Source organism: Acidimicrobiales bacterium, assembly GCA_041394245.1.
Lineage (GTDB): Bacteria > Actinomycetota > Acidimicrobiia > Acidimicrobiales > Aldehydirespiratoraceae > JAJRXC01.
On record JAWKIR010000002.1, the window covers coordinates 1 to 223,754 of the forward strand.

Below are 223,754 nucleotides of genomic sequence, written 5' to 3' on the forward strand. Positions count from 1 at the left end.
AAGATCCGACGGGCGTCGGTCGACTGGCATTGTGTGGTGGCGATCGTGTGCTCGTTGCCCTCGTCGTCTTCGTAGGTCGAGCGGTAGAAGCCCCGGAGACGATCGTTCAGGGTCCCTCGAAAGCCGGCGACCACCCGGGCCGGGCCGGGCGGCAGATCGTGGGGGAGGGTGAGGTGCAGGCGTTCGGTCGCGTCGTCGAGACGGACGTCGGGCACGTGCTCGACGGCGGCGGCGCCCTCGCCGATGATGACGAGGGCACTGTCGATCTCGAGCTCGATCGCGTTGCAGACGAGCTCGTCGGTCGTCTCGAGCAGCTCGACGTCGATCGTCACCGACCCGCGGAAACTCGCATTCGCGATGTCGGGCTCGATCACCAGCTCGTAGCGGTGCGGGACGACGTGAGACGGGAGACGGGGGTCCACTTCGGTCATCCGACGAATCTAGAACCTTCACCAGACCGTAAACCGAAACACACCTCTGTAATACCGATCTCCGGTTTGATGGGAGGAGCGAGTCATCCACCCAAAGGAGTTCGGTATGCGGAACCGGAATCGTCGCAAGGACTTGGAGAAGTCGTTCGATCCGATCGAATGGCCCGACGCGAAGCTCGGCGTCGACGACAAGGAGTTCGCCGAGGCGATCGCCCACGGTCGGGGAGAGTCGCTGGCGGCATAGGGCCATTTGGGCCACATTCCCCAGGCGGGACCCCCGGTCCCCGGCGCTACCATCGGTGCGTTCCGGAACCCTGCCCATGGAGCCCTCGTGGAAGCCACTCTCGACGTCGTCGGCGTCGGCAACGCCATCGTCGACGTCATCTCGACCGTTGACGACGACTTCATCGTCACCCACGATCTGAACAAGGGAGCGATGACCCTGATCGATGCCGATCGGGCGACGTCGCTCTACGCCTCGATGCCGCCGGGCATCGAGGCCTCCGGCGGGTCTGCGGCCAACACCATGGCTGGCCTCGCCAGCCTCGGCAGCCGGGCCGCCTACCTCGGCAAGGTCCGCGACGACCAGCTGGGCGAGGTCTTCATGCACGACCTGCGCGCGGCCGGTGTCGGATTCGATGTTCCGGCCGGCGCCGAGGGGCCGCCCACCGCTCGCTGTCTCATCCAGGTGACGCCCGACGCCGAGCGCACCATGAACACCTTCCTCGGGATCTCGGCGTTCCTGAGCCCGGACGACATCGACGAGGATCTCGTCGCTTCGGCCGCGATCACCTACTGCGAGGGTTACCTCTGGGACATGGACATCGCCAAGGAGGCGATCCGCGGCGCGATGGGTGCCGCCGCCGCGGCGGGCCGGACGGTGTCGATGACGCTGTCCGATGCGTTCTGCGTCGATCGTCATCGCGGGGAGTGGCTCGACCTCCTCGCCGACAAGGTCGATCTGGTCTTCGCCAACGAATCGGAGATCTGCTCGCTGTTCGAGACCGACGACTTCGATGCCGCGGCCGAAGCGATCGCCGACCTGGTCGAGATCGCTGCCCTCACCCGATCGGCGAAGGGTTCGGTGATCCGTTCGCGAGGCGAGACGATCGTGGTGCCGGCTGCGCCGGTGGCCCACGTGGTCGACGCCACGGGCGCCGGCGACCTCTATGCGTCGGGCTTTCTTCACGGACTGGCCAACGGCGCCACCCTGGGCCGGTGTGCCGAACTGGGCGGTATCGCCGCGGCCGAGGTGATCTCCCACATCGGGGCGCGGCCCCACGTCGCGCTCGCCACCCTGGTCTGAGCGCCGTCCCGGTCGGAGTCTCCGCCGGCGCGCCAGCGCGCCAGTGCGACGCGTTCCCGTTGACCGATCCGATAATAATCGTTATCATGCCTGGCGATGGACGCTACGGCCCTTTCGTCGAGTACCGCTGCGGCGCATGACCCGTTGACGGATCGGCTGCTGGCCTCTGCGGTCGACGTCTTCACCGAGCGCGGGTTCGAAAAGGCCGGGGTCGCTGCGATCGCCCGTGCCGCCGGCGTCACGACCGGCGCCATCTACGCCCGCTGGAGCGGGAAGCACGACCTGATGCTCGATGCCCTCGACGTGGTGATGATGGATCGGCTCGAACAGCTGTTGTCGTCCGACGGTGCCGACGTCACCGACATTCTCGCCTCGCTCGGCTCGGAACTGGTCGTGCGTTCGCCGTCGGCCGATGCGCTGATCGCCGAAGCGATGGTGATCGCCCGCCGGGATCCGGAGTTCCACGCAATGCTCACGAGGCGCATCGCCGAGCAGGAAGCCCGCCTGGCCTCCCTGATCGACAGCGGCAAGGCCACCGGCCTGCTCGATCCGGCCCTGCCGACCGATGCGATCGTCGCGCTGTGCCACGCAATCAGCCTCGGCTTCGCCATGTTCGGGTCGATCGATCGAGACCTCCCGAGCGCCGCGGGCTGGAACGCCGTCATCGAACGTCTGCTCGCAGCAGCCCGGCCGGCGGTCGCGGCCGCGTCCGCCCAGATCCCTACTGAACATCCCCCTACCCAGGAGTCCTGAGATGGCTGTCACCGATGCCAATGATGTCGATCGGATCATGGAGATCGCGCAGGCGAACACCAATGCCGATGAGTTGATCCACGCGGTGGAGGACAACGCCGACGCGATCTTCACGTGGGGCTACGACAAGGGCGAGCGAGCCAAGCTCGACAAGCTCTACGAGAAGGCCAAGACCTCGCAGTGGAACGGTACGACCGATCTCGACTGGTCGATCGAGGTCGATCCCTACACGGCCCTCGACCTCAGCCTCGAGCGCGGTCTGATGGGCGACTTCGACCAGGACCCCAACAGTCCGGTTGCCAAGTGGGGCGACAAGGAGTGGGAGGAGTTCGGTCTCCAGTCGATCAAGTGGCGCCTGAGCCAGTTCATGCACGGTGAGCAGGGCGCGCTGTTGTGCACGGCGAAGATCGTCGAGACGGTGCCGTGGATCGATGCCAAGTACTACGCGGCGACGCAGGTGGTCGACGAGGCCCGTCACGTCGAGGTGTTCGCCCGCTACCTCGACGAAAAGCTCGAGGGTAACTACCCGATCAACGCCCACCTGCGGATGCTGCTCGACGACATCATCAACGACAGCCGTTGGGACATGACCTATCTGGGCATGCAGATCATGGTCGAGGGCCTCGCCCTCGCCGCCTTCGGCATGATGCACCAGACCACCAGCGAACCACTGCTCAAGCAGCTGCTGCGCTACGTCATGAGCGACGAGGCCCGCCACGTCGCCTTCGGCGTGCTGAGCCTCGAGGAGTACTACCAGGAGCTGTCGAGCGCCGAGCTGCGTGAGCGCCAGGAGTTCGCCTTCGAGGCGGCCGTGCGCATGCGTGACCGCTTCCTCCAGCAGGAGGTCTGGCAGCGCTACGACATCGATGTCGCACCGCTCATCCCGATGATCCAGCAGGACCCGGGTCGCATCCTCTTCCAGCAGCTGTTGTTCTCGAAGATCGTCCCGAACTGCAAGAAGCTGGGTCTTCTCGACGCGGGCGTGCCCGAAGGTCAGAAGGGTTGGCTGCGCGAGCGCTTCGAGGAGATGGACGTCATCCAGTTCGAGGATCTCGTCGACACCGGCGACGAGTATCTCGAACTCGACGCCGTCGCCCAGGATCGCGAAGCCGCCGCAACCGCCTGAGGGCGAGCGGTCCGGACTAGCCCTCGAACGGGCTCCAGTGGCCCTGCGCGTAGGGCGTGTTCCACGCGTGGGCCAGCACGCCGTTCTCGACCTTGAACACCTCGATGCCGGACAGTTCCATGCCCTCGACACCCTTCTCGGAGTACATGTTCCACACCGAGGTGACCCACTCGTCGTTGGCGTGGGTGATCACGCGGTCGATCTTGATGCCCATCTCGGTGCCGAGCTTCAGGCGGTCGATCTGGTCCTGATGGCTGAGCTCGGTCTCGCTGCCGGGGTCGTGACGCACGATCGGGTCGGCGCACAGCTCCCGCACGAGTTCGACATTGCCCTGGTTGCTGCACTCCTCCCAGTACCGCTCGAGAAGGATCTGGGCTGCAGGTTTCTCCATGCCTGAAGTATGGTGACTTAACAGTGTTAACCGGGGGACCAGAGATGACGGCAATCGACGACCCGCAGATCGAAACGGCCGATGCGCCGACCATGCACGGCGCGCTCGCCAACCTCGACGAGGAGCACAGCTATTGGCTCGACGAGATCGTCGGTGAGGTACCGCTCGACCTCGAGGGCAGTTTCGTTCGCAACGGGCCGGGTCGTCAGCGGATCGGCGACACCCCCTACGGTCACTGGTTCGACGGCTGCGGCATGCTCAGTGTCTTCTCGATCGCCGAGGGTCGGGTCCACTTCAAGAACCGCTATGTCCGCACGCCGAAGTACCTCAAGGAAACGGCGACGCAGCAGATCCAGTACCGGGGGTTCGGCACCCAGATCCCAGGGGGTCTGCGCAAGAACATCGGGCGCATGCCGGGAAATCCGGCCAACACCAACACCGTGTACCACGGCGGCAAGCTGCTTGCGCTCTACGAGGGCGGTCGGCCCTTCGAGGTCGACCCCTCGACGCTGGGAACGGTCGGTGAGTACACCTTCGACGGAGAGTTGACCCGGGCCAACGTCATGAGTGCGCACGGGCACTTCCACGGGCCGACCGGACACTGGGTCAACTTCGGCAGCGGTTCGATGGGCTTCGGGCGCAAGGGCCCGAAGCTGTGCTTCAACATCTTCCGCGTCGACACGTCCGGCAGGATGGTCGCCAAGGGTCAGCTCCCGGTCGACTTCTTCCCCTTCGCCCACGACTTCGCCCTGTCGTCGAAGTACGCCATCTTCTTCGTGAACTCGATCAAGATGGGCCCGATCGGCCAGGTCATGCTCGGCCGCCGTTCGATCTCCGACGGCGTGTCGTTCGACGACACCCAGCCGATGCAGATCGCGATCGTCGACCTCGAGACCATGCAGGAGGTTCGCCGCATCGAGACCGATCCCGGCGCGATCGTGCACTTCGGCAATGCCTTCGAAGAGGGCGACGAGATCGTGGTCGATGCAATGCACTCCGATCAGTTCGACGCCAACGAGGCGCTCAGCGACATCTTCAACGCGACGGCGCTGAAGGGGGGCGAGTGGCGTCGCTACCGGATCGATGTCGCCACCGGGGCCTTGCGCTACGAGGTCATGACCGAGACCAACTCGGAGTTCCCGACGTTCAACCAGCGAAAGGCGTGTGAGAAGAACGAGCTGACCTTCTCGGCGGCGTCGGTGGCGAACGGCCACGACAGCTTCTTCAACGGATTCCAGCGCATCACCCGCGACGGTGAGGTCCAGCTCCACACCCTCGAACCGGGCTTCTACGGTTCGGAGCCGCTCTTCGCGCCGTCGAAGCACAGCGCCGAGGACAACGACGGCTACATCCTCGAGGTCGTCTACGACGGGTTCGCCCATCGCAGCTCGCTCGTGATCTTCAGAGCCGCCGACATCAGCGAACCCATCGCCGCACTGCCGCTGCGTCACCATCTCCCGCACCAGTTCCACGGGTTCTGGCACGACGACGTTCTGCTCCGCGAGGCGAAGGCCTGAGCGTCAGAGACCTACTTGGCGAGATAGTTCACGTCGTCGGGGAGCACGAACGCATCCGGCGTGAACATCTCGGCGTCGCCGAACACCGAGTCGAGGAACGTGACCGCGAACGTGTTGGTCAGCTCCTGGACCCGCTCGCTCGCCATGTCCTCCGGCGAGCATCCTTCGACCGCCATCGTCTCGATCGTCTCGAGGACGATGGGCGTCGGTGCTTCGAGCTGGTCGAAGAAGTCGAGGTAGGCGCAGAGGTCGGTGAACGACTGGTGCTCGCCGGCGATCAGTTCGAGTCGGTACTGCGGCTCGCTGTTCGTGAGATCCCACGCTCGGGTCACGTTGGGATCGAGCGGCGTCGTCTTGTCGTCGGTACCGACGATCACGAGCGCGGGCACGGTGACCCGGGCGAGGTCCTCGTCGGAGAGCAGGCTGTCGGCGCCGCCGGCGCCGACCGCAGGAGCGAGTGGGATGAGTGCGTCGATTCGATCGTCGGCTTCGACGACGCCGAGCTCGTTCTCGTAGCCGGCGGAGGTCGCGTAGGTGGTGAACCCGCCGAACGAGTGGCCGGTCAGGGCGATGTGGTCGGCGTCGATGGCCGGTTGGAAGGGAGCGGTCTCGGTGTCGGTCGGGTCGAGGAACGCGTCGATCACGGCGCGGATGTCGAGCGGGCGGTTCAGCGCGATCCGAGCGCTGTCGTCGGCGGTGTCGGCGATGCGTTCGACGGCGGTGTTGCCGGTGTGGTCGGGGGCCACGACGACGTAGCCGTGGCTGGCGATCGTCTCCGTGTAGTCGGAGTGGATGTAGCGGATCCCGCCCGACCCGTGGGAGTAGACGACGAGCGGGAAGGGTCCATCGGTCGCGAGTGCGGTTGCGTCGGCGCTGATCGCGAGGGGGGATTCGTAGTAGTCGCCGGTGATGAAGCTGTAGCGATGGGGTTCACCGGTCACGCCGTCGGCCAGCGGGAACCAGACGTCGACCGTCAGCGGACGCTCGCGGTTCTCGTCGGTCACCGTGATGGTCGCGACACCGACGGAGTACTCGCCCCGTCCGAGCAACGTGATCTCGGGCTTGGCCTCGGGTGCCGAGGTGGCTGGGGGTGCCGTGCTCGTCGTCGAGCTGGTCGCCGCGGTCGTCGTGGTCGACGTCGTGTCGGGTGACGTGTCACCGGTGGAGGTGTCGTCGCCACACGCAGCGGCAACGAGGGAGATCGCGAGGACGAGAGGAAGGAAGCGGCGCATCGGGGTCATCATTCCACCTCCGCTCGCCGATTGGTCACCCGGCCGTCACGCGATGTGGCCGTCACGCGATGTGGCCGACTAGACGATGTGTTGTCCGGCGGTGACCTGGATCTCCTGGCCGGTGATGTTGCGGGCCCGGGGTGACGCGAGGAAGACGACCGCCTCGGCGATGTCGTCGGGGTCGACATGGCGGCGAAGGGCGGCTCCGGCGGCAAAGCGGGCGCTGACCTCCTCGGGGGTGCGCGACTGGGCAACCGCCATCCGCTCGAACATGGCCTCGAGGGGCGGCCCGCTCGTCATGCCCGGCGTGACGATGTTGACGCGCACACCGGCGGCCCCCATCTCCTTGGCCATCGTCTTCGACATCGACTCCATCGCGCCCTTGGTCGACGTGTAGCGGGCCATGTCGGTCATGAGCGTGGTGGCACTCAGTGCCGAGATGTTGACGATCGATCCGCCGCCGTGGTCGGCCATGTGACGCGCTGCGGTACGGCAGATCTCCATCGTGCCGATCACGTTGACCTGGACGGAGGCCAGATAGTCGTCCCAGTCGATCTCGGCGACGGGAGCGCTCGGGCTGCCGCCGTGGGTGGCGACGTTGACGACCACGTCGATTCGTCCGAACTCGGCCACGGTGCGCTCGACGGCGGCTCGGCACTGCTCGAGGTCGCTGATGTCGGTCGGCACGGCGAGGATCCGTCGGCCGGTCAGGCCGGCGATCTCGTCGGCGAGCTCGCCGAGCGCGTCGGCCCGGCGGGCTGCGACCACCACATCGGCCCCGTCGGCGGCCAGCGCCAATGCGCACGAGCGCCCGATGCCGGGACCGGCTCCGGTCACGAGGGCGACGGCGCCGTCGAGCGTGCGAGCGTTCATCGGTGGTCGACTCCGAGACTGGCGACGGCCTCGGCCGTGCGTTCCATGGGGCCAGGGCCGAAGGGCGGCTGGAAGTAGGCGATCGGCTGATCGATGCCCGCCGCGATCACCTGGCCGAACGTGTCGGCGATCTCGTCGACCGACTGGGTGTCGAGGACGAACACGTGGGTCGAGTGGCGGATGCTCGCCGGGTCGCGGCCGATGTCGGCGCAGTGCCCGGCCAGGATCTCGGACTTCGATGCGTACTCGTCGGGGTTCCACCACGGTGTGTTCCACCAGTCGGCGAAACGGGCCACGGCGCGCAACGTGCGGGTCGGGCCGGTGCCGCCGATCGTGACCGGGGGAGGAACCTGCGGCCCCTTCGGGGCCAGGAACGCGTTGTCGATGGTGAAGTGCGACCCGGCGAACGAGGTGACCTCGTCGCGCAGCAGTCCGATGATGATCTCGCAGGCCTCGTCGAAGAGGTCGAAGCGGTCCGAGAGTTTCGGGGGCAGCACGAGGTCGTAGGCCTTGGCCTCGGCGACGTGCCAACCGGCCCCGAGACCGAGCTCGAGGCGGCCACCGCTGACGATGTCGATGGTCGCCGCCATCTTCGCGACGACGGCCGGGGCCCGGTACGGGGTGGCGCCGACGAGGCACCCGAGTCGAACCCGATCGGTCACCTCGGCCAGCGCGGCGAGCATCGTCCACCCTTCGAGACAGGGCTCCGACAGCTCGCCGTAGATCGGGTAGAGGTGATCGAAGTTCCAGCCGACGTCGTAGGCGTCGGTGTCGTCGGCGAGCTTCCAGAGCTCGCGCAACAACGACCATTCGATGTTCTCGTTGGCAATCTTGAATCCGATGAGGGTCATAGGGTCATCACTCTCGCGCTACCAGTCGAGTCCGCTCTGATGCATCGTCCACGATTCGGCGATCTTGCCGTCGGCGATCCGGTACTGCGTCAGCCAGGTCAGCCGCAGGGTGTTGCCCGTGTCGAGGTTGACGGCATCGAGGTGGAGTCGGGCGAACACCATGTCGTCGGCCGATGCGATGTCGGCGACGGTCACCTTGGTACCGCGGATCGTGCGGGTCGCGGCCTTGATGTGGTTCGCGTAGGCGCTGGGGGACAGCGTCACCGTGCCGTCGCGCGTGTGGCGAAGGTATTGGTCGGCGATCAGGTTCTCGAGATCGTCGAAGTCGCCGTCGATCCAGATCTGGTTCCACAGTCGCCCGACGAGGGCTTCGGTTTCGGTCGTCATTGTCACCCCTCCGGGTGGGCTGGAGAAATCATCAGAGATCGGCGATCTCGGGTTGGGCCTGTCGGCGGCGCCACGCCTCGCCCAGCAGCACCGAGAATCCCACGAGAACGCTCATCAGCACCATGGTCTCGCGGATGCCGTAGGTGTCGGCGATGAGCCCCATCGGCAGCGCCATCAGGCCGAAACCCGAAAAGGCGAGCATGAGGAGACTCTGGACGCGTCCGTGGTACTCCACGTCGGCGATCACGAGCGCCTGGGAGTTGTTCATGGCCTGGTAGGCCGAAGAGGCGCCGCCGACGGCGATCATGATGACGACGCCGCCCCAGTAGTTCGGGATCGCCGCGAAGATCGCCAGCGAGATCGCGAACGCCACCCCGGCTCGGAACTGGAGCGAGGTCAGGCGCTTCGTCGCGACGTTGGCCAGGAAGAGCGAACTGCTCACCGCGCCGATCGCCGCCGCTCCGGTGAGGACGCCGAGCGCCCACGCGTCGAGTTCGTAGATGTCCTGGATCAGACCGGGCAGGAAGGTGACGTGGGGGAAGCCGAACATGACCACGAGCACGCCGATGGTGAGCAGGCGCGTCAACTCCGGTCGCCTGCGGACATAGTTGACGCCGTCGGCCATGTCGCCGAACGGCGTGCGTCCCGACGACCCGCGCGGGTTGCCGAGTGGGAGCCCCGCTGCGGACACCACCGACAACGCCGAGAGCGTGGCACCGAGGAAGTACACGCCACCGATTCCGATCGGCTCGATGGCGATCAGCATGCCGGCGACCACCGGGCCGAAGACACGAGTGGCCTGCACGCTCGCGTTGCTGAGGAAGATCGCGTTGGTGAGCGCGCCGCGGTCGACGAGGTCGGCCGTCATGGCGAGGCGGGAGGGTCCGAGCATCGACATGCCCGAGCCCTGCACGACCGACGCGGCGACGAGCATCCAGTACTCGATGGTGTCGGTCGCGACGGCAATGGCGATGCCGAGGGCGGCCAGGCCCATCACCCCCTGCGCCAGGATCATGATGCGGCGCTTCGGGAAGCGGTCGGCGACCACGCCCGAGAACGGGGTGGAGATCAGCAGCGACACGCCGAACCCGAAGATGACCCCGCCCAGCGCCTTGTTGCTCTCGGTCAACTCGTAGGCCAACCAGCCCCGTGCGACCTGCTGGGTCTGGCTCGCGAGGAAGATGAAGATCCCGCCCCACCAGAGCCGTCGGTAGGCGGGGATCTGCATCGCCGCGAAACGGCTGCCGGGCGCCTCGCCCTCGGGATACCGGTCGTCCACCACTGGCAGAGGACCGTAGTGCGATGCGAGGATGCCGCACGCATTCCGGGAGGACCGATGCCTGTCGACGAAGACGCAGCCCTGATCGCCGAACGGTCGGCGCTCTACGAGACGCTGACGAAGCTCACGCCAGAGGAGTGGGATCACCCGTCGCTGTGCCCCGGTTGGCGCAATCGGGATGTCGCCAGCCATGTGCACCTGGCGCTCACGATCTCGATTCCGCGGCTCCTGCTCGGGATGGCGACGAACAAGGGCGACTTCAACCGATTCATGGCCGGCTACGCCCGCCGCCTCGGGGATCGGCCCACGAGCGAGATCCTCGCGTCGTGGGACTCGGTGAAGACCAGCGCGCGGATTCCGCCGACGACGAAGAAGGTCGAAGTGGCGATGGACTCGTTCGTGCATCACCACGACATCTGCGTACCGATCGGCAAGGACGTGCCGTCGGACCCGGCGCGGCTGCGGTGGATGGCCGATGGCATGGTGGCGGCCAAGCAGCAGATCGGATCGGGGCCGCGGGTGAAGGGGTTGCGCCTCATCGCCACCGACATCGACTGGCACTACGGCACGGGGCCCGAGGTCCGCGGTCCGGCTGCCGCGCTCATCCTGGCCGGGTGCGGTCGCACTGCGCTGCACGACCGACTCGAGGGCGACGGGCTGGCCGAACTCGCCCGGCGGAGTTGATCAGTCGAGACCGTAGGTCGCGCGATAGTCGGCCAGGCGGTCGTTGAGCGCGTGCCGCTCCAGACCGAAGTCGGCGAGTTCGTACTCGTGCCTGCCGAAACGGTGCTGGCGATGCTCGGCCACGTGGGCGGCCATCCGCTGCTCGGCCTCGGCGGTGAGTTCGATGCCGAGATCGTCGTAGAGCTTGGCGGTCGTGGCCAGCGGATCGGCGACGAGCTCGCGGTAGTCGACGTCGACGAACCGGTCGCCGTGTCGCCGACGGGCATCGGCGGTGCGTTCCAGCATCTCGGTGAGCATGTCGGTCCACAGCTCGCCGGCTGCCAGCCGATGGTCCCCGTCGCTGAAGGTGCTGCCCAGCCCACAGGTGATGCTGGCCGTCGACGCAATGCAGGTCGCCGGATCGCGATGGGTCCAGATGAATCGGGCGTCGGGATAGACCTCGGCGATGGCGTCGACCGCGAGCGCGTGGTGCGGGGTCTTCAGGACCCAACGGCCGGGGTGGCGTGACTGGAGGAGTTGGTAGACCCGCTTGTGGTGTTCATAGGTGGGGACGTGGTCCACGCCCAGCACGAAGTCGCAATAGTCGGGCAGATGGAACATGGCGCTGAACAGGAGGCTCACCATGCTCTGCGCCATGACGGTCACGCACTCGGTCGGCATGTTCGGCGGATCGTGGTGCATCGCCTTGACGCTGGGGTTCAGCGCGTGGATGACCGAGTTCTCGTCGGCTTCGATGGCGGCCAGGAAGCGCTCGTCGGTTTCGTAGGTGGCCGCTTCCGGTGGTGGCACCGGCTGTTGGGCCTCCCACTGTCGGGGCGCGCGCACCGCGGGGTCGACCGACAGCAGATGACTGAGCGCGGTCGTACCGGATCGCGAGACGCCGACGATGAAGACGGGTTCGATGATCTGCTCGTCGGCCAGCTCCGGATGCTGCGTCCACCAGTTGGTGACCTGGAGTCGGGTCGACAGTGAGCCGGTGACGAGTGCTTCGAGGGTCGGTTCGCCGATCCCGTTCGGTTCGGCGCTGGCCTGGAACGACGCCAGGAGCGCGTCGAGTCCCGGTCGGAATTCCTCCCCGCCGAAGTCGGAGAGTCCGGTGGCCGCCACCGCGGCGTCGATGAGTTGTTCGGCGTGCATCGATGCAGTCTTTCGCGCCGGCCGGCGGCAGGGTGAATCTGCGGCACGGTCGTCGATCGAAGCGGTCCTGTCGGTTGGTATCCGAGTAGATACCATGGCGTCATGGATGCTGCTCACACCATCCGCACCGCTCGCCTCCGGGCCGGTCTCACCCTGCGGGCCCTGGCCACCCGAGCGGGCACGTCGCACTCGACGATCTCGGCCTACGAATCGGGGACAAAGGTGCCGACCACCGCCACACTCGAGCGGATCGTGCGGGCCGCCGGCTTCGCGATCGACACCACCCTGCAACGACGGGTCGAGGTCGAGGGGATAACGCGCGGCGACGAGCTGGCGGCCGTGCTCGAGCTCGCCGCGGCGTTCCCCGCTCGCCACCGCCCCACGCTCGACTGTCCGGTGTTCGGGCGGTGAACCTCGTCGAGCAGATCGTCGAGATCCACCGGAGTCTGCGCGGCCACGACGTCCCGCATGCCTTCGGTGGTGCGCTCGCGCTCGCCTGGTGCACCCAGCGGGCCCAGGCCACGATCGGCATCGACGTCAATCTGTTCGTCGGGGTCGCAGAGTCGGAAGCGACGCTCGCCGCCCTACCCGACGGGGTGACGGTGACACGCGAGGATCGCGAGCTGATCGCCCGCGACGGGCAGGCCCGGCTGTGGTGGGGGCCGACGCCGGTCGATGTCTTCTTCAACACCACGGCCTTCCACGCCGCCGCCGCCGACCGGGCCCGATACGAGGCGTTCGGCGGCGAGCGGGTTCCGTTCCTCGCCTGCCGTGATCTTGCGGTGTTCAAGGCGTTCTTCGATCGGACCAAGGACTGGGCCGACCTCGAGGAGATGGCGGCCGCCGATGCCCTCGATGTCGAGGCGGTGCTCGGGGTGTTGGCCAACTATCTGGGCGGCGACGACCACCGGATCGAACGGCTTCGCCGAATCGGTGCCACACCCCCCGACGTCTGAACCTTGCGATCCGGGCAGGCCGTTCTACTCCGCCTCAGGCGAGGGGGTGCCGTGGAGGTGCTCTCGGGGCGGCGCTGCCTCGGGCAGCCCGTCGGCGAGCCACTGCAATGTTTCCCGACGGGCGCGGTCGATGAGGTCGACGCTCTGGCTGAAGTCGATCGGTGTCACCGAGATCGGGCACGGCGCCGGGATGATGTGGACCGGCACGGGATAGGTCCGCCGTGAGGTCTCGGTGATGAATCTCTGCTGCACGAGGAGGGCAACGCCGTGCAGCGCCATGGCGATCGCGTTCTTCGGAACCGCCGGAAGTCCGCAGGAGTAGCCGGTCGAGAGGACCCACACCTCGGTGGCGCCCGCCTCGATCGCCTTGCTGATCGGCGTGTTGTCGACGATGCCGCCGTCGAAGAAGGTCCGGCCGTCGATCTTCACGGTCGGGAAGACTCCGGGGAGCGCGGCGCTGGCGAGTATCGATTGTCGGGCGGGTCCCCGTTCGAGGCGGACCTCGGCGCCGGTCGAGACCTCCGTGACGATGACGGAGAAGGGGATGGCGGCGTCTTCGAGCCGGTCGAAGGTCAGGTTTCGGTCGATCAGGCGGCTCAGACCGTGGTTGGGGATGAAGTGCGAGGTCCGGCCGACGAAGCCGCGCAGCCCCACGAACGGACGGAGCGGGAAGATCTCACGGCTGCGCAGTGAGCCCCACAGGTCGACCAGCCCCTGGATCGGTCGATCGCCGGCCAACCACGCTCCGTTGACCGCCCCAACGGATGTGCCGACCACCATGTCGGGGCGGATTCCCTCGGCATAGAGCGCGTCGGCCATCCCGACCTGCACCGCGCCCAGGCTCGCCCCACCCGAGAGGACGAACGCCGTCGTCATCGGATGGCCACCGGGACCTCCGCCGGAGGTCCGTCGAACACGAGGTCGCCGTCGCTCAGCATCACGGCCCGGTCGAAGTGGTCGAGGGCCTCCATGTCATGGGTGGCGACGATGACCGAACCCTTCTGGTCGGTGACCACCCGGATCAGACGCAGGAGCGCCAGCCTGCCGGCATGGTCGAGGCCCGAGAACGGTTCGTCGACGAGCAGCAGGGCGAACGGTCGGCACAACGCGACGACGATCGCCGTCTTCTGGCGGAGTCCGCGGCTGAATGTCGACGGCAGGTCGTCTTCCCGGCCGGTCAGGCCGAGCTCCTCGATCAGTCGTTCGGCATCGTGCTGCTCGGGGGTCGACCCGTGGAGCCGGGTGAGGTACTCGAGGTGCTCGCGCAACGACAGGTCCTCGTAGAGCACCGGGTGGTCGCGGATGTACGACACGGCAGCGCGTGCCGCAGTGCTGCCGGCCTCCTCGCCACTGATACGGACCGCCCCTTCGGTCGGATCGAGGATCCCGGCCGCCGTGGCGAGCAGTGTCGATTTCCCCGAGCCGTTGTGGCCGATGAGGGCGACGAGTTGGCCCGCACCGACATCGAACGAGACCGGCCCGACGGCGCGCACCTCGCCGTGGTCCTTGGTCGTCTCGTCGAATTGCAGCAGCGGGGGATCGGCGCGTGGTGTGCGCTTCTTCTTCCTGGGGGTGAAATCCATGCGTGCGTTCATTTCATGTGCTCCTGTGCCGCCATGGAGAAGTCGTCCCGGGCGCGGATCCACCCGACGGATGCCGCCGCGACGAGTGCGACGATGCAGGCGACGGTCGTGGTGGGTTGGACCCACGGCTCGTCGAGGAAAACGGCGCGGCGCGCCATGAGAACGGGGAGCACTCCTGCGGTCGTGAGCAGCGGCGGCCACAGCAGCCGATACAGGGTGCGGGGGCCCTCGACCTCGGCCGGCACCACCATGGCGGGAGAGTCGAACCGCTTGATGCTGAGGGCACCGGCCGCAACGGCGGCGGTCGCTCCCGGGAGGGCGGCGATGGCCATCGCCGTCCCGACCTGCCAGTCGAGGGTCGCCAGCGTCGCCACCGAAGCGACCCCGATCCACACCACGCTCATCGCGATCGCAGCCGCAGCGACGTGGCCGACCGCGATGTGGCCTGGGGCCACCGGGATCAGCTCGAGCATGCCTGGGTGGTCGAGTTCCTGGCTGAGCGGTTCGATCACCTCGATCGCGGCGAGGTACAGGGCCACGCCGCCGACGGCGATCAGGGCGGTGGTGCCGTGCCACATGGCAGCGACGGCGAGCCCGGCGATGACCGCGAGACCGGAGACCCGGATGATCCTGCTCAGCGGCCAACGGGCGTAGCTCCGGGCGTCTCGGACCAGGATCGGGAAACGGTTCTCGATCCGGCCGCCCTCGCCGATGCGGAACCAGGGGCGTCGGCGTGGTGTCTCGAACGCGAGCTGGCGGCGGAGCAGGAGAAGGCTGCGGATGTCCTGCTGCGCGAATGCGAAACGGATCTGGGCGACCAGTTGGGAACGATGGTGCGCGCGTTCGATCGAGAGTCGACTGCGGACCAGCCAGCCGCCGACGGCGGCGGCGACCGTGATGACGATGGCGACAGCGGCGATCGGCCTCGGGTCGAGCGGCCAGAACGCCAGATCACCGAATCCGGTCGTCGGCGAGGTCGCGCTGCCCAGCCAGAGGTCGAGCGCGGCCCAGGCCACGGGGACGACGGACAGCGCGATGAGCGGTCGGCGCAGCGAGGGGAGCGCGGCACTCAGGAAGGCCACGCCGACCCCCGACAGGGAGATTCCGATGCCGAGCAGCAGTCCCGCGGCGACCCATTCCATCTGGTCGCCGGGGAGTCGCCGCGAGGCAAGCTCACCTGCGGCGGCACCGAGCAGGGCGCCGATTCCTGCGGCGGCGCGCAGCATCCGCCATGTCGGAGTACGGAGCGCGGTGGCACGGTCGATCGGCGACAGCAGCACATGGTGCAGCTCGAGGTCGTCGATCGCCAACGGGCCGCCGTTGGCCCCCGAGCGGACCCCGATCATGATGGCCACCGCGGCAACGAGCGAGACCCAGAGCGGACCTTGGGTGCGGGCCCACTCGATCCGCGTGGGGTCGATGGCGACGTCGTCGACCAGCCCGAGGGCGAGGTAGAAGCCGAAGAGCCCGAGCAGCCCCGACACGTAGATCCGGTACAGCGTGTCGAACGGGTCGGTCTCCTGCCGACGCCGCGAACCGAGGTGTTCGCGCAGGTCGTCGAGCGCCGCCTGCGGTGTCGCGACTGACGTCATGTGTGTCCGAACTACTGGCGGTCGTGCGAATCCCCACGCGCACCGTAGTTGTGGATCAGGGGACCGGCCACACGGGGCTGACTACGGTCGAAACCGGCCGGCCAGCGAGCCGACTTCTCGCCCTCGACGTTGCGGATCGACGCCCACGTCAGCCCGGTGACCCCCGAGAGGTCGGCGCCGGTGACGTCGGCACCCTGGAGGGTGGTTTCCACCAGTCGGGCCCGACCGAACCCGACGTCGCGCAGGGTGGCGCCGTCGAGGACCGCCCACGAGAGGTCGGCGCCGTCGAGCTGGGCCCCGGTCAGGTCGGCCTTGCGGAGATCACACTTCTGCAGGTCGGCACCGCGCAGGTCGGCCCCGACGAGGTCGATGCCGGCCAGCTTCATGCCGTGCGCCGATTTCGGCGGCCCCAGGAGGTGTCCGTCGGCGACCATCTGCGGTCGGCGGAGTTCGGTAGCCACTGCGTCGCGACGGGCGTGGGATCGATTCCCACGTCGCGGGATTCGTATGTCCATACGCGTAGGTCTACGCCTGTCGCTCGGCCGTGTCTCGTCACCCCGGCGGATTCTGTCCGACACCGGATTCTTGGTCGGGACGGCGGTACTTCAGCCCACGACCCTTCGCCCCTACGCTGGGGCGATGGTGCTGCTCGTGTTGCTGAATGGCCCGCCTGCGAGCGGGAAGTCAACAATCGCTGGCCGGTTCACCGATTCTCGACCTCTCGCCCTCAATCTCGACGTCGATGTCGTCCGAGGCATGCTCGGTGCCTGGCTCGATGACCCATCCACAGCAGGGTTGGCTGCTCGTTCGCTCGCATTGGCGATGGCCGAGACGCATCTCACGGCGGGGCGCGATGTGATCGTGCCCCAATTCCTCGGGCGTCGTGACTTCCTCGATCAGCTCGCCGAAGTAGCCGAGCGCACGCAGGCGACGTTCATCGAAACGGCATTGTGGCTCGATCGCGAGACGGCGCTTGCGGCGTTTGCACAACGTGGAGCAATGCCGAGCGATCAGACCCACCACGACGCCGTTTCGCTGGTCGATCGCGCGGAACACGCGGACCCCGTCGGTCGGATGTACGACGCCTTCGTCGAACTCGTCGAGACCCGGCCTGCCACCCGACGCGTCGACGTGATCCGGGGCGAAATCGATCTCACGTTCGCGCGCTTCGTCGAAGCACTCGACATCCGGGCCTGCTAGCAGGCTGACCTGCATATTTGTTGTCGGGACGGGGAGATTTGAACTCCCGACCCCCTGCTCCCAAAGCAGGTGCGCTACCGAGCTGCGCCACGTCCCGTTGTGGGAGTGAGGGTACCCGGTGACCGGGTGGTGCCGGTTTTCGTTCTCGAACGCGCACAGTGGCAAGCTTCCGGGATGGTCCGTCGTTGGAAACTGCTCGCTCTCGTCACGGTCGCGGCCGTTCTCGCTTCGGCCTGCAACTACGTCTATGCGCCGTTCCTGGCCCGCGTCGATGGGCCCGTCGTGCTCACCGGGGCCGACCTGGGCGTTGTGGGTCTCGGGCTCGTTCCCGACCGGGCGCTCGCGTTCCGCTGGGATGGCACCACCGGCGACTGGGTGCAGATACCCGTGCAGGTCGACGAGCGGGTCGTTGCCGACTTCGGCACCGTCCCGGCCAACAACACCGTGGCGGGGGTGCCGGGCACGATCTACGGCAGCGGCACCAACAGCGGCGTCACCGCCCTTGTCTACGCCGATGCCGACACCTGGGTCGGCGCCGACCCCGACGCGACGATCGATGCCGACGACGAGATCGTGGTGCTCGCTCGCGACGCCGGACCGGAGGCGCCCAGCGGTGCGCCCGATCCCGCCGGTACCGCGTTCGGCCTCGGCAAGGAGTTGGCTCTGGTCGATCCCGACGGCGGCCCCGCCGGCTACATCTACTTCTTCTACGGCCAGGCCGGCGCCGATTCGAGCGCCGGTGAGGACCACGTGACCTACACGTTCTCGCTCGACGCCGGAACCTACAAGGCCGACTACAAACGGGCCGACGGACCGAACCCCGAGTCGTCGACCGTTGTCACCGACAACTATTCGATGGGGTTCGGCGACCGCTGGATCACCGACGAGATGCGCAGTAACTGGGGCACCGGCGTCGACATCCTCGACGGCCACAAGTCGCGCTTCAACTTTGCGACGTGCGGACGCAGCAATGTGACGTTCGCCGATGCCGAGGGTGCGTTCATCGCCAACATCGACGGCCCCATCCGGGCGATCCGTTCCTACGTCGGGGCCAACAGCGGTCCGCTCACGCAACGCACGGAGTACTTCTACGAGGACCGCTACGAGACGGTCACCGACCTCCGGGTCCACGCGATCCCCGGGGTCATGTCGTTCTGGGACTGGAGTGCCGACGCGATCGGAATGACCTATGGCAACAGTGAGCTGACCGGTTCGGTCACGATCGACGGCACTCCCGACGCCGTGCCCACGCCGCCGGCGAGCTGGGAGTTCATCGAAGGCACACAGGCCGATCTCACGATGACCTCGGAGTTCTCGGGCACCTACGCGCCCACGCTCGAGCAGGTGTATGTCGACGACTCGACGCCGCCGGCTGCGGAATGCTGGGGCGACGGCGACTACATCGGCGCGGCGGGTCAGGCCATCGTCTCGGCCATCCCCAACACCGACCCACGCGCCACACCCTTCGCCACCTTCCAGGCCCGCCAGATCGCGGCCTTCTGGCCGACCAACCTCGACATGAGCGTGTGGGCCCCGGCGTGGGCCGAACAGGCGCTTCAGCCACTCGACACCACGATCACCGACTTCTGATCGTCGCGGTCGCCCCGCCATGATGGGCGGCGATGCCCGAAGGACACACCATTCACCGCGCCGCGCGGCTCCAGCGGCGCCGCTTCGCCGGTGCCCGACTGCGGGTCGACTCGCCCCAGGGCCGGTTCGGTTCCGGGGCCGAGGTGCTCGACGGGCGTGTGCTCGAGGACGTCGACGCGCTGGGCAAGCACCTCTTCTACCGATGGGAGGACGAGGTCACGCTCCACGTCCATCTCGGGTTGTTCGGCAAGTTCGGCATCTGGCCGAACGGCGCGCCGCAGCCCTCCGAGGGCACCCGGATGCGGTGGATCGGGGAGCCCGGTGTCCTGCATCTCGCCGGGCCCACCGCGTGCGAGCTGATCGAGCCCCACGAGGAGGACGCCGTGCGGGCTCGCCTCGGCCCCGACCCGCTGGCCATCCGTCCGGGTGACCCGGAGCGCTTCGGTGCTGCCCTGCGACGGCGGAAGATCCCGGTCGCCCAGGCCCTGCTCGACCAGAAGGTGATCGCCGGCATCGGCAACGTCTATCGGGCCGAGTTCTGCTTCCTCGCCGGCATCGACCCTCGACGACCTGCCGACGAGATCGCGGCCGACGAAGCCGACGCGCTGTGGCAGCTTGCGGTGGACCATCTGACGGTGGGGGAGCGGCTCGGACGAATCGTCACCGTCGACCCGGCCGAGGTCGGCGTCGACCGGTGGCGTGACGTCCCCCGCAGCGACCGGCTCTACGCCTACAAGCGCGACGACCGGCCCTGTCGTCGGTGCGGCGACGAGATCCGCCGCACCGAGCTGGCCAACCGGCGTGTGTGGTGGTGCCCGACCTGTCAGCCCGGCTGAGCCCGCCTACGACCCCGCGAAGATCTCGGTCAGGCGACGGAATCCGTCGTGCCAGCCGACGTTGCACGGCCCGAGGATCGGGCGGGCCCTCGACGTGTCGACGACTGCGCTCGGGATGGTGAAGTCGGTCGGCTCGAACGTCGGCTCCGGTGCGCCGGCGATGTCGGCCATGTAGCGGGTCCATTCCTCGACCGAGACGACCTCGTCGCTGCCCCAGTTCAGGATCGTCGCCGGCGTGGTCGCCGCGTCGAGCAAGGCGGGGATCTGGTCGATGATGTCCTCGTGGTGGATCACGTTGTAACGGGATCCGTCGGTGTGGACCGGGATCGGCTGCCCGCCCTGCGCCATGAGCAGATGGAACATCGGCCAGCCGCCCTCGTCGCCGTAGGGGACGCAGAGGCGGGCGATCGTGGTCGGAAGGCCGAACGCCTTGGCGGCGAAGCTCACGACCGACTCCGCGGCCGTCTTCGCCGTCGAGTACGTCGGCATCATGTACTGGTGGTGGTCTTGGCCGAGCGGTGAGTCCTCCCGCATCGGCTCGCCGCCGGTGGGGGCGTAGACCGCGGTCGACGAGCAGTGCAGCACGCTCTTCGCGGCGCGGCAGTGGGCCATGAGGAGCCCGGCGGCGTCGGCGTTGGCGGAGAGGTCCTTGTCCCACTTGCCCGTCTTGGTGACGGCGAAGTTGAGGACGTGTTCGGGGTCGGTGGGGACGGTCGAGAAGTCGGGGTCGATCAGGTCGACGGCATGGCAGATCACGCCGGCCGACTCCATCTCCTCGCGCTGGGCCGGGTCCTTGAACCGGGCCAGCCCGTGCACCTCGTTGCCCTGGGCCGCGAGGGCCTTGGCGACCGGTGTGCCGACCTGGCCGGTCGCGCCGGCGATGACGATGGTGGCGTTGGCGAGAGTCATGGGTGGAGAGTAGGCGCTCGACTCGGTCGCGGTCGGGTTGACGTATCCATTAGTAGCAGCTAATCATTAGTCATGGCTGATGCTGCGCACCCCCTCGACGTGCTGCACGACCCCACCCGCCGTCGAGTGCTCGAGTTGCTGCGGGGCGGGGAGCAGTCGGTGCGGGAACTCACAGACGCCACCACAGTGACGCAATCGGCCGTCTCCCAGCACCTCAGGGTGTTGCGCGAGGTCGGCCTCGTCTCGGTGCGGCCCGACGGCACGCGGCGGCTGTATCGCATCGACCCCGACGGGCTCTCCTCGGTGCGGGCGTGGGTCGACTCGTTCTGGGACGACGCCCTGACGGCATTCGCCCGCCACGTCGACACCACCAAGGAGACCCGACCGACATGAGTACCCACAACCCGCCTTCTCCGCCGCCCGTCGTGCGGTCCGCCACCGTGTCGGTTGCGCCCGCCGATGCGTTCCGGATCTTCACCGACGAGATCGGCGCGTGGTGGCCGAGCCCCACCCACGGAATCTTCGGCGCCAAGTCGGGAGGGGTGGTGTTCAGGGACGGTCGCCTCATCGAGATCTCCCAGGACGGATCCGAGGTCGTCTGGGGTGAGGTGGCTCGATGGGATCCGCCCCACCTGTTGACGATCGCCTGGCACCCGGGCCGTGGAGCCGACGAGGCCTCGACGGTCGAGGTCTCTTTCGTCGCCGACGGCGATGCCACCCGGGTGATCATCGAGCACAGCGGCTGGGACTCGTTCGGAGTCGACGCCGCCCACCTCCGCCGCGGCTACGTCGGTCCCAACGCATGGGGCTACGTGCTCGACCACTTCGCCGACGGGGCAACCGCTCATGTCGAAGCCGCCGACCTGGCGGGACTCGCGGCGGCGTACGAGGCGTTCTTCACCGAGTTCCTGGCCGGCGGCTTCGGCCCACCACCAGAGGGGGAGTGGAACGCCGAGCAGGTCGTCGCCCATGTGGCGCTCAACGATGGCGCCATGCTCGGCGTCTGCCAGGCGCTCGTGCACGGTGGTGAGCTCCGGTTCGACAACCTTGCGTGTCACGAGCCGGCCGCGCTCGGTCGGTGGATCGAATCCTGCGGCACGCCCGACGTGATGCTCGGCCGGGTCCGCCAATCCTCCCGCCAGCTTCTGGCGGCGATCGCCCGGTTGTCGGCCGACCAGCGGGCCACGTCGGTTCACTGTCATCTGGTGCACGCCGGTTCGGTCGTCCTCGACGAGCCTCGGCCATGGGGTGTCGTCGCGGTTGATGTGCAAGCGGGTCACCACCTTCCCGCCCACGTGGAGCAACTGCGGAACCTGCGCACCTGAGCCGGCGACCCGGCCCGACCTGCGTGTCACACCCCTTCGCGAGAGTCGAACGCATGTTCGATAGCGACGACCTGGGCCAGCTGGAGGAAGCACTCGATGCGCTGCTTGCCGCGCCGGTGTCGGTGGGTTCGGCCCGTGAGGCGTCGGCGTGCACACGGCCGACAGCTTTGCGTCGGCCAAGGCGAAGACCCGCCATGTCGCGCGGCTGTCGCCCGCAGGTGCCGCGAGCCGCGAGCGCGGTTCCCGGATGAGCGTCGCGTTGCCCGAGGTGTGGGACGCGCTGGAGGCCGGTGAGTTGGGAATCGATTCAGTTCGACCTGCTCGACCTGGGTTGGCAACTGGCCGGCTCGTTCGCGGCGATGCAGGGAGCATCGATCGACGAGATCTACACGCGCTACATCGCAGATGCCGGCGGCGTGGTGATCGACCTCGGCCGGGCCCGCTGCTTCACCGGCGGCGCCCGCCTGGCGGTGAAGCTGAGCGAGCGCCACTGCCCATGGCCCGGATGCTCCGTGCCGACGAGCCAGTGCGAGATCGACCACACCACCGACCACGCCCAGGGCGGAAGAACCGACCCCGGCAACGGGGGACCCTTCTGCGGACGGCACAATCGGCACAAACAGAAGGGGTTCGCCTTCTGGCGAGACCCGACCGGCGAGTGGCACGTGTACTGGCCCGACGGCACCGAGATCGAATGATCGCCGGATCAGTCGATCGACGTCGCGCAGACGGCCGCGCAGATACCGTTGAGCCGATCACGGTCGAGCGTGAACCAGGCCCACTTGCCGCGCTGCTCACGCTCGAGAATGCCGGCCTGTGTCAGCTGCGAGAGATGATGGCTCACCGTGGCCTGTGAGCGCCCGGTGGGCTCGGTGAGGTCGCAGGCGCAGGCCTCGCCGTTCTCGGTGGCGGCGATGAAGCTGAGCAGGCGCAGACGCACCGGATCGGCGAGCGCCTTGAGCATCCCGGCGAGCTCCTCGGCATCGGCCTCGGTGAGCGGCGAGGTCTGGAGGGGAGTGCAGCAGGGAGCGGAAAGCGAGATGCGCATGAAAAACACATTGACAGATATCGATACGTTCGGCAAGGTTGCGACAGGTCGACATATCGACCATCATCGAAATGAACTCAGGAGACACCAATGCGCCTGCAACTCGCCATCGACGTCAGCAACCTCGACGAAGCGATCGACTTCTACTCGAAGATGTTCGCGACCGAGCCCGCCAAGGTGAAGCCCGGCTACGCCAACTTCGCCATCGAGCAGCCGCCGCTCAAGCTCGTGCTGTTCGAGAACGCCGCCGGCGGCGGCACCATCAACCATCTCGGTGTCGAGGTGGAGACGGCCGCCGAGGTCAGCGCGGCCGAAGCCCGTCTGTCGGGCGATGGCCTCGAGACCACCGGTGTGGACGACACCGTCTGCTGCTTCGCCGAGAAGACCGAGACCTGGGTCACCGGCCCCGACGACACCCGTTGGGAGTGGTACGTGAAGACCGGCGAAGCCGATCAGCTGGAGAACACGGTCGTGACCGCCGGCGGCCGTCCCTGCTGTGGGTGAGCAGGGCTACTTCGGGATGTCGCGCCAGGCCTGGTTCTTGTCGTAGCCGGGCTCGCGGGGCAACTGGAGTGACCGCTCGCCGATGTTGTTCTTGAGAACCTGGTCGGTGCCGCCGCCGATGGAGATCCCGTAGCGACCCATCAGTTCCATCTGGGCCCAGTGGATCTCGGGACGATCGTCGGCTTGGCCGGCGGGGCCGAGGATCTGCATGGCCAGGTCGCCGGCGAGCCGCTTGTTGTCGGAGGCCATGAGCTTGAGCAGGCCTGGATCCATCGGCGGCATCTCCCCACGGCGGATCGCACTCTGGACCTGCTCGCCCATCCAGCCGGCGATGCGCTCGCGTGAGATGTAGGTGGTGAGACCCTGGCGGATGACCGGATCGTCGGCGCAGTCGCACATGCGGGCGAGGTCGAGGAGCTTCGCGCCGGTGGGGATCCGGTTTCCGGCGATGAAGGCCGACTCGTTGGAGAGGACGGTGCGGGCGGGCCCCCATCCCTCGTTGATCTCGCCGACCACATTGGCGACGGGAATGCGCACGTCCTTGAGGAACACCTCGTTGAAATGGGCCGACCGGTTGATCTGTACGAGGGGGCGGACCTCGATGCCAGGCGTCGACATGTCGACGAGCAGGAAGGTGATGCCCTTGTGCTTGGGTGCGTCGGGGTCGGTGCGCACGAGCAGGAAACCCCAGTCGGTGTACTGGGCCGAGCTGTTCCACACCTTCTGGCCGTTGACGACGAACTCGTCGCCGTCGAGCACCGCCTTGGTGCCGAGCGACGCGAGGTCGGAGCCGGCGCCGGGCTCGCTGAAGAGCTGGCAGAACGTCAGCTCGGCCGAGAGCAGCTTCGGGATGTACTCCTTCTTCTGCTCCTCGGTGCCGTGGCGCAGCAGCGTCGGGCCGAGCATGGCGATCGTCGCGCCGGGAAAGCCGGTGAACTCCTCGTAGTCGGCCGCGATCTCCCGCTCGATGCGGGTCATCCACGACTCGCCGCCACCGCCTCCGTATTCGGCCGGCCACGCAATCCCGGAGTAGCCGGCGGCGAACAGCTTGCCCAGCCACGCCCGTGAGCCCTCGAAATGGGCGGCGGCCTCGGCCGGGTCGGCGTGCACGGTCGTCGCCCAGGGGTCGTCGGGGGACTTCGGCGTCGCATGCTCGTCGTACCAGGCCCTGACCAGGGCCCGGTAGGCGGCGTGGTCGGCAGGCTCGCTGATCTCGTCGGTGGCGCTCATCGGGGCGAGTCTCCCGCCCCTGCCCGATCGACGCCAAACGGGCTGACGCCTACTGTCCGGTGCGTGGAACCCGACGAAGGGACGCAGCGACACCGACGGCTTCAACGAGGCTCTCCCGCGTGCGCGACCTCGACAAGTGGATGGCGGAGGACCACGCCCGCCGGGGGGAGAGCACCGCGATGAGCCAGGAGCGCTACGGAACGAACGACAGTGAGGTCGACATCGAGCGGGTCCGGCTGGGGATGCTCGCCGCGGCCCGCGACCCGAAGACCTTCTCCGTGCTCGAACGGATCGGGGTCTCGGCGGGGATGCACGCGTTGGAGCTCGGTGCCGGGGCGGGCACGGTGAGCGCATGGCTCGCCGACCGGGTGGGGCAAGAGGGCCGCGTCATGTCGACCGACATCGACCTCCAGTTCCACGGCGACATGCCGGACAACGTGATGGTGCGAACCCACGACATCGCGACCGACGCGCTGCCGGCCGAACACTTCGACCTCATCCACGCTCGGGCCGTGCTGCAACACGTGCCGAGCCGCGAAGCGGTGATCCCCAAGCTGATCGACGCGTTGAAGCCCGGCGGATGGCTGGTGCTGGAGGACGGCCAGTTCCTCGGCTTCGGTGAACAGGGACTCGCCGAGCCCTATCGGACCATCCACCAGATCATCTCGGCCGGTGGGCAGGAGGAATGGCGCGACCCGAACTTCGGTCTCCAGATCCTCGACCGCATGCGAGCCAACGGGCTCGTCGATCTCGACGTGATCGGCGATGTCTGGGCGATGCGCCCCCACGAGCCCAGCGGCGAATGGTGGTTCCTCGCCCTCGAACGGGCGATCCCGCATCTGGTGGCGGCAGGAATGGTCGCCGAAGAGGATGGCGCTGCGGCGCTCGCCCAGGTCCGTGAGCCCGGCTTCGTGATGCTCAGCCCGGCATCGATCGCGTCGATCGGGCGCAAACCCGGGTGAGCCGGGTCGTGGACGCTAGACGAGCAGGCTCTTCGTGAGTCGTTCCGTCGACATGGCGAGGAAGCCCTCACGTCGATCGCCCTCGAAGTGTGAGGCGATCACGATGAGTCGTTCGGCGACGCCGACGCAGGCGGCCCAGAACCAGGTGATCCGTTCGTCGTCGTCCACGAGCTCGACGCCGTCGCGGGCGGCGGCCCGACCGAGGAGCGCGTCGGCCCGGTTGCCGAGATCGAGGTAGGCCGCCGTCATGACCGGAGCGATCTCGCGGCCACTGCGGCCGCTGCTCGCCTCGACGAACTCCAGCTCGTAGCGCCCCAGCTTCGCGTAGAGGCCGACGACCCAGTCCAGCATCATGCGCACGGTCGCCGAGAGGTCGATGTCATCAGGGACGGCTTCGATCATGTCGAGGCCGGCACAGATCTCGCGGTGGAGGAGTTCGCCGAAGATCTCGTCCTTGCCGGAGAACCACTGGTAGACGGCGCCGGAGCTGACCCCGGCCCTCGAGGCGATCGCCCGGATCGAGAAGCCGTCCCAGCCGACCTGTTCGATGATCTCGGTCGCCGCGGCGAGGACGTCTCGTCGGCGCCCGTCGCGATCCCCCCGACTGGTCGGCCCGTTGTCGCCGTCGGTCATCGGCGCTCTCGATCGACCAGGCTGCGAACCGTGGCCGGCGACGGGGCGCGGAGGCCGGCGAGCAGGCACTCGGCGGTGGTGTCGAGGAAGTCGGTGCGGTCGACGCCCATCGCCTCGAAACGCGAGTCGACCATGTGGTCGCCGACGCCCTTGCCGACGGCCCACAACCACGACACCCGGGCCGCGTGGTTCTCGGGCGGGTGGCCGTCGCCGTAGATCGAGAGGAGTCGATCGGCGATCGACGCGCTCAGGCGGGCATGCGCGTTGGTCAGGTCGTCGGCGTAGGCCGGCGCCCGCCCCTTCAGGCCACGAACGAACTCGAAGCGGTGGCGACCGAGATCGACATGGTTCTTCGCGATGAGCATGACGAGGCGGTGCACGGTCTCACTGGGGCCGAGGTCGGCCGGCCAGCTCTCGACGGTGGCAGTGTCGGCCGTGAATCGGGCCGTTTGCAGTTGCGCCCAGATCTCGCCCTTGCCCGAGAACCACTGGTAGACGGCACCCCCGCTCACCCCCGCACGCGCGGCGATCTCGCGGATCGAGAAGTCGTCCCAGCCTCGCTCTTCGAGCACCGACGCCGCCGCGACGAGAACGTCGCGGCGGCGTTGCTCGCGATCACCGCGAGCCGTTTCCCCTATGGATGTCGTCATCCCGCCCATGGGTGCCCATAGTGGTGCGCTGATCACGCTGGAGGGTGGACTTCCATGGATTACCACACAGAGTGAGGTATCAGCCGCCCCTGGCGATAGTCAGGGCCGTATCGATGGATGCGTCGTCGATACCGCAGTCCTGAGCGGCGGCGACCACGGGCACCACCGCCTCGTCGGTGAACGTGAGCACCTGGAACTCGTTGAGCAGCTGATCCTCGGTGAAACGTTCGAGCAGCACCGTCGCCGCACACACCGCCGACTGCGGGTCGACCCCGACATCGGGATTGGTGAGCAGGTCGAAGAGTGCGCCGTCGATGAAGCCTCCCGGCCGGTCGGTACCGAACTGGGTGACGTCGATCTCCTCCTGCGGCGGCGGTTCGACGGTGGGGTCGATCGTGGTCGTCGTGGTGGTCGTCGTCGGGAGTGCGACCGCCGAATACTCGATCTCCGCCGCGTTGCCCTCCTCGGAGTCGGCGCTGAGGAACAGGGCGACACCGATGGCCAACACCGCGGCACCTGCCACGAGCAATCCGGGGCGCGGACGATCGGCCAGCACCACGGCGTACTCGTCGGCCTGTGCGGTCTGGTCGATCCCGAGCCAGTTCTTGTTGTCGGCCCAGACGAGCAACGGCGGCATCACGACGAGGGCGGACAGGAGGGCGACGGCGACGTTGAGCGTGACGATCATGCCGAAGTCGGACAGCAGCGGCAACGCCGAGAACACGAGCACCCCGAAGCCGCCGATCGTGGTGAGGGCCGAGGTGAAGAATGCCCGGCCGGTGCGTGCCGACGCCCGGTCGGTCGCCTCCTTCGGCGTGAGCCCACGCTGTCGCTCCTCGAGATAGCGCCCGAGGATCAGGATGCTGAACTCGGTGCACGACGCGATGACCAGTGGGCCGCTGACCGTCGTCAAAGGACTCAGGGTGAGACCCAGGACGGCGACGATCACCGAAGCCGCCCCGACCGCGAGGAGCACGGGCACCATCGCGAGGAGCGCTCGAGCCGCGCTGCGGAACCGGAGCAGGATCCACAAGCCGGCGGTGGCGAGCGCGAGATACGTGAGGATCGCCCGGTTGGCCGAGAGATTCTCGAGCAGGCCGACGCCGACGACGGCGAGACCGGCCGGCACCGCCCGAACCGGCTGCTGGCCCGAGTCGAGGTCGGTCCGGAGGATCGAGTCGGCGGGAAGGTCGAGCGCGTCGATACGGGCGGCGAGGTCTTCGTTGAGCGCGGCGACCAGGATGGCGTCGTCGGCCAGCGGCGCCGGTCCGAGCCGGAGGTTGAGCTGGGCGGCGGTGCCCTCGTCGTTGATCAGCACCCGACGGATGTCGTCCGGCATCACGTCGATCAGGGCGACCACGTCCTCGGCCCGCGGGGGAACCGGGTTGACGCTGTCGTCGTAGTTGATGATCTTCGACAGCGTCGAGACCATGCTCGAGCTGTTGCGGATCACAGTGCCGTCCTCGTTGGCTTCGATGAAGTCCCACACGAGGTCGATGACGGCCTGGTCGCGGACGTTGTTGGCCTCGATCAGGACACCGAGGGTGCTCTCGAACCCGGTCTCGTTCTCGAGCCGACGGATGTCGCGGACCGTGTCGGTGTCCTGGTTCACCCACCGCACCGGGTCGCTCTCGATCTCGAACTGGTCCTCGAGGGCGATGCCGGCCAGGAGCAGGCCGACCGACGCGATGATCAACGGGATCACGAACTTCTGGGGCAATCCGCCCAGCGCGACGATGCCCCGCTCGACCGGCGACAGCTCGGCCAGCGACTCGGTGCGGGCCCGGTACTCCCGGATGCCGAGCACCGCGGTCGGGACGAGGATGCCGACGATCAGGATGATCACGATGCCGATCGCGAGCATCACGCCGAAGTCGCGGATCATCGGGACGAGCGAGATCCGCATCACGAGGAACGCGGCGACGGCCGCGAACGTGGCGGCCACCAGGGGTGGGCCGAGGTTGGCCAAGGTCTCCTGTATGGGATTGCTGGCCCGGGCGAGGACGACCTCCTCCTCGACCCGGTTGTGGACCTGGATCGCGAAGTCGACGCCGAGCCCGATGAGGATCGGGAGGCCGGAGATGGTGACGAGCGAGAGATCGATCCCGATCAGGCCGAGCAGCGAGAAGGTCCACGCGACGGCGATCAGCACGGCGAGGAGGGGGAGGAGACGCCAGCGAACCCGGAAGGTGACGGCGAGGACGAGCGCCATGATCGCGACCGCGGCGGCGCCGAGCGTCAGCATGCCGCCCTGGAGATAGTCGTTGATGTCCTTCAGGAAGACCGGAGAACCGGTGGTGGTGACCTCGAACCCCTCGAGGTCGGCCGACGCCATGATCTCGAGGATCGCCTCGGTGCCCGAGGAGAGCGTGTCGAGGTCGGCGTTGCCTTCGAGGATCACGCCGCCCACGGCGGTGTACTTGTCGGGGTAGGTGCTCTCGAGCGATCGGCGGATCCGACGGTCCTCGAACGAAGGTGTCGTCGTGATCGCGCCACCGTCCACCTCGTAGCCGGTGTTGTCCCAGAGCAGGAGTTCGATCCAGTTCGGGTTGGCGAGGTCGGCCGGTCGGGCGGCGCTGAGTCGGGCGAGGGACACCGACGTGTCGATGCTGCGGCGAGCCGCCGACTCCTCGTCGTCGTCGACGCCGGTGGCTCGGGCGAGCGCCTGGGTCGCGACGCTCTCGTCGAGGATCGCCGACGAGAACTCCATCGACACGAGCGGTGTGACCACGGCATGGACCTCGGGGACGGCTCGCAGCGCGGCTTCGAGACGTGTGAGCTCGGCCCGGTTGGCGTCGCTCATGAGGTCGTCGATGGTCGCCTCGCCCTCCGACGAGAAGAGCAGGATCACGGCCTCGCCGCCGAACGTGTTCTGGAACTCGACGTTGTCGATCGAGGCCTGACTGTCGGTGTTGAGGTAGCTGTCCTGGCCCGTGGCGAACTCGATCCTCGTCGCGCCGATGGCGAGCACACCGGTGATCGCGAGGACCACCAGGCCCACCGCCCACCAGTACTTGCCCAGCCCGACCGCGATCGTTCGCCAGAACCGTTCCATCGATACCCCCCAAAGGCTCCGGGCCGCGATCCGGCCCGACACCCCAATGCTTGCACGGATGTGTCGCCTGTGCCTTGCTGCGGCAGGATGGAGACATGACTGACGCCACTCCTTCCACCGCCTACATCGTCGATGCAGTGCGGACCCCGACCGGCAAGCGCGGTGGTGCTCTGTCGCACCTCCACCCTGCGGATCTGGCCGCTGCGTCGATCACGGCGCTGATGGAACGCACCGGCGTCGACCCGAACGCCGTCGAAGACGTGGTGTTCGGCAACGTCGACTCGGTCGGTGGCCAGGCCGGCGACATCGCCCGCACGGCATGGCTGGTCGCCGGGTTGCCCGAGGCGATCCCCGGCACCACGGTCGACCGCCAATGCGGTTCGGGGCAGCAGGCGATCAGCTTCGCCGCCATGGGGGTGATGGCCGGCGTGCAGGACCTCGTCGTCGCCGGTGGCACCCAGCAGATGTCACAGATCCCCATCTCGTCGGCGATGACCCTCGCCGCCGACCTGGGCTTCGACGACCCGTTCTCGGGCTCGCCCGGCTGGGTCGAGCGCTACGGCTCGCAGGAGGTCTCGCAGTTCCGCGGCGCGGAGATGATCGCCGAGAAGTGGAACATCAGCCGCGACGAATGCGAGCGCTTCGCGTTCGAGAGCCACGAACGGGCGATTCGAGCGATCGACGAGGGCCGATTCGATCGCGAGATCGCGCCACTCGCCGGTCTCGCGATGGACGAGACCCCCCGTCGGGGCGGCTCGCTCGAGAAGATGCAGCAGCTCGCACCGCTCGTCGAGGGTGGCCGCCTGACCGCGGCGTGCGCCAGCCAGATCTGCGACGCGTCCTCTGCCCTGCTGATCGCGTCCGAGCAGGCGCTGAAGGATCACGACCTGACGCCGCGGGCCCGCATCCACCACATGAGCGTGCGCGGCGACGACCCGATCTTCATGCTCACCGGGCCGATCCCGGCCACGGCCTACGCACTCGAGAAGAGCGGCATGCGCATCGACGACATCGACCTCTTCGAATGCAACGAGGCGTTCGCCCCCGTGCCGCTCGCGTGGATGAAGGAGCACGACATCCCCCACGAGAAGGTCAACGTCAACGGCGGCGCCATCGCCCTCGGGCACCCCCTGGGAGCGACCGGGGCCAAGCTGATGACGACGCTGCTCCACGAGCTCGAGCGCACCGGCGGTCGCTACGGATTCCAGACGATGTGTGAAGGCGGCGGCCAGGCCAACGTCACCATCATCGAGCGGCTGTAGCGCATGGCTACCCCGCTGGCGAACGGCAGCGTCTCGCTGCGCCTGTATCCGCACGACGTCGACGCGGTCGAGCAGCTCTCGCTCATTCGCGCCCAGGCCGCCCGCGGCGCCGAGGTGGGGTACGACGGGGTGATGGTCAGCGAACACCACGCCGACTTCCCCGGCTATCTGCCCAACCCGGTGCAGCTGGCCGGCTTCCTGCTCGACTCCATGGCGACGGGGTGGGCCGCACCGTGCCCGCTGCTGTTGCCGATGAAGCCCTACGCCCTGGTGGCCGAAGACCTCGCCTGGCTCGACGCCGCGTACCCCGGCCGGGTCGGCGCCGGCTTCGCCGCCGGCGCACTGCCGGTCGACTTCGAGCTCGCAGAAGTGCCCTTCGACGAGATCGTCGAACGGTTCAAGGCGTCGCTTCCGAAGACCATCGCCGCGCTGCGCGGAGAGGACGACACGCCCCTCGCGGCCGACCGGGCCATCGCCCGGACCGCAACGGCGCCGATGCCGATGGTCGTCGCCGCGCAGAGCCCGGGGGCGGTGCGCCGCGCCGCCCGTCTCGGTGTCGGCATCCTCTACGACAGTCTCCAGACGGCCGAGGTCACCGCCCGGCTCAGCGACGCATTCCTCGAAGCCGGCGGCACGGGCGCGCGCATCGCGATCCGTCGCGTGTGGATCGGCGACCCGCCCAACGACGAGATGGCAGCCCAGATGGCGCACTATCGCAGCTACGCCCCCGAGTCGGCCATGAAGAACTGGGACGGCGACCAGCTCATCGCCGCGCCCACGCCGGCCGAAGCCGCCGAACGCCTCGCCGACTTCCTCGACGCGGCGAACTGCGACACCGTCAACGTGCGCATCCACGTGAAGGGACTCACTCCGGCGCAGGTCGACGAACAGCTCGCCCTCCACGGCGGCGAGTTCCTCGACACGCTGCGAGATCGACTCCTCAGCTCGAGGTCTCAGCAGCCGACATAGGTCGTATGGCTCACGCCCTCGATCCCGACGAGCGCTTCGCCGCGAAGGTCGCGGAGATCAACGAACGCGCGACGGCGGAGGCCGGTCGCAAGGCGATGTGGCGCACGCACCATCACCCCGATCAGTACGACCGTTGTGTGCTGGTGGGTGGCACTCGCTACTGCCGACGCTGCCTGACCCTGTACCCGGTGGCCGCGTTGTTCGCGGCGCTCACTCTGGCGGGATGGTCGCTGTGGCCGGCGTCGCTCGACCTCTGGTTCATCTGGTTGCCGTGCATTCCCGCGACGATCGACTTCGTCGCCGAGCAACTCCGGCTTGCCCGTTACTCGGCCCGGCGGCAGTTCCTGACCACATTGCTCGTTGCGCCCGCGTTGGGCCGGGGGATCGGCCACGAACTGCAGAATTCGTTCTCGTGGGAGTTGTGGGGTCCCGTGCTGTGCTTCTGCACGATCTGGTTCTTCGCTGCCATCGCCGGGTTCCGCATGCGGCATCCCTCGGGCACGAACTGAGCCGTTCGACCCTTGCCCGGCCAGATGGACCGGGCAAGCATTTCCCATGGCCTCCTACACCGCCACGATCAATGTCGACGCGTCGCCCGAGGCCGCGTTCACCTACCTCGCCGATCCCCTGAACCGGGCCGAATGGGACCCGTCGGTCCGTTCGGTGGTGGCCGCTCGTGACCACTTCGACGTGACGGTCGGGTTCTACGGCAAGGCGATCGAGGCGACGTACACGGTCGACGAGTTGGTCGAGCCGTCGCGGATCGTCTTCGAGATCGGCGGCAAGGTGAAGGGGCGCGACGTCATCGAGATCGTCGAACGCGACGGCGGATCGAGCGTGACGCTCGACCTCGACGTGTCCATGAAGGGTGCGGCACGACTGCTCGACCGTGGCCTGCAGGTGGCGTTCGCCGGGATCGGTGACAACATCGCGAGCGAGCTGAAGAAGCAGCTCGATCGGGTGGGGCCCCTAGACGAGGGCTGAATCGACCTTTGCCATCGCGTCGTCTTCCTCGACATCGAGGGCGAAGGCGAGCTCGGAGACCAGCACGTTGCGGGCCTTCGTGTAGAGCGACTTCTCGCCGGCCGACAGGCCCTTGGCCTGGTCGCGCAGGGCGAGGTTCCGGACCACCTCGGCGACCTGGTAGACGTCGCCCGACTTCAGCTTCTCCTGGTGGTTCTTAAAGCGGCGCGACCAGTTGGCCGGCTCACGCACATCTCGCTTGGCGAGCACCTCGAAGAGGTCTTCGACGTCTTCGGTGCTGATCGGCCAGCGCATGCCGACCTCCTCGGCCATGTCGACCGGCACCGCCAGGGTCATCTCGCCGTGGGCCATGCGCAGGACGAGATATTCCTTCTCCTCGCCGAAGGCGGTGCGCTTTTCCTTCCTCTCGATCACCGCGGCCCCGTGATGGGGATACACGACGCGGTCACCAGGCTTGTAGCTCAAAGGGAGTCCTTACCGAAGAGTCGGGAGAAGATCGACGAATCGCCTCCCCACAGGATGCCAGGTGGCGGCGGGTTCGCAAACGCGGCAGCGGTCACCTTTCCCCTACGATCTACCGCCATGACCCGAACGACGCAGGTGCGGCTGCTGTGGCTCGGGGCGTGGCTGATGATCGCGGCGTTCGTGGGCGGCGGCGGCGTCTACGTGGCCAACAGCTTCGTCGAGGATCCCGAGCCCATCGTCGTCGCCGTCGCCCCGGCGGTGATGACCACGGTGACCGCCACGCTCGTGGTCGACGCAGCACCCGAGCGTTCCGTCGATCCGTATCGCGGCTATGGCACCTGGGTCGACGTGTTCGACTTCGATCCGGCCTACAACCCACCGACGGTGACGTCCGCCGATGTCGCCGACATGGCGGATCTCGGGGTCGGCACGCTCTACCTGCAGGCGGCGCGCCTCGACGACCGCACGCCCGAAGGGCTGGTCGATCCGTGGCTGCTCGCCGACATGGTGCTCGCCGCCCATCGCTCGGAGATCGACGTCGTCGGCTGGTACCTACCCCGGTTCGAGGACAGCGACGAGGACCTCGACCGGCTCGCCGCGATGTCGGACTTCGAGGTTCTCGGCCACCGACTCGACGGCGTGGCCGTCGACATCGAGTGGATCGGTCCCGACCGCGACGGCGATCCGATCGACGACGAGACCCGGTCGGATCGTCTCGCCGCGCTCACCGCCGACATCGGCGCGCGGGTGGGCGACGATCCGCTCGGGGCGATCGTGCCGCCGCCGGTGCAGACCGAGGTGATCAACACCTCGTTCTGGCCCGGCTTTCCGTGGTCCGAGATCGCCGAGGTCTACGACGTGTGGTTGCCGATGAGCTACTGGTCGTTCCGCTCCGACGCCTCGGGTTACGGCGACGGGTACGCGTATCACGAGGAGTCGGTGCGTCGGCTGCGGGCCAACGTGGGCGACCCCGAGGCGTTGGTCCACGGGATCGGCGGGATCGGCGGGATCGATGGCGTCGACGACCCGCCGGACCCACCGGAGCCGTTGGCGACCGTCGACGAGATCGAGCGGTTCGTGGCGGCGTTGGCCGACACCGCGTCGATCGGTGGGTCGATCTACGACTGGAACACGCTCGAACCGGCCGTGCGGGTTCGTCTCGCCGAGCTGTTCGCCCCCTGAGTCCCGAACCGAGTGTCACACCCCGTTCCTAGGGTGCCCCGTAGGATCACTCGGGAAGTTCGGGAGACAGTCGGTGTCGGAGCAAGCAGCAGCAACACGCAAGTCGACGGCCACCACGGCCTTCGGCGTCGGCAAGCGGGAGAGTCACGACTCCTCGTCGTTCTACGAGCGGTTCACGCCGCCCGAGATCAGCACCGACGACACGGTCAATCCGATCCCGGCGTCCCTGGCGGCGATCCACAATCGCGACAGCCGCGAGATCGCGTCGGTGCTGCCTGCGAACAGTGTCGCCCTCGTCGCCACCTCGCCCCCGTACTTCGTGGGCAAGGAGTACGAGCTCGCGGTGACCGGTGATCCCGACACGCGTGGCTCCGTGCCGACCGTGCCCACCTCGTACTTCGACTATCTGCAGATGTTGCGCGACGTGTTCGCCTCGTGCGTCGAGGTGCTGGAGCCGGGCGGCCGCATCGCCGTCAACGTCGCCAACCTGGGTCGCAAGCCGTATCGCAGCCTGAGCGCCGATGTGATCTCGATCCTGCAGGACGACCTCGGTCTGCTGCTGCGGGGCGAGATCATCTGGCAGAAGGCCGAAGGTGCCACCGGCTCGGTGGCGTGGGGTTCCTATCGCAAGGCGACCAACCCGGTGCTGCGAGATCTCACCGAACGGGTGATCGTGGCGAGCAAGGGCCGATTCGACCGGGCCCAGTCGAAGGACCGGCGCAGCACGATGTCGGCCGACGACTTCATGGAGGCGACGCTCGACGTCTGGAAGATCAGTCCCGAGTCGGCCAAGCGGGTGCGTCACCCGGCGCCGTTCCCGGTCGAGCTGCCTCGGCGGCTGATCGACCTCTACACCTACGAGGGCGACGCCGTCCTCGATCCGTTCCTGGGCTCGGGCTCGACCCTGGTGGCGGCCGAGCGCACCGGGCGGCGGGGGTTCGGCTTCGATCTCGATCCCGAGTACTGCGAGATCGCTGCGGAGCGAGTCGAGGCCGAGCGGACCCGTCCGCATCTGCGCACCGTCGAGGTCGAGGCCGAGGATCCGCTGTTCGAACTCCCCGACGACGATGCCGACCGTCAGGAGTTCTTCCAGGCCCGGGCCACCAGCGAAGGCAAGAAGGCGGCCGACATCGCCGAGCGGGTGCTCACCGAGGCGGGCTTCGAGATCGTGAAGACGCCGGTGAAGGTGCCGAAGGTCGGGGTGCAGTTCAACTTTCTCGTGGCCGATGCCGAGGGTGGGCAGTTCTATGTCGACGTGTCGGGCGCCTTCACCACGGTGCGTCCCGGTCTGATGCGCACCGACACCCTGTGGAAGACGCTCGGGCGGATCCACGTGCTGCGGGCCACCGACGAACCGCAGGATCCGAGCCGTGTGCTCGTGCTCACCTCGAACCTGCCGAAGGCCAACAGTGAGGGCGACAAGGCGCTGCGCGCCGTCGGTCCCGACCAGGTCTTCGATGCGGTCGAGATGTTCGACAAGGCGGGTGTCGCTCGCCTGCGGGCCTACGCCGAGGGTGGTGCGGTCCTGCCGATCCCCGGCTACTGGACCGAGAGCGACATCGAGAAGATCTGATGTCGTCGGTCGCCTACGCGGTCGTGCACACCGAACCTCCCTCGATCTTTCTCGCCGACGACATCGAGCTCCTGCATCGGGTGCTCGCCCTCGAGGTGGTGGCCCGGACCGACCCGGCCCTGCTCGGTCCGGCGGCCGACGGGATCCGGGAGGCATTGCTCGAGGAGCGTTGGGGCGACGCGACGGTGGCGTGGATACGGGGCACCGGGACGGGGATCGACGTCTACGACGGCAAGAGTGTCTATTCCGACGACGACCTGCCGGCCGACATGATCGGCGCGCAACTCCAGTTCACCCGGCTCTTCGCCGAAGGCGGCTCCACCCTCGATGGCTGACACCCGCACCGAGATCACCGAGATCGTCACCGGTCTGGGCCTCTTCGGTTTCCGCGACATCGACCGTGCGCTGGCCGCACGGCCTCGCTTCATCCTCAATGTCGACGACGGCGTCTACGACCGTCTCGACCGTGCCTTCGCCAGCGGCGACCACGACCGGGCTTTTCGCACGGCCTACGACAACGGCGCCGTGTTCGCACGAGCCGACGACGGGCTTCGTGGGCGGCCGCCCTGGCAGGTCGAGTGGAAGGGGCCGCACCGGCCACCGGCCTACGAACAGATCCCGGCCGATCTGCGCGTCGACCACGTCTATCTCGTCAGCTGCAAGTACGGGTCCAACATCCTCCACAACGCATCGCCGTGGCACGTCTTCGACCGGGCGCTGAGCGAGCGCTCGAAACAGTCCGGCGACTGGTTCGCATCGGTTGCTCCCGAGTCGTTCCAGGACTTCTATGCCGAGGTGCGGACCCATGTCGGCGACCCGTCGCTCCCCGAACGGGTCGCCGAGCTCGGCCCGGATCATCGTCAACGGCTCAAGGGAGCGCTGAAGGGTCACTGGCCGGCCGCGTTGCGCACCGACTGGCAGCTGGTCGCCTTCGAGATCGCCCGGGCCAGCGCAGCCCGACTCCTTGCGGTCGCCCCGGGGCGCCGAGAGCGTGAGGAGTTCCTGTGGCGGCTCCTGCGACTGCAGGCCGCGCCCTACTTCGTGCTCGGTGCCGGGCTCGACGACGAACCGCTGCGCTATCGCGTCGCAACGCCGTGGGATTTCCGCAATCGCTTCGATCTGCGCAGCTTCGACATGTGGGGTGAGCACGCCGGTCAGCCGACCGTGCGATGGCGGGCCGATCTCGCCGATCGGGTGGCCGGCGACCGCGTGATCGAGGGACATGTCGAGGTGCGGTGGAGCCACGGCAAGTTCGCCGGAGTGCCCGAAGCGAAGATCTATCTCGATACGCCGCATCACGACGTCGCCGGTTACGTGCCGCTCGACACCTGATCGATCCCCGCCTCCCAGTGGGCGCGGCGGGCGACGAGGGCGCGAGCGAGGCGGGCATCGCTCGCGACATAGGCGCGTTGCTCCTCGACGGACAGCTCGTGGATCCGCTCGCGGTCGACCTCGATCACCGGCAGGCCCACCATGCGGGCCAACGGCTTGAGCCCGCACGAGAAGTGCAGCGACGCGCCCACGTCGGCGCGGAAGAGTTGGTAGCCGTCGAGATGGCGGTGATGGTGCCAGCGGGCGCGGTGGGAACCGGCCAGGCCGGGTTGCAGCTCGAGACCGAGCCGCAGACCGAGCAGGTCGGCCCGGTGGTGCAGGAAGGGCAGATCGAAGCCGCCGCCGTTCCAGGTGACGAGAACGCCGGCGGGAAGCTCGGCGAGAGCCCGATCGAGTTCGGTGATGATCGTCGGCTCGGGTCCGTCGAGCACGATCTCGATCCCATCGCCGCTCAGCGCGATGGCGACGACGGCGGCGACCGACGGGTCGAGGCCGTCGACCGTGGTGTCGGTCTCGATGTCGAGGCCGTAGGTGAGGGGCGTGGGAGGTCCGATGAGGTCACCTTACGGTTCGGCTGTGACACGCTCAGCCGTCGGTTGTATCGACGACCTCGACGACGAACAGGGTCGGCCACAGCTTGCCACCGAGCAGGAGGGTGCCGTCGTCGAGGTCGGCGATGCCGTTGAGCACGGCCTGATCGTCGTCGGGCTCTACCTCCGCCGCGAGCGCGCTCGCGTCGATGGTTGCCACGACCGCTCCCGTACCGGGTTCGATCACCAGGATCTCGTCGGACTTCCAGACGTTGGCGACGACATGATCGCCGATGCACTCGAGCTCGTTGAGGTCGTCGACCGGTGTGCCGTCTTGTCGGACGGTGACGGTTTCGAGCGATGCGAACGTGTCCGGGTCCCGCCGTGTGAGTTGGGCCGTGCCGTTCGACATCCAGAGCCCGGCATCGGCGGCGCAGATCCCCCATCCCTCGCCGTCGTAGGTGAACTCGCCGGTCGGTTCGAGCGATGCCGTGTCGTAGCGCAGGGCCCGTCCGGCTTCCCAGGTCAGCTGGATGATCTCGTCACCCGAAACGGTCAGACCCTCCCCGAACAGGGCAGGGTCGAGCGCGACCTGTTCGATGACCGTGCCCGCGTCGGGGTCGACCAGACGAAGCGACGATTCGCCGCGGCGGCCGGTGCTCTCCAGGAGACCGCGGTCGAGGAGCTCCAGGCCCTGGGTGAAGGCGGTCGGATCGTGGGGGAGTCGCTCGACGACGCGGATCGTCCACCGCTGGTGCGTCGAATCGAGCTCGGTCGGCCACGGCGATCGGGAGTCCGAAGGCGGGGTGGGCGGGGCGCCGGCAGTCGGCTCGGCGGTCGCAGTCGTGGGTGTGTCCTCGGCAATCGGGATGTCGTCGCCACAGGCCGACGCCGTGACGGCCAGCCCGATCACGAAGAGGACGGCCGCACGCATCGGACCATGTTCGCAGGTGACCGACCACGAAGGGTGGCGGCGCTGAAGTCTCGTCCGTCCGGGTCGATGGATGGAGGTGAACGAATCGCTCGAAGCGCCATCACCCCCTGGATCGCTCCGTTCGCTGCGCGTTGCCGCGGCGATCGGTGCGTTGGCGGCGTTCGTCGTGGTCGGCGTCGGGTTCAGCTTCGGTCTGGTCTACGGCATCGTCGCGCTCATCGCCTTGCCGGCGATCCCGCTGCTGTTCGTCCTCGGTTTCGAGGCGCTGCGCCGCTCGTCCTGAAGGAGCGACCTACGCGAGGGTGCCGCCGTCGACGCGGAGCACCTCGCCGTTGATGTGGGCGGCCTCGGGAGCAGCGAGGAAGAGGATCGCGGCGGCGACCGTCTCCGGTCCGCGGAACTCGTCGAGCGGGGAGATCCGATCGAACAGGGAGAAGTCGATGTCGTCGGGCAGTTGCAGTCCGCCGACCATCGGCGTCGTGATACCGCCGGGAGCGACGGCGTTGACGCGCACGCCGCGACGGGCGTACTCCATGGCCAGGGTGCGGGTCATCGCGAGTACGCCGCCTTTCGATGCGCTGTAGGCGGTCATCCACGGATGGCCCGACAGCGCCGACGTCGACGCGGCCATGACGATCGAACCCTTCGATTCGATGAGCGCCGGAAGGGCGTGGCGGGTCGTGTAGAAGACCCCCGTCAGGTTGACCGCGATGACGCGTTCCCATTCGTCGTCGGTCGTCTGATCGGAGTGGGACGCGGCCAGCACGCCGGCGACATTGCACAACACGTCGAGTGATCCGAACGTCGTCAGCGCCGTGTCGATGGGCGCCTCCGCGCCGTCGCGCCTGCTGACGTCGGCCTGGACCGCGATCGCCGTACCGTCCGCCGCCACGATCTCGGCGGCGACGTCGTGCACCCCGTCGCTGATGTCGGCGGCGACGACCGACGCGCCCTCCTGGCCGAGTCGCAACGCGGTCGCTCGTCCGATTCCCGAACCCGCTCCCGTGACCACCGCCACCTTGCCGTCGAACCGTCCCTGCGCAGAAAGCATGGCTGCAATCTGGCAGGTCGAAGGGCTGAAGGGCGAACCGGTTGGGTCGTTGTATCCGTTTTCGGCCTGGATCATGGGTCGATCGGCCCGACCTTGGTCAACCGGCTTCACTCGGGGTCGTCGGTGGACCGATACCGAACGTGTGGGATCACTCGACCGTCGGGGCGCCAGGCGCTCGCTCGTGCATCAGTTTGCACTCTCGGCTCTGCTTCCCGGCGCGCTCGGAATCGCGCTCACCGTCGGGCTGAGCCTCTCGATCGGGCATCGCCGGGACTTCGCGCTCACCGGCGGCAGCGTGACGCTCGTCACCGGTGTCGCGGTCACCGTCGTGATGGCGGCGACCACCGCGCTGCAGCGGATGTCGAGCGGACAGACGCATGCCCGTCTGCGCGAGATGGAGCATCGGGCATCGCACGACGAACTGACCGGATTGCTCGCCCGTGACGAGCTGCGGGCACGACTCGACATCGCGCTGCGCAGCGCGTATCGCCACGACCGGGTCGTCGGCGTGTTGTTCCTCGACCTCGACGGGTTCAAGGCGATCAACGACAGCATGGGCCACGAGGCCGGTGACGACCTCCTGCGGTCCTTCGGTGAGCGGCTCCGGGCGTCGGTTCGCAGTGAGGACCTCGTTGCCCGCTTCGGTGGCGACGAGTTCGTGGTGGTGACGCTCGGGCTCGAGCGCGAGTCGGCAGTGCGTGAGGTCGCCGAGAACGTGCTGCGGGCGTTCGAGACACCGATCGCGATCGCGGAGGGAACGATCCTGATGACGCCGAGTGTCGGCATCGCGGTCGGCTCGCGCCTGAACCCCGGCGGACCTGACGACCTGCTCGCCAATGCCGACCAGGCGATGTATCGGGCCAAGCGGCTTCGGCTCGGTGTCGAGGTGTTCGACGATCGTCAACGTCGGGAGGTCCTGGATCGGCGCGAGGTGCAGCAGGCGTTGGTTCCGGCCCTGGCCGACGGCCAGTTCCAGGTGTACTACCAGCCGATCGTGTCGCACTCGTCGGGAAGCACGGTGGGGGTCGAGGGCCTGGTGCGGTGGCAGCATCCGGTCCACGGGACGCTCGGGCCGGATCGTTTCCTCGAGGTGGCCGAGGAGGCGGGGCTGCTCGCCCGTCTCGGCGAGGTGGTGATGCGCGAGGCGGTCGCCCAGACGTCGGTGTGGAACCACCTGTACGGCCCTCGCCACAGGGCGCGGGTCGGCGTGAACATCGCCGAACGGCAGCTCGTCGACCCGGGCTTCGCCGATCGGGTCGCCGAGGTCCTGGCCTGGGCCGGGGTGGCGCCCGACCAGCTCGACCTCGAGATCGGAGAGGAGTTGCTCCTGCGCCGGATCGACGATTCGAGTCGGGTCCTGCATCGTGTCGCCGAGCTGGGCTGTCGGATCGTCATCGACGACTTCGGCATCACCCATGGTTCGTTCTCCCGGATCCGTGACCTCGATCTGGTCCGCGCCGTGAAGATCGATCGGACGATCATCGCCGGTTTGGGCAAGGACAATGTCGCCCGGGCCGTGGTGGAAGCGACGGTCTCCATGGCGAGGGCATTGGCCATCGACGTCATCGCCGAGGGTGTGGAGACGGCCGAGCAACGGACGATGGTCGTCGATCTCGGGATCGACCTCATGCAGGGCTTCCTCTTCCAGCAGCCGCTCCCCGCCGCCGAGTTCGAACGCACGGGGAACATGGAAGCGCTGCTGCGCTGACCCGCCCCTAGTTCTTGCTGACGAACACGTCGGCGATGGCGACGAGTCGGTGGTCGGCTCGGTCTTCGATGCGGACGGCACAGAGGTAGCCGGATTCGTCGTCGCGGATGACTTCGGCGGTGACGCCGACGGGCCCGGCGCCGATCTGTTCGAGGTAGTGGATGTGGAGGTCGCGTGCGCTTCCGCTTCCGCAGGCGGAGACCGCCGCGGCGTCGGCGGCGAGGGCGAGCACGCCGCCGTTGACGGTGCCGAAGCTGTTCTCGACGTAGGGCGTCTTGTCGAAGCGGAGCTGGCCCGGGCCGACGGGTTCCATGCCGCAGCGTTCGGTCACGGAATCGGTGATGGGGTGTCCGCCGTCCATCGAGAACCGAGGCGTTTCGGGGTCGGTGACGTCTTCGACCTTGGCCTTCGTCGCCGATCCGGGGATTCGGGCGAATGCCATTCGGCCGGTCCCGCAGAGGACGCCGTCATCGTCGCGCATCTCGGCGTGGACGACGATGCTGCGGGCGCCCACGCGGAGGGGCCGACACTGCACCGCAACGGTGCCGGTGGACACCGGACGGATGAGGTGCGCTTGGAGATCAGCGGTGGCGATCCAGTCGGGGGCGATGGCGTGCAGGGCGATCCCCGCCCCGCTCACGTCGAGCATCGTGGCGAGGACGCCCAGTCGGACGCCGTGCTCGTCGCAGAGGCCGGGGGTCACGGCGAGGGTGTTGGTCGAGATGTCGCCGGACCGGGTTCCGGTGAAGGCGAGATCGCGGAGCAGGTGGACGTCGGGTGGGTAGGTCATGTGTCGTCTTCGTCGTCGAGGAGTCGGTCTTCGAGGTCGTCGAAGTCGTCGGCGTCCATCCGGGGCGGTGCGGGGACCTCGACGCCGCAGCCGAACGCGATGAAGCCCCGCGAGCCTTCGAAGCCGGGCGCGGGGCGGGTGATGAGCTGTTGGAGCTTCTCCTTGTCGCCTTCGACGATGATGCGCGAGGTGTCGTAGTCGAAGGGCCCAGCCGTCTCGATGTAGTCCTGGTAGTAGCTCACGACGGCGACGACCTCGGCGCGTGCGCCGCCGGTGGTGAGGGCGTAGACGTCCTCCCAGAAGCTCAACGCGAGGACGGCGACCGGTCCCGGGCCGGCCTCGGCGGGGACTTCGGCCACCTCGTCGACGAAGCTGCGGGCCCGTTCGCAGACCAGCAGGTTGTTCTCGTCCTGGCTGCGGGTCGTGGTCGGGGCGACGGTGGTGGTCGTGGTTGTCGTCGTCGTGGTGACCGTCGACGCGCTGTCGGTCGTGCCGTGGCTCTCGATCGTCGTCCATGCGAACGCGATCGCCGCGATCGCGACGGCGACGGCGACGACTCCCCGGATCTCTGTCCACCTCACGCAAGCCATTGTGGCGGCCGCGAGGCGTTCCCGGACCGCGATCGGCTAATCGGGTTGGTGGATGCCGATCGCGCCCGCGGCGGCGAGCGTGTCGGCCTCGCCCGCCCGACCGATCGAGGCGAGGATCTCGAGCGTGTGTTCGCCGAGCTTCGGCGCGAGGCTTCGCGCAGCCCACGGGGTCCCGTGGAAGTCGCACGGTGTGGCGATCATCGAGGTCGTCGTCGCCCCGTCGGGGACCTCGATGAGTGCACCGGAGGCGTGGAACTGGGGGTCGGCGAGCAGGTCGTCGGGCGAGTTCACCGGCGCCCAGAAGAATTCCGGCTCGGTGTCGAACACCTCGATCCACTCGGCGAGTGTCCTGGTCACGAAGATCGTGTCGAGTTCGGCGATGAGGGCCTGGCCGTTGACGGCGCGGTCCATGGCGGTCGCGTAGCGGGGATCGTCGATCCACTCGGGATGCCCGGCCACTCGCGCCATGGGGGGCCAATGGCGATCGGCTTCGAGGCCGACGACCCAGAAGCGTTTGCCGTCGCCCGTGACGTAGTTGTTGGTCGACGGGTTGTGCATCGTCTCGCGGTTGCCGACGCCGAGGGTCAGACCCCAGCCGACGGTGACCGACAGATCGAAGCTCAGCGTGAACACGCCCTCGCGAAACAGCGATGTCGACACGAGTTGGCCGGCGCCCGTCTTCTCGCGGTTGTAGAGCGCCGCGCTGATCATCGCGGCGCCGGCGAGGCCCGCGTTGTGGTCGCCCATGCCGCCGCGTTGGAACGGCGGATTGCTTCCTTCGGGGGTGAGCATGTGGGCGATGCCCGACCGGGCCCAGAACGCGGCGATGTCGTAGGCGGCCTTGTCCTTGTCGGGTCCGTCGAGCCCGAAGCCGGTGATGGCCGCGTAGATCAGGCGCGGGTGGGCGGCGGTCAGTGTGTCGGGGTCGAGTCCGAGCCGGTCGAGGCCCGCGAGTCGCACATTGGTGACGAAGACGTCGGCGTCGGCGATCAGCGTCCGCGCGATCTCGAGTCCTTCGTCGGTCGAGAGGTCGAGGGCGATCGACTTCTTCGAACGGTTGTCCATCTCGAACACGGGATTCGTCGGCATGTCGGATCCGAGCATGCGCTGGAACGTGCGGGCGGGGTCGCCGGCGAGCGGTTCGATCTTGATGACGTCGGCGCCCCAGTCGGCGAGGATCCCTCCGGCCGCGGGCCCGGCGACCCACACACCCAGTTCGACGACCTTCACTCCTTCGAGCGGACCGGCCATGTTCGCTTCCTCTCCTGGTTCGCTGCGTGGACGCCGCACCTTATTCAATTCGTCGCGGGCGGCGTATTCTGGCGGGCATGCAGCGACCGCGGGGGACCGAGATCAGGGTGCTCACCCTGTGCACCGGCAACACCTGCCGCTCTCCGATGGCCGAGGTCATCCTCGCGGCCCGTTTCGCCGAGTTCGGCATCGATGCCGCGGTCGCATCGGCAGGCACCCTCGGGTGGGGCGAGCGGTCGGCGACGCCGCATGCGGTCGCGGTGATGGAGGAGCTGGGTCTCGACCTGTCGGGTCACCGCAGTCGCCGTATCGAACCGGCGCACCTCGACGTCGATCTGGTCATCGCGATGACCCGCGACCATGCCGGCGCCGCGATCGCTCGCGACCAATCGCTTCGCTCCGGCGTCTTCCTGCCGTCGGAGCTGCTCCGACTCTTGCGGGATTCGGGGACCGAGATGACCGACATGCAGACGATCAGGCGCCTGGGCGCGGCCCGCAGCGGACCGACGATCGGTCGTGCCGCCGATGAGGTCGCCGATCCGGCGGGTGAGCCGATCGAGGTCTATCGCGCCACCGCGGCTCGACTGGATCGTGAACTCACCGCCATCGCGCGGGTACTTGCCGCCTAGCATCGTGGCCGACCGACGACGGGAGCGACGGACGTGGTGAAGATTCGGCGGGGAACGCAGACCCGCGACGTGGAGTACCGGGCGAGCGCCGGCGGCGGCCGCATGCCGTTCCCGATGCCGACCAGCCGCGGCGGCAAGGCGGGCGCCGGGGTCGGCGGGGCCGGCGTGCTCGGCATCATCGTGGTCGTGGTGATCTCCCTGCTCAGTGGTGGCGGCGGTGGCGACGGCAGCAGCGGGGGAGGCGGCGTGCTCGGCGACATCCTCGGCCAGATGCAGACCGGGGCCGCCACCGGATCGGCGTCACAGGGTGAGGTCGCGGAACGCAACGAGTTCCTCGAGGTCGTCTTCCTCGACGTGCAGAACTATTGGGAGGCGACCCTCTCCGACTACCGGCGGGCGACGATGGTGATCTTCAACGACAGCGTCGTCACCGGAGGGTGCGGCAACGCCACGTCGGAGTCGGGCCCGTTCTATTGCCCGGCGGACGAGCAGGTGTATCTCGACGACGACTTCTTCGCCGTGCTCGCCGGGCCGCAGTTCGGCGCCGGTGGCGACTTCGCCCAGGCCTATGTCGTCGCGCACGAGGTCGCCCACCATGTCCAGACCGTGACCGGCGTGTCGGATCAGGTGAGGGCTGCGCAGAGCCGGGCGAACTCCCAGGAGGAGATCAACGGGTGGACGATCCGTCTGGAGTTGCAGGCCGATTGTCTCGCCGGGTCGTGGGCGAGCGTGGCCTCTCGGCGTCCCCAGACCTTCGAGGGCAACGACAATCTGCTCTATCTCGACGCGGGCGACATCCGCGAAGGGCTCCGGGCGGCCGAGGCGGTCGGCGACGACCGGATCCAGGAATCGGTGGGGCAGCAGGTGCAGCCCCACACCTGGACCCACGGCTCGGCCGACCAGCGTGAAGCGTGGTTCACGCTCGGTGTCGAGACGGGCGATCCGACCCGATGTGACGGGACGTTCGACGAGACGGTCGCCGCCACGTCGATCATGCCTCGCTGACCGGCCGAGCCGAGTGGGTTCGGACCGCCGGCCCCCGGCGTTCTAGGCTCTCGCCATGGCTGATTTCGATCTCCTCATCCGCAACGGCACGGTCGTCGACGGAACCGGAGAGGCCCGCTTCGTCGCCGATGTGGGGGTTCGAGACGGGCGGATCGCGGCGATCGGCGCGTCCCTCGATGGCGATGCCGACGAGGTGATCGACGCAACCGGCTGCATCGTCACCCCCGGGTTCGTCGACGTACACACCCACTACGACGGCCAGGTCACCTGGGATCCGGTCCTCGAACCCTCGGCCAGCCACGGCGTCACGACGATCGTGACCGGCAACTGTGGCGTGGGGTTCGCGCCGGTCCGGCCCGGGACCGAGGACTGGCTGATCCAGCTCATGGAGGGGGTCGAGGACATCCCCGGTGCCGCGCTGAGCGAGGGCATCGACTGGACCTGGGAGACGTTCCCCGAGTACCTCGACAATCTCGACGCCCGCGAATGGAGCATGGACGTGGGGTGCCTCGTCGCCCACGGTGCCGTTCGGGCCTATGTCATGGGGGAGCGGGGGGCGAAGAACGAGCCGGCCACGGCCGAGGAGATCGGCGAGATGCGGGCCATCGTCCGCGAGGCGGTCGAGTCCGGTGCCCTCGGCGTGTCGACTTCGCGCACCCTGGCCCACACGGCCATGGACGGCGAGCCGGTCCCGGGAACCTTCGCTGCGGAGGACGAGCTCTACGGCCTCGCCCGTGGCTGCGCCGACGCCGGCCACGGACTGCTCGAGCTGGCACCGATGGGGTCGGCCGGTGAGGACACCGTCGCGCCGCACAAGGAAGTCGACTGGATGGTGAAGATCTCGAAGGACACCGGGGTGCCGGTGTCGTTCGTGCTCGTGCAGATCAACGACGAGCCCGAGCTCTGGAAGGAGCTCATGGACCGTTCGGTCGAGGCGGCCGCCGAGGGCGCCTCGATCCATCCGCAGGTCGCCGGTCGCCTGAACGGGATCCTCCTCGGCCTCGAAGGACTCAGCCCGTGGCGGCAGCGCCCGAGCTGGGACGCGATCGCCGATCTGCCGTTGGCCGAGCTCGTGGCCGAACTGCGTCGCCCCGAGCGGCGGGCCGCGATCCTCTCCGAGCAGCCCGAGACGGACAACCCCTTCTCCCAGTTCATCCTCGGGTCGATGCATCGCATCTATGTGCTCGGCGACCCGCCCGACTACGAGCCGGGTCCGGAGCGCACGGTCAAGGTGATGGCCGAGGCGATGGGGCGCGAGGTCGACGACCTCCTCTACGACATGCTGCTCGAGGACGACGGTCGGGCCCTGCTGCTGTTCCCGTTCCTGAACTACGCCGACGGCAACGGCGACGCGCTGCGGGAGATGCTGACCCATCCGGCGGGCGTCATCGGTCTGTCCGACGGCGGTGCACACTGCGGCGTGATCTGCGACGCGTCCCAGCCGACATGGCTGCTGACCCACTGGACTCGTGATCGCAGCCGCGGCGAGCAACTTCCCCTCGAGTTCGTCGTGAAGAAGCAGACCCACGACACTGCGAAGCTCTTCGGCTTCCACGATCGCGGCACGATCGAGATCGGGGCCAAGGCCGACCTCAACGTGATCGATCTCGAAGGTCTCGCACTGCGTCCGCCGGAGGTGGCGCGAGACCTTCCCGCCGGCGGCAAGCGCTTCGTCCAGTTCGCCACTGGCTACAAGGCCACGATCGTCAACGGCGTGATCACACGACGCGACGATGTCGACACCGGAGCCCGACCCGGCCGCCTCGTGCGCGCCGGCGCCAACCCCCAGGAGACCTGAACGATGTCCACACCAACCATGTACGACCTTCTCATCCGCAACGGAACCGTTGTCGACGGCACCGGCGCCGACCGCCGTGTGGCCGATGTCGCCGTCCTCGACGGAACGATCGTCGCCGTCGGTCCCGACCTCCCCGGTGAGGCGAGCGAGGTGATCGACGCGACCGGGCTACTCGTCACCCCGGGCTTCGTCGACGTGCACACCCACTACGACGGTCAGGTCACCTGGGACCAGACGCTCGAGCCGACGTCGTTGCACGGCGTCACCACGCTCGTGATGGGCAACTGTGGCGTGGGGTTCGCGCCGGTCCGGCCCGGGACCGAGGACTGGCTGATCCAGCTGATGGAGGGGGTCGAGGACATCCCCGGTGCCGCGCTGAGCGAGGGCATCGCCTGGAGCTGGGAGACCTTCCCGCAGTATCTCGACGCGCTCGACGGGTTCGAGTGGTCGGTCGACGTGGGCACCCAGATCCCTCACGGCTCGGTGCGGGCCTACGTGATGGGTGAACGCGGCGCCAAGAACGAGGACGCGTCGCCCGAGGAGATCGCAGCGATGGCCGAGATCGTCAAGGAGGCGGTCGAGGCCGGAGCGTTGGGCGTGTCGACGTCTCGGACGCTCGGCCATCGGGCCATGGACGGCGAGCCGGTCCCCGGCACGTTCGCCGCGGAGGACGAGTTGTTCGCCCTGGGTCGCGCGCTGCGCGACGGCGGTGGTGGCGTGTTCGAGCTCGCACCGGCGGGTGCCGCCGGGCTCGACATCGTCGCGCCGATGAAGGAGGTCGACTGGATGCGTCGACTGTCGGCCGAAACCGGTCAGCCGGTGACCTTCGCCATGCTGCAGGTTCCTGCCGCTCCCGATCTCTGGCGCGAGCTGATGGAGGTGTCGCAGCAGGCCACGGCCGAAGGAGCGCAGCTCCATCCTCAGGTGGCCGGGCGTCCGTTCGGCGTGCTCATCGGTTTCGACACCGGCCACCCGTTCATGCTCCGGCCCTCCTACAAGGCCCTCGAGCATCTGCCGATCGAGGAGCGCATCGTCGAGTTGCGCAAGCCCGAGGTCAAGGCCGCGATCCTCTCGGAGGAGAACGTCACGGGCACCGGGGCGATCCACGAGGGCATCGCCATGCTCGCGGCGGGAATGCTCGACTCGCTCTACGTGCTGGGCGATCCGCCCGACTACGAGCCGACGCGGGATCGCTCGGTCGCGGGTCTCGCCGAGGCATCGGGCGTCACGCCCGCGGAGGCCGCCTACGACGCGTTCTGCGCCGAGAACGGCCGGGCCCTGCTGATGCTGCCGCTCTACAACTATGTCGACGGCAACCATGATGCGATCCGTGAACAGCTGACCCATCCCCAGGCCGTCGTCGGGCTCGGCGACGGTGGTGCCCACTGCGGTCTGATCTGCGACGCCTCGTTGCCGACGACGATGATCGCTCACTGGACCCGCGATCGAACCCGGGGCGAGCAGCTGCCCCTCGAGTGGGTCGTGCGCAAGCAGACGAAGGACACGGCGGCCCTGTTCGGCATGACCGATCGGGGGACCATCGAGGCGGGCAAGCGCGCGGATCTCAACATCATCGACCACGCTCGTCTCAACCTGCGGACCCCCGAACTGGTCCATGATCTTCCCGCCGGTGGTCGGCGGCTCGTCCAGGCCGCCGACGGGTATGTCGCGACGATCGTCGCGGGTCAGGTGACCCGCCGAGAGGGTGTCGACACCGGCGCCCGCCCCGGCCGGCTGGTCCGGGGCCGCCGGTAGTGGACCGCCGCGCGTTCCTCCGGCGAAGCGCGTTCGTCGGGGGAGGGCTGCTGCTCGGGGCGTGCGGCGACGATGCCGGCACCGCCGCGCCGAACCCCACGAGCACGGTTCCGTCTTCCTCGACGACGCTGCCGTCGTCCACGACGACGCGGCCCTTCGACCCGTCGACGCCGTATTGGCTCCAGGGTGGGTTCGCGCCCGTCACCGAGGAGGTCGTCGCCACAGACCTGGTGGTGAACGGCGCGTTGCCGCCGTCGCTGCACGGGCTCTATGCCCGCAACGGCTCGAATCCGGCGACCGGGAACTCCCCGCACTGGTTCTTCGGCGACGGGATGATCCACGGCGTGCGTTTCGAGCAGGGGAAGGCGGTCTGGTACGGGAACCGCTACGTCGAGACACCGATGTACCTCGACCGTCGAGAGTTCGGCGAGTTCGACGGCGCGCCTGGATTTTCCCAGACCCAGTCGAACGTCAGCGTCTTCGCTCACGGCGGGCGCCTGCTCGCACTCGGTGAGGTCGGGTGGCCGTTCGAGATCTCGCCCGCCGATCTCTCGACGATCGACACGGTCGAACTCCGCGGTGCCGGCGACATCTCGGTCGGTCCCAACGTGACGGCACACCCCAAACGAGATCCCGACACCGGCCTGTTGCACTTCTTCGGCTACGGATTCACCCCGCCGTACCTGACCTACTATGTCGCGTCGGCCGACGGTCGTGAGCTCCTGCGACGAGAGGAGATCCCGGTCGCGGCGGGGACGATGATCCACGACTTCGCGATCACCGAGTCGGACGTCGTCTTCTGGGAGCTACCTGTGGTCTTCGATCTGGCGGCAGCAGCCGCCGGCGCGCTGAACCCGTTCACGTGGGACCCCGACTACGGCTCGCGCATCGGGGTGATGCCGCTCGGTGGCGCGGCGAGCGACATGCGATGGGTGGAGATCGACAACGGCTACGTGTTCCACGGCACCAACGCCCATCGCGACGGCGACCGGATCATCCTCGACGTCTCGCGTATGGGCTCGATGTTCGACAACGGCAACGACATCGACGATTCGCCCAGCCTGCTCACCCGGTGGGAGATCGGGACCGGTGGCGCGGAGTTGACCTGGTCCGCGTCACAGCTCAGCGACGTGCCCCTCGACCTCCCCGAGATCGACGACCGGTTCACCGGCCGTGCGCATTCGGTGGCCTGGCTGGTGGAGACCGCCGACACGGTGGAGGGCCCTGCCGGGATCAACGATCCCGCCACGAACAATCTCGCCACAAACAATCTCGCCACAAACAATGTCGAGATCAACGGCATCAGCGCGTACCACGTCGCCACGGGAGCGTTGGATCGCTGGACCCCCGGCCCTGCCCTGCAACCGAACGAGGCGACGTTCGTCGCTGATTCGGCCGACAGCGCCGAGGGTGAGGGCTGGTTGTTGACCTACGTCTGGGACAAGGCGAACGACGCGTCGGTTCTCGCCGTGCTCGATGCGACCGATGTCGCTGCCGGACCGGTCGCGACCATCGAGTTGCCGCAGCGGGTCCCGTTCGGGTTCCACGGGACCTGGATGCCCGGCGACGAGATCGACGCCTGATGGCGAGGTCCGATGCCGACGAGCGGTTCCGGACCGCCGCTGCCAACGCCGGGATCGCGGTGGAGCCGGTGCGCTACCCGGAGGGGACCCGGACCGCCGCGGATGCCGCCGCGGCGATCGGTTGCGATGTCAGCCAGATCGTGAAGTCCCTCGTCGTCGTGGGCCCCGGCGGCCCGGCACTCGCGTTGACGGCCGGTCACCACCGGATCGATCTGGCGCTCCTCGCCGAGGTGTTGGGCGGCCCGGTCGAGATGTCGGATGCTGCCACGGCACGCGAAGCCACTGGATTCTCCATCGGCGGCACCCCGCCCTTCGGCCATCCATCACCGTTGCCGACCCTCCTCGATCCCTCGCTGCTCGACCACGACGTGGTCTACGCCGCGGCCGGCACTCCGGATTCGTGCTTCCCGATCGGTCCCGAAGCGCTGAGAACGGTGACGAACGCCACCGTTGCGGGGTTCGTGGCGCCGGGTTGATCCGAACGACTCAGGCAGGTCGCGACCCGGCCCACCTAGGTTTTTCGTGATGACCGCGCTCCAGCTGGACGCCGGTGCTCGTATGGCGCTCGATGTGGCGTTGGGAACCGCGGGCGCCATGGGCGATGAACGATGTGGAACCGAGTACCTGCTCTTCGGAGCGGTGGCGACCGCGTCCGGCGACATGGCCGAACTGTGCGAGCTGTTCGCCCTCGACACGGCCCGGCTCGAGCGGGCCATCGTGGCGATCCGGGGTCACCGATTCGAACCCGTGAACGAGGGCCACACGGATCCGCCGATGAGCCCGCGCGCCGAACTCGCGCTCTACGGGAAGTCGCTCTCGGGGGGCGATCGACGTTCGGCCTTCGACCTGCTCCTGGGCTGCCTCTCCGACCCGCGTTCGGGCGCGGCGACCGTGCTGCGTCATCTGGGTGTGCGCCTCGGTGAGATCCGCCGGTTGGTCGAGCTCGGCGCGGCGCGGCTCGACCGCACGGAGGTCGAGAACCTGATCGCGGCGCTCGATCGTCGAGACCGGACCCACTACTCGTGGTGGGGACCTCAAGCGGATGCCGCGGTTGCGCGCGTCGGGCTGCCCAATCAGCGGCCGCAACTCGTCGCCAGGAGCCAGACTGCCGAGCTCACCCTCGATGCCGTGGTCGCCGGCCCCGATGGGTTCGGGTTGACGCTGACGGTCAGTTCGCTCGGTGACTGGGTGCTGCCGCCGGTGTGGGAGCCGATCGAGCTCCTGAGCCCAGGTGTCGGCGCCGAGCATCGGCTCGTCCCCGAGATCGTGACGGTCGATCTCCACTATGCCGACGGCACCCACCTGTCGAATCGGACCAGCAGCCAACGCTGGCGCAGTGAGATCCCGATGCCGGGCGCGCTCGTTCGTCTCGGTACCCGACGGGTGATCGAGGACCGCAACGATCGCCGTCGCCCGGTGCGCCACGTGGAGTCCACGGAGTGGTGGGCCTGGCCGCTGCCGATCGACGGCGACGTGCGCCTCGACGTGCGATGGGCGGCCGAGGCGGCGGAAGGATCGGTCGACATCGACGGCGCCGCCATCGTCGAGCAGGCGGGAAAGCTCCGCTCGTTTTGAGCATCGTTCGCCGGGTGTGGTGAAATCGGCCGCGTATGGCCGAGCTCTCAGACGTTCAACTTCCTGATATCGACTTCACGCTCGAGTTTCCCTACACCCGCACGACCGGGCCGATCATCGGTCCGTTCCTCACGGGGCTGCGCGATGGACGCATCCTCGGAACGCGGGTCGGGGACCGAGTGCTCTGTCCTCCGGTCGAGTACGACCCGGCCGACGGCTCGACCGTCGGGCCGGACGCACTCGTCGAGGTGGGACCGGCCGGCACGGTGGAGGGGTGGACCTGGGTCGCCGAACCGACGTCGAAACACCCGTTCGACCGTCCGTTCGCGTTCGCCCAGATCAAGCTCGACGGCGCCGACACGACCATGCTCCACGCCGTCGACGCCGGCTCCATCGATGCGATGTCGACGGGAATGCGGGTCGTGGTGCGGTTCAACGACGACCGGGTCGGGTCCGTGACCGATGTGCACTTCGTGCCCGGTGACGAGGCGCCGGCCTCGCCCGAGGTCGATGCCGATGCCGAACCGGTCGGCATCATGGAGCACGTCATCGGCGTCCGGATCCGGGAGCCGTTGCAGCCACACCGGGTCACCTTCCTGAAGGGCCTGATGGACAAGAAGATCCTCGGCCAGCGCAGTCCGGCCGACGGCAAGGTCCACGTGCCGTCCCGTGGCTATGACGCGATCAATCGCGTACCGATGCTCGACGCGGAATACGTGCAGGTCGCCGACCGGGGCACGGTGACGTCGTTCACCGAGATCACCCCGGTGCAGTACCACGGACAGACCGAGACCGAGCCCTACATCCGGTGTTCGGTCCTCCTCGACGGTGCCGACTCGACCATCGGCGGCGTCGACATCCGAGACATACCGATCGACGAGTTCAAGGTCGGGCTGCGCCTCCAGATGATCTGGCGCGACGACATCCACTTCGACGATCCCGACAACCGGGGCTTCGGCCTCAGCGAAGAGGTCTACGAACGTTGGGAGCGCACCGGCGAACCCGATGTCGACCCGGACCTCGTGAAGGAGCACAACTTCTGATGCCGTTCGAACCGCAAGAGAACGACATTGCGATCATCGGTGTCGCCCAAACGAAGGCGCACGAGCGCTTCGACGGGCCCGAGGTCGTCATGATCATGGAGTGCGTCAACACGCTTCTCGCCGAAGCCGGTATCGAGCGCAGCGACATCGGCTTCACCATTGCCGGAAGCTGCGACTACCTGTCGGGCATGCCCTTCGCATTCGTGTCGAACGTCGATGGCATGGGCGCCTGGCCGCCGGTCTATGAGTCCCATGTCGAGATGGACGGCGCCTGGGCGCTGTTCGAGGCGTGGCTGCGACTCCAGATGGGCGACCTCGACATCGCGATGGTCGTCGGATCCGGCAAGTCGTCACCGTGCAACGCACGCGAGGTCTTCCACCTGCAGGCCGATCCCTATGTGGTCGCCCCGCTCGGGCTCGATCCCGACGCGATGGCCGGCATCCAGGCCCGCGCCCTGATCGACGCCGGCAAGGCCACCGAGGCCGACATCGCCGAGGTGGTCGCTCGCAGTCGAGCCGCCGCAGCATCGAATCCCAACGCCCAGGTTTCGGGTTCGGTCTCGGCCGACGCGCTCCTGAGCGAGCCCTACGACATGGCCCCCCTGCGGGCCCACGACGTGTCGCCGAAGGCCGACGGGGCAGCAGCGATGCTGATCGCCCGACGCGATCGTGCGCTCGAGCTGACCGACAACCCGGTGTGGATCACCGGGCTCGATCATCGCATCGAGTCGCACCACGCCGGGCTCCGTGACCTGACCGACTCGGTGTCGACCCGGCTGGCGGCGGTCGGCGCGGGCGTGGCCGACGGTCCGGTCGACGTGGCCGAACTCCACGTCACCCACGCCCACGAGGAGATCATCCTGCGCGATGCGCTCGGTCTGGGGGCCGACACGGCCGTCAACCCGTCGGGTGGGCCGCTGGCCGGTGATCCCGTCATGGCGACCGGCCTGACCCGGATCATCGAAGTCGCCAAGCGGATCGCCGCCGGCGATGCCACCCGAGGCGTCGCCCACGCCGCGTCGGGAGCGGCGCTGCAACAGAACCTTGTCGTCGTACTCGAAGAGGGAGGTGCGTGACATGGCTCGTCCATGCGCAGTGGTCGGAATCGGCCAGACGAAGTACAAGCGGCGCCGCGACGATCTTTCGCTCGACGGTCTCGTCCGTGAGGCAGCCCTGCGAGCGCTGGAGGACGCGAACCTCACGTTCGCCGACATCGACGCGATCGTCATCGGCAAGGCTCCTGATGCGCTGGAAGGCGTGATCATGCCCGAGCTGTCGCTGGCCGATGCGCTCGGTGCGGTCGGCAAGCCGATCCATCGGGTGCACACCGCCGGCTCGGTCGGCGCGTCCACCGCGATCTCGGCCGCGGTCCTGGTCGAGAGCGGCCGCTACGACACGGTGCTCACCGTGACCTACGAAAAGCAGTCCGAGGGCAACGCCACGTGGGCGCTGTCAGGCGGCAAGTCCGGCGGACAGGGTGCCGGCGGCACCTTCGCGCCGTGGATCCGTGAGTACATCCGCCGTTCCAAGGCCCCCGAGCACATCGGGTGGACGGTGGCCGTCAAGGATCGCCTGAACGCCCTCAAGAACCCCTATGCGCACCTGCACCTCGAGGACATCTCGATCGAGAAGGTCCGCGAGTCGCCGATGCTGTGGGATCCGCTCCACTTCCTCGAGTCGTGCCCGTCGTCCGACGGTGCCGCGGCCATGGTGTTGACGAGCGAGGACAAGGTGTCGCGCTCGCCGAATCCGCCGGCGTGGGTGCTCGCCCATGCGAAGCGGACGGAGTTCTCGTCGTTCCCGGGCCGCGACACGATCCGGATCCAGGCCGGACTCGACTGTGCCGAAGCCCTCTACAAGAAGGCCGGGATCACCAATCCGCGCAAGCAGATCGACGCAGCCGAGATCTATGTCCCCTTCAGCTGGTACGAGCCCATGTGGCTCGAAGGCCACCTGATCGCCGAGGAGGGCGAGGGATGGAAGATGACCGACGAGGGCGCCACCGCACTCGACGGTGACTTCCCGGTCAACTGCTCGGGCGGTGTGCTCTCCTCCAACCCGATCGGGGCGTCCGGAATGATCCGCTGTCTCGAGGCGGCCAATCAGGTACGCGGCACCGCGGGCGACTATCAAGTCGATGGCGCGAAGGTCGCGCTCGGTCACGCCTACGGCGGGGCCGCGCAGTACTTCGCCATGTGGATCGTGTCGTCGGAGCTGCAACCCGAGTTCAAGTAGGAGTTCCGATGGGTTCAGTGGACGGACGCGTCGTCATCGTCACCGGTGCGGCGCGGGGGCTGGGCCGCGCCCATGCGTTGGCCTTCGCGGCGGAGGGCGCCAAGGTCGTCGTGAACGATCTCGGCGTCGAGCGCGACGGGAGCGCGGGCACGAGCGACGCGGCCAACGAGGTCGTCGACGAGATCATCGCGGCCGGCGGCGAGGCGGTGGCCAATGCCGCCGACGTCGCCGACTGGGATCAGGCCAAGGGCATGGTGCAGCAGGCGATCGATGCGTTCGGACGTCTCGACACGCTGGTGTGCAACGCAGGCTTCCTGCGTGACCGCATGCTCGCGGGCATGTCGGAGGAGGAATGGGACTCGGTGACCCGGGTTCATCTCAAGGGCCACTTCGCGCCCGCACGCCACGCCATCGAGTACTGGCGCGACGAGTCGAAGGCCGGCAACCAGATCGACGCTCGTGTCGTGAACACCTCTTCGGGTGCCGGTTTGGCCGGGTCGATCGGGCAGGGCAACTACGCGACCGCGAAGGCCGGCATCGCCCTCCTCACGATCCAACAGGCGGCCGAGTGGGGCCGTTACGGGGTGCGCTGCAACGCCATCGCTCCCGACGCTCGTACCCGCATGACCGAGGGCGTGTTCTACAGTTCCGAGATTCCCGACGGTTTCGACGAGAAGGCGCCGGAGAACGTCTCGCCCCTCGTGGTGTGGCTCGGCAGCGCCGACTGCGACATCACCGGCCGGACCTTCGAGAACACCGCCGGCCAACTCAACGTGTGCGACGGCTGGCAGAAAGGTCCGATCGAGTCGGTCGGCGATCGCCGTATGACGGTGGCAGAGGCCGGCGAACTCGCCCGGCGGTCGGTCGCCGGTGAGCGGCCGCCCCAGCCCGTCCACGGCGCACAGGGCTGACGCCTGCGATGAACTTCGACGACTCACCCGAAGAGGCAGCGTGGCGCGAGGAGTGCCGAGCGTTCCTCCAGGCCCATGCCGCGCGCAAGCCGGAGAAGGCCGACCTCGGTCAGAGCTTCTGGGCCAGGGCCCGCACACCGGAGGAGGAGGACGAGTACAGCGCCCGGGCCCGCGCCTGGCAACGTACGAAGCACGATGCCGGTTGGGCGGGGCTGACATGGCCCGTGGAGTTCGGTGGCCGGGGGCTTTCGAGCCACTTTGCCGCGATCTTCGCCGAGGAAGAGCACCGATACGACCTTCCGCAGGGTCCGTTCGCCCAGTCCATCGGGATGGCCGGGCCGACGATCATCGTCCATGGAACCGATGAGCAGAAGGCCCGCTACCTGACCCCGATGCTGACGGGCGAGGAGACGTGGTGCCAGTTGTTCTCGGAACCGGGTGCCGGTTCCGACCTGGCCGGACTGCGCACGTCCGGTGTCGTCGACGGTGACGAGATCATCGTCAACGGTCAGAAGGTGTGGACGTCGAACGCGCTCGAGGCGGCGTTCGGCATGCTGCTCGTGCGGACCGATGTCGACGTGCCGAAGCATCGCGGTATCACGTATCTGGTGCTCGACATGTCGACTCCGGGCATCGACATTCGCCCGCTGAAGCAGCCGACAGGCCGTTCGGAGTTCAACGAGGTGTTCCTCGACGATGTGCGGGTGCCGTTGGCCAATGTCGTCGGAGAGGTCAACGCCGGGTGGGGACCGATTCTCACGACGCTCACGAACGAGCGGACCGGCATCGGCGGACAGTCGGGGATGACCGACGAGGTGTTCCAGCTCGCTCGTGACTACGGCGTCGCCGACGACCCGGTCATCCGCCAGGAGCTCGCCCGTCTGCACTCGATCGCCGAGACGATCCGCTTTCTCGGGTACCGGGTGCGGACCGCGGCGTCTCGCGGTGAGCTGCCCGGTCCCGAGAGCTCGGTGCTGAAGCTCGCCAACAGCCGACGGCTCGAGGTGCTCGGCAACCTGACCATGGCGATCATGGGAGCCGACGCGACGCTCTACGGCGATGACGCCCACATGAGTGGCTTCTGGCAGAACTACTCGTTCCTCGGGCAGTGGATGAGCCGGATCGGTGGCGGTACCGACGAGGTGCAGCGCAACATCATCGGCGAGAACGTCCTGGGGCTTCCCCAGGAACCTCGGCCCGACAAGGGCATCCCGTTTCGCGAGATCCCCTCGTAGCGGCCTGGGTCGTCAGTCCGCCGCTTCCGTGGTGTCCGCCCAGACCGTGGCGACCGCGTCGCAGGCCGCGTCGAGGTCCGCACCGAGCTGGCGGACCTCGAAGACGAATCTGTGGGTCGCAGCCCTGATGCGTTCGCGGCGTTCCTGCAGCGGTTCGGAGTGCGGTGGCTCGTCGACGACGAACGTGCCGCGTCGGCCGCGCCCCTCCACGATGCCGTCGTTTTCGAGTTCGCGATACGTGCGGGCCACGGTGCCGGGTGCGAGATCGAGCTGCTCTGCCATGTCACGCACCGTCGGGAGCCGGGTACCGGGCTCGAGTCGTCCGACGGCGACCATCACCGACAGCTGACCGCGCAACTGCTCGAAACGGGGGATGGCGGTGTCGACCTCGAGTCGGACGGTGAGCCGGCGCTCCCTCCCGATCTGGTCCACATAGGTGACCACTGCTGCGACGGTGGGCTCCTGGTTCGTGGGTCGTGGGCTCATTGCGCCACCATAGCCCGTATGTTGTATTGGTACAATACACGAGATTTCTGAACAGAAGCTTGAGAAACACGGCAAAAGGCTTGCCAGGATCTTGATACAGAGTAGGGTTTGTATTACCAACGACGCCAGGAGCCTCGAACATGAAGTTGATCACCGCAGTCATCAAGCCCTTCAAGCTGGAAGACGTGAAGTCCGCACTCGCCGAAGTGGGCGTGCAGGGCATGACCGTCTCGGAAGTCCAGGGCTTCGGCCGTCAGGGCGGCCACAGCGAGACCTATCGCGGTACCGAGTACCGGGTCACGTTCACTCCGAAGACCCGCATCGAGGTGCTCGCCGACGATGCGCAGGCCGACACCGTGGTCGATGCCATCATCGCCTCGGCCAAGACCGAGAAGATCGGCGACGGCAAGGTCTGGGTCACCCCGGTCGAATCCCTCGCCCGCATCCGCACCGGTGAGCGCGGCGCCGACGCCGTCTGACCCAGGACACCATCTGACCCGGGAGACCGTTGCCGGTTCAGCCGGATCACATCCGAGCACAGTGCTCAACGCCTCATGGGTTCCCGCCGATCAGGGAACCCATGAGGTCGTTTTGGGTCGCCGCACAGCCGTTCGAAGAACCCGTCGAACAGGACCCGCTGGTCTGGCTGAGCGAGCAGTGGTGGACGCCATGGGTGATGCTCGTGGTCTTCACCGGCATCGGTCTCTGGATGGTGCGCTCGCTGCTACACCATCGGGGCCGTGACCCGCAGGTGCGACGTGCGGCGGAGCTGTCCGGGATGGACTATCGCAGTGAGGACGGATTCGGGCTGTCGAAGGTCGCGTTCCACCACATGGCCCGGGGGGACGGTCGTGGATGGACCGCCACCCATGTCGTGACGCTCACCGCCAGGGACGGAGCGAAGGTCCATGCCTTCGATGTCCGGTCCTGGACCGAGTACGCGGTGAACGAGAACCTGCAGGGCGAGAAGACGGTGCGGCGAACCCGGGTCGGCCAAGGGCGGGCCGGCGACAGGATCATGCGCAAACACCATGGCGCCACACAGAGCGCGGCCATGGCGCCGCTTCCCATCCACGCACCGCGTCTCGTCATCGGTCGCGAGAATCTCGTGTCGAAGTTGTTCGCCACCGCCACCCGCATCGACCTCGATGTCGAATCAGAGCTGTTCAATCGCAGCTATCACGTGATCGGCGATGACCGGGCGTTCGCCCGTGAGGTCCTCGATGCCCGCATGATCGATCTCATGGTCTCGACCGAAGGAAAGATCACCTTCGAGTTCCTCGGTCATTGGCTCCTGCTGCACACGCAGCAGATCGAAGCCGAGTTGATGCCGGGCCTGGCCCGTCTCGCCGACGAGATGCGCCGGGTCGTGCCGGCACCGGCGATCCAGCGCTGGGGCCGGGCCTCGGCGTGACCGGAGTAGGGCACGACCTGTGACGGATGACCGCGGGGCCGCGGGTCACGTTCCGTAGCCTCGACAGCTTGTCATCACTCCGTTTCCGTGACACCGGGCGTTTCCGCGACGCATGGCTACGCAACCCCCGTGTCGAACTGCTCTCCGGCCTCGTCGTGGCGCTGGCGCTCATCCCCGAGGCCATCTCCTTCTCGATCATCGCGGGCGTCGACCCCAAGGTCGGCCTCTACGCCTCGTTCTCGATCGCCATCATCATCTCGATCGCGGGTGGTCGTTCCGGCATGATCTCGGCGGCGACCGGAGCCATGGCGTTGGTCGTCGTGCCGCTCGTCGAAGAGCACGGCGTGGCGTACCTGTTCGCGGCAACCGTGCTCGCCGGTGCGATACAGGTGGTGCTCGGCCTGCTCGGCATCGGCGCGCTGATGCGGTTCGTGCCCCGCACGGTCATGGTCGGATTCGTGAACGCGTTGGCGATCCTGATCTTTCTCGCGCAGGTTCCCCACATCGTGTTGTCCGATGATCCCGACCGCGCTCGGCTCGGACTGAACCTGTTGGTCATCGTGGTCGGTTTGGTGATCATCTACGGCTTGCCGCGGTTCACGCGGGCGGTTCCTTCACCACTCGTCGCGATCGTCGTGCTCGCCGGTGCGGCGACCGTGCTCGACCTGGACCTCCCGACCGTCGGCGACATGGGCGAGCTGCCCTCTGCCCTGCCCGTCCTCTCGCTTCCCGATGTGCCCTTCACGGTCGAGACGTTCACCATCATCTTGCCGTTCGCCATCACGATGGCGATGGTGGGGCTGTTGGAGTCGCTGCTCACCGCCCAGCTGCTCGACGATCTCACCGACACACAGTCCGACAAGAACCTGGAGTCGCGGGGCCAGGGCATCGCCAATGTCGCGACCGGGTTCCTCGGCGGGATGGCGGGGTGCGCCATGATCGGCCAGTCGATGATCAATCACCGCTCGGGTGGACGGACCCGCCTGTCGACACTGGCATCGGGGGTGTTCCTGCTCGTCTTGATCCTCGGGCTCGGCGATCTGGTCGCCGAGATTCCGATGGCGGCCCTGGTGTCCGTGATGATCATGGTCTCGGTCGGGACGTTCAACTTCCGCAGCATCGCACCGCACACCTTGCGCCATTCCCCCCGCACGGAGACCACGGTGATGGTCGTCACGGTCGGCATCGTGGTGCTGACCCACAACCTCGCCTACGGCGTCGTCGTCGGCGTGCTCCTTTCGGCGGTGTTCTTCGCACGACACGTCTCCGGTGTCGTCAAGGTCACCAGCGTGGTCGACCCCGACAATGTCGAGCGGCTCTATGCCGTCAGCGGTGAGTTGTTCTTCGCGTCGACCAACGACCTGGTGCGCTCGTTCGACTACGACGCGGTGAAGGTGGCTCGCGTGGAGATCGACCTCAGCGGTGCCCGTGTCTGGGACACCTCAGCCGTCGCCGCACTCGACGCGGTGGTGGCGAAGTTCGCCGAACGAGGAATCGACGCCGAACTGGTCGGACTCAACCACCACTCGGAGCGGCTGCATGCCCGCACGACGGGCACGCTGTCGGGGCACTGACGCCCCGGTTGCCTATGTCGTCTCGGGTACCCGGGTGCGCAGCAGGTAGAACGCGCTCATCGGCTTCGGACCCTTGGCGTACCACTCGCGTGCGTCTTCGATCTCGAGTCCGGCGGCTTCGACGAGGGCCGTGTGATCACGGTCGAGATGACAGCCGTCGCCGACGCGACGCTGGATCGGGTTGAGTCGCTGCTGCCACTTGTGGACGTCGTCGTCGCGGGCTCGGCCATGCTCGAGCAGATGGATGCGACCGCCGGGCCTGACCACCCGGACCAGCTCCGCCAGCGCGGCGGCCTCGTCGGGAATGGTGCACAGCGTGAAGGTCGACAGTGCGCCGTCGCACGAATCGTCGCCCAGCGGCAGATCGCGGCCGTCGAGACCGATGTACGTGACCTCGATCGGCGACGCGGCGACGCGCTCCGCCGCCAGCTTCTTGCCGACCGAGGCGGGTTCGACCGCAAACACCCGGGTGACCTCCGGCGGGTACTCGGGCATGTTCAGACCCGATCCGAAACCGATCTCGACGATCTCACCCGACAGTCCGGCAGTGACTTCACGGCGATACTTCGCGATGCCTTCGTTGCCCAGCGCCTTGTCGATGAAGCGTGGCAGGATCTGCTCTCGATAGATACCCATGCCGGGACCGTATCGGCGAACTTCAGCCCCCCGTCCCGATTCTGTAGTCTCGCCGCATGACGGAGAAGATCCTCGACGCCACGACGTTTCCCGAGCTGCTGGCCCGGCGGGCGGCACTGTCGCCCGACCTGCCCCTGCTGATCGACGACGCCGGGCGCACGATGACGTGCCGGGAGGTCAACGACGAGGTCGAGCGGGTCGCCGCCGGCCTCCGGGATCTCGGCATCGGTGCGGGCACGGCGGTGACCTGGGTGCTGCCCACCCGCATGGAGACGATCGTGCTCAGCTTCGCCCTGTCCCGGCTGGGTGCGGTCCAGAACCCGATCATCCACATCTACCGTCACCGTGAGGTCGGATTCTGCATCGCGCAGACCGCAGCCGAGTTCGTCTTCACCCCGGGCGAGTGGGGCGGGTTCGACTACGGCGCCATGGCCGCGGACGTCAGCGCCGACCTCCCGAACCCACCGACCGTCCTCAACGGCTACGAAGGGCTGCCCCACGGCGATCCCTCGACGCTGCCGCCGGCCCCGACCGACGGCGACGAGGTGCGCTGGCTCTACTACACCTCGGGCACCACGTCGGACCCGAAGGGTGTGAAGCACACCGACAAGACGCTGATCGCGGCGGGCACCGGGCTCGCCATCGCGCTCGAAGCCGACGAGACCAACGTCGGCACGATCGCGTTTCCCTACGCCCACATCGGCGGCCCCGACTACATCGTCATGATGCTGGTCAACGGCTTCCCCGCGGTGCTGATCGAACGCTTCACCCCGGCCGGAGCGGTTGCGGCCTATGCGGCCAACGGCGCCACGCTGGCCGGCGGTTCCACCGCGTTCTACCAGATGTTCCTCGCCGAGGATCAAAAGGTCGACGGCCCGGCGATGCCCCGCCTGCGGGCCATGGCCGGTGGCGGCGCGCCCATGCCGCCGGAGATCTTCTTCGAGGTGAAGGAGAAGATGGGCATCCCGATCGCCCACGGCTACGGCATGACCGAGTGCCCGATGATCTGCCAGGGCTCTCCGTCCGACACCGACGACCAGCTCGCCCACACCGAGGGCGCGCCGATCCGCGGGTGCCAGGTCGACATCGTGAAGGCCGACGGCACCACGGCGGCACCGGGCGAGGAGGGTGAGGTGCGGGTGAGCGGCCCCATGCTCTTCAAGGGCTACACCGATGCCTCGTTGGAAGCGGAGGCGTTCGACGAGAAGGGTCGGTTCAAGACCGGCGACCTCGGGGTGCAGCGGGCCGACGGCCACGTGTCGCTCACGGGCCGGGTCAAGGACATCATCATCCGCAAGGGCGAGAACATCTCCGCCCAGGAGGTGGAGGACGTTCTCTACACGCTCCCGCAGGTCGCCAATGCGGCGGTGATCGGGCTACCCGACACCGAACGCGGCGAGATGGTGTGTGCGGTGATCGAGACCGCAGAGGGTCAGCCCGACCTGACCTTCGACGAGATGGTCGCCGCGTGCGCCGATGCCGGACTGATGAAGCAGAAGACGCCGGAGCGCCTCGAGATCCACGACGGGCCGTTGCCCCGCAACGCAACGATGAAGATCCTCAAGTACGAACTCAGGGAGAAGTACTCATGACCGCTCGTTTCACGATTTTCCACAATCCCCATTGAAACTCGTCCTCGAATGCCGTGGCGGTCGCCACGGAGATGGGCGTTGATTTCGAAGAGGTCCGCTACATGACGGACTTCCCCGACGAGAAGACGCTCCGCGCGATCATCGCGAAGCTCGAGGACCCCGTCGAGCGGCTCGTTCGCAAGGACAGCCAGTTCAAGAAGCTCGAGCTGAACGAGGACGACTATGTCGGCAATGCCGACGCGGTCGTCGAGGTGCTCGAGCGGTACCACCGCCTGCTCGAGCGGCCGGTGGTGGTCGGCCCGAAGAAGGCGATCGTGGGACGTCCCCTCGACGGGGTGAAAGCGAAGGACCGGCTCGCGGAGATCTTCTCGTCGTGACCGATCTCTTCACCGATGATGCGCCCGTCGGCGAGACCATCGTCTCGGTGGGTCGGGTCGCGGCGCCGGTGAAGGTCGATGCGTCGCGCTACACCGACCCGGCGTGGGCGGCGGTCGAAGCCGAGAAGATGTGGGCGTCGACCTGGCAGCTCGCCTGTTCGGTCGATCATGTGAAGAACCCCGGCGATGTGTTCGTCTACGAGATCGGCGCGGTGTCGGTCCTGATCGTGCGTGGCGACGACGGAACACTGCGGGCATTCCAGAACACGTGCCTGCACCGGGGCAGCGAGCTGTGCGACGGACATCAGCGGGGTCTCTCCGAGATCCGGTGTCCGTTCCACCGCTGGTCGTGGGATCTGCAGGGCCGGTTGCGGGAGGTCCCGTCGCGCAAGGGTTTCGGGGCGCTGCGCAACGACGAGCTTCCGTTGATCCCCGCGAGCGTGGGCACCTGGGGGCCGATGGTTTTCGTGAATCCATCCGCCGATGCCGAGCCGCTGCACGACTTCCTCGCGCCGGTGCCGGCCGAGGCGGCATGGGCCGACCTCGACGACTTCCGGTGCAAGGCGTTGCTGTCGATCCCGGTGAAGTCCAACTGGAAGACGATCATCGACGGCTTCAGCGAGACCTACCACGTGCAGGGAATCCATCCCGAGATGTTGCGCATGGTCGACGACGTCAACAGTCCGCAGGTCGTCTGGGAGCGGCACGGAAGACTCACCCAGCCCTACGGGGTGGCTTCGCCCCGGATCCGAGGCGGCGCCACCGACCAGGAGATCTGGGAGGGATTCGTCGAGGTCATGGGCGGTCGCATCGGCATCCACGACGGTGACGAGGCGGGGGAATGCCCGGCGGTGCCCGACGGGGCGACGTTGCGCGACGTGCTCGCCGAGATGATCCGGGCCCACTTCCTCGAAAAGGAGGGTGTCGACCTCTCGAGGTTCGACACCACACAGATGATGACGATGGAGCAGTACAACCTGTTCCCCAACATCACGGTGCTCATCTTCGGCGACCTGCTCCAGGTGGTCGGTGCCCGACCCGGTGCCACCCCCGACGAGGGCTACATGGACGTGATGGCCTTCGATCGGGTGGAGTCCGGAGCCCCGCGGCGTGATCCGGTCACCGCCGAGATCCCCGCCGGGTCGTACTCGATGGGTCTGGTCGTCGATCAGGACATCGCCAACGTGGAACGAGCCCACCGAGGGCTCCACGCTCCCGGTCTCACACACCTCACACTGTCGGGCGAGGAGTGCCGGATCATCAACCTGCATCGCAACCTCGACCGGGTCACGGGGACCGAGTCGCTCTCGTAGCGACGCGCCGAGCTCAGCCGCAGGACGCGGTGAACGTGAAGTCGAACCGTTCGCTGAAGTCGCCCGAAACGCCGCTGTAGTCGACGGCGGACCCGCTACCCGACGCCGACCGGCCGTCGATCACGATCTGGATGTTGTCGTCTCCGGCGACCGCATTCGACGCGTCGAACTCGGGCAGATCGTCGGGTGAGTCTCCGAACAGCTCGGTGCGGCCGTATTCGAGCGAGAGCTGCTGGGTGACGATCGTTTCGTCGTCGCCGTAGAGCATCTGGAGCATGTCCTCGTCGAGGAACTCGGCGAGCTCTTCACGGCTCTCCTCGGTCCGGTCGATCGAAACCCACACCGGCGTGCCGTCGGAGGCCGTCCCCGCCCCCTCGATCGTGAAGTCGCCCTGCCCGGCGAAGCAGATCTCGGAGGTGAACTCGATGGTGTCGCCGTTGATGGTCACCGTGCCCGAACCCGGGTCGCCGAAGCTCTCGGCCAGGTCCTGGGCCGACTCCATCAGGTCCTCGAGGCTGCCCTCATCGAGCGAACCATCGGTCAGACCGTCGAGGATGTCGCTCGCGGCATCGCCGACGTCGTTGGCATCGCCCACGGCCCCGGGCCCGAAAGGTGTCGGCCCGCTGTTGCCGTCGTCGCCGCATCCTGCAGCGAGGAGAGCAAGGGTCAACAACACCGTCGATGCCAGTTTCATGCGCATCGCGCGACCATAGCGAGGTCAGTCGCGGTGGAGTGCGATCATCATCGCGGCGAGGGCCTCGTCGGATGCCGTGGAGATCGTCAGCGACAGACGGTCCGCGAGGCCGCCGTATTCGGCGGTGAGGCGGGCGGCGCATTCCTCGGGCGTGCCGCGCACGGCGAGGAGGTCGAGCACCTCGTCGTCGATCAGATCGCCGAGGGTCGACCAGTCGCCCGACTTGGTGATCTCACGGAGCTTCGGTTGGAGGTCGCCGAGCCCGTGGTGGTCGAGGGTGACGCGGTAGGCCGGGGTCGAGCCGTAGAACGCCAGGTTGAAGCGCATGGCCGTCGAGGCCCGCTCGTAGTCCTCGTCGGTCAGACAGGGGTTGGCGATGCAGCCGACGTTGAGCGTGAAGTCGTCGCGCGCCTTCCCTCCGGCGGCGAGTCCGGACTCGATCATCGGCATGGTCCGCTCGGCCAGGAACGAGCCGGTGTTGAACGGGTGGATGACGATGCCATCGGCGTGTTCTGCCATCGCTTCGGTCATCCGAGGACCGAGCGCGCCGGCCCAGATCTCGGGGCGGGGATGACCCAGTTCGTGGGGAACGAACATCGGGGTCATCAGGTCGACCCGGTAGAACTCCCCGCGGTGTTCGAGCGGTGTGCCGTCGATCCAGTTGGCCCAGATCTCGCGGAGCACGTCGATCAGTTCGACCATGCGTTCGACGGGCTTTCCCCAGGTGGACGAGTAGCGGCGCTCGATGTGGGGCTTGATCTGGGTGCCCAGCCCGAGCGCGAACCGGCCGCCGCTGGCTCGGTGGAGATCCCAGGCCTGGTAGGCGAGATGCATCGGCGATCGGGGGAACGCGATGGCGACGTTGGTGTAGAGATCGACGTCGAGACCCGTGGCGTGTACGAGAGGAAAGAAGACGTCGCTGTTGCCCTCGAACGTGAACAACCCGTCGAGGCCGGTCGCAGCGAGGGCCGCCGCCCGCCGTGGTGCGTTGGCGAGGTCGGTCATGAGTCCTGCGTCGATCTTCACGGCCAGGACGGTACGTCACCGGATCGGGTCCTACCATCTCGGCTGTGTCTTCCTCGACCACACCCGAGCCGATGCGGCCGTTGACGCAGAAGCAGGCGGAGCGGCGTCGCCGTGTGCTGGTGGCCGCGATCGAGCTCGCGGCGGTGGGCGGCTACGAGGGGGTGCAGATGCGCGAGGTCGCCGACCGGGCCGATGTCGCGCTGGGGACCGTGTATCACTACTTCACGTCGAAGGACCATCTCCTCGCCGAGTCGATGACCGAATGGTTGTCGGGCCTCGAAGCGTCGATCGAGCGGCGTCCGGCGGTGGGGGACACCACGCTCGAGCGGGTGCTCGACATCCTTCGTCGCACCACCCGCGGGATGGCGGAGAACCGGCAGATCTCCGCCGCGGTGATCGGGGGACTCATCGCCGAGGGCCCCCACGGAGCGGCCAGCCAGGAGGCGCTCCACGTGATGTTCAGCGCCATGCTGCGATCGGCCTTCGAGCCGGAGTTCCCCGCCGAACGCCGCGACAAGATCATCCGGTCGCTCGAACACATCTGGTTCTCCGAGCTGATCGCCTGGAAGAACGGATGGAATCCCTACGAGCAGAGCGCGCAGGAACTCGAGGACGCGGCCGTCCTGTTCCTCGAGGGCGTCGACTAGCTGCCGGTCCACCTCGTCGGACCCCTCGTTGGCCAAGCTGGTGATCTCCCACCAGCGGGAGTCTGCGAGAGGAAACCGAGAATGAAGACGTCCCTGAAACTCGTTGCGGCGATCGCCGCCCTGATGTTGTTCGCATCGTCGTGTGGCGACGACGGCGGTGGTGGCGGTGGCAACACCGCCTCGGCCGACGATCCCTTGGTGCAGGCCATCGTCGACGACATCATGGCCGGCGGCGACGGGGTCACGACCGACCGGGCCGAGGCCGAGTGCTTCGTCGGTGGCGTCGTCGGTGAGATCGGCACCGCCAGGTTGAACGCACTCGGGGTGACCGAGACCAACATCGCGGCGCTCGACGAGATCGAGTGGACCGAGGACGAGGCGCGGTCGGTGGTCGACTCGATGTTCTCGTGCGTCGACGTCACCGCCAGCTTCGTCGACGACATGGACTTCGGGGAGCTCGACGACAGCCAGGCCGAGTGCGTGCGAGGCATCTTCAGCGAGGACGTGCTGAAGGACTTCATGGTGTCGACCTTCACCGGTGACGAGGACGCGATGAGCGGGATCTTCGCGTTGATGGGTCAGGTCCAGGAGTGCGGAATCGACGTCTTCGGCGGCTGAGTCATTCGATCATGGAACCCTCCTGGGCCTAACGTTGCGGCCCAGGAGGATTCCATGTCGCACGAACTGATCATCCGAGGCGGGACCGTCGTCGACGGCACCGGCGCCGAGCCCGTCAGCGCCGACGTCGCCATCGACGGTGAGCGCATCTCCGCGATCGGCGACCTGTCGCACGCCACGGCGGCCGAGGAGATCGACGCCACCGGCAAGATCGTCAGCCCGGGGTTCGTCGATCTCCACACGCACCTCGACGCCCAGATCGGCTGGGACCCCATGATGACGTCGGCCAGCTGGCACGGCATCACCACGGCGGTGATCGGCAACTGCGGCGTCACGTTCGCGCCGGTGAAGCCGGAGAACCGCGAGTACCTCGCCGAGATGATGGAGTCCGTCGAGGACATCCCGAAGGACGCGATCCTGAGCGGCCTGCCGTGGAACTGGTCGACCTACGGCGAATACCTCGACGCCGTGGAAGGTCTGAACCCGGCGCTCAACGTCGTGGGGCTCGTCGGTCACTGCGCGGTTCGCTACCACGTGATGGGGGAGCGGTCGCTCTCCGACGAGGCGCCGACGGCGGCCGAACTGGCCGAGATCGGCGAGATCGCCGGCCAGGCCGTCACCGACGGTGCCGTCGGCTTTTCGACCTCACGCATCTTGCTCCACAAGGTCCCCGACGGCCGCCACGTGCCCGGTACCTGGGCGCCCATCGAGGAATACGTGGCGGTGGGCGAGGCCATGCAGGCGGCCGGCGGTGGCCTGTTCCAGGGAGTGCTCGACATGGCGACCCGGCGCGACGAGGAGTACCGCCTGCTCGACGCGGTGGCCGACACCGGCGCCGACGTGCTCTTCAGCGGAGGGGTCGGTGACGCGCCGCCCAGGGTCGTGCAGCGCCAGGACGAGTACTTCCAGTCGCAGAACGCCCGGGGGCGACGCATCTCGGCCATCTCCCAGACCCGACCCGGTGGCATCCTCGTCGGCCTGCGCCAGATGATGCCGGTGTTCTCGCCGGCCTGGAAGGCATTGGCCGACCTGCCGACGATGGAAGCCCGACTCGCCGTGCTGCACGACGCCGACGAGCGGGCCGTCCTCTTGGAGGAGGGCGTCGCCGCGGGTACCTGGTACGACCCTGCCCACATCCATCCCCTCGGCCTCGAGGAGTATCCCGACTATCAGGTGGAAGGGCACGAGCAGGGCTCGATCGCGGCGCTGGCGGAGGTCGCCGGGGTGCACCCGGTCGAGTTGATCGTGGATCGACTGCTTCGCAGTGAGGGCCGCGAGCTCTACAACGTGTGGTTCTTCAACCGCGCCGCCGACAGCCTGGCCGACTACCTCCAGCTCGACCATGTCGCGCCGGGTCTCGGCGACGCCGGTGCCCATGTCGGCCAGATCTGCGACGCCGACACATCGACGTTCTTCCTCTCCCATTGGGCCCGCGAACGCGGTGCATTCACCTTGTCGGAAGCCGTGCGGCGGCTCACGTCGCAGCCGGCTTCGGTCATTCGTCTCAAGGAGCGCGGACAATTGCGGGCAGGCTGGTTCGCCGACGTCAACGTCTTCGACTTCGACCGCCTCGCCACCCGCTACCCCGACTACGTCTACGATTTCCCGGGCGGCAAGGGTCGCTTCGTCGTGCATTCCGACGGCTATGCCGCGACCCTGGTCAACGGCAGGGTCATCGCGGAGAACGGCACCCACACCGGCACCCGCCCGGGACGCGTGATCCGCACCTTCGACCGCTGACCCGCCACAACGGTGTCTGACACCGTTGTGGCGGGTTGGGGGAGAACGGGTCGACGCAGCTAGGTTGCGGCGCATGGCCGAAGACGTACTGCAAGCGCCGCTCGTGCTCGAGTACCCGTTCACGCGTACCACCGGACCCGTCGTGGGGGCGTTCCTCACCGGGCTTCGTGAAGGTGTCGTGCTCGGGGTGAAGCGGGCCGACGGTTCCGTGATGTGTCCGCCGCTCGAGTACGACCCGGCCGACGCGTCACCGCTGGGTGAGATGGTCGAGGTCGGCCAGGCCGGCACCGTCGTGTCGTGGAGTTGGGGCGGCCCGCCGCGAGCCCAGCAGCCGTTCGATCGCGACATCGCCTGGGCGCTCATCACCCTCGACGGGGCCGACACGCCGATGTTGCACGCCGTGTTCGTCGATGGCCCTGCCGACATGTCCACCGGCATGCGGGTCCGGATCGAGTGGCGCGACGAACGTGTCGGCCACATCGCCGACATCGCCGGCTTCGTCGCCGAGGAGAACGACTGATGGCCTACACGAAGAGCCAGGACCCCTCGAGCCGTCCGGCCGGACTCGACGTCGAACTGAAGGTGCCCGAGTCGATCGCCGGTGTGGAGCGCGTGCAGAGCGTCCGCACACCCATCCGGATCGAATACACCTACACGCCCGGAGTTGCCCTCTCCACCTATCTGCGGGGCATGAAGGACAAGAAGATCCTCGCCGAGCGATGCCCGAAGACCGGCCAGGTCTTCGTGCCACCCCGCGGCGTGAGCCCGGTGGCCGGGATCATGACCGAGGGCCCGGTCGAGCTGCCCGACACCGGCTACGTCGAGTCGTTCAACATCACCCGGGTACCCATCGCGACCCGCCCCGAGCTGCAACCGCCCTATGTCTCGGGCTGGATCGTGCTCGACGGCGCCTCGGTGGGGTTCATGGGGCTCGTGATCAATTGTGCGCCTGAGGATGTGAAGCTCGGTACCCGTGTGCGGGCGGTGTGGAAGCCCGACGACGAACTCGAGATGTCCGCGACCAACATCCTGGGATGGGAGCCGACGGGCGAACCCGATGTCGACATCCCCGACATCGAGACCATCGGCCAGAAGGGGGAGCTGGAGTCATGAGCGACACCGGTCTTCGAGACATCGCAATCGTTTCCTTCGCCCAGCGTCAGCAGGCCGCGATCCGCACCGAGTCCGAGGTCGAGTTCATGGTGCCGCTCATGGCGCAGGCCAAGGACGCGGTGGGGCTCACCCAACAGGACATGGGCTTCACCTGCTCCGGGTCCTCCGACTTCCTCGCCGGCCAGGCATTCTCCTTCGTGGCCACCATCGACGGCACCGGGCCGGTGCCGCCGATCAGCGAATCGCACGTCGAGCAGGACGGCGCCTGGGCCCTCTACGAGGCATGGGTCAAGCTGCAATGCGGCGACGTCGACACCGCCTTCGTCTATTCGTACGGCAAGTCGTCGCCGGGTTCGCTGCGCGATGTCCTGGCCACGCAGATGGACCCGTACTACGTGGCCCCGTTGTGGCCCGACGCCTTCGCGATCGAGGGCATCGCCGCCCGCATGCTTCTCGAGTCGGGCAAGGTCTCCGAACGTCGGCTGGCCGAGATCGCGTCCCGCTCCCGTGAGCACGCAGCGTCCAACCCGCATGCCGTGCGCGCGACACCGAAATCGGTCGAGGAGATCCTCGCCGAGGAGTACCTGGCTGATCCGCTACGGCCCTCCGATATTCCGGCCTCGGCCGATGGCGGCTGCGCCATGGTGCTGGCCGCCGGCGATCGTGCTCGCGACCTGTGCGACCGGCCCGTCTGGATCCGCGGCATCGACCATCGCATCGACGCCCACACCCTCGGCGCCCGCGATCTGACCACCGCGATGTCGGCCCGTATTGCGGCCGAGAAGGCCGGCGTGAGCAACGACAAGATCGATTTCGCCGAACTGCATGCGCCGTTCACCACCAGCGAGGCGGTGCTCATCGACGCGCTGGGCCTCGGTGACGACGTCGTCATCAATCCGTCGGGTGGGGCGCTGGCCGCGCATACGATGATGGCCGCCGGCCACATCCGCTTCGGTGAGGCGTTCGAACGCATCGCCCGAGGCGACGGCGACCGTGCCGTCGTCCATGCAACGGCCGGTCCGGTCCTGCAACAGAACATGGTTGCCGTACTGGAGGGGGAGTGAGCATGGCACTGGGTTCAGGAAGCAAGGAACGCACCGCCGTCATCGGTGTCGGTCAGACCAAGTACGCCTCGACCCGGGGCGACGTGTCGATGGCCGGTCTGCTGCGTGAGGCCGCGTATCGCGCACTGGAGATGGCCGGGAAGACCTGGGACGAGATCGACGCAGTCGTGATGGGGAAGGCCCCCGACTTCTTCGAGGGCGTGATGATGCCCGAGATCTACCTGTCCGAGGCGCTCGGGTGTGTGGGCAAGCCGATCATGCGGGTCCACACGGCCGGCTCCGTCGGCGGGTCGACCGCGTGTGTGGCCGCGTCGATGGTCCAGAGCCGCGTCCACAGGACCGTGCTCACGATCGCGTGGGAGAAGCAGTCCGAGTCGAACGCCATGTGGGCGCTGTCGCTCCCGCAGCCGTTCACCACGGCAGTCAATGCCGGCGCCGGTGGCTACTTCTCGCCGATCATGCGTCGCTACATGGCGATGTCGAACGCGCCCGAACTCATCGGTTGCATGGTGGCGTTCAAGGATCGTCAACACGCCCTGAAGAACCCGTTCGCCCACCTCCATCAACCCGACCTGACGTTCGAGCAGGTGGTCGAGTCGCCGATGCTGTGGGACCCGATCCGGTACTCCGAGACCTGCCCGTCGTCCGACGGTGCGTGCGCGATGGTCCTCACCGACGAGGCTGGTGGCGATGCCCACGACGGTCCGGTCGCGTGGATCAAGGGCACCGCCATGCGGTCGGAGCCGAACTCCTACGGTGGCCGCAACATGGTGTCGCCGGCCGCGAGCGAGCAGTGCGCCGACGACGTGTTCGCCCAGGCCGGTATCCACGATCGCCGCAAGGAGATCGACGCGGTCGAGATGTACGTGCCCTTCTCGTGGTACGAGCCCATGTGGCTCGAGTCGCTCGGCTTCGCCGAGAAGGGCCAGGGCTGGCGCATGGTCGAGGACGGATCCACCAACCTCGAGGGCGGCGACCTGCCGGTCAATGCCTCGGGTGGCGTCTTGTCGACCAACGCCATCGGTGCATCGGGAATGGTGCGCTTCGCCGAGTCTGCGCTCCAGGTGATGGGGGAGGCAGGCGAGCATCAGGTCGACGGCGCTCGCACCGCCTTCGGCCACGCCTACGGCGGCGGTGCCCAGTACTTCGCCATGTGGATCGTCGCCTCCACCAAGTAAGTACACCGGGGGTCAGACACCCATACCTTCTCGGGCGGGTGCGGAATTCTCGGCGGTGGGCAGGTGAACGCGTCACGCTGGCGTGATGACCATCTCCACACGACGAGTTCGGGCCGGAGACGGCCCACTGCTGCGCCGGATCCGGCTGGCGGCGTTGGCCGATGCGCCGTCGGCGTTCGCGAGCACCTACGAGGCCGAGGCCCGCCAATCAGCGAATCAATGGGATCGCCTTGCGGAGGAACGGTCGGCCGGTCCGCACCACTGCACGTTCTTCGCGTTCGACGGCGACATGGTGGTCGGGCTGGTCGGTGGACACCGTACCGACGCCGACAACGTGCAGCTCGTGTCGATGTGGACCGATCCCGTGGCGAGGGGACGCGGGATCGGTGCCGCACTCGTCGCGGCGGTACTCGACTGGGCCGCTGGGTCGACCGTCGAGCTGTGGGTCACCCGTGGCAACGACTCGGCGCAGCGCCTCTACGAGCGGTGCGGGTTCACGGAGACGGGCGACTTCAAGGCGCTGCCCTCGGATCCGTGCAAGGACGAGCTCCGCATGCGTCGCCCGGCCCGATAGTTCACGGGCCCGGCGAAATTCGTCCTCAGGCCGGCGCCGAACTGTGTCGAAGGAACCGGTGCCGAACGACCTAGCCGATGGGGCGTTCGCACCAGAACGCCTCTCGCTGGAGCGTTCATCTGCCACCCGGCTCCTGGAGGTGCCTCCCGAATGGTCCCGACGACACTCACTCGTGCCGAGGCTGCGCACCTGTTGCGCCGAGCCGGCTACGGCGGCACGAGCGCCGAGATCACCGCCTTCCAGGGCAAGAGCCTCACGGCCGCGGTGGACGCCGTGCTCGGGCACCGGGCCTCGGACCCCATCCCGGTCGGCCCGAACGTCGGTACACCGTCGTTCGTCACCCAGAGCAGCGGCTACGAGGCTCACAACGATTCCGTGAACTGGTGGTTGCACCGGATGGCGACGATCGCGCAACCGAGCGGTGTGTCGACGGGAGCACTTCCGATCCATGAGCGGATGGCCTTCTTCTGGCACGACCACTTCGCGTGTGGCGTCGACAAGGTCGGCTCGATGAAGTCGATGTGGGAGCAGATCGGTCTCTTCCGACGATGGGGCCTCGGCAGCTTCGAATCGTTGGTGCGAAAGGCCAGCTTGAGCCCGGCGATGCTCATCTATCTCGACAACTACACGAACCACTACTTCGCCGAGCAGGAGAACTTCGCCCGCGAGATCATGGAGCTCTACACCTGTGGCGTCGGGGCGTTCACGGAGTCCGATGTGGTTTCGATGGCGAGGGCGTGGACCGGCCACAGCGTCGTCGGATGGAACGGCAGCTCCTTCGACCGCACCTACGAGTACCGGTCGGTCGAGCACAACCACAACAACAAGACGTTGTTCGGCATCACCGCCAACTGGAACGGTGTGAAGGTCGCCTCCGGGGAACGCGACACCATCACGGAGTTGGTCACCGGTGTGCGGCGCACGGAAACGTCGCGCTTCATCGCCCGCAAGCTGTTCCACTACTTCGCCAACTACTGGCCGTCGGAGGCGGCGGTCGACTCGCTCGCCGCGGTCATGCGGGCCAACTCGATGCGGATCTCACCGGTCGTCCGGGCGATCTTCCACCATGCCGAGTTCTGGGACCCGACGACTCGCTACGCGCTGATCAAGAGTCCCGTCGACTTCGTTGCCACCTGGTTGAAGCGGATCGGGCCGGCGAACATGACCGAGGTCGAGTCGTTGAATCTCCCGTCGCACATGCGCGACATGGGGCAGGAGCTCTTCGAGCCCCCGAGCGTCGCCGGATGGGGTCGCGGGACCAAGTGGTTGACCTCGGCGGGAGCGTGGGCTCGCGGCGAGTTCCTGCAGGCCGTGCGGTCCAAGAGTGTGGTCGACGACGCCCTGCCTGCCATCGATGCCGATGACGATCCGTTGTGGGTGGTCAACAAGCTCGTCGGGTTCTTCGGCCTGGACGACGTGTCCAACAACAGCAAGGTCGCGATTCGTGAGTGGTTCCAGGACGCCGCGTTCACCGCGTCGTGGTCCATCGATCGCAACCGAGGGGTCATCGCGGCGATGGCTCCCGAATTCCACGTCTACTGATCAGCCGGAGGATCCTACGAATGACTTCCACTCGCTCTCGCCTCGTGGCTCCCCGTCGGTCCCGACCGACCGAAGCGCAGCTCGCCGTCCGCGACCTCTCGCTACCGGTCGACCCCGACGACCGGCACGCCCTCGGCCGTCGGGCATTCCTCCAGGGCTCGCTCGCCGTCGGTGGCGCGTTCGCCCTGCTTCCCTCGTGGATGGACGACTTCGCGGCCGCAGCGACCCCGATCGGCTCGTCGGACCGGATCATCGTGAGCCTGTTCCTGAACGGCGGCAATGACTCGCTCCACACGCTCATCCCGGCGGAGAACGGCGCGTACCAGGCTGCTCGCGGCAGCATGGCGTTCTCGGTCGGCGCCGGCGCGAACGACGTCTCCGCAGCGAACAAGGTCGGCGCGGGGTTGTACCTCAACCCTCGGATGCCCAATCTGAAGGCGCGGTTCGATGCCGGGGAGGTTGCGTTGATCCAGGGCGTGGGCGAGGAGTCCGACGACCACAGCCACTTCACATCGACCGCCACGTGGATGGCGGGTATCCAGAACATGTCGGCACCGACGGGGTGGCTGGGTCGACTCGCCGAAGCTCGCGCGTTCGGGGAGTTCGGCGTCGTCTCCGTCGGGGCCGGCGCCCCGCTGCTCCTCAGAGGTCCCGGGAGCTCGCCGGTCGCCATGCCGAGCTACGGCGGTCTCTTCGGCACCTTCAACCCCGACGACAACGCGGAACGGGCGCTCTCCGAAGCCGTGTCGGCGTACCAGTACGCGGGCGTCGGGCCGTATGCCGGGACCGTCGGACACGCGTGGGCAACCGCGGTCGATTCGGCCAATGAGCTGGCCGTCGCGTACAACACGTCGTTGCCGAGCAATCGACTCGCCCGTGACATGGCGGTCGCCGCGGAGCTCATCAACCTCGATGTCGGCGTGCGCGTCGCCCACGTGTCGCAGGGCGGCTACGACACCCACGCCGGCCAGCGTCCCGGCCACGACAACCTCATGGGTGACCTCGACGCCGCCATCGAGGAGTTCTTCTCCCGGCTCACACCCTCGTTCGCGGCGCGGACCGCGGTGATGGTGTGGTCGGAGTTCGGGCGCCGCGTCGAGCGGAACAACTCCAACGGCACCGACCACGGTGCTGCCGGTCTGGTCACCCTGGTCGGACCGAATGTGAAGGGCGGCCTGAAGGGCGCCGCTCCCTCGCTCACCAGCCTCGATTCCCGCGGCGATCTGAAGCATCAGGTCGACTTCCGGCAGGTGTACACGAGTGTGTGCGAACAATGGTTCGACATCGACGGCTTCGACATTCTCCAGAGTCACTGGGAGCCCCTCGACCTGCTCGACAACTCCGGCTTCGCCGGCTCGGGTGTTGCGAGTTCGTTCCCGACCGGGAGCATGGTGTTCGATGACGTGCCGCCGGCCCAGTACTACACGACGGCGATCGGCTGGCTCGCCCACAAGGGCATCACCACCGGTACCGCCCACCGCAGGTTCTCGCCCAACGACTCCGTCACCCGGGGACAGATGGCGACCTTCCTGTGGCGGTACCGACAGAGTCCCGTGCCGAACTCGCCGTCGGGCTTCTCCGACGTGCCCTCGTCGGCCTTCTACGCCGATGCGGTGTCGTGGCTGCTCGAGTCGGGCATCACGACCGGTGTGGGCGGCAATCGGTTCGCCCCGAACGACAACGTCACCCGCGCCCAGATGGCCACCTTCCTCTGGCGGCTCGAAGGCAGCCCTCCAGGGTCGCCGCCGGCCGGTTTCGGCGACGTGGCCGCCGGCGAGTTCTACAGCGATGCGGTCGACTGGCTCCTGCACCGCGGCATCACCACGGGTACGGGTCCGGGCCGCTTCTCGCCGAACGACTTCGTGTCGCGGGCGCAGATGGCGACCTTCCTCTGGCGCCTCGCCGGCAAGCCGACCTGAGTCCGAACGGCAGCGACCGCGTCCCAGCCGATACGGTGACGACGCATGGACTGGTCGAACCGATCGGAATGGATCGTTCCCGGTCTCGCCCAGATCCTCGAGATCGTGCTCGATGCAGCGGGCGAGCAGCGCGGCCTGACGATCAGTGAACGCGACCGGATCTTCGCCAGCGGGGAGAGGGCTCACGAGGCGGGCGGTTCGCTCAGCCAGCTCATCGAGGCCTATCTGGCCGGCGCCGGGGAGCTCTGGGAGAACATCTTCGGAGTGACCGAACCGGGGCAGGCGGTCGCAGTCGGACGCACACTGCGGCGTGTGTCGGAGAGCGCCGTCGCCGCGCTCGCGTCGGGGTTCGAGGCAGCCCAACGTCGATCGATCGAGGCCGAGGAAGCGCTGCGGCGCGAGGTGATCCACGATCTGCTGACGGGACGCGCGGACGACGGACTCCTCGAGGAGCGAGTCCACTTCGTCGGTGTCGCGACGGGTCGCGCCTATCGCGTGCTCGTGGCCGAGAGCTCGACGCCGGTCTCAGAGCTCGGGCCGGTTCAGCGTCGGGTCCAGGTCGAGCTCCACTCCCGGGCGCCGGAACGACCGATGACGACCATCGTCACCTCCGGGCACCTGGTCGTCATCGCGCCGACCGATGCGGTCGCCGATCTGCGGATCGTCGAGGAGGCGTTGCGCAGCGTCGACTCGACCGAGTGGCGCTGCGGGATCGGTAACGCGGTTCTCGAACTGAGCGAGGTGCATCGGTCCTACGACGAGGCCCGTGAGTCGGTTCGCCTCGCCCGCCTGTTCGACCTCCAGGACTTCGTCGCGTACGACGCGGTTCTGGCCTATCGCTTGGTCGCTGCCGACATGTCGGTCGCCGAAGCGCTCGTGGATGCGGTGGTGCGCCCGCTCGAGGCGGCGAGTCGGGGCGACTTGCTGGCGACTCTCGATGCCTTCGTCGCCCACGGCGGCAACGTCGCGGCGGTTGCTCGGGCGCTCTCGCTCGGGCCGCGGTCGGTGGCGTACCGCTTGGACAGGATCGCCGAGCTCACCGGCCAGTCTCCCCGGGATCCCGCCGGTCGCCTCACCCTCGAGTTGGCGCTTCTCTGTCGCCGCCTGGTCGACCCGGCCGGCTGATGCCCGGTTCGATCGCCGGTCGGATGTCTGCGGGGCCGGCGACTCGTCGATGCGCGGCGTGCGCCCTGGAGGGGATGACGGTCGCCGGCCCCGGCGGTTGGTGGATCAGGCGGGCAGCGTGGGTTCCCTGAACTCGAGAATGGCGCCCGGGCCGACGACGACTTCGTCGGCCCGGGCATGATGTGAGAGGCGCCCGATCGCGTTGCGAAGCCCGCGGGCGGAGGCGGCGTGGTGCGCCGAGCGGACATAGGTCGCCGTCACGGCATCGTGGGCGATGCCCATCTCGTCGAGGAGGCGAGATCGCGCGGCGATTCGGAGGTCGAGGAGGTCGTCGATCCCCTCGGCGATCGGCCGAAGGCTCGCGAGCGTCACCCGATCGTACTCGCCCACCCGGCCGGCGAACTCGACGAGGGTCTCGTCGCGGTCGTGTTCGGCATGGAGGATCACGAGCCGGTGGACGCCGGTCCTGACCGGAGCGTCGGCGGCGACTGTGGCGCCGGGGGTGGGGGTGGGGGAGATGATGGTGGCAGCCATGGAGGCAGCATGCACGGCACACACCCGCGATCCCAGGCAGTTTTCGGCAGTGATCTGGGGTCTTTTTTCGCGCAATCGGCGAAAAGGTCTGGCAGTGCTCCGGGTCAGGGCAACCGCTGGAACCAGGCGAGACTCAACATGGCGGTGACGGCGATCCCGGCCAGCGCCAGGCCGAGGAACCAGTCGTCGACGTCGCTGCGCACGGGCTCCTCGCCCAGGGCCGTACCGATGTCGCGATAGACCGCAGCGAGATCGGTGAACGACGTGGTCGTGAAGAAGTCGCCGCCGGTGGCCAGCGCGACCGTCTCCATCGTGACCTCGTCGACGGGGACGGGCTGGTTGTAGAAGGTGCCGTCGGTGTCCTCGATCTCGACCTCGCCGAACGGGGTGCCCAGCGCCACCGTGCTGATCTGCACGTCGGCATCGAGGGCCGCTTCGATGGCGAAGTCGATCTCGCGTCCGACCGTCGGGGTGCCGTCGGAGAGGAGGACGACCACCGCCGTCGGGTCACCGTTCTCGTCGCGGGTGGCGCGACCCGTGTCGTTGATCGTCGACACGGATGCCACGATCGCATCGCCGGTCGCGGTGTAGGGGCCGAGCTCGAGAGCGTCGACGGCCGCCGCCACCGCGGCGCGGTCGTCGGTCGGGGCGACCTGGATGACCGGGAACTCGTCGAAGGAGATGAGGGCGACGTCGACCGAGTCGGGCACGTCGGTGAGGAAGTCCTTCACTGCCTGCTTCGCCGCCTCGAACCGACTGGGAGCGACGTCGGTCGCGCCCATCGAGAGCGAGGTGTCGATGGTGAGCACGACCGTCGCCCGAAACGGCACCTCGAATCGGTACGGCCCGGCGTAGCTGACGACCATCAGCGCCGAGGAAACGAGGAACAACAGCGCGACGACATGCCGTCGCCAGCCCGGGCGATTCGGCGCCACGCTGTCGAGCAGTGACGTGTCGGAGAACCGCAGTGCGTATTTGCCGCGCCGCCGCTGCACCACGACATAGGCGACCAGCAGCACGGCGATGGCAAGGAGGAGCCACAGCCGGATCGCGTGGTCGAACTCGACGTCGGTGAACCAGCTCATGCCGTCACCGTCGTGGCCACCCGGCGTCGGCGCTTGCGCTGGTCGACGAACTTGGCGAGGTCGAGCACCCAGTCACGGTCGGTGCGCAGCAGGAGATGATCGGCGCGGGCGGCCCGCACATCGCGGGCGTGCTCGGCGAGTCTGGCGCGACCCGCCTCGGCGAATCGTTCGCGGTTCTTCGCTCGACGGGTGTCGACCTCGACCACGCGCCCCGTGCGCGAATCCCTGAGCTCGATCAGCCCCACGTCGGGCAGCTCGAGTTCGCGAGGGTCGACGACCTCGATCACCAGCGTCTCGTGTCGCAACGTGACCGCTCGGAGCGGGTCGGTCCAGCCCGGCTGGAGCAGATCGGAGACGACGACCGCGAGCCCGCCGCGATGGCCGGGCCCGGCGAGTCGGCCGAGTCCGTCGGCCAGTGTGCTGTCGCCGGGCTGGGGTTGGATCGTGGCGAGGCGATGGAGCAGGGCCAGAAGGTGGCGTCGGCCCGAACCGGACCGCACGTCGATGAGTCGGGCACCGTCGTTGACGATTCCTCCGAGTCGGTTGCCGGCGCGGTCGGTCAACATGCCGAGGGCCGCGACCGCGGCGATGGCGAGCTCGGCCTTGGTGTGGCGGACCGTGCCGAAGTCGATGCTCGGCGCCATGTCGACGAGCACGGTGGTTTGGAGTTCCCGGTCGGCGATCGATTCGCGAACATGGGGCTCGCTCATGCGGGCGGTGACGTTCCAGTCCATGCGGCGCACGTCGTCGCCGGGGGTGTAGGCCCGGGCCTCGCCGGGTTCGGAACCCAGTCCCGGAACGAGGCCGCGGTAGTCGCCCTGGAGGAGCCCGTCGAGGCGACGGGTCACGTCGAGTTCGAGGCGGCGCAGGACCTCGCGGGTCCGGGCCGAGTCGGCTTCGCTGCGCGACGCGGGTCGGGGCGTGGGGGTCACGACGGCTGGTACGCCGCGTCGGAGCGCCCGGGGTCCTGCGTGGTCGGCGACACGAGCGGCGCAGGGATCGTGGACAGCAATCTCACGAGCACCTGCTCGATGGTGAGTTCGGCGGCAAGCGCTTCGTAGGAGAGCACGAGTCGATGGCGCAGCACGTCGGGGGCGACGTCGAAGATGTCCTGAGGGACGACATAGTCGCGGCCCCGCAGCATCGCCATCGCTCGGCCGGCGGCGACCAGGCCGAGCGTGGCACGTGGGCTCGCGCCGTACTCGATCATCCCGGCGAGGTCGGGAAGCCCGTGGTTCGCCGGATCGCGGGTGGCGATCACGAGATTGACCGCGTAGTCGAGTGTTCCCTGGTCGATGATGACCGCGTCGGCCCGGTGCTGGAGCTCGAGGATCAGTGCGGGGGTCAACACCTGCGTCGCATGAGGCGGATCCACCCCCATGCGGCGCACGATCTCCAGCTCCTCCTGCGGGGTCGGGTAGTCCACGACCACCTTCATCAGGAAGCGATCGCGCTGGGCCTCGGGCAGGGCGTAGACGCCCTCGTTCTCGATCGGGTTCTGTGTCGCGAGCACGAGGAACGGGTTGGGGACCTCGTGGGTGATGCCCCCGATCGTGACCTGGTGCTCCGCCATGACCTCGAGGAGCGCCGACTGGACCTTCGCCGGCGCACGATTGATCTCGTCGGCGAGCACGAAGTTCGCGAACACGGGTCCGAGTTCGACATCGAATCGCTCGGACGACGAGCGATAGATACGGGTGCCGACGATGTCGGCCGGCAACAGGTCGGGGGTGAACTGCACCCGGGCGAAGCTCCCGCCGGTGGTCTCGGCGAGTGTCTGCACCGCGAGCGTCTTGGCGAGACCCGGCGGACCCTCGAGCAGGCAGTGGCCGCCGGCGACGAGCGCGATGAGGAGCCGCTCGAGAAGCCGCTCCTGGCCGACGATGACCCGCCGCAACTCGACGAGCGTCCGTTCGAGTGACGGCAACTCTTCGTGGGCTGCGGTCGTCTCGTTGATCTCGGACAAGTGGACTCCTTCACACGAGCTTTCGCCCGATTGTGGTGCGCTCGGGCTCGTGGCACTGAACCAGGCGCACGATAAGCGCGAGCGAAAGGCGCCGACAGCTAGCGTCCCAACGATGCGAATCCTGGTCGTCGACGACGAAGTCGAACTCGCCGAGGCCGTGGCCCGCGGGCTGCGTCGTGAGGGGTACGCCGTCGATGTCGCCCCGGACGGCACCACTGCGCTCGAGAAGGCCGAGCTGGTTCCCTACGATCTCGTGTGTCTCGACCTGACCATGCCCGACATCGACGGGTTGGAGGTGTGTCGTCGGCTGCGGGAGGATCCGCCCGACGGCGTCGCTCCCCGTGTCCTGATGCTGACCGCCCGGGACTCCGTCGACGACCGGATCGACGGTCTCGACGTCGGCGCCGACGACTATCTCGTGAAGCCCTTCGCCTTCGGCGAACTCACCGCCCGGGTCCGTTCGCTGCTCCGACGAGAAGCCGCCCGCAGCGGCTCGGTTCTGACGGTCGCCGACGTCGAACTCGACGACACCCGGCACCGGGCGCGTCGGGCCGGCCGAGACCTCGAGCTGACCGCGAAGGAGTTCGCGCTGCTCCGCTACTTCATGTCGCATGTCGACGAGGTGCTCTCGCAGGAGCACCTGCTCGAGCATGTGTGGGACGAACACGCCGACCCGTTCACCAACACGGTCAGGGTCACCGTCGGCACACTGCGGCGGAAGCTCTCCGACGACGACGAGGTCCAGCTGATCGAGACCGTGATCGGGTCCGGTTATCGCATGATCGACGCGCCCGCCGATGACTGAGGCCGACCCGCGGCTTCACGGATGGGCGGGATCGATCCGGTTCCGGCTCACTGTTCTCTATTCGGTCCTCCTCTTCGGGCTGGCGACCGTCGTCGTGGGTGGCATCTATGCCGGCGTTGCCCGGAGTCTCGAGAACCAGGAGGTGTCGCGGACCGAGGAGTGGCTGACGTTCTTTCGCGACCAGCAGGGGCAGCCGAGCATCGCCACGCTCGAGTTCGAGGTTCCCGACACGCTGCTGCTCTTCGAACGGGCGGTCAACGAGCAGGCTCTCGACCAGCTGCGCACCTACGCGTTCGGCGCCCTCGGGCTGCTCTTCGTCGGCAGCCTGTTCGTGGGCTGGTTCGTCGCCGGCATGGTGCTGCGGCCGGTCGGTCGGATCACCGGCGTCGCGAAGGAGATCGAGGCGACGGACCTGTCGCGACGGATCAACCTCGACGGCCCCGACGACGAGCTGAAGGAACTCGCCGACACGTTCGACGGAATGCTCGGCCGGATCGACGACGCGTTCGCGTCGCAGCGGGAGTTCATCCACGAGGCGAGTCACGAACTCCGTAACCCCCTGGCCGTCATCCGCACCAACGTCGACGTCGTCCTTGCCGACCCGGATGCCACGAACGATGAGCTCCGGTCGGCCGGTGAGGTGGTGAGACGTTCGGCCGAACGGATGTCGACGCTCGTCGACGACCTGTTGCTGTATGCCCGCCACGGCACCCGGGAGACCCGACGTGAAGACGTCGATCTCGTCGCCGAGGTCGAGGATCTGGTCCAGGAGTTCTCGGCGGCAGCCGAGGCCAACGGTCTCGTACTCGCCGCCGACGTGCCGTCACACGAACTCTGCGTCCGGGGCGACGGCCAGGCGATCCACCGTGCTGCGGCGAACCTCGTGGCCAATGCGGTTCGCCTCGCCCCGGAAGGCACGACGGTGACGGTGGCGGCCGCCGACGAAGGGCGGTGGATCACGCTCGCGGTTGCCGACCAGGGACCCGGGATCGACGCGGAGGACCAGATGCGCGTCTTTCAGCGGTTCTGGCGGGGCAACGAGACCGAGGCTCGGGCCGCTGGTCGGTCGGGGCTCGGTCTGACCATCGTGCGCCAGATCGCCGAAGCCCACGGTGGGCGGGTCGAGCTCGAGTCGGCCGTCGGCGAAGGATCGCGTTTCACGTTGCGTCTCCCGCGGGGCTGACCAGTCCAGGCAGTCGACGTCATGGAAGAAGGCGGTCATGTTGCGGGTTTCCGCAGCCGACGGAGACGCAGGGAGGCTTTCCTTCGATTTTCCTCCGTCCTTACCAATCCTTTCACCTCCACCCCGTACCTTCTGCACATGGATCGAAACCCGATCGACCCAACTCCCGAAGAAGCTTCCCCCCCTTCTTCGGGCCGGCCCGCCGGAGAGCGGTCGCTTCCACCGTCAGCCGCAACGGATTCTCCCCCCGCCGTTGCGTCGCCGTTTCCCCCGACGGCGAGTGTGAGCGACCCTCCGGCGGGCCCTGATCGCGTGGCGACCGAACCGGAGCCGGCGACCTTCCCGGCCCAGACGAGCCCGATCCGCTTCGAACCCGACCCCCTTCCTCCGGTCGCGCAGCCGCCGTCGACGATTCGTCCGACGCCTCCGCCGCCACCACCGCCGCCCGGTCCTCGACCCGTCGTCCGACCGCCCGCAGTGGTGCCGTTGTCGTCGGTGCCGTTGCATCCGCCGACAGCGGCCAACCCCCCTCGACCCGGTGACGGAATCCCGCCGACCGGGCCTCCCAACTCGCCACCCCCAGCGTTCGGCGGCGGACATCCGTCTCTCGGTCCGAAGCGTCGACGCTGGCGGGTGGCGGCAGGTGTGCTCGCCGTGGTCATCGTCGCGCTGTCGTTGGTCTCCGGAGGGATCGTGATCGGTTCGGCCTTGACCGACGATGCGACGGTCGCCGTACCCGTTCCGGTCGGTGACGGTGCCATCAACACCTCTGGTGGCGACAGCACGCCGCAGCAGCCGATCCTGCCGCTGGTCGGTGCCGACTCGGATGAGCCGATCGCCGATGTGGCCAGAGCCGTCGCCCCGTCGGTCGTGCTCATCCAGACGAACGTCGGGCAGGGCTCGGGCATCGTCTGGGACGCCGAGAACGGCTACATCGTCACGAACGACCACGTCACCGGCGGCGCCACCTCGGTCGTCGTCCAGTTCGGCAACGGCAACCGGGTGTCCGGCACGGTGGTGGGCGGCGATTCGGCCCGTGACATCGCCGTCGTGCAGGTGGACCCCGCCGAGGCCGATCTGGTCGCCGCGAGCTTCGCCCCCACGTCGTCGGTGGAGGTCGGCCAGCTGGCAGTGGCGATCGGCAGTCCGTTCGGACTCGATCAATCCGTCACCGCCGGCATCGTGTCGGCCGTCAACCGCATCAACGAGTTCGGCGGCTCCGACCCGAACCGTCCGGTCGATGTCGAGATGATCCAGACCGACGCGCCGATCAATCCCGGCAACTCCGGGGGAGCGCTCGCCGATCGCGACGGACTCGTGATCGGAATGAACACGCAGATCCGCACCGCCGGCGCCAACACCGGCAACGTCGGCGTCGGTTTCGCGGTGCCGTCCGACACGATTCTCCTGATCGCCGACCGCATCGTGACCGGCGAGTCGCTCGCCCTCGCCCATCTCGGCGTGAGCGGCGAAACACCGGCCGACGGCACCGTCGGCGCGCTCGTCATCGCCGTGGTCGAGGGCGCCCCTGCGGCAGCCGCCGGGATCGAGGCCGGCGACCTCATCGTCGGCCTCGAGGGCGAGTTGATCAGCTCGATGGCCGAACTCTCGGCCGAGGTGAAGCTCTTCCGTCCCGACGACGTGGTGAGTCTCGAGTTCATCCGCGACGGCGAACGACTGCAGACCGCCGTCACCCTCGGCAGCAACTAGCCACCTGCCCCCCGGCTGTCCGTTCTGTGAGCTTGAACGCCGTTGTGGGCGGCGTTCAAGCTCACAGAACGAGGGACACGTGGTGGGGTGTCACACCCCCGAGGGCAGTCTGGGCGGATGCAGGACATGACCGTCCTCGCTCGGATGGCTGCGAGCCAACACGGCCTCCTTTCCAGACATCAACTCGAACGGGCGCTCGGGAGCCGGCACGGCGTCGAGACGCTTCTGCGTTCCGGGTTTCTCGAGCGTCGCCGGAGAGGCGTGTTCGCCGTTGCCGGCGCGTTGCCGACATGGCAGGCGGAAGTGATGGCCGCGTGTCTGGCGACCAGACGCCTGGTCGTTGCCAGCCATCGGAGCGCGATGCGCCTCTGGGGCTTGCGATCCGCCGACGACGAGATCGACGTGTCGATTCGATACCCCGGCCAGGTTCGCCTTGCGGGGGTGCATGTTCGGCGAATTCGCGACCTGACCTGGCACGACTTCACCTACATCGAAGGCGTGCCGGTCACCACGCCGGCGCGAACGCTTTGCGACGCGGGCCTCGTCTTCGGTACCAGTGAGGTCGAACGCATCGTGCAGCACGCGATCGCCAAGGAGATCGTGTCGCCGGCGGAGCTGTGGAAGTACCGCCGACGCGTGGGGCGCCGAGGACGCAACGGCGTGGGCGCGCTCGACCGAGCACTCTCTCGCCTCCCCGACGGGGTTGGGAGGGCCGACTCGGGCCCGGAGATCGAGATGGCCCGCCTTTGTGCCGATGCAGGCCTTCCGGCTCCGGTCTGGCAGCACCCGGTCGTGGCGCGTGGCAGGCGGTACCTCGTCGACTTCGCGTACCCGGAGCAGCGGCTCGCGATCGAGTACGACGAGTTCGAGGAGCACACGCGGCCGGAGAAGTTCGACGCCGACCGCGCACGACAGAACGACCTCCAGGAAGTCGGCTGGACCGTGATCAGGTTCGTGTGGTCCGACCTCAGGTATCGGCCCGCCGAGGTCGTCGCCAGAATCCGCCGTTTCCTCGTTCTGTGAGCGTGAGTGCCGCTGAGAGCGGCGTTCACGCTCACAGAACGGCCGATGGGGGGCGGTAGGATCCGCTGCGATGTTGTTCGCAGTGATCATCGCCATTGCCGCCGTCGTCATCATCGGCGTGTCGGCATTCGTTCTCCTTCGGGACCGTGAGGACGACCTCCTCATCGACGACCCGACCCCCACGGCGGTCGAGCCGGGCCTCGCGGCGCCTCCGCCGGTCGCCGAGGCTCCGCCGGTGGTCGAAGTCGCACCGAAGCCGACCTTTCGCGACCGGCTCTCGACCGCGCGGTCGGCCCTGGGCGGCTACCTCGGCTCCGTCTTCAGCGGCGGGAAGATCAGCGGCGAGACATGGGACGACCTCGAGGAGGCGCTCCTTCGAGCCGACGTCGGTGTCGCCACATCCACGTCGATCATCGAAGCGGTCCGCGAGACGGTCGCCGAACGCGGGATCGAGGACACCTCGGAGCTCCCGGCCCTCGTGAAGGCGGAGATCGTCGAGCGACTCAGCGGCTTCGATCGGACGCTGTCGACCGATGTCGTGGCGGCCGGGGGAGAACCCGGACCGGCCGTCTGGTTGTTCGTCGGCGTCAACGGCGTGGGAAAGACGACCACCATCGGCAAGCTCGCCTCCCGGGAATCCGCTGCCGGTCGCAAGCTCGTGCTCGCCGCCGGCGACACCTTCCGAGCGGCAGCGGCCGAGCAGCTCACCATGTGGGCCGAGCGCAGCGACGTCGACATCGTGCGCGGCGCCGAGGGTGCCGATCCGAGCAGCGTGGTGTTCGACGCCGTCGAGCGGGCCAACGCCCGGGGCGCCGAGATCGTCATGGCCGACACCGCCGGCCGCCTCCAGAACAAGACCAACCTCATGGAGGAGCTCAGCAAGGTCCGCCGCGTGGCCGAGAAGGGGGCCGGCACCGTGACCGAGACGCTGCTCGTCATCGATGCGACCACCGGTCAGAACGGCATGTCACAGGCCGCCACGTTCACCGAGGCCGTCGACGTGACGGGCGTCGTACTCACGAAGCTGGACGGCTCGGCTAAGGGCGGCATCGTCATCGCCATCCACTCCGAGCTCGGTGTGCCCGTGAAGCTGGTCGGCCTGGGCGAGGGCATCGACGACCTGGTCGAGTTCGACGCCACCGAGTTCGTCGACGCTCTGTTCGACTAGGTCTGCTCGACTAGGTCTGTTCGATCAGCAGACCTGTAGCACGGGGTTTGCGTCTCGGCCGGCGACCAGCAGATCGACGGTGGCGTCGGGGTGGGTTCGGTCGTGCGAGAGCGTGCCGCCGAGGAACTCCTCGAGCTGGAAGCGGTCGCCGCCCCAGTTGGCGTCGTAGCCGCCATGGATGCGGGCGCCGACCGCCAACAGGTCGATCAGCTCCGAACCGACCCGGATGCCCTCCTCGGTCGACCAGCGGGTGCCGTCGTATGCCCAGCTGTCGAGACCGTCGCCGAAGAAGAGGGTCAGCCCTTCCGTGAATTCGACGGTTCGCAGGGTCGGGCACCCTTCGATGATCTCGTCTCGGAGAACCGGTCCGAAGGTCGCAGCCGTTGATTCGATGACCGCGTCGGCGTCGCTGCCCCAACCGAAGTTCCAGATACCCGTGGCGAGAAGTGGAGTCGGTTCGGAATCCACGCTGACCGAGACACCACCGAGGTCGATCGAGCCGGTCGTGTCGGTCAGCAGTTCGACGTCGGCCACGTCGGTGTCGTAGGTCGTGACCAGCCGGTACCGCCCGGGCGGCAGGTCGCTCTCGTCGGTGAGCGGAAACTCCGACCCCTCTTCTCGTGCCGCGAGACGAGGAAGGCCGATGGCGAGCGCGGTCGTCCCGTCGGAGTTGCGCGTCGCTTCGCCGACGTGGGCCCAGCGGCGCGGTCCATCCGTCGACACGAGGAAGAGGTCGACCGTCTGTTCGTCGCCGAAGAAGATCGCCTGACCCGGTCGGGTCGTGGTGACCGCCGTGTCGTCGAGCTCGATCGGGCTCTCGTCGGTCGACGCCTGATCCGGGACGGCGGACCCGACTGGGGGCACATTGTCGCAGTCGTTGGCGCCTACGGGTTCGCCGTCGACGACATCGAACTCGTCGCAGTACCAGGGGCCTTCCCACTGGCGCGAGCCGAGCGGATCGCGAGTCGCGTCGACCCAGCGGATGATCAACCCGGCCGCGTCGACCCGATGGACCTCGACGAGGGGTGCGCCCTCGATCGTGGTGGCGGAGAGGACCCCGACGGCCGGGGCTCCCGTCTGCCATGCGTCCCACAGACACCGGCGAGACCCGAGGTTCGGCTCCTCGACGGAGTCGACCCCGCACCACTGCGCTCCGTCGAGGGTCACCGCTTCCTCGGGCGCTCCGGCGAGCGCGACACCCAGCTCCGACAACGCCGACTGGAGCGGGTCGGTGCCGGCCTCGACGCAGCTCCGCCACGTCAGGTGCACCGGGGCGGCATCGTCGACGGTGAGATCGCAGCGGAGTTCGGTCCAGCCAGGGCGGCCGAACGCGTCCTGGGTCGAGTCGATGAAGACCGGCGCGTCGAACAGCGTGCCGCGGGTCCAGACGACGTTGACGATCGGGTCGCCCTCGATGGTCGTCTCGACCCGCACCATCGCCGCGTCCCTCCCGGCCCCGGTTGCGTCGATCAGACAACCTGAGGGTTCCTCGTCGTCGGTTGTTCCCGTCGAGGGATCGACCCGGTCGACGCCGCACCACTCGGCATCGCCGAGCGTGACCGCCTCGGCTGGGGCGCCGTCGACGTCGGCCCCGAGGGCGACGAGGGCAGCGCGGAGCGGATCATCGACGGGAGCGAGGGATGACGACGGGGGGTTGGGTTGAAACGTGTCGACATCGGCGGCGTCGTCGCTCGAGCCGACGACCCAGAGGGCGCCGACCACGAGGAGGGCGACCGGCAGGGCGGCGAGGGCACCGGCCCGTGCCTGGCGGCGGCGGACCTTGCGTCGCACTGCCGAGCCGATCGAGTCGGACGCGCCGACCCCGCGGCCGGCAGCGTCGAGCTCGTCGTGCAGTCGGTTCTCGAGATCATCCATGGGGCACCTCCCGGAGTTGGGCGCGGAGTTGATCGAGGCCGCGGGCGGCCCGCGACTTCACGGTGCCCGCCGGCACGTCGAGCAGGCCGGCGATCTCCTCCTCGGAACGGGACTCGTAGTAGCGAAGGACGATCACCGCCCGCTGTTTCGGCGGCAGCGACAGCACGAGCGGCCACAGCGTGAGCTGGTCGTCGGCGGCGCCGGTGGGATCCGGCGTGGCGACCTCGGGTCGTGTCCGGGCATCGATCCGGCGCCTGACCGCGGCGCGGCGGCGCCGGTCGGTCAGCTTGTTGGTGATGATCCGGCGGACGTAGCCATCCGGATTGTCGATCCTCCCGGTCCGCCACGCCGGCCAAAGACGGGCGACGGCATCAGCCACCAGGTCCTCGGCGACATCCCGGTCGCCACAGCACAGGTAGGCGTAGCGAACGAGGCCGTCCTCGGTGTCGGCGAACCAGCGCTGGAAGTGGTCGTCGTTGAGCATTCGTATGGATGACGAGCGATCGCGCGCCGGGTTCCATCTGAGCGCAGATTCCCGTTGCGGGGCGACACCCGATCAGCCGAGCTGGATGCCGCAGGTGGTCAGCTCGGCATCGAGGGCGCCGATCGCCTCGTCGAGCACGGTTTCCTTGTTCTCGCGGGCTGCGGCATAGGCGTCGGGCCAATCGAGGTCGGCCCGTTGTTGCCCGGCGATGATCGCGAAGTCGGCGAGGCGGGCGATGTCGGCCCAGAGATCGAACGGCGCGATCGTCTCGACGTCGAAGAGTGCGACCCTCAGCGTCTCGATCTCCTCGGCGGTCGCGTCGTCGACCTCGCCCCGGAAGAGCGGACCGGTTCCCTCGAGGACGCGGGCCTCGCTGCACCACAGGGCCTGGTCGAACTCGGACACCTCGCCCTCGCCCTGGCTGACGATGAACGCGGCGATCCCGAACCCGAGGATCAGAACCAAGAGGACGAGCATCTGGCGGGGGGTGAGGGACATCGCCCGAGACGCTACCGGGACGACCGTCGTCACCCGAGGTCGGGTCGCCGGTATCGTGGCCCGACCATGTTCGAGACGCTCACCGATCGATTCGACAACATCTTCAAGGGGCTTCGCAGCCGCGGAAAGCTCTCGGCCGACGACGTCGACGAGGCACTGCGTGAGATTCGCCGTGCGCTCCTCGAAGCCGACGTCAACCTCGACGTCGCCAAGAACCTGACCGGCCGCATCCGCGAACGGGCCGTCGGCGAGGAGCTCTCGAAGGCGCTCAATCCGGGTCAGCAGATCGTCAAGATCGTCCTCGAGGAGCTGACCACCAGCCTCGGCGGCGAGGCGATGAAGATCACCTACGCATCCAAGCCGCCCACCGTCGTGCTGATGGCCGGTCTGCAGGGCGCAGGCAAGACCACCAACACCGGCAAGCTCGCCATGTGGTTCAAGAAGCAGGGGCGCAACCCGCTGCTCGTGGGCGCCGACCTCCAGCGGCCTGCCGCCGTCGAACAGCTGCGCACCCTCGCCGGCCAGGTCGGCGTGCCGGTGTTCTCCGAGCCGACCGATCCGGTCGAGGTGGCGGGCAAGGCCATCGCCGAGGCGACCCGCACGGGCCGCGACGTCGTCATCGTCGACACCGCCGGCCGGCTCGCGATCGACGAGGAGATGATGGCGCAGGTCGGCCGGATCTCCGACGCCGTCAATCCCGACTACACGTTCCTCGTCGTCGACGCGATGACCGGTCAGGACGCCGTGACCGTCGCTCGGGCGTTCAACGAGACCCTCGCCCTCGACGGCGTCATCCTCACCAAGATCGACGGTGACGCCCGCGGCGGTGCCGCCCTGTCGGTCAAGGAGGTGGTCGGCAAGCCGATCGCCTTCCAGTCGACCGGCGAGAAGCTCGAGGACTTCGAGACCTTCCACCCCGATCGCCTGGCCAGTCGCATCCTCGGCATGGGCGACGTCGAGACGCTGATCGAGAAGGCCGAGGAGGCGTTCGAAGCCGAGCAGGCCGAGGAGGCCGCGGCGCGGCTGATGGAGGGCACCTTCACCCTCGAGGACTTCCTCGATCAGATGCAGCAGGTCAAGAAGATGGGCCCGCTCGGCAACCTCATGGGCATGATGCCCGGCCTGCCGAAGGAGGCGCGCGACGTCGAGATCGACGACCGTCAGATCGCCCGCATCGAAGGGATCATCCACTCGATGACCCCGGCCGAACGCATCGATCCCGACCTGATCGACGGTTCGCGTCGTCAGCGCATTGCCGTCGGCTCGGGGGTGCAACCCACCGAGGTCAAGGCGCTGATCGACCAGTTCGGCCAGATGCGCAAGATGATGAAGCAGTTCGCCGGCTTCGGTACCAAGAAGACGAAGTCGAAGGAGCGCGGCGGCAAGGGCAAGAAGGGCAGGAAGCGGGGCGGGAGGGTCACCGAGAAGGGCCCGGCCAAGGTGTCGAAGGCACCGCTGGCGCTCCCCGGCCTGGAAGACGCGCTGCAGGGCCTCGACGACGGCGACTTCCCGAAGCGCAAGTGAACGTCGCGAGGTTGTGAACAAACCTGTCGCCAGATTGAATTGTCGGGTTGCCCGGCCCTGATTCGCCGCGCAGAGCCACTCCTGGCGATATCTCCCTTACGAAAGAAACACCACACATGGCCGTCAAGCTCCGCCTCATGCGGATGGGCAAGAAGAAGCAGCCCACCTACCGCGTCGTCGCCGCCGACTCCCGTTCGCCCCGCAACGGGCGTTTCATCGAGATCATCGGGACCTACGAGCCGCGTCAGGATCCTTCGGTCATCAAGATCGACAACGAGCGTGCCGTCCACTGGCTCCAGCACGGCGCCCAGCCGACCGAGCGGGTCGAGAAGCTGTTGAAGATCTCCGGCGCATGGACCGAGGCAACCGGTCAGACCGTCGATGCTGCGGTCCCCACCGCAGCCCCCAAGAAGAGCAAGAAGCAGCTCGAGAAGGAAGCCGAAGCGGCCGAGGCCGCTGCCGCGCCCGCGGAAGAGCCCGCAGCCGAAGAGTCCGCGGAAGAAGCCCCCGCCGCTGACGGAGACGACGCCTGATGTCGAGCGAAGCCGCACAGGCCGTTTGCGAATACGTCGTCAAGCAGATCGTCGACAACCCCGACGCCGTGCGCGTCGAGCTCTCGGACCGTGACGGGGGCTATCGCCTCGACGTCACCGTCGGCGACGGCGACATGGGCCGGGTCATCGGCAAGCGCGGCCGGGTGGCCAGCGCCATCCGCACCGTGGTGCGCGCCGCCGGCCACGAAGACGACATCTCCATCGACGTCGAGTTCGTCGACTGAGTTCGCAGCCCCGTCCGATGCTCGAGGTCGGACGCATCATCAGCCCGCACGGCGTGCGGGGCGACGTCAACGTGCTGCTGACGACGAATCGAATCGAGCGCGTCGTCAAGGGCGCTGTGCTCCACACGGCGTACGGTCCGTTGACCGTTCGTTCCTCGCGTCCGCACAAGTCGGGCTACATCGTCTCCTTCGCGGAGTGCACCGACCGCGAACGGGCCGAGGCCCTGCGCGGTACCGTCCTGCTCGCAGAGCCGATCGACGATCCCGACGAACTGTGGATCCACGATCTGATCGACGCCGTCGTGGTCGACGAAGGCGGCGTCGAACGTGGTCGGGTCGTCCAGGTCCTCGACAATCCGGCGAGTGACATCCTCGAACTCGACACCGGGGCCCTCGTGCCCGTGCGATTCGTGACGTCGGTCGACCCGCGGGTGCGCATCGATGTCGATGTGCCGGCCGGTCTCTTCGACCTCGACGAGGACGGTTCGTGACCCTGCGGATCGACGTGTTCTCGATCTTCTCCGAGATGGTCGATGCCGCGGCGAGCGAGTCGGTGATCGGGCGGGGCCGCCGTGACGGCCATCTCGACATCCGGGTCCACGACCTGCGGGCCACGACCACCGACGTCCACGGAACCGTCGACGATGCGCCGTTCGGCGGCGGCGCCGGCATGGTCATGATGCCCGAGCCACTCTTCGGGGCCGTCGAGGCCGTGGACCCGCCCCGCCCGCTGCTCTATCTCTCGCCGGCCGGGCGCACCTTCGATCAGAAGATGGCCCAGGAGCTGAGCGAGTCCGGGGGCTTTTCGTTGCTCTGCGGGCGTTACGAGGGGATCGACGAGCGCGTGCGCGAACACCTCGTCGACGGGGAGGTCTCCGTCGGCGACGTGGTGCTCGCCGGTGGCGAGGTCGGCGCACTCCTGATCATCGAGGCGGTCGGGCGGCTCGTGCCGGGCGTGCTCGGCAATACCACGTCGACCGACGACGAGTCGTTCGCCGACGGGTTGCTCGAGTATCCGCACTACACACGCCCCGCCGACTTCCGGGGCTGGACCGTCCCCGACGTCCTCCGCAGCGGCGACCACGCCAGGGTCGCCCGCTGGCGCAGAGCCCAGGCCCTGCGCCGCACCATCGATCGCCGTCCCGACCTGATCGACCAACGAGGTGGTATCACGGCCGCCGACCAGAAGCTCCTCGACGAGTTCGGGCTGTAGAACCCCGTCCGCAAGGTGGCGTCTGCGATCGGCGCCCCTAAACTCGACCGTCGGCCCGGGCCTTTCCGTCCGCCCCGTTCTTTTTCACCTGACCCGTTCTTCTCACCACTGCGGAGCCTGCGATGCAGCCCACCGATCTCGTCGACAACCTGAGCCTCCGGGACGACATTCCCGACTTTGCCGCCGGCGACACGCTCAAGGTCCACGTTCGGGTCATCGAGGGCAACCGCCAGCGGACCCAGGTGTTCGAGGGTGTGGTCATCCGTCGCCAGGGTGCCGGCATCCACGAGTCCTACACCGTGCGCAAGCTCAGCTTCGGCGTCGGTGTCGAGCGCACGTTCCCGCTCCACACCCCGATCGTGGAGAAGATCGAGCGGGTGAGCCGTGGCGACGTGCGCCGCGCCAAGCTCTACTACCTGCGCGATCGCATCGGCAAGGCTGCCAAGGTCAAGGAAAAGCGCGACTGGTGAGTCGCTCCGGCGCCACGAGCGCCGGTGTCACAGTCCACTCGTAGTGTCGTCCGCATGGACCGATCACGAGTGGCGTTGGGCAATTGGGGCGAGCGGAAGGTCGCGCGCCACTACGAATCCGCGGGCTACGAAGTGCTCGATCGCAACTGGCGTGTGCGCGGCGGGGAGCTCGATCTCGTGCTCGGCCGGGGTGACGAGATCGTGTTCTGCGAGGTGAAGACGCGCTCCTCAGCCCGCTTCGGGAGCGGGCTCGAGGCCGTCGGCGCCCGCAAGCAGCAGTTCCTGCGTCGCACCGCCGTGTCGTGGCTCGATGCCCATGACCGGCGGGGTCGTCTGCGCTTCGATGTCGCCGCCGTCACCGGCGGTCAGGTCGAGGTCGTGGAGGCCGCGTTCTAGGGGATCAGAGCCGCCCCGCGATGAACGAGACGATCTCGGCGATCGCTTCGTCCGATTCGGGCGCGCCGAGCATCTGGAAGACGTGGATGGCCTCGTCCCACTCCTGCAGCGTGACCTCACCGCCGGCGGCATCGATTCCGGCCGCAAGCCGGCGACTGTCATCGAGCAACACTTCGAGGCCGCCGACCTGGATGAGCACGGGCGGCAGGCCGGCGAGGTCGCCCAGGCCCGGCGAGAGCCGCGGGTCGTCGAGCGGGTGCCCGTTGGCGTACGCCTCGGCGTAGGTGCGCAGATGGTCCGGTGCCACCATCGGATCGGCATCGGCGAGCGTTGTGTGGGTCGAGTTGGTGCAGGTGAGGTCGGCCCACGGCGAGAGTGCGACGCCCGCTGCCGCGGTCACCCCGCGCTCGCGCAGGGCTGCAAGCGTGGCGATCGTGAGACCGCCACCGGCGGAATCGCCGGCGACGATGATGCGTTCTGCATCGATTCCTCGACCGATCAACCAGTCGAACCCGGCGACGGCATCGTCGAGCGCCGCCGGAAACGGATCCTCGGGAGCGAGTCGGTAGTCGAGCGCGAGGACGGCGACGCCGGTGTCGGTCGACAGACGAGCGGCGAACGCCCCGTGTGTCGACAGACCGCCCATGACATAGGCACCGCCATGCAGATACAGCACCGCCGCGTCGGTGCGGGCATCCGCGGTGATCCACGCTGCGGCTCGGCCGGCCACGGTCACCATCTCGTGCGGAACTCCTTCGGGCATCACCGGGCTGCTGCTGATCACGGAGCGATCGGCCGCGAGATCGCCGCTCATCACCTTCATCTCGCGCATCATCGCGATGGTCGCCTCGAGTTGTTCACTGGCCATGGGTGCTCCTTCAGCGTCGTTTCTTGCGGGTCGTGCGTCCGTCCCAACAACCGCGGTGCCAGTGGCGGCGCAGGTCGGGTGCTTCCCGAGGGACGACCGCATAATGGCCGGTCCCGGGCGGAATGTCGCGATTGCAGTTCGGGCAGAGGTAGGTCTTGGTCGCCTGGTACGGCTGGAGAAACCGCACGTCGACCTCGCCGTACGCCTCGGGGTCGTCCATCAGCCGAGGAAGGCCCAGAGGACGAGCAGTACCGCGACCAGGATGCCCGCGCCCACGAAGACGATGTCGGTCGGTCGGCGTCGGTGTGGCCGGGTGGGGTCCATTCCCATGCGGTCAGTATCGTCGGCCCCATGGCCACCCGCACACTGCTATCGAGAACCCTGCGCTCGAGAACACTGCGCTCGGGACCACTGCGCTCGGGAACACTGCGCTCGGTTCTCGTCCCCACGTTCATGGTGGTGCTCCTGGGTGCGGCATGCGCCACGGAGGCTCCCGCGGTGCCGCTCGACGCCGACGGCCAGCCCGACGCCGTGCTCCAACTCGGCCGCGACGTGTACGGGTCGCGGTGCAGCAACTGCCACGGGTCGTCGGGTGGCGGTGGGACCGGTCCACGACTCGCGGGCACCGTCGAGGAGACGTTCCCCGATCCTGGCGACCAGGAGGCGGTCGTTCGCGATGGACGCCGCAACATGCCGAGCTTCGGCGGCACACTGTCCGATGCCGAGATCGAAGCCGTGGTTCGCTACACCCGAGAGGTTCTCGACTGAGGCCGACGTGGCTGTCGTAGGGTCCCGGTAGGGTCGGACCGACGCTCGTCGCCTGCGTGAAGGCGATCTCCGGATACAGCACTCGGAGGTCATCTTGCTCGCCACGATCCCGTCCTCGACGCTCGATGGACTCGACGGCGCTCGCGTCGCGGTCGAGGTCCATGTCGTCAACGGTCTGCCGGCGTTCAGCATCGTCGGATTGCCCGACACGTCATGCCGGGAGGCGCGTGATCGTGTGCGCGCCGCCATCGAATCGAGCGGCCTCGTGTGGCCACTCCAGCGGGTCACCGTCAATCTGGCTCCCGGCGGGATCCGCAAGGTCGGTGCCGGGTTGGATCTCGCCATCGCCCTGGGAATCCTCGGCGCCACCGCGCAGATCCCTCCCGAGCAGTTGGTCGACATCGCCGCCGTCGGCGAGCTCGGCCTCGACGGCACGGTCCGGCCGGTACGCGGCATCCTGCCGATGGTCGACGTGTTCGACGAGGCCCGCGTGCTGGTCGGCGCGGCCGATGCCCGCGTCGCGATGCTGGGGGTGGGCGAGCGGGCTCGGCCGATCCGTCGGCTCCGCGATGCCGTCGATGCGCTCGGCGAGGGTCTGCCGTGGCCACACGTCGACATCGCCTGCGGGACCGATGCCGCCACGATCGAGCCCGATCTCGCCGATGTACGCGGTCAGGAGGGAGCTCGTCGCGCCCTGACCGTTGCTGCGGCCGGCGGGCACCACCTCCTGCTGGTCGGCCCGCCTGGCGCGGGGAAGACCATGCTGGCGCGGCGTCTCCCAGGGTTGCTGCCCGACCTGCGCCCGGATGCCGCACGGCAGGTGACGCGGGTCCACAGCGCGGCCGGGCTGCCATTGCCGCAGTCGGGGATGATCCGCCGGCCGCCGTTTCGGGCCCCGCACCATTCGGCGTCGATGGCGGCGCTCGTCGGCGGTGGTTCGGGGCATTCCCGGCCGGGGGAGGTGAGCGTCGCGAGCGAGGGTGTGCTGTTCCTCGACGAACTCGGCGAGTTCGCCCCGAGTGTGCTCGATGCGCTTCGTCAACCGCTCGAGGAAGGCGTCGTGCGCATCGCGCGGTCCGGAGGGACCCGCGAGCATCCCGCGCGGGTCCTGTTGGTCGCGGCGATGAACCCCTGTCCGTGTGGCGAGGGCGGCACCCTCAACTGTCGATGCAGTCCGGCGTCGCGATCGCGCTATGGCGCGCGGGTGTCCGGTCCGTTGCTCGATCGCCTCGACATCATGGTGCACGTCGATCGGCCATCGCCGTTCGCACTGCTCGACCGCGAGCCCGGTGAGCCGACCGCCGCAGTGGCGGCGCAGGTCGCCGAGGTCCGTCGGATGGCGAACGATCGCGGCGTCGAGTGCAATGCCGAGTTGGATCGCCGACAACTCGATCGGTTCGCGCCGCTCGCGCCCCAGGCGGTCGAGCTGCTGCACGCGGCGATCACCGCGGGGGCGTTGAGCGCTCGAGGGGCGATGCGGGCCAGATCGGTGGCTCGCACCATCGCCGATCTCGATGGCGGGGGTCTCGAGATCCGGGCGTGCGACATCGCGGGAGCGATCGGCATGCGGGCTCGGCCGCCCATGGGAGGCGACGATGTCGGCCCTCGGTGAGCACGCTGCAGCGCTGGCCGCGCTCCCGGGCGCGGGTTCGGTTCGGCTCGGTCGCCTTCTCGCACACGACGATGCCGAGGCTGCGTGGCACACGGTCCTCGCCGGGCGCGTTCCGGCCGAGGTCGCGCCGTCGCCAGTGCGGGCCGGATGGAAGGTCGCAGCGGCCGAGACCGACCTCGACGCGGTGCGCGACGATCTACGGCGGGCTGGCGTCACCGCGACGACCTGGCATCATCCTGCGCATCCGCCCCAATTCGTGCGCGACATCGACCCGGCGCCCGCCGCGTTCCGTCGCGGGGTCCTGCCCGATCCGTCGCTGCCCCACGTGGCCATCGTCGGTACCCGACGGGCGTCGGGCATCGGCAAGGAGATCGCACGGGAGCTGGGAGCCGGACTCGCCGACGCGGGTGTCGTGGTCGTATCGGGGCTCGCTCTCGGCATCGACGCAGCGGCCCACCAGGGTGCGCTGCTCGCCGCGGCGACACCGCCGGTCGCCGTGGTGGGGAGCGGGTGCGACGTGCCCTATCCGAAGGCCAACGCGAGCTTGTGGGAGCGGATCGCGTCGGCCGGTGCGGTACTGGGTGAGGCCCCGTTGGGGGCTCGTCCCGAGCCGTGGCGGTTCCCGGCCCGGAATCGTCTCATCGTGGCGATGTCCGATCTCGTCGTCGTGGTCGAGTCGCGCTCGGCCGGTGGTTCCCTCCTCACGGTCGACGAAGCGGTCAGGCGGGGGATCGACGTGATGGCCGTGCCGGGGTCGTTGCGCAACGGCGCCGCCGCAGGCGCCAATCGGCTGTTGGCCGACGGCTGCGCGCCCGTGCTCGAGACCGGCGACATCATCGAGGCGCTCGGACTCGACCGGTGTGGAGCGGCCGCCCGTCGGTCCGCGGGGCCGCAGAGAGCAGCGGTCGGCGACACCGCGGCGCAGGTGCTCGACGCGATCGACGACGGCCCGACCTCGATCGATGAGCTGGTGACCCGAACCCAGGTCGACGCTGCGACGGTCTTCGCCGCGCTGACCGAGCTCGAGTTGGGCGGACACATCACCCACGACGGCGCCCGGGTGCGGCGATGCTGACAGTTCGCGCCGGCGGTGGTGGTCCGAACCGCGTCGAGTGGTTGGGTAGGGTCATCGGCATGGATCGCTGGGAGCTCGACGAGTGGCTCGGGTCGCTCACGCGGGTCGCGGCATCGACACGATCGGTGTACCGGCGCGACATGCGAGCAGCGGCGAGCTGGCTCGCGGATCACGAACGTGTCGATCCATCATCGGTGACCCGGCGCGATCTGCGGGGATATCTGGCCCAACTCGACCGCGACGGCTACGCCCGGCGCACCACCGCTCGCAAGGCCTCGGTGCTGCGGCGCTACTTCCACTGGGCCCAGCGCACCGGCCGGATCGATCACGACCCGAGCGCTGCGCTCTCGGCGCCGCGGGGAACGGCAACGCTGCCCCGCGTGCTCACGGCGTCCGAACTCGACGGTCTCGTCGAAGGCGGTCCGCGAAGTGACGATCGCCCCGAGATCGAGCTGCGCGATCGTGCCGTGGTCGAATTGCTCTACGGCAGTGGCCTCCGGGTCAGTGAGTTGTGCGGGCTCCGCACGCGCGATCTGTCCGGTCCCGCCGGCACGATCTCGGTCTGGGGCAAGGGCGACAAGCAGCGCCGGGTCCCCATCTCGGAGCCGGCGGCCGACGCGCTGGCAAAATGGATCCGCGAAGGCCGGCCGAAACTGGTGACGGAGGCGACACCCGACGACCAGGTGTTTCTGAACCGGCGAGGCACTGCGCTGTCACCGCGTGATGTGCGCCGCCTGCTCGACCGGCGATCACCCACCCCGACCCACCCGCATGCACTACGTCACACCTTTGCCACTCATCTTTTGGACGGAGGTGCCGATTTGCGTGCTGTGCAGGAATTGTTGGGCCACGCGGACCTCGCCACCACGCAGATCTACACCCGGGTGAGCCGCGAGCGCATGCGCGAGGTCCACCGATCGACCCATCCCCGCGCATAGGACTTTGCTGTGAGCGACGACGCCTCCGAGACCCAACGCCTGTGGGCCGACTACAAGCAGACCCGCGACCAGGGTCTGCGCGACAAGCTGATCATCCAGTACTCGCCGCTGGTCAAGTACGTGGCCGGCCGCGTGGGTGTCGGCCTTCCCCGCAATGTCGAGCAATCGGATCTCGTCAGCTTCGGCGTCTTCGGTCTCATCGACGCGATCGAGAAGTTCGATCCGGAGCGCGGCTACAAGTTCGAGACCTACGCAATCGCCCGAATCAAGGGAGCGATCCTCGATGAGCTGCGCTCGATCGACTGGGTGCCCCGGTCCGTGCGGTCGAAGGCCCGCACCCTCGAGCGGGCCATGGGCAAGCTCGAGGCCGAACATCATCGGGCCCCCACCGACGACGAGGTGGCCGAGGAGATGGGGGTCACCCCCCAGCAGCTCCAGACGACGCTGAGCCAGATCTCATTCGTCGGCGTGGCTGCCCTCGACGAAATGCTGTCCGGTGGCGAACGCGGCGAGTCGGTGACCTTGGGCGACACGGTGGCCGACGGCGGCGATGGGCCGATGGGTGTCTACGAGGTCGAAGAGATGCGGCAGATCCTCGCCGAATCGATCAATCGCATGCCCGAGCGGGAAAAGATCGTCCTGACGCTCTACTACTACGAGGGGCTCACCCTGGCCGAGATCGGCCGTGTGCTCAGCGTGACCGAGAGCCGGGTGTGTCAGATCCACACGAAGGCCGTCCTGCAGCTTCGGTCGCGGATCACCGCCGCCGAGCGCGAGCCGGTCTAGCGGCGCCCGCAGCCGGCGAGTCGGCTGCCGAACTCCACTTCCCCCGAGATCCGACAAGGGGAGTGGTGTGTCCATCATCCGAGTATTCGCCCTGGCGCTGGCAATCGTGCTGTTGTCACCCGTGTCCGCCGGGGCCGCGAGCATCCGCCTGACGCCACCGACCGACGCTCCGGTGCTCGACCCGTTCCGTCTTCCCGACGGCCCGTACGGCGCAGGCAACCGCGGCATCGAATACGACACCCGTCCCGGCGGCCTCGTGCGTGCAGCCGCCGACGGCGTGGTCTCGTTCTCGGGTCCGGTCGCAGGCTCGTTGTTCGTCAGCCTCGACCATCCGGGCGGACTCCGGACCACCTACGGGTTCGTGGGGCGACTCCTGGTTCGCCGGGGTGCCGCGGTTCGACGCGGCGATGTGGTTGCCGTCGCCGACGGCCCGTTCCACTTCACCGTCCGGGTCGACGGTGTCTACGTCGACCCGGCCACCCTGTTCGGACGGGTCGTCCTGCGACTGCGCCTGATCCCACACCTTGCCGATGGAGCCCGTGCTGATCCGAATCCGCCCGATACACTGCTCGACGGCTCGATCGAGCCTCGGACGATGCCACTTCGGGATCGACGAAATCACAGGGTTCGTGCAACACCCGGTCGCCTCGGCGTCCCGCACGGACACACAACCGGGAAAGAAGAACACCATGGCAGTCATCTCCATGAAGCAGCTGTTGGAGGCCGGCGTCCACTTCGGCCACCAGACCCGCCGCTGGAACCCGAAAATGAAGCGGTTCATCCACGGCGAGCGGTCCGGTATCCACATCGTGGATCTCCACCAGACCCTGAACCACCTCGAGACGTCCTACGTGTTCGTCCGCGATCTCGTCGCCAATGGCGGCACCGTGCTGTTCATCGGCACCAAGAAGCAGGCCCAGGACTCCATCCAGTCCTACGCCGAACGCTGCAACATGCCCTACATCAACGAGCGGTGGTTGGGCGGCATGCTCACCAACTTCCAGACGATGTCGAAGCGCGTGGGCAAGATGAAGGACTACCAGCGCATGCGCGACTCGGGCGAGTTCGAGGCGATGCCCAAGAAGGAAGCCCTGCTCATCAATCGTGAGCTCGTGAAGCTCGAGCGCAACCTCGGCGGCATCCGCGACATGGAGAAGCTGCCCGACGCCATCTTCGTGCTCGACACCAAGAAGGAACACATCGCCGTCACCGAGGCCCGCAAGATCGGCGTGCCGATCGTGGCGGTCGTCGACACCAACTGCGATCCGGATCTCGTCGACTACGCCATCCCCGGCAACGACGACGCCATCCGTGCCGGTCAGCTCATGTGCCGTGTCATCTCCGACGCGGTGCAGGAAGGCCGCTTCATCCGCTCCAAGCGGCAGGAGAAGTCCGGTGAGGCCGGCGCCCAGCGCAATGCGCTGGAGGAGGCCGAGGTCGCCGCCCAGCAGGAGCAGGCACGCGCCGAGGCTGCCGCCCAGGCCGCCGAACGCGAAGCCCGTGTCGTCGCGGCCAAGGCCGAGGCCGAGTCCGCCCCCGTCGAAGAACCCGCGGTCGCCGCCGAGGCTCCTGTGGAAGACTCCCTTCCGCAGGCCGGCGACGAAGGTACGCCCGAGGCCTGACCGGTCCGCGACAACCACCCACACGAAGAAGCAATCGAGGAACGAGAGAGATGTCGATTTCCGCCAAGGACGTCAAAGCCCTGCGCGACGCAACGGGCGCCGGGATGATGGACGCGAAGAAGGCGCTCGTCGAGTGCGACGGCGACATGGAAGCCGCGGCGCAGCTTCTGCGCCAGAAGGGTCTGGCCAAGGCCGCCGACCGTGGTGACCGCGAGAACAACGAGGGCACGATCGCCCTGGCGGTCGACGGCAACACCGTCGCCCTCGTCCAGATCAAGACCGAGACCGACTTCTCGGCCAAGAACGAGGCCGTCACCGGGCTTGCACAAAAGCTCGCCGACGCCGTGCTGGCCGACGGTCCCGGGGCCATCGATGCCCACGCGACCGAGATCGAAGACCTCCAGGTCACGATCAAGGAGAACATCGCGGTCGGCGCGGTCGAGCGTGTGGAGGCCGCCGAGGGCAACACCCTCGACACCTACCTCCACGTCCAGGACGGTCGCGGGGTCAATGCCGTGGTCGTCGAGGGCAACGGCGTGAACCACGACGACCTCCACCAGGTGGCGCTCCACATCGCGTTCGCGAAGCCCTCCTACCTCAGCGCCGACGAGGTGCCCGAGGAGGAAGCGGCCAAGGAGCGCGCATCGTTGCTGGAGATCACGAAGGCCGAGGGCAAGCCCGAACAGTCCTGGGACAAGATCGTCGATGGTCGCATGCGCGGCTGGCTCGGCGAACGGGTCCTGCTCGAGCAGGGTCTCCATGGCGACAAGACTGCGGTCAAGGACAGCCTCGGCGGCGGTTCGATCGTGCGCTACGTGCAGGTCGTGATCGGCGCCTGATCGTGAGTGACGGCGACGACACTTCCCGGGGAACGCATCCGGCTCGTTGGGGCCGGGTGTTGCTCAAGCTCTCCGGGGAGGCGTTTGCCGGCCCCCAGGAATACGGCATCGACGGTCCGACCGTGCGCGCCATCGCAGAAGACATCGTCGCGGCGCGCAATCATTTCGACGTCGACATCGCCGTGGTCGTGGGCGGCGGCAACATCTGGCGAGGCATCCAGGGCTCGGGCGCGGGTATGGACCGGGCGCAGGCCGACTACATGGGGATGCTCGCCACCGTCATGAACGGCCTGGCCTTGCAGGACACCCTCGAGCAGATGGGCCAGCCCACCCGCGTGCAATCGGCCATTCACATGGCCCAGGTCGCCGAGCCCTACATCCGTCGCAAGGCGACCCGTCACCTCGAGAAGGGACGGATCGTCATCTTTGCCGGTGGCACGGGCAATCCGTTCTTCACGACCGACACGGCCGCATCGCTGCGCGCCGTCGAGATCGAGGCCGACGCCGTCCTGAAGGGGACGCACGGCGGAACCGACGGAATCTACACAGCCGACCCACGTCTCGACCCGAACGCGACCAAACTCGACCACGTGAGCTATCTCGACGTCCTCAACCGAGGCCTCAAGGTCATGGACGCGACCGCCATCACGCTGTGCATGGACAACGATCTGCCGATCGTCGTGTTCGACCTCATGGGCGAGGGAAACTTCCGGTCCCTGCTCGCGGGAGAGGCGATCGGTACGCTCGTCGATGACGAGAAGGGACCGTCGTGAGCGAAATGATCGAGCTGGTGCTCGAAGAGGCAGCCGAGAAGATGGACGCGGCGGTCAGCCATGCCCGTTCGGAGTTCTCGACCATTCGCACCGGCCGCGCCAGCTCTGCGCTGTTCGAGCGGCTCACCGCCGAGGCCTACGGCGTCGAGATGAGGCTCCAGGAGTTGGCGAGTTTCGGGGTCCCCGAGGCCCGCATGCTCGTCGTGACGCCGCACGACGCCGCGAACCTCGAGGTGATCGAGCGGGCGATCGTCAACGCGAACATGGGCCTCACGCCGTCCAACGACGGCCGCGTCATCCGATTGGCCTTCCCCCCGCTCAACGAGGAGCGTCGCCGTGATCTCGCCCGTGTCGTGGGCGGAATGGCCGAAGACGCGAAACAGCGAGTGAACGCAATACGACGTGCGGCGCGCAAGGATCTTGACGATCTCGAGAACGACGGGGGAGTCTCCTCCGACGACATCCAACGAGCCGAGGGACAACTCGATGCTCTGAAAGATGCCCGGATCGCGGCAATCGACGAGGCGCAGGCCCACAAAGAGCAGGAGCTGATGGAGGTCTGACCTCCATCGGTCCAGGGAAGGGCGAGACCATGACTGATCAACACAGCGGCTTCGACGACGAGGACTTCCGCGTCGCCGATGCCGACCCGGTCGACGACGACGTCGTACCCGGCCGCTCGGTGTTCGGCGACGACGACGAGTCGTTCGACGACGACGACGCCGCGGTGCCGCACTGGAGCGAGCCGGCGACCGGTGCCGTGCCGCAGGTGGGCGGGTCCGCCGACTCGGTGACGTTCGCGCCGCCGGCTGAACCCGCACTGATCGAGGCGAACGACGACGACATGGCGGCATGGGCCGATGTGTCGTCGACACCGCGCTGGGCCGACGAGGAGCCACTGATGCCCCCGACGCAGCCGCTGGTCGAGGACAGCGCCGACATCGCCGACGACTTCTTCGCGTTCGACGACAGCCAGGCTGCGAAGACCGCCGAGCCCTCGCTCGGCGCCGCGCTCAATGCCACACGCGGCGGTGGTGAGAGCGACCGCGACCTCCCGGTTGCGGTGATGGTCGGTGTCGGTCTCGCCGCCCTGATCCTCGCGGCCATGACGGTCGGTCCGGCTGCCGCACTCGCCGTGGTCACCCTCGCCCTCGGTCTTGCCGCGGTCGAGTTCTTCAACGCGGTCCGAATCGCCGGTCACCAGCCCGCCGTGCTGCTCGGGCTCACCGCGTCGGTCATGATGCCGCTCGCCGTCTACTGGCGAGGCGAGCAGGCGATGGTTCTGGTGGTGGTGTTGTCGATCGTCTTCGGTTCGCTCTGGTACCTGACCGGCGTCGGCAACGAATCTGCGGTTCGGGGTCTGGGCACGACCCTGCTCGGGATCATCCACATCGGACTCCTGGGGTCGTTCGCCGCTCTGATGCTCGGTACGACCGTCGGGGGCGTCGACGTGGGAACGGGTCTGCTCACCGCTGCGGTGCTCGTCACCGTCGGCTACGACGTGGGTGCACTCGCGATCGGCAAGGTCATGGGCCGCACGCCGCTGTCGCCGGCGAGCCCCAACAAGACCATGGAAGGCCTGGTGGGCGGCATGGTCGTCGCCGTGGCCGTCGGTGTGATCATGGGGATCATGGGCAAGCCCGCCCCCTTCGCCGGTGAAGTGTGGGGTGGGGGCTTCGGCGCCTCGTTGCTGCTCGGTCTCGTCGCGGCGCTCGCCGCCCCGATCGGCGATCTCGCCGAGTCGCAGATCAAGCGCGACCTCGGCATCAAGGACATGGGATCGATTCTTCCCGGCCACGGCGGTCTGCTCGATCGCTTCGACGGCTTGTTGTTCGTGCTCCCGGCGACCTACTACGTCGCCGTGCTCATGGACGTCGTCTCGCCCGGCTGAGCCTCACCTCACGAGCCGACCCACGACACGCCCCGGCCGGAAGGTAGCGTCGCGCCCATGACGACGTCGGTAGCCGTCCTCGGCTCCTCTGGTTCGATCGGGACGCAGACGCTCGACATCATTCGCGCCGATCCCGACCGTTACCGCGTGTCGGCGCTCGGTGTCGCCCGATCGATCGACGTCGTTGTGGCGCAGGCCGAGGAGTTCCGACCCGACGTCGTGGCGGTCGCCGATGCGTCGCTGGCGCGCGGGCTCGCCGATCGACTTCCACCGGGTATCGAGCTGCTCGTCGGTGACGACGCGATGGCCACCGCCGCCAGGCTCGGTGACGTGATCATCAATGGTGTGGTGGGGTTCGCCGGACTCGCAGTGACGCTGTCGGCCCTCGAAGCCGGCAAGCGCCTCGGCCTGGCCAACAAGGAGTCGCTCATCGCCGCCGGACCCGTGGTCCAGAGGGTCTGGGCGGCGTCCGCCGGCGATCTGATCCCGGTCGACAGCGAACACTGCGCCGTGCACCAGTGTCTGCGGGCCAACGAGGTGCTCGACAAGGTGACCGCCGACGATCGCGTCCACGAGATCGTGCTCACCGCGAGCGGGGGACCGTTCCGAGGCCGCAGCCGCGCCGATCTGGCCGAGGTGACCATCGACGATGCGCTGGCCCACCCGACCTGGTCGATGGGCCCGAAGATCACCATCGATTCGAGCACGCTGATGAACAAGGGCCTCGAGGTCATCGAAGCCCATGAGCTCTTCGGCGTCGACTACGACCGGATCAATGTGGTGGTCCATCCCCAGTCGATCGTGCACTCGATGGTGAGCTACACCGATGGTGCGACGATCGCCCAGCTCTCGATGCCCGACATGCGACTCTGCATTGGCTACGCATTGGCCTTTCCCGACCGACTGGAAGTGCCGTACGGCGCGATCGATTGGACCGAGATGTCGCGACTCGACTTCCAACCCCCCGACCTCGAGGCGTTTCCGTGCCTCCGGCTGTGCTACGAGGCGGGCCGCGCCGGGGAGACCGCCCCCACATGGATCAGCGCGGCCAACGAGGTTGCGGTCGACGAGTTCCTCAAGGGACGCATCCGCTGGGTCGACATTCCCGATGTGCTCGATGCGAGTCTTCAGGTCTGGCCGGGAACAATCGCGACCGATGTCGACGTTGTACTCGACGTCGACCGGGAAGCCCGCGTCGTCGCTGCTCAGCTGATCGACCAGAGAGTGCACGCATGACGCTCAACGCAGGCCCCCCTGCTTCGGCGACCGAAGAACGCCCCAACGACTTCACGGGGTTGATCCTTCTCGTCCTCGCGGTACTCGCCCTCGGGATCTTCGCCAGCTGGAGCTGGGCGTTCATCGTCATCGCGCTCATCTTCATGATCTTCATGCACGAGATGGGGCACTTCGTCACGGCCAAGCTCACCGGGATGAAGGTCACCGAGTTCTTCATCGGGTTCGGCCCCCGCATCTGGTCGTTCCACAAGGGCGAGACAGAATACGGTGTGAAGTTGATCCCGGCGGGCGCCTACGTCCGCATCATCGGGATGAACAACCTCGATCCGGTCGAGCCGGGTGACGAGGACCGGGCCTACCGGGTGAAGTCGTTCCCCCGGAAGTTGTTGGTGGTCACGGCCGGCTCGCTGATGCACTTCTTCATGGCGTTGCTGTTGATCTACGCCTTCCTCGCCTGGCAGGGGCAGGAGTCCGACTCGGGCGAATGGTCCATCGCATCGGTGAGTGACCAGAGCGCCGCCGGCGCGTTGGGTCTCGAAGTCGGCGACGAACTCATCAGCATCGACGGCATCCCGGTTGGCGACTTCGTGCAGTTCGGCGAGATCGTGGCCTCCCGTGGCGCGCAGGAGGTCGAGGTCGAGTACCGCCGTGGCAACGACACGATCGTCGGCTCCGTCGTGCTCGGCGGTCGGCTCTCGCCCGAGGGTGCGGCGACGATCCGGGGTCTCGAGCAGGCCGATCGGATCCTCCAGATCGACGGCGTCGACGTGTTCAGCTGGGACGACGTGGAGGCGGCGGTCGACGGTCGCTTCGGCGAGGAACTCCCGGTCGTGTTCGACCCTGCCCGCGGTACGACGATCCAGGTCGTCGAGAATGCCGTGTTCGAGAGCCTGTTGCCTGCCGACGAAGCCACGATCGGCTTCTTCGGGGTCTCGCAGGAGCCGCGGCGCGAGTCGCTCGGCGTGATCGGTGCCGCACCTGCGGCGGTCAGGGAGTTCGGCAGCATCTTCTCGCTGATCACCACGGGAATGTGGGACACCCTGACGGGCGGAGCCCTTCCCACCTTCGTGTCCGACACACTGTCCGGCGACGTCAACAGCGTCCACGACGACATCACGTCGACCGATGCAGGTGAGCGCGAGGTCGCGAGCCGCGCACTCGACGAGGGGAACCCCGACGAGGAACGCATCATCTCGATCTACGGTGCCGCTCGCGTCGGCAGCCAGATCACCGACGAGGGTCTCGACGGGGCGCTCGTCTTCATGGCGTTCCTCAACATCTCGGTCGGGTTCCTCAACCTGCTGCCGCTGCCGCCGCTCGATGGCGGGCATGTCGTCATCGCCACCTACGAGCGGCTGCGGTCGTTCGGTGGTCGGCGCCACGAGGTCGACTACAACAAGGTCATGCCCGTCACCTATGTGGTGTTCGTGCTGCTCACCGGGTTCGGTCTGCTCGCGATCTTCCGCGACATCATCGATCCGATCAACATCGGCTAGCGGACCCGACCCTCCCCGGTAGCCTCGGCGTCAATGGAGTTCACACAGAGCTTTCCTCGTCGTCCCACGAAGCAGATCATGGTCGGCGATGTGCCGGTCGGTGGGGGAGCACCCGTCACCGTCCAGTCGATGACCGTGACCAAGACCGCCGATCACGAGGCGACGCTGCAGCAGATCTACGCCCTGGCGGCGGCCGGTGCCGACATCGTGCGCTGCACGTGCAACGAGCCCGAGGCGGCCGAGGGCCTCGCCCGGATCGTGCCCCGATCGCCGGTCCCGATCGTCGCCGACATCCATCACCAGTATCGGCGCGCCCTCGAGGCGCTCGAGGCGGGCGTGCACTGCCTCCGTCTGAATCCGGGCAACATCAAGAACCCCGAGCACATCAAGACCGTGGCCCGCGAGGCCAAGGACCGCAACGTGCCCATTCGCATCGGTGTCAATGGCGGTTCGCTGCACCCGGATCTCTACAGGAAGTACGGCGACCGGGTGACCCCGGAAGCAATGGTCGAGTCGGCGCTGCAGGAGATCGCCTACTTCGAGGAGGTCGACTTCGACCTGATCAAGATCTCGGTCAAGGCCTCAAGCGTGCCGCTGATGATCGAGGCGTATCGCCAGCTCGCCGAGGTGACGGACCATCCGTTGCACCTCGGGGTGACCGAGGCAGGCCCGCCACCGATCGGAACGCTGAAGGCCACCGCCGGGATCGCCACGCTGCTCGCCGAGGGTATCGGCGACACCATCCGCTACTCGCTCACCGCTGACCCGGTCGAGGAGGCCAGGGCCGGCCGACAGTTGCTCGAGGTGATGGGGCTGCGCGAGCGCAAGAACGTGGACCTGATCGCCTGTCCGAGTTGTGGGCGGGCCGAAGTCGATGTGTTCACGATCGCCCAGGATGCGATGGCTGCGTTCGGAGAGCGCGAGATCCCATTGCAGGTGGCCGTGATGGGATGCGTGGTCAACGGGCCCGGTGAGGCCCGCGACGCGGACCTCGGCATCGCGGCCGGCAACAAGCGGGGCCATCTGTTCGTCAAGGGGCAGAACGTCATGGTCGTGCCGGAGGACGAGATGGTCGACACACTCGTCGAGTGGGCCGAGTTCATCCACGAGCACGGCGCCGATGCAGCCCTCGAACGGGCGTCGGCAACGAAGGACGCGGCGAAGCGGGCGGCCGAAGAGGACCGAGATCGCAACCTCGGTGAGAAGGGCGACGACGCCAACGACACCGAGACGATCATCAAGGAGATCCGGCGAAAGCCCGAGCCGACCTGAATGGCGACCGTTCGGGTACCGCGCGCACAGGCCCGTGAACGGAGGCTGCCGCTGGTCTCCGTGCGTAGCGGTAGGCCGGCCGACGGCTACGCCGAGGCGGGTCGTGCCCCGTATGTGGTCCGCGTACCGCTGACGCAGACGGAGTTCGATCAGGTCCAGATGCTGAAGAAGCGTCAGACATCGGCGCTCTACGGCGGCGTGGCGTGTGTGGCCATCGGTGTCGCGATGGCCCGTTTTCCGGTTCTGCTGCCCCTCGGTGTGGTGATCGGGGTGATCTCGGCGGTGCTGTGGGGCACCTGCTGGCTCCTGCTGCGTCGACTTCTGCCGCAGGTCGAACCGGGTCCGCAGGCCGACGAATTCACGCTTCGCGGGGTACACAGGGATTTCGCGGCGGCGATCTTGCTAGAGTAGGAGGCGACGTTTCGGTAGTCCATTTGGATGAGGCGTGGCCCTGGGCCACGCCTTTCTCGATTGACCCGCTATTTGACTGAAGGGAGCAGCTCGCAATGGCCATCATCGACCGTGTCCGTGAGCTCGTGCTCCCGATCGTCGACGCCGAATCCGTCGAGCTCTACGACATCGAACACAACGGCGGCGTGCTCCGGATTTTCGTCGACGATCCCGATCGTGTGCTGGGCGACACCAGCACGGGCATCGACATCGACGTGATCAAGCGGATCAGTCGCAGCGTCAGCCATGTGCTCGACGAGACCGATCCGATCCCGGGGCGCTACACCCTCGAGGTGTCGAGTCCCGGGTTGGAACGCACGCTGCGTACGCCCGATCACTATCGCAAGGTGATCGGATCGGTCGTCAAGCTGAAGACCCGTCCCGACGCCGAGGGCGACCGCCGAATCCAGGGCGAACTCGCCGCCGTCCACGACGACGGCGTCGATGTCGTGACCGCCGACGGCGAGACCCGCCGCGTCGCGTTCGACGACATCTCGAAGGCTCGCACCGTCTTCGAATGGGGCCCGACCCCCAAACCGGGCGGCCCGAAGAACTCCCAGAAGATCCCCGAGAAGGAAGCTCCGACGTCATGAACCAAGACATGATGGAAGCACTCCAGGCGCTCGCCTCCGAACGCGGCATCACGGTCGATGCCCTGTTCGCGGCGCTGGCCGATGCCCTCGAGTCCGCCTACAAGCGGATGCCCGGGGCATACGAATACGCCTGGGTGACGATCAACCCCGACACCATGGACTTCCAGGTGTTCGCCCAGGAACTCGACGACGAGGGTGAGCCGGTCGGCGAGGAGTTCGAGGTCACCCCCGACGACTTCGGTCGTATCGCCGCCCAGACGGCCCGCCAGGTCATGACCCAGCGGATTCGCGAGGCCGAGCGCGAGCTCAAGTACGAGGAGTACGCGGGTCGTGAGGGCGACATCGTCACCGGCATGATCCAGCAGACCGATGCGCGCTACACGCTGCTCGATCTCGGCCGGGTGGAGGCTCTGCTGCCCCAGGCCGAGCAGGTTCCCTACGAGCGCCCCGACTCCAACGTCCGGATCAAGGCCTACATCGTCGAGGTACGCAAGACCGCGAAGGGTCCGCAGATCGTCGTCAGTCGTACCCACCCGGGCCTGGTGAAGCGGCTGTTCGAGCTCGAGGTGCCCGAGATCGCCGACGGTGTCGTCGAGATCAAGGCATGTGCGCGCGAACCAGGCCACCGCACCAAGATCGCCGTCTACTCGAACGACCCCAACGTCGACCCGGTCGGTGCGTGCGTCGGCGCCCGTGGCGCCCGTGTGCGCCAGGTCGTCAACGAGCTTCGTGGCGAGAAGATCGACATCGTGCCGTTCTCCGAGGATCTCGACGAGTTCGTCATGAAGGCGCTGTCGCCGGCCAAGGTCACCCAGGTCCGTCCCGATCCCGAGACGGGCGACTGCGACGTGATCGTGCCCGACTTCCAGCTGTCGTTGGCGATCGGCAAGGAGGGCCAGAACGCCCGTCTCGCCTCGCGTCTGACCGGCTGGGGCATCAACATCAAGAGCGAGACCCAGTTGGCCGAGGAAGAGGCCTACGGCGACGTCGAGTGGGCCGAAGGCGAGTGGGTCACCGATCCCGAGACCGGTGAGCAGGTGTGGCAGCCGGCCGACGGCGGCGAGGCCGTGTCGGCCTCCGACTGGGCCGAGGCCGTCGACGAGAACACCGAAGCCAACGCGGAAGCCGCCGCGTCGACCGACGATGTGGTCGAGGAGTCGCCCGTCGACGAAGTCGTCCCGGCGGATGCCGGTGGTGACACTGCGGTGGATGCCGGGGATGACACTGCGGCAGATGCCGGCGACGACACTGCGGCGGATGCCGGCGACGAAGAGGAATAGTCCGCGGCGAACGTGTGTGGGGTGTCGGCGGGTGTTGCCCGCCGACTCGCTCGTGCGCGTGCGGTGCGACGACGGCTCGCTGGTGACCGGTTCGGGTGCGGGTCGTGGCGCGTGGGTGGGGCCGTCCGCGGCATGTGTCGAGGCGGCCACGCAGCGTAAGGGTTTCGGCCGCAGCCTGCGGGCCGAGGTGAACGCTGCCGCGATCGCTAGGCTTCTGACGTCGTGGCCGACAGAACCGCCCGCGTGCCCCCACGCGAGCGATTGAGGCCATTTCCGGTGGGGCGTTGTCTCCACCGTTCGTTGATCACAAGGACTTTCGCCAGAACGTGCCATCCAACATTCGCGTCTACGAACTCGCCCGAGAGCTCGGTCTCACCAATGCCGAGACCCTCGACCTCGCCGAAGGCCTCGGTATCGGGGTCAAGAGCCACTCATCGAGCATCGTCGACGCGCAGGCAGACCGGGTTCGCCGCAAGGCGGAACGCGAGGGCCTGATCCGAGACGAACAGCCGCCCGAACCGGAGAAGAAGACCGCCAAGAAGTCGACCAAGAAGTCGACGAAGAAGTCGGCGAAGAAGTCCGCCAAGAAGTCTGCGGCCACCGCGAGCGACGACGGCGGCGCTCCGGCCGAGCCCGACGAGATCGAGGCTCCGGCCGAGGTCGAAGCTCCCGCCGCGGATGACGAGCCAACCTCCCGCGAATCCGAGCCCGCCGAGGCCGCACCCGAAGATGCGGATCCCGTTCAGGCTCCGGCCCCGCCGGCGGAACCCGCTGCGTCGGAGACGTCCGAAGACGAGCCGCCATCTGCGGCCCCGGCCGCGCCCGCCGCCCCCGCGCGGGTGATCTCCTCGAGCGGCAGCGCCGCTCCGCCCAAGCGCGCGACCGAGGAGCCGTCCGCTCCTGTGGCGCCGGTCGTCAAGAAGGTCGTCAAGAAGGTCGTCAAGAAGGTCGTCAAGAAGGTCGCGATCAACCCCAACGTGAAGCCGGGCGACGCCCCCACGTCCACGTCGGGCAAGCCGATCCCTCCGCCGCCGCGGTCCGCGACCGGTCGTGCGATCCCGCCCCCGCCGGGTGGGCGCGGGCCGCGTACCCCTGCAGGTGCACCGGCTCGTAGTGGTCCCGCCGGTGGTGGCATGCCGAGCGGTCGTCGCCCGTCGGGCGGTCCTCGCGAGCAGGTGCCGGGTGCCGGCGCTCCCGGTCGCGGTGGTCCCGGTGGTGGCCGTGGCGGTCCGGGTGGTCCCAACCAGGGACGTCGTCCGCCCCGTCGCAAGGGGCGTCGTCGCCGCACACGCGAAGAGCTGCAGCCGATGGATGCGCCGGCCTACACGCCGGAGGACGCACCCGTCCCCGAGGGAATCATCGTCGTCGAGCGCGCGTCGACTGCGCTCGATCTCGGGCCGAAGCTCAACCGCACCGCGGCCGATGTCGTGCGCTTCATGATGGAAGCGGGCGACATGGTCACCGCGACCCAGTCGCTGTCCGACGAGATGATCGAGCTGTTCGCCGACGACGTCGGCGCCGAGATCCGTCTCGTCGATCCTGGCGAAGAGCAAGAAGTCGAGCTCCAGAAGCTGCTCGAGGTCGACGAGGACGACGATGACGCACCGCTGCGCCCGCCCGTCATCACCGTGATGGGCCATGTCGACCACGGCAAGACCCTGCTGCTCGACCGGATCCGCAACGCCAACGTGGTCGAGGGTGAGGCGGGTGGCATCACCCAGCACATCGGCGCTTACCAGGTCGAGCGCGACGGTCAGAAGATCACCTTCATCGACACCCCGGGCCACGAGGCCTTCACCGCCATGCGTGCTCGCGGCGCGGGTTCCACCGACATCGTGATCTTGATGGTGGCGGCCGACGACGGCGTCATGCCGCAGACGATCGAGGCCATCAACCACGCGAAGGCGGCCGATGTGCCGATCGTCGTCGCGGTCAACAAGATCGACCGCGACAATGCCGATCCGCAGAAGGCGATCGCCGGCGTCGCCGAGCACGGCCTCGTTCCCGAGGCGTGGGGTGGTGAGACCATCTTCCAGGAGGTCTCCGCGCTCCAGAACATCGGGATCGAAGAACTGCTCGATCATCTGCTGCTCGTGGCCGAGGTCGAAGACCTCCGGGCCAGCCCCGAGGGTCGGGCCTCCGGTGTGGTGCTCGAGGCCAACCTCGACATCGGCCGTGGTCCTGTTGCGACGGTGCTGGTGCAGCGCGGCACCCTGAGGGTCGGCGACCCGATGGTCGCCGGAGCAGCATGGGGACGGGTGCGGGCGTTGATCAACGACCGCGGTGAGAACATCAAGGAAGCCGGTCCGTCCACGCCGGTGCAGGTGCTGGGCCTGAGCGAGGTCGCCGCGGCCGGCGACGACTTCGTCATCGCTCCCACCGAGAAGGTCGCCAATCGTGTGGCCGACACCCGCGAGCACTGGCAGCGCCAGTCGAGCCTGGGCCGTGAGGCGCACGCGCTCTCCGGCGGAGCGAAGCTCGAAGACATCTTCGAGCAGATCAAGCGCGGCGAGGCGGCAACGCTCAACATGGTCGTCAAGGCCGATGTGAACGGTTCGCTCGAAGCCGTCACCGAGTCGCTGCGCAAGCTCGAGCGCGACGAGGTGAAGATCGGCTTCGTCCATCGCGGCGTCGGCGGCATCACCGAGAACGACATCCAACTCGCGGCCGCATCCAACGCCACGATCATCGGCTTCAATGTTCGCCCGGAACGCAAGGCCCGGGACCTCGCCGAGGTCGAAGGCGTGGAGATCCGGACCTACGAGATCATCTACAAGCTCCTCGAAGACATCGAGGCGGCGATGGTCGGCATGTTGGCCCCCGAGTTCGAGGAAGTGGTCACCGGCGACGCCGAGGTCCGCGAGATCTTCAGCGTCCCTCGGATCGGCAAGATCGCCGGTTGCTACGTCACCAACGGCGTCATCACGCGCAACTCCAAGGTCCGCTTCCTGCGCGAAGGCACGATCATCTGGAAGGGCAAGGTCCAGTCGCTCAGGCGGTTCAAGGACGACGCCACCGAGGTGGCCGCCGGCTACGAGTGCGGCATCGGCCTGTCCGACTTCCAGGATCTCAAGGAAGGCGATGTGATCGAGACCTTCGAAGAGCGTGAGATCGAGCGGACGCTCGATTCCTAGCGTGCACGTTCTGGCGGTCGAGCTCGACATTCGCCTGCCGCAGTGCCAGTCGTTGAAGGAGAAGCGCGCGGTCCTTCGGCCGGTGCTCGACGGCCTGCGTCATCGTCACCCGGTCGCGGTGTCGGAGGTGGACCACCAGGATCTGTGGCAGCGTGCCGCGATCGGAATCGCGGTGGTGTCGGCGACCCCGTCGCATGCACAGGAGATGATGGACGGGGCCGAGCGGTTCGTCTGGTCGTTTCCCGAACTCGAGGTGTTGGCGTCGGCATCGCGCTGGCTGGAGGATGACTGATGGCGGCAAAGGGCAACAGACGACCACGGCGGGACAACCCTGCGACCGCCAACCGCATGGCGCGGGTGGGGGAGTTGATCAAGCGGATCATCGCGGAGGAGCTCGAGCAGTTCGACGACGAGCGCTTCGCGTTGGTGTCGCTCACGACCGTCGATGTCGACCGGGAGCTCCACCGGGCGGTGTGCTGGTTCACGACCCTCGACGGTGATGACGACGACGAGGTCGCCGAGGCGTTCGCCGAGTACCGCGGTCGGCTGCGAAAGGCCGTCGGCGACCAGGCTCGGCTCCGCAAGACGCCGGACCTCGAGTTCCGGGCCGACGACACCCTGCGGTCGGCGGAACGGATCGAGACGCTGCTGCGCAGCGACGACCGGCCGCCAGTGCCCGATCTCGACGACGACTGACGCCATGGCGACGAAGGATCGCGGCCCCGACGGGGTCGTCGTGATCGACAAACCGGCCGGGTGGACCAGCCACGACGTGGTCGCCAAGAGCCGCGGCGTGCTCGGCACTCGCAAGATCGGGCACAGCGGCACGTTGGATCCGGATGCGACCGGCGTCTTGGTGCTGGGGGTGGGCAAGGCGACCCGTCTCCTCCGGTTCCTCACGGAGCTCCCGAAGTCCTACGTGGGCGAGATCGTGCTCGGGATCGAGACCTCGACGCTCGATGCCGCAGGTGAGGTCACGGCGACCCACGACATGTCGTCGGTCACCGATGCGCAGGTCAGGGCGGCCACCGGGCCGCTGACCGGCGCCATCGAGCAGATCCCCCCGATGGTGTCGGCGGTGAAGATCGACGGGAAGCGTCTCCACGAGCTCGCCCGCGAGGGCAAGGAGATCGACCGGCCGCCTCGCCCGGTGGTCGTGTCGCGCTTCGATGTCGAGCCGGTCGCCGGTGAAGCCGGCGTGTGGCGGTGCGAGGTCGATTGCTCGTCGGGAACCTATGTCCGGACGCTTGCCGCCGATCTCGGCGCGGCGCTGGGCGGCGGCGCCCACCTTCGGGCCCTGCGCCGCACCGCGGTCGGAGGGTTCACCCTCGCCGATGCCGGCACGATCGAGTCCCCGACGCTGCGTCCGGTGTCCGACGCGGTCCGTCATCTCGATCATGTGGTCGCCGATGCCGAGATGGCTGCCGATGTCGGCCACGGCAAGGTCCTGGGTCGCGAGCGGATGGGTGTCGGCGATGGGCCCGGACCCTGGGCCGTGTGCGACGAGGCCGGTGAACTGCTCGCCGTCTACGAGTCGCACAAGGGCGCCACGAAGCCCTCGGTGGTCATTCCCCGTTAGCCGCGGGCAACGGGAAGACCGGTAGCGTCGGGGGATGGAGATCCTCCACGATCGTGTCGACACGCTTCCCGACGCCGTGTCGGTGGCCGCGACGATCGGCGTGTTCGATGGCGTCCACATCGGCCATCAGGAGGTCTTTCGTCAGGTTCGGGAGGCCGCAGCGCAACTCGGTGTCGCGTCGGCGGTCGTCACGTTCGATGATCATCCCGCCCACGTGGTGCGGCCCGAGAGCGCACCGCAGCTGCTCACCACCCTCGAGCAGAAGCTCGAGCTCATCGCCGCCCAGGGCATCGACTACACCTATGTCGTCCACTTCGATGTGGAGCGGGCGGCGACGCATCCCGAGGTGTTCGTTCGTGAGGTCTTCGTCGACGCGCTGCATTCCCGTGTCATCGTGGTGGGTGAGGACTTCCACTTCGGCAAGGGCCGCAGCGGCAATGTCGCCGGCCTGCGAGAGCTCGGCGAGGGGTGGGGCTTCGAGGTCCGGGCCCTCGATCTCATTCGACACCGCGACGACGATCGCGAGCCGGTGTCGTCGACCAGGATCCGACGTGCACTCGCCGGAGGAGACGTGGCCCTGGCCGCGAAGCTGCTGGGCCGCCCCTACACCGTGCGGGGCACCGTCGAGCGAGGCGACCAGCGGGGGACCGGGATCGGGTTCCCGACGGCCAATCTGCCGGTGCCCAAGGTGATGGCGTGGCCCGCCGACGCCGTCTACGCGGGATGGTGCGACCGTGCCAACGGTGAGCGTCACCCGTGCGCGATCAACATCGGGCGGCGTCCGACCTTCTACGAGCACACCGAACAGTCCCTGCTCGAGGCCCACCTCATCGGATTCCACGGCGACCTCTACGGCGAGACGGTCGATGTCTCGTTCGTCGAGTTCCTCCGCAGCGAGCGCAAGTTCGACGGTATCGACCAGCTCGTGGCCCAGCTCGAGACCGACATCGCCGACGCCTTGACAGTGCTCGGCCACTACTAGAACATGTTCTAGAAATGTTCACCGGACTGGTTGAAGAAGTCGGCACGGTTCGATCCGTGACCCCCGTCGGCGAGGGCGCCCGTGTCGTGATCGACGCGACGCTCGTGCTCGACGATGCCCAGATCGGCGCATCGATCGCGGTCAACGGCTGCTGTCTCACCGTGGTGGAGTTCGACGAGACCTGGTGGGCCGCCGATGCCGTACCCGAGACGCTCGACCGCACCAACATCGGGGAGCTGCGACCGGGAGATCCCGTCAATCTCGAGCGCCCACTGGCCGCCAACGGTCGCTACGGGGGCCACGTGGTGCAGGGGCACGTCGACGCCACCGCCGCGGTCGGCGCGATCGACGAGCTCGACGACGGATCGTTCCGCTACACGTTCGAGCTCCCGCCCTCACTCGCCAACTATGTGGTCGAGAAGGGAAGCGTCGCCATCGACGGAATCAGCCTGACGGTTGCGGGCATCGATGCCACGAGCTTCTCGATTGCCGTCATCCCCCACACGCATGAGGTCACGACCATCGGACGGCGTACCGTGGGCGACAGGGTCAATGTCGAAGCCGACGTGTTGGCCAAGTACGTGGAGCGACTCGTTCGCCCCTCGCTCTGATCGGGAGACCACCAACATGACGCAGCTCGACACCATCGACGATGCGATCGAATCGTTCAAGCGGGGCGAGTTCCTCGTTGTCGTCGACGACGAGGACCGCGAGAACGAGGGTGATCTCATCATCGCCGCCGATGCGATGACCGAGGAGAAGATGGCATGGATGGTGCGCCATACCAGCGGCGTGATCTGTGCGCCGATGTCGGAGCAGCACGCCGATCGCCTGCAGTTGCCGCTGATGGTCGCCGAGAACACCGAAGCCCATCGCACCGCGTTCACGGTCACGATCGACCTCGTCGCCGGGAACAGCACCGGCATCTCGGCCGCTGACAGGGCCCGCACCGTCGCCGCGCTGGCCGACCCACACCGTTCGCCCCGCGAGTTCAGCCGCCCCGGCCACATCTTCCCCCTGCGAGCCCGCAACGGCGGGGTTCTGAAGCGGGCCGGCCACACCGAAGCGGCCGTCGATCTGTGCCGTATGGCCGGGCGGGTCGAGGTCGCAGCGATCTGCGAGATGACCAAGGACGACGGCACGATGTTGCGCCTCGCCGACTGTCGGGCGTTCGCCGACCAGTGGGGGCTTCGCCTGATCTCCATCGCCGATCTGATCCGTCACCGCCGTCGCCGTGAGAAGCTCGTCGAGCACTTCGCTGCCGCCCGGGTCCCCACGACCTACGGCGACTTCATGGCCCACGCCTACCGGTCGCTGCTCGACGGTGTCGAGCACGTCGCCTACGTGATGGGCGACGTGGAGGCGGGGACGCCGCCGCTCGTGCGAGTCCACAGCGAATGCCTGACCGGCGACATCCTGGCGTCGATCCGGTGCGACTGCGGCCCGCAGCTGCACACGGCGCTGCAGAAGATCGCCGACGAGGGCCGCGGGGTACTCGTCTACCTCCGGGGCCACGAAGGTCGCGGGATCGGGATCGGTCACAAGCTGCGGGCCTACGCGTTGCAGGACGGCGGGATGGACACGGTCGAGGCCAACGAGGCCCAAGGGCTGCCGATCGATTCGCGTGAGTACGGGGTCGGAGCCAACATCCTCGCCGATCTCGGGATCACGGCCATGCGGCTGATGACCAACAACCCGACCAAGCTCGGCGGCCTCGAGGGCTACGACCTGGAGATCACCGAGCGGGTTCCGATCGAGATCGAAACCAACCCGGAGAACGTGCGGTACCTGCGGACCAAGCGCGACCGGATGGGTCACACACTCGCCGAAGACGCCTGATCGGGCGGCAGCGCAGCCTGCTGGGCCGCGGCGTACACGCCCTGGTCGTGGCTGAACTCGACCACATTGCCGTCGGGATCGACGATGGCGCAGATGTAGCCGACGGGCGGTCCGTGGTCGACGGCGTCCCAGTGCAGGACCCCCTCGACCCGAGCCTCGTCGGCGATGGCGTCGACGGCATCGCGCGATGTCACTTCGAACCCGAGGTGGGCGAGCGGGCTGAGCACCGTCGCGACGTCGTCGAAGTCGTCGGCCTTCTCGATCAGGACCAGCACGAACGGGTGCGCAGGGGCGGCACGGTCGACGGGGTGCCCGAGCCACGCGGTGCGGCCCTCGTCGTCGGTCCGGTCGTGCACGCACACGAGCGGCGTCCAACGGGCGTACCAGTCGAGGCTCGCCTGGAGGTCTCGAACCGGCAGGGCGACATGGGTCCAGCGGGTCGAAGCCGGGCCAGGAGCGTTCACCCCTCCAGTGTGGCGGCCACGGGCCGAGCCGCGGCGGACACGCCGGTTCTCGACCACGTGTGAGCGAACGAACGGTCGTCGAGCCGGCCCGGGGACCACATGCCCCAGACCCCGCCGACGGCGGCGTGGGTGCGGTCGTTCCATTCGATGCACGACGGCTCGGCCACCCGGCGAACGACCTGGCGGATACCCCCGTCGTGGACGACATAGCCCGCCCAGACGCCGGGATGGTCCTTGGTCGCGCCGACCTCGGTGATGACGGCCGATCGATGGATCCGCGATCGGTTGCGGTGCGTGTGGCCCGACGAGATCAGGAGGTCGGGATTCGTGTCGACGAGGGCGTCGAGCACATGGCCTGCCTGGCGCTTGGGCGTCCCGAGCGGCCAGAACCGCGGGTAGTGGTGCGTCTCGAGGTGATGGTGGAGCAGGAGGAGAACGGGGTCGTCGGTGTCGACGGCCCTGCAGAGCGACTCCGACAGGTGCTCGATCCGCCCCCAGGTGTGCCGCGGCGTCGTGGTGTCGGCGGCGACGATTCGCACGCCCGGGAGATCGATCGTCTGGATGTCGTCGGGGAACAGGCCGCGCCGGCGGAGTTCGTGGGCGGCATCGAGGGACCCGGGCTTTTGGAACGTGTCGTGATTGCCCGGGATCGCGACGACCGGGATGGTGGCGGCATCGAGCAGCTCGTCGAACTGCTCCCAGTGGTCGGGTTGGCCGAGGTCGGTGATGTCGCCCTTGATGACCAGCAGCTCCGCCCCCCACTCGGTCGCCTCGGCGATCGCGGCGAGCGCGCAGCGCAGCGGATAGGTGTGGGCGTGGTTCCCGGTCTCGCGTATGTCCTTGACGAGGCCGAAGCCCTCCTCGCCCAGATGGAGGTCGCTGATCGTGGCGATGCGGGTGAGGTCGGGTCCGGGGATCGGAGGGGTCGTGTGGATCTCGCGCGTGGCGATGACGCGCCGGTCGAGCGTGATGTCGACGACGTTGGCAGCGCCCGTTGTCAGCCCTGTGATCTCACCGGCACCGGGGCGGCCACCCTCGCCGAGTGTCTGGCAGTGCCCACGAACGACCACGCCGACGTCACCGGGGGGCACGTCACGCCAGACCAGTTGCGCGACGGAATCCTCGACGGCGAAGACCTCGACGGGCGCGAGACCGGTGAAGGGGAGTGTCGGCGGCACCCTCATCCATCGGCCCTCGACGCTCGGTTCCTGAGGCACTGGACGCGGCGACTTGGGGCGCGGTACTTCCGAGCGACCGTCGAGCGGTCGACGAACGAACTCGTTCCTAGACCTCAGCCGTGAGCCGGCCCGTTTCGCGGGTGCGAAATGCCGCATTGATCCTCTGGCGCTCGAGGTGCTGCGCCACCTGCATCGCACCCTGGGGAACGGGGTGGGTCGCGAGGAACGCCGTGGTGTCGGCGACGAGCGCCTCGGTGTCGAGGCCGGTGATGCCCTCGAGCAGTCGAGCGAGCGAGTTGCTCGGGAACCGTTCGGCGAGCACGTCCCAGTTGGCTCTGGTGAACGCCCATGTGGCCGGTCCCGCGACCTTGTTGGTCAGCGCCCGACGGATGACATAGGGCGCGTCCTGGGACCGCACGTCGCCAGCCAGGATGTCGTCGAGCACTCCCAACTCGGCAACGGGAAGGTCGGCGAGCGCTCGCAAGTGCCGTTGCTCGGTCTGAGGGTCGTCGGCCGACTGCCAGATCTCGCGGATACGGGGGCCTGCGCCGGGATCGGCGTGGGCGACCACGGTCAGCGCCGCGGCGGCGAGCGTGGGGTCGCTGTGGTCGAGGCGGTCACGGCAGGCCGCGATGACGGTCGGGTCTTCGGCGACGACGCCGAGCAGTCGCAGTACCGTGGCCCGCAGCTCCCGGGTGCGGTCGTCGTCGCCGGTCGCCGGGTCGATGCCGAGTCGATCGAGGCAGGGCATGGCCAGCGTCGTGATGTGGGCGACGAGCCGGGCTCGGGCGGCGTCGGACGCGATGCGTTCCAACCCGGCGAAGCCCGCTGACAACGCCTGCCAGACCGTGAGGTCGGATTCGCCGGCCATGGCCATCGCGAGCTGGAGCCAGTCGTCGCCGCGGAGCTCGCCGGCGACGGTGAGCGCCCAGGCATCGTCGATGAGTCCGTGTCGTTCGTCGGCGTTGCGCCGGCCGGGGCCGTCGGTCGCGATCGCGGCTCGTGTCGCCGGTCCGTGGGCCACCCGATAGAACCCCGCGGCGTCGGCGTTGGCGCTGACGAGCTTCCCGGGCGCGGTGAGGACGAGTGCATCGCCGTCGAGCAGCACTCGGTGGTCGACCAGGTTGCCGTCGTGTTCGAGTCGCAGCCCGACCGGCACCGTCCATCGCTTCGCTTCGGCGGCGGCCGGATCGAGGCTGAAGTGGCGCTGGGCGAGCCGGGTGCCGTGCGGTGTCGTGTCGACCTCGACCACGGGGTGACCGCCCTGATAGATCCAGCCGTCCATCATCGAGCGGACGGGCGCGCCGCTGACCTGTTCGAGCGCATCCCAGAGATCGCTCGTCTCGGTGTTCGCGTAGGCGTGGGTCTTCAGATAGTGCCGGACGCCGTCGCGGAAGGTCTCGGCGCCCAGGTACTGCTCCAACATGCGAACGACCGAGGCCCCCTTTTCGTAGGTCAAGACGTCGAACATCCCTTCCGCCTCCTCCGGGGAGACCACCGGGAACTCGATCGGTCGGGTGCTGGCGAGTGCGTCGGTGTCGAACGCGGCCGCTCGGGCCCGGCCGAAGGTGGTCCACACCTCCCAGTCGGGACGGAAGGCGTCGCTGCAGGACGTCTCCATGAACGTGGCGAACGCCTCGTTCAGCCAGATGCCCTCCCACCACTTCATGGTGACGAGGTCACCGAACCACATGTGGGCGAGTTCGTGGTTGATCACGTCGGCCACGATCTGGAGTTCGGGCTGACTCGCTCCTGCGGGGTCGACGAGGAGGAGGACCTCGCGAAAGGTCACACAGCCGAGGTTCTCCATCGCCCCGAACGCGAAGTCCGGGATCGCCAGGAGGTCGACCTTGTCGCCCGGGTACGGGATGTCGTAGTAGTCGCCGAACCACTCGAGCGCGTGGACGGCGACGTCGAGCGCGAACGGCGTCAGTTCGGCCTTGCCGGGTCGATGGACGATGCGCACGGGCACGCCGCCGGCGTCGACCGGCTCGGTGATCTCGAGCGGTCCGACCACGAACGCCACCAGATAGGTCGACATCCGCATCGTCTCGGCGAAGGTGACGCGGCGGCGCCCGTCGGGGTCGATCGTGTCGGCGACCTCGGCGCTGTTGGACACGGCGAGGTGTTCGGGATCGACGACGAGCGTGATCGCGAACGTCGCCTTCCATGCCGGCTCGTCCCAGCACGGAAAGATCCGACGGGCGTCGGTCGACTGGCATTGTGTGGTGGCGATCGTGTGCTCGTTGCCCTCGTCGTCTTCGTAGGTCGAGCGGTAGAAGCCCCGGAGACGATCGTTCAGGGTCCCTCGAAAGCCGGCGACCACCCGGGCCGGGCCGGGCGGCAGATCGTGGGGGAGGGTGAGGTGCAGGCGTTCGGTCGCGTCGTCGAGACGGACGTCGGGCACGTGCTCGACGGCGGCGGCGCCCTCGCCGATGATGACGAGGGCACTGTCGATCTCGAGCTCGATCGCGTTGCAGACGAGCTCGTCGGTCGTCTCGAGCAGCTCGACGTCGATCGTCACCGACCCGCGGAAACTCGCATTCGCGATGTCGGGCTCGATCACCAGCTCGTAGCGGTGCGGGACGACGTGAGACGGGAGACGGGGGTCCACTTCGGTCATCCGACGAATCTAGAACCTTCACCAGACCGTAAACCGAAACACACCTCTGTAATACCGATCTCCGGTTTGATGGGAGGAGCGAGTCATCCACCCAAAGGAGTTCGGTATGCGGAACCGGAATCGTCGCAAGGACTTGGAGAAGTCGTTCGATCCGATCGAATGGCCCGACGCGAAGCTCGGCGTCGACGACAAGGAGTTCGCCGAGGCGATCGCCCACGGTCGGGGAGAGTCGCTGGCGGCATAGGGCCATTTGGGCCACATTCCCCAGGCGGGACCCCGGTCCCCGGCGCTACCATCGGTGCGTTCCGGAACCCTGCCCATGGAGCCCTCGTGGAAGCCACTCTCGACGTCGTCGGCGTCGGCAACGCCATCGTCGACGTCATCTCGACCGTTGACGACGACTTCATCGTCACCCACGATCTGAACAAGGGAGCGATGACCCTGATCGATGCCGATCGGGCGACGTCGCTCTACGCCTCGATGCCGCCGGGCATCGAGGCCTCCGGCGGGTCTGCGGCCAACACCATGGCTGGCCTCGCCAGCCTCGGCAGCCGGGCCGCCTACCTCGGCAAGGTCCGCGACGACCAGCTGGGCGAGGTCTTCATGCACGACCTGCGCGCGGCCGGTGTCGGATTCGATGTTCCGGCCGGCGCCGAGGGGCCGCCCACCGCTCGCTGTCTCATCCAGGTGACGCCCGACGCCGAGCGCACCATGAACACCTTCCTCGGGATCTCGGCGTTCCTGAGCCCGGACGACATCGACGAGGATCTCGTCGCTTCGGCCGCGATCACCTACTGCGAGGGTTACCTCTGGGACATGGACATCGCCAAGGAGGCGATCCGCGGCGCGATGGGTGCCGCCGCCGCGGCGGGCCGGACGGTGTCGATGACGCTGTCCGATGCGTTCTGCGTCGATCGTCATCGCGGGGAGTGGCTCGACCTCCTCGCCGACAAGGTCGATCTGGTCTTCGCCAACGAATCGGAGATCTGCTCGCTGTTCGAGACCGACGACTTCGATGCTGCGGCCGAAGCGATCGCCGACCTGGTCGAGATCGCTGCCCTCACCCGATCGGCGAAGGGTTCGGTGATCCGTTCGCGAGGCGAGACGATCGTGGTGCCGGCTGCGCCGGTGGCCCACGTGGTCGACGCCACGGGCGCCGGCGACCTCTATGCGTCGGGCTTTCTTCACGGACTGGCCAACGGCGCCACCCTGGGCCGGTGTGCCGAACTGGGCGGTATCGCCGCGGCCGAGGTGATCTCCCACATCGGGGCGCGGCCCCACGTCGCGCTCGCCACCCTGGTCTGAGCGCCGTCCCGGTCGGAGTCTCCGAGCGCGTGCCAGTGCGACGCGTTCCCGTTGACCGATCCGATAATAATCGTTATCATGCCTGGCGATGGACGCTACGGCCCTTTCGTCGATATCGCTGCGGCGCATGACCCGTTGACGGATCGGCTGCTGGCCTCTGCGGTCGACGTCTTCACCGAGCGCGGGTTCGAAAAGGCCGGGGTCGCTGCGATCGCCCGTGCCGCCGGCGTCACGACCGGCGCCATCTACGCCCGCTGGAGCGGGAAGCACGACCTGATGCTCGATGCCCTCGACGTGGTGATGATGGATCGGCTCGAACAGCTGTTGTCGTCCGACGGTGCCGACGTCACCGACATTCTCGCCTCGCTCGGCTCGGAACTGGTCGTGCGTTCGCCGTCGGCCGATGCGCTGATCGCCGAAGCGATGGTGATCGCCCGCCGGGATCCGGAGTTCCACGCAATGCTCACGAGGCGCATCGCCGAGCAGGAAGCCCGCCTGGCCTCCTGATCGACAGCGGCAAGGCCACCGGCCTGCTCGATCCGGCCCTGCCGACCGATGCGATCGTCGCGCTGTGCCACGCATCAGCCTCGGCTTCGCCATGTTCGGGTCGATCGATCGAGACCTCCCGAGCGCCGCGGGCTGGAACGCCGTCATCGAACGTCTGCTCGCAGCAGCCCGGCCGGCGGTCGCGGCCGCGTCCGCCCAGATCCCTACTGAACATCCCCTACCCAGGAGTCCTGAGATGGCTGTCACCGATGCCAATGATGTCGATCGGATCATGGAGATCGCGCAGGCGAACACCAATGCCGATGAGTTGATCCACGCGGTGGAGGACAACGCCGACGCGATCTTCACGTGGGGCTACGACAAGGGCGAGCGGGCCAAGCTCGACAAGCTCTACGAGAAGGCCAAGACCTCGCAGTGGAACGGTACGACCGATCTCGACTGGTCGATCGAGGTCGATCCCTACACGGCCCTCGACCTCAGCCTCGAGCGCGGTCTGATGGGCGACTTCGACCAGGACCCCAACAGTCCGGTTGCCAAGTGGGGCGACAAGGAGTGGGAGGAGTTCGGTCTCCAGTCGATCAAGTGGCGCCTGAGCCAGTTCATGCACGGTGAGCAGGGCGCGCTGTTGTGCACGGCGAAGATCGTCGAGACGGTGCCGTGGATCGATGCCAAGTACTACGCGGCGACGCAGGTGGTCGACGAGGCCCGTCACGTCGAGGTGTTCGCCCGCTACCTCGACGAGAAGCTCGACGGCGGCTACCCGGTCAACCCCCATCTCGGTCTGCTGCTCGACGACATCATCAACGACAGCCGTTGGGACATGACCTATCTGGGCATGCAGATCATGGTCGAGGGCCTCGCCCTCGCCGCCTTCGGCTTCATGCACGATGTCACCACCGAGCCGCTGCTCAAGAAGCTCCTGCGCTATGTGATGAGCGACGAGGCCCGCCACGTCGCCTTCGGCGTGCTGTCCCTCCAGGAGGTCTACGCCGAGATGAGTCACGCCGAGATCCGTGAGCGTCAGGAGTTCGCCTTCGAGGCGGCGCTGCGGATGCGCGATCGCTTCCTGCAGCAGGAGGTCTGGGAGCACATGGGTGTCGACACCCGCAGGATGGTCGAGCTGTTGCTCAACGCCCCCGAGGAATCGAAGGTGTTCCAACGGATGCTGTTCTCCAAGATCGTGCCCAACTGCCGCAAGCTCGGTCTGCTCGACGCCGGCGACGGCTGGCTGCGCGACCGCTTCACCGACATCGGCGTGATCGAGTTCGAACACTTCGAGGACACCGGCTCGGAGTTCCTCGACTACGACCTGGAAGAGGGCGACTTCGAAGGGAAGTCGGCGGAGAAAGCCGAAGCCGCCGCCGCTGCGGCGCTCCAGTAGCCTCGCCGCATGGGATACACCTGCTTCGATGTCGAGGAGACCGAGGGCGTCGCCCACGTTCGCCTGTCGCGCCCCGAATCGTTGAACTCGATGATCCCGGCCTTCTGGTCGGAGTTGCCCGAGATCATCGGTGAGCTCTCCGACTCCGGAAGGGTTCGTGCCGTCGTCTTGTCATCGACGGGCAAGCACTTCAGCGCGGGGATGGATCTGGCGGTGTTCACCGGCGGTGGCGATGCCGCCGAGGCGGTCGACTCGGGTGAGCGCATCAGGGAAACGGGCCGGCAGCGAGCCGCGCTGCGCTACAACGTCTTGCATCTCCAGCAATCGTTCTCGATCCTCGAACAGGCTCGGATGCCCGTGCTCGCGGCGATCCAGGGCGGCTGCATCGGGGGAGCGGTCGACATGGTGACCGCGGCGGACTGTCGCTACGCCACCCGTGACGCGTTCTTCTGCATCCAGGAGATCAACATCGGCATGACGGCCGACGTCGGCACGCTCCAGCGGCTCCCGAAGCTGATACCCGAGGGTGTCGTCCGTGAGCTCGCCTACACCGGTCGCCGGATGCCCGCCGAGCAGGCGCTCGCCTACGGCCTCGTCAACCAGGTGTTCGACGACCACGAGTCGATGCTGAGCGGTGTGCACGAGATCGCCGCCGAGATCGCGTCGAAGTCGCCGCTGGCGATCCACGGCACCAAGGAGACGATCCTCTACACCCGTGACCACACGGTGGAGGACTCGTTGAAATACATCGCTGCATGGCAGACCGGCATGTTCCAGCCCGGAGACATGGCCGAGACGTTCGCCGCCAAGGCCGAAGGTCGCGATCCGGCGTTCGACGATCTCGGCGCCATCCGACGCGGGCTCTAGTCTTCCAGCGGGGGACCGAACTGCAGGTCGAGGTCGCCGAGCTTCACGAGCGTCGAGGCGACCCAACCGCCGAGCGTGCCGAAGTGTTCGTCGAGGGTCGACCCGTCGACCAGCGCGGCTTCGTCGAGTTCGTAGACACCCTCGTAGCTGACCTCGATGGCGTACTCGACGTCGTCGGGGTCGTCGCCGTGGATCGACTCGACGGTGGGCCCACCGCGCGTCAGTCGTTCGCCGCCCACGTCGGGGCTGGTGATCGGCAGGACCGAGAGAACCCCGCGGGGCTCGGGGGCTTCGGTCAGGCGTTGTACCCGTAGCGTGATCTCGATCTCGATCCTCGGTGGTTCGGTGAGCTCCTCGTCGACGTACCAGCTGCGGTATGCGGTCTGCGACCACGTGGGCCAGACACAGCCGACATCGGCCTGGACCCGGGGTGGAAGGCCCTCGCCGGGGAGGCCGTAGCTGGTCTGCCACGAGACGTCGCCGAGAAGGACGTCGACCTGGAAACGTTCCTCGAATGCCTGGCGTTCGAGGCGGGAGTCCTCGAACGCGTCGCGGAGCGAGCCGATGGCGTCGGTGAACACGTGATCGAGCATGTGGGTTCGAGGCTAGTACCCGGCGGCGACATCGACGGGTCCGAGCAGTTCCTCGTCGGCCAGCCAGCGGCGTACGTTCTCCTCGACCCGCTCCGCCAGCCGCGCGAGACCCATCTCCGGGGTGTTGCCGACGTGTGGCGTGATCACCACGTTGTCGAACCCCCAGAGCGGATGGTCGTCGGGGAGCGGTTCGGGATCGGTGACGTCGAGCACGGCGCCGGCGAGAGCACCAGCGCGGAGCGCATCGACGAGATCGTCGTTCACCACGTGTCGGCCGCGGCCGACATTGATCAGCCACGCGTCGTCGGGCATCGCGTCGAGCAGCGCCGCATCGACCACGCCGGTCGTCTCGGGAGTCAGTGCCAGGCAGACGATCACGGCGTCGGCTTCGCGGACCGCATCGAGCCGGGAATCGGTCGTGACGGTTCGGTGCGCGCCGGGTACTGCGTCGCTCCCGCGGCGAACGCAGGTGACCGTGCACCCCCATGGCTCGATGAGCCGCAGGAAGCTCTCGGCGAGTCCTCCGCCACCGAGCAGGGTGAGGTTCGCGCCGAGCAGGTTTCGGCCCGTCTGGGCGCCCCAGGACCGCGTGCGGGCGAACGTCGGGATGTCGCGAAAGGCCGACAGCAGTGCCGCCATGATCCATTCGGCGCAGTCGTCGGCGTAGACGCCCTTGCCGCACGTCCAGAGCCGGTCGTCGTCGAGCACGTGCACCATGTTCTCGATGCCGGCGTAGGGGAGTTGGACCCAGCGCGCGTTCGAGGCCTCGTGCACCACACGTTCGAGTTCGTCGACCGCGGCGGGATCGGCCCAGATGAGTGCGTCGGCATCGGCGAGGTCGACCACGCGTGCTCCGGCACGCTCCACCGCCGCCACGAGGGCTTCGTGCATGGCGGGCCGGCTTCGCGGTTCGACGGCGATCCGGCGTCCGCCCATCAATCGACCCCGAACTGGCGGTCGCCCGCGTCGCCGAGGCCGGGGACGATGTAGCCGATCTCGTTGAGGTGGCTGTCGATGGCGGCCGTGACGTGGGTGTCGGCGGTGCCCGACGCGGTGAGGGCGTCGACTCCTTCGGGCGCCGACAGGACACAGACCACGGTGATCGGGCCGGCATTGGCGGCTCGCAGGCTCTCGCACGCATGGATCGCCGAGCCGGCGGTGGCGAGCATCGGGTCGAGCACCATCACCGGCTGCCCCCGGAGATCGGGAGGGACGGTGTTGAGGTAGACGTCGGGTCGAAGGGTCTCTTCGTTCCGTTTCAGGCCGATGAATCCGGTGCGGGCCTCGGGGAGGACGGCGAGGGCGGCGTCGAGCATGCCGAGTCCGGCTCGGAGGACCGGGACGAGGAGCGGGAGCTCGGTGTCGGGGCCGAGCGCGGTCCCGGTGGTCGGCCCCATGGGGGTGACGATGTCGATCTCCTCCGTGGCGAGGCTGCGCGAGGCCTCGTAGACGAGATGGCGGCTCAGCGTCCGCAGTGCGGCTCGAAAGGCCGGTCGGGTGGTGGTCTCGTCACGAAGCCGGGTGAGCGCGACTGCGGCGAGTGGATGGTCGACGACGTGGATGTGCATGGCGATCTACGGCAGGACCTTCGCGACTTCGACCGACGCAGGGTCGGCGAAGAGTTCGGCCGCCAGGTCTCGCACGTCGGTGCGTGCCACCCCGGCGAGGATCGGGAACCGCTCGTCGATCTGCAAACTGTCGACGTCGGGGAATCGGGTCGCCGCGATGTTGGCGGCAAGGAACAGCCCGTTGTTGACGAAGCCGTAGTCGTTCTGGGTGACCGACACGGCCCGCCCGAATTCGTCGGCCGTCGGCCCGGTCGTGGCGAGCTCGTCGAGGACCTCGTCGAGTGCGGTGCGGATCTCGTCGAGCCGGGTGGGGTCGCCGTCGACCGAGATGTAGGACCCGATCGAACCCGGACCCTCGTGCGAGGCGAACACCGTGGCGGATCCCCCGTACGAGGCGCCGAGTTCCTCGCGGATGACCTCGGTGATGCGGTTCGTGATGATCGTCGACAGCAGGACCCCGACGACCTCGTCCTCGGCATTTGGCTGACCGAGCACCCAATCGACCCGTTGGAGGCCGCCGTCGGCGGTGCCGTCGCCGAGGATGACCTCGCCGCGCACCGCATCGGTCGGGAGTTCGACACCGAGATCGATCCAGGTGTCGTCGTCGCCCGTGGGGAGGGTGCCGAGGTACCGGGCCGACAGGTCGAACGCCGCCGCCGCGGCGATGTCGCCGACGATCGCCACATGGAGGTCGTCGACCTCGCCGAAACGGCTGCTGAAGACGTCGAGCAGTTCGCCGGGGTCGAGCGCGTCGATCTCCTCCTGGCTGTGGAGGCCGGCGTAGCGCTGGTCGTCGCCGTTCAACAGTGTGGTGAGCAGCTCCTGGGCCCGGACGTCGGGGTTGGTCTCCGCGAGCTCGAGGCTGGCTTCCCCGACGCGGGCCACCGACCGGAGGGCGACGTCGTCGACCCGGGGTTGGGTCATCGTGAGGTGGATGAGCGCGAAGAGGTCTTCGGCATCACTCGTCGCGGCCGAACCATTGATCGATTCGTTCCATTCGGCGATGGCGATGTCGATCCCGATGGAGCGGCTCTCGAGGTAGCGCTCCACCGTGGCCGGCCCGTAGGGACCCACACCGCTCAGCAGGACTGCGTCCACCGCCGCGTCCGCGAGCGAGGCGTCGGGGTTTTCGAAGGTGCTCCAACCACCGGTCGACTCGAGGGTGACCGAGACGTTGCCCTCGGCGATCTTCGATTCCTGGTACGAGACGACGACGCCGTTCTCGAACGTCCATTCCTCGATGTCGCCGTCGAGTGTCGAGCGTGTCGTCTCACTCGCGGTCGCCGCGGGTTCCGGCGGTTCCATCAGCTCGTCGATGGCGACGGCCGAGTCGCCGGTTGCCGCCGGTCGAGCGTTGTCGAGTACCTCGCGCAGCTGCTCGGGAGTGGGGAGGGTGGCGGCGTCGTCGCCGATGGCGACGACCACGGGCCCGCTGCTCTCGAGGATCCAACGCCAGAAGTTGGTGAGCTCGTCGGCATCGAACGACTCGATGATCTCGCGCTGGCGGGCGATGCGGCGCTCGGCCTGGTCGGCCTGTCCTCCAGTGAGGAAGTGGTCGCTGAGGACGCCCGCGTACTGCCAGTCCTGGGTGGAGGCGAGTGTGTCGAGCTCGTCGTCGAGGCCTGCGACGAGCAGCTCCCTGACCCGCGCGACATCGTCGTCGGTGAATCCTTCGAGTGCGGCGAGCAGCAGCTGCCCCATGAACGCGTCGAGCGCCGTGTCGAGCTCGGGGGCCGTCACGTTGGTGCCGTAGTAGCGCAGGCCGCGGTTCAGGCTGAAGGCGCCGAAGGAGGGCTGCCGGTCGAAGTCGAGGTCGCCTCGTTGGAAGGCCTCACCGAGGCGGGTCTCGATCATCGCGGCGACGGCCGTCTCGATCAGCGTCATCCGTTCGCCGCCGACGGTGCCGGTGTCCCACACCGGCAGCGGGATGTCGAGCGACAGGTTGTCGATGCCGTTGTCGGGGTGCGTGATGATCTCGGTGACGGGTTCGGGGTCGAGTTCGATCTCGACCTCGGGTCGATCGAGGGGAGTGTCGGGATTGGTCAGACTCGAGAACCGCGAGACGACCTCGGACTCGAGTTCGTCGAGGGGGAGGTCGCCGACGACGACCACCGCCATGTTGTCGGGGCGATACCAGGTCTCGTAGTAGTTCCGGAGCGTCTCTGCCGTCGTGGCCTCGACCAGCTCGGCGTCGCCGATCACGATGTGGTTCTCGTAGGGCGTCCCCTCCGTGTAGATCTCCTCGAACCGGGTGACGACGAAGCCGTCGACGGTCTCGCGGCCCTGGCGGAGCTCGTCGCGCACGACGCCGACCTCGGCGGCCACCTGGTCGGGTTCGATGGTGGCCCTGGCCGCCCACTCCGCCAGTACGTCGAAGGCGATGTCGGGGGCACTCGGTTCGAAGGTCGTGGCCCCGAGCAGATACACGGTTTCGTCGTAGCTCGTGTAGGCGTTGACATCGGCACCGAAACGGATGCCGAGTCGCTGGAGTTGGGTCGTCAGCTCGTTGCCGGGGAACGCTTCGGTGCCGTTGAACATCATGTGCTCGAGGAAGTGGGCGCTGCCGTCGTTGGGAGTCTCCTGCTGGAGCGATCCGGCATTGACCAGGAGACGCAGATCGAGGCTTGCTCCCGGGCTGTCGTTGCTGCGCAGCAGATACGTGAGGCCGTTGTCGAGGGTGCCGATGCGGTAGTCGTCGTCGATGGGGAGGGGGGTGCCGTCGACCTCGGGCGGGGTGGCCGCCGGAATGGCCGTCGGGTCGGTCTCTTCGGGGTCGGCGCCGGCATCGGGGTCGGCGTCGGTGCCATCGGACGCGTCGAGCCCGTCGGTGGCGCCGTCGACGAGCTCGTCAGCCGTGGGGTCGTCCGAGCAGGCGACGGCGACCAACGCCGCGGCGAGAATGATCGCCAGCAGGCGAAGGAAAGGGATCCGCATGGCGAGGACCCTACCGAAAACCTTCGACGGGGTTAGACCCGAGGTTCGAGCGCCCACGCCTCGAGGATGGCGTAGCGGGGCTTGATCACCTGCTCGATGATCTGCAGGCGTTCCTTGAAGGGCAGGAAGCTCGACTTCATCCCGTTGACAGTGAGCCAGCGCAGACGGTCCCAGCCGTAGCCGAAGGCGTCGACGAGCGCCGCCATCTCGGACGACATCGAGACACCCGACATGAGACGGTTGTCGGTGTTGAGCGTGACCCGGAAACGCAGGTCGATCAGCTCCGCGATGGGGTGATCGGCGATCCGGTCGACGACGCCCGTGTTGACATTGCTCGTCGGGCACACCTCGAGGGGGATCCGGCGGTCACGGACATAGTGCGCGAGGCGCCCGAGCTCGCGTTCGCCGTCGGGGGTACGGGTCAGGTCCTCGATGATCCTGATGCCGTGCCCGAGACGCTCGGCGCCGCAGTACTGGAGCGCCTTCCAGATCGAGCGGGGGCCGTAGGCCTCGCCGGCGTGGATCGTGATGTGGAAGTTCTCGCGGTGGCAGTACTGGAAGGCCAGCAGATGATCGTCGGGCGGGAACCCGTCCTCGGGGCCGGCGATGTCGAACCCCACCACGCCGTGGTCTCGCCACCGCACGGCCGCCTGGGCGACCTCGAGGGCGTTGTGCTGATGACGCATCGCCGAGCAGATGGCCCGGATCGTGAGCTCGGTACCGGCCGCGCCGGCGGCGAAGCCGGCGAGCACCGCCTCGATCGCGTCGTCGAGACCCAGACCCTGTTCGGTGTGGAGCTCGGGGGCGAACCGGATCTCCGCATAGACGACGCCATCGGACGCGAGGTCCTGCGCACACTCCCGCGCCACGCGCTCGATGCCGTCGCGGGTCTGCATGACCGCCACGGTGTGTGCGAAGGTCTCGAGATAGAGCGTCAGGTCCTTGCGGTTGGCCCCGCGCTGCATCCAGGCGGTCAGCTCGTCGGGATCGGTCGCCGGGAGATCGCGGTAGCCGATCCGGTCGGCGAGCTCGATGATCGTGCTCGGCCGTAGCCCACCGTCGAGATGGTCGTGCAAGAGGACCTTGGGTGCGTGCCGGATTCGGTCGAGCGTGGGCGGGCCGACGTCGGGTACTGCAGTCGCGGGGCTGGCCATACCCCAGGTTAGGCCGGGTCGCGGATCATCGGACGAAGCGCAACGCCGGGCGCGAACTCGATCACTGCGACCTCCACGAAGCCGTGCCGGGCGTAGAGCGCAGCGCTACGCGGGGTCGACGCCTCGAGATATGCCGGGTGGCGTTCGTCGTCGCAGATCGACGTGATGCGCTCGAGGAGCACCGAACCGAGGCCCTGACCCCGCGCCCGGTCGCGAGCACCGATCAGGTGCAGGTAGAAGTGGGGCTCGGGCGGTCGGCACTCCTCCATCGCGATGAAGAGCGGGAAGGCCGCCTCGAGGAGCTCGGGAGCGACATGGCGGCCGAAGGCCTCGCCGAGTGCGTCGTCGTTGGATCTGATGCCCGGCGGGGTCCACAGCGCGGCGGCCCGGTCGTCGATCATGTGGGTGTGACCGTGGTTGAGATACGAGTCGACCTCGGCGGCCATGGCATCGCGGATCGCCGGTTCGTGTCCGAAGCCGTCACGGTCGGGATCAGGCATGAAGTAGGCCCAGAACGGGTCGGCACGGAACGCTTCGACCAACGTGTCGGTCAACACGGCGGCATCGGCCGGCGTGGCGTGGCGTGACATCGCCGGCATCAGAACCCGCGCAACGGCATGTCGTCGGCCCGGCGGAGCCAGTTGTCGGCTGGATACTCGGCGACCCCGTCGATGAGATGGAGCGTGTAGGCGTGGCGGCTCCGGTCGGACGTGTTGGGCGCCGACCAATGGGGGAGCAGGCCGTGGAGCGCCACCATCGTGCCCTTCTCGGCCTCGATCGGGATCAGGTCGTCGGTCGGCCACGGGGTGTCGTCGAGGAGATCCATGGTGGTGCCGGATCCCTCACGGCGGAATCGCATCCGGGCGGGCTCGCGATGGTGGCCCGGCGCGACCCACAGGCAACCGTTCTCCACTGTCGCGTCCTCGATGGCGAACCAGTAGCCGATCACCGACTGGGGCTCCGTCCACAGGAAGGTGTGGTCGCAGTGGCAGGTGACCTCGCCGCCGATACCGGGCTGTTTGAAGATGTACATCGACTGGAGCAGTCGCGGATCGGTCAGGCCGAGGTCGGTGGCGAGCTCGGCGAGCATCGGCGTGCGACTGAAACGATCGAACTCGGGATCGAGGTCGTGCATCGCGTGACCGATTTTGTTGACCGCCAGCTCCAGCGGCCGGGTGAGCTTCCCGTCGACCACGGCACCATCCTCGAGGAACCAGCGGACGACGTCGCCGGACGTGAGGAAGTACTCGTCCTGGGCATGGCCCTGCGCCGTCGTGTCGAACACGGTCAGATCGGTGTTGGCCGACGGGTCGGCCTCGGCGAGGCGACCGACCACGTGGGCGCGCAAACGGTCGCAGGCGTCGGGATCGACCGCGCCGGGGAGGACCACGTAGCCGTCGCGCTCCCAGGCGGCGAGCTGCTCGGTGTCGAGCACGGCTACGACTGGCCCTTGCGATACGGCTGGCCGTCCGCCGCGGGCATGCGCAGTCGCTGGCTGTAGAAGATCAGGACGAGCAACACCACGACGAACGGGGTGAGTTGTGGGAACCATGTCGGGACGCTGTCGGTGGTGAAGTACCAGAAGCCGACGGCGAGGGCGAGTAGTCCGGAGAGGATCGCGTCGACCCGCTTGCCGCTCCGTGCGGCCACGATCGCCACGGCGCCGAGGGCAATCGTGAAGACGAGCAGCAGTGCGTGAGTGGCATTCCCCTGGAGGTCGCGGAGCTGGAGCCCGTCCGGGTAGCCGAACAAGAGTGCGCCGACGAGCACGCCGCTGGGTCTCCAGTTGCCGAAGATGAGCGCGGCGAGTCCGATGAAGCCGCGACCCGCTGTCTGGTTCTCCTTGTAGAAGCCGGTGAGCTCGAGAACGATGTAGGCGCCGCCGAGTCCGGCCAGCGCACCGCTGATCATCACGGCGATGTACTTGTGACGGATGATGTCGACGCCGAGCGACTCGCCGGCTTCGGGTCGTTCGCCGCAGATCCGGAGCCGGAGACCGAAGCGGGTGCGCCAGAGCACCCAGGTGCTGATGGGGACCAGGGCCAGAGCGATCATCGTCAGGTAGGAGAGATCGGTCACCAGACCCTGGGTGAAGCTGGCGACGTCGGAGATGTAGAACCATTCCTTGTCGCCGAGCCATTGGAGGATGTTCGGCGATTTCCAGCCGAACAGGTCGCCGCCGGCGAGGAAGGGCATCGTGAAGTCACCGAACTCCTCGACCCTCGGCGAGTCGCTGACCGATCCACCCTCGTAGCCGACGAAGATCTCCTCGGACAGGTAGCGCATCGCCCCCGGCGCGATGACGTTGATCGCGACCCCCGAGATGATGTGGTCGACGCCGAAGCCGATCGTTGCGACGGCGTGGACGAGGCCGCCGATGCCACCCCCGACCATTCCGAGCAGCAGCCCGCCCCACGGGCCCCATTGCAGGGCGCCCCAGGCGCCGAACCAGGTGCCCAGCACGAGCATGCCCTCGAGTCCGATGTTGACGATGCCGGCCCGTTCGCTGAAGAGCCCCCCGAGACCGGCGAGCAGCACGACCATCGACCATCGCAACATGGTCGACGAGGTCCCGCTTGCCGTGAGGCGCGAGGTGTCGTCGGTGCCGAAGGTCTGCACGACGGTCAGGACCAACAGGCCCACCGCCGCATAGAGCGCCCAACGAATGCCGGCCGGGAGATTGGCGAGGCGGGTCATGCCATGGCTCCTTCGATCGACCGGTCGGCACTCTTTGCCATCGCCTCCGCTGCGCCCCGGGCCTCGTCGTTGGCCCTGATCCGCTTGACCACCTCGAAGCCGGCGACCGCGGTGAGGAGGATCACGCCCTGCATGATCTCGACGATCTCGCGTGACGCGCTGTTGGTCGATTGGAGGATTCCCGACGACGCGTCGAGGAAGGCCCACAGCAGTGCGCCGAAGGCGATCCCGACGGGATGGTTGCGTCCGAGCAGGGCGACGGCGATGCCCTTGAACCCGAGACCCGAGACCATGCTGCGGTCGTAGGAGAACTTGTTGACCAGGATCTCGCTCATGCCGACGAGTCCGGCGCACGCTCCCGACAGGGCCATCGCCAGCACGACCATGCGCTTCGGGTTGACACCCGACACGCCGGCCGCCGTGGGGTTGGAGCCGCTCGCCCGCAGGTCGAAACCGACGATCATGCGGTTGACGAACACGTGGAAGGCGATGCCGACCAGGATTGCGATGAGGATGACGGAAGTCAGGTGCCGACCCTTGCCGATGTCGCGGGTGAAGATCTCCATCCACGAGTTGAGATCGGGCAGTCGCCCCGACCCGGAGATGAAGGCCGTGCCCTGGTTGAGGCCCTGCCGCGAGTCGTCCTGCCACTCGCCGAGCAGCCACGCGATGATGCCGGCGACGGCGATCGAGTTCAGGATGATCGTGGAGATGACCTCGTTGACCCCGCGGGTGACCTTCAGGACACCGGCGAATCCCGCGTAGGCCGAGCCGACCGACATCGCCACGATCAGGATGAACGCGATGTGCAACGGCGCGGGGAGGTCGACGGCGGCGCCTGCGGCCGCGGCGAAGAACGCAGCCAACAGGTACTGGCCTTCGACGCCGATGTTGAAGAGGTTCATGCGGAACCCGATGGCTGCTGCCACGCCCGAGATGTAGAGCGGCGTTGCTCGGTTGAGCATGTCGACGGTTGTCTCGAGACGCGACGCGTTCTCGAGCATGTCGCCGTAGACCTCGACCGGACTGCTGCCGGAGACGAGCAGCACGATCGACGAGATGACGATCGCGGCAACCCCGGCGATGACCGGAGCGGCGAGCGCGAGGACGAGCCGTCGGGTGTCGATGCGGCGGATCATGAGGTGCTCCCTACTGCTGCGCCGGTCATGTAGGCGCCGAGATCACGGGGCGTGACCACGGCGGGGTCGACCTCGCCGACGAGCTGGCCTCGCAGCATCACGAGGATGCGGTCGGAGAGTCCGATCAACTCGTCGAGATCGGCGCTGATGAGGAGGGTGGCGAGGCCGTCGGCCCGCGCCTCGCGGAGGGCTTCCCATACGGCGGCCTGCGCCCCGACGTCGATTCCTCGCGTCGGATGGCCGGCGATCAACACCTTGGGTTCGGCCAGCAGCTCCCGGCCGATGATCAGCTTCTGCTGATTGCCGCCGGACAGGGTCGAGGCCGAGACCTCGATGTTGGGCGTGCGCACGTCGAACGCGGCGCGGATCTCCTCCGTGCGCTGTCTGCTCCCCGGTCGGTCGATGAACCATCCCCGGGAGAACGGGCGAGTCGTCTGGTGCCCGAGCGCCGCGTTCTCCCACAGCGGATGCTCGAGGAGCAGGCCCTCGTCGTGGCGGTCCTGCGGGACGTAGCCGAGACCTGACTCGCGACGCTTGCGGACGGACCAGTGGGTGACATCGGCATCGAGGAGACTGATCGAGCCGGTGTCGGGTCTGTGGGTGCCGATGATGGCGTCGACGAGTTCGGTCTGGCCGTTGCCCTCGACCCCGGCGATGCCGACGATCTCACCACGGTGCACGGTGAAGCTGACGTCGTTCACGACCGGGCGCCCGTCTTCGGTGACGGTCAGCCCTTCCACCGTGAGTCCGGCCTCCGACGTGGCCACGGCCTGCTGGGTGTCCGGAGACGGGAGCTCGCTACCGACCATCATCTCGGCGAGATCGAGGGCGGTCACGTCGCCCGGCTTCACCGTTCCCACCGTCCTGCCCTGGCGGATGACGGTGATCGTGTCGGCGATCGCCAGCACCTCGTCGAGCTTGTGATCGATGAAGATGATGGTCGCGCCGTCGGCCTTGAGCTCGCGGAGATTCCGGAACAGCTCCTCGACCTCCTGGGGCACGAGCACCGCGGTGGGCTCGTCGAGAATGAGGATCCGAGCGCCGCGGAAGAGCACCTTGATGATCTCGACGCGCTGTCGTTCGCCGACCTCGAGTGTCTCGACGAGGTCGTTCGGGTCGACCTCGAGCCCGTATGCGTCGGCGACCTCGCTGAGGTGGGTGGTTGCGGCGTCGGTGTCGATGACGCCCCATCGTTTCACCGGCTCGGACCCCAGGATCACGTTCTCCATGACCGTCAGCTGGTCCGCCAGCATGAAGTGCTGGTGGACCATGCCGATGCCGCGTTCGATGGCGTCACTCGGCGATGTGAACGTCACGGTCTCGCCGTTGACGATCATGGTCCCCTCGTCGGCGGGCTGCATGCCATAGAGGATCTTCATGAGCGTCGACTTGCCTGCGCCGTTCTCGCCGCAGATCGCGTGGATCTCGCCGGTTTCGACCGTGAGGGTGACGCGGTCGTTGGCCACGACGCCGGGGAAGCGTTTCGTGATGCCCTGGAGTTCGATGGCGGCGGTCACACTGCTCCTTCGCGGCCGGACGGCGACGGGAAAACAAGATCGGGGCCGGACGTTAGCCCGACCCCGATCGTTTCGTCACTGTTGCATCAGACAGCCGTCATTCGACGGCCGTGATCACGGTGCAGTCGGCACCACGACGTCGCCGGCGATGATCGCCGCTTCGGCCGCGTCGATCGCTGCGATGGTGTCGGCGCTCAGGTAGTCGCCGGTCGTCGAGTAGCCGACGCCGCCGGTCGCGAGATCGTAGACGGTGTTGCCGTTGACGAACTCACCGTTCACGTGGGCCTCGATGGCCTGGTACACGGCGTTGTCGACTCGCTTCAGCATCGAGGTGAGGATGTACTCACGCACGTCCTCGTCGGCGGTCAGCGCCTGGTCGGAGTCGACACCGATGGCCCACACCTTGTCGTTCGCCTCGCTCCACTCCTTGGCGGCGATGAAGAGCCCGCCGCCGGAGTCGCCGGCTGCGTGGTAGACGATGTCGGCGCCTTCTTCGTACATCGACGTGGCGATCTCACGGGCCCGGTCGGGCTGGAAGAATCCCTGGACGTCGTTCTCGGCGATGTAGCTGACGGTGACGTTGGCGTCGGGGTTGACCGAGGCGACGCCGGCGACGAAGCCGGCCTCGAACTTCTCGATCAGGCCCCAGCCCTGCACGCCGCCGATGAAGCCGATCTCATTGGTCTCGGTGGTGAGGCCGGCGGCAACGCCGACCAGGTACGAGCCCTGCTCCTCGGCGAAGGTGAGGCCGGCAGCGTTGGGTGCCCACGGCGCGGGGCCACCCTCGGCGGCGAAGTTCAACATGGCGTCGTCGATCACCGCGAAGTGGGTGTCGAGGTTCTCACAGGCGGCCGGACCGGCTTCGCCGGCGAACAGGAAGCCGACGGCGATGACGATGCTGGCGTCGTCGGCCGCGAGCTGCAGGAGCGGGCCGCGGTCGGACCCGTCCTCGTTCGGGACGGCTTCGGTGAAGGTCAGGCCGAAGTCGGCGACCGCACGGTCGAGACCGGCGGCGGCGGAGTCGTTGAACGACTGGTCACCGCGGCCGTTGACGTCGAACACGAGGCCGACCTGGCCGTTGTTCTCGACGGTCGACTCGGCGTCGGGGCAGCCGGCGAAGGCATCGGGGTCTGCGCCGTCGGGCGGCGTGGTGTCGTCGGGGGTGTCGCCGCTGTCGTCCGGCGTGGAGTCGGTCGAGTCCGTGGTGTCCTCGCTGTCGTCGCCGCAAGCCGCGGCGAGCAACGAGAACGACAACAGGATCCCGAGAATCAGTAGCAGTCGGTTGCGCATTTTCCCTCCAGATTCCGCCCAATGGCGGGTGGGTGTTCTCGGGCGGCGCGCGCAGTGCCCCGGCCCGGTGGTTCCCGAACGCTATCCGTCCGGAGATGTATGCGCGCACGCAGGCCGGTGCAGTGTTTCGTGAACCCTGTGTTTCGTCGACGCTCAGTAGTAGACGCACCGCGAACGGTGGCGCGGGATCGACTTGTAGCGGGGCGCGGCGCCGGCGTTCCACAGCACGTTGTCGAGGTCGCCGGCCGTGAGTCGTTCGCCCCGCTCGGCCAGCGCGACGCGGAGGAGTTCCACTGCGTGCAGGCCGCACGCACGGATCTCCACCTCTGCGGGCGAGCCGACCGGAATGTCCTCCACTGCCTCGATGCGGCGCAGCAGGTCGGTATCGAACTCGAGCACACCCTCGACCCGCAGCACGTGGGGGACGAGATTGTCGGCGAACATCGTGAGTTCACGGCGGTCCTCGAACCGCCCGGGACCCTGGCCGGCGAAGGTGACGTGGAGGTCCTGGACCACGATCTGCGCCCGCTTGTAGAGCAACACCTCACCGACGGCGGGGTGCGGGTGCACATCACGGAAGAACGGCATCTCGGCGAGCATCTCGACCAGGCGAGCGGCCGACCCGTCGGCAACCGCGACGGCCGCAGCGAAGGACCCGTCGCCGACACGGTCGACGAATGCGGCCAGGTCGTGCCATGCCTCGGTGTACAGCTCCATGAGCTCGTGGCCGAGGCCGCCGTCGAGCACCTGGCCGAAGGTGGCTGCCGCATCGTCGACGGTCCAGGCGGCGAGGCGTGCGGTCGTGAGGCCGCCCGTGTCGGCCACATGGTCGCGCAGCGAGTTCGCGACCGTGTGGTAGCCCGACATCCCGGGTCGCTTGCGGATGTAGGGGAAGTAGCCGCTGCCGAAGTTGATCGCGTCGAGCGCGAGCACGAACGCGGTCGCGGTCTCCTCGGACCCCATCCGATCCTGCCCGGGATCGTTCTTCGGCGTGTCGAGATCGAGTTCGCCGGCGAACGCGGCCACTCGTTCCGGCACGATGCGGACGTGGGTCGCGGCCTCTGCAACGGCAGCGCACGAGGCACGGATGTCGTCGAAGATGGTCACGGGAACGACCGCGCTCGCTCGACTCGACCGACGCGGAGCTCGTACCACTCGTACCACTCGTCTCGTCCGTGGCTCTGGGCTTCGAGGTGTTCGGGGTGGGCTCGCCACCGGGCGATCGCGTCCTCGCTGGCCCAGTACGACACCGTGATCCCGGTGCCGTCGGTGCCGCGAGCCGATTCGATCCCGAGGTAGCCGGGGATCGTCGCGGCCAGTTCCTCCATGCGTTCGGCTGCCGCTCCATAGGCCGTGTCGACGTCGTCGTGCTGCCAACCGGCGCGCCGGTTGGTGAAGACGACCGCGTAGTAGGGCGGCTCGGGGGTGCGGGTCATGACAGGACCGTAGGGTCAGAGTCCGCGCGCCGCGCGCCAATTCGCGTAGCGGCTCATCAGATCGAGCGATCGGATCGCCCGTCCGGCCGACGCGTGGCACATGAGCCCCGCGGCGCGGGCACCGGCCGGCCCTGCGTTGTCGGGGCGGGCGTTCGCGAGCTCGGTGGCCATGAGCACGGGCGTTCCCGTGCGGGCGGCGATCTCTCCGGCGGCTTGCGCGTAGCGGGCGTCCTGGCGCTCGTGGAAGTCGACGATCCGTTCGAGCCCGTGGTCGGGGTAGAACCCGCCCTCGCGCAGCATGGCCGCTGTGTTCGACTGGATGCCGAGACCGAGGAAGAGCACGGCGTCGACGTCGGGGTGCGAGGCGGCGAGTTCGAGGATCTCCGGCACCGTGTCGCGCGTCTCGCCGCCGGCCATGTCGACCGGGTTGTTCCTGCTCCACCGCGGGGGGAGCTTCTCGTCGATCGCCGCATACAGGTCCGCGGGGAGCGGTGTGGCCTCGAGTCGGGTGCCACTCATCGCGTCGACCGCGGCGACGCCCCAGCCGCCGACGGTCGTCACCACGACGACCCGCGGCCCGGCGGGGAGCGGCTGGGTGGCGATCGTCGCGGCGACCTCGAACGCCTCCTCCACGTCGCGCGCCCGGATGAGACCGGCCTGGTGGCACATGCCGTCGAACACCGCGTCGTCGGATGCCAGCGCGCCCGTGTGGCTGGCCGCGGCGCGGGCTCCGGCATCGGAGGCCCCGCCCTTCACCACGACGACCGGCTTCCGTTCGGCGACGGCCTTCAGTCGTTCGAACATCTCGCGGCCGTCGTCGACCGACTCCATGTAGACGAGGCACACGCTCGTCTCGGGGTCGTCGGCGAACCACTCGACATAGTCGGCGATGCCGAGGACGGCGGCGTTGCCGGCGGCGACCGCCCGGCTGATGCCCACCCCGGTGTGGTGGGCGAGGTTGAGGAACGACGACACGAAGTTGCCCGACTGGCTGGCGACGGCGATCCGGCCGGCGGGGGCGTAGGGCGCGACGATCTGGGCGCACATCTTCGACGGCGTGGACACGACACCCTGGCCGTTGGGGCCGGCGACCGCGATGCCCAGGTCGTCGGCGAGGAGGACCAGTCGGCGCTCGGCCTCTGCGCCCTCCGGACCGGCCTCGCGATAACCGGCGGCGGCGAAGAAGGCGGCGGTCACGCCCTTGGCCGCCGCGGCCCGCAGGAGGTCCTCGTTGACTGCCTGTGGGGTGCAGATGAACACCATGTCGGCCCGGCCTGCGGGCACGTCGTCGATGGATCCGAGCACCGGTCGGCCGAGCACCTCGCCCGCCTCGCGGCCGACGGGGAAGACGTCGCCCTCGTAGCCCGAAGCGAGCAGATTGTGCAGCGTCACGAAACCGAACTTGCCGGGATGGTTCGAGACACCGGTGATGATGATCCCCTTCGGGTCGAAAAGGGCCGAGAGATTGCGGGTCACGATGTGCCCTCCGGGTCGACCTCGAGCAAAGCGTCGACCGCGATCGGCTTGCCGTCAACGAGGATCAGCGGGTTGAGGTCGGCCGAGCGGATCCCTCGCTCCTGCTCGCCGACCTTCGCCAGCGCCACGAGCGCGTCGGTCAGGGCCTCTCGATCGAGGGCCGGTTCGCCGCGGAATTCGTCGAGCAGGCGCTGGGTGGCGAGGTCGTCGATCATCTCTGCTGCGTCGACCGCGGTGATCGGCACGAGCCGGAAGACGACATCGCGGATCGCCTCGGCGAGGATGCCACCGATCCCGAGCATGATGGTCAGCCCGAACTGCGGGTCGTCGTTGAGCCCGGCGATCAGCTCGCGGTTGCCGGCGACCATGCTCGACACGAGGACCTCGACCGCGCCGTCCTCGGGGCGGGCGGCGGCCAGCAGATCGTCGCAGGCGGCTCGGAGGCCGGCCTCGTCGGGGATCCGGAGCCGCACGAGTCCCCGCTCGGTCTTGTGGGCGATCGCCCGACCGCACAGCTTCGCGACCACCGGGTAGACGACAGTGGGGTCGGCGGCGAGGGCGGCGACCACCTCGTCGGTGCTGGTGCCGGTCACGAACGGCGACACCGGGACGCCGTGGCGGGCCACGATCCGCCGAGATTCCGCTTCGGAAAGGGTGATGCTCACGGGCCTGGGTCTACCACGAGCGAACGTCGCGTCGGGCCGTCGAGCACCACCCTTCCTCGGCGTGCCGTCAGCCGGCCGCGTGATGCCGGCGGGTGTGCACCACACCGGCGGCGACCAGCACGGCCATGGCGGCGGCGGCGATCCACGCCGCGATCGCAGCGATGCCGGCGATACGGCCGATCGTCGACCACGCGTAAGTGTTGAGGAGCGCGCCCCGGAGCATCTCTCCTCGGAAGATCGAGTCGCGTTGGCCGGTGATCTCGTCGGCCGCCTCTTCGAGGGCCGCGATCTCGTCGGCATCGGCGCCGTTGGCGATCGCCTCGTTGAGCGCCGCATCGGCCGCCCGCTCAGGCCCGCTCAGCTCGGCGTAGGTCATCCCGCCGGCGATGCCCTCGACATGGCCCTTGATGTAGCTGGCGTAGGCCTCGGCCTCGTCCCCGGTGTCGACCAGTTCGTCGCCGTACTTGGCCAGGTCGTCGCGCCCCTGACCGGACAGTGCGTCGGCGCTGGGGAAGACGACATTCTGGGCGGCCAGCTCGTCGCCCACGTAGTCCTCTGCGAACCTGTTGCCCCACGACAGGAGGCCGCCGGCCACGAGCAGCACCACGACCACCACGGCGCCGAGCGCGGTGAGAATCTGGTCGAGACGATGTCGACTGAGTCGGATGGGTGTGTCGGTCATGGAACTGTCCTCCCTACGCGCCGGACCGGATCGCCCCGACGTCCCGACCGACGGTACGAACGACCGAGTCCGAGGTGCAGGGCCGAAAGTCCCGTCGGCGTCGGCTGGCTCGTCGGCAGCGCGAACTAGGGTCGCCCCATGAATGACGACGAGACGGTCGACCTCGGCTCTCCCTGCCTGGTCGCGACCTACGCCGACCACGTGCTGCGGGTGCGGATCGATCGGGTGGACCGCCGCAACTCGATGACCCAGGACATGTACCGCGGGGTGAAGCGCGCCGCGGTCATGGCCGACAGGGAAGCCGACATCGACGTGTTGGTCATCACCGGGACCGACGACGTGTTCTGCGTCGGCGGCGACATGGCGGGCAACTCGATCGACGACCCGACGCTCGCCGCAGAGTGGGATCCGACCGACCACTTCCCGTTCCGACACCTCGAGCGGTGCTCCGCAGCAGTGATCGCCGCCGTCAACGGACTCTGTTACGCGGGTGGACTCGACCTGATGCTGCACTGTGACTTCTCGATCGCCAAGGAGTCGGCGCGGTTTCGGGCACCGGAACTCCTCCGGGGTGCGCCCGATGTCTTCATGGCCACCCGGCTGGCGGACTGGGTCGGTCTGGGCAACGCCAAGTGGATCATGTTCGCGATGGAGGCGTTCGGGGCCGAACGGGCGATGCAGATGGGGCTGTTGCAGCAGGTCGTGCCCGACGACGACTTCGATGCCGCGGTCGACCGACTCGTCGAAGCAGTGACCAAGGGTGCACCGAAGAGTCGCTCTGTGATCAAGGACGACATCAACCGCCAGCTTCGTCCACACGACGCCCGGGTCTTCCAACGATCGATCATGAATCCCGAGATGCGCGAGGGCATGACCGCGTTCGTGGAGAAGCGCGACCCCGTCTGGCCCCGCGACTGAGCGGATCGACACGCTCGCCGGGGGTTCGTCCCGTCAGTCGGGCAGACGGCAGGCGTCGGTCGCGCCCGGCAGGCGGTGGCGATACTTCGCGACGAGGCGGTAGACGGGCCCGGCGAGCCACGAGATCGGCGGCGTGATGATCAGTCGCCCGACGATCGCCCAGGCTCCGCCGGCGGTCATGAGCGACAACCCGATCGCCCGGTGTCCCCGGTGGGCGGTGCCCGACTCGTCGATCCAGTAGGCGGCGGTGGTCACGTCGGCTTCGGTGAGACCGAGCTCGCCGAGGTCACACGACTGCCAGGGGACGACCGCGGCATGGCCGGACAGACGCGCCTCGATCCAGCGGGCCGAAGAGGTGCAGAACCCACAGTCGCCGTCGAACACGAGCACGAGGACAGTCTCGCAGCGAAAACGAAGAACACCGCCGGAGCGACCGGCGGTGCACACGATTCAGTTGCAGGCCTGATGCAGCCCGGAACCGAAAGATCAGCTGTTGCGACCCATGTTGGGCTTGCGCCCGTGGTTGGCCTTGCTGCGGCGAACCTTCGCCTTCTTCTTCTTGGTGCGCTTCGACATGGCCGTCAGGGTAGCGGGACGAGGGCAAAACCCCGCGCTCGACGAGGTCAGGCCTCGTGGCTCGCGGTCCACGCCAGCACGTCGTCGGCCGTCCAGGTGTTGACGATGTCGTCGATCGGCACCCCGCAGCGGACCGCCTTGTCGGCGCCGTATGGCTGCCACTCGAGCTGGCCGGTCGCGTGGGCGTCGGTGTTGATGGCGACCTTGCACCCCCATTCGATCGCGAGCTCGAGCAGCTCCTCCGGGGGGTCCTGGCGTTCGGGGCGGCAGTTGATCTCCACCGCCGTGTCGAACTGGGCGCAGGCGGCGAAGACGATCTCGGCATCGAACTCCGACGGCGGGCGGCCCCGGCCGATCAGCTTGCGGTTGGTGCAGTGGCCGAGCACGTCGGTGTGCGGACTGGCGATCGCCATGACCATGCGCCGGGTCATCTCGTCGCGGGGAAGCTTCAGCTTCGAGTGCACGCTGGCGACGACGAGGTCGAGGCGGGCCAGCATCTCGTCGGCGAGGTCGAGGGTGCCGTCCTCGAAGATGTCGACTTCCATACCGGTGAGCAGACGGAACGGCGCCAGCTCCGCGTTGAGCTGCTCGATCTCGTCGAGTTGGCGGGTCAGGCGTTGTTCGTCGAGCCCGTGGGCGATGGTGAGGCGGGCCGAGTGGTCGGTCACCACCATCCATTCGTGGCCGATCCCGATGGCCGTCTCGGCCATGGCCCGGAGCGGCGCGCCGCCGTCGGACCAGGTGGTGTGGGCATGACAGTCGCCCCGTAGGGCGGTGAGCACGGCGCGGCCGCTGCCGATCGGGATCCGGCTGCGTTCGTCGAGGCGGGCCAGGTAGCCGTCGTCGTTGTCGTCGAGCGCGTCGACGATCACCTCGGCGGTGGACTTTCCGATCCCCTCCAGGTCGGTGAGCGTGCCGGCGGCGGCGCGAGCGGCGATCTCGCCGGGGCCGACCTCGACAACGACCTCGATCGCCCGCTGGAACGCCCGCACCTTCTGCGGGGGCGCGAGTTCACGATCGAGATAGTGGACTGCTCGGCGCAACGCGGCCACGGGCTCCATCGTCCCACGGTAGCCGTGGTGGTCGGCGGGACGGCTCAGAGGCTGGTGAGGTCGTTGACGACGAGGACCACGAGCAGGCCGATGATGCCGAGGTTGATCGCGGTCATCGGCCACTTCCACTTGTGGTCGGCGCGATGGAAGCGCCGGATGCTGACCATGTTGGCCACGATCGCAGCGATGCCGATCGGCACCCCGATCCACGGCCCGGCGCCGGTGCCGAAACCGATGATCGGGAAGATGAACGGGATCAGCACGTAGGTGAGTGTGCAGCGCACCGCCGAGACGGCGATGGACTTCGAGAACGCACGCTCGGCAGCGACGGTGTCGCCCTTGGACTTGCTCGTTGCGGACGGTGCCGCGGTCGTGTCGGTCACGGGGCCCAACGGTAGCCGACCCCTCGTAGATAGCCTCGGCCGGGTATGGAACGATTCGGATTCGTCGGTCTCCCCAACGCGGGCAAGAGTTCTCTCTACAACGCACTCGCGGGCGGCGGTGCGCACGCCGCGCCCTACGCATTCGCCACGACGGATCCCAACGTCGGCGTCGCCAAGGTGCCCGATCATCGGCTCGACCAGCTCGCGGTCATGAGCGCCAGCAAGAACGTGGTCCACGCCGCCGTGCAGTTCACCGACATCGGCGGTCTCGTCGAAGGGGCGAGCCACGGCGAGGGCCTCGGCAACGCGTTCCTCTCCCACATCCGCGAGGTCGACGCGATCGTCTTCGTCCTGCGCGCCTTCCCCGACAGCGACGTGCCCGGTCCGTCCGATCCGCTCGAGCACCTCCGCGTGGTCGAGATCGAACTCGCGCTCGCCGACCTCGCCAGTGCCGAGAAGGCGCTCGACAAGACCAGCCGGATGCTCAAGGGCGACAGCTCGCTGAAGCCGACCGTCGCGCTCCTGCAGACCTGTGTCGATCATCTCGCCGACGGCACACCTCTCTATCGTGCCGATCTCCCGGCCGCGGATCGGGCGGAGCTCAAGGAGTTCTTCTTCCTCACCAACAAGCCCGTCATGGCGGTGCTCAACATCGGCGAGGACCAGATCGGTCAGGAAGACGAGATCGCCGCGCCGGTACGGGCCGAACTCGACGGTGCCGAAGTCGTGGTGCTCAGCGTCCAGCTCGAGGCCGAGGCGGCGCTGATGGACGCCGACGAGCGCCAGGAGATGCTCGAAGCGCTCGGGCTGGGCGAGGGTGCGGTGCCGCGGTTCCTCACGTCCGCCTACCACATGCTCGGGCTCCGGACCTTCCTCACGACGGGGGAGAAGGAGAGCCGCGCGTGGACCTTCCGCGCCGGTTCGACCGCGCCCGAGTGTGCCGGTGTGATCCACACCGACTTCCAGCGCGGCTTCATCCGCGCCGAGACCATCCAGTGGGACGAACTACTCGCCGCCGGCTCGTGGTCAGCGGCCCGCGACGTCGGCAAGGTCCGGTCCGAAGGCAAGGACTACATCGCCCAGGACGGCGATGTGATGGAGTTCCGCTTCAATGTCTAGCCGGGCGTAGCCGGAGCCCTCATCGTCTGCTCCGGGCGTAGCCGGAGCCCTCTCAGTCCTTCTTCGGGTTGTGGTTGGGGCCGAGGGTCTTCTCGAGGTGTTTGTAGACGGCGTTGCCCGTCACCCGTCCGCCGCCGCCCGGATACCCACGGGTCGACCGTAACCCGATCGGCGCGGTCGAGTCTCAACACCCGTGGCTTTCCCTCCCGAACTTCGTCCACGATCCGCCCCGCCTGCCTACCGGCAGGTAGGCTGACGCCCATCATGGTGAATCCTGCTGATCTCCCCATCGTCGAGGCGCTCGAAGCGACCGCCGAGGCCCTCCTCGAACGCCACCTGGCCACCACCAAGGAGTGGTTCCCCCACGCGCTCGTCCCGTGGAGCCAGGCGCTCGACTACGAGCCCGACTACGAGTGGCAGCCCGACGACGCCACGATCCCTCCCGCGGTGCGCAGCGCGCTCTTCGTCAACGTCCTCACCGAGGACAACCTGCCCTTCTACTTCCGCGACATCGAGCGGATGTTCGGTCGCGATGGCGCCTGGGGCGAATGGGTACGCCGCTGGACGGCCGAGGAAGGCCGCCACGGCATGGTGCTCAACACCTACCTGCAGGCGACCCGAGCGCTCGACCCGGTCGAGTTGGAGCGGGCCCGGATGATCCAGGTGCAGACCGGGGCCGTCCCCGAGCCGCCGAGCGCGGCCGAGGGCCTCGCCTACGTGTCGCTGCAGGAACTGGCGACCCGGATCTCGCACTTCAACACCGGCAACCTGCTCGATGATCCCGTCGGCCGACAGATCATGCGGCGGGTCGCCGCCGACGAGAACCTGCACTTCCTGTTCTATCGCGACGCCCTCAGCGCGATCATCGAGATCGACCCGTCGTCGGCGGTCATGGCGATGGAGAAGCAGACGACCGACTTCGCCATGCCGGGTCTGGGCATCCCCGGATTCAACGACCATGCCAAGGCGATCGCCGATGCGGGGATCTACGACCTCGCGATCCACCACGACCAGATCCTCCAGCCGGTGATCATGCGTGACTGGGCACTCGAGTCGATCGAAGGACTCTCCGCCGAGGCCGAGCAGGCGCGTGAGCGACTCGTGAAGTACATCGGCCGTGTCGGTCGGGTCGGGGCGCGGATCGCGGCCCGCCGCGAGGAGCGGGCCGGCGAACGCGAACCCGCGGTGGTCTGAGACCGGTGCGTCCGGTGTCGCGTCACCCGCGGGCGTGTCAGGACGTTTAGATTTCGGTCATGCCGTGGCTCGTCGCTGAGGATCGTGTTGTGGCCTCGCTCGAGGTGGCCGACACGCGCCGTTCCCGTCGTCGCGGGCTCCTCGGCCGCGACGGCATCGAGGGGGCGATCATGCTCACGCCGGCTCGCTCGGTGCACACGGTTCGGATGCGGTTCGCGATCGATGTCGCCCACGTCGACGCCGACATGGTCGTGCGCTCGGTCGTGACGATGCGGCCCTACCGGCTGGGCCGTTGGCACCCGAGATGTCGACACGTCATCGAGGCCGAGGCGGGCTCGCTGCGGCGTTGGGGCATCGAGCCCGGCGTGACGATCGACGTCACGTCGTGAGCGGGACGCTCGTCCTCGTCGCGACGCCGATCGGAAATCTCGGTGACCTGGCCCCGCGGGCCGTGGAAGAACTCGACGGCGCCGCCCTCGTCTGCTGTGAGGACACGCGCCGCACCGGTCGCCTGCTCGCCCACGCGGGTGTCGCCGATGCTCGCCTCCGTCGCGTCGACGACCACACCGAGCGGCGCGCCGCCGCGGAGGTGCTCGATCTCCTCGCCTCCGGCTCGCGAGTGGCGCTGGTGTCCGATGCGGGCACGCCCGGCATCTCCGATCCCGGCGCCCGGCTCGTCGATGCCGTGCTCGATGCCGGGTTCGAGGTGTCGGTCGTTCCCGGTCCGGTCGCCGCGATCGCCGCGCTCGTGGCCAGTGGCCTCCCCACGGACCGCTTCGTCTTCGAGGGATTCCTGCCCCGCAAGGGCCGGGAGCGGGGTCGGCGGCTGGACGAGATCGCCCACGAACGACGCACGGTCGTCCTCTACGAATCTCCGAACCGGATCGGCGCGACGCTCGTTGCGCTCGCCGAGGTCTGTGGTGCCGAGCGTCGGGCTGTGGTCGCTCGGGAGTTGACCAAGCTGCACGAGGAGTTCGTCCGGGGCACGCTCGCCGAGCTCTCGGAGTGGGCCGTCACGACCCCCAAGGGCGAGATCGTCCTCGTGATCGAGGGTGCCCCCGAGGCCGACGAGGCGACCGACGACGAGATTCTCGCCGCGCTCCGGACCGCGCTCGACACCGGCAGTTCCGCCCGTGATGCCGCGGATTCCGTGGCCACCGCGCTCGGGGTGGGACGGCGCCGGGCCTACCAGTTGACGCTCGGCATCCCCGGGGGTGTCACACCCCCTTCGTAGCATCCGGTTCATGGAACCTGTGCTCGTGATCTCCCTGGTCGCCTCCCTCTTCATCGCTGCCGGTCTCGGCGTTGCCGTCGGTCTCCACCTCGTTCGCTCCCGACAGGGCGCCCAGGACGAGGCGATCGTGCGGCTCGCCGCCGAGCTGGCGGCCCGCCAGGATTCCAGCGTCGAAGGGGTGGTCGAGCGGGTCGTCGCAGTGGCGGGCGAGAGCTTCGACAGTCGCTTGCAGACGGGCACCGCCGAGCTCGAACACCGGCGGGAGGCGATCGATCTGCGGCTCACCGGCACCCAGCAGCGCATCGACGAGCAGCTCGGCAACGTCGTCGCGTCGTTGCAGGCGAAGATCGAAGAGGTCGACAAGATCGTCGCCGAGCGGGTCGGCGGCATGTCCGAGACGATGGACGCCAGGGTCGGCGGCATGTCGAAGACCCTCGGACATCAGGTCACGTCCATGGGCAGCGAACTCCAGCAGGTCCGGACCCTCGTCGCCCAGCTCCAGAAGGAACGGGCGCAGCAGCACGGGCAGTTCGTCGAGAGCCTCGAGGCCGCGACCCGTCAGCAGAAGGTGCTCGCCGAGACGACCCAGCACCTCCGTGAAGCACTCGCCAGCCCCCAGGCCCGTGGCCAGTGGGGCGAGCGCATGGCCGAAGACGTGCTGCGGGCCGCCGGGATGCGCGAGGGCCTCAACTATCGCAAGCAGCGCACGATCGACGGCGGCACCAAGCCCGACTTCACCTTCCTCCTGCCCGATGACCGCCAGCTCCACATGGACGTCAAGTTCCCGGTCACCAACTATCTGCGGTATCTCGAGGCGCCCAGCGACGCCGAGGCCCTCGCGCTGCGCGATCGCTTCCTGAAAGACGTGCGCGAGCGGATCAAGGAGCTGAGCGGACGCGGCTACGCGGCGACCGACACGACCGTCGGCTATCTGCTGCTGTTCATCCCCAACGAGAGCGTCTACGGGTTCATCCACGAGAACGACATGACGCTTCTCGACGACGCCCTCGGCCAACGCGTCGTACTGTGCTCGCCGACCACGCTGTTCGCCGTGCTCGCGGTCATCCGCCAGGCGATGGACACCTTCGCCGTGGAGCAGGCGACCGAGGAGATCCTCGAATGTCTGGCCGGGTTCGGCGAGCAGTGGCAGAAGTTCTCGGGTCAGATCGACAAGGTCGAGCGCCACATCGACACCCTCAGTCGGAGCTTCGCCGACCTGTCGGGGACCCGTCGTCGCCAACTCGAACGTCAACTCGATCGCATCGACGACGTCCGGTCGCGCACCGGCGTCGACACCGACGCCATGGTCCTCGGATCGGCCTCGAGCCCGGTGCTTCGCGACGTGACGGCGAGCTGACCCGGGGAATAGTCCGCTGGGGTTCCCGGGCCGCCGGTAGCCTCGATGCCCATGGCCACCCCCGTTCTCGTCGCTGTCGCCTGGCCCTACGCGTCGGGCTCACGTCACCTCGGCCACCTCGCCGGGGCCTATCTCCCGGCCGACGTGTTCGCTCGTCACCAGCGGCGGGTGGGCAACGAGGTGCTGATGGTGTCGGGGTCAGATGTTCACGGCACCCCGATCACGGTGCGAGCCGACGCCGAGGGTGTGACGCCGCAGGACATCGTCGATCGGTACCACAACGAGTTCGTCGCCCAGTGGGAGCAGATCGGCATCTCGTGGGACAACTACACCACCACGGGCACCGCCAATCACGCCCGGGTCACCCAGGAGATGTTCCTCGCCCAACTGGCCAACGGCCACATCGACAAGCGGATGTCCGACCAGTTCTACGACCCGGAGGCCGAGCGATTCCTGCCCGACCGCTACATCGAGGGCACCTGCCCCAACTGCGGCTACGAAGAGGCCCGCGGTGATCAGTGCGACAACTGTGGTCGCACCATCGACGCCATCGAACTGGGCAATCCCCGCTCCAAGATCAGCGGCGCCACCCCGGAACTGCGGGCCACCGAGCACTTCTACTATCGCTACTCCGACTTCACCGAACGACTCGCCGAGTGGCTGAAGGCCAAGGAGGGGTGGCGGCCCCACGTCGTGAACTTCGCGCTCGGGTGGACCGAGGAAGAGGGGCTGCACGACCGGGCGATCACCCGAGATCTCGATTGGGGCATCGAGCTCCCCGTCGACGATCTCGGCCCGGGCAAGCGCATCTATGTCTGGTACGACGCCGTCATCGGATACCTCTCGGCTGCGAAGGAGTGGGCCGTCAACCAGGGCGATCCGGAGCGCTGGCGGCATTGGTGGGAGAACGACGAGTCGCGCCACGTGTATTTCGTCGGCAAGGACAACATCCCGTTCCACTGCCTGTTCTGGCCCGCCCAGCTCATGGGAGCCGGTGACCTGCACCTGCCCGACGACGTGCCGGCCAACCAGTACATCACCTTCAAGGGCGGCAAGGCGTCGGCCAGTCGGGGCGTCGGTCTCACGATCGAAGAGGGTCTGCGTCTGTTCCAGCCCGATGGGCTCCGCTACGCGCTCGCGGCCAACTTCCCTGAACAGGCCGACACCGACATCTCCATCGAGGAGATCGCCCGGCGGATCAACGAGGAGCTGGTCGCCACCTGGGGCAATCTCGTCAACCGGGTGCTGTCGATGGTCAACAAGAACCATGGCGTTCAACCGGAGAGCGAGGGCCGCACCGCCGAAGACGAGGCTGTCCTCGCCGCCGTCGATGCTGCACTCGTGACCGCCGGTGAGCAGATCGAGCGGGTCGAGCTCCGTAGCGCCCTGCGCACCGCCATGGACGGAGCCCAGGCGATCAACGCCTACCTCAACGCCACCGAGCCATGGAAGCTTGCGAAGTCGGATCCAGAACGCTCCGCGGTGGTGCTGGCCACTGCGCTCGATGCCGTCAACGGCATCCGCATTGCGTTCACACCGTTCCTGCCGTTCAGCTCGGCGGTGCTCGACGCTGCCCTGGGCGAGGTCGTGGGCTGGCGACGGGTCCCCGTGCCGCCGGGCACCGTGATCGAGAAGCCGACACCGATCTTCACCAAGGTCGATCTCGACGAACTCCTCGCCGACGACTGAGGGATCGCGAGCGATGCCGTGGGTCGACCAGCACTGTCACATTCCTCCGGGAGCCGACGGTGCGGCGCAAGTCGCCGATGCTCGCGCCGCAGGGGTCCTGCGCATGGTCACGGTCGGCACGACCCTCGAACAGAGTCGGAAGATGATCGCTGTGGCCCGAGCCCACGACGGGGTGTGGGCGACGGCCGGGATCCACCCTCACGACGCCACGGACGGGATCGACGGACTCGAGGAGCTCCTCGACGCGACGGAGGTGGTCGCCGTGGGGGAGTGCGGCCTCGACTACCACTACGACCACTCGCCGCGTGACGTGCAGGCCGACGTCTTCCGCCGTCAGATCGCCATCGCCCACCGTCGCGACCTTCCGCTCGTGATCCACACCCGCAGCGCCTGGGACGACACCTTCGCCATCCTCGATGAGGAGGGCACGCCGCGACGGACCGTGTTCCACTGCTTCACCGGTGGGGCCGCCGAGGGGGCGGAGTGTCTGGCCCGGGGCGCGCTGCTGTCGTTCTCCGGGATCGTCACCTTCCCGAGCGGTGGCGACCTGCGCGAGGCCGCCGTGGCGTGCCCGCTCGATCGGCTGCTGGTCGAGACCGACAGCCCGTATCTCGCCCCGGTGCCCCATCGGGGCAAGCCGAACCGGCCGGCCCTCGTGCCGCTCGTCGGTGCCGCAGTTGCCGCGGCGAAAGGGTGCGCGGTCGACGACGTGGAGACGGCGACGTGGGAAACCGCCGCCGAGTTCTACGGTTTCGACGAGGACCGAACCTGATTTTCGTCGGTGGCGAAGGTTGCAATTGTGTTACGGCGCTTCTACCGTCGCGCGTCGTACGGAGTCCATCGGTCGCGTCAGCGGCGGTGGCAGAGGGAAGGACGGAGCTCTGGACGGCACTCGCCGCGCACTGACCGGACCCACCTTCTTCGTGGCGGTGGTCATGCTCACGATCGTCTCGCTGATGGCACCGGCCGGCGCGCTCACGCCGTTGGCCCAGACCGACGTCGCCGCGTTCACCAGCCGCGCCGAGGCCTGGACCGACGCTCGCGACGAGTACCGCGACACCGCGCACGAGCAGGCGTTGGAGTTGGCCGAGACGGCCCGCCAGGCGGAACTCGACCGCGTCGCGGCCGAGGAAGCCGAGCGGATCGCCGAGGCCGAGCGGCGTGCCGCCGAGGAGATCGCCCGGACGAGCACCACCACATCGCCCCCGACCACGACGACCGCGGCCCCCACGACAACCGCAGCACCGACCACCACGGCGCCGAGCACGGTGGCGGCGGCGCCGGCGACGGGCGCACCCACCGCGGCACAGATGGCGGCGCTCCGACAGTGCGAGGCCAGCGGGAACTATGGCGCGGTCAGCGTCAACGGCCGCTATCGCGGCGCCTACCAGTTCTCCCAGGCCACGTGGGACTGGATCGCCGGCATCAGCGGCTCGCCCCTGGTGGGCATCGATCCTGCGGCAGCGAGTCCCGGCGATCAGGATGCGATGGCGCTCGCCCTGTGGCATCAGCGGGGGTGGTCGCCATGGCCGATCTGTGGCGCCCAGGCCGCAGCCTCCTGAGCAACGGGTGACCCACTCTCCGCAGGACCTGCGAGCGCTCATGGAGCGCCACGGCCTCGAGGCCCGGCGGGCGCTCGGCCAGAACTTCGTGGTCGACCCCAACACGGTACGGCGCATCGCCCGGCTGGCCGGTGTCGAGGCCGGCGACCCGGTCGTCGAGATCGGCCCCGGTCTGGGGTCGCTGACCCTTGCACTGCTCGAACGGGGGGCCGAGGTCACCGCCGTCGAGATGGACCGCGACCTGGTTCCCGTACTGCGGGAGGTCGTGGAACCCCACGGTGCGCGGGTGATCGAGGGCGATGCGCGCGAGGTCGACTGGGACGTCGTGCTCGCCTCCCACCGGCAGTGGACCCTCGTCGCCAACCTGCCCTACAACGTCGCCACACCGCTGGTGCTCGACCTGCTCCGCGACGTCCCTCGGATCACGTCGATGCTCGTGATGGTCCAGCGTGAAGCGGGCGAACGCCTGGCCGCGTCCGTGGGCGACAAGGCCATCGGCATCCCGTCGATCCTGGTCGCCTATCACGGCATCGCCGAAGTGGTCGGACGGGTCCCCGCCACCGTGTTCCACCCGCAGCCGAAGGTCGAGTCGGTCCTCGTGCGCATCGACCGCCACGAGAGGCCACCGGTGTCGACCCCGTTGTCGGTCATCGATCCGATCCTGCGTGCCGCCTACGGCCAACGCCGCAAGATGCTCCGCCGATCGCTCGGTTCGCTCGTGTCCGACGAAGCGTTCGTGGCGGCCGGGGTCGACCCGACGGCACGCCCCGAGACACTCGACCTGGGCGCTTGGGCCCGTCTCGCCGCTCAGCCCCGCTGATCGGCCCACAGTTCTGCCATCGCGCCGATCAACTCCATCACCGGGGTCGTGGCGCCGCCGCCTCGGAACTCGCGGTAGCAGGTGTCGACCAGCGTGACGATCCGCTCGGGCTCGCCCCAGTCGCTCCACCGGTCGAGCGAGAGGTCGCGGGCCGCGTCGGCCACCGACATCTCGCGGTCGAACCGGTCACGGCACTCGCGATGGCAGTACCGGAGGTACTCACGGATCTCGCGCAGACCGGAAAGGTCGGTGATCGGTCCGTGACCGGGGACGATCGTCTCGGGGTTCCATGCCTCGATCACGTCGAAGGCGCCGAGAAGCTCGGGGATGGAACCGGCCCAGAGGATGGGATGACCCTCGACGAACACGATGTCGCCGGTGAAGACCGTGGACCGACCCGGCACGTGGACGAGCACATCGCCCTCGGTGTGGGCAGGGCCCACTTCGACCATCTCGACCGTCGTGTCGCCCACCGTGCGTACGAGCCGACCGTCGAATGTGACGGTTGGGGTCGGGCGGTCGATCCCCTCGAATTGAAAGGCGCTGAAGCAGTGGAGAAAGAACTGGCCGGTCACCCCCATCTCGGCGGCCACGTCCATGAACGCCGCCATCGTCTCCGGCCGTTCGGTTGCCATCTCCCGCGCCGCGGCAGTCGAAGCGATCACTTCGCAATCGAGGAGTTCGTTGCCGTTGCAGTGGTCTCCGTTGCTGTGGGTGTTCACCAGCGACGTGATCGTCGCACCGGGAGCGGCATCGGCGAAGCCCTCGAGCATCGCCCGAGTCAGGGGAAGGTCGATCAGGGTGTCGACCAGGAGGGCATCGTCGCCGTCGACGATCAGGCCGGCGTTGCTCCAACACCAGCCACCGTCGGGCTGGAGCCAGGCCCAGTTGCCATTGCCGAGATCGTGGAGCCCCCGGGTGAACGGGCGGGTGCCAAGTGCCATCCGCGCACCCTAGCCTTCGGCCGTGATCACGATCTCCGCTCCGGCCAAGCTGACGGTGTCGCTGGCGATGACCGGTCGCCGTGACGACGGCTACCACCTGATCGACGCCGAGATGGTGAGCCTCGACCTCCACGACACGCTCGAGATCAGTGAGGGCGACGGTCTCGAGATCGTCGGTCCGGCCGGGACCGAGGCCGTCGTCGCCGACGACGACAATCTGGTGCGCCGGGCGCTACGGCTGTGTGGTCGGACCGCTCACGTGCGCGTCATCAAGCGCATTCCCGCGGGTGCAGGGCTCGGCGGTGGATCGGCCGACGCGGCGGCGGTACTTCGATGGGCGGGGTACGACGACGAGATCGCGGCTGCGTCGATCGGCGCCGACGTGGCGTTTTGTCTGCGAGGTGGCCGTGCCCGGGTCGGTGGCATCGGTGAGATCATCGAACCGCTGCCACACCTCCCTCGGACGTTCACCCTGCTGACGCCACCGATCTTCTGCTCGACCCCCGCGGTCTATGCGGCATGGGATCGGCTCGGCGGGCCGAGGGGCGAGCACGGAAACGATCTCGAACCCGCCGCGCTGGCGGTCGCACCGGAACTGGCCCCGTGGCGCGACGAATTGGCCCGAGCGACGGGCCAACGGCCACGCCTCGCCGGTAGCGGCAGCACGTGGTTCGTCGAAGGTGCGTTTCCGGGACCGGGGCGAGTGGTGGCGACGACGGTCGCTGCCGGCTGACGCCTCGGAGGAGGCAGGGCAGGGGGCCCTACTTCTTGCGCTGGTGGCGCGTCCTTCGGAGCATCTTCTTGTGCTTCTTCTTCCGCATGCGCTTGCGGCGCTTCTTGATCAGTGAACCCACGGTGCCCGACGCTACAGGGACAGAGGCCGAGGCCCACCCCGAGAAATCCGGGATTCGGTGTAATCCGGGTCACCCGTGGGCGTTGTGAGGAGTGCCGACGCGCGGCACGCAACGACATCACGACGAACAGAGAGACGAGCGATGAACCGATTCCCCCATCCTCCCCGCCGGGTGGCGCTTCTGGCGGCCGGCCTGGTCCTGGCGCTGCTCGCGACCATGCCCGGACCGGCGGCGGCCGGGTTCGCCGGCAACGAAGCGGACTCGACCCCGGCCCGCGGTGAACATCCCCTTCGGCGCGCCATCAGCCACCTGCCGGGCCGCGTGTTGGACCTTCCCGACACGGATGTGGCGCTGCGCCTGCACTGCGCTCCGCGCTCGACCGACCGCCGCACCCCCGCGGTCGCCTGCGAATGGTCCGGCGGCGACGATGCCGACATCGGCTCCTGGCAACTCTGGCGGCTCCAGGTTCGACCGGCGCAGGACAGCCGGGTGCTCGTGGCCGAGGTCGGTGTGGGCACGACGTCCTTCCTCGACACCGGGGTCATCGCGCCGTCGGCCTACCTGTACGCCGTCCTCGCGGTCGACGGCGCCGGCGAGATCGTCGGTCGAAGCCGCGTGGCCACGGTGACGCTGACGCCACCCGCCCACGAGGTCGAGCCGATGCGTCTCTCCTGTGCCCCGAGTCGCGTCGAGTCCGACGCGGCGCTCACCGTGTCGGTGGGTTGTGCATGGAACCCGGTCACCGCCCCCGCGGCCGTCGGCTATGTCGTCTGGAAGCGCACCGACGACGGCGAGAGGACGGTGCTCGCCCGGGTCGGTCTGTCGACGACCGCGATCCGCGACGATGCTGTGGCGTTCGGTCATCGCTACGCCTACCTCGTCACCGCCGTCGACGGCGACGGCCACGAGGTCGGTCGCAGCCGGGTCGAGAGCGTTGCCATCCCGCGACCCGATCGCCCTGCGCCCGAGAACACCGCGCCGGACGACGAAGCGCCGCAGCGGCCGTCGGAGATCCGTCGCAGCGCCCGCCCGGACGCGGACTGACGCACTGTCGGTCCCGCGCAGGTGTCCGGTGCATCGGCCCCGTCGTCACGGGTGCCGCCGTCAACCCGTCGTGATCGGTCACGCTGGAGACCGGTGGACCACCATCGTGACCACGACGACCTGCTCGACGAGCGTGAGCTCGTCGAGCAGGCGCGTGTCGATGTCGACGCCTTCGCCGTCCTGTACGGGCGCTACGTGGACAGAATCCATGCCTTCGCTCATCGGCGTTGCGGCGATGGCCCACTGGCCGAAGACATCACCGCGGCCACGTTCGAGCGGGCGCTGCGCGGACTCGACGGCTTCTCGTGGGGACCCGGCGGCATCGGCCCCTGGCTGTTTCGCATCGCTGCGAACGAACTCACCGACCACCATCGGCGACGGGGTCGGCGCCGCGGTGACCGTGCCCAACGCGCTGCGGATCGCCTGCAGGATCGGGCGGCGATCGATGATCTCGACCGGATCGACGAGTCGGACCGGATCGCGATCCTGCGAGCGGGTCTCGATTCGCTCAACCCGAGGTATCAGCGGGTGCTGGTGCTGCGGCACCTTTCGGGCCTCGGTCACGAAGAGGCGGCCCGGGCAATGGGTCTGACGCCGTCGTTGATGGCCGTGCTCGTGCACCGGGCCAACGCCGCGCTGCGGCGAGCCGTGGAACGACTGGAGGAACCGACGTGACCAGCGATGACAACCCGCTCGCCCCGTTGGCCGAGATCGACGTGCCCGATCTCGACCCGGTGCGGCGCGACCGACTCGAGGCCGCCCTGCGGGTCCGGTTCGCCGAGCACCGGAACGTGGCACCGCGCCGGCCCGTCCCTCGCGGTCTCGTCGTCGGCCCCGCCCTCGCCCTGGTGCTGCTGATCGCCACGATCGCCTTCCTCGTCCGTGGCGAGACCGCAGTCGCCGCGCTCGAGATCCGCGACGCCGAGAACGTCGTGGTCATGCTGCCGGACGGGGAGGTCGTGACCGATCCCGCCGACGGGTTCGCATTGGTCGACGGCGCCGTCGTCGTGGTCGGGGAGGGGGGCACGGTGACGATCGACGAGGTGACGCTGCCAGCCGGAACCAGGGTCGTGGTGCGCAGCGGCCGCCTCGTGAGCGAGACGACGGCGACGACCACCACCGACCGCCCGGCCACCGCGCTGGACGAGACGTCGGATGACAGGCCGGCCGGCGCCCGTCCATCCGAGGTGCCGGAGGCCACGACCACGACGACGGCACCCGCCCGGCCCACGCCGTCATCGACGACGACCACCGAGCCGGCGCCGCCGTCGACTCGGCCGTCGGCCCCTCCGGTCGAGTCCCGCGCTCCGTCCGACCCGGCCCCCGGCGTGATCGCACCCGACCCGCCGGGCGACAGCCCGCCGGGTGTCGAGCTGGCCGTCTCGCTGCGAGTCAGCGTGCGTGACGGCGCGGTTCGGGTCGGCTGGAGTGTCGACGGTTCGCTCGATCCGGGTTGGCGAGTGGTGGTCGTGCGCACGGCCGACGGGTCCGAACCGGTCGACCTCGCCGGCGCCGTCGTCGTCGCCGAGGGCGCCCGGGGTGAGTCGGCCGAACCCTTCGGAGATCTGCCCGAGCGGATCGAGACGCTGCGCTATCGGGTGCTCGTGCTCGACGAGGGAGACGGGGTCGTCGCCCGCAGTGCGGTCCAGACGATCGCGGCGCCCGGTTCGTGAAGGGGCCGTCGATCTCGCGAGCGGCGCGGTACCGTGAGGCGTCCACCTCGGTGGCCCGTAGTTCAGTTGGTAGAACGCCGGCCTTTGGAGCCGGATGTCGCAGGTTCGAGCCCTGCCGGGCCAGCCATCGCAGCGTCCGCCCCACCCACGTGTTCGTGCTGTCGTCGGTGCCGCGCTAGAAACGGTTCGTGCCTCCGGTTGACCCCTGCGTTGTCGTCGTCGCCACTGCGAACGACGTGCGGATGAGGTCCGAGACGGCCACCCCGCTGCACCCGCTGTGCGGCCGTCCGCTCGTGGGGCACGTGCTCGCCGCGGTGGGTGCGCTCGCCCCGCGCCGGCTCGCCGTCGTCATCGGCCCCGACGACGACGATCTCGCGAAGGAGCTCGAGGCGACCACCGCCGACGTCACCCGGGTGCCGGCCAACGTGCGTCACGATCCGTGCGCTGCGGTGCTCACTGCGCTCGGCGCCTGGGCCGGCGACGATCTCGACGTGGACCTCGATCCCGACGACGACGACGTGCTGCTGATCCCGGCCGCGGTGCCGCTCATCGACGGACAGACGCTGCGAGCGTTCCATCGGGCGCATCGGGCGAGCGACGCGGCGGCGACGGTGCTGATCGGCCCGACCGACGAAGGCGACCCGGCCCCCGATTCGGCGGTGTGGTTCGTCCGTCGCTCCTTCCTCTCGCCGGCGCTGCGCCGGGCCGAGGTTCCCGAGATCTCCGCCATCGGTGACGTGTTGCGGCAGACGGGCCACCGTGTCTCGACCCACGTCACCTCCGACGACATCGGCCATCACGTGATCACCGACCGCGCCGGGCTGGCCGAGGCGGAGGCCCTGCTGCGGGAGCGGATCAACGCCCGATGGCTCCGTCGGGGTGTCACGATGCACGACCCGACGACGACCTATGTCGACATCGACGTGCAGCTCGAGGCCGACGTCACCCTTCATCCCGGTGTCATGTTGCGCGGGGCGACGACGGTCGGGCGAGGGACCGAGGTCGGGCCCGGTTGCCACCTGGCCGACAGTCGCATCGGTGCCAACTGTCGGCTCGAACAGACCTCGGCCGAGCTGGCGACGGTCGGTGACCATGCCCGAGTCGGTCCGTTCGCCGTGCTCGCCCAGGGCTCGGAGGTGGCGGCCGCGACCGTCACAGGCCCGTTCTACACTGCGGGTCCGGACGCTCGCCGACCTTGACTGGACTCCGATGCAATTGATCAACCACAAGAAGCTCCATGTCGTCGCCGGGCGGGCCACACAGTCCCTCGCCACCGACATCTGTCATGAGCTCGGCGTGCCCCTCGGCGCCGCCAACATCTCCGAGTTCGCCAATGGCGAGCTGCACGTGAAGTACGGCGAGTCGATCCGCGGATCCGACGTGTTCATCGTGCAGACCCACACGGCGTGGGAGGGGGGATCGATCAACGATGCCCTCATGGAGCACATGATCATGGTCGATGCGGCGAAGCGGGCCTCGGCCAAGCGGATCACCGTGGTCGCTCCCTTCTACGGCTACAGCCGCCAGGACCGGAAGGCCTCGGGTCGCGAGCCGATCACCGCGCGCCTCGTCGCCGACATGTTCAGCGTCGCGGGCGCCGATCGACTCATGTCGGTCGATCTTCACAGCGGCCAGATCCAGGGCTTCTTCGACGGGCCCGTCGACCATCTGGTCGCCATGCCGGTACTCGTCGACTATCTGTCCGACATGGGCGACGACGATCTCGTCATCGTGTCGCCCGATGCCGGCCGGATGAAGGTCGCCGAGCGCTACACCAACCTGCTCAATGCCGACCTCGCCTACGTCCACAAGCGGCGGTCCCACACCGAACTCAACTCGGTCGAGGCCAAGGAGATCATCGGCCATGTCGCCGGTCGCACCTGTGTGTTGATCGACGACATGATCGACACCGGCGGCACCATCTGTGCCGCCGCCGACCTCCTGGCCGAGAACGGCGCCGGCAAGGTGATCGTGGCGACGACCCACGGGGTGTTCTCCGGGCCGGCCATCGATCGTCTCAAGAACGCGGCGATCGAGAAGGTGCTGGTCACCGACACCCTGCCCCTGCCACCCGAGAAGCAGATCGACAAGATGGAGGTGCTGAGCGTGGCCCCGATCATCGCCCGCGCCATCTCCGCAGTGTTCGAGGACACCTCGGTCAGCGAGATCTTCGGCGGCAACCATCTCGCGTGAGTGCCTGTGGCGATCGGCGGCGCCACCGATAGTCTGATCCGTCGGTCCGTCGTGGGCCGCCACGTTCGCGGGCAACGGGTCGCCGTGCCCATCTCAGGAGCCAGAAACAATGTCAGATCAGCTGCTGCTCACCGCCGAGACCGGCCGTGAAGAGGGCACTCGCTCCTCCCGCCGACTCCGTCGTGAAGGCCGTGTCCCGGCCGTCGTCTACGGCCTCGATGCCGATCCCGTGACCGTGTCGGTCGCCTGGCCCGACCTTCGTGCGGTGCTCACCACCGATGCCGGTACCAACGCCGTGATCACCCTCGAGATCGACGGCGCCCAGCAGCTCTCGATCGTGCGCGACATCCAGCGTCACCCGGTGCGCCGCGATGTGATCCATGTCGATTTCCTCCGGGTCACGGCCGATCAGCAGATCGAGGCCGAGGTCCCGATCGTGCTCGTCGGCGAGGCGCTCGAGGTGACCAGGGCCAACGGCATGGTCGACCAGACCCTCTACCACCTCACCGTGTCGGCCAAGCCGGCCGAGGTGCCCGACGAGATCGAGGTCGACATCTCCGAGATGACCCTGGGCGACTCGATCCAGGTCGGCCAGCTCACCCTGCCGCCCGGCGTCACCACCCTCGTCGACGACGACACTTCGGTTGCGAATTCGGTCGTCACCCGCTCGACCATGGAGGCCATGGCTGCGGAGGAAGCTGCCGACGCAGCGTCGGATGACGCCGAAGCCGACGGTGGCGGCGACTCCGGTTCCGACGACGCCGACGGCGACGACGGCGACGACTGAGGGCCGATCGGCGACCGCTGATGGTCGGCCGTCGTACCATCACCCGGCGGGGAACGCCGGCTGATCTGCTCGTGGTCGGACTCGGCAATCCCGGCGACGACTATGCCCAGACGCGCCACAACGCGGGCGTCTGGGTGATCGACGAACTGGTGCGTCGCCACGCCGGCAAGCTGACCCGGTCCCGGCGAGAGCACGCCGACTCCGACGAACTCCATGTCGGGGGGAAACGTCTCGCGGTAGCCGTGCCGACGACCTTCATGAACGAGTCGGGGCGGGCGGTCCTGCCGTTGGTGCGTCGGTTCGGCATCGACGACCTCTCGCGCCTCGTCATCGTGCACGACGAGCTCGACCTCCCCGTCGGTCGCCTCAAGGTGAAGTTCGGCGGCGGACTGGCCGGCAACAACGGTCTCAAGAGCGTGCGGGCCCACCTCCGTTCCGACGAGTTCACCCGGATCCGCATCGGCGTCGGCAAGCCTGCGCCCGGCACGATGAAGGGTGCCGACTACGTGCTGCGCCGCCCCGCCCGGAGCGAGCGTCCCGAGCTCGACCGGATCGTGGGTGTGGCCGCCGACGCCGTCGAGCACCTTCTCGACGGTGACCTCGACGCCACGATGAACCGATTCAACGCCGGCTGACCGTGTCGCACCCGCAACCCGCGACCGATCTGCGTTCGCTGCTGCCCCTGCTGGCGACCGAACCCGCGCTCGATTCCGTTCTCGGTCGCCGCGACGCGGTCATCGCGGTCCCCGATGCGGCGAGGGCCTTCGTCATCGCCGGCATCGTCCAGGCGACCGAACGACGTCCGATCCTCGTGGCCACCGCAACCCAGAACGAGGCCGAGCGGCTGGCTGCCGACATCGCCGCGGTGCTCGGCGACGATGAGGTCGCCCTCTTCCCGGCCTGGGAGACCCTGCCGTTCGAGCGGGTGAGCCCGGCGGTGGAGACGATGGGAACCCGGCTGCGCACGCTGCACCGGATGCGCGACCCGGCGACGGCGCCGGCCGTCGTCGTCGCCCCTGCGAGGGCGCTGGTGCAGCGACTCGATCCCGACGCCGCCGTCGATCCGATCGTCGTCGGCAGTGGCGACGTCGTGGATCCGGTCGCGCTGGTCGAGGAACTGGTCGGGCAGGGATACCGGCGCGAGCATCAGGTTGAACACCGCGGCGAGCTCGCCGTGCGCGGGTCGATCGTCGACATCTTCCCCAGCACGGCCGAGGCGCCGGTCCGGATCGACCTGTGGGGCGACGAGGTCGACCGCCTGACCGAGTTCTCGGTCGGCGACCAGCGGGCCACCGTCGCCGTCGCCGAGGTCGAGATCTACCCCTGCCGTGAGCTGCGGCCCGGCGAGCACGCCCGGGCGCGTGCCGCGGCCCTCGTGGCGGAGGAGCCGTGGGGCCGCGAGCAGTGGGACCGCATCGTCGACGGCCAACTCTTCGACGGTATGGAGTCGTGGTTGCCCTGGCTCGTCGACGAGGACCTCGTGCTTCCCGACCTGGTGCCGGCCGACGGGCTCGTCATCCTCGTCGAGCCGCGGCGCATCCGCGATCGAGCCGCCGACATCGGCGCGGAAGAACACGATCTCGCCGGATCGCTCGCGAAGACCTGGGACGTCGACGCCGACGACGTGCATCGACTGCACCTGCCGTTCGACCGGCTGCTGGCGAAGGCCGATGCGCCGTCGTGGTCGATGCTCCCGGTCGCCGACGGACCGAACACCGCGTCGGTCGCCGCCTCCGGATGGGAACCCGTCGTCGGCGACATGACCCCGACCGTCGGCCAGATCCAGGGTCTGCTCGCGAAGGGCTATCGCGTCGTCGTCGCAGCCGACGGCGCCGCCAGCGCCGACCGATTGTCGGATCTGCTGTCCGAACACGGCGTCGAACTCGCTCCGGCGTCCGCCGACACCGATCTCACCGATCCGCGCGGACATCTCGTCGCCGTCGCGCTCGAACGTGGTGCCGTGATGCCCGACCTTCGCCTCGCGGTGTTGGCCGAGACCGACCTCACCGGTCGGCGCCGCACCCACCGGCGGGCGAAGGCTCGAAAGCGCGATGCGCAGAAGTTCTTCGACGACCTCCGCGAGGGGTCCTATGTCGTGCATCAGCAGCACGGTGTCGCCCGCTTCGGCGGCATGGTGACCCGAGCGATCAACGGCAACGACCGCGACTATCTCCTGCTCGAGTATCGCGGCAGCGACAAGCTCTACCTGCCGTCGGACCAGATCGAATCCATCCGTCTCTACAGCGGTGGCGAGACACCGACGCTGTCGAAGATGGGCGGGGCCGACTGGCACACCGCCAAGGCCAAGGTTCGTTCCGCCGTCCAGGAGATCGCCCAGGAACTCGTGGTGCTCTACCAGACCCGGGTGCATGCCGAGGGCCACGCGTTCGCGCCCGACACCCCGTGGCAGCGCGAACTGGAGGACGCGTTCCCGTTCCAGGAGACGCCGGACCAGCTCCACGCGATCATCGACGTGAAGAGCGACATGGAGCGGGCCTCGCCGATGGATCGCCTCGTGGTGGGCGATGTGGGCTTCGGCAAGACCGAGGTGGCGCTGCGGGCCGCGTTCAAGGCGATCCAGGACGGCAAGCAGGTGGCCGTGCTCGTTCCGACGACACTGCTGGCCCAGCAGCATCACGCCACGTTCCGCGAGCGCTATGCGCCCTACCCTGTTCGGGTCGAGGTGCTGAGCCGGTTCCTGACGAACGCCCAGGCCAAGGCGGTTGTCGACGGGGTGAGGTCGGGCGACGTCGACCTCGTCGTCGGGACCCACCGCCTGCTGTCGCGCGACATCGAGTTCAAGAACCTCGGGCTCCTCGTCGTCGACGAGGAGCAGCGCTTCGGTGTCTCCCACAAGGAGCAGATCAAGTCGTTGCGCACCGACGTCGACGTGTTGACCCTCACGGCCACGCCGATCCCCCGGACGATGGAGATGAGCCTGACCGGCATCCGCGACATGTCGGTCCTCAACACCGCGCCGGCCGACCGTCAGCCCATCCTCACCTATGTCGGCGAGTACGAGGAGCGGGCGGTGGCCGAGGCCATCCGGCGCGAGTTGTTGCGTGAAGGCCAGATGTTCTTCGTGCACAACCGGGTGCGCGACATCGAACACGTCGCTGACCGTCTTCGCGGGCTGGTCCCGGAGGCGAGGGTCGCGGTCGCACACGGCCAGATGGACGAGGGCACCCTCGAGCGGGTGGTGGTCGATTTCTGGGAGGGCAAGTTCGACGTCCTCGTGTGCACGACGATCATCGAGTCGGGCATCGACATGCCGTCGGTCAACACCCTCGTGGTCGATCGGGCCGATCTGCTCGGCCTCGGTCAGCTCCACCAGTTGCGGGGTCGTGTGGGCCGGGCCGGCCACCGGGCCTACGCCTACCTCTTCCATCCCGACGACGTGGTGCTGAGCGAGGAGGCCTACGAGCGGCTCAAGACCATCGGGGAGGCGACCGAGCTCGGATCGGGCTTTCGTATCGCGATGCGCGATCTCGAGATCCGCGGTGCCGGCAACCTGCTCGGTACCGGCCAGTCCGGCCACATCGCCGCCGTCGGCTACGACCTCTACTGCCAGATGGTGACCGAGGCGGTGGCCGAACTCAAGGGCGAGAAGATCCCCGAGCCGCTCGACATCGCGATCGAGGTGCCCGGCGACGCACACCTCCCCGCCGACTACGTGACGAAGGAAGCCACCCGGCTGGAGGCCTATCGTCGCCTCGCGAACGTCGAGACCGAACAGGCCCTCGACGACGTGCGGGCCGAGTGGGCGGACCGTTTCGGCCCCATTCCTCCACCGGCCGAGGCGTTGCTCAAGGTGGGCCGTCTGCGCGTCGAGTGTGTGCGCAGCGGGGTCCGGGAGATCACGGTCACCAAGGGTCCCGGGTTCGGTGGCCCCGACCACGTCGCCCGGGTGTCGCCCGTGGTCCTGCCCGAGAGCCGCCAGGTGCGGCTGCAGCGGCTGTACTCGGGCAAGGGGTCCGGCAACCAGGCGATCTACAAGGAGGGCATCGGTGAGATCCAGCTGCCGCTCCAGAAGAAGAACGGCCCGGTCGTCGACCAACTCGTCGAGATCCTCGCCGACCTGCTTCCCGATCTCGCTCCCGACACGGGGCCGGATAGCCTTCACGATTCGTGAGCCTCATTCGATCCCGCCTCCGCCTTCTCCTCGCATTCGTTGCGCTGATCCTCCTCGCTTCGGCCTGTGGCAGTGACCCCGACGTCGCCTCGGTCGACGGCGGCGGCACGCTCACGCAGGACGATGTCGAGTCGCTGGTCGACGAGGTCTCGACCGACGGTGACGCGGCGACCGTCGGCGATCAGACGCTCACGGGTGCCGACGCCGCAGTGCTCGCCGACATGCCCGGTGTGGGTGTGATCGACCGGGCTGCTGCCGCGGGCGCCATCACCGAGTGGGTGCGCAACGAGTTGTGGTACAGCTCGCTGGCCGAGGCCGGGTTCACCGACATCCAGCCGTATCTCGACGAGGCCCATCGCCAGTTCGAGGAGTTCGTGGCGACAACGCCCGACGCCGATGTGCCGCCGATCGATTCCGCCGCCGGTCAGGAGCTGATCCGTTCCGTGGCGTTGGGCCCGGCGATCAGCGCCTACCTGCTCGATTTCGTCGGCGTGGAGATCGAATGGCCGGTCCAGCTCTGCTCGAGTCACATCCTCCTCGACACCGAGGAGGAGGCACTCGCGGCGATCGCCCGTCTCGACGCCGGTGAGAACTTCGCCGATCTCGCGGTCGAACTCTCGACCGGACCGACCGGTCCGAGCGGTGGCGATCTCGGGTGTGTCGACCCCGCGAGCTTCGTTCCCGAGTTCGTGGAAGGTGCTGCCGCCCTCGGTGGTCCAGGCGTGACCCCGCCGGTCCAGAGCGAGTTCGGCTGGCACGTGATCGAGGTGCGCTCGTTCGACGCGACGCCCTCCGACGACCCGGCTGCCATCCAGGACGCGGTGCTGAGCACGCCCGAGTTCCAGGCCTTCCAGAGCGAGGTCGTCTTTCGTGAAGTGACGATCGACCCCCGCTACGGCGTGTGGGACCAGCTCTCGGCGTCGGTCATCCCGGCCGACGGCTGAGCGGCGTGGGCACCATCACGATCGTCGGGCTCGGCCCGGCGGACGCGACGCTGCTCACCCCTGCGACCACCGACGCCCTGCGACGTCACGAACGCCGCTTCCTGCGCACCGCGGTGCACCCGGCCGCCGACGCGGTCGACGACGCCGTCACCTTCGACGAGGTCTACGAGCAGGCCGACGACTTCGCCACGGTCTACGAGACCATCGCCGAGCGCCTCGTCGCCGAGGCGGCCGCCGGCGACCTGGTCTACGCCGTACCCGGTTCGCCGCTCGTGCTCGAACGAAGCGTCGAGCTGCTCCGAGCGGCCGAGGCCGAGGGGCGGGTCGTGCTCGACATCCTTGCCGCGATGTCGTTCCTCGATGTGGCGTGGGCACGACTGAAGGTCGACCCGGTCGAGTCGAGCGTCCGTCTGATCGACGGGCACGTGTTCGCATCGGCCGCGGCCGGACAGACCGGGCCGCTGCTGGTTGCGCACTGTCACTCGGCGCAGGTCCTGTCCGACATCAAGCTCTCGCTCGACGACGGTCCGACGGTCACCGTGCTGCAACGCCTCGGTCTCCCCGACGAGCGGATCTTCGACGTGCCGTGGCACGAACTCGATCGCGACGTCGAGGCCGACCACCTCACGTCGCTCTGGATTCCCGAGCTCGCCGCGCCGGTCGGCGCCGCGTTCGTGCGGTTCGAGGAGCTGGTGCGGGTGCTGCGCGACGAGTGCCCGTGGGACCGCGAGCAGACCCACGCGTCGCTGCGGCAGCACCTCCTCGAGGAGGCCCACGAGACGCTCGAGGCGATCGATGCCCGGGCCGGTCTGGCCGACGACGAGATCGACCCCGATCTCGACGAGCACCTCGCCGAGGAGCTCGGCGACCTTCTCTACCAGGTCTTCTTCCATGCCCGGCTGGCAGAGGAGCGCGGCTCGTTCACGGTCGCCGACGTGGCCCGCGAGGTGCACGACAAGCTCGTCGTTCGTCATCCCCACGTGTTCGGCCGGGCCGACGGCACCATGGTCGATGCCGACGACGCCGAGACGGTGCTCGGCAACTGGGAGGCGATCAAGCGGGACGAGAAGGGGAGGGAGTCGGCGATGGACGGCATCCCGCCCGCGCTCCCGGCCCTGCTGCTCGCGCTCAAGGTGCAAAAGCGTGCGGCCTCGACGGGCTTCGACTGGGAAGGCGGCCCCGAGGTCGCCTTCGCCGATGTCGAGGCGGAGCTCGCCGAGGTCCGCGACGACCCGTCGGAGCACGAGGTGGGCGACCTGTTGTTCGCCGCGGTGCAGGTGGCGCGCCGCCTCGACCTCGATCCCGAGTCGGCGCTGCGCGGCGCGGCGCGGCGCTTTCAGCTGCGCTTCCGCGAGGTCGAGCGACTTGCGTCGGCCGAGGGCGTCGATCTCGCGACGGCGGGGGAAGATCGCCTGGGGGCCTTGTGGAACGTGGCCAAGCAGCGCGAGACTGCCTGACGTTCCACCGGCGGCCGGAGAACTGCACCCCCGGCTGTCGCGCGGATCGCGCGAATACCTCACGCTGCGCGCGATGGCCGGTAACATCCGTCCCACTTCACCCGCACATGAGGAAGTTCCAGTGAGCACGATCGAACGAGTCCACGGCCGCGAGGTCTTCGATTCCCGAGGCAATCCCACCGTCGAAGTCGAGATCGAACTCGACTCCGGTGCGATCGGTTCGGCCATGGTCCCCAGTGGTGCGTCCACCGGTGCCTTCGAGGCCGTCGAGCTGCGAGACGGCGGCGACCGCTTGGCCGGCAAGGGCGTGCTGACCGCCGTGGGCTTCGTCAACGGGGAGTTGGCCGACGCCGTCATCGGTCTCGATGCCGTCGACCAACGGGGCGTCGACGCCGCGCTGATCGCGCTCGACGGCACCGACAACAAGGGGCGGGTCGGGGCCAACGCGATCCTCGGCATCTCGCTCGCCACCGCGAAGGCCGCCGCCGCCGAGCTCGAGATCCCGCTGTGGCGTCATGTCGGCGGGGCCAACGCCCACGTCCTGCCGGTGCCGATGATGAACGTCCTCAACGGCGGCGAACACGCCGACAACAGCGTCGATTACCAGGAGTTCATGTTCATGCCCGTCGGGGCCGCCTCGTTCTCCGAGGCGATGCGCTGGGGGGTCGAGGCCTACCACGTCCTCAAGAAGGTCCTGCACGATCGCGGCCTGTCCACCGCAGTGGGCGACGAGGGCGGCTTCGCGCCGGATCTCGGGTCCAACGAGGAAGGGCTCCAGCTCCTCATCGAGGCGATCGAGCTCGCGGGCCTGACGCCGGGAACCGACATCGCGATCGCGATGGACGTCGCCTCCACCGAGTTCTACGCCGACGGCATCTACACCCTCGCGTCGGAGGGGCGGAAGCTCAGCTCCGACGACATCATCGCCGAGTACGTGTCCCTCTGCGAGAAGTACCCGATCGTCTCGATCGAGGACGGTATGGCCGAGGACGATTGGGACGGTTGGAAGACGCTCACCGACGAGCTCGGCGGCCGGTGCCAACTGGTCGGCGACGATCTCTTCGTCACCAACACCGAGCGCCTGGCCCGGGGTATCGCGAGCGGTACCGCCAACTCGATCCTCGTGAAGGTCAACCAGATCGGTTCGCTCACCGAGACGCTCGACGCGGTCGAGATGGCCACCCGGAGCAGCTACACGTCGGTCATGTCGCACCGTTCCGGTGAGACCGAGGACAACACGATCGCCGATCTGGCCGTGGCCACGAACTGCGGACAGATCAAGACCGGCGCGCCGGCCCGCTCCGACCGTGTCGCCAAGTACAACCAGCTCCTGCGCATCGAGGAACAGCTGGGCGAGGCGGCAGCGTTCCGTGGCCGCGCCGCGCTCGCCGGCGGCACCGCGTGAGGTCGGGCAATGGCTGACGCGTCGCGACCACCGCGTACCGGTCGACTGGTCCGGGCCGGGCTCTTCGCCGCGACCCTCGGGGTCGGGGCGGGACTCGCGGCGATCCCGGTCGACAACTGGCTCGAACAGCGGGCCGAGATCGATGGTGCCCGAGAGCGCCGAGCCGAGCTCGAGGGTGAGATCGCCGAGATCGATGCCGACATCGAGGCGCTCATCGGTGAGGACGGTCTCACGATCGCAGCCCGCTGCTATGGGCCATTCGTCGAGGTCGGCCAGGAGTTGTATGCGGTGCCCGGCCTCGACGGCTGTGTGACACATCCCACTCCCTGAGCAACGCGCCGTTCGGCAGTCCCGAACCCCGGGAGCGATACCGTGGCGTCGATGCACAGCACGGGGCGCACATGACCGCGAAGCCAGTCGTTGCCGAGGGACTTGTTCGCGAGTTCGGCGCCCTTCGCGCCGTCGACGGGATCGACCTCGAGGTCGAGGCCGGTGAGATCTTCGGCTTTCTCGGACCGAACGGTGCGGGCAAGTCGACGACGGTGCGGATGCTCGTCACCTTGTTGAGGCCCACGGCGGGGGTTGCCCGAGTGGCGGGGTTCGACGTGGTGAAGGAGCCGACGGCCGTGCGTCGATCCATCGGGGTCGCGCTGCAGGACGCGGCGATCGATCCGCTGATGACCGGCAACGAGCTCTTGCACCTCCAGGCGATCCTCCACGGACTCGGCGGAAAGATCGCCACCCAGCGATGTGGTGAACTCCTCGAGCGGGTCGGTCTGACTGCTGCCGCCGACCGCCGTGTCGGCACCTACTCCGGCGGCATGCGTCGTCGACTCGATCTGGCCCTGGCGCTCATCCATCGACCCATCGTCTTGTTCCTCGACGAGCCCACGACCGGCCTCGATCCGACCAGCCGCCAGGCGGTGTGGGAGGAAGTCCGCAACCTCAACAACGAGGGGACGACGGTCTTCCTGACCACCCAGTATCTCGAAGAGGCCGATCAGCTGGCCGGCCGCATCGCCATCATCGCCGCCGGCCGCATCGTTCGCGAGGGCGACCCGACCACCCTCAAGGACCAGGTGGGCGACCCGACGCTGCGGGTCGAACTCGCCGACAGCATCATGACCGAGACGGCGCAGCGTGTGCTGGCCGGGTTCGGCGATCCCCGACCGGCCCGGGCCGGTCGCCTCGCCATCGGCCTACGCGACGGTGCCGCCCAGCTCGCCGACGTCGTGCGGGCGCTCGACGGGCAGGGGGTGGTCGTCGCTCACCTCGAGCTCGACTCTCCCAGCCTCGACGACGTCTTCGCCGATGCGACCGGTCGTCGTCTCGAAGGGGCCGAGGCCGACTCGCCATGACCACTGCGATCCTCGAACCGGAGCGTCCTCGCTTCCAGGTCGCGGCCGAGCAGGCGTGGGCCCTCACCGCCAGGGCGACCCTCGCGACGGCACGCAACCCGGCCAACTGGCTGCCCGGCCTGATCTTTCCTCTGGTGATGGCGGCCGTCTACGCCGCCCAGTTCGCCGATGCGACGAGCCTTCCCGAGTTCCCCGAAGTCGACTCCTTCCTGCAGTTCATCCTTCCGAGCGCCATCCTCCAGGGCATCGCCTTCAACTCGGCCAATGCCGGCAGCGACATGGCCACCGACATCGAGACGGGCTTCTTCGATCGCCTGATCTCGAGCCCGGTCGCCCGGCAGTCGATCCTCATCGGGCGGGTCGGCGGTGCGGCGGCCTCGGCCGGCTTCCAGTCGATCGTGCTGATGGGCGTGTTCCTGCTGTTCGGGGCCCCGGTCAAGAGCGGTCTGGCCGGCGCGATCGCACTGGTGATCATCAGTGTGCTGCTCGCGGTGGCGCTCGCCGGCTTCGGGCTGATGGTCGCGCTGCGGACGGGAAGCCCCGAGGCGACGCAGGCGATGTTCCCCCTGATCTTCGTCGCCGTGTTCGTGTCATCCGCGTTCTTTCCCACGGAGCTGATGCGGGGCTGGTATCAGCAGGTCGCCGAGGTCAACCCGATCACCCTGATCATCAATCCCACCCGGCAACTCGTGATCAGCGGCTGGAGCTGGGGCGACTTCGGTCAGGCCGTCGGCATCACCGTGCTCGTCGCCATCGTGTCGCTGAGCCTGTCGTATCGGGCCTATCTCGCACGACTGGCGAGCACATGACCGCCGTCGAGGCGCGCCGCAACGACTTCGTCGGCACGGTGCCGTCGATCGCGGTGTTGGCCAAGCGCAACCTCATCCGCCTCATGCGGATGCCGTCGATCCTCGTGCCGATGGTGGTCATGCCGTTGTTCTTCGTGATCGCCTTCACCGGTAGCTTCGACGGGATTTCTCGGGTCGAGGGCTACCCCACGCCCAAGATCATCAACTGGGTCGCGGCGTTCGCTCTGCTGCAGGGCGCCTCGTTCGCCGGGGTCGGCACGGCCGGCGCCGTCGCCAACGATCTCGACAACGGCTTCATCGACCGGCTCCTGGTGAGCCCGATCCGGCGCAGCACGATCCTGATCGCACCGCTGGTCTACACGGCGGTGCGGGCGGTTCTCCCCCTCACCGTGGTGCTCGTGGCCGCACTGTTCAAGGACGCCGACTTCCCCGGTGGCGTGCTCGGGATTCTTCTCGTCTACGTGGGCGGGGTGGGCGGCGCCCTCGTGCTCGGCTGCTTCGGTCTCGCCGTCGTGCTCCGGATGGGCGACATCAAGGCCATGGCCCTCGTCCAGATGGTCTCGTTCCTCCTGATGTTCCCCTCGATCGGGCAGGTGCCGCTCGCCCTGCTCGATGGCTGGATGAAGTCGGTCGCCCGGGTCAACCCGGTCACCAACGTGATGCGGATGATGCGCCAGGGCTTCCTGGGCGAGGTCACCTGGGCCGACACCTGGCCGGGGCTGCTCGTGGTCGCCGTGGGTCTGACGGTCTTCTTCGGGTGGGCCCGCTTCGAGCTGGAGCGGCGCAACCCCTGAGCGGCAGCCGTCGCTCAGTCCATCGGGACGGGCCGCACCGGCACCGGCGTGGTGGTCACGAGGTTGGTGATGGTGTCGCCGAACTCCCAGAACTGCTCGACCACCTCGTTGAGATGGTCGACGTCGCGCACCCTCACACGCATCACGTGGCTCTCGCTGCCCGTCACCCGATGGCACTCGACCACTTCGGGCATGTTGCGGGCCAGTTCGTCGATCCCTGCGGCGCGTGGGCCGGCGGAATGGACCCGCACGACGACGAGCATGGGGAAGCCGAAGGCGCAGGGGTCGATGACGGCCTGGTAGCCGGAGATGACGCCCTCTCGTTCCAGTCGGCGAACCCGTTCGGTGACGGCCGGTGCCGAGAGGCCGACGCGATCGCCGAGTTCGCGAAAGCTGACCCGGCCGTCGTGGGAGAGCTCGCGGAGGATGTCGCGGTCGATCGCGTCGATGTCGTGCACGTCGTATCGGGCCATGGGCCAAGGATAGCAAGGTAAAGACGGTAATGAGCCTTCGAAACAACGGTACAAGTGCTGTCCAGGCCGGGAGATCCGTCGAAACGATCGTGGTCGATTCGTTACCGTGGAGGCATGGTCAACAGCACCGCAATCGCCAGCTTCGACGCTCGATACGAGGACCTCGCCCGTCGTTGGGAACACCACCAGGACCTCCGCCGCTCGGGCGCATGCGTGGCCGAGCTGGCTCGCAGCCGTGAGGAGCTCGACGCCGCGCGCGATCGCCTTCGCGGCTGATCGCGCCGTCCACCCTCCCGGCGGGCATGCTGGGAGGGTGAAAGAACTGTTCGCCGATCTCGACCGCTGGCGCGACGCCGGCGCCCGGGTGGCGATCGCCAGGGTCGTCGACCTCGAAGGGTCCGGCCCGAGGCTTCCCGGTGCCGCGATGGCGGTCACCGAGCACGGCGAGGTCACCGGTTCGGTGTCCGGTGGCTGTGTCGAGGGCGCGGTCGTGGTCGAGGCGCTCGACGTGATCGCCACCGGCGAGCGGCGCATGGTCACATTCGGCTACAGCGACGATGAAGCGTTCGCGGTCGGCTTGACCTGTGGCGGCACGATCCATCTCTTCATCGAGCCGCTCGACTGGTGATCGTGTGAACCAACCGTCGATCTACCGCTCGTTGCGCGACGCCGTCAGGGCCGAGGAACCGGTCGCTCTCGCCACGATCGTCGAGGGGCCGCACACCGGCGCGAAGCTGCTGGTGCGCCCCGGCGGTGCCGTCGACGGCACCCTCGGCAATGCCGACATCGATCGGGTCGTGGCCCGCGACGCGCTCGGCGAGCTGGCGGCGGGACGGTCGGGGATCCGCCACTACGGCGAGCGGGGTGAGGCCCGCGAGGGCGTGGTCGCGGTCTTCATCGAGAGCTTCGCGGCGCCGCCCAAGATGCTGATCTTCGGAGCCGTCGACTTCACTGCGGCGCTCGCCCGGGTCGCGAAGGTGCTCGGCTATCGGGTCACGGTCTGCGATGCCCGCGAGGTCTTCGCCACCGCGGCGCGGTTCCCGATGGCCGACGAGGTCGTCGTCGACTGGCCCGATCGGCTCCTGGCCGCCGTGGGCGACGATCTGGGGCCACGCGACGCGGTGTGCGTCCTCACCCACGACGCCAAGTTCGACGTGCCCGCGGTGACGGCGGCACTCGCCACCGACGTCGGCTACATCGGCGTGATGGGCAGCCGACGCACCCACGACGACCGGACGACCCGCCTCCGGGACGCGGGGGTCGACCAGGCCGGACTCGACCGGCTCCGATCGCCCATCGGGCTCGACATCGGCGCCCGCACGCCCGAGGAGACGGCGATCTCGATCGTCGCCGAGATCATCGGCCGGCGAACGGGGCGGGATGCTCGGGCCCTGTCCGACGCCGACGGCCCCATCCACGACTGAGTCGTCCGCCCCGAGGCCTGTCGGCCCGGCGAGGACGAGGTCGGCTACGCCTTGGGGAGCGCCACGAAGGCGACACTGATGTAGTGCAGCGTGGCGCCGCCGATCACCAGGAGGTGGAACACCTCGTGGTACCCGAAGGTGCGGGGCCAGGGGTTGGGACGGCGGAAGGCGTAGACGATCGCGCCCACCGTGTAGAGCAGCCCGCCCACGGCCACGAGGGTGAATCCGGCGACGCCGAGCGAGCGCCACATGTCGAACATCACGAAGACGGCGACCCATCCGACGGCGACATAGGGGGCCGCTGCGAGTGGCTTGGGCGCGTCGTGCCAGATGTTGCGGATGACGATGCCGACGATCGCGCCGATCCAGACGAGGGGCAGCACGACCTTCGCCACGTCGGACGACAACGCGAAGACGGCGAGCGGCGTGTAGGTGCCGGCGATCGCGATGAAGATCATCGAGTGGTCGAGACGCTTCATCCGCAACCGGCCCGTCGGCGACCAGTCGACGCGGTGGTAGAGCGCGCTGATGCCGAAGAGTGCGGCGATCGCGGTGGCATAGAGGGCGGTGACGAAGCGGGGGAGCACCCCGGGCGCTGCCACGATCATGATCGGCAGCAGGGTGAGGGCGACGACGAATGCGTATTCGTGCGAGCGGCCCCGCAGGTGGGGGCGCAGTGCATCGGGGTCGACACGAGTGGTCATGGCTCCAGCCTGCCACGTGTCAGGGGCGATACCGTCGTCAGCCGAGTCCGGGGAGGCGGCCGGGGTCGTCGGGGTCGACGCCGGGGGGAGGCGACAGCGGGGGAGGCGACGACGGCGGGTTGTTCGCCCCGGCCCGCATGTGGAAGCTCTGGCGCCAGTCGACCTGGGTCGTGCCGTCGATCGAGAGCTGCCACGTGTAGCTCTTGCCGGGAGTCGCCGGTACGGCCGGGAAGTTGATCGCCAACGGGACCGACAGGGGGGTGCCGGGCTTCAGCCCGGCCGGTCGTCCTGCCTCGAAGCGGCCGTGGACGACGAGCGGCTTCTCCCGCACCGTCAGCGGATGGCCGTCTTCGTCGAGCAGGTCGAGCCGCCAGGTGTGGGGCACGTTGGCGCGGTCCCACGGCACCTCGATGCGGATGGCGATCCCGATCGGCTGCGGACGTGGCCCCATGGCGGTGATGCCGCCGCCGAGGATGTAGAGCTTGCCGTCGGCCACCTGGGCCGAATCGGCCAGCAGCATCGTGACCCGGACCGCCGGTGGTCGGTCGGGCGAGACCTGCGTCGTGGGATCCTGGCTCGAGTCCATCCGACGCACCCTATGCCCGTCATCGGTGCCCGCGTCACCCGTTGGCGTGGCACCGGGCCGACCGGCCGCCAGACTGGGGCGATGTCGACCTATGTACCGCCCGTCACCACGACTGCGGCGGTGATCCTCGCCGCCGGCGCGGGCAGCCGCTTCGCCGGCCCCGACCACAAGCTGCTGACCGTCGTGCGAGGCAAGCCCATCGTGCGGCACGCGGTCGATGCGGCGCGGGCCGCCGGTTTCGACGAGGTCATCGTGGTGAGCGGGTCTGTCGACCTCGTGCCGGTGATGCCCGACGACGTCACGATCCTCCACAACGAACGCTGGGAGGACGGCCAATCCACCTCGTTGCGGGCCGCGACCATGTACGCCGATTCCCGCGGCCACCGCACGATCGTCGTCGGGCTCGGCGACCAGCCGGGCGTGCCGACCGAGTGCTGGCAGGCCGTCGCCGCCGCCGGCAGCGACATCGCCGCCGCCGACTTCGGCAACGGCAAGCGTCCGCCCGTGAAGCTGACCGACGCCATGTGGTCCTCGTTGCCGGTGTCGGGCGACGAAGGGGCGCGGGCGCTCATGCGCGAACGGCCCGAGATGGTCGAGTCGGTGCCGTGTGAGGGCAACGAAGCCGATGTCGACACGCTCGAGGACCTCCGCCGGTGGAGCTGACCAACAGCTTCGACGTCGCGCGTCCGGTCGAAGAGACCTGGGCGGCGCTCACCGACGTCGAACTGATCGCGCCCTGCCTGCCCGGCGCCCATCTGCACGAGGTGGAGAACGGCGAGTACCGCGGCGTGGTGAAGGTGCGCCTCGGCCGCATCGTCACCGAGTTCGCCGGTTCGGCGACCATCGTCGAGCAGAACGCGATCGACCACAAGATCGTGGTCAACGGACAGGGCCTCGATGCGCAGGGCGAGGGACGCGCCGAGGCATTGGTGACCGCCAAGCTCGAACCGATCAACGACACCACCACCCGTGTGCTGGTCGACACCGACCTCACCCTCACCGGCCGTGTCGCCCAACTCGGCAAGGGCGTGCTCCCCGAGGTCAGCGCCAACCTGATGACGCAGTTCGCCGACAACCTCGCCGCGGCGCTCGACGGCACCCGCACCGATCCCGCCCGGGCCGAGACCAATGGCGACGGGTCGGCTCGTCGCCGAATCGAGATGCCCGAACCCGAGGCGATCGACCTGTTGGACGCGGCCCGCACGCCCGTGTTGAAGCGCATCGCCGTCATCGTCGCGATCGTGTTGGTGGTGCGCTGGTGGTTGCGCCGATGAGCGTGTCGGCCGCCGACCGGGCCAGGGTCGAGGAGCTGCTCGGCCGACCGCCGGGCGGCGACTTCGAGATCGTGGTCCGTGACGAGTCCGGCGACCCCGTCGTCCTGCGCAATGCGCCCCTGCTGGTCGGCGGTCGCCCGATGCCGACGCTCTATTGGCTGTGCGGCGAGCGGGTGCGCAAGGAGATCGGTCGCCTGGAGGCCGACGGTGGTGTCCGTCGGGCCGAGGAGGCGGTCGACGCCGACGAGCTCGCGGCTGCCCACGCCCGCTACGCCGCCGAACGCGACGCCCTGCTCCCGGACGATCACCAGGGCCCGGCGCCGTCCGACGGCGTCGGCGGCACCCGCCGCGGGGTGAAGTGCCTGCATGCCCACTACGCCTGGTACCTCGCCGGCGGCGACGACCCCGTCGGCCGGTGGGTCGCCCGGCAACTCGCCGAATCGCGTGCCGATGCGCCTTCCGAACGGGGAACCGAGGACTCCGAATGACCGCTCCTGTCGCCGCGATCGATTGCGGTACCAACTCGACCCGGCTGCTCGTGCACGACGGGACCGCCACGATCGAACGGCTGATGACCATCACGAAGCTCGGCGAGGGGGTCGACGCCAACGGCCGCCTGAGCCCGGCCGCGATCGAGCGGACCCTCGCCGCCCTGCGCGAGTACCGCACCGTCATGGACCGACACGGCGTCGAGCGGGTGCGGATCACCGCGACGTCGGCGGCCCGCGACGCTGCGAATGCCGACGAGTTCTTCGACGCCGCCGAGGCCGTGGTGGGCACCCGCCCCGAGCTGCTCAGTGGTCTCGAGGAGGGCCGGCTCTCGTTCCGGGGAGCGACGGCCGATCTCGATCCGGCCGACGGCCCGTTCCTGGTCTTCGACATCGGTGGCGGTTCCACCGAGTTCGCCTTCGGATCGACCGAGGCGACATCGGCGATGTCGCTCGACATCGGCTGTGTGCGGCTCAGCGAGAAGTACATCGAGACCGATCCGCCGCTGCCCGAGGAGCTGCTCGCCTGTCTCTCGATCACCGAAGCCCATCTCGACGACGTCGCTCGGGAGATGCCGGAGTCGTTCGGGGCGGCGACGTTCGTCGGCCTGGCCGGCACGGTGTCGGCGGCGGCGATGGTCGAGATCGGTCTGCCCGAGTACGACCGCGACCGGGTCCACCACTTCCGCCTGACCAAGGAGGCGGCCGAAGACGTGTATCGCACCGTGGCGATGGAGAACCGTGCCGACCGGGCCCACAACCCCGGCCTCGAGCCGGGGCGGGTCGACACGATCGTCGCCGGCATGAGCATCCTGGTGCGGATCATGCGCTATTTCGGGATCGAGGAGGTGCTCGTGAGCGAGGCCGACATCCTCGACGGCCTGGCATTCTCGCTGTTCGACGCCTGACTGCCCTACGATCACCGGCCGTGACCACGCTGTTTGGACGCCGAGTCCTTCTTCGCCCGCTCGAGGCCGGCGACTTCGCGAAGTGGCAGGAAGTGCGGCGTCGCAACACCGACTGGCTCACCAAGTGGGAGCCGGCACGGCTACCGGGTTCGCCCGACGTGGTGGAGGACGCCCACGCCTTCGGTGTGCGCTGCTCGGCCCGCCAGCGTGAGCGCCAACTCGGCAGCGGCTACGGCTTCGGGATCTTCGTCGACGGTGTGTTCGGCGGTGAGATCAACCTCAACTCGATCCAGCGGGGTCCGTTCCAGTCGGCCTATGTCGGCTACTGGATCGACGAGGCGATGGCCGGCAACGGCTACACGCCCGAGGCGTTCGTCGTCGCCGCCCGTTTCGCGTTCGAGGACCTCAACCTGCATCGCATCCAGGCGGCGATCGTGCCTCGGAACTCGGCCAGTCGGCGGGTGGCCGAGAAGCTCCGCCTTCGCAACGAGGGTACGGCCGAGCGCTACCTCGAGATCAACGGCGTGTGGGAGGACCACGTCCGCTACGCCATGACCTCCGAGGAATGGGAGACCCGCAAGGACGAACTCATCCGCGAGTGGATCGACTACTGACCAGTCTCTTCGTTCTGTGAGCTTGAACGCCGCTGACAGCGGCGTTCAAGCTCACAGAAGGGCCTGTTTGTGGACCTTGCCCATGGCGTTGCGGGGGAGTGAGGGGCGGACGTCGATGACGGCGGGGATCTTGTAGGCGGCGAGGTGTTCGGCGCAGTGGGTGCGGATGTCGTCGAGATCGGGGTCGTCGACGGCGGCGACGATCGAGGCGGCGACCCGTTGGCCGAGCCGCTCGTCGGGCACCCCGTAGACGGCCACCTCGGCGACGTGGGGGTGGTTGGCCATCACCGTCTCGACCTCGACGGGGTAGACGTTGGCGCCACCGCGCAGGATCAGCTCAGACCGGCGGCCGCTGATGGTCAAGCGGCCATTGGTGTCGAGCATGCCGATGTCGCCGGTGTGGAGTGCCCCGCCGCGCAGGAGCTCGCGGGTCGACTCGGGACGACGCCAGTAGCCGAGCGTGGGAGTCCAGCTGCCCGCCCACGCGCCGGTCGTCGCAGGAAGGACGCAGATCTCGCCTTCGGTCCCGGGAGCCACCGGTCGATCGTCGTCGTCAACGATACGCAGGCCGAGGAGGGGCAGCGGATAGCCGGCGGCGACCTCGTCGATGTCCTCCTCGGCCGATTCGCGCACGATCCCGCTCGGCGCCTCGGACAGGCCATAGCCGCTGATGGCCCGGATGCCGAACTTCTCGCGGAAGGCCCGTCGCAGGGGCGCCGGGGTCCCGGCCCCGCCGACGATGATGCTCTCGAGCGAGCGGAGGGACGCGGGATCGATCTCGGGGCGGTGGACCAGGTCGTGCAGGATCGTGGGGACCAGCGTCGTGCGGGTGACCTGGTGACGCTCGACCTCCGCGGCGAACTCGGCGGCATGGGTGCTGTGGAGGACGACTCCGGTCGTGCCGCGGACCCACGCCGACACCACGCCGAGCACCAGCATGTTGAGGATGGTGTGGGCGAGCGGTGTGCCCTGACGGTCGTGGGCGACGGGTGGGTGGAGCTCCACGGTGACGAGCCCCGGCCACATGAGGTTGTGCTGGCTGTGCACCGCGCCCTTGGGACGCCCGGTGGTACCCGAGGTGTAGGCGATCGCCGCCGGCGCATGGGGGTCGTGGTCGATCGCCGGCGCGGCATGGGGATCGGCCCGACCGACCAGCGCGCCCCATTCGTCGAACGAGACGTCTCGTCGCCCGGGGGTGTGTCCGACCTCGTCGAGCACCTCGCGGGTCGCGACGAAGACGCTCGCGCCCGAATCGTCGAGGAGGAAGCGCTTCTCGGGCGCGGCGAGGGGCAGGTTGATGCCGAGCCAGACGCCACCGGTGAGCTGGGTGCCGAGGAATCCGATGGGGAGCTCGGCGCAGTTGGGGAGCGACCATGCGACCCGGTCGCCGGGCCGCACGCCGAGGTCGTGCAGCACCGCCGCGGCCCGTCGGGCGTCGTCGCTCAGCGCGAGCCGGTTCCAGGTCCGGTCGCCGTCGATCAGGGCGAGGCGGTCGGGGTCGTCGGGGCGCTCGGGAACGAGGTCGGTGAGGAGGCTCGACCCGAACGGGTACGGGTTCGGTGCGGGCCGGCGAACCAGGCCGGTCTCCTCGTCGATGTCGAGCGCCACGCTGCCGGTCAGCTCTTGGAGCTGATGTTCGCCTGGAGGCGGGCGACGAGCTCGCGGAAGTCGCCCTGCTCCATCGACCACAGCTGGGGCCAGAGCTCGTGGTCGACCGCGGCGTCGGACTCCGACACCGTGTCGAGGGTGAGGATCGATGCCTTGGTGCGGGCATTGAGTTCCTTGCCCTGCCCGGCGGCGACGGCGGCGAGGGCGACGGCGTCGTCGATCAGGGTCTCGTCGTCGACGACCTTCCACACGATCCCGAGTTCTTTGGCCTCTTCGGCCTGCACGACCTCGCCGAAGAGCACCATGGCCATGGTGGTCTGGCGCCCCACGATCGAGCGCAGGCGCCAGGTGTGGCCGCCGCCCGGATGCAGGGCGATCTGGAGGAAGCGGGAGTCGAACCGGGCCCGTTCGCGGGCGGCGAGGACGATGTCGCAGGCCAGGACCATGTTGAAGCCGGCGCCGACCGCGGCACCGTTGACCGCGGCGATGGTGGGCAGCGAGGTGTGGGCGATGCGCAGGAAGCCCTCGTAGATCTTCTTCATCCCCGCTTCGCCCTGCTCGGCGAGGAGGTCGTCGAGGTCGGCGCCGGCGCAGAAGCCCTTGCCCGCGCCGGTGACGACCATCGCGCCGATGCCGTCGTCGGCCTCCCATGCGTCGAGCACGTCGGCGATCTCGTCGTTCATCGCCAGGGTGATGGCGTTGCGCTTGTCGGGATCGTTGAGGGTGAGGATGCCGACGCGGTCTCGGACTTCGGTCTCGATGAGGGACATGGCTGGCATTCTGGCAGCTCGGCCGTACGGTGAGGCGGTGTCGGAAGAGGTCGTGACGAGAGCCGAGGGCGGGCCCGAGGAAAGCGCAGCGGTGCCCGGCATCTTCGCGGCGCTGCGGCACCGCAACTTCCTGATCGTCTGGCTCGCTGCGATCGTCTCCAACGCCGGCCGGTTCTTCCAGGCGGTCGCCGTGCCCCTGGTCATCTACGAGCTGACCGACAGCGCCGCGTGGGTCGGTCTCGCCGGCTTCGCACAGCTCTTGCCGACTGCGCTTCTCGGCCCGCTCGCCGGGGCCATCGCCGACCGCTACCAGCGGCGCAACATCCTGATCGTCACGCAGACGCTGCAGGCCGTGGCGAGCCTGATGTTCGTCGCTATGTGGTTCGGAGGGGTCCGTTCGCCGACCGCGTATGTCGCTGCCTCGGTGTTGGCCGGCGCCGCCGCGGGGCTGAACCTGCCGGCCTGGCAGGCCTTCGTCGCCGATCTCGTCCCGCGCGACACGATGATGAGCGCCATCACGTTGAACAGCGCCCAGTTCAACCTGGCCCGCCTTCTGGGCCCACTCGGTGCGGGCGTCGTGATCAAGGTGTGGGGTCCCGGGTGGGCGTTCCTGGTCAACGCCGTGAGTTTCGCGACGATCATCGTGGCGTTGCTGGCGGTTTCGGTTCCCTACGTCGATCGTGATCGGTCGCAGCGGATGCGTCCGCTGCGCGAGTTCATCGCTGCGTTCCGGTTCGCCCGGACCCGCCCCGGCATCATCACGGCGATCGGCACCGTCACCTTGATCGGCTTCTTCGGTCTCGCCAGCCAGACCATGTCCGTCGCGCTCGCCGAAGAGGTCTTCGAGGTCGAGGCCGGCTTCGCCCAGATGCTGTTCGCGGCGGGGCTCGGCGCCGTCATCGCGTCGCCGGGCGTGGCCTGGGTGGCGAAGTTCACGAAGCGATCGGTGATCCAGCAGTACGCGCTCGTGCTCTACGGCATCGGCATCGTGGTCGCGGGTGTCGCCCCGACATTCCTGCTCGCCCAGGGCGGCCTGTTCCTGATGGGCATGGCCCACATCGCGTCGGCGTCCACGCTCAACACGTCGATCCAGTTGCAAGTCGACGAGTCGGTGCGGGCGAAGGTGCTGTCGGTCTATCTGACCACGCTGCTCATCGCGAACCCGCTCGGTCAGCTCGCGCTCGGTCAGGCGATCGAACGGGTCGGGGCCCGTGAGACCTTCGTGGTGGCCGGTGCCGTGCTCATCGTCGTCGCGGTGGTCCTCACCGTCACCGGTCGACTCGAGGGTCTCGACGACGAGGTCCACACCACGTAGGCAGCGCCACCTCAGCGACGAGGACGGCTACCAGCCCGGGTCGTCGTCCTCGTCGCTGAGGTAGCGCTGACCGTCGTCGCAGTCGGCCTTGGCCGGGCACCAGCGGCAGGCCGGGCCGGGCGCGGTCGTGGCCGGTCGGCCGCCCGAGGTCAGGTCGAGGACCCGGGCGATGCCGTCGGTGATGCGGGCGACGGTGGAGAACAGGAGATTCTCGGTCACGTCCTCGGGGAGGAAGCGGCCCTGGTCGAGGTAGTAGGTGGCCAGGCGACGGGGTGGCGTGCCGAGGCGGATCGCCTCGAGCAGGGCATAGAACCGGAGGTCGTCGAGGTGCTGGGGGGCGAACCCGCCGGTCTTCAGGTCGATCAGCACCTTGCCGGCGACGTCGCCTTCGGCCTGGCCGAGCGCCAGGTCGACCTTGCCGCTGAGCACGAAGCGGTCGTGGATCTCGAGCCGGAGGCGGCTCTCGGTGGCCGGCCGCCAGCCGGGCTTGAGCGGTGGGAAGCACTCGAGGAACTTGACGACGCGATCGTTGGCTTCTGCTCGGAGTTCGGCCCGCTCGACCTCGGTCGCCTGCTGGAGCCAGTCGGCGAGCCCGTCGATGCCTTCGGAGAGGCGGCTGATCGATTCGTCGACGAGCACGAGCGGCTCGGGTTCACGGCGCCAGTGGATGCTGAGCTCGATCGCCTTGTGGGCGATGGTCCCGCGCGCGATCGGGACCGACCACGCGAACTCTTCGGCTTCCTCGGCGAGGAAGCGGCGTTCGCAGCCCATGATGCGGCCGAGCATGTGTTTGGAGACGAACATGTTGTCGCCGGGTTTCGCGTCCTTGCGTTGGTCGACGAGCTCGACGAGCGGCGCGAGCCCGTCTTCGAGTTCGCGGCGGAGCTGATGCCGCAGAACGGCGTCGAAGCGGGGACGTTCGTCGCGGTTGGCGCCGAGCTGGGCGAGGACGTCTTGTTGCGCGGGGTTCAGCTCGACCGGTGTCTCCACCCGGGCACTGTTGCACACGCGGCGACGTCTCCGCGGGGACGTCCCCGCGGGGACGTTTCGGGCCGGTCCGCGCGATCGTCGCCACTGCCCGTGACTGTCACACGGCCTCGGCAGTATGACCGCCATGGAGGCCACGTCTTTGAAGTTCGCCAACGCCGCCCGGAGCCTCGGGCAGGCCGCGCGTCTTCGTGATCTGGTCGTGCCCGGGTTCCGCTCGCCGCCCGGCATCGAGGGGGTGTCGCGCACCTTGCGACGGCGGCGAGGCGTCCCGTCGGTCGCGGTGCGGCTCAAGGGGCGACCGTGGTCGGCGGTGCTGGCCGACATGATCGAGGGCGTCGTCGCCGCCAACGACCTGTCGGGAACGAAGGCCGACCGGGCCCGCGCCGCACTCTGGCTGGCGGTGGAGGATCCGGCCGCTCAGGCGAGCGCGTCGGAGGAGTCCGGGCCCGAACCGTGTGTCTCGAAGCGTCCGCGGCCGGCCCGTTTCGCGTCGTAGAGGGCGGCATCGGCCATCTGGAGCAGTGCTTCCGCCGACGTCGGCTCGTCGGGCAACGCGATCCCGATGCTGATGCCCAGGCGGTGTTCCCGTCCGCCCGACTCGAACGGCTCCTCGAAGCCCTCGAGGATGCGCTCGGCGATGCGCTCCACATCGGCGGGGGATTCCGCGCCGGGAATGACGGCGGTGAACTCGTCGCCGCCCAACCGGGCCAGGATGTCGTGCGGGCGAAGCCGGCCGAGAATGCGTCGGGCCGCCAGCTGGATGACGGCGTCGCCGGTCGCGTGCCCGAACTCGTCGTTGATCTCCTTGAAGCGGTCGAGATCCATGAACAACACCGCGACCTCACGCGGGTGTTCGTCCACCGCCTCCGCGAGTCGCCGACCGAACTCCTGCCGGTTGGCCATGCCCGTCAGCGGGTCGTGTGCGGCCTCGTGCGCCAGGCGGGCGTTGAGCTCCCGCAGCTGGGCGGTGGTCTCGAGGTTGACCGCGGCGTAGTACGCCGCGCGCTCGTCAGCTCCTCGGTTGATGAATGCCAGCACAGCGCTGAACGGAAGGGCGTAGAGCACGATGAAGCCCACGGTCCGGCTCACGCCGCCGCCCTGTTGGATCAACGCGACGGCACCGATGCCGGCGACCGGCAGTTGGAACGCCCAGAACATGCGTGGCACCGATGCCGTGAAGATGGCGTTGACGGCCAGGGTCGAGAGCAGCATCATCCCGATCACCGAGCGCCAGGCGTCGGTGTCCGGCACCACGAGGGCACCGAGCGATCCCCATGCGCACCCGGCGACGAACAGCACCGCGGCGAGTTCGGTCGCCGCCGCCTCGGCCCGGCTGCGGTTGCCGCGGTAGCGGACGACGACCAGCAGCATCATCACCGACGTGGCCGTGACCATCCCCAACCAGCCGAGAAGCCGGGCGTGGTCGGCGTGTCCCCACAGGAGAACCACCCAGCTGAGCGCGGTCAGCGGGGCAAGGGTGGCGACCACGACGTTGAGTCGCAGCGCCGTGTCGGCCAACGTTCGATCCACCGAGGCGCGCACCTCCGCAGTCGTTTCGGGAAGGCTCGGGCGGAGCCAACCGACGATCAGGCGGATGCGGGACACGCCGCAGCTTCGGTTCGTGCCGGTCGAATCTGAGTCGGGGCGCACCCCTGGGGACCGTCGGAGTGTGGCCGTTACTCTGTCGCAATCCCCTGCGAACAGGAGTGCGCATGCGACGGTTTCGGCGAATCCTGGTGGTCCCGGTGACGACCGCGGTCGAACCGCCGGCCGCGTTGACCGAGGCGGTTGCACTGGGCGAGGCCTCCGGGGCCGACGTGCGGGTGCTCGGCCATCTCGAACCGCTCAGCGATGTCGAACAGCAGGCCGCCGACGCCGCCGGTGTCGCCGACCTGCTGGACCGTGCCATCTCCGCGGTCGAGCAGCGCCTGGTCGACTGGGTCGAACGGATCGACGCGTCGTCGGTGACGGTCGAGGTCGCCGTCGGGTCGCTGTCGGCGATCGCCGCGGACGCGGTCGAGTCGGGTGGGCACGACCTCGTGATCGTCGCCGCGGATCGCAGCGTCGAGAGTGCGGCCGCCTCGCTCCGAATCGTGCGGGGCGCGCCCTGCCCGGTCTGGTTGCTGCGCCCGGGATTCGAGGGCTCGTGTGTGCTCGCCGCCCTCGATCTCGATGCCGATGCCGAACTCAACCGACTGATTCTCGATCTCGCGAGCTCTCAGGCCGAGCTGCACGGGGGCCGGGTGCGGGTCATGCACGCGTGGCAGACCGGTCACCTCGAGCTCTTGGCGCGCGCCGCCGACCATCGTCTCGACCACAAGACGGAGTCCGACATCGTGTCTGCGGTCGAGTGGGCCCATCGGCAGTCGCTCGACGAGCTGCTGTTCGACCGTGACGATGTCGGCGATGTGCACCTCGTCGACGGAAGTCCCGGCCGATCGATCCTTGCGCTCGCCGACCTCTACCGGGCCGACCTCGTGGTCATGGGGGCCGGCGATGTGAGCGCCGGATCGTCCGAGCTCGGGACCACCGCTGAGCAGGTGCTGGCCGATGGCGAGTGTTCCGTGCTCGTCGTGCGCGGCTCGGGACCGGCCCGCTCGGTCAGCTGAACCGTCGCCGGCGAATCGACGGCCGCGCTCACGAATGGAAGCATCGACCTCATGGTGCATGTTCCCGGTGACCTCGATGGTGTGACCGCCGAATGGCTGACCGCTGCGCTGTCGGAGGGGCGACCGGAGACGGTCGTGTCGTCGGTGGCGGTCGAACAGGTGATCCACGGTTCGCTGACCAAGGTGCGTCTGGCTGTCGACTACGCGGCGAACCCTCACGGAGTCCCGGCCTCGCTGTATCTGAAGGCGGCGTTCGAGGATCACGGCATCCCCACCTCGGTGCGCTCCGAGGCCGTGTTCTACGCGGTGGGCCAACCCGAGGTCGACGTGGTCACGCCACAGCCCTATGCCGCCGTCCACGACGACGAACACGGGGTCGTGGTGATGGAGGACGTGGTCGACTCCGGCGGGACGATCACCGACCCGAGAGCGCCCTGGTCGGTGGAACTCGTGGCCGACGGCCTGGCCCAGCTCGCGAGCCTCCATGCCCGCTGGTGGGGTGACGGCCGGGTGCCCGGCATCCCCGATTTCGAAGGCTCGAACGCCCTCGGCGCAATCCTCATGGCCGAGGGCTACTGGGAGTCCTGCATCGACGGGCCGACCGGCGTGCACGTGCCGGCGGCGTTCCGCGACCGCGAGCGGAGTCGTCCGATGGTCGAGGAACTGTGGCGCCTCGACACCCAGCGTCCCCTGGCCTTCTGCCATGGCGACGCCCACCTCGGCAACACGTTCGTCACCGCCGATGGGGGAGCGGCGTTCCTCGACTGGGGCGGGGTCAAGGCCGGCCACTGGGCCCGCGAAGTCTGCTACTTCCTGGCCGGCGCGCTCAGCCCCGACGATCGCCGCGCCCACGAGGTCGCCCTGCTCGAGGGCTACCTGGCCGGGCTCGGGGCCCACGGCGTCGCCGACCCGCCGGGCTGGGACGACGCATGGCTCACCTATCGGCGCCACTTCCTCCACGGCCTGCTCTGGTTCCTGTGTCCGACCCAGATGCAGCCCGTCGACATCATCAACGCCAACGTCGAACGGTTCGCTCTCGCCTGCACCGACCACGACGTCGCCACGCTCTTCTGACGGGTACGGTGCCCGCAGGCCCGGGTGGCGGAATCGGCAGACGCAGGGGGCTTAAACCCCCCGGCACCCTCGGGTGCGTGTGAGTTCAAGTCTCACCCCGGGCACCGTTCTGAACAGGTATATCGTGCCGTTCTTGGTTGATCGAGCTTCCTTCGATTCTGGGTTCAGACCGGAGCGCCACGGGAAGGGCTGGCGCTATCGAGTCGAGCTGCCCCGAGCCGAGACCGGGCGGCGTCGCTACTCGACCAAGGCCGGCTTCGGCACGGAGGGCGACGCCCGTCGTGCGCTCAACCGAGTGCTGGTCGACATCGACGACGGTGTCCACGTCGATCGCAACGATGTCACTGTCGGCGAGTACCTCGACGAGTGGCTTGATCGAGCAGCGGTCGACCTGCGAGCAACGACGATGGTCGGCTACCGGCGCTCGGCCGGTCTGATCGCGGAAGAGATCGGAGGCGTGCGCCTGCAGCGCCTGACGCCGCTGGCGGTCGAGAAGGCCTACGTGCGACTGATCGACGAGGGGCGGGCCCGCAAGACGGCCCGCAACGCGCATGGGGTTCTGCGCCGAGCGCTGGGCGATGCCGAGCGTCTCGGGCTGGTGAACCGCAACGCGGCGGCTGCCGCCAAGGCGCCGTCCGACGTCAAAGCCGAGTGGCCGACGTGGACTCCCGATGAGCTGAGTTCGTTCCTGCGGTCGGCGGCCGATGATCCGCTCTACGCCGCGATGGTGCTGTTCGCCACCACCGGTCTGCGCCGCAGCGAGGTGTGTGGGCTCCGGTGGGACAACGTCGACCTCGAGACCGCTGAACTGTTCGTGGTGACGACTCGGACGACGGCCGGCCCGATCGTGATCGATGGAACGACCAAGACCCCGAAGAGCCGACGGCGGGTGTCGCTGGACAAGGCGACGGTTGGCGTTCTCCGAGCCCACAAGACCGAGCAGACGAACGTCCGCCTGGCGCTGGGGCCAGTCTGGGTTGGTGACGGCCACGTGTTCACGCTTGACGACGGGCGGCCGCTACACCCCGATCAGTTGAGCAAGACGTTCCGCCGGCTCGCCGACCGCTGCGACCTTCCTCGGATCCGGCTGCACGACCTGCGCCACACCTACGCCACGATCGGCCTCCGGGCGGGCGTGCACCCCAAGGTGATGTCCGAACGCCTCGTCCACGCCACTGTCGGCGTGACGCTCGACCTCTACTCCCACGTCGCCCCAGCACTCGATCGCGACGCCGCCGAGGAGGTTGCCTCGTTGCTTGACTACGCGGCTCCCGAGTCCGCCGATGGCCGGTCCACGACCGGCGACAGCGTTTGATCGATCGACGATCTCGCCCCAGACGTCAGCCTCGCGGCGAGGAAGAGTCCGGCCGATCCCAGGAGCCCGAGGACGAGCCACCACATCGGTGCCTGCATCAGTTCATTGCAGTGAACCGAGTCGGCCCAATCCGCACCCGCGTTCGTGAAGGCCGGCAGTGAATCCGGCAAGTTCAAGGGCGGTCCGCAGATGATGTAGCCGCGCGAGGCCTCCCTCGGAATGAGGCCGAGACCGATCGTCACGGCGGCGACCGCCAGGCCTGCCGAGGCCAGCCGGCCCGCAGCGGACGCCCATGGACGACTTCCGGCAGGGCTGGCCCATCGATAGGCGACAACTGCAGCGATGGCCATCAGCGCAGCCACGAGGCCAGCGCGTCCCATCCTCGACATCTCATACAAGCCTTCGTGGTCGGCAAGAATCGACATCAACGTCACGGCCGACATCGTCGCACGCAGCTGGGCTCCCTGCCGAGCGGCTTCGGCGAACGGACTGGCTGGACCTCACCTTCGACCGCTGGCCCGGGTCTGTCGGATTTTCTGTGGTGGGGCTCATGCGGTCATCGCACTGATCTGGGCGATGCGGTCGCCGTATGCACGGTGAGCCTGTTCAAGATGGCCTTCCAGCCGTTGATCCTGCCGGTCATGTTCTCACGGTGCTTCGTCGTAGTGGCGACGAGGTAGAGGACCTTCATCGCGGCTTGCTCGGTCGGGGAGGGAAACACGGAGGTCGGCACTTGGCGATGGAGGCGCTGTGTCGGCGGGGTGTTCCGGGCGCTCGCGTGCTCCAGATGTGTCTCGGCGCTTTCCTGGCGGGCAGTAGATGCTGGGGCCGGCAGCCACGGCTGGGTGCTGACGGCCGCAGGGAGCTGGCAGAAGCTGGAGCGGGCTGGCGCTGCGGTGAGCGCTGCTGTCATCTGTAGCGGAGTCTCCAGTCCGATATGCGCCGATCAGGGGCGCGTCGCTGCCCTCGGCTGTTTCGTCGATCTGGGCGGCTCCGTTCTCTTAGGAATCGAGTTCCGACAGCCAGCGCTCGACAGCGCCGCGGTCGGTGAGCACGACGAGGTCGGCTTCAGGAGCGATATCGCTGACAGCCTGGAGGATCTTTGACCGGCTCGCCCGTCGCCATCGCAGAGTCCAGGCCCAGAAGTCTCTGCGTTCGCGCCCGCGTCGCCATGCCCGCCAGACACAGAGCCAAAGCGGCAGATCGAGCACGACCACGGTGTCGGCGCGTCGAAGGCGAGGTTCGAGAACGTCGTAGGGTCCGAGGTCTCCATCCATGACCCAGCGACGCTCCGCGGCCAGAGACGCTTGCCGCTCGACCCAGGCCTCAGCTGTCAACGGCTCGAGGCTGTCGCTCCAGAACAGCTTGTCGAGCTCGATGACCTCGGCACCGATTCTCGCCCCGAGGGCACGTGCGAACACCGACTTCCCCGCACCACCGCGGCCAAACACCAATATCCGATCCATCCTGACCAGTGTGGTCCGCGCCGATGACCCCGGCGTTCAGGAGCGGCCAGCCGAGCGCGCGAGGTGCCGATGAGGAGCGGGGATCCCCACGTTGTGCTCAATCCGATATGGGCGACCTCGGTCGGCGACTCGTCGGCCCGCTCGGTGGGTGACTTTCAGGAGATCACTCGTTGCAGCGTCTCGCGCAGGGCGACCTCGCGTGGGTCGGTCGGCAGCCCGTACCCGTTGCGGTTCATGACGTATGCGTACCCAACTCCAGAGTCGGCATCGGCGTAGGCGAACGAGCCGCCTGACCCGGTGTGGCCGAATGCCCTGTCGGATGACCCGAAGGGGAGGATGGGGAACGGCTTCATGAAGCCAAATCGGAACGCGGATTCAATCCCGAAGACCAGATCGGGTTCCGGTCGTTGGGGGCGCTCGAGTTCGGCGATCGTTTCGGGGTCTAGCCCGAGCCTGGAACCGCCGGTTGCGAGGTCGCCGTACACGGTTGCCAGCGCCCGAGCGGTGCCTGTCCCGTTCACCGACGGCAATTCGATCTCGAGCAGACCTGGCTTGTTGATATCGGGCAACTTGGTCAGCGCTCGTGGATTCGTGAACGCCTTGAAGGTCATGCTTCGCGGGTTCATCATCCGTCGCAGAACAGCGAACGGAACCTCTCGAAAGTGCAACGCCATGCCAGCCTTGCTGCCGCCGACGAACGTAGCGACACGTTCACGGGGTAGCCACGACGGCAAGCCGATGTAGAACTCGATGCCCAGCGGGGTGGCGACTTCGTCAGCGAAGTAGCGGCCGATGGTTCGACGATCGGGGTCGACCCGACGGAGCAGTTGGCTTTCGTACCAGCCGAGTGACTGCGCGTGGTAGCCGTGCGCCGAACCCGGCGACCAAGACGGCCTCTGTGCTGCGAGCACGGCGCTGAGAGCGTCGGGATCACCGACGGTCTCCAGGTCGAGCGGCTGGTCGATGACCGCGAGTCCGGCCTCGTGTTCAAGGAGCTGGCGCACCGTGATGGTCTCCTTGTCGGACTGCGCGAACTCGGGCCAGTAGCTGGCGACGGGAGCTTCGAGGTCGAAGAGCCCGCGGCTGTGAGCGACCGCCATCGCGGTGGCAGACATGCCCTTGGTGGTCGACCAGACCGTGACCAGCGTGTCCCGCTGCCACTGCTTCGTGCGCTTCTTGTCCCGGTATCCGCCCCAGAGGTCGACCACGAGCTCGCCGTCACGGACAATCGCGCAGGCTGCGCCCAACTCCTTGCGCTCGACGAAGTTCCGCCTGAACTCGTCAGCAACAGCGCCATAGCCGTCCTCGACATCACCGTGCACCTCGATGGTCATGACATGAAGGCTACGACTCCATGGAATGGGCCACTTCTCGAGCGGCCTCGTGCCCGATCGGACCGCCCAGCCGCTCAGAACACATTGGCGGTCGGAGTCCCGAACCAACGCGCTATCCGGCATTCAGCGTGGGCGAAGTCGCGGAATCCGACCTACATATCGGCGGCTCTCAACCGGAGTCTTCGTCCTCTGGCTAGGCGACTTCGATGTCGATGCCCAGCAGTACGACCGTGTCGTCGGCGACGAGTTGGCCGATGATGACGGCGGTCGCGACGAGGGTCCCGGTCGTGATGAGGACGCGATAGTCGTCTCGACCTGGGTAGGCGACGGCGAGCGTGTCGAAGTCCTCGGCGAAGCGGTCGACGATCGAGGGAAGATCCATGACCAAGAGGTCGGTGCTAGACGGCTCGCCGTTGGGTCCGCGGTCTGGTCCGAGCTGGGCGTCGAGGTCGTCGAAGAAGCTGGCGTCGACGCGGACGTGGCGGCGGGTCACGGTTGGGCCGGTTGGGTGCCCTCGTTGGATGCGATGTGCGCTTGGATCTTTCGCCGTGCGCGCTCGAGGAGGTCAGGGGAGACCTTCGTGAGGTCGGTCTCGAACCCCGCCCGCACGATCGCGTCGCGCTCATTGGGGCTCATCTGCTCGAGCTCGGCGGCGCTCCAGATCTTGCGTTCGGCCACGAACCGACCGTACCAGGCGGGTACTACGGCCCGACGCCAACGCCGGCAGCGCGAAGTAGTCGCCAAATAGTCGCGAACCGCTCGGATCCAGGCGGATCGCAGCGCAGCCGGTGGACCCGGCAACGCGCTGACCAGCACGTTTAGGACCAGCTCGTACCAGGCGGACGGTCCTCGGCCTGCCTAAACCCCCCGGCACCCTCGGGTGCGTGTGAGTTCAAATCTCACCCCGGGCACCGCTCTGAACAGTTGATACTGAACGGCATCGCTGGGGTTCCGACGATGCGGAGAGCGTCGCCCTGGTTCGCACCGGCAGCTCGGGTCGCCGGCCAGTCAGCAGCGGCCTCTACTCTTGGCGGCGATGACCTCGGTGCCGCGTTCGTCCTCCTCGCACCCCGCGACCTGGAAGTTCGGCTTCCCGATCTACCATGCCGAGTCGCGGGCGCAATGGCGGGCCTGGCTCGCGGGGAACCACGCCACGGCGCCCGGAGTCTGGCTGTGCTCGTGGAGGACGGTCACCGGCAGACCCGCGTGCCCGTATCCCGAGGTGGTCGAAGAGGCGATCTGCTTCGGCTGGATCGACTCGACCGTGAATCTCTTCGACGACGAGCGAGGACTGCAGCTCGTCACGCCTCGGAAACCGAAGAGCTCCTGGACCCGGCTGAACCGCCGGCGGGTGACGGAGATGGAGGCGGCCGGGCTGATGACCGACGCGGGTCGTCGCGCCGTCGACGCCGCGAAGGCCAACGGCTGGTGGACCATCCTCGATCCCGTGGAGGACCTCATCGAACCCGACGACCTGTCCGCTCGGCTCGATGCCGACCCCGCGGCGCGCCGCGCCTGGGACGCCTTCCCTCCGACCGCTCGCAAGGCGATGCTCTGGTGGGTGATCAGCGCGGTCAAGCCCGACACCAGGGAGCGACGGGTCGAGACGATCGTGGCCAAGGCTGCCAAAGGCGAACGGGCCCAGGGGTGAAGCCGACGGCGACGCGCATGGTGAGTGAGCTACCAGCGCGACCGACGGAACACCGACGGCTCCCCAGGGAGCCATCGTGAGCGCGCCGGCACCGCGCCGCGTCGAGTCGAACACCTCCGATGGCCGGGCGGTCAGCCCGTGGCGGTCGATGCCGCGTTGGTGGTGCCGAGGTCTTCCTCGCTCGGCGTGAACAGGTCCTCGATGGGGGAGGAGAAGACCCGGGCCAGACGGAAGGCCAGGGGCAGGCTGGGGTCGTAGCGACCCTTCTCGAGTGCGTTGACCGTCTGCCGGCTCACGCCGAGCAGGTCGGCGAGGTGGGCCTGGCTCCATCCGTTGATCGCCCGGCGTTCCCTCAGCCGGTTCTCCATCAGCGGATCCCCCGAACGAGCAGTGTCAGACCCCACGTCGTCATGCCGGCACCGAAGACCAGCCACCCGCCCCAGGCCCAGGTCGAACCGATACCTCCGAGAAACCCGAGCGCCATCGCGGTGATCATCGCCGCACCGAAGCCGAGGGCCATGCACTCGAGCATCACGATGCGGCCGTATTCGTCGGCCCGCTGGACGGCGCGGTAGAGGGCGACGGCGACGCCGATCATCGGCAGCACCGGGAGCAGCACCCAGAGCCGCGCTCCCGTGGTGTTCTCGTCGACGGTGATCTCGACAATCGCCTGCAGGATGCCGAAGAGCGCGATGGCCGGGAGGAACTCCCGGAGGTAGCTGTCGCGCTGGTGCTTGTCGGCCGTGCTCAACCTCGGACCGCGGCTTCCCGAGGCGGCGTTCGTCGTGTCGTTCGTGTGCTTCATGACCAGGAAAGTAAAGGTCGCTTGTCTATATGTCAAGGATACTTTCCGTAAAGCGAACTTGACGTTGTCTGGGTGGCGGGGGACCCACCACCCACATCCACCGCGATGTGGGCGCATCGCAGAGGTCTCGGCACCGGGTTAGTTTCGGGCCCATGAGCGATTTCGACCTTCCGACGATCCCCTCCGCGGACTCTTCCCTGCCCGGCGAACTCGAACTCGGGGCGTTCTCGATCTCGTTGTCCGTCGCTGATCTCGACCGTTCGCGCCGCTTCTACGAGCAGCTCGGCTTCGTCGTCTCGGGAGGTGACCCCGAGGCCGACTATCTGATCCTCAAGAACGGTGAAACCACGATCGGGCTGTTCCACGGGATGTTCGAGGGCAACATCTTGACCTTCAATCCCGGCCTCACGAACCGGATGGAACGCATCGAGGCGTTCACCGACGTCCGCGAGATCCAGCGAACGCTGGACGCGGCGAACACCGCGCTCACGAGCCGGGTGGATCCGGAGTCCACCGAGGGTGCGGCGTCGATCACGCTGGTCGACCCCGACGGCAATGCCATCCTGATCGACCAGTTCTTCTGAATCGTCCGGCCGAACTCACGCAGAGGTGGAGGCGAACTTCCGGGTCGACAATGCGGCGAAGACGACGGTGATCCCGACGGAGTACGCGAGCGCGTACCAGAGGTCGTTGCCGACCGGGTTGCCGTTGTAGAGCGCCCGGGAGGCGTTGGTCACCACCGTGAACGGGTTGGCGTCGGCGAAGACCTGCAGGGGACGGGGGAGCGTGTCGGTCGCAACGAACGCCGACGACACGAACGTGACCGGGAACATCCAGATGAACCCGCCCGAGTTGGCCGCCTCCACGGACTTCACCGACAGACCGATCAGGGCCTGAACCCAGCTCAGCGCGTAGCTGAAGGCCAGAAGGATCGCAGTCGCGGCCATGGCGCCCACGAACGACCCCTCGAACCGGAAGCCGATGAGGAACGCCACGATCAGCATGATCACGAACGTGAAGACGTTTCTGGCGAGGTCCGACAGGGTGCGGCCGATGAGCACCGACGACTGCGAGATCGGGAGCGACCGCAGACGATCGATGAACCCCTTGGTGAGGTCCTCCGCGAGCCCGATCGACGTGAACGCCGACCCGAACACGACGGTCTGGGCGAAGATCCCCGGCATCAGGTACTGGTAGTAGTTCCGGTAGCCGGGCACCTCGATCGAGCCGCCGAACACGTAGGCGAACAAGAGCACGAACATGATCGGCTGCACCGACGCGAAGATCAGCAGCTCGATGTTGCGGGGGATCACCCGCAGGTGGCGGCCCGCTTCGGTCAGAGCGTCCTGCAGCCCGGAGCGAATCCCCTTGGGCTGGACGAAGTCGGCAGACGTCACGACTCGACCTCCTCGGTCTCGGCTGCGTGGCCGGTGAGCGTCAGGAACACATCATCGAGGGTCGGCCGGCGGACCTCGATGTCGACGATGCTCGCGCCGGCCGCGTCGAGCGCCCGGATCGCGTCGGGAATGACCCCGCCGCCGGTGGGGATCGGCGCCGTGATGGTCAGCGGCGAGTCGGGGTCGACATCGACGCGGCCGGTCGCCAACGGCGCGAGCGCGGCCTGCGCCCGTTCGACGTTGGCCTGGTTCGCGATCGAGACCCGGATGCGGTCGCCGCCGATCTGGTCCTTGAGCTCGTCGGCGGTGCCCTCGGCGATCTTGCGGCCGCGGTCGATCACCACGATCGAGTCGGCGAGAAGATCCGCTTCCTCGAGGTACTGGGTCGTCAACAGCACGGTGGTGCCCTCCGACTCGAGCGCCTCGATGAGCGACCACATCGCCAGACGGGACCGCGGGTCGAGCCCGGTGGTCGGCTCGTCGAGGAACAGCACCGACGGTCGAGCCACGAGACTCATGGCGATGTCGAGCCGACGACGCATGCCGCCCGAGTAGGTGTTGGCCACCCGGTCGCCGGCCTCGACGAGATCGAACCGCTCGAGCAGCTCGTCGGCACGGGCCGTGCCCGAGGCTCGATTCATGTGGAAGTAGCGACCCATCAGCTCGAGGTTCTCGCGGCCAGTGAGCCGTTCCTCCACTGCGGCGTACTGCCCGGTGAGGCCGATACGCGCTCGGACCTTGGCCGGGTCGGCGACGACATCTATCCCATCGACGAACGCCCGGCCCTCGTCGGGCCGCAGCAGCGTCGTCAGGATCCGAACCGAGGTGGTCTTCCCGGCGCCGTTCGGGCCGAGCAGCCCGAGCACCGTTCCCGCCGGGACCTCCAGATCGAGACCATCGAGCGCCGTGGTCTCCCCGAAACGTTTCGTCAGACCGTCCGCCACCACTGCATGCATCCGGGCGACGGTACCAGTCGCTCCGGACGGTGAGTCCGAATAATCCGCCGCGCCGGGGCACCGTCCTCGACGGGGCGGCAGACTGCAGCATGGCGTTCGGGCAGAGCACGGGACCCTCGGCGTCGGGGCGTCAGGTCAAGGACCTGCTCGAGTTGCTGAACAATGCCGGTCACGCCGACTTCCGCGACGCCCGCGGCCCGATGGGGTTCACGCAACGTCAGGCCGGCGGCAAGTTCACCGCCGACGAAGCGGCCGAGTTCATCGATCAGCTCCAGACCGCGGAATACGAGGCGTCGAAGGCGACGTCCGAGCCGGAGACCGCGCCCACGCCCGAACCAAAGGCCCCGGCGAAGCCTGCCGGGTCGGAGCCGCTGACCGAGAGCGAGCGCGTGTTGCGCACCGCGTCGACGAAGTCGCTGGTACTGGAGGTACGCCGCCGCGGCTGGACGGTGACCAAGCCGAAGTAGCCGCCGCGGCGCCGCTCCGCTCCGGCGGCCGTGGTCAGCCGGTGGAGATCGGGTCGCCCGTGTGCCAGTCGATCAGCTCGCGCCCGGCGAGTCGCTCGGGCAGCGTGACTCCGACACCGTGCAGACAGTCGTTGTCGCTGCGCTCGCCGCGGATCTCGACCATCACGAGCACGCGGTCGGCCCGTTCCGCGACCGACGCCCGGATCTCCCCGTCGATGCATCCGACGCTCACGGCGATGGCGAGGTCGTCGTCGACCTCGGCGCTCAGCGCCGGCACGCTGTGCCACGCACCTTCCGTTTCCCACCAGAACCACGCCAGGGCGATGCCGGTGAGGAGGCACATGCCCACGAGCACGCCGACAGCGGCCTGCGCGCCGGCACCCCCTCGGGGGCGCCCCGCTGCCACGCGCGCTTCGTCGACCACCTCGCGGCGGTAGCGGGGGGTCCACCGACGCGCGGGTCGCCCTCGGTGGCGGCAGAATACGAGAGTGAACAGCGACGAGAACGACGCCACCTTCGACATGGTTGTGGAGATCCCCAAGGGATCGCGCAACAAGTACGAGATCGACCACGAGACCGGGGCTGTGTGGCTCGATCGCCACCTCTTCACCGCGACGACCTACCCGACCGACTACGGCTTCATCCCCGAGACCCTCGGTGAAGACGGCGACCCGCTCGACGTGCTGGTGATGCTGGAGGAGCCGACCTTCCCGGGCTGCCACATCAACGCCCGTGCCATCGGCGTGTTCTGGATGCGTGACGAGGCAGGCCCCGACGCGAAGATCCTCGCCGTCCCGGCGGGCGACCCGCGATGGGACGAGATCGTCACACTCGACGACGTCTCGACTCATCTTCGGGCCGAGATCAGCCACTTCTTCGAGATCTACAAGGCGCTCGAACCCTCGAAGTCGACCGAGGTGGGTGACTGGGCCGGCCTCGATGACGCCATCGCCGAGATCGCGGCGGCGCGTGCTCGTCTGGGCGGCCACGCGTAGACGGACGCGTCGAGGGCGGCGGCGTGGGTGTCGGTCAGGTGTCGTCCGACGTGTCGGGCCGAACCACCAGGACCGGGCACGGGGCCGTGTGCACGACCTCGTCGCTGACCGATGGGGTGATCACCCGCGACAGCCATGAACGATCGCCAGTGCCGATGACGATCAGATCGGCATCGATCTCCGACGCGACCTCCGTGATCTTCTGCGCCGGATCGCCGGCTTCGGTGCGGGCATCACCGTGGGCGATGGCGGCGGCGCGTTCCGCCACCTCTCTGGCGTCGCGGTAGATGCGTTGGCGCTCGCTCCGCAGCAGCGGTAGCGCGACCGCCGGATAGCCGAATCCCGAGGCCGCGACCGGCGCCGCGACCGCGGCGGTAGGGACACTCGATCCGACGTGCAGCGCCACGACGGTCGAATCCGCGGGGAACCATTCGGAGACGACTGCGGCCGCCTCGTAGCTCGGCTGACTGTCGTCGACGGCGAGCAGGATCTTCATGGTGGGTCCCTTCGTCACTCTTCGGTGTGTCTGTGTCTCCACCGATACCCGATCTCTTCGGCCGGCAAACGTCGGGCCGGCCGAGTCAGCGCGATCGACGCCGGCGACGTGCTCTGCGCACCCTGGCTCGGAGGCGGTCGGCCAGCCGCTGGAGCGTCCGTCCGTCGACCACCTTCTCGTGCTCGATCAACTCGATCGCGGCGGCGGCTTCGCCGTCGTCGATCTGGAGGGCGACGAGCTTCCCGGCGCCGATCGCTCGCTGCTGCGGGCCGGGGACCTTGGCCATCCGATCCTCGAGCGCGTCGCGGGCGTCGTCGAGAAGCCCTTCGTCGGCAGTGCCGGGTGCGTCGGCCAGGAGATCGACCAGTTCCGCGGCCGCTGCCGGCCGCAGGACCACCTTCGATGCCCGGGAGGCGCCGGTTCCCGTGTCGGAGTCGTGTTCTGTTGCCATGTCGGGTCCCTACCCGAACGATCCGTGACCGAAACGTCAGCCGACGATTCGCCAGATCTCGGCGCCGAACATGCCGATCGACGCGATGATGCCGACCACCGGGACCCAGCCGGGGACGGTGAACGTCGACGTCGGCCCGTCCTTGCGCTTGATGCGGATGAGCGACGCATTGACGCTCACGAACACGGCCATCGTGACCGCCGAGGTGAGGCGGGCGAGCGATCCGATGTCGAGGCTGAGGGTGAGGACGGCCACGATCGCGGCCGCGCCGAGCGTGGCCCGCACCGGCGTGTTGGTGCGAGGCGACACCGCACCGATCGCCGCCGGCACGAGCCCGAGCCGGCTCAACCCGTAGACGACACGGGGCACCATCACGAGCTGGACGAGCGCCCCGTTGACCATCGCGAGTGCGGCGATGAACGCCATCACGTCGGGGTTGCCGCCCGCCTCCTCGTAGATCAGCGCCAGCGGCGCGTCGGACCGACTCAGCAGCTCGGGCGACACCTGCAACACCGAGATCGCCGCCACCGTCACATAGAGCAACGTGGTGACCCCGAGCGTGATCAGCACGGCCCTCGGAAGATTGACCCCCGCGTTGTCGGTCTCCTCGGCGACCGAGTCGATGTCCTCGAAGCCGAGGAACGCGAAGAAGGCCAGGAACGCCCCGCCCAGCACGCCCGACCACCCGCTGAAGCTCGTGGGCGGCCCCACGAGCTCGCCGGCGTGCGAGAAGACGTCGCCGAAGCTGTCGCGCCCCGCCCACAGCACGAGGAGCAGCCCACCGATCTCGATGACGGTGAAGGTGGCCGCCGCGGTCACCGATTCCTTGGCGCCGATCACGGCCACCCCGGTCAGCGCCACGATCAGGGCCACGCTGAGCAGCCACTTCGGCCCGTCGGTCAGCTCGGCGACGTAGCCGGCGAAGGCGTCGGTGACCGCCGCCGCGGCGACGAGCCCGGCGACGAGCACGCCGCCGCCGACCGCGGCAGTCAGCGGGCGGCGGCCGAACGCCTGGTCGACGAAGACCGCTTCGCCGGCCGCCTTCGGAAGACGCCCGGCCAGCTCGGCGAAACCGATCGCCGTCGTGCCGGCCAGCAGCGCCGACACGATGAACGAGAGCGGAGCCCGCATCCCGGCCGAGCCGGACACCTCACCCATCAGCGCATAGATGCCCGCGCCGACGGTGGTGCCCAGCCCGTAGAGGACGAGCATCGGGAGGGAGACCTCACGCTGAAGGCCGGCGGGTGCCGACATGCGATCTGGCACCGGGGCCGCCTATCGCCGGTCTTCGATGGCGGCCAGGGCCGACTCCCTGATCTTGTCGACGGGTGCCCCGGTGTCGACCGGGATCGCCTCGGGCCAGTGCTCGCGGCGCGCCGCCATGTAGTCGACGAGATCCGGGGTCGCATCGGAGGGGTTGTCCGGATTGGCGAGACGCCGGGCGATGCGTTCCTTCGCGATCGCCGGGTCGAGAACGCACTCGACCTCGACGAGCTCGGCGCCGGTCCGCCTCGCCATCAGCCGGGCCTCCTCGCGGTCGGCGTTGCTCGACCATGTCGCGTCGAGCACGACACCGGTGCCGCCCGAGAGGAGGAGCTCCGCTTCGCGCATGAGCTCGACATAGGTGGCACGCTTCGTCGCCGGGTCGTAGATGCCCTCGCCCGGATCGGCGAAACGGTGCTCGTCGTGGGGCGCAGCAGCGACGTCCTTGCGCACCTCGTCCGACGCCAGCACGGGGTAGCCGTAGTGTGCACCGAGGTTCTGCGCCAGCGTCGACTTGCCGACCCCCGGACCACCGCCGACGACGATGACGCGCAGGCGCGCCCGTTGGAGATGGTTGTAGGCGAGGTCGTGGTAGCGCCGGGCCATCAACGCGCTGCGCTCGTCGCCCTGGGCGAAACGGATGCAGGCGACCTTGGCCCTGACATGGGCCCGATACGCCACATAGTGGTGGGCGAGCGACGACGGGTGGCGTTCGTTGCTGAACTCCTGGTACCAGCGCATGAGCTGCTCGGCCGCCTGCCAGCCCGCAAGACGGTGGACGTCCATGATGAGGAAGCCGATGTCGGAGAGCACGTCGACGATCCGCCACCGGTCGTTGAAGGCGAGGCAGTCGATGAGTCGAGGGCCGTCGTCGAGACAGAAGATGTCGTCGGCGGTGAGGTCGCCGTGGACGTCTCGCACGTACCCGCCCGCGATCCGGTCGTCGAGCAGTCCCTCACGACCGGTGAGGTAGCGCCCGACGAGCGACTCGACCTGCTCGAACTGGTGCGGGTCGATGACGGTGCCGACGTGCGGGCGCATGGCGTCGAAGTTGTCACGCCAGTTCTCGACCAGTGCGGCGTGCCCGGCCATCGGCGCGTCGAGCACCGGTTCGCGTCGGGAGTGCAGGACCGCCACGGCCTTGGCCACCGCGCGGAGCTGGTCGCCGAAATCGGGATGGTTCACGATCGCCGACAGCCGGCGGTCGTCGGGCAGCCGACGCATGATCAGCATGGCGTCGGTGACCTCCCCGTTCTCCACGATGTCGGCCGTTCCGAGGTACACGTCGGGCGAGATCTCGTGGTTGAGCTCGTACTCACGACGGATCGACTCGAGCCGCTGCGCACGGTCGCGGTGATCGATGAAGGGCATCGCCACCGGCTTCAGGAGCTTGTAGGCCCGATCATCGGTGAAGAACACCCAGGAGATGTGGGTCTCGGCTATCGAGGGCGGCCCAGCGGTGTCGGTCACGGATCCATCCTTGCGATCGGGACCTCCGTCTTCCAGGGTCGAAGGTCACACCAGGACGAGGAAGAAGGCCGCATACGTCACCACCAGCAGCGAACCGGATCGCCAGTCGTGCACCCGGATCCGCGTGATCACGACGGTGACCGAGGCAACGGCGACCAGAGCAGCGATCGCCGCCGGGAAGACATCGGCGGAGGTCACCGCGACGGGGAAGAGCAGTGGGCCGATCGCGATGGACAGGGTCGCGTCGACGAAAGACGAGCCGAAGATGTCGCCGATCGCCATCTCGACCTCGCCTCGGCGCACCGCGGTGATGTCGAAGACCAGTTCGGGCAGCGACGTGCCGATCGACGCGAGAAAGAAGCTGACGAGGAACTCGGGCGCGTTCCATTCCTCGGCCAGGTGGACGAGGGCCCACAGCGAGACCATCGCGGCAACGGCGACGGCCCCGAGCGAGACGAGCGTGCGGAGGATCAACCGGCCGCGTGGCGATGGCTCTTCGGGGAGCGAGAGCTGATGGGGTCGGCGGATGCGGCGGAACGTGAACCACGAGCCGAACACCCAGAGCCCGATGAGCACCGCGGCGTCGGTGCGGCCGAACCAGTCGTCGGCGGTGACGACAGCGATCACCGCGATCGCGGTGACGCTGAGCCAGCCGACCGAGGCGATACCGCGAGCCGTGACGATGATCGAGCCGACGATCAGGGGAAGCAGCCCCAGCACCAGGGTCGTCTGCGTGGCGGCCGAGCCCAGAGAGTCGCCGACGTTGACGTCGCCGTGGTCGGCCCACGAGGAGACGATCGAGTTCGCGATCTCGGGAAGGTCGGTGCCGATCGCGAGCACGGTCATGCCGATGACGAACGGGGGCACCCTGGTGCCCGACACCAGCTCGGTCGCGGACTCGACCGCGTGGCGGCTGGCGACGATCATTGCGCCGAACCCGGCGATCAGCGCCATCAGGAAGAGGGCGATGGTCATCGGAAACGCGTCGTGTCAGCGATGGCGTTCGACGTTCGGTCCGAGGATCAGCACCGGGACGTGCGAGCGGGGAATGACGGCGGCGCCCACGCTGCCCTGGATCAGGCGTCGGAACCCAGTTCGTCCGTGGCTGCCCATCGCGAGCAATGCCCCGTCGGCCTCCTCGAGAAGACGGTCGGCGACGGATTGGCCCGGCGCCGTCGTCAACACACGGACCTTCGAATCGTCGCTCTCGCCTCGCGGCTCGGCGTCGGTGTCGGCGACGTGGACCAGGTCGACCGGCACGTTCATGTCGTAGCCGAGCCGGGTCGACCAGTAGAGGAGACCCTCCTGGTCGTGGTCGGGATCGACGGCGACCACGATGCGGTCGATCGGCGCGAGATTCGGGCACTTCGGGCCCAACACCACGACCGGTGACGTCGCCGCGGCGATCAGGCTGTCGGTGATGGTGTGACGGAAGCCCTCGTCGTCGAAGGGCTCTGCGGTGGTGGCGATGCAGACGAGACCTCCGGTCGACTCGTCGGCGAGCGTCGTCGCGACCGTCCGGGACTGCACGATCCGGCGCTCGACATCGGCCGAGAGGTCGCGGAGTTGGTCGTCGAGTCGCTCGACCAGCGCCGGTGCCTCGCTGCGAAAATCGGAGATCACGCTCACCACGACGAGCTCGCAGCCGAGCACGCCGGCGAGCTTCGAGGCGAGTGGGACCGCCCGCGTGGACTCGGCCGTGCCGTCGACCGGCACGACCACGGCACGGACTCCGGCGCTGGGGTCGTCGATCGGCATGACGGCATCCTCGCCGCCGGGCACCCGTCGGTGCAGTGTCCAAGGTCCCGAGGACCGGACCTTTGGCACTGTCGGTCATCGCCCGGGTCGGCAATGATCACCGCATGGAAACGATTCTGGTTGGCATCGACGATTCACCGAACGCCCGACGGGCGTTGCGTTGGGCACTTGACCATGCCCACGAGGGCGACAAGATCGTGGCCGTGCACGTGTGGCACATGCCGCCGGTCGGTGGCTTCGATGCCACATTCCTGGACCCGGCGGTCTTCGAAGAGGGGGCCCGGCAGGTCGCCCACGACGTCGTCGCCGATGTCGTCACCGATGCCGAGGCCGACCGGGTCGACGTCCGCGTCATCAGCGGTCACGCCTCGGGCGTGCTCGTCGATCAGGGCCGTACTGCGGATCTTCTCGTGATGGGTTCGCGAGGGCGGGGCGGCTTTGCCGGACTGGTGCTCGGTTCCGTGACGACGGGTGTCGTCAACCACGCGTCGTGCCCCGTCGTGGTCGTACCGCCTACGGACTGAGCCGGGCGCGGCGAGCGGCGAGTACGGCCATCGCCAGCAGAATCGACCCGCTGACTGCGGTGCCCGGCAGCGCCGACGGCAACGACGTGAGCGTCATCGCCAGCGACAGTGTGAGCGGTCCGACGAGCTGCATCCGCGTGACCGGTCGACGCATTGCGAGACGCGTCCCGACCACGGCGAGCGAGACGGCGGCGACGAGCCAGAGCAGACCGGCCACGCGGCCCGGCCACGAACCGGCGGCCGGCCAGACGTCGTCGTAGTGGAAGTTCTGGATCTCGAAGAGCCGCCAGCTGATCACCCAGCCGAGCAGGTGGACGACACCGTGGAGCGCGAGCAGGAACCCGAAGACCTGCTCGTTCTCGGCGAGGTCGTCGACCTCGTCCCGGCTCGACTGGGCCATCCGGAGGTCAGACCCGCTCGATGATGATGGCGGGGGCCATGCCGCCGCCGGCACACATCGTGATGAGACCGATCTGCTGGTCGCGCCGCTCGAGCTCGTCGAGCACCGTGCCGATCAGGATGGCGCCCGTTGCGCCGATCGGGTGGCCGAGCGCCATCGCCCCACCGTTCACGTTGACCTTGTCGCGGTCGAGGTCGAGGTCGCGCATGAACTTCTCGGAGACGACGGCGAACGCCTCGTTGACCTCGAAGAGGTCGATGTCGGCGAGGGTCATCCCGGCCCGTTCGAGCACCTTGCGGGCCGCGGGCACCGGCGCGTTGAGCATCAGCGTCGGATCATCGCCCATGTTGGCGGTGGCGACGACCCGGGCCCTCGGGGTGAGCCCGTGTGCCTTCGCGTAGCTCTCGCTCGCCATGAGGATCGCGGCCGCTCCGTCGACAACGCCCGACGAGTTGCCCGCGTGATGCACGTGCTGGATGTCGACGTCGGGGTACCTGCGGTTGATCAGCTCTCGGAAGGTGGGGGCGTCCTCGCTGTGGCGGTAGTCGGCCACCGCCGGAAAGCTCGGGGCGAGCGCGGCCAGCGACTCGACCGTCGTCTGCGGACGCGGGAACTCCTCGTGGTCGAGGGCGACCGTGCCATCGAGATTGAGAACGGGGATCAGGCTCTTGTCGAAACGTCCTTCCCTGATGGCGACGTCGGCGCGGCGCTGCGACTCTGCGGCGTGGGCGTCGAGCGCCTCGCGGGAGATACCCTCGATCGTCGCGATGGCGTCGGCGCAGACGCCCTGGTGGCTCTGCGGGTGGATTTCCATGAGATGGGCGTTGTTCGCGCCCATCGGCAACAAGCCCTTCTTGGGCAGCGACATCATCTCGGTGCCACCGGAGACGACGAGGTCCTCCATGCCCGCCATCACGGCGTTGGCCGCGAAGTTCGTGGCGGTGATGCCGGAGCCGCAGAAGCGGTCGAGGGTGACACCGCTGGCCGTCACGTCGTAGCCGGCATCGAGGGCAGCCATGCGGCCGAGGTCGCCGGACTGCTCGACCACCTGGGAGCTCGTCCCCCAGACGACATCGTCGACGTCGGCGGTGTCGAACCCGTTGCGGTCGCGCAGTGCCTCGAGCACGGTGCGGCCGAGGTGCTGGGGGTGCAGGTGCGACAGCGCGCCCTTGCCGTGCTTGCCGATTCCACGGGGAGTGCGACATGCGTCGATGATGTATGCGTCAGCCATGCCGTCAACCTATTGCGGATGCCGGTCAGCGGCGAGTTGTAGCGGGTGTCTGACACCGCTGTGGCGGGTGTCTGACACCGGTGTGGCGGGTCAGTCGATGCCGTCGAAGTTGGCGGGGCGCTTCTCGGCGAAGGCGGTCATGGCCTCGATGTTGGCGGGGGCACCCATCAGGACGGCGAATTCGCCGTTCTCGCGTTCGTGGGCCTCGTGGAGCAGGGCCCGCACCGGGTCGACGATGGTGCGCTTGCACGCCATCAGCGAACTGATCGGGCGGGAGGCGAGTGTGCGGGCGTGCTCCATCGTGACCTCCATGAGGTCGTCGGGCTCGCACACCTTGAACGCAAGGCCCATCTCCTTGCACTCCTCGGCGCTCAGCCACTCGGCGCTCATCAGCGCCCATGTGGCGTTCTGACGGCCGATGAGGGCCGGGAACGTTGCACTGCTGGCCAGCTCGGGCGCCACCCCGAGCGTGGTGAACGGGCACTTGAGCCGGGCACTGCTCGACATGAACACGAGGTCGGCGACGCCGAGGATCGTGGCGCCGAACCCGAGGCCCATGCCGTTGACGGCCAGGACCAGCGGCTTCGGGAAGTCGATCAGGATCTTCGTGAGCCCGGCGAAGCCGTGGGTCGACTCGATCGTCTCGCCCATGGCCAGGCGGCCCATTTCGATCACGTCCTGGCCGGCCGAGAACGAGTCGCCGCTGCCGGTGAACACCACGACGGCGACGGTCGGATCGTCCTGTGCGGCGAGCAGGGCTTCGGCGGCGCCGTCCCACATGGCGATGTTCATCGCGTTCTTCGCTTCGGGCCGCTGCAGCGTGATGATGCGGACCCGGCCGTCGTTGGTGACGTCGATCATGGCGTCACCCTAGGGCGCGGCCTCAGGCCGCAGGAACCTGGAACGATCCGGTCATGCCGAGTTCGACGTGTTCCTTGTCGGTCGCCGGGTCGATGAGCACACACACGTAGGTGTAGGTGCCGGGTTCGGTGAACGTGATCGTCGCGCCCCCGACCGCGCCGGGCTTGGTGGCCCCGACCTCACCGATGCCCTCTCCCTGCGGGTCGAGCACCTCGAACTCGTGGTCCTGGCCGCCGCGGTTCGTCATCTCGAACCGGATGGTCTCGCCGACCACGACATCGGAGAGGTCGAGGTCGTTGTAGGTGAAGTCGACGGCTTCGAACTCGATCGTGCGGTCGGCGTCGGCCACCTCCTGACCGCCGGCGCCCACGACGGTGAAGGTCGAGGCGAAGCCCTCACCGACCTGGCCCGGCTTGCACACGAGTCGATACTCGCCGGCGGACAGGTCGAGCGTGAGCGATCGCTGGGTCCCGGTCGTGACGTTCTCGACCTCGTTCACCACGTCGCCGTTCTCGCGCAGGACGTAGAGCTCGCTCACGTCGCTCGCCTCGTTGACGAACTCGAACTCGATGCGGCCGGCCGGGAGCTCGGAGTCGGCGATCAGGCACCCGTCGTCGGTGCCGCGGACGCTGGTCACGGTGTCGGCGCTGTCGGTCGAGCAGGCGACGGCGGAGAGGGTCAGAGCGACGAGGACGCTCGTGAGCAGGCGGTTGTGGTGGGACATGGAGGTTCTCCGGGAAAGTCAGGCGGCCGACGTCGCGGCGACGGGGGCAGGGCGAACGACCGGCCGCAGGAACAGGGCCATGGTCGGGATCAGGTAGACGAGATAGGTGCCGACCTCGAGCGTGGTCATCTGTGGGCCGAGGTTGAAGATGCCCTTGACCAGGGTGCCGTACCAGCTGGTCACGCGATAGCCGCCGATGTTCCAGGCCAGGCTGTCGAGGCCGGGCAGGATGTCGGCCTCCTGCAGGTCGTGGACCCCATAGGCCAGCACGCCGGCGGCGATCACGATGAGGGCCGCGCCGGTGAAGCGGAAGAAGGTCGCGAGGTTCAGGTTGACCACCCCGCGATAGATCAGCAGTCCGGCCGCGATCGATGTGGCGATGCCCAGGACGGCACCGATCGCCGGACCCGCGCCCGAGCCCTGTGCCTGGAAGGTGGGATAGAGGAACAGTGCGGTTTCGAGACCCTCCCGCCCGACGGCGAGCATCGCCGCGACGAACACGCCACCGGCCCCGAGGGCGACGGCGGCTTCCATCCGGTTGTGGAGGTCGCCCTTGAGCGTGTGGGCGGCCCGCCGCATCCAGAAGACCATCCAGGTGACGAAGCCGACGGCGACGATGGAAAGGATGCCTCCGAACGCCTCCTGGGCCTCGAAGGTGAGGCTCGCCGAGGTGAAGTGGAGCACCGCACCGAAGGCGAACGAGATGACGACGGCGAAGGCGACCCCGCCCCACAGCATCGGAATCCGGTCGCGGTGACCACCCCGCACGAGGAACGAGTAGAGGATGCTGACGACCAGTGAGGCCTCGAGGCCTTCTCTCAGCCCGGTCAGGAATGTCTGGAACATGGTGCCCCGATTGCGGAAAGGGTCGGCGACGGGCTCGGTGCCCATCGCGATGATGATAGGCAACCCTAACAACCCCGCTGGTGGCAACCTCGGCGCGGAGAAATCTTGCGACGAGGTCCGCTGCGCTTGCGTGGCGAGATCGGGGCCAACAAGATGCCGCGGCGATCGCGATCGGTCGGGCACAGGGGGTCCTGCGTGAGTACAGAGCCGGTGCGGGTCTCGTTCGCCGCTGGATCCGACATCGAGACCGAACGACGCATCGCCCTGCTCGGGGGGAAGGGCGCCGCCCTGGTTCGGATGGTCGAGTTGGGGTTGCCCGTGCCGCCCGGGTTCGTCCTCACGACCGCTGCCTGTCGAGAGGCGCTCGTCGGCGACGGCAGCCGCTTCGACGCGGAGTTGTTCGCGGGGCTGGCGGAGCTGGAGGCCACGGTCGGGCGACGGCTTGGCGATCCGGCATCGCCGCTGCTCGTGAGCGTGCGTTCGAGTGGGCCGGTCTCGATGCCCGGGATGATGGACACGGTGCTCGACATCGGCGTCACCGACGCGGTCCTGGCGGCCATGGGCGAGCGGGCCGGCGACGGGCGGTTCGCTCCCGACGTTCGCAACCGCTTCATCCGTTCGTACACCGCCGCCACATCGGTGCCCGACGCGGACGTGCCGACGGATTCCGCAACACAGCTCCGGTCGGCGGCACGCGCCGTCGTCGCGTCATGGATGTCCGACCGGGCGCAGACGTTTCGCCGCGTCGAGGACCTCGGCGACGAAGCCTGCACGGCGGTGATCGTCCAGGCCATGGTCCTCGGCAATCTCGGCCCCGCTGCGGGGACGGGGGTGGTCTTCTCGCGGGACCCTTCCACCGGTGCTCCCGGCCTGGTGGGGGACTTCCTCGTCGGCGCGCAGGGGGACGACGTCGCCGGAGGAACGCACGCGACCCGACCCATTCGGGAAATGCGAGACCTGTGGCCGTCGGTGGCCGAAGAGCTGGAAGCGGCGGCGACGGTGCTCGAGCGCGACCTCGCCGACCTCGTGGAGATCGAGTTCACCATCGAGGCCGGCAGTCTCTGGCTCCTTCAGGCGCGCCGAGCGACCCGCAGCGCTGCCGCGGCCATGCGCATTGCCGTCGACATGGCCGAGGATCCGGCATTCCCGCTGACGCGGGCCGAGGCGGTCGGCCGCGTGCGCGACCTCATCGACGGCACGCCCCGCGGCCCTGGCGACGACCCCGACGACGACCCCGACGACGACCCAGACGATGTCGAGGTCCTGGCCTTCGGGTTGGCGGCCTCGCCGGGTCGGGCCGTCGGCGCCGTGTGCACGTCGGTCGACGACGTGTTGGCATCTGCGAGGCGAGGCGATGCCGTGGTGCTGTTCCGACGGGACACGGCGCCCGCCGATGTCGCCGGGATCGCCGCCGCCGAGGGCCTCGTCACCACTCGGGGCGGCATCGCGAGCCATGCTGCGGTCGTCGCCCGCGGGTGGGGGGTGCCCGCAGTCGTCGGCGTCGCCTCGTTGGAGATCGACGCATCGGGGATCCGTGTGGATGGCCGACGTCTCGCCAGCGGCGAGATCGTCACCGTCGACGGCGACGGTGGCCGAGTGCTCCGCGGTGCGCATCCGGCGGCGTTCCGGGAGGCCGCCGATGCCCGCGTGCTACGGGCATGGCGCGCCGATGTCGGCGGACCAACGCCACCGGCTGCGTCCGAGCCGGCTTCGTCTGCGCCGCTCGTGGTCGAATCGGCGACGCCCGAGGCGTGCGAGCGCGTGCTGGCGCTGAAGGGCGTCGCCACCGCCGCAGCGATCGCCGCTGTCCTCGGTTGTGCGATCGACGATGTCGAGGAGACGATCGCCGGTCTCCTCGCGGCGGGCGAGATCGACGAACTCGCCGGGGGAGGACTCCGGCTGCGCCCCGCCGGGATTGCGCGGGTCGACCGGCGCTACGCCCTCGCCGCCGTTCGCCTCGCGCCGAGGATCTCCCACCTGCTCGTCGACTTCCGTGGCGTGAACGGCCGCTTCACCCGGCTTGTGACGCAGTGGCAGGTGAGCGGTCCTACACCGGACCTGGTCGCGAGGCTACGCGACGAGATCCATGCCGAGATCGAGCCGATCATCGATGCCGTGGCCGTCGACGAGGCTCGGTTCGCCCGGTACCGCGACCGACTCTCGGCCGCGCTCGGTGCGATCGACGACGGCGATGTGGAGATGATCGCCGATCCGCTTCGCGACAGCTACCACACGGTCTGGTTCGAGCTGCACGAGGAGCTCATCCGCCTGTCCGGGCGCACTCGCGCCGACGAGGCCGCAGCAGGCCGGGCCTGAGCCGGGAGCGCGCCGATCCCGGGGAACTAGGGTCGCGTTGTGAGTAGGGACTGGTTCGATCCTTTCGGCATCCGCGGCAGTCGACTCGACCCGGTCGTCGTCTTCACCAACGCGCTCAGGGGCCAGGGGCCGGCCGGCCAGTCGGCGGAGTTCGTCTCGACCACGATCGCTCGGCGGATCGTCGGCCGCACGGTGCGTATCGATGCCGGTGTGGAGATCACCGCGACGATCGAGGCGGTCGACGAGGCCCGTCCGCCGGCGCCGCTCGCCGCGATTCCCACCGGCGCGGTCGAGGTCCCGATGTGGGAACGGGTCCGGGTCCGGCTGCATGCGATCAGCGTGGGGGATCGGCAGATCGAGCATGCGTCGCTCGATGCACACGACATCCGTGTCGTCGGCGTCAACGGGCAGGCGATGCGGGTCGCATCGACCGGTTTCTCCGCAACGGTCCGGTCCGACGAGGTGGTGCGATGGGCCGGCGAGATCGAGGGCGACCATCGCGTCCGCGTGCATGCGGGTCGCCTCGAAGTGACCGATCGCCGCTTCCGACGCTGGATCTGGGTGGAGGTCGGGCTGGCCGCACACGACCAGAAGGTGTTCGTGTCGCCGATGTCGCTCCGGGCGTTCGGCCGGGCCATCCCGCTCCCGGGGTGGTTGCGGCGCACGATCGAACGTCCCGCGCCCTGGTTGCCGTCGGCGCTGCGGGTCGAACGGGTCGACGTCGGCGCAAACGATGTGGTCGTCACGGGGACGATGGCGAACAGCGTCGTGCCGGTCGACCTGGCCCGAGTACTCGCCGATCTCGGAGCCGAGCGCACGATGTCGGTGTTGCGCATCGTCACCGGCGACCGGTGATCAGTCCTCGGCGTTCTCCACCATGAACGACTCGTAGATCCTGATGAGGACCTGCTTTTGATCGGTGGTCAGGTTCTCCTGGGCCCTGATCGTCTCGATCAGGTCGCTGGCCCGGTCCTCGTCGAGGATGCCGGCGCGGACGTAGAGCGACTCCGCCGAGACCTCGAGGGCGCGGGCGATCTGCTGGAGGATCTCCGCCGACGGGCGCTTCAGGCCCCGCTCGATCTGGGACAGGTAGGGGTTCGACACGTTGGCCAGGTCGGCGAGCTTGCGAACGCTGAGTTCGGCTTGGCGTCGTTGTTCCCGGATGTGGTCACCGAGATCCTGCCAGGCGGCTCGTGGGTCCTTCTCGCTCATCGGCTTGCTCGCTCCATCTCGGTCGGGGAGAACGCGTGGCGACCGGGTCACCAGTGGTGACCCGGTCGCCGGGGGGGATCGTTCGAAGGCGTGACGCCTCCGGGCCGTCAGGCCTTGGACTTGGTGGCGGTCTTCTTGGTGCTCTTGGCCTTGGGGGTGGCCTTCTCGGCAGGAGCGGCCTCGGGGGCGTCGATGCCGATGAAGTCCCACGCCTTCGCACGGTTGGTGGCGAGACGGCCGGCGACCTGCTCGGGCAAGCGGCCCTCGAACTCGGCCGCACGGGGCTCGGTGCGGGCCCGGAAGTCCGTGAGCACCTCGGTGGCCTGCTTGCGGGCGATCGAGGTGTGTTCGCCGACGAACTCGGGGGTGGGCAGCTCGCGGCCGACGATGGCGTCGGTGATGAGAAGGTTCACGCCGACGGCGGTGTAGGCGGCATCCTTGACCTGATCGAGGACTGCGGTCATTGTTTCGACTCCTGAGAGATGGTTGGAAGATGTTGGGGGATGGAATCCGTCGCTGCCTGCAGCGATCGGATGTGCTAACTGTAGCTAGCAGATCCGCGATGTCAACCACTTTCGCTAACAAAAGTTTGCACTCGTGCTGACCCGAGTACACGTCATGGGCTCCTACTGGAGCGACGACGCCGATCGCCGGTCGGCCCTCGGCGCCCTCGTCGCCGACGCGAAGGATCTCGAGAGCGAGGCGGCCCTGGACGAGCTCCGTCGTCGACTCGTCGACTTCGTCGGCGCCCTGGCGCTGGGAGAGAACCCGGTCGTGGTGCCGGTGCCGCCCGGACCGCATCGCGACGCCCACCCGGTCCCGGCGCTCGCGGAAGCGGTGGCGGGTCGGCTCGGTGTGCCGCTCGCCCCCGTGGTCGATCGGCGTCACGACACGCCAAGACTCCGGGACACGCCGATCGATCGACGCCTGGCGGTCGTCGAGGCGGCCGGCTACGTCGTCACCGGCGATGTCGTCGGCCGTTCGGTGGTGCTCGTCGACGACGTGATCCTCACCGGGACGACGCTGCGCCATCTCGCCGAACTCCTGGTCGCGGCCGGCGCGGCCGAGATCATCGCGGTGGTGGTCTGCCGGACCCGTCTCGCGGGGCCACGCCGGATGGACGGCTGATCAGTCCGACGGTCGGCGCAGCGCGTCGATGCCCGTGTGGAACGCGCCGATCGGCGGGGTGGGGACGCTTGCGTCGATCGTGAGTCGATCGATCACCGACACCACATCCGCTCGGTCGGCGAGCGAGTCGACCAGGGCTCGGGCGAACTCGTCGCTCGGGACGGCGCCGAGCACGGTGACGGTCGCGTCGTCGATCTCGACGGTCACGGTCCCGACGACGAAGCGTTGCTCGTTGTCGACCTCGGTCGTGCGGTCGAACGCGACCATGAGCCAGAGCCCTGCGAGCGCGCCGAGCACCGCGAGCGCGGCGACCACGGTGAGGATCGGTCGGCTCGCAGGCGATGGAGTGTCCGCGCCGGGGGTCACGGTTGCCATTCCGACCGGTCGCGGTTGCTCAGGTGCCCCGCCGTTCGAGCAGGCGCTCGATCCAGCGAGAGATGGTGTCGACCTCCTGGGCGCCCTGGACGGGAAGCACCTCGTCGATCACCATCGTCGGGACGGCGGTGATGCCCTGCCGGACCGCGTCGTTGTGTTCGGCGAGGACCTGCTCGGTCAGTGTGCGTTCCCGTTCGGCGGTGAGCGACAGGAACTCGTCTCGGTCGAGGCCGACGTCGGCGGCGAGTTCGCAGAGCACGGCCCAGTCGGAGATCGTCCGGTTCTCGGTGAAGTAGGCCGACAGCAGCCGATGGTGGAAGGCGTCGCTCGCCCCGGGGTCGATCAGGGCCAGCGACTTCGCGGCGACATGGGCCGGGACACTGCTGACCGGCTGCGGATTGTCGGTCGCCCACACGTTGAGGACCGCGCCCGGCTCGGCCGCCGCCGGGCGGCGCCACGACTCGGTGTAGGCGACGAACTTCTCCTGATCGGTGCCCTTCGACTCGGTGCGCAGGAGGAACGATTTCCACGACACGTCGATTCCGTCGCCGAAGCGTCGCTGCAACTCGTCGAGACGAACCGTCCCGACATAGCACCAGGGTCAAAGGAAGTCGGACCAGGCGACGATGCGGACGGGATCGGGCATACATCGACCCTACCGACGTTTTCGGGCCAGAATCAGCCCATGAGATGCGCATTCATCGGCCTGGGGGTCATGGGGTTTCCGATGGCGGGTCATCTCGCTGCGGCGGGCCACGACGTCACCGTCTACAACCGCACCTCGGCCAAGGCCGAGCAGTGGGTCGCCACGCACGGCGGCGCCGCCGCGCCCACGCCCGCGGCTGCAGCACAGGGATGCGAGTTCGTCTTCCTCTGCGTGGGCGACGATCCCGACGTGCGGGCCGTGACGACGGGCCCCGGGGGAGTGCTCGAGACGATGGCCGCCGGCTCCGTGCTCGTCGATCACACAACGGCGTCGGCCGATGTCGCCCGCGACGTCCATGCCGCGGCCGCCGAGCAGGGCGTCGGCTTCCTCGACGCCCCGATCTCCGGAGGGCAGGCAGGTGCGGAGAACGGCGTCCTCACGGTCATGTGTGGTGGCGATGAGGCCGACTTCGATCGGGCGGCACCGGTCATCGACGCCTACGCGCGGGCCTGCACCCTCCTCGGCCCGTCGGGCTCGGGTCAGCTGTGCAAGATGGTCAACCAGATCGCGATCGCCGGACTCGTCCAAGGGCTGGCGGAGGGCATCGACTTCGCCGTGCGCGCCGGTCTCGACGTCGGCACGGTCGTCGAGACCATCTCGAGGGGCGCCGCCGGCTCGTGGCAGATGGAGAACCGGGCGACGACGATGGCGGCGGGCGAGTTCGACTTCGGGTTCGCGCTCGACTGGATGCGCAAGGACCTCGGCATCTGTCTGGCCGAAGCCGATCGCATCGGTGCCTCGCTGCCGGTGACGGCCCTCGTCGACCAGTTCTACGCTCGGCTCCAACGCCAGGGGCACGGGCGATGGGACTCCAGTTCGCTCATCTCGCTGTTGCAGGACTGACCGCCGGGTTCGCGACCGCCCGGGTCGTCACCCCTCGTCGAGGAGTTCCCAGGCGCCCGTCGCGGCGTCGAAGCGGGCCAGACGGAGGCCCTTGGCCGCGCCGAGATCGTCGGCGGTGAGCGACGCTTCGAAGTAGCCCGGCAGATCAATGGGCCCCAGCGAGCCGAGCGCCGCGGCGAATGTCTCGTTGGTCAGGTCGGGACCGGCTGCGGTGAGCGCAGCTTCGAGGATCCGGGCGATCGCACAGGCATACAGCCCGGCGGCCAGGTCGTTGGTCTCCGCGTCGAGCTCGTAGAACAGATCGTGGTCGCTGCCGGCCTCGAGCATGTCGACGCACGCCGCCACGTCGGGATCGTCGCCCATCGTCTCCTGGGCGGACGTCGCGACGGGGGTGTTGACGACGGCGAGGGCGCCGTCGAGATACGGCAGGTCGACCCCGGCCTCGATGAGCCCCGACGGACTCATCACGACCGTCAGGAGCCATTGGTCCGTCTCGTAGTTCTCCGACTGGGCATTGAAGATCTCGAGCGGCACGCCGGTGGTCGACACGGTGAAGTCGACGCCGGCCTCCTTCATGCGCTCGTAGACGAGGGCCTGGTCGCGGGCCGTCTCGGCGAGATCCGTGTCGTTGCCGCCGATCAGTCCCTCGACGACGTCGTAGCCCGCGTCGCGGAACGCGTCGACGATCGTCTCGTACTCGATGACGCCCACGTCGACCGAGCCGACCACGCCGATCGTGGCCCCGTCGAGCACCCCCTCGGCCTCGACCAGGGCGACGAGGTTCGCAGCCTGGGTTTCGTAGGACGCCCAGAGCGTGGCGTAGGGGGCATCGGTGCGCGCCATGATCGGATCGGCCATGCCGGCGACGACGACCGCGGCGGTCGAATTCAGTTCGGTCAGGCAGAGGACCTGGTCCTCGAGCGCCTGGCCCACGACCACGAACACCTCGTCGTCCTGCGTGAGTTCCACGCACGCCTCGTCGAAGCTGGTGCTCCCGAGTGGGAGGAACTCGGTGCCGTGTATCTCGAGCATCCGACCGTTGATGCCACCCCGGGCGTTGATGTCCTCGAGCGCAGCGGTCCACAGGTCGAGCGAGTTCGTCCGGCCGAAGTCGACGCCGATCTCGGCGAGTGTGTCCCAGTCGACGGCGGTGATGCCCACCCTGATCACCTCGGGGGTGACGCCGCGGAACGATGCGGTCAGGTCGGCCTCGACGGCGGTGGTCGTGGTGTCGGCCACGTCATGGTCGACTTCGCGTTCGACGGGCCCGGTCGCAGGCGTCGGCGACTCCGACGAGCCACAGGCTGCGACGAAGAGGGCGAGCGCGAGCGTGACGCCGCCGAGAGGGGTCAGGACGCGTCGAGATGCCATGCCTCCCAATCGGAGGCAGCGGCCTCAACGTGAGGGTGACGTCCGCCTCAGCCCGGATCGACGGGCATCCACACGCCGGTGGCGGCGTCGAACCGGACGAGGGTGAGTCCCTTCGCGGCGCCGTAGTCGCCGGGGCCGATCGTCGCGTCGAAGTAGCCGGGAAGATCGATGGGACCGATGGCCTCGAGACCGGCCTGGAACGATTCGTTGGTCAACTCGGGGCCCGCGTTGGTGAGCCCGGCTTCGAGGATGGTCGCGATGGAGCAGGAGACCAGGGCTGTCGCGATGTTGTTCACGGGCGGTTCGAGCGAATAGGGGAGCGGGTGGTCGGTACGGGCCCGCAGGTCGTCGACGCACGCAGCGATCAGAGGATCGTCCCCGATCGACGGTTGGGCGCTCGTTCCGGTCGGTGTGTTGACGACGGCCAGCGCGCCATCGAGGTACTCGTGGGGCACGCCGGCATCGGTGAGACCTCGTCCCGACATCGATGTCAGGAGGAGCCACTGGTCCGGCTCGTAGTCGGCATCGAATGCGTTGGCGATCTCGAGCGGTACCCCGGTCGTGGAGACGGCGACCGTCACGCCCTCGTCCTGCATGCGCTGATAGATCAGGGCCTGCTCCCGAGCCGACTCGGCGAGGTCGTCGGCGTTGCCTCCGATGAGCCCTTCGACCGGATCGAATCCGGCCGCACGGAACGCATCGACCATCGACCGGAACGCGCTCTCGCTGACGTCGATCGACCCGATGACGCCGACGCGCTGGCCTTCGAGGACGCCGGCCTGGCGCATGATGTCGACGAACGCGTCGGCCCGTCCGGCCTGGTCGTCGACGAGGCTGATGTAGGGAGCTCTTGCCTTGCCGAGCCGTTCGTCGTTCATTCCGCCGGCGACGATGGCGGCGGTTTCGTGGATGTCGGTGAAGCACAGGATCTGTTCGTTGAGCGCGATGCCGACGACGACGAAGACCTCCTCGTCCTCGGTGAGCTTCACGCATGCGGCATCGGCTTCGGTCGAGCCGACGGGGAGGAACTCCGTCAGCACCGGCTCGAGCATGCGGCCGTGGATGCCGCCCCGGTCGTTGATCGCCTCGAGCGCAGCGATGCCGAGGTCGCCGTTGTTGGACACGCCGAACTCCACGCCGAGCGCGGCGAGCCGGTCCCAGTCGTAGGCGAGGACGCCGACCTTGATGGTTTCCGGTGTGACGCCGCGAAAACTCGCGGTCAGCTCGACCGGTTGGGTGGTTGTGGTCGCGTCGTCACCTGTGGAGCTGGTCGTCACCGCGTCGGTCGTGGAGGTCGCAGGCGAGGTCTCGACCGCATCGTCGCCGCAGGCTGCCGCGATCAGGCACGAGGCGACGAGCGGGGCGAGGAGCGGACGGAGGCGAACCATCCGCCAATCCTTACGTGACCACCGTCACTTGGCCAGTCGGCTCGGGGGTGCCGACCCGCACTCCCTGGAGAAAGTGACGGACGAGGTACTCGAAGCTCTGGTCGTGGCGCCCACGCCCGAGGGCATCGGCGGCCTCGAGGGTGCTGAATCCGTGCAGCGCGGCCCGCAGTGTCCGTCCGGCCGCGGTGGCGTCGGCCCCGGAGAGACCGAACGACGAGAGCACCCGGTCCATGGTCTCGATGGCACCACGGCCCGCGGCTCGCTTGTCGGCGCTGTCGACCTTGCGGAGGGAGAGTGCGTAGCGTCCGGGGTTGGCCGTCGCCCAGTTGCGGTAGGCGTGGGCGAAGGCGGCAACGGCGTCGGCGCCGGCGACACCGATCACCGAGTCGCGCAGCGTCTCTCCGAACTCGGCGGTGACGGCGAGGGCGAGCTCGTCGAGCAGGCCGGACAGACCGTCGACATGGCTGTAGAGCGATGGCGACTGCACGTCGAGGGCATCGGCCACGGCCTTGAGGCTCAGGGCATCGAGCCCGTCGCGGTCGACGATCGTGAGGGCGGCGGCGATCACGTCGTCCTTGTCGAGTCCGCGTCGTCGGGCCATGGCAGTGACTGTAGTGGTTGAATTGGCATAGGTCTATGTCTAAGATGCTTAGGTACCTACGAGACGAGTGAGGGCATCAACACATGGCTGAGCGCTACACGATCATCTCCGCCGACAGTCACGCCGGCGGCAACATGTCGATGTACGAGGAGTACCTCGCCGACGAGTGGAAGGACGCGTTCGCCGAGTGGCGGGGCGCCTACTCGAACCCGTACCGCGATCTGCAGGACGACGGCCGGACCCGCAACTGGGACAACGAGCGTCGCGTGCAGGAGCAGTACGACGACGGCGTTGTCGCCGAGATCACGTTCCCGAACACGGTGCCGCCCTTCTATCCGACCGGCATGCTCATCGCGTATCCGCCGAAGGACGCCGAGGAGTACCGCCGTCGGCGGGCGGGGATCGATGCCCACAACCGCTGGCTCAAGGACTGGTGCGACGAGTACCCGGCCCAGCGGTGCGGTCTGCCCCAGATCTTCCTCGAGAACATCGACGACGCGATCTCCACGCTCGAGTGGGCGGCGGCCGAGGGCTTCCGGAGCTTCATGATGCCCCATGTCGCCCCCGACGTGGACCTGCCCGGGCTCTGGTCGCCGCACTGGGACCGGCTGTGGGCCGCGGTCCAGGACCTCGACCTGGTCATGACCCAGCACGGCGGCAACGGCACGCCCAACTATGGCGACGATCCGGCGTCGGGCCTCATCTTCTTGATGGAGGTGCCGTTCTTCGCCCACCGCAACCTGTCGCATCTCATCATGAGCGGCGTCTTCGAGCGCTTCCCGAACCTCAAGTACGTGATGACCGAGCAGGGCACGGCGTGGGCCATCGAGGAACTGCGCCGCATGGACATGTACCACATGCAGATCTCGGGCGGCCGGGTCGGTGAGCTCGGGTTCTCCGCCGACATCGTCTTGCCGATGAAGCCGAGCGAGTACTTCGACCGCAACGTCTGGATCGGCGCCTCGTTCCCCTCACCGGCCGAGGCCGAAGCGATCAAGACCCTGGGCGTGCACAAGGTGATGTGGGGATCCGACTACCCGCACCACGAGGGCACCTACCCGTACTCGGTCGAGTCGCTCCAGCGTGCGTTCCACGAATGGGACGAGGCCGACATGCGACGGGTGCTCAGCGACAACGCGGCCGAGCTGTATCGCTTCGATCTCGACGCCCTGGCACCGATCGCGGCCGAGCACGGTCCGACCGTCGACCAGGTGGCGACCCCGTTGGCGGAGATCCCGAAGAAGGCGACGAGTCCGGCGTTCTTCAAGAAGTGACATGACCGCGGAGTGCGGTAGTGTCACTACTGCTGTCCGATTGGGGGATCGGACGTCGATGGCGCTTCCCACGGGAGGCGCCATCGTCGTGTCCGGCCTCATAGGCTGGGTCCATGGCCTGGAGCACTGCGGACATCCCCGACCAGTCGGGGAGCGTGGCGGTCGTGACCGGCGCCAACGGCGGGCTCGGGCTCGAGACGGCGCGGGCGCTCGCCGGCGCCGGCGCCCACGTGGTGATGGCCGCTCGCGACCAGGCCAAGGCCGCGGCGGCTGCGGCCGACATCCGTGGCACGCATCCTGATGCGGCGCTCGAGATCGTCGCTCTCGACCTCGGATCGCAGGCGAAGACGAAGGCAGCGGCCGATCAGATCGTCGCCGCCCATCCCGAGATCGACCTGCTCGTCAACAACGCCGGAGTGATGGGGATTCCCCGGACCCTCACCGCCGACGGCCACGAGATGCAGTTCGGGGTCAACCATCTCGGCCACTGGACCTTCACCGCTCGTCTCCTGCCCGCGTTGCGAGCCTCGGGCGGGGCTCGGGTCGTCACCGTCACCTCGACCGCCCACCATGTCGGGCGGGCCGTCGATCCCGACGACGTCGAGATGGAGAAGGGCTACGGCGACTGGAAGGCCTACGGCCGATCCAAGCTGGCCAACTGGCACTTCGGCCTCGGACTCGACCGGCTGCTCCGCTCCGAGGGGTGGCCGGT

The 223,754-nt window shown here is 68.3% G+C and carries 242 protein-coding genes, 3 tRNA genes and 1 pseudogene (1 of these 246 running past the window's edge); 147 read left to right on the forward strand and 99 right to left on the reverse strand.

All coding sequences use genetic code 11. The annotated features are described in order from the left end of the window. The coding region (locus R2707_00020) for a hypothetical protein (GenBank protein MEZ5243452.1) at positions 1-431 on the reverse strand (431 nt) is incomplete at its 3' end. Positions 432-537: 106 nt separating this feature from the next. Here R2707_00020 and R2707_00025 point away from each other — a divergent pair. From R2707_00025 to R2707_00040, 4 genes are all read left to right on the forward strand, one after another. Beyond that, a complete protein-coding gene (locus R2707_00025; protein ID MEZ5243453.1) occupies positions 538-675 on the forward strand; it encodes a hypothetical protein in 138 nt (45 codons plus the stop codon). Positions 676-762: 87 nt separating this feature from the next. Next, the gene (locus R2707_00030; GenBank protein ID MEZ5243454.1) at positions 763-1,737 is read left to right on the forward strand and encodes an adenosine kinase; all 975 of its coding nucleotides are present in this window, start codon (positions 763-765) and stop codon (positions 1,735-1,737) included. Positions 1,738-1,833: 96 nt separating this feature from the next. Next, positions 1,834-2,490, forward strand: a complete 657-nt coding sequence (locus R2707_00035; GenBank protein MEZ5243455.1) for a TetR/AcrR family transcriptional regulator — start codon at positions 1,834-1,836, stop codon at positions 2,488-2,490. A gap of 1 nt (position 2,491) precedes the next feature. Next, positions 2,492-3,616, forward strand: coding sequence for a ferritin-like domain-containing protein (locus R2707_00040; GenBank protein ID MEZ5243456.1), 1,125 nt, complete (start codon positions 2,492-2,494; stop codon positions 3,614-3,616). A 16-nt stretch (positions 3,617-3,632) separates the two neighbouring features. Here the strand turns inward: R2707_00040 and R2707_00045 are convergent, their stop codons facing one another. Next, positions 3,633-4,007 (reverse strand): nuclear transport factor 2 family protein, encoded by a 375-nt coding sequence (locus R2707_00045; GenBank protein MEZ5243457.1) that lies wholly within the window; start codon positions 4,005-4,007, stop codon positions 3,633-3,635. Between the two features lie 44 nt (positions 4,008-4,051). On the opposite strand from R2707_00045, the gene R2707_00050 reads away from it, so the two are divergent. Continuing rightward, positions 4,052-5,524, forward strand: coding sequence for a carotenoid oxygenase family protein (locus R2707_00050; GenBank protein ID MEZ5243458.1), 1,473 nt, complete (start codon positions 4,052-4,054; stop codon positions 5,522-5,524). Between the two features lie 11 nt (positions 5,525-5,535). Here the strand turns inward: R2707_00050 and R2707_00055 are convergent, their stop codons facing one another. From R2707_00055 to R2707_00075, 5 genes are all read right to left on the reverse strand, one after another. Continuing rightward, positions 5,536-6,768 (reverse strand): dienelactone hydrolase family protein, encoded by a 1,233-nt coding sequence (locus R2707_00055; protein ID MEZ5243459.1) that lies wholly within the window; start codon positions 6,766-6,768, stop codon positions 5,536-5,538. Between the two features lie 66 nt (positions 6,769-6,834). Next, positions 6,835-7,629 (reverse strand): SDR family oxidoreductase, encoded by a 795-nt coding sequence (locus tag R2707_00060; GenBank protein ID MEZ5243460.1) that lies wholly within the window; start codon positions 7,627-7,629, stop codon positions 6,835-6,837. Next, positions 7,626-8,480, reverse strand: coding sequence for an LLM class flavin-dependent oxidoreductase (locus R2707_00065; protein MEZ5243461.1), 855 nt, complete (start codon positions 8,478-8,480; stop codon positions 7,626-7,628). Before R2707_00065 ends, R2707_00060 begins: the two co-directional genes overlap by 4 nt. 18 nt (positions 8,481-8,498) lie before the next feature. Then, positions 8,499-8,867 carry an ester cyclase gene (locus R2707_00070; protein MEZ5243462.1) on the reverse strand — a complete coding sequence of 123 codons (369 nt, stop codon included), beginning with the start codon at positions 8,865-8,867 and terminating at the stop codon, positions 8,499-8,501. Between the two features lie 31 nt (positions 8,868-8,898). Next, on the reverse strand, positions 8,899-10,149 hold the full coding sequence (locus tag R2707_00075; GenBank protein MEZ5243463.1) for an MFS transporter: 1,251 nt from the start codon (positions 10,147-10,149) through the stop codon (positions 8,899-8,901). 54 nt (positions 10,150-10,203) lie between these two features. On the opposite strand from R2707_00075, the gene R2707_00080 reads away from it, so the two are divergent. Continuing rightward, entirely contained in the window at positions 10,204-10,830 is a 627-nt protein-coding gene (locus R2707_00080; protein ID MEZ5243464.1) for a maleylpyruvate isomerase family mycothiol-dependent enzyme, read from the forward strand. On the opposite strand, the gene R2707_00085 is transcribed toward R2707_00080, so the two are convergent. Beyond that, positions 10,831-11,967: a sulfotransferase gene (locus tag R2707_00085; protein ID MEZ5243465.1), complete on the reverse strand. Its 1,137-nt coding sequence runs from the start codon at positions 11,965-11,967 to the stop codon at positions 10,831-10,833. It abuts the gene before it with no gap. A 102-nt stretch (positions 11,968-12,069) separates the two neighbouring features. Here R2707_00085 and R2707_00090 point away from each other — a divergent pair, with 102 nt between their 5' ends. Then, positions 12,070-12,378 carry a helix-turn-helix transcriptional regulator gene (locus R2707_00090; protein MEZ5243466.1) on the forward strand — a complete coding sequence of 103 codons (309 nt, stop codon included), beginning with the start codon at positions 12,070-12,072 and terminating at the stop codon, positions 12,376-12,378. After that, on the forward strand, positions 12,375-12,923 hold the full coding sequence (locus tag R2707_00095) for a hypothetical protein (protein ID MEZ5243467.1): 549 nt from the start codon (positions 12,375-12,377) through the stop codon (positions 12,921-12,923). The genes R2707_00090 and R2707_00095 overlap by 4 nt, the downstream gene beginning before the upstream one ends. 24 nt (positions 12,924-12,947) lie before the next feature. On the opposite strand, the gene R2707_00100 is transcribed toward R2707_00095, so the two are convergent. The 4 genes from R2707_00100 to R2707_00115 are packed head-to-tail and all read right to left on the reverse strand — an operon-like array spanning position 12,948 to position 16,559. Continuing rightward, positions 12,948-13,799, reverse strand: coding sequence for a patatin-like phospholipase family protein (locus R2707_00100; protein MEZ5243468.1), 852 nt, complete (start codon positions 13,797-13,799; stop codon positions 12,948-12,950). Further along, positions 13,796-14,506: an ABC transporter ATP-binding protein gene (locus R2707_00105; protein ID MEZ5243469.1), complete on the reverse strand. Its 711-nt coding sequence runs from the start codon at positions 14,504-14,506 to the stop codon at positions 13,796-13,798. The genes R2707_00100 and R2707_00105 overlap by 4 nt, the downstream gene beginning before the upstream one ends. A gap of 8 nt (positions 14,507-14,514) precedes the next feature. After that, positions 14,515-16,098 (reverse strand): hypothetical protein, encoded by a 1,584-nt coding sequence (locus R2707_00110; protein MEZ5243470.1) that lies wholly within the window; start codon positions 16,096-16,098, stop codon positions 14,515-14,517. A gap of 11 nt (positions 16,099-16,109) precedes the next feature. After that, a complete protein-coding gene (locus R2707_00115; protein ID MEZ5243471.1) occupies positions 16,110-16,559 on the reverse strand; it encodes a pentapeptide repeat-containing protein in 450 nt (149 codons plus the stop codon). Between the two features lie 178 nt (positions 16,560-16,737). Here R2707_00115 and R2707_00120 point away from each other — a divergent pair, with 178 nt between their 5' ends. Next, positions 16,738-17,298, forward strand: coding sequence for an AAA family ATPase (locus tag R2707_00120; protein ID MEZ5243472.1), 561 nt, complete (start codon positions 16,738-16,740; stop codon positions 17,296-17,298). 23 nt (positions 17,299-17,321) lie between these two features. Here the strand turns inward: R2707_00120 and R2707_00125 are convergent. Beyond that, a tRNA-Pro gene (locus R2707_00125) sits at positions 17,322-17,395 on the reverse strand. A 77-nt stretch (positions 17,396-17,472) separates the two neighbouring features. Between R2707_00125 and R2707_00130 the strand changes: the two genes are divergently transcribed. Next, positions 17,473-18,888: a hypothetical protein gene (locus R2707_00130; GenBank protein MEZ5243473.1), complete on the forward strand. Its 1,416-nt coding sequence runs from the start codon at positions 17,473-17,475 to the stop codon at positions 18,886-18,888. A gap of 32 nt (positions 18,889-18,920) precedes the next feature. Beyond that, a complete protein-coding gene (locus tag R2707_00135; GenBank protein MEZ5243474.1) occupies positions 18,921-19,724 on the forward strand; it encodes a DNA-formamidopyrimidine glycosylase family protein in 804 nt (267 codons plus the stop codon). 6 nt (positions 19,725-19,730) lie between these two features. On the opposite strand, the gene R2707_00140 is transcribed toward R2707_00135, so the two are convergent. Next, positions 19,731-20,633: an NAD(P)-dependent oxidoreductase gene (locus tag R2707_00140; GenBank protein ID MEZ5243475.1), complete on the reverse strand. Its 903-nt coding sequence runs from the start codon at positions 20,631-20,633 to the stop codon at positions 19,731-19,733. Positions 20,634-20,705: 72 nt separating this feature from the next. Here R2707_00140 and R2707_00145 point away from each other — a divergent pair, with 72 nt between their 5' ends. The 3 genes from R2707_00145 (at position 20,706) to R2707_00155 (ending at position 22,656) form a co-directional block, all read left to right on the forward strand. Continuing rightward, complete coding sequence (locus tag R2707_00145) at positions 20,706-21,026, forward strand: metalloregulator ArsR/SmtB family transcription factor (GenBank protein MEZ5243476.1); 321 nt, start codon at positions 20,706-20,708, stop codon at positions 21,024-21,026. Further along, positions 21,023-21,958 carry an SRPBCC domain-containing protein gene (locus tag R2707_00150; GenBank protein MEZ5243477.1) on the forward strand — a complete coding sequence of 312 codons (936 nt, stop codon included), beginning with the start codon at positions 21,023-21,025 and terminating at the stop codon, positions 21,956-21,958. The genes R2707_00145 and R2707_00150 overlap by 4 nt, the downstream gene beginning before the upstream one ends. Before the next feature lie 290 nt (positions 21,959-22,248). After that, complete coding sequence (locus R2707_00155) at positions 22,249-22,656, forward strand: HNH endonuclease signature motif containing protein (GenBank protein ID MEZ5243478.1); 408 nt, start codon at positions 22,249-22,251, stop codon at positions 22,654-22,656. 8 nt (positions 22,657-22,664) lie between these two features. Here the strand turns inward: R2707_00155 and R2707_00160 are convergent, their stop codons facing one another. Then, the gene (locus R2707_00160; protein MEZ5243479.1) at positions 22,665-23,006 is read right to left on the reverse strand and encodes a metalloregulator ArsR/SmtB family transcription factor; all 342 of its coding nucleotides are present in this window, start codon (positions 23,004-23,006) and stop codon (positions 22,665-22,667) included. 90 nt (positions 23,007-23,096) lie between these two features. Between R2707_00160 and R2707_00165 the strand changes: the two genes are divergently transcribed. Next, the gene (locus R2707_00165; GenBank protein ID MEZ5243480.1) at positions 23,097-23,510 is read left to right on the forward strand and encodes an ArsI/CadI family heavy metal resistance metalloenzyme; all 414 of its coding nucleotides are present in this window, start codon (positions 23,097-23,099) and stop codon (positions 23,508-23,510) included. A gap of 6 nt (positions 23,511-23,516) precedes the next feature. Here the strand turns inward: R2707_00165 and R2707_00170 are convergent, their stop codons facing one another. Then, on the reverse strand, positions 23,517-24,740 hold the full coding sequence (locus tag R2707_00170) for an acyl-CoA dehydrogenase family protein (GenBank protein MEZ5243481.1): 1,224 nt from the start codon (positions 24,738-24,740) through the stop codon (positions 23,517-23,519). A gap of 119 nt (positions 24,741-24,859) precedes the next feature. On the opposite strand from R2707_00170, the gene R2707_00175 reads away from it, so the two are divergent. After that, the gene (locus R2707_00175; GenBank protein ID MEZ5243482.1) at positions 24,860-25,702 is read left to right on the forward strand and encodes a class I SAM-dependent methyltransferase; all 843 of its coding nucleotides are present in this window, start codon (positions 24,860-24,862) and stop codon (positions 25,700-25,702) included. 15 nt (positions 25,703-25,717) lie between these two features. On the opposite strand, the gene R2707_00180 is transcribed toward R2707_00175, so the two are convergent. The 3 genes from R2707_00180 to R2707_00190 form a co-directional block, all read right to left on the reverse strand. Continuing rightward, on the reverse strand, positions 25,718-26,335 hold the full coding sequence (locus R2707_00180) for a helix-turn-helix domain-containing protein (GenBank protein MEZ5243483.1): 618 nt from the start codon (positions 26,333-26,335) through the stop codon (positions 25,718-25,720). Continuing rightward, entirely contained in the window at positions 26,332-26,985 is a 654-nt protein-coding gene (locus tag R2707_00185) for a TetR/AcrR family transcriptional regulator (protein MEZ5243484.1), read from the reverse strand. The genes R2707_00180 and R2707_00185 overlap by 4 nt, the downstream gene beginning before the upstream one ends. Before the next feature lie 79 nt (positions 26,986-27,064). Further along, entirely contained in the window at positions 27,065-30,040 is a 2,976-nt protein-coding gene (locus tag R2707_00190; GenBank protein ID MEZ5243485.1) for an MMPL family transporter, read from the reverse strand. A gap of 95 nt (positions 30,041-30,135) precedes the next feature. On the opposite strand from R2707_00190, the gene R2707_00195 reads away from it, so the two are divergent. Genes R2707_00195 through R2707_00210 form a run of 4 tightly spaced genes read left to right on the forward strand, consistent with a single transcriptional unit; the run spans position 30,136 to position 33,255 of the window. Beyond that, on the forward strand, positions 30,136-31,302 hold the full coding sequence (locus R2707_00195) for an acetyl-CoA C-acetyltransferase (protein MEZ5243486.1): 1,167 nt from the start codon (positions 30,136-30,138) through the stop codon (positions 31,300-31,302). Between the two features lie 3 nt (positions 31,303-31,305). Beyond that, positions 31,306-32,271, forward strand: a complete 966-nt coding sequence (locus R2707_00200) for an LLM class flavin-dependent oxidoreductase (protein ID MEZ5243487.1) — start codon at positions 31,306-31,308, stop codon at positions 32,269-32,271. Positions 32,272-32,276: 5 nt separating this feature from the next. Beyond that, positions 32,277-32,780 (forward strand): hypothetical protein, encoded by a 504-nt coding sequence (locus R2707_00205; protein MEZ5243488.1) that lies wholly within the window; start codon positions 32,277-32,279, stop codon positions 32,778-32,780. A 46-nt stretch (positions 32,781-32,826) separates the two neighbouring features. Next, positions 32,827-33,255 carry an SRPBCC family protein gene (locus tag R2707_00210; protein ID MEZ5243489.1) on the forward strand — a complete coding sequence of 143 codons (429 nt, stop codon included), beginning with the start codon at positions 32,827-32,829 and terminating at the stop codon, positions 33,253-33,255. On the opposite strand, the gene R2707_00215 is transcribed toward R2707_00210, so the two are convergent. Beyond that, positions 33,241-33,720, reverse strand: coding sequence for a CarD family transcriptional regulator (locus R2707_00215; GenBank protein ID MEZ5243490.1), 480 nt, complete (start codon positions 33,718-33,720; stop codon positions 33,241-33,243). The two genes, R2707_00210 and R2707_00215, sit on opposite strands and share 15 nt — an antisense overlap. 117 nt (positions 33,721-33,837) lie before the next feature. Between R2707_00215 and R2707_00220 the strand changes: the two genes are divergently transcribed. The 4 genes from R2707_00220 to R2707_00235 all read left to right on the forward strand — a co-directional run bounded on the left by R2707_00220 (position 33,838) and on the right by R2707_00235 (position 37,807). Then, complete coding sequence (locus R2707_00220; protein MEZ5243491.1) at positions 33,838-34,902, forward strand: hypothetical protein; 1,065 nt, start codon at positions 33,838-33,840, stop codon at positions 34,900-34,902. A 73-nt stretch (positions 34,903-34,975) separates the two neighbouring features. Further along, on the forward strand, positions 34,976-36,475 hold the full coding sequence (locus tag R2707_00225; GenBank protein ID MEZ5243492.1) for a site-specific DNA-methyltransferase: 1,500 nt from the start codon (positions 34,976-34,978) through the stop codon (positions 36,473-36,475). Beyond that, positions 36,475-36,810, forward strand: coding sequence for a hypothetical protein (locus R2707_00230; GenBank protein ID MEZ5243493.1), 336 nt, complete (start codon positions 36,475-36,477; stop codon positions 36,808-36,810). Before R2707_00225 ends, R2707_00230 begins: the two co-directional genes overlap by 1 nt. Beyond that, entirely contained in the window at positions 36,803-37,807 is a 1,005-nt protein-coding gene (locus R2707_00235) for a hypothetical protein (protein ID MEZ5243494.1), read from the forward strand. Before R2707_00230 ends, R2707_00235 begins: the two co-directional genes overlap by 8 nt. Here the strand turns inward: R2707_00235 and R2707_00240 are convergent. Then, a complete protein-coding gene (locus tag R2707_00240) occupies positions 37,786-38,361 on the reverse strand; it encodes a ribonuclease H-like domain-containing protein (protein ID MEZ5243495.1) in 576 nt (191 codons plus the stop codon). The two genes, R2707_00235 and R2707_00240, sit on opposite strands and share 22 nt — an antisense overlap. A gap of 31 nt (positions 38,362-38,392) precedes the next feature. After that, positions 38,393-39,271, reverse strand: a complete 879-nt coding sequence (locus tag R2707_00245; GenBank protein ID MEZ5243496.1) for a glutaminyl-peptide cyclotransferase — start codon at positions 39,269-39,271, stop codon at positions 38,393-38,395. A gap of 70 nt (positions 39,272-39,341) precedes the next feature. Here R2707_00245 and R2707_00250 point away from each other — a divergent pair, with 70 nt between their 5' ends. Then, positions 39,342-39,554 (forward strand): hypothetical protein, encoded by a 213-nt coding sequence (locus R2707_00250; GenBank protein ID MEZ5243497.1) that lies wholly within the window; start codon positions 39,342-39,344, stop codon positions 39,552-39,554. A gap of 9 nt (positions 39,555-39,563) precedes the next feature. On the opposite strand, the gene R2707_00255 is transcribed toward R2707_00250, so the two are convergent. Further along, entirely contained in the window at positions 39,564-40,322 is a 759-nt protein-coding gene (locus tag R2707_00255) for an SDR family NAD(P)-dependent oxidoreductase (protein MEZ5243498.1), read from the reverse strand. 181 nt (positions 40,323-40,503) lie between these two features. Between R2707_00255 and R2707_00260 the strand changes: the two genes are divergently transcribed. Further along, positions 40,504-42,030 carry a bifunctional diguanylate cyclase/phosphodiesterase gene (locus R2707_00260; protein ID MEZ5243499.1) on the forward strand — a complete coding sequence of 509 codons (1,527 nt, stop codon included), beginning with the start codon at positions 40,504-40,506 and terminating at the stop codon, positions 42,028-42,030. Between the two features lie 7 nt (positions 42,031-42,037). Here the strand turns inward: R2707_00260 and R2707_00265 are convergent, their stop codons facing one another. From R2707_00265 to R2707_00275, 3 genes are read right to left on the reverse strand one after another with little or no spacing between them, the layout of a single operon-like run. Further along, positions 42,038-42,820 carry a PaaI family thioesterase gene (locus tag R2707_00265; protein ID MEZ5243500.1) on the reverse strand — a complete coding sequence of 261 codons (783 nt, stop codon included), beginning with the start codon at positions 42,818-42,820 and terminating at the stop codon, positions 42,038-42,040. Next, on the reverse strand, positions 42,817-43,401 hold the full coding sequence (locus tag R2707_00270; GenBank protein ID MEZ5243501.1) for a hypothetical protein: 585 nt from the start codon (positions 43,399-43,401) through the stop codon (positions 42,817-42,819). Before R2707_00270 ends, R2707_00265 begins: the two co-directional genes overlap by 4 nt. Positions 43,402-43,446: 45 nt before the next feature. After that, on the reverse strand, positions 43,447-44,661 hold the full coding sequence (locus R2707_00275) for a CoA transferase (protein ID MEZ5243502.1): 1,215 nt from the start codon (positions 44,659-44,661) through the stop codon (positions 43,447-43,449). A 77-nt stretch (positions 44,662-44,738) separates the two neighbouring features. On the opposite strand from R2707_00275, the gene R2707_00280 reads away from it, so the two are divergent. Genes R2707_00280 through R2707_00335 form a run of 12 tightly spaced genes read left to right on the forward strand, consistent with a single transcriptional unit; the run spans position 44,739 to position 58,430 of the window. Further along, positions 44,739-45,290 carry a hypothetical protein gene (locus R2707_00280; protein ID MEZ5243503.1) on the forward strand — a complete coding sequence of 184 codons (552 nt, stop codon included), beginning with the start codon at positions 44,739-44,741 and terminating at the stop codon, positions 45,288-45,290. 33 nt (positions 45,291-45,323) lie between these two features. Further along, positions 45,324-46,295: a neutral zinc metallopeptidase gene (locus tag R2707_00285; GenBank protein MEZ5243504.1), complete on the forward strand. Its 972-nt coding sequence runs from the start codon at positions 45,324-45,326 to the stop codon at positions 46,293-46,295. A gap of 55 nt (positions 46,296-46,350) precedes the next feature. Next, positions 46,351-48,093 carry an amidohydrolase family protein gene (locus R2707_00290; protein MEZ5243505.1) on the forward strand — a complete coding sequence of 581 codons (1,743 nt, stop codon included), beginning with the start codon at positions 46,351-46,353 and terminating at the stop codon, positions 48,091-48,093. Positions 48,094-48,096: 3 nt separating this feature from the next. Further along, on the forward strand, positions 48,097-49,848 hold the full coding sequence (locus R2707_00295; protein ID MEZ5243506.1) for an amidohydrolase family protein: 1,752 nt from the start codon (positions 48,097-48,099) through the stop codon (positions 49,846-49,848). Beyond that, positions 49,848-51,431, forward strand: coding sequence for a carotenoid oxygenase family protein (locus tag R2707_00300; protein ID MEZ5243507.1), 1,584 nt, complete (start codon positions 49,848-49,850; stop codon positions 51,429-51,431). The genes R2707_00295 and R2707_00300 overlap by 1 nt, the downstream gene beginning before the upstream one ends. After that, positions 51,431-51,907, forward strand: a complete 477-nt coding sequence (locus tag R2707_00305; protein ID MEZ5243508.1) for a YbaK/EbsC family protein — start codon at positions 51,431-51,433, stop codon at positions 51,905-51,907. Before R2707_00300 ends, R2707_00305 begins: the two co-directional genes overlap by 1 nt. A 49-nt stretch (positions 51,908-51,956) precedes the next feature. Beyond that, complete coding sequence (locus tag R2707_00310) at positions 51,957-53,006, forward strand: Clp protease N-terminal domain-containing protein (protein MEZ5243509.1); 1,050 nt, start codon at positions 51,957-51,959, stop codon at positions 53,004-53,006. Between the two features lie 35 nt (positions 53,007-53,041). After that, a complete protein-coding gene (locus tag R2707_00315; GenBank protein ID MEZ5243510.1) occupies positions 53,042-54,049 on the forward strand; it encodes an OB-fold domain-containing protein in 1,008 nt (335 codons plus the stop codon). Next, the gene (locus tag R2707_00320; GenBank protein MEZ5243511.1) at positions 54,049-55,125 is read left to right on the forward strand and encodes a lipid-transfer protein; all 1,077 of its coding nucleotides are present in this window, start codon (positions 54,049-54,051) and stop codon (positions 55,123-55,125) included. Before R2707_00315 ends, R2707_00320 begins: the two co-directional genes overlap by 1 nt. A gap of 1 nt (position 55,126) precedes the next feature. Beyond that, on the forward strand, positions 55,127-56,284 hold the full coding sequence (locus R2707_00325; protein MEZ5243512.1) for a thiolase domain-containing protein: 1,158 nt from the start codon (positions 55,127-55,129) through the stop codon (positions 56,282-56,284). Positions 56,285-56,292: 8 nt separating this feature from the next. Then, positions 56,293-57,195 carry an SDR family oxidoreductase gene (locus R2707_00330; GenBank protein ID MEZ5243513.1) on the forward strand — a complete coding sequence of 301 codons (903 nt, stop codon included), beginning with the start codon at positions 56,293-56,295 and terminating at the stop codon, positions 57,193-57,195. Positions 57,196-57,203: 8 nt separating this feature from the next. After that, complete coding sequence (locus tag R2707_00335) at positions 57,204-58,430, forward strand: acyl-CoA dehydrogenase family protein (protein ID MEZ5243514.1); 1,227 nt, start codon at positions 57,204-57,206, stop codon at positions 58,428-58,430. Positions 58,431-58,442: 12 nt separating this feature from the next. On the opposite strand, the gene R2707_00340 is transcribed toward R2707_00335, so the two are convergent. Further along, positions 58,443-58,916, reverse strand: a complete 474-nt coding sequence (locus R2707_00340; protein ID MEZ5243515.1) for a GntR family transcriptional regulator — start codon at positions 58,914-58,916, stop codon at positions 58,443-58,445. A gap of 140 nt (positions 58,917-59,056) precedes the next feature. Between R2707_00340 and R2707_00345 the strand changes: the two genes are divergently transcribed. From R2707_00345 to R2707_00355, 3 genes are all read left to right on the forward strand, one after another. Beyond that, complete coding sequence (locus tag R2707_00345; GenBank protein MEZ5243516.1) at positions 59,057-59,395, forward strand: P-II family nitrogen regulator; 339 nt, start codon at positions 59,057-59,059, stop codon at positions 59,393-59,395. Between the two features lie 101 nt (positions 59,396-59,496). After that, positions 59,497-60,330 (forward strand): hypothetical protein, encoded by an 834-nt coding sequence (locus tag R2707_00350; GenBank protein MEZ5243517.1) that lies wholly within the window; start codon positions 59,497-59,499, stop codon positions 60,328-60,330. 68 nt (positions 60,331-60,398) lie between these two features. Continuing rightward, positions 60,399-61,904 (forward strand): SulP family inorganic anion transporter, encoded by a 1,506-nt coding sequence (locus R2707_00355; protein MEZ5243518.1) that lies wholly within the window; start codon positions 60,399-60,401, stop codon positions 61,902-61,904. A 12-nt stretch (positions 61,905-61,916) separates the two neighbouring features. Here R2707_00355 and R2707_00360 read toward each other — a convergent pair whose 3' ends face one another. Then, positions 61,917-62,540 carry a class I SAM-dependent methyltransferase gene (locus R2707_00360; protein MEZ5243519.1) on the reverse strand — a complete coding sequence of 208 codons (624 nt, stop codon included), beginning with the start codon at positions 62,538-62,540 and terminating at the stop codon, positions 61,917-61,919. Between the two features lie 56 nt (positions 62,541-62,596). On the opposite strand from R2707_00360, the gene R2707_00365 reads away from it, so the two are divergent. Genes R2707_00365 through R2707_00375 form a run of 3 tightly spaced genes read left to right on the forward strand, consistent with a single transcriptional unit; the run spans position 62,597 to position 65,822 of the window. Further along, positions 62,597-64,132, forward strand: coding sequence for an AMP-binding protein (locus R2707_00365; protein MEZ5243520.1), 1,536 nt, complete (start codon positions 62,597-62,599; stop codon positions 64,130-64,132). Between the two features lie 53 nt (positions 64,133-64,185). Continuing rightward, positions 64,186-64,509 carry an ArsC/Spx/MgsR family protein gene (locus R2707_00370; GenBank protein ID MEZ5243521.1) on the forward strand — a complete coding sequence of 108 codons (324 nt, stop codon included), beginning with the start codon at positions 64,186-64,188 and terminating at the stop codon, positions 64,507-64,509. Further along, positions 64,506-65,822 carry an aromatic ring-hydroxylating dioxygenase subunit alpha gene (locus R2707_00375; GenBank protein ID MEZ5243522.1) on the forward strand — a complete coding sequence of 439 codons (1,317 nt, stop codon included), beginning with the start codon at positions 64,506-64,508 and terminating at the stop codon, positions 65,820-65,822. The genes R2707_00370 and R2707_00375 overlap by 4 nt, the downstream gene beginning before the upstream one ends. Before the next feature lie 13 nt (positions 65,823-65,835). Here R2707_00375 and R2707_00380 read toward each other — a convergent pair whose 3' ends face one another. Both R2707_00380 and R2707_00385 read right to left on the reverse strand, forming a co-directional pair. Next, the gene (locus R2707_00380; GenBank protein MEZ5243523.1) at positions 65,836-66,522 is read right to left on the reverse strand and encodes a hypothetical protein; all 687 of its coding nucleotides are present in this window, start codon (positions 66,520-66,522) and stop codon (positions 65,836-65,838) included. An 18-nt stretch (positions 66,523-66,540) separates the two neighbouring features. Beyond that, positions 66,541-67,542 (reverse strand): TIGR03617 family F420-dependent LLM class oxidoreductase, encoded by a 1,002-nt coding sequence (locus R2707_00385; protein MEZ5243524.1) that lies wholly within the window; start codon positions 67,540-67,542, stop codon positions 66,541-66,543. A gap of 44 nt (positions 67,543-67,586) precedes the next feature. Between R2707_00385 and R2707_00390 the strand changes: the two genes are divergently transcribed. The 11 genes from R2707_00390 (at position 67,587) to R2707_00440 (ending at position 79,062) form a co-directional block, all read left to right on the forward strand. Next, positions 67,587-68,189: a TetR/AcrR family transcriptional regulator gene (locus R2707_00390; GenBank protein MEZ5243525.1), complete on the forward strand. Its 603-nt coding sequence runs from the start codon at positions 67,587-67,589 to the stop codon at positions 68,187-68,189. A gap of 81 nt (positions 68,190-68,270) precedes the next feature. Then, complete coding sequence (locus tag R2707_00395; protein MEZ5243526.1) at positions 68,271-68,807, forward strand: hypothetical protein; 537 nt, start codon at positions 68,271-68,273, stop codon at positions 68,805-68,807. A gap of 54 nt (positions 68,808-68,861) precedes the next feature. Then, positions 68,862-70,547: an amidohydrolase family protein gene (locus R2707_00400; protein MEZ5243527.1), complete on the forward strand. Its 1,686-nt coding sequence runs from the start codon at positions 68,862-68,864 to the stop codon at positions 70,545-70,547. Positions 70,548-70,620: 73 nt separating this feature from the next. Beyond that, on the forward strand, positions 70,621-71,067 hold the full coding sequence (locus R2707_00405; GenBank protein ID MEZ5243528.1) for an OB-fold domain-containing protein: 447 nt from the start codon (positions 70,621-70,623) through the stop codon (positions 71,065-71,067). Then, positions 71,067-71,660 (forward strand): Zn-ribbon domain-containing OB-fold protein, encoded by a 594-nt coding sequence (locus tag R2707_00410; protein ID MEZ5243529.1) that lies wholly within the window; start codon positions 71,067-71,069, stop codon positions 71,658-71,660. Before R2707_00405 ends, R2707_00410 begins: the two co-directional genes overlap by 1 nt. After that, on the forward strand, positions 71,657-72,724 hold the full coding sequence (locus R2707_00415; protein ID MEZ5243530.1) for a lipid-transfer protein: 1,068 nt from the start codon (positions 71,657-71,659) through the stop codon (positions 72,722-72,724). Before R2707_00410 ends, R2707_00415 begins: the two co-directional genes overlap by 4 nt. A gap of 2 nt (positions 72,725-72,726) precedes the next feature. Beyond that, a complete protein-coding gene (locus R2707_00420; protein MEZ5243531.1) occupies positions 72,727-73,902 on the forward strand; it encodes a thiolase domain-containing protein in 1,176 nt (391 codons plus the stop codon). A gap of 85 nt (positions 73,903-73,987) precedes the next feature. Beyond that, positions 73,988-74,476: a GNAT family N-acetyltransferase gene (locus R2707_00425; GenBank protein ID MEZ5243532.1), complete on the forward strand. Its 489-nt coding sequence runs from the start codon at positions 73,988-73,990 to the stop codon at positions 74,474-74,476. Between the two features lie 150 nt (positions 74,477-74,626). Further along, entirely contained in the window at positions 74,627-76,018 is a 1,392-nt protein-coding gene (locus R2707_00430; protein ID MEZ5243533.1) for a DUF1800 family protein, read from the forward strand. A 20-nt stretch (positions 76,019-76,038) separates the two neighbouring features. Then, positions 76,039-77,937: an S-layer homology domain-containing protein gene (locus R2707_00435; protein ID MEZ5243534.1), complete on the forward strand. Its 1,899-nt coding sequence runs from the start codon at positions 76,039-76,041 to the stop codon at positions 77,935-77,937. A gap of 45 nt (positions 77,938-77,982) precedes the next feature. Further along, on the forward strand, positions 77,983-79,062 hold the full coding sequence (locus R2707_00440; GenBank protein MEZ5243535.1) for a helix-turn-helix domain-containing protein: 1,080 nt from the start codon (positions 77,983-77,985) through the stop codon (positions 79,060-79,062). A 105-nt stretch (positions 79,063-79,167) separates the two neighbouring features. On the opposite strand, the gene R2707_00445 is transcribed toward R2707_00440, so the two are convergent. From R2707_00445 to R2707_00460, 4 genes are all read right to left on the reverse strand, one after another. Then, positions 79,168-79,596 carry a hypothetical protein gene (locus R2707_00445; protein ID MEZ5243536.1) on the reverse strand — a complete coding sequence of 143 codons (429 nt, stop codon included), beginning with the start codon at positions 79,594-79,596 and terminating at the stop codon, positions 79,168-79,170. A 104-nt stretch (positions 79,597-79,700) separates the two neighbouring features. Next, a complete protein-coding gene (locus tag R2707_00450; protein MEZ5243537.1) occupies positions 79,701-80,681 on the reverse strand; it encodes a VWA domain-containing protein in 981 nt (326 codons plus the stop codon). Then, positions 80,678-81,613 carry a DUF58 domain-containing protein gene (locus R2707_00455; GenBank protein ID MEZ5243538.1) on the reverse strand — a complete coding sequence of 312 codons (936 nt, stop codon included), beginning with the start codon at positions 81,611-81,613 and terminating at the stop codon, positions 80,678-80,680. Before R2707_00455 ends, R2707_00450 begins: the two co-directional genes overlap by 4 nt. After that, complete coding sequence (locus R2707_00460) at positions 81,610-82,647, reverse strand: MoxR family ATPase (GenBank protein ID MEZ5243539.1); 1,038 nt, start codon at positions 82,645-82,647, stop codon at positions 81,610-81,612. The genes R2707_00455 and R2707_00460 overlap by 4 nt, the downstream gene beginning before the upstream one ends. Before the next feature lie 112 nt (positions 82,648-82,759). On the opposite strand from R2707_00460, the gene R2707_00465 reads away from it, so the two are divergent. The 5 genes from R2707_00465 (at position 82,760) to ftsY (ending at position 88,536) form a co-directional block, all read left to right on the forward strand. After that, entirely contained in the window at positions 82,760-83,452 is a 693-nt protein-coding gene (locus R2707_00465) for a response regulator transcription factor (GenBank protein ID MEZ5243540.1), read from the forward strand. Beyond that, a complete protein-coding gene (locus R2707_00470) occupies positions 83,445-84,635 on the forward strand; it encodes an ATP-binding protein (protein MEZ5243541.1) in 1,191 nt (396 codons plus the stop codon). Before R2707_00465 ends, R2707_00470 begins: the two co-directional genes overlap by 8 nt. A 138-nt stretch (positions 84,636-84,773) precedes the next feature. Then, positions 84,774-86,345, forward strand: a complete 1,572-nt coding sequence (locus R2707_00475) for a trypsin-like peptidase domain-containing protein (GenBank protein ID MEZ5243542.1) — start codon at positions 84,774-84,776, stop codon at positions 86,343-86,345. Between the two features lie 117 nt (positions 86,346-86,462). Beyond that, complete coding sequence (locus R2707_00480) at positions 86,463-87,368, forward strand: DUF559 domain-containing protein (protein ID MEZ5243543.1); 906 nt, start codon at positions 86,463-86,465, stop codon at positions 87,366-87,368. A gap of 70 nt (positions 87,369-87,438) precedes the next feature. Continuing rightward, entirely contained in the window at positions 87,439-88,536 is a 1,098-nt protein-coding gene (gene ftsY, locus R2707_00485; protein ID MEZ5243544.1) for a signal recognition particle-docking protein FtsY, read from the forward strand. Positions 88,537-88,560: 24 nt separating this feature from the next. On the opposite strand, the gene R2707_00490 is transcribed toward ftsY, so the two are convergent. The 3 genes from R2707_00490 to R2707_00500 form a co-directional block, all read right to left on the reverse strand. Continuing rightward, entirely contained in the window at positions 88,561-90,411 is a 1,851-nt protein-coding gene (locus R2707_00490) for a hypothetical protein (GenBank protein MEZ5243545.1), read from the reverse strand. Further along, the gene (locus R2707_00495; protein MEZ5243546.1) at positions 90,404-90,895 is read right to left on the reverse strand and encodes a SigE family RNA polymerase sigma factor; all 492 of its coding nucleotides are present in this window, start codon (positions 90,893-90,895) and stop codon (positions 90,404-90,406) included. Before R2707_00495 ends, R2707_00490 begins: the two co-directional genes overlap by 8 nt. A 72-nt stretch (positions 90,896-90,967) precedes the next feature. Continuing rightward, a complete protein-coding gene (locus R2707_00500; GenBank protein ID MEZ5243547.1) occupies positions 90,968-91,393 on the reverse strand; it encodes a hypothetical protein in 426 nt (141 codons plus the stop codon). A 66-nt stretch (positions 91,394-91,459) separates the two neighbouring features. Between R2707_00500 and ffh the strand changes: the two genes are divergently transcribed. The 7 genes from ffh to R2707_00535 all read left to right on the forward strand — a co-directional run bounded on the left by ffh (position 91,460) and on the right by R2707_00535 (position 95,774). Next, positions 91,460-92,917: a signal recognition particle protein gene (gene ffh / locus R2707_00505; protein MEZ5243548.1), complete on the forward strand. Its 1,458-nt coding sequence runs from the start codon at positions 91,460-91,462 to the stop codon at positions 92,915-92,917. A gap of 116 nt (positions 92,918-93,033) precedes the next feature. Next, complete coding sequence (gene rpsP, locus R2707_00510) at positions 93,034-93,450, forward strand: 30S ribosomal protein S16 (GenBank protein MEZ5243549.1); 417 nt, start codon at positions 93,034-93,036, stop codon at positions 93,448-93,450. Next, positions 93,450-93,695, forward strand: coding sequence for a KH domain-containing protein (locus tag R2707_00515; GenBank protein ID MEZ5243550.1), 246 nt, complete (start codon positions 93,450-93,452; stop codon positions 93,693-93,695). The genes rpsP and R2707_00515 overlap by 1 nt, the downstream gene beginning before the upstream one ends. Positions 93,696-93,712: 17 nt before the next feature. Further along, positions 93,713-94,186, forward strand: coding sequence for a ribosome maturation factor RimM (gene rimM, locus R2707_00520; protein MEZ5243551.1), 474 nt, complete (start codon positions 93,713-93,715; stop codon positions 94,184-94,186). Further along, entirely contained in the window at positions 94,183-94,908 is a 726-nt protein-coding gene (gene trmD / locus R2707_00525) for a tRNA (guanosine(37)-N1)-methyltransferase TrmD (GenBank protein MEZ5243552.1), read from the forward strand. Before rimM ends, trmD begins: the two co-directional genes overlap by 4 nt. Before the next feature lie 122 nt (positions 94,909-95,030). Beyond that, on the forward strand, positions 95,031-95,378 hold the full coding sequence (rplS, locus tag R2707_00530; protein MEZ5243553.1) for a 50S ribosomal protein L19: 348 nt from the start codon (positions 95,031-95,033) through the stop codon (positions 95,376-95,378). A 54-nt stretch (positions 95,379-95,432) separates the two neighbouring features. After that, on the forward strand, positions 95,433-95,774 hold the full coding sequence (locus R2707_00535) for a YraN family protein (GenBank protein ID MEZ5243554.1): 342 nt from the start codon (positions 95,433-95,435) through the stop codon (positions 95,772-95,774). A gap of 4 nt (positions 95,775-95,778) precedes the next feature. Here the strand turns inward: R2707_00535 and R2707_00540 are convergent, their stop codons facing one another. Next, positions 95,779-96,642: an alpha/beta hydrolase gene (locus R2707_00540; GenBank protein ID MEZ5243555.1), complete on the reverse strand. Its 864-nt coding sequence runs from the start codon at positions 96,640-96,642 to the stop codon at positions 95,779-95,781. Between the two features lie 10 nt (positions 96,643-96,652). After that, positions 96,653-96,862: a hypothetical protein gene (locus R2707_00545; GenBank protein ID MEZ5243556.1), complete on the reverse strand. Its 210-nt coding sequence runs from the start codon at positions 96,860-96,862 to the stop codon at positions 96,653-96,655. A gap of 131 nt (positions 96,863-96,993) precedes the next feature. On the opposite strand from R2707_00545, the gene R2707_00550 reads away from it, so the two are divergent. From R2707_00550 to whiG, 5 genes are all read left to right on the forward strand, one after another. Beyond that, entirely contained in the window at positions 96,994-97,410 is a 417-nt protein-coding gene (locus R2707_00550) for a cytochrome c (GenBank protein ID MEZ5243557.1), read from the forward strand. A gap of 94 nt (positions 97,411-97,504) precedes the next feature. Then, positions 97,505-99,022 carry a YifB family Mg chelatase-like AAA ATPase gene (locus R2707_00555; GenBank protein ID MEZ5243558.1) on the forward strand — a complete coding sequence of 506 codons (1,518 nt, stop codon included), beginning with the start codon at positions 97,505-97,507 and terminating at the stop codon, positions 99,020-99,022. Next, positions 99,006-100,097, forward strand: a complete 1,092-nt coding sequence (locus tag R2707_00560; GenBank protein MEZ5243559.1) for a DNA-processing protein DprA — start codon at positions 99,006-99,008, stop codon at positions 100,095-100,097. Before R2707_00555 ends, R2707_00560 begins: the two co-directional genes overlap by 17 nt. A 59-nt stretch (positions 100,098-100,156) precedes the next feature. After that, the gene (locus tag R2707_00565) at positions 100,157-101,035 is read left to right on the forward strand and encodes a tyrosine recombinase XerC (protein ID MEZ5243560.1); all 879 of its coding nucleotides are present in this window, start codon (positions 100,157-100,159) and stop codon (positions 101,033-101,035) included. Positions 101,036-101,044: 9 nt separating this feature from the next. Continuing rightward, a complete protein-coding gene (whiG, locus tag R2707_00570) occupies positions 101,045-101,821 on the forward strand; it encodes an RNA polymerase sigma factor WhiG (GenBank protein MEZ5243561.1) in 777 nt (258 codons plus the stop codon). A 115-nt stretch (positions 101,822-101,936) separates the two neighbouring features. Here the strand turns inward: whiG and R2707_00575 are convergent, their stop codons facing one another. Further along, positions 101,937-102,527: a hypothetical protein gene (locus R2707_00575; GenBank protein MEZ5243562.1), complete on the reverse strand. Its 591-nt coding sequence runs from the start codon at positions 102,525-102,527 to the stop codon at positions 101,937-101,939. On the opposite strand from R2707_00575, the gene rpsB reads away from it, so the two are divergent. The 18 genes from rpsB to R2707_00665 all read left to right on the forward strand — a co-directional run bounded on the left by rpsB (position 102,511) and on the right by R2707_00665 (position 120,807). Beyond that, positions 102,511-103,443 (forward strand): 30S ribosomal protein S2, encoded by a 933-nt coding sequence (gene rpsB, locus R2707_00580; protein MEZ5243563.1) that lies wholly within the window; start codon positions 102,511-102,513, stop codon positions 103,441-103,443. The genes R2707_00575 and rpsB overlap by 17 nt on opposite strands. 50 nt (positions 103,444-103,493) lie before the next feature. Beyond that, the gene (gene tsf / locus R2707_00585; protein MEZ5243564.1) at positions 103,494-104,282 is read left to right on the forward strand and encodes a translation elongation factor Ts; all 789 of its coding nucleotides are present in this window, start codon (positions 103,494-103,496) and stop codon (positions 104,280-104,282) included. Between the two features lie 2 nt (positions 104,283-104,284). Then, on the forward strand, positions 104,285-105,055 hold the full coding sequence (gene pyrH, locus R2707_00590; protein MEZ5243565.1) for a UMP kinase: 771 nt from the start codon (positions 104,285-104,287) through the stop codon (positions 105,053-105,055). 5 nt (positions 105,056-105,060) lie between these two features. Next, positions 105,061-105,618, forward strand: a complete 558-nt coding sequence (frr, locus tag R2707_00595) for a ribosome recycling factor (protein ID MEZ5243566.1) — start codon at positions 105,061-105,063, stop codon at positions 105,616-105,618. 29 nt (positions 105,619-105,647) lie between these two features. Further along, positions 105,648-106,946, forward strand: a complete 1,299-nt coding sequence (locus R2707_00600; GenBank protein ID MEZ5243567.1) for a phosphatidate cytidylyltransferase — start codon at positions 105,648-105,650, stop codon at positions 106,944-106,946. Positions 106,947-107,003: 57 nt separating this feature from the next. Further along, positions 107,004-108,182 (forward strand): 1-deoxy-D-xylulose-5-phosphate reductoisomerase, encoded by a 1,179-nt coding sequence (gene dxr / locus R2707_00605; protein MEZ5243568.1) that lies wholly within the window; start codon positions 107,004-107,006, stop codon positions 108,180-108,182. After that, complete coding sequence (locus R2707_00610; GenBank protein MEZ5243569.1) at positions 108,179-109,678, forward strand: site-2 protease family protein; 1,500 nt, start codon at positions 108,179-108,181, stop codon at positions 109,676-109,678. Before dxr ends, R2707_00610 begins: the two co-directional genes overlap by 4 nt. A gap of 33 nt (positions 109,679-109,711) precedes the next feature. Continuing rightward, positions 109,712-110,950 (forward strand): flavodoxin-dependent (E)-4-hydroxy-3-methylbut-2-enyl-diphosphate synthase, encoded by a 1,239-nt coding sequence (ispG, locus tag R2707_00615; GenBank protein MEZ5243570.1) that lies wholly within the window; start codon positions 109,712-109,714, stop codon positions 110,948-110,950. 159 nt (positions 110,951-111,109) lie between these two features. Continuing rightward, positions 111,110-111,361, forward strand: a complete 252-nt coding sequence (locus R2707_00620; GenBank protein ID MEZ5243571.1) for a hypothetical protein — start codon at positions 111,110-111,112, stop codon at positions 111,359-111,361. 95 nt (positions 111,362-111,456) lie between these two features. Further along, complete coding sequence (gene rimP / locus R2707_00625; protein MEZ5243572.1) at positions 111,457-111,993, forward strand: ribosome maturation factor RimP; 537 nt, start codon at positions 111,457-111,459, stop codon at positions 111,991-111,993. Then, entirely contained in the window at positions 111,990-113,273 is a 1,284-nt protein-coding gene (gene nusA / locus R2707_00630; GenBank protein ID MEZ5243573.1) for a transcription termination factor NusA, read from the forward strand. The genes rimP and nusA overlap by 4 nt, the downstream gene beginning before the upstream one ends. A 326-nt stretch (positions 113,274-113,599) precedes the next feature. Next, complete coding sequence (infB, locus tag R2707_00635; GenBank protein ID MEZ5243574.1) at positions 113,600-116,407, forward strand: translation initiation factor IF-2; 2,808 nt, start codon at positions 113,600-113,602, stop codon at positions 116,405-116,407. A gap of 1 nt (position 116,408) precedes the next feature. Then, a complete protein-coding gene (locus tag R2707_00640; GenBank protein ID MEZ5243575.1) occupies positions 116,409-116,699 on the forward strand; it encodes a DUF503 domain-containing protein in 291 nt (96 codons plus the stop codon). Continuing rightward, positions 116,699-117,103, forward strand: coding sequence for a 30S ribosome-binding factor RbfA (gene rbfA, locus R2707_00645; GenBank protein ID MEZ5243576.1), 405 nt, complete (start codon positions 116,699-116,701; stop codon positions 117,101-117,103). Before R2707_00640 ends, rbfA begins: the two co-directional genes overlap by 1 nt. A 4-nt stretch (positions 117,104-117,107) precedes the next feature. Further along, the gene (truB, locus tag R2707_00650; protein MEZ5243577.1) at positions 117,108-117,986 is read left to right on the forward strand and encodes a tRNA pseudouridine(55) synthase TruB; all 879 of its coding nucleotides are present in this window, start codon (positions 117,108-117,110) and stop codon (positions 117,984-117,986) included. Between the two features lie 34 nt (positions 117,987-118,020). Continuing rightward, the gene (locus tag R2707_00655; protein ID MEZ5243578.1) at positions 118,021-118,968 is read left to right on the forward strand and encodes a bifunctional riboflavin kinase/FAD synthetase; all 948 of its coding nucleotides are present in this window, start codon (positions 118,021-118,023) and stop codon (positions 118,966-118,968) included. A gap of 14 nt (positions 118,969-118,982) precedes the next feature. Further along, positions 118,983-119,579, forward strand: coding sequence for a riboflavin synthase (locus R2707_00660; GenBank protein MEZ5243579.1), 597 nt, complete (start codon positions 118,983-118,985; stop codon positions 119,577-119,579). A 16-nt stretch (positions 119,580-119,595) separates the two neighbouring features. Beyond that, entirely contained in the window at positions 119,596-120,807 is a 1,212-nt protein-coding gene (locus R2707_00665; GenBank protein ID MEZ5243580.1) for a bifunctional 3,4-dihydroxy-2-butanone-4-phosphate synthase/GTP cyclohydrolase II, read from the forward strand. Here R2707_00665 and R2707_00670 read toward each other — a convergent pair. The 3 genes from R2707_00670 to R2707_00680 form a co-directional block, all read right to left on the reverse strand. Further along, on the reverse strand, positions 120,783-121,271 hold the full coding sequence (locus tag R2707_00670) for a VOC family protein (GenBank protein MEZ5243581.1): 489 nt from the start codon (positions 121,269-121,271) through the stop codon (positions 120,783-120,785). The two genes, R2707_00665 and R2707_00670, sit on opposite strands and share 25 nt — an antisense overlap. Beyond that, entirely contained in the window at positions 121,268-122,455 is a 1,188-nt protein-coding gene (locus R2707_00675; GenBank protein ID MEZ5243582.1) for a metallophosphoesterase, read from the reverse strand. Before R2707_00675 ends, R2707_00670 begins: the two co-directional genes overlap by 4 nt. Positions 122,456-122,555: 100 nt before the next feature. Continuing rightward, the gene (locus R2707_00680) at positions 122,556-125,072 is read right to left on the reverse strand and encodes a M1 family metallopeptidase (protein ID MEZ5243583.1); all 2,517 of its coding nucleotides are present in this window, start codon (positions 125,070-125,072) and stop codon (positions 122,556-122,558) included. A gap of 106 nt (positions 125,073-125,178) precedes the next feature. Here R2707_00680 and R2707_00685 point away from each other — a divergent pair, with 106 nt between their 5' ends. The 5 genes from R2707_00685 (at position 125,179) to R2707_00705 (ending at position 129,132) form a co-directional block, all read left to right on the forward strand. Next, the gene (locus tag R2707_00685) at positions 125,179-125,316 is read left to right on the forward strand and encodes a hypothetical protein (protein MEZ5243584.1); all 138 of its coding nucleotides are present in this window, start codon (positions 125,179-125,181) and stop codon (positions 125,314-125,316) included. Between the two features lie 86 nt (positions 125,317-125,402). Further along, positions 125,403-126,377 carry an adenosine kinase gene (locus R2707_00690; protein MEZ5243585.1) on the forward strand — a complete coding sequence of 325 codons (975 nt, stop codon included), beginning with the start codon at positions 125,403-125,405 and terminating at the stop codon, positions 126,375-126,377. A 78-nt stretch (positions 126,378-126,455) separates the two neighbouring features. Continuing rightward, entirely contained in the window at positions 126,456-126,884 is a 429-nt protein-coding gene (locus R2707_00695) for a TetR family transcriptional regulator (protein MEZ5243586.1), read from the forward strand. 64 nt (positions 126,885-126,948) lie between these two features. Next, the gene (locus tag R2707_00700) at positions 126,949-128,265 is read left to right on the forward strand and encodes a ferritin-like domain-containing protein (protein MEZ5243587.1); all 1,317 of its coding nucleotides are present in this window, start codon (positions 126,949-126,951) and stop codon (positions 128,263-128,265) included. A 9-nt stretch (positions 128,266-128,274) separates the two neighbouring features. Continuing rightward, the gene (locus R2707_00705; protein ID MEZ5243588.1) at positions 128,275-129,132 is read left to right on the forward strand and encodes a crotonase/enoyl-CoA hydratase family protein; all 858 of its coding nucleotides are present in this window, start codon (positions 128,275-128,277) and stop codon (positions 129,130-129,132) included. Here the strand turns inward: R2707_00705 and R2707_00710 are convergent. The 16 genes from R2707_00710 to R2707_00785 all read right to left on the reverse strand — a co-directional run bounded on the left by R2707_00710 (position 129,129) and on the right by R2707_00785 (position 146,283). Beyond that, on the reverse strand, positions 129,129-129,725 hold the full coding sequence (locus R2707_00710; GenBank protein MEZ5243589.1) for a hypothetical protein: 597 nt from the start codon (positions 129,723-129,725) through the stop codon (positions 129,129-129,131). The two genes, R2707_00705 and R2707_00710, sit on opposite strands and share 4 nt — an antisense overlap. A gap of 12 nt (positions 129,726-129,737) precedes the next feature. Next, entirely contained in the window at positions 129,738-130,616 is an 879-nt protein-coding gene (locus R2707_00715) for an NAD(P)-dependent oxidoreductase (GenBank protein MEZ5243590.1), read from the reverse strand. A 44-nt stretch (positions 130,617-130,660) separates the two neighbouring features. Further along, positions 130,661-131,293: a uracil phosphoribosyltransferase gene (upp, locus tag R2707_00720; protein MEZ5243591.1), complete on the reverse strand. Its 633-nt coding sequence runs from the start codon at positions 131,291-131,293 to the stop codon at positions 130,661-130,663. Positions 131,294-131,299: 6 nt separating this feature from the next. Then, positions 131,300-134,227, reverse strand: coding sequence for an insulinase family protein (locus R2707_00725; protein MEZ5243592.1), 2,928 nt, complete (start codon positions 134,225-134,227; stop codon positions 131,300-131,302). A 32-nt stretch (positions 134,228-134,259) separates the two neighbouring features. Next, entirely contained in the window at positions 134,260-135,381 is a 1,122-nt protein-coding gene (locus tag R2707_00730; protein MEZ5243593.1) for an adenosine deaminase, read from the reverse strand. Between the two features lie 8 nt (positions 135,382-135,389). Continuing rightward, complete coding sequence (locus R2707_00735; GenBank protein MEZ5243594.1) at positions 135,390-135,971, reverse strand: GNAT family N-acetyltransferase; 582 nt, start codon at positions 135,969-135,971, stop codon at positions 135,390-135,392. 8 nt (positions 135,972-135,979) lie between these two features. Next, positions 135,980-136,816: a phytanoyl-CoA dioxygenase family protein gene (locus R2707_00740; protein ID MEZ5243595.1), complete on the reverse strand. Its 837-nt coding sequence runs from the start codon at positions 136,814-136,816 to the stop codon at positions 135,980-135,982. Between the two features lie 2 nt (positions 136,817-136,818). Beyond that, entirely contained in the window at positions 136,819-138,078 is a 1,260-nt protein-coding gene (locus R2707_00745) for an ABC transporter permease (protein MEZ5243596.1), read from the reverse strand. After that, positions 138,075-139,217, reverse strand: coding sequence for an ABC transporter permease (locus R2707_00750; protein MEZ5243597.1), 1,143 nt, complete (start codon positions 139,215-139,217; stop codon positions 138,075-138,077). The genes R2707_00745 and R2707_00750 overlap by 4 nt, the downstream gene beginning before the upstream one ends. Further along, a complete protein-coding gene (locus R2707_00755) occupies positions 139,214-140,734 on the reverse strand; it encodes an ABC transporter ATP-binding protein (protein ID MEZ5243598.1) in 1,521 nt (506 codons plus the stop codon). The genes R2707_00750 and R2707_00755 overlap by 4 nt, the downstream gene beginning before the upstream one ends. A 114-nt stretch (positions 140,735-140,848) precedes the next feature. After that, entirely contained in the window at positions 140,849-142,024 is a 1,176-nt protein-coding gene (locus R2707_00760) for a BMP family ABC transporter substrate-binding protein (protein MEZ5243599.1), read from the reverse strand. Positions 142,025-142,177: 153 nt separating this feature from the next. Then, positions 142,178-143,131: a queuosine salvage family protein gene (locus R2707_00765; protein ID MEZ5243600.1), complete on the reverse strand. Its 954-nt coding sequence runs from the start codon at positions 143,129-143,131 to the stop codon at positions 142,178-142,180. Next, a complete protein-coding gene (locus R2707_00770; protein ID MEZ5243601.1) occupies positions 143,128-143,460 on the reverse strand; it encodes an antibiotic biosynthesis monooxygenase in 333 nt (110 codons plus the stop codon). Before R2707_00770 ends, R2707_00765 begins: the two co-directional genes overlap by 4 nt. 15 nt (positions 143,461-143,475) lie before the next feature. Next, positions 143,476-144,936 carry a CoA-binding protein gene (locus tag R2707_00775; GenBank protein MEZ5243602.1) on the reverse strand — a complete coding sequence of 487 codons (1,461 nt, stop codon included), beginning with the start codon at positions 144,934-144,936 and terminating at the stop codon, positions 143,476-143,478. Beyond that, positions 144,933-145,601 carry an acetate--CoA ligase family protein gene (locus tag R2707_00780; protein MEZ5243603.1) on the reverse strand — a complete coding sequence of 223 codons (669 nt, stop codon included), beginning with the start codon at positions 145,599-145,601 and terminating at the stop codon, positions 144,933-144,935. The genes R2707_00775 and R2707_00780 overlap by 4 nt, the downstream gene beginning before the upstream one ends. Before the next feature lie 67 nt (positions 145,602-145,668). Then, complete coding sequence (locus R2707_00785; protein MEZ5243604.1) at positions 145,669-146,283, reverse strand: hypothetical protein; 615 nt, start codon at positions 146,281-146,283, stop codon at positions 145,669-145,671. A gap of 138 nt (positions 146,284-146,421) precedes the next feature. On the opposite strand from R2707_00785, the gene R2707_00790 reads away from it, so the two are divergent. Then, a complete protein-coding gene (locus R2707_00790) occupies positions 146,422-147,201 on the forward strand; it encodes an enoyl-CoA hydratase/isomerase family protein (GenBank protein MEZ5243605.1) in 780 nt (259 codons plus the stop codon). Positions 147,202-147,234: 33 nt separating this feature from the next. Here R2707_00790 and R2707_00795 read toward each other — a convergent pair whose 3' ends face one another. From R2707_00795 to R2707_00805, 3 genes are all read right to left on the reverse strand, one after another. Next, the gene (locus tag R2707_00795) at positions 147,235-147,591 is read right to left on the reverse strand and encodes a DUF393 domain-containing protein (GenBank protein MEZ5243606.1); all 357 of its coding nucleotides are present in this window, start codon (positions 147,589-147,591) and stop codon (positions 147,235-147,237) included. A gap of 233 nt (positions 147,592-147,824) precedes the next feature. Further along, positions 147,825-148,838, reverse strand: a complete 1,014-nt coding sequence (locus R2707_00800) for a PHP domain-containing protein (protein ID MEZ5243607.1) — start codon at positions 148,836-148,838, stop codon at positions 147,825-147,827. Positions 148,839-148,873: 35 nt separating this feature from the next. Next, a complete protein-coding gene (locus R2707_00805) occupies positions 148,874-149,212 on the reverse strand; it encodes a hypothetical protein (protein ID MEZ5243608.1) in 339 nt (112 codons plus the stop codon). Positions 149,213-149,257: 45 nt separating this feature from the next. Between R2707_00805 and ychF the strand changes: the two genes are divergently transcribed. The 9 genes from ychF to rsmA all read left to right on the forward strand — a co-directional run bounded on the left by ychF (position 149,258) and on the right by rsmA (position 158,187). After that, positions 149,258-150,331, forward strand: coding sequence for a redox-regulated ATPase YchF (ychF, locus tag R2707_00810; protein ID MEZ5243609.1), 1,074 nt, complete (start codon positions 149,258-149,260; stop codon positions 150,329-150,331). A 264-nt stretch (positions 150,332-150,595) separates the two neighbouring features. Beyond that, positions 150,596-151,525 carry an acyl-ACP desaturase gene (locus tag R2707_00815; GenBank protein ID MEZ5243610.1) on the forward strand — a complete coding sequence of 310 codons (930 nt, stop codon included), beginning with the start codon at positions 150,596-150,598 and terminating at the stop codon, positions 151,523-151,525. Between the two features lie 59 nt (positions 151,526-151,584). After that, a complete protein-coding gene (locus R2707_00820) occupies positions 151,585-151,914 on the forward strand; it encodes a DUF192 domain-containing protein (protein ID MEZ5243611.1) in 330 nt (109 codons plus the stop codon). Then, positions 151,911-152,759 (forward strand): 16S rRNA (cytidine(1402)-2'-O)-methyltransferase, encoded by an 849-nt coding sequence (rsmI, locus tag R2707_00825; protein MEZ5243612.1) that lies wholly within the window; start codon positions 151,911-151,913, stop codon positions 152,757-152,759. Before R2707_00820 ends, rsmI begins: the two co-directional genes overlap by 4 nt. 10 nt (positions 152,760-152,769) lie before the next feature. Next, on the forward strand, positions 152,770-154,116 hold the full coding sequence (rmuC, locus tag R2707_00830) for a DNA recombination protein RmuC (GenBank protein MEZ5243613.1): 1,347 nt from the start codon (positions 152,770-152,772) through the stop codon (positions 154,114-154,116). Positions 154,117-154,167: 51 nt separating this feature from the next. Next, complete coding sequence (gene metG / locus R2707_00835) at positions 154,168-155,805, forward strand: methionine--tRNA ligase (protein MEZ5243614.1); 1,638 nt, start codon at positions 154,168-154,170, stop codon at positions 155,803-155,805. Between the two features lie 13 nt (positions 155,806-155,818). Beyond that, a complete protein-coding gene (locus R2707_00840; protein MEZ5243615.1) occupies positions 155,819-156,577 on the forward strand; it encodes a TatD family hydrolase in 759 nt (252 codons plus the stop codon). 163 nt (positions 156,578-156,740) lie between these two features. After that, positions 156,741-157,367, forward strand: coding sequence for a transglycosylase family protein (locus R2707_00845; protein ID MEZ5243616.1), 627 nt, complete (start codon positions 156,741-156,743; stop codon positions 157,365-157,367). Between the two features lie 7 nt (positions 157,368-157,374). Beyond that, entirely contained in the window at positions 157,375-158,187 is an 813-nt protein-coding gene (gene rsmA, locus R2707_00850) for a 16S rRNA (adenine(1518)-N(6)/adenine(1519)-N(6))-dimethyltransferase RsmA (GenBank protein ID MEZ5243617.1), read from the forward strand. Here the strand turns inward: rsmA and R2707_00855 are convergent. Beyond that, positions 158,175-159,131, reverse strand: coding sequence for an MBL fold metallo-hydrolase (locus R2707_00855; protein MEZ5243618.1), 957 nt, complete (start codon positions 159,129-159,131; stop codon positions 158,175-158,177). The two genes, rsmA and R2707_00855, sit on opposite strands and share 13 nt — an antisense overlap. A gap of 22 nt (positions 159,132-159,153) precedes the next feature. Here R2707_00855 and R2707_00860 point away from each other — a divergent pair, with 22 nt between their 5' ends. After that, positions 159,154-159,864: a 4-(cytidine 5'-diphospho)-2-C-methyl-D-erythritol kinase gene (locus R2707_00860; protein ID MEZ5243619.1), complete on the forward strand. Its 711-nt coding sequence runs from the start codon at positions 159,154-159,156 to the stop codon at positions 159,862-159,864. Between the two features lie 28 nt (positions 159,865-159,892). Here the strand turns inward: R2707_00860 and R2707_00865 are convergent, their stop codons facing one another. Then, the gene (locus R2707_00865) at positions 159,893-159,985 is read right to left on the reverse strand and encodes an AURKAIP1/COX24 domain-containing protein (protein ID MEZ5243620.1); all 93 of its coding nucleotides are present in this window, start codon (positions 159,983-159,985) and stop codon (positions 159,893-159,895) included. Positions 159,986-160,126: 141 nt separating this feature from the next. Between R2707_00865 and R2707_00870 the strand changes: the two genes are divergently transcribed. The 16 genes from R2707_00870 to R2707_00945 all read left to right on the forward strand — a co-directional run bounded on the left by R2707_00870 (position 160,127) and on the right by R2707_00945 (position 176,581). Further along, positions 160,127-161,029 carry a hypothetical protein gene (locus R2707_00870; protein ID MEZ5243621.1) on the forward strand — a complete coding sequence of 301 codons (903 nt, stop codon included), beginning with the start codon at positions 160,127-160,129 and terminating at the stop codon, positions 161,027-161,029. A gap of 93 nt (positions 161,030-161,122) precedes the next feature. Next, positions 161,123-161,704, forward strand: coding sequence for a sigma-70 family RNA polymerase sigma factor (locus R2707_00875; GenBank protein MEZ5243622.1), 582 nt, complete (start codon positions 161,123-161,125; stop codon positions 161,702-161,704). Further along, positions 161,701-162,702 carry a hypothetical protein gene (locus R2707_00880; protein ID MEZ5243623.1) on the forward strand — a complete coding sequence of 334 codons (1,002 nt, stop codon included), beginning with the start codon at positions 161,701-161,703 and terminating at the stop codon, positions 162,700-162,702. Before R2707_00875 ends, R2707_00880 begins: the two co-directional genes overlap by 4 nt. A 51-nt stretch (positions 162,703-162,753) precedes the next feature. Next, a tRNA-Gln gene (locus tag R2707_00885) sits at positions 162,754-162,829 on the forward strand. 115 nt (positions 162,830-162,944) lie between these two features. After that, positions 162,945-163,901, forward strand: coding sequence for an NTP transferase domain-containing protein (locus R2707_00890; GenBank protein MEZ5243624.1), 957 nt, complete (start codon positions 162,945-162,947; stop codon positions 163,899-163,901). A gap of 10 nt (positions 163,902-163,911) precedes the next feature. Next, a complete protein-coding gene (locus R2707_00895; GenBank protein MEZ5243625.1) occupies positions 163,912-164,895 on the forward strand; it encodes a ribose-phosphate diphosphokinase in 984 nt (327 codons plus the stop codon). Between the two features lie 109 nt (positions 164,896-165,004). Further along, the gene (locus R2707_00900; GenBank protein MEZ5243626.1) at positions 165,005-165,682 is read left to right on the forward strand and encodes a 50S ribosomal protein L25; all 678 of its coding nucleotides are present in this window, start codon (positions 165,005-165,007) and stop codon (positions 165,680-165,682) included. A 20-nt stretch (positions 165,683-165,702) separates the two neighbouring features. Further along, positions 165,703-166,317 carry an aminoacyl-tRNA hydrolase gene (gene pth / locus R2707_00905; protein ID MEZ5243627.1) on the forward strand — a complete coding sequence of 205 codons (615 nt, stop codon included), beginning with the start codon at positions 165,703-165,705 and terminating at the stop codon, positions 166,315-166,317. Between the two features lie 2 nt (positions 166,318-166,319). Continuing rightward, entirely contained in the window at positions 166,320-169,814 is a 3,495-nt protein-coding gene (mfd, locus tag R2707_00910; protein ID MEZ5243628.1) for a transcription-repair coupling factor, read from the forward strand. Continuing rightward, entirely contained in the window at positions 169,811-170,758 is a 948-nt protein-coding gene (locus R2707_00915) for a peptidylprolyl isomerase (GenBank protein ID MEZ5243629.1), read from the forward strand. The genes mfd and R2707_00915 overlap by 4 nt, the downstream gene beginning before the upstream one ends. 5 nt (positions 170,759-170,763) lie before the next feature. After that, positions 170,764-172,215, forward strand: coding sequence for a nucleoside triphosphate pyrophosphohydrolase (gene mazG / locus R2707_00920; GenBank protein MEZ5243630.1), 1,452 nt, complete (start codon positions 170,764-170,766; stop codon positions 172,213-172,215). A 121-nt stretch (positions 172,216-172,336) separates the two neighbouring features. Next, on the forward strand, positions 172,337-173,620 hold the full coding sequence (eno, locus tag R2707_00925) for a phosphopyruvate hydratase (protein ID MEZ5243631.1): 1,284 nt from the start codon (positions 172,337-172,339) through the stop codon (positions 173,618-173,620). A 9-nt stretch (positions 173,621-173,629) separates the two neighbouring features. Next, complete coding sequence (locus R2707_00930; GenBank protein ID MEZ5243632.1) at positions 173,630-173,950, forward strand: hypothetical protein; 321 nt, start codon at positions 173,630-173,632, stop codon at positions 173,948-173,950. A gap of 71 nt (positions 173,951-174,021) precedes the next feature. Further along, positions 174,022-174,978 carry an ATP-binding cassette domain-containing protein gene (locus R2707_00935; GenBank protein MEZ5243633.1) on the forward strand — a complete coding sequence of 319 codons (957 nt, stop codon included), beginning with the start codon at positions 174,022-174,024 and terminating at the stop codon, positions 174,976-174,978. Next, entirely contained in the window at positions 174,975-175,787 is an 813-nt protein-coding gene (locus R2707_00940; protein MEZ5243634.1) for an ABC transporter permease, read from the forward strand. Before R2707_00935 ends, R2707_00940 begins: the two co-directional genes overlap by 4 nt. Beyond that, positions 175,784-176,581 carry an ABC transporter permease gene (locus tag R2707_00945; GenBank protein MEZ5243635.1) on the forward strand — a complete coding sequence of 266 codons (798 nt, stop codon included), beginning with the start codon at positions 175,784-175,786 and terminating at the stop codon, positions 176,579-176,581. Before R2707_00940 ends, R2707_00945 begins: the two co-directional genes overlap by 4 nt. Positions 176,582-176,595: 14 nt before the next feature. Here R2707_00945 and R2707_00950 read toward each other — a convergent pair whose 3' ends face one another. After that, positions 176,596-177,054: an Lrp/AsnC family transcriptional regulator gene (locus R2707_00950; protein ID MEZ5243636.1), complete on the reverse strand. Its 459-nt coding sequence runs from the start codon at positions 177,052-177,054 to the stop codon at positions 176,596-176,598. A gap of 114 nt (positions 177,055-177,168) precedes the next feature. Here R2707_00950 and R2707_00955 point away from each other — a divergent pair, with 114 nt between their 5' ends. The 3 genes from R2707_00955 to R2707_00965 are packed head-to-tail and all read left to right on the forward strand — an operon-like array spanning position 177,169 to position 178,478. After that, positions 177,169-177,330 (forward strand): hypothetical protein, encoded by a 162-nt coding sequence (locus R2707_00955; protein MEZ5243637.1) that lies wholly within the window; start codon positions 177,169-177,171, stop codon positions 177,328-177,330. 37 nt (positions 177,331-177,367) lie between these two features. Beyond that, positions 177,368-177,682 (forward strand): XdhC family protein, encoded by a 315-nt coding sequence (locus tag R2707_00960; GenBank protein MEZ5243638.1) that lies wholly within the window; start codon positions 177,368-177,370, stop codon positions 177,680-177,682. A 4-nt stretch (positions 177,683-177,686) separates the two neighbouring features. Beyond that, a complete protein-coding gene (locus R2707_00965) occupies positions 177,687-178,478 on the forward strand; it encodes an XdhC/CoxI family protein (protein ID MEZ5243639.1) in 792 nt (263 codons plus the stop codon). 44 nt (positions 178,479-178,522) lie between these two features. On the opposite strand, the gene R2707_00970 is transcribed toward R2707_00965, so the two are convergent. Beyond that, positions 178,523-179,182, reverse strand: coding sequence for a hemolysin III family protein (locus tag R2707_00970; GenBank protein ID MEZ5243640.1), 660 nt, complete (start codon positions 179,180-179,182; stop codon positions 178,523-178,525). Positions 179,183-179,219: 37 nt separating this feature from the next. Beyond that, positions 179,220-179,768 carry a hypothetical protein gene (locus R2707_00975; GenBank protein MEZ5243641.1) on the reverse strand — a complete coding sequence of 183 codons (549 nt, stop codon included), beginning with the start codon at positions 179,766-179,768 and terminating at the stop codon, positions 179,220-179,222. 81 nt (positions 179,769-179,849) lie between these two features. Between R2707_00975 and R2707_00980 the strand changes: the two genes are divergently transcribed. Genes R2707_00980 through R2707_01000 form a run of 5 tightly spaced genes read left to right on the forward strand, consistent with a single transcriptional unit; the run spans position 179,850 to position 183,052 of the window. Further along, positions 179,850-180,431, forward strand: coding sequence for a nucleotidyltransferase family protein (locus tag R2707_00980; protein ID MEZ5243642.1), 582 nt, complete (start codon positions 179,850-179,852; stop codon positions 180,429-180,431). Then, positions 180,422-181,042 (forward strand): SRPBCC family protein, encoded by a 621-nt coding sequence (locus R2707_00985; GenBank protein ID MEZ5243643.1) that lies wholly within the window; start codon positions 180,422-180,424, stop codon positions 181,040-181,042. Before R2707_00980 ends, R2707_00985 begins: the two co-directional genes overlap by 10 nt. Further along, entirely contained in the window at positions 181,039-181,530 is a 492-nt protein-coding gene (locus R2707_00990; protein ID MEZ5243644.1) for a DUF501 domain-containing protein, read from the forward strand. The genes R2707_00985 and R2707_00990 overlap by 4 nt, the downstream gene beginning before the upstream one ends. Next, positions 181,527-182,438, forward strand: a complete 912-nt coding sequence (locus R2707_00995) for a Ppx/GppA phosphatase family protein (protein ID MEZ5243645.1) — start codon at positions 181,527-181,529, stop codon at positions 182,436-182,438. Before R2707_00990 ends, R2707_00995 begins: the two co-directional genes overlap by 4 nt. 20 nt (positions 182,439-182,458) lie before the next feature. Continuing rightward, positions 182,459-183,052: a GNAT family protein gene (locus R2707_01000; protein MEZ5243646.1), complete on the forward strand. Its 594-nt coding sequence runs from the start codon at positions 182,459-182,461 to the stop codon at positions 183,050-183,052. Positions 183,053-183,103: 51 nt separating this feature from the next. Here R2707_01000 and R2707_01005 read toward each other — a convergent pair whose 3' ends face one another. Then, positions 183,104-184,660 carry an AMP-binding protein gene (locus R2707_01005; GenBank protein ID MEZ5243647.1) on the reverse strand — a complete coding sequence of 519 codons (1,557 nt, stop codon included), beginning with the start codon at positions 184,658-184,660 and terminating at the stop codon, positions 183,104-183,106. A gap of 8 nt (positions 184,661-184,668) precedes the next feature. After that, entirely contained in the window at positions 184,669-185,430 is a 762-nt protein-coding gene (locus tag R2707_01010; protein MEZ5243648.1) for an enoyl-CoA hydratase-related protein, read from the reverse strand. 37 nt (positions 185,431-185,467) lie between these two features. Here R2707_01010 and R2707_01015 point away from each other — a divergent pair, with 37 nt between their 5' ends. Beyond that, positions 185,468-186,745 (forward strand): MFS transporter, encoded by a 1,278-nt coding sequence (locus R2707_01015; protein MEZ5243649.1) that lies wholly within the window; start codon positions 185,468-185,470, stop codon positions 186,743-186,745. Between the two features lie 27 nt (positions 186,746-186,772). Here R2707_01015 and R2707_01020 read toward each other — a convergent pair whose 3' ends face one another. After that, complete coding sequence (locus R2707_01020; GenBank protein ID MEZ5243650.1) at positions 186,773-187,735, reverse strand: PD-(D/E)XK nuclease family protein; 963 nt, start codon at positions 187,733-187,735, stop codon at positions 186,773-186,775. A gap of 124 nt (positions 187,736-187,859) precedes the next feature. Here R2707_01020 and R2707_01025 point away from each other — a divergent pair, with 124 nt between their 5' ends. Next, positions 187,860-188,231: a hypothetical protein gene (locus R2707_01025; protein MEZ5243651.1), complete on the forward strand. Its 372-nt coding sequence runs from the start codon at positions 187,860-187,862 to the stop codon at positions 188,229-188,231. Here the strand turns inward: R2707_01025 and R2707_01030 are convergent. After that, the gene (locus R2707_01030) at positions 188,153-189,340 is read right to left on the reverse strand and encodes a GGDEF domain-containing protein (GenBank protein ID MEZ5243652.1); all 1,188 of its coding nucleotides are present in this window, start codon (positions 189,338-189,340) and stop codon (positions 188,153-188,155) included. The two genes, R2707_01025 and R2707_01030, sit on opposite strands and share 79 nt — an antisense overlap. A 107-nt stretch (positions 189,341-189,447) precedes the next feature. Between R2707_01030 and R2707_01035 the strand changes: the two genes are divergently transcribed. From R2707_01035 to R2707_01050, 4 genes are all read left to right on the forward strand, one after another. Continuing rightward, positions 189,448-190,344 carry a universal stress protein gene (locus tag R2707_01035; protein ID MEZ5243653.1) on the forward strand — a complete coding sequence of 299 codons (897 nt, stop codon included), beginning with the start codon at positions 189,448-189,450 and terminating at the stop codon, positions 190,342-190,344. 51 nt (positions 190,345-190,395) lie between these two features. Next, positions 190,396-191,418, forward strand: coding sequence for a phosphotransferase (locus tag R2707_01040; protein MEZ5243654.1), 1,023 nt, complete (start codon positions 190,396-190,398; stop codon positions 191,416-191,418). An 18-nt stretch (positions 191,419-191,436) separates the two neighbouring features. After that, positions 191,437-191,522: transfer RNA gene (locus R2707_01045), tRNA-Leu, on the forward strand. 29 nt (positions 191,523-191,551) lie between these two features. Continuing rightward, the gene (locus R2707_01050; protein MEZ5243655.1) at positions 191,552-192,733 is read left to right on the forward strand and encodes a tyrosine-type recombinase/integrase; all 1,182 of its coding nucleotides are present in this window, start codon (positions 191,552-191,554) and stop codon (positions 192,731-192,733) included. Here the strand turns inward: R2707_01050 and R2707_01055 are convergent. From R2707_01055 to R2707_01075, 5 genes are all read right to left on the reverse strand, one after another. Further along, entirely contained in the window at positions 192,679-193,167 is a 489-nt protein-coding gene (locus R2707_01055) for a hypothetical protein (protein ID MEZ5243656.1), read from the reverse strand. The two genes, R2707_01050 and R2707_01055, sit on opposite strands and share 55 nt — an antisense overlap. 567 nt (positions 193,168-193,734) lie before the next feature. After that, a complete protein-coding gene (locus tag R2707_01060) occupies positions 193,735-194,154 on the reverse strand; it encodes a hypothetical protein (GenBank protein MEZ5243657.1) in 420 nt (139 codons plus the stop codon). Between the two features lie 200 nt (positions 194,155-194,354). After that, positions 194,355-195,533 carry a serine hydrolase domain-containing protein gene (locus R2707_01065; GenBank protein ID MEZ5243658.1) on the reverse strand — a complete coding sequence of 393 codons (1,179 nt, stop codon included), beginning with the start codon at positions 195,531-195,533 and terminating at the stop codon, positions 194,355-194,357. A 193-nt stretch (positions 195,534-195,726) separates the two neighbouring features. Beyond that, the gene (locus R2707_01070; GenBank protein ID MEZ5243659.1) at positions 195,727-196,026 is read right to left on the reverse strand and encodes a hypothetical protein; all 300 of its coding nucleotides are present in this window, start codon (positions 196,024-196,026) and stop codon (positions 195,727-195,729) included. Continuing rightward, positions 196,023-196,211, reverse strand: coding sequence for a hypothetical protein (locus tag R2707_01075; protein MEZ5243660.1), 189 nt, complete (start codon positions 196,209-196,211; stop codon positions 196,023-196,025). Before R2707_01075 ends, R2707_01070 begins: the two co-directional genes overlap by 4 nt. Positions 196,212-196,569: 358 nt before the next feature. Between R2707_01075 and R2707_01080 the strand changes: the two genes are divergently transcribed. Continuing rightward, positions 196,570-197,184: a YdeI/OmpD-associated family protein gene (locus R2707_01080; GenBank protein ID MEZ5243661.1), complete on the forward strand. Its 615-nt coding sequence runs from the start codon at positions 196,570-196,572 to the stop codon at positions 197,182-197,184. Positions 197,185-197,315: 131 nt separating this feature from the next. Here R2707_01080 and R2707_01085 read toward each other — a convergent pair whose 3' ends face one another. Together R2707_01085 and R2707_01090 are read right to left on the reverse strand one after the other, a co-directional pair. After that, complete coding sequence (locus tag R2707_01085) at positions 197,316-197,552, reverse strand: helix-turn-helix transcriptional regulator (GenBank protein ID MEZ5243662.1); 237 nt, start codon at positions 197,550-197,552, stop codon at positions 197,316-197,318. After that, positions 197,552-197,989: a hypothetical protein gene (locus tag R2707_01090; protein MEZ5243663.1), complete on the reverse strand. Its 438-nt coding sequence runs from the start codon at positions 197,987-197,989 to the stop codon at positions 197,552-197,554. Before R2707_01090 ends, R2707_01085 begins: the two co-directional genes overlap by 1 nt. 152 nt (positions 197,990-198,141) lie before the next feature. Here R2707_01090 and R2707_01095 point away from each other — a divergent pair, with 152 nt between their 5' ends. Then, entirely contained in the window at positions 198,142-198,573 is a 432-nt protein-coding gene (locus tag R2707_01095) for a VOC family protein (GenBank protein ID MEZ5243664.1), read from the forward strand. Positions 198,574-198,588: 15 nt separating this feature from the next. On the opposite strand, the gene R2707_01100 is transcribed toward R2707_01095, so the two are convergent. After that, positions 198,589-199,386, reverse strand: a complete 798-nt coding sequence (locus R2707_01100; protein ID MEZ5243665.1) for an ABC transporter permease — start codon at positions 199,384-199,386, stop codon at positions 198,589-198,591. Further along, the gene (locus tag R2707_01105) at positions 199,383-200,342 is read right to left on the reverse strand and encodes an ATP-binding cassette domain-containing protein (GenBank protein ID MEZ5243666.1); all 960 of its coding nucleotides are present in this window, start codon (positions 200,340-200,342) and stop codon (positions 199,383-199,385) included. The genes R2707_01100 and R2707_01105 overlap by 4 nt, the downstream gene beginning before the upstream one ends. Before the next feature lie 89 nt (positions 200,343-200,431). Here R2707_01105 and R2707_01110 point away from each other — a divergent pair, with 89 nt between their 5' ends. Then, the gene (locus R2707_01110) at positions 200,432-200,809 is read left to right on the forward strand and encodes a hypothetical protein (GenBank protein MEZ5243667.1); all 378 of its coding nucleotides are present in this window, start codon (positions 200,432-200,434) and stop codon (positions 200,807-200,809) included. A gap of 34 nt (positions 200,810-200,843) precedes the next feature. On the opposite strand, the gene R2707_01115 is transcribed toward R2707_01110, so the two are convergent. After that, positions 200,844-201,233, reverse strand: coding sequence for a hypothetical protein (locus R2707_01115; GenBank protein ID MEZ5243668.1), 390 nt, complete (start codon positions 201,231-201,233; stop codon positions 200,844-200,846). Between the two features lie 97 nt (positions 201,234-201,330). Here R2707_01115 and R2707_01120 point away from each other — a divergent pair, with 97 nt between their 5' ends. Further along, positions 201,331-201,804, forward strand: coding sequence for an inorganic diphosphatase (locus tag R2707_01120; protein ID MEZ5243669.1), 474 nt, complete (start codon positions 201,331-201,333; stop codon positions 201,802-201,804). 34 nt (positions 201,805-201,838) lie between these two features. Here the strand turns inward: R2707_01120 and R2707_01125 are convergent, their stop codons facing one another. The 6 genes from R2707_01125 to R2707_01150 all read right to left on the reverse strand — a co-directional run bounded on the left by R2707_01125 (position 201,839) and on the right by R2707_01150 (position 207,242). Then, the gene (locus R2707_01125; protein MEZ5243670.1) at positions 201,839-202,300 is read right to left on the reverse strand and encodes a universal stress protein; all 462 of its coding nucleotides are present in this window, start codon (positions 202,298-202,300) and stop codon (positions 201,839-201,841) included. Between the two features lie 85 nt (positions 202,301-202,385). Then, entirely contained in the window at positions 202,386-202,751 is a 366-nt protein-coding gene (locus R2707_01130; protein ID MEZ5243671.1) for a hypothetical protein, read from the reverse strand. 36 nt (positions 202,752-202,787) lie between these two features. After that, positions 202,788-204,017, reverse strand: a complete 1,230-nt coding sequence (locus tag R2707_01135) for an APC family permease (protein MEZ5243672.1) — start codon at positions 204,015-204,017, stop codon at positions 202,788-202,790. 9 nt (positions 204,018-204,026) lie between these two features. Beyond that, positions 204,027-205,484: an AAA family ATPase gene (locus R2707_01140; GenBank protein ID MEZ5243673.1), complete on the reverse strand. Its 1,458-nt coding sequence runs from the start codon at positions 205,482-205,484 to the stop codon at positions 204,027-204,029. A gap of 45 nt (positions 205,485-205,529) precedes the next feature. Continuing rightward, positions 205,530-206,459 (reverse strand): hypothetical protein, encoded by a 930-nt coding sequence (locus tag R2707_01145; protein ID MEZ5243674.1) that lies wholly within the window; start codon positions 206,457-206,459, stop codon positions 205,530-205,532. Between the two features lie 15 nt (positions 206,460-206,474). After that, positions 206,475-207,242: a universal stress protein gene (locus tag R2707_01150; GenBank protein MEZ5243675.1), complete on the reverse strand. Its 768-nt coding sequence runs from the start codon at positions 207,240-207,242 to the stop codon at positions 206,475-206,477. Positions 207,243-207,346: 104 nt separating this feature from the next. Between R2707_01150 and R2707_01155 the strand changes: the two genes are divergently transcribed. Beyond that, positions 207,347-207,766, forward strand: a complete 420-nt coding sequence (locus R2707_01155; protein ID MEZ5243676.1) for a universal stress protein — start codon at positions 207,347-207,349, stop codon at positions 207,764-207,766. Here the strand turns inward: R2707_01155 and R2707_01160 are convergent. The 5 genes from R2707_01160 to efeU form a co-directional block, all read right to left on the reverse strand. Then, positions 207,756-208,166, reverse strand: coding sequence for a hypothetical protein (locus R2707_01160; protein ID MEZ5243677.1), 411 nt, complete (start codon positions 208,164-208,166; stop codon positions 207,756-207,758). The two genes, R2707_01155 and R2707_01160, sit on opposite strands and share 11 nt — an antisense overlap. Before the next feature lie 7 nt (positions 208,167-208,173). After that, positions 208,174-209,397, reverse strand: a complete 1,224-nt coding sequence (locus tag R2707_01165; protein MEZ5243678.1) for an acetyl-CoA C-acetyltransferase — start codon at positions 209,395-209,397, stop codon at positions 208,174-208,176. Positions 209,398-209,487: 90 nt separating this feature from the next. Next, positions 209,488-210,258: an enoyl-CoA hydratase-related protein gene (locus tag R2707_01170; protein ID MEZ5243679.1), complete on the reverse strand. Its 771-nt coding sequence runs from the start codon at positions 210,256-210,258 to the stop codon at positions 209,488-209,490. 22 nt (positions 210,259-210,280) lie between these two features. Further along, entirely contained in the window at positions 210,281-210,982 is a 702-nt protein-coding gene (locus R2707_01175) for a cupredoxin domain-containing protein (protein MEZ5243680.1), read from the reverse strand. Positions 210,983-211,000: 18 nt separating this feature from the next. Further along, the gene (gene efeU, locus R2707_01180) at positions 211,001-211,873 is read right to left on the reverse strand and encodes an iron uptake transporter permease EfeU (protein ID MEZ5243681.1); all 873 of its coding nucleotides are present in this window, start codon (positions 211,871-211,873) and stop codon (positions 211,001-211,003) included. 150 nt (positions 211,874-212,023) lie between these two features. Here efeU and R2707_01185 point away from each other — a divergent pair, with 150 nt between their 5' ends. Together R2707_01185 and R2707_01190 are read left to right on the forward strand one after the other, a co-directional pair. Further along, positions 212,024-214,144: a PEP/pyruvate-binding domain-containing protein gene (locus R2707_01185; GenBank protein ID MEZ5243682.1), complete on the forward strand. Its 2,121-nt coding sequence runs from the start codon at positions 212,024-212,026 to the stop codon at positions 214,142-214,144. Between the two features lie 39 nt (positions 214,145-214,183). Then, positions 214,184-214,999: a hypothetical protein gene (locus R2707_01190; protein ID MEZ5243683.1), complete on the forward strand. Its 816-nt coding sequence runs from the start codon at positions 214,184-214,186 to the stop codon at positions 214,997-214,999. Here the strand turns inward: R2707_01190 and R2707_01195 are convergent, their stop codons facing one another. Further along, on the reverse strand, positions 215,000-215,356 hold the full coding sequence (locus R2707_01195; GenBank protein MEZ5243684.1) for a helix-turn-helix transcriptional regulator: 357 nt from the start codon (positions 215,354-215,356) through the stop codon (positions 215,000-215,002). Positions 215,357-215,463: 107 nt separating this feature from the next. Continuing rightward, the gene (locus tag R2707_01200; GenBank protein MEZ5243685.1) at positions 215,464-215,820 is read right to left on the reverse strand and encodes a hypothetical protein; all 357 of its coding nucleotides are present in this window, start codon (positions 215,818-215,820) and stop codon (positions 215,464-215,466) included. 133 nt (positions 215,821-215,953) lie between these two features. Between R2707_01200 and R2707_01205 the strand changes: the two genes are divergently transcribed. Beyond that, on the forward strand, positions 215,954-216,484 hold the full coding sequence (locus R2707_01205) for a phosphoribosyltransferase family protein (protein ID MEZ5243686.1): 531 nt from the start codon (positions 215,954-215,956) through the stop codon (positions 216,482-216,484). Here R2707_01205 and R2707_01210 read toward each other — a convergent pair whose 3' ends face one another. Together R2707_01210 and R2707_01215 are read right to left on the reverse strand one after the other, a co-directional pair. Next, the gene (locus R2707_01210; GenBank protein ID MEZ5243687.1) at positions 216,485-216,859 is read right to left on the reverse strand and encodes a hypothetical protein; all 375 of its coding nucleotides are present in this window, start codon (positions 216,857-216,859) and stop codon (positions 216,485-216,487) included. A gap of 19 nt (positions 216,860-216,878) precedes the next feature. Further along, positions 216,879-217,448: pseudogene (locus R2707_01215) on the reverse strand (DsbA family protein). A 96-nt stretch (positions 217,449-217,544) separates the two neighbouring features. On the opposite strand from R2707_01215, the gene R2707_01220 reads away from it, so the two are divergent. Then, positions 217,545-218,408 (forward strand): NAD(P)-dependent oxidoreductase, encoded by an 864-nt coding sequence (locus R2707_01220; protein MEZ5243688.1) that lies wholly within the window; start codon positions 217,545-217,547, stop codon positions 218,406-218,408. Between the two features lie 27 nt (positions 218,409-218,435). Here R2707_01220 and R2707_01225 read toward each other — a convergent pair whose 3' ends face one another. Genes R2707_01225 through R2707_01235 form a run of 3 tightly spaced genes read right to left on the reverse strand, consistent with a single transcriptional unit; the run spans position 218,436 to position 221,768 of the window. Then, entirely contained in the window at positions 218,436-219,779 is a 1,344-nt protein-coding gene (locus tag R2707_01225; protein MEZ5243689.1) for an ABC transporter substrate-binding protein, read from the reverse strand. Positions 219,780-219,826: 47 nt separating this feature from the next. Next, positions 219,827-221,167 (reverse strand): ABC transporter substrate-binding protein, encoded by a 1,341-nt coding sequence (locus tag R2707_01230; protein MEZ5243690.1) that lies wholly within the window; start codon positions 221,165-221,167, stop codon positions 219,827-219,829. Between the two features lie 10 nt (positions 221,168-221,177). Next, complete coding sequence (locus R2707_01235; GenBank protein ID MEZ5243691.1) at positions 221,178-221,768, reverse strand: WHG domain-containing protein; 591 nt, start codon at positions 221,766-221,768, stop codon at positions 221,178-221,180. A gap of 83 nt (positions 221,769-221,851) precedes the next feature. Between R2707_01235 and R2707_01240 the strand changes: the two genes are divergently transcribed. Continuing rightward, positions 221,852-223,042, forward strand: a complete 1,191-nt coding sequence (locus tag R2707_01240) for an amidohydrolase family protein (protein MEZ5243692.1) — start codon at positions 221,852-221,854, stop codon at positions 223,040-223,042. A 113-nt stretch (positions 223,043-223,155) separates the two neighbouring features. Continuing rightward, positions 223,156-223,754: the 5' portion of an oxidoreductase gene (locus tag R2707_01245; GenBank protein ID MEZ5243693.1), read on the forward strand. 325 nt of this gene lie beyond the right edge of the window; 599 of the gene's 924 nt are visible here — the first part of the coding sequence; it begins with the start codon at positions 223,156-223,158; its stop codon lies off the right edge, out of view.

Bases quoted from the DNA above. Each gene is read 5' to 3' on its own strand.
- R2707_00025 (MEZ5243453.1), top strand. From the start codon at position 538: ATGCGGAACCGGAATCGTCGCAAGGACTTGGAGAAGTCGTTCGATCCG.
- R2707_00035 (MEZ5243455.1), top strand. From the start codon at position 1,834: ATGGACGCTACGGCCCTTTCGTCGAGTACCGCTGCGGCGCATGACCCG.
- R2707_00040 (MEZ5243456.1), top strand. From the start codon at position 2,492: ATGGCTGTCACCGATGCCAATGATGTCGATCGGATCATGGAGATCGCG.
- R2707_00045 (MEZ5243457.1), bottom strand. From the start codon at position 4,007: ATGGAGAAACCTGCAGCCCAGATCCTTCTCGAGCGGTACTGGGAGGAG.
- R2707_00050 (MEZ5243458.1), top strand. From the start codon at position 4,052: ATGACGGCAATCGACGACCCGCAGATCGAAACGGCCGATGCGCCGACC.
- R2707_00055 (MEZ5243459.1), bottom strand. From the start codon at position 6,768: ATGATGACCCCGATGCGCCGCTTCCTTCCTCTCGTCCTCGCGATCTCC.
- R2707_00060 (MEZ5243460.1), bottom strand. From the start codon at position 7,629: ATGAACGCTCGCACGCTCGACGGCGCCGTCGCCCTCGTGACCGGAGCC.
- R2707_00065 (MEZ5243461.1), bottom strand. From the start codon at position 8,480: ATGACCCTCATCGGATTCAAGATTGCCAACGAGAACATCGAATGGTCG.
- R2707_00070 (MEZ5243462.1), bottom strand. From the start codon at position 8,867: ATGACGACCGAAACCGAAGCCCTCGTCGGGCGACTGTGGAACCAGATC.
- R2707_00080 (MEZ5243464.1), top strand. From the start codon at position 10,204: ATGCCTGTCGACGAAGACGCAGCCCTGATCGCCGAACGGTCGGCGCTC.
- R2707_00085 (MEZ5243465.1), bottom strand. From the start codon at position 11,967: ATGCACGCCGAACAACTCATCGACGCCGCGGTGGCGGCCACCGGACTC.
- R2707_00090 (MEZ5243466.1), top strand. From the start codon at position 12,070: ATGGATGCTGCTCACACCATCCGCACCGCTCGCCTCCGGGCCGGTCTC.
- R2707_00100 (MEZ5243468.1), bottom strand. From the start codon at position 13,799: ATGACGACGGCGTTCGTCCTCTCGGGTGGGGCGAGCCTGGGCGCGGTG.
- R2707_00105 (MEZ5243469.1), bottom strand. From the start codon at position 14,506: ATGGATTTCACCCCCAGGAAGAAGAAGCGCACACCACGCGCCGATCCC.
- R2707_00110 (MEZ5243470.1), bottom strand. From the start codon at position 16,098: ATGACGTCAGTCGCGACACCGCAGGCGGCGCTCGACGACCTGCGCGAA.
- R2707_00120 (MEZ5243472.1), top strand. From the start codon at position 16,738: ATGGTGCTGCTCGTGTTGCTGAATGGCCCGCCTGCGAGCGGGAAGTCA.
- R2707_00130 (MEZ5243473.1), top strand. From the start codon at position 17,473: ATGGTCCGTCGTTGGAAACTGCTCGCTCTCGTCACGGTCGCGGCCGTT.
- R2707_00135 (MEZ5243474.1), top strand. From the start codon at position 18,921: ATGCCCGAAGGACACACCATTCACCGCGCCGCGCGGCTCCAGCGGCGC.
- R2707_00140 (MEZ5243475.1), bottom strand. From the start codon at position 20,633: ATGACTCTCGCCAACGCCACCATCGTCATCGCCGGCGCGACCGGCCAG.
- R2707_00145 (MEZ5243476.1), top strand. From the start codon at position 20,706: ATGGCTGATGCTGCGCACCCCCTCGACGTGCTGCACGACCCCACCCGC.
- R2707_00150 (MEZ5243477.1), top strand. From the start codon at position 21,023: ATGAGTACCCACAACCCGCCTTCTCCGCCGCCCGTCGTGCGGTCCGCC.
- R2707_00160 (MEZ5243479.1), bottom strand. From the start codon at position 23,006: ATGCGCATCTCGCTTTCCGCTCCCTGCTGCACTCCCCTCCAGACCTCG.
- R2707_00165 (MEZ5243480.1), top strand. From the start codon at position 23,097: ATGCGCCTGCAACTCGCCATCGACGTCAGCAACCTCGACGAAGCGATC.
- R2707_00170 (MEZ5243481.1), bottom strand. From the start codon at position 24,740: ATGAGCGCCACCGACGAGATCAGCGAGCCTGCCGACCACGCCGCCTAC.
- R2707_00180 (MEZ5243483.1), bottom strand. From the start codon at position 26,335: ATGACCGACGGCGACAACGGGCCGACCAGTCGGGGGGATCGCGACGGG.
- R2707_00185 (MEZ5243484.1), bottom strand. From the start codon at position 26,985: ATGACGACATCCATAGGGGAAACGGCTCGCGGTGATCGCGAGCAACGC.
- R2707_00190 (MEZ5243485.1), bottom strand. From the start codon at position 30,040: ATGGAACGGTTCTGGCGAACGATCGCGGTCGGGCTGGGCAAGTACTGG.
- R2707_00195 (MEZ5243486.1), top strand. From the start codon at position 30,136: ATGACTGACGCCACTCCTTCCACCGCCTACATCGTCGATGCAGTGCGG.
- R2707_00200 (MEZ5243487.1), top strand. From the start codon at position 31,306: ATGGCTACCCCGCTGGCGAACGGCAGCGTCTCGCTGCGCCTGTATCCG.
- R2707_00205 (MEZ5243488.1), top strand. From the start codon at position 32,277: ATGGCTCACGCCCTCGATCCCGACGAGCGCTTCGCCGCGAAGGTCGCG.
- R2707_00210 (MEZ5243489.1), top strand. From the start codon at position 32,827: ATGGCCTCCTACACCGCCACGATCAATGTCGACGCGTCGCCCGAGGCC.
- R2707_00220 (MEZ5243491.1), top strand. From the start codon at position 33,838: ATGACCCGAACGACGCAGGTGCGGCTGCTGTGGCTCGGGGCGTGGCTG.
- R2707_00230 (MEZ5243493.1), top strand. From the start codon at position 36,475: ATGTCGTCGGTCGCCTACGCGGTCGTGCACACCGAACCTCCCTCGATC.
- R2707_00235 (MEZ5243494.1), top strand. From the start codon at position 36,803: ATGGCTGACACCCGCACCGAGATCACCGAGATCGTCACCGGTCTGGGC.
- R2707_00245 (MEZ5243496.1), bottom strand. From the start codon at position 39,271: ATGCGTGCGGCCGTCCTCTTCGTGATCGGGCTGGCCGTCACGGCGTCG.
- R2707_00250 (MEZ5243497.1), top strand. From the start codon at position 39,342: ATGGAGGTGAACGAATCGCTCGAAGCGCCATCACCCCCTGGATCGCTC.
- R2707_00255 (MEZ5243498.1), bottom strand. From the start codon at position 40,322: ATGCTTTCTGCGCAGGGACGGTTCGACGGCAAGGTGGCGGTGGTCACG.
- R2707_00265 (MEZ5243500.1), bottom strand. From the start codon at position 42,820: ATGACCTACCCACCCGACGTCCACCTGCTCCGCGATCTCGCCTTCACC.
- R2707_00275 (MEZ5243502.1), bottom strand. From the start codon at position 44,661: ATGGCCGGTCCGCTCGAAGGAGTGAAGGTCGTCGAACTGGGTGTGTGG.
- R2707_00280 (MEZ5243503.1), top strand. From the start codon at position 44,739: ATGCAGCGACCGCGGGGGACCGAGATCAGGGTGCTCACCCTGTGCACC.
- R2707_00290 (MEZ5243505.1), top strand. From the start codon at position 46,351: ATGGCTGATTTCGATCTCCTCATCCGCAACGGCACGGTCGTCGACGGA.
- R2707_00295 (MEZ5243506.1), top strand. From the start codon at position 48,097: ATGTCCACACCAACCATGTACGACCTTCTCATCCGCAACGGAACCGTT.
- R2707_00305 (MEZ5243508.1), top strand. From the start codon at position 51,431: ATGGCGAGGTCCGATGCCGACGAGCGGTTCCGGACCGCCGCTGCCAAC.
- R2707_00310 (MEZ5243509.1), top strand. From the start codon at position 51,957: ATGACCGCGCTCCAGCTGGACGCCGGTGCTCGTATGGCGCTCGATGTG.
- R2707_00315 (MEZ5243510.1), top strand. From the start codon at position 53,042: ATGGCCGAGCTCTCAGACGTTCAACTTCCTGATATCGACTTCACGCTC.
- R2707_00320 (MEZ5243511.1), top strand. From the start codon at position 54,049: ATGCCGTTCGAACCGCAAGAGAACGACATTGCGATCATCGGTGTCGCC.
- R2707_00325 (MEZ5243512.1), top strand. From the start codon at position 55,127: ATGGCTCGTCCATGCGCAGTGGTCGGAATCGGCCAGACGAAGTACAAG.
- R2707_00330 (MEZ5243513.1), top strand. From the start codon at position 56,293: ATGGGTTCAGTGGACGGACGCGTCGTCATCGTCACCGGTGCGGCGCGG.
- R2707_00335 (MEZ5243514.1), top strand. From the start codon at position 57,204: ATGAACTTCGACGACTCACCCGAAGAGGCAGCGTGGCGCGAGGAGTGC.
- R2707_00340 (MEZ5243515.1), bottom strand. From the start codon at position 58,916: ATGAGCCCACGACCCACGAACCAGGAGCCCACCGTCGCAGCAGTGGTC.
- R2707_00345 (MEZ5243516.1), top strand. From the start codon at position 59,057: ATGAAGTTGATCACCGCAGTCATCAAGCCCTTCAAGCTGGAAGACGTG.
- R2707_00350 (MEZ5243517.1), top strand. From the start codon at position 59,497: ATGAGGTCGTTTTGGGTCGCCGCACAGCCGTTCGAAGAACCCGTCGAA.
- R2707_00360 (MEZ5243519.1), bottom strand. From the start codon at position 62,540: ATGGGTATCTATCGAGAGCAGATCCTGCCACGCTTCATCGACAAGGCG.
- R2707_00365 (MEZ5243520.1), top strand. From the start codon at position 62,597: ATGACGGAGAAGATCCTCGACGCCACGACGTTTCCCGAGCTGCTGGCC.
- R2707_00380 (MEZ5243523.1), bottom strand. From the start codon at position 66,522: ATGCGCATGAAACTGGCATCGACGGTGTTGTTGACCCTTGCTCTCCTC.
- R2707_00395 (MEZ5243526.1), top strand. From the start codon at position 68,271: ATGAAGACGTCCCTGAAACTCGTTGCGGCGATCGCCGCCCTGATGTTG.
- R2707_00400 (MEZ5243527.1), top strand. From the start codon at position 68,862: ATGTCGCACGAACTGATCATCCGAGGCGGGACCGTCGTCGACGGCACC.
- R2707_00405 (MEZ5243528.1), top strand. From the start codon at position 70,621: ATGGCCGAAGACGTACTGCAAGCGCCGCTCGTGCTCGAGTACCCGTTC.
- R2707_00410 (MEZ5243529.1), top strand. From the start codon at position 71,067: ATGGCCTACACGAAGAGCCAGGACCCCTCGAGCCGTCCGGCCGGACTC.
- R2707_00415 (MEZ5243530.1), top strand. From the start codon at position 71,657: ATGAGCGACACCGGTCTTCGAGACATCGCAATCGTTTCCTTCGCCCAG.
- R2707_00420 (MEZ5243531.1), top strand. From the start codon at position 72,727: ATGGCACTGGGTTCAGGAAGCAAGGAACGCACCGCCGTCATCGGTGTC.
- R2707_00425 (MEZ5243532.1), top strand. From the start codon at position 73,988: ATGACCATCTCCACACGACGAGTTCGGGCCGGAGACGGCCCACTGCTG.
- R2707_00430 (MEZ5243533.1), top strand. From the start codon at position 74,627: ATGGTCCCGACGACACTCACTCGTGCCGAGGCTGCGCACCTGTTGCGC.
- R2707_00435 (MEZ5243534.1), top strand. From the start codon at position 76,039: ATGACTTCCACTCGCTCTCGCCTCGTGGCTCCCCGTCGGTCCCGACCG.
- R2707_00440 (MEZ5243535.1), top strand. From the start codon at position 77,983: ATGGACTGGTCGAACCGATCGGAATGGATCGTTCCCGGTCTCGCCCAG.
- R2707_00445 (MEZ5243536.1), bottom strand. From the start codon at position 79,596: ATGGCTGCCACCATCATCTCCCCCACCCCCACCCCCGGCGCCACAGTC.
- R2707_00450 (MEZ5243537.1), bottom strand. From the start codon at position 80,681: ATGAGCTGGTTCACCGACGTCGAGTTCGACCACGCGATCCGGCTGTGG.
- R2707_00465 (MEZ5243540.1), top strand. From the start codon at position 82,760: ATGCGAATCCTGGTCGTCGACGACGAAGTCGAACTCGCCGAGGCCGTG.
- R2707_00470 (MEZ5243541.1), top strand. From the start codon at position 83,445: ATGACTGAGGCCGACCCGCGGCTTCACGGATGGGCGGGATCGATCCGG.
- R2707_00475 (MEZ5243542.1), top strand. From the start codon at position 84,774: ATGGATCGAAACCCGATCGACCCAACTCCCGAAGAAGCTTCCCCCCCT.
- R2707_00480 (MEZ5243543.1), top strand. From the start codon at position 86,463: ATGCAGGACATGACCGTCCTCGCTCGGATGGCTGCGAGCCAACACGGC.
- ftsY (MEZ5243544.1), top strand. From the start codon at position 87,439: ATGTTGTTCGCAGTGATCATCGCCATTGCCGCCGTCGTCATCATCGGC.
- R2707_00490 (MEZ5243545.1), bottom strand. From the start codon at position 90,411: ATGGATGATCTCGAGAACCGACTGCACGACGAGCTCGACGCTGCCGGC.
- R2707_00495 (MEZ5243546.1), bottom strand. From the start codon at position 90,895: ATGCTCAACGACGACCACTTCCAGCGCTGGTTCGCCGACACCGAGGAC.
- R2707_00500 (MEZ5243547.1), bottom strand. From the start codon at position 91,393: ATGTCCCTCACCCCCCGCCAGATGCTCGTCCTCTTGGTTCTGATCCTC.
- ffh (MEZ5243548.1), top strand. From the start codon at position 91,460: ATGTTCGAGACGCTCACCGATCGATTCGACAACATCTTCAAGGGGCTT.
- rpsP (MEZ5243549.1), top strand. From the start codon at position 93,034: ATGGCCGTCAAGCTCCGCCTCATGCGGATGGGCAAGAAGAAGCAGCCC.
- R2707_00515 (MEZ5243550.1), top strand. From the start codon at position 93,450: ATGTCGAGCGAAGCCGCACAGGCCGTTTGCGAATACGTCGTCAAGCAG.
- rimM (MEZ5243551.1), top strand. From the start codon at position 93,713: ATGCTCGAGGTCGGACGCATCATCAGCCCGCACGGCGTGCGGGGCGAC.
- rplS (MEZ5243553.1), top strand. From the start codon at position 95,031: ATGCAGCCCACCGATCTCGTCGACAACCTGAGCCTCCGGGACGACATT.
- R2707_00535 (MEZ5243554.1), top strand. From the start codon at position 95,433: ATGGACCGATCACGAGTGGCGTTGGGCAATTGGGGCGAGCGGAAGGTC.
- R2707_00540 (MEZ5243555.1), bottom strand. From the start codon at position 96,642: ATGGCCAGTGAACAACTCGAGGCGACCATCGCGATGATGCGCGAGATG.
- R2707_00545 (MEZ5243556.1), bottom strand. From the start codon at position 96,862: ATGGACGACCCCGAGGCGTACGGCGAGGTCGACGTGCGGTTTCTCCAG.
- R2707_00550 (MEZ5243557.1), top strand. From the start codon at position 96,994: ATGGCCACCCGCACACTGCTATCGAGAACCCTGCGCTCGAGAACACTG.
- R2707_00560 (MEZ5243559.1), top strand. From the start codon at position 99,006: ATGTCGGCCCTCGGTGAGCACGCTGCAGCGCTGGCCGCGCTCCCGGGC.
- R2707_00565 (MEZ5243560.1), top strand. From the start codon at position 100,157: ATGGATCGCTGGGAGCTCGACGAGTGGCTCGGGTCGCTCACGCGGGTC.
- rpsB (MEZ5243563.1), top strand. From the start codon at position 102,511: ATGGCAGTCATCTCCATGAAGCAGCTGTTGGAGGCCGGCGTCCACTTC.
- R2707_00575 (MEZ5243562.1), bottom strand. From the start codon at position 102,527: ATGGAGATGACTGCCATGGTGTTCTTCTTTCCCGGTTGTGTGTCCGTG.
- tsf (MEZ5243564.1), top strand. From the start codon at position 103,494: ATGTCGATTTCCGCCAAGGACGTCAAAGCCCTGCGCGACGCAACGGGC.
- frr (MEZ5243566.1), top strand. From the start codon at position 105,061: ATGATCGAGCTGGTGCTCGAAGAGGCAGCCGAGAAGATGGACGCGGCG.
- R2707_00600 (MEZ5243567.1), top strand. From the start codon at position 105,648: ATGACTGATCAACACAGCGGCTTCGACGACGAGGACTTCCGCGTCGCC.
- dxr (MEZ5243568.1), top strand. From the start codon at position 107,004: ATGACGACGTCGGTAGCCGTCCTCGGCTCCTCTGGTTCGATCGGGACG.
- R2707_00610 (MEZ5243569.1), top strand. From the start codon at position 108,179: ATGACGCTCAACGCAGGCCCCCCTGCTTCGGCGACCGAAGAACGCCCC.
- ispG (MEZ5243570.1), top strand. From the start codon at position 109,712: ATGGAGTTCACACAGAGCTTTCCTCGTCGTCCCACGAAGCAGATCATG.
- R2707_00620 (MEZ5243571.1), top strand. From the start codon at position 111,110: ATGCTGAAGAAGCGTCAGACATCGGCGCTCTACGGCGGCGTGGCGTGT.
- rimP (MEZ5243572.1), top strand. From the start codon at position 111,457: ATGGCCATCATCGACCGTGTCCGTGAGCTCGTGCTCCCGATCGTCGAC.
- nusA (MEZ5243573.1), top strand. From the start codon at position 111,990: ATGAACCAAGACATGATGGAAGCACTCCAGGCGCTCGCCTCCGAACGC.
- rbfA (MEZ5243576.1), top strand. From the start codon at position 116,699: ATGGCGGCAAAGGGCAACAGACGACCACGGCGGGACAACCCTGCGACC.
- truB (MEZ5243577.1), top strand. From the start codon at position 117,108: ATGGCGACGAAGGATCGCGGCCCCGACGGGGTCGTCGTGATCGACAAA.
- R2707_00655 (MEZ5243578.1), top strand. From the start codon at position 118,021: ATGGAGATCCTCCACGATCGTGTCGACACGCTTCCCGACGCCGTGTCG.
- R2707_00660 (MEZ5243579.1), top strand. From the start codon at position 118,983: ATGTTCACCGGACTGGTTGAAGAAGTCGGCACGGTTCGATCCGTGACC.
- R2707_00665 (MEZ5243580.1), top strand. From the start codon at position 119,596: ATGACGCAGCTCGACACCATCGACGATGCGATCGAATCGTTCAAGCGG.
- R2707_00675 (MEZ5243582.1), bottom strand. From the start codon at position 122,455: ATGAGGGTGCCGCCGACACTCCCCTTCACCGGTCTCGCGCCCGTCGAG.
- R2707_00680 (MEZ5243583.1), bottom strand. From the start codon at position 125,072: ATGACCGAAGTGGACCCCCGTCTCCCGTCTCACGTCGTCCCGCACCGC.
- R2707_00685 (MEZ5243584.1), top strand. From the start codon at position 125,179: ATGCGGAACCGGAATCGTCGCAAGGACTTGGAGAAGTCGTTCGATCCG.
- R2707_00695 (MEZ5243586.1), top strand. From the start codon at position 126,456: ATGCCTGGCGATGGACGCTACGGCCCTTTCGTCGATATCGCTGCGGCG.
- R2707_00705 (MEZ5243588.1), top strand. From the start codon at position 128,275: ATGGGATACACCTGCTTCGATGTCGAGGAGACCGAGGGCGTCGCCCAC.
- R2707_00710 (MEZ5243589.1), bottom strand. From the start codon at position 129,725: ATGCTCGATCACGTGTTCACCGACGCCATCGGCTCGCTCCGCGACGCG.
- R2707_00715 (MEZ5243590.1), bottom strand. From the start codon at position 130,616: ATGCACGAAGCCCTCGTGGCGGCGGTGGAGCGTGCCGGAGCACGCGTG.
- upp (MEZ5243591.1), bottom strand. From the start codon at position 131,293: ATGCACATCCACGTCGTCGACCATCCACTCGCCGCAGTCGCGCTCACC.
- R2707_00725 (MEZ5243592.1), bottom strand. From the start codon at position 134,227: ATGCGGATCCCTTTCCTTCGCCTGCTGGCGATCATTCTCGCCGCGGCG.
- R2707_00730 (MEZ5243593.1), bottom strand. From the start codon at position 135,381: ATGGCCAGCCCCGCGACTGCAGTACCCGACGTCGGCCCGCCCACGCTC.
- R2707_00735 (MEZ5243594.1), bottom strand. From the start codon at position 135,971: ATGTCACGCCACGCCACGCCGGCCGATGCCGCCGTGTTGACCGACACG.
- R2707_00745 (MEZ5243596.1), bottom strand. From the start codon at position 138,078: ATGACCCGCCTCGCCAATCTCCCGGCCGGCATTCGTTGGGCGCTCTAT.
- R2707_00750 (MEZ5243597.1), bottom strand. From the start codon at position 139,217: ATGATCCGCCGCATCGACACCCGACGGCTCGTCCTCGCGCTCGCCGCT.
- R2707_00760 (MEZ5243599.1), bottom strand. From the start codon at position 142,024: ATGCGCAACCGACTGCTACTGATTCTCGGGATCCTGTTGTCGTTCTCG.
- R2707_00770 (MEZ5243601.1), bottom strand. From the start codon at position 143,460: ATGACCCGCACCCCCGAGCCGCCCTACTACGCGGTCGTCTTCACCAAC.
- R2707_00785 (MEZ5243604.1), bottom strand. From the start codon at position 146,283: ATGACCGACACACCCATCCGACTCAGTCGACATCGTCTCGACCAGATT.
- R2707_00790 (MEZ5243605.1), top strand. From the start codon at position 146,422: ATGAATGACGACGAGACGGTCGACCTCGGCTCTCCCTGCCTGGTCGCG.
- R2707_00800 (MEZ5243607.1), bottom strand. From the start codon at position 148,838: ATGGAGCCCGTGGCCGCGTTGCGCCGAGCAGTCCACTATCTCGATCGT.
- ychF (MEZ5243609.1), top strand. From the start codon at position 149,258: ATGGAACGATTCGGATTCGTCGGTCTCCCCAACGCGGGCAAGAGTTCT.
- R2707_00815 (MEZ5243610.1), top strand. From the start codon at position 150,596: ATGGTGAATCCTGCTGATCTCCCCATCGTCGAGGCGCTCGAAGCGACC.
- R2707_00820 (MEZ5243611.1), top strand. From the start codon at position 151,585: ATGCCGTGGCTCGTCGCTGAGGATCGTGTTGTGGCCTCGCTCGAGGTG.
- rmuC (MEZ5243613.1), top strand. From the start codon at position 152,770: ATGGAACCTGTGCTCGTGATCTCCCTGGTCGCCTCCCTCTTCATCGCT.
- metG (MEZ5243614.1), top strand. From the start codon at position 154,168: ATGGCCACCCCCGTTCTCGTCGCTGTCGCCTGGCCCTACGCGTCGGGC.
- R2707_00840 (MEZ5243615.1), top strand. From the start codon at position 155,819: ATGCCGTGGGTCGACCAGCACTGTCACATTCCTCCGGGAGCCGACGGT.
- R2707_00845 (MEZ5243616.1), top strand. From the start codon at position 156,741: ATGCTCACGATCGTCTCGCTGATGGCACCGGCCGGCGCGCTCACGCCG.
- R2707_00855 (MEZ5243618.1), bottom strand. From the start codon at position 159,131: ATGGCACTTGGCACCCGCCCGTTCACCCGGGGGCTCCACGATCTCGGC.
- R2707_00870 (MEZ5243621.1), top strand. From the start codon at position 160,127: ATGAACCGATTCCCCCATCCTCCCCGCCGGGTGGCGCTTCTGGCGGCC.
- R2707_00890 (MEZ5243624.1), top strand. From the start codon at position 162,945: ATGAGGTCCGAGACGGCCACCCCGCTGCACCCGCTGTGCGGCCGTCCG.
- R2707_00895 (MEZ5243625.1), top strand. From the start codon at position 163,912: ATGCAATTGATCAACCACAAGAAGCTCCATGTCGTCGCCGGGCGGGCC.
- R2707_00900 (MEZ5243626.1), top strand. From the start codon at position 165,005: ATGTCAGATCAGCTGCTGCTCACCGCCGAGACCGGCCGTGAAGAGGGC.
- pth (MEZ5243627.1), top strand. From the start codon at position 165,703: ATGGTCGGCCGTCGTACCATCACCCGGCGGGGAACGCCGGCTGATCTG.
- R2707_00930 (MEZ5243632.1), top strand. From the start codon at position 173,630: ATGGCTGACGCGTCGCGACCACCGCGTACCGGTCGACTGGTCCGGGCC.
- R2707_00935 (MEZ5243633.1), top strand. From the start codon at position 174,022: ATGACCGCGAAGCCAGTCGTTGCCGAGGGACTTGTTCGCGAGTTCGGC.
- R2707_00940 (MEZ5243634.1), top strand. From the start codon at position 174,975: ATGACCACTGCGATCCTCGAACCGGAGCGTCCTCGCTTCCAGGTCGCG.
- R2707_00945 (MEZ5243635.1), top strand. From the start codon at position 175,784: ATGACCGCCGTCGAGGCGCGCCGCAACGACTTCGTCGGCACGGTGCCG.
- R2707_00950 (MEZ5243636.1), bottom strand. From the start codon at position 177,054: ATGGCCCGATACGACGTGCACGACATCGACGCGATCGACCGCGACATC.
- R2707_00955 (MEZ5243637.1), top strand. From the start codon at position 177,169: ATGGTCAACAGCACCGCAATCGCCAGCTTCGACGCTCGATACGAGGAC.
- R2707_00970 (MEZ5243640.1), bottom strand. From the start codon at position 179,182: ATGACCACTCGTGTCGACCCCGATGCACTGCGCCCCCACCTGCGGGGC.
- R2707_00975 (MEZ5243641.1), bottom strand. From the start codon at position 179,768: ATGGACTCGAGCCAGGATCCCACGACGCAGGTCTCGCCCGACCGACCA.
- R2707_00980 (MEZ5243642.1), top strand. From the start codon at position 179,850: ATGTCGACCTATGTACCGCCCGTCACCACGACTGCGGCGGTGATCCTC.
- R2707_00990 (MEZ5243644.1), top strand. From the start codon at position 181,039: ATGAGCGTGTCGGCCGCCGACCGGGCCAGGGTCGAGGAGCTGCTCGGC.
- R2707_00995 (MEZ5243645.1), top strand. From the start codon at position 181,527: ATGACCGCTCCTGTCGCCGCGATCGATTGCGGTACCAACTCGACCCGG.
- R2707_01010 (MEZ5243648.1), bottom strand. From the start codon at position 185,430: ATGTCCCTCATCGAGACCGAAGTCCGAGACCGCGTCGGCATCCTCACC.
- R2707_01025 (MEZ5243651.1), top strand. From the start codon at position 187,860: ATGGAGGCCACGTCTTTGAAGTTCGCCAACGCCGCCCGGAGCCTCGGG.
- R2707_01035 (MEZ5243653.1), top strand. From the start codon at position 189,448: ATGCGACGGTTTCGGCGAATCCTGGTGGTCCCGGTGACGACCGCGGTC.
- R2707_01040 (MEZ5243654.1), top strand. From the start codon at position 190,396: ATGGTGCATGTTCCCGGTGACCTCGATGGTGTGACCGCCGAATGGCTG.
- R2707_01065 (MEZ5243658.1), bottom strand. From the start codon at position 195,533: ATGACCATCGAGGTGCACGGTGATGTCGAGGACGGCTATGGCGCTGTT.
- R2707_01080 (MEZ5243661.1), top strand. From the start codon at position 196,570: ATGACCTCGGTGCCGCGTTCGTCCTCCTCGCACCCCGCGACCTGGAAG.
- R2707_01085 (MEZ5243662.1), bottom strand. From the start codon at position 197,552: ATGGAGAACCGGCTGAGGGAACGCCGGGCGATCAACGGATGGAGCCAG.
- R2707_01090 (MEZ5243663.1), bottom strand. From the start codon at position 197,989: ATGAAGCACACGAACGACACGACGAACGCCGCCTCGGGAAGCCGCGGT.
- R2707_01095 (MEZ5243664.1), top strand. From the start codon at position 198,142: ATGAGCGATTTCGACCTTCCGACGATCCCCTCCGCGGACTCTTCCCTG.
- R2707_01105 (MEZ5243666.1), bottom strand. From the start codon at position 200,342: ATGCATGCAGTGGTGGCGGACGGTCTGACGAAACGTTTCGGGGAGACC.
- R2707_01110 (MEZ5243667.1), top strand. From the start codon at position 200,432: ATGGCGTTCGGGCAGAGCACGGGACCCTCGGCGTCGGGGCGTCAGGTC.
- R2707_01120 (MEZ5243669.1), top strand. From the start codon at position 201,331: ATGGTTGTGGAGATCCCCAAGGGATCGCGCAACAAGTACGAGATCGAC.
- R2707_01125 (MEZ5243670.1), bottom strand. From the start codon at position 202,300: ATGAAGATCCTGCTCGCCGTCGACGACAGTCAGCCGAGCTACGAGGCG.
- R2707_01130 (MEZ5243671.1), bottom strand. From the start codon at position 202,751: ATGGCAACAGAACACGACTCCGACACGGGAACCGGCGCCTCCCGGGCA.
- R2707_01145 (MEZ5243674.1), bottom strand. From the start codon at position 206,459: ATGACCATCGCCCTCTTCCTGATGGCGCTGATCGCCGGGTTCGGCGCA.
- R2707_01150 (MEZ5243675.1), bottom strand. From the start codon at position 207,242: ATGCCGATCGACGACCCCAGCGCCGGAGTCCGTGCCGTGGTCGTGCCG.
- R2707_01155 (MEZ5243676.1), top strand. From the start codon at position 207,347: ATGGAAACGATTCTGGTTGGCATCGACGATTCACCGAACGCCCGACGG.
- R2707_01160 (MEZ5243677.1), bottom strand. From the start codon at position 208,166: ATGGCCCAGTCGAGCCGGGACGAGGTCGACGACCTCGCCGAGAACGAG.
- R2707_01165 (MEZ5243678.1), bottom strand. From the start codon at position 209,397: ATGGCTGACGCATACATCATCGACGCATGTCGCACTCCCCGTGGAATC.
- R2707_01170 (MEZ5243679.1), bottom strand. From the start codon at position 210,258: ATGATCGACGTCACCAACGACGGCCGGGTCCGCATCATCACGCTGCAG.
- R2707_01175 (MEZ5243680.1), bottom strand. From the start codon at position 210,982: ATGTCCCACCACAACCGCCTGCTCACGAGCGTCCTCGTCGCTCTGACC.
- efeU (MEZ5243681.1), bottom strand. From the start codon at position 211,873: ATGGGCACCGAGCCCGTCGCCGACCCTTTCCGCAATCGGGGCACCATG.
- R2707_01195 (MEZ5243684.1), bottom strand. From the start codon at position 215,356: ATGAGCGAGAAGGACCCACGAGCCGCCTGGCAGGATCTCGGTGACCAC.
- R2707_01200 (MEZ5243685.1), bottom strand. From the start codon at position 215,820: ATGACCGCAGTCCTCGATCAGGTCAAGGATGCCGCCTACACCGCCGTC.
- R2707_01210 (MEZ5243687.1), bottom strand. From the start codon at position 216,859: ATGGCAACCGTGACCCCCGGCGCGGACACTCCATCGCCTGCGAGCCGA.
- R2707_01220 (MEZ5243688.1), top strand. From the start codon at position 217,545: ATGAGATGCGCATTCATCGGCCTGGGGGTCATGGGGTTTCCGATGGCG.
- R2707_01225 (MEZ5243689.1), bottom strand. From the start codon at position 219,779: ATGGCATCTCGACGCGTCCTGACCCCTCTCGGCGGCGTCACGCTCGCG.
- R2707_01230 (MEZ5243690.1), bottom strand. From the start codon at position 221,167: ATGGTTCGCCTCCGTCCGCTCCTCGCCCCGCTCGTCGCCTCGTGCCTG.
- R2707_01235 (MEZ5243691.1), bottom strand. From the start codon at position 221,768: ATGGCCCGACGACGCGGACTCGACAAGGACGACGTGATCGCCGCCGCC.
- R2707_01240 (MEZ5243692.1), top strand. From the start codon at position 221,852: ATGGCTGAGCGCTACACGATCATCTCCGCCGACAGTCACGCCGGCGGC.